Annotated in this window: 147 protein-coding genes and 1 tRNA gene (2 of these 148 running past the window's edge); 83 read left to right on the top strand and 65 right to left on the bottom strand. The window is 54.5% G+C overall.

The features are described 5' to 3' along the window. From SH573x_RS05060 to SH573x_RS05025, 8 genes are all read left to right on the top strand, one after another. Window positions 1-335 carry the end of a PSD1 and planctomycete cytochrome C domain-containing protein gene (locus SH573x_RS05060; protein ID WP_479353246.1) on the top strand. The gene continues 2737 nt to the left of window position 1, outside the view, so 335 of the gene's 3072 nt are visible here — the last part of the coding sequence; its start codon lies beyond the left edge, outside the window; the stop codon is at window positions 333-335. A 30-nt stretch (window positions 336-365) separates the two neighbouring features. Continuing rightward, a complete protein-coding gene (locus tag SH573x_RS05055; RefSeq protein WP_479353245.1) occupies window positions 366-2570 on the top strand; it encodes a DUF1549 domain-containing protein in 2205 nt (734 codons plus the stop codon). Between the two features lie 17 nt (window positions 2571-2587). After that, window positions 2588-4831 (top strand): serine protease, encoded by a 2244-nt coding sequence (locus SH573x_RS05050; protein WP_479353244.1) that lies wholly within the window; start codon window positions 2588-2590, stop codon window positions 4829-4831. Between the two features lie 127 nt (window positions 4832-4958). Then, window positions 4959-6407, top strand: a complete 1449-nt coding sequence (locus SH573x_RS05045) for a DUF1501 domain-containing protein (RefSeq protein WP_479353243.1) — start codon at window positions 4959-4961, stop codon at window positions 6405-6407. Between the two features lie 105 nt (window positions 6408-6512). Beyond that, a complete protein-coding gene (locus tag SH573x_RS05040; RefSeq protein WP_479353242.1) occupies window positions 6513-7910 on the top strand; it encodes a DUF1501 domain-containing protein in 1398 nt (465 codons plus the stop codon). Between the two features lie 108 nt (window positions 7911-8018). Continuing rightward, window positions 8019-8735, top strand: coding sequence for a hypothetical protein (locus SH573x_RS05035; RefSeq protein ID WP_479353241.1), 717 nt, complete (start codon window positions 8019-8021; stop codon window positions 8733-8735). A 206-nt stretch (window positions 8736-8941) separates the two neighbouring features. After that, complete coding sequence (locus SH573x_RS05030; protein WP_479353240.1) at window positions 8942-9985, top strand: Gfo/Idh/MocA family protein; 1044 nt, start codon at window positions 8942-8944, stop codon at window positions 9983-9985. 202 nt (window positions 9986-10187) lie between these two features. Then, a complete protein-coding gene (locus tag SH573x_RS05025; protein WP_479353239.1) occupies window positions 10188-11534 on the top strand; it encodes a hypothetical protein in 1347 nt (448 codons plus the stop codon). A 97-nt stretch (window positions 11535-11631) separates the two neighbouring features. On the opposite strand, the gene SH573x_RS05020 is transcribed toward SH573x_RS05025, so the two are convergent. Continuing rightward, entirely contained in the window at window positions 11632-12078 is a 447-nt protein-coding gene (locus SH573x_RS05020; RefSeq protein WP_479353238.1) for an SRPBCC family protein, read from the bottom strand. A gap of 213 nt (window positions 12079-12291) precedes the next feature. On the opposite strand from SH573x_RS05020, the gene SH573x_RS05015 reads away from it, so the two are divergent. The 5 genes from SH573x_RS05015 to SH573x_RS04995 all read left to right on the top strand — a co-directional run bounded on the left by SH573x_RS05015 (window position 12292) and on the right by SH573x_RS04995 (window position 15036). After that, a tRNA-Arg gene (locus tag SH573x_RS05015) sits at window positions 12292-12365 on the top strand. A gap of 506 nt (window positions 12366-12871) precedes the next feature. Further along, window positions 12872-13510 carry a hypothetical protein gene (locus SH573x_RS05010; RefSeq protein ID WP_479353237.1) on the top strand — a complete coding sequence of 213 codons (639 nt, stop codon included), beginning with the start codon at window positions 12872-12874 and terminating at the stop codon, window positions 13508-13510. A 544-nt stretch (window positions 13511-14054) separates the two neighbouring features. After that, window positions 14055-14372, top strand: coding sequence for a Trp family transcriptional regulator (locus tag SH573x_RS05005; RefSeq protein WP_479353236.1), 318 nt, complete (start codon window positions 14055-14057; stop codon window positions 14370-14372). Between the two features lie 128 nt (window positions 14373-14500). Then, window positions 14501-14923, top strand: a complete 423-nt coding sequence (locus tag SH573x_RS05000; protein WP_479353235.1) for a type I restriction-modification system subunit M N-terminal domain-containing protein — start codon at window positions 14501-14503, stop codon at window positions 14921-14923. Continuing rightward, window positions 14893-15036, top strand: coding sequence for a hypothetical protein (locus tag SH573x_RS04995; RefSeq protein ID WP_479353234.1), 144 nt, complete (start codon window positions 14893-14895; stop codon window positions 15034-15036). The genes SH573x_RS05000 and SH573x_RS04995 overlap by 31 nt, the downstream gene beginning before the upstream one ends. Before the next feature lie 113 nt (window positions 15037-15149). Here the strand turns inward: SH573x_RS04995 and SH573x_RS04990 are convergent, their stop codons facing one another. From SH573x_RS04990 to SH573x_RS04980, 3 genes are all read right to left on the bottom strand, one after another. Next, window positions 15150-16133: a formylglycine-generating enzyme family protein gene (locus tag SH573x_RS04990; RefSeq protein WP_479353233.1), complete on the bottom strand. Its 984-nt coding sequence runs from the start codon at window positions 16131-16133 to the stop codon at window positions 15150-15152. 933 nt (window positions 16134-17066) lie between these two features. After that, window positions 17067-18728 (bottom strand): hypothetical protein, encoded by a 1662-nt coding sequence (locus tag SH573x_RS04985; RefSeq protein WP_479353232.1) that lies wholly within the window; start codon window positions 18726-18728, stop codon window positions 17067-17069. Window positions 18729-18922: 194 nt separating this feature from the next. After that, on the bottom strand, window positions 18923-22858 hold the full coding sequence (locus SH573x_RS04980; protein WP_479353231.1) for a M36 family metallopeptidase: 3936 nt from the start codon (window positions 22856-22858) through the stop codon (window positions 18923-18925). 212 nt (window positions 22859-23070) lie between these two features. Here SH573x_RS04980 and SH573x_RS04975 point away from each other — a divergent pair, with 212 nt between their 5' ends. The 4 genes from SH573x_RS04975 to SH573x_RS04960 all read left to right on the top strand — a co-directional run bounded on the left by SH573x_RS04975 (window position 23071) and on the right by SH573x_RS04960 (window position 27148). Next, window positions 23071-23382 carry a hypothetical protein gene (locus SH573x_RS04975; RefSeq protein ID WP_479353230.1) on the top strand — a complete coding sequence of 104 codons (312 nt, stop codon included), beginning with the start codon at window positions 23071-23073 and terminating at the stop codon, window positions 23380-23382. Window positions 23383-23387: 5 nt separating this feature from the next. Beyond that, window positions 23388-23537: a DUF6321 domain-containing protein gene (locus tag SH573x_RS04970; protein ID WP_479353229.1), complete on the top strand. Its 150-nt coding sequence runs from the start codon at window positions 23388-23390 to the stop codon at window positions 23535-23537. A 206-nt stretch (window positions 23538-23743) separates the two neighbouring features. Next, complete coding sequence (locus SH573x_RS04965) at window positions 23744-25027, top strand: MFS transporter (protein WP_479353228.1); 1284 nt, start codon at window positions 23744-23746, stop codon at window positions 25025-25027. Window positions 25028-25327: 300 nt separating this feature from the next. Then, complete coding sequence (locus SH573x_RS04960) at window positions 25328-27148, top strand: cation:proton antiporter (RefSeq protein WP_479353227.1); 1821 nt, start codon at window positions 25328-25330, stop codon at window positions 27146-27148. A 115-nt stretch (window positions 27149-27263) separates the two neighbouring features. Here SH573x_RS04960 and SH573x_RS04955 read toward each other — a convergent pair whose 3' ends face one another. Beyond that, on the bottom strand, window positions 27264-29033 hold the full coding sequence (locus tag SH573x_RS04955) for a SulP family inorganic anion transporter (protein WP_479353226.1): 1770 nt from the start codon (window positions 29031-29033) through the stop codon (window positions 27264-27266). A 488-nt stretch (window positions 29034-29521) separates the two neighbouring features. Between SH573x_RS04955 and SH573x_RS04950 the strand changes: the two genes are divergently transcribed. From SH573x_RS04950 to SH573x_RS04925, 6 genes are all read left to right on the top strand, one after another. Beyond that, window positions 29522-29857: an ArsR/SmtB family transcription factor gene (locus SH573x_RS04950; RefSeq protein WP_479353225.1), complete on the top strand. Its 336-nt coding sequence runs from the start codon at window positions 29522-29524 to the stop codon at window positions 29855-29857. An 86-nt stretch (window positions 29858-29943) separates the two neighbouring features. Beyond that, window positions 29944-31209 (top strand): arsenite efflux transporter metallochaperone ArsD, encoded by a 1266-nt coding sequence (gene arsD / locus SH573x_RS04945; protein ID WP_479353224.1) that lies wholly within the window; start codon window positions 29944-29946, stop codon window positions 31207-31209. Between the two features lie 170 nt (window positions 31210-31379). Further along, window positions 31380-33158 carry an arsenical pump-driving ATPase gene (arsA, locus tag SH573x_RS04940; protein WP_479353223.1) on the top strand — a complete coding sequence of 593 codons (1779 nt, stop codon included), beginning with the start codon at window positions 31380-31382 and terminating at the stop codon, window positions 33156-33158. An 18-nt stretch (window positions 33159-33176) separates the two neighbouring features. Then, window positions 33177-34361, top strand: a complete 1185-nt coding sequence (locus tag SH573x_RS04935) for an efflux RND transporter periplasmic adaptor subunit (RefSeq protein WP_479353222.1) — start codon at window positions 33177-33179, stop codon at window positions 34359-34361. After that, window positions 34358-35572, top strand: a complete 1215-nt coding sequence (locus tag SH573x_RS04930) for an ABC transporter permease (protein ID WP_479353221.1) — start codon at window positions 34358-34360, stop codon at window positions 35570-35572. Before SH573x_RS04935 ends, SH573x_RS04930 begins: the two co-directional genes overlap by 4 nt. A gap of 16 nt (window positions 35573-35588) precedes the next feature. Beyond that, on the top strand, window positions 35589-36338 hold the full coding sequence (locus SH573x_RS04925) for an ABC transporter ATP-binding protein (protein WP_479353220.1): 750 nt from the start codon (window positions 35589-35591) through the stop codon (window positions 36336-36338). On the opposite strand, the gene arsB is transcribed toward SH573x_RS04925, so the two are convergent. The 5 genes from arsB to SH573x_RS04900 form a co-directional block, all read right to left on the bottom strand. Further along, a complete protein-coding gene (arsB, locus tag SH573x_RS04920) occupies window positions 36332-37399 on the bottom strand; it encodes an ACR3 family arsenite efflux transporter (protein ID WP_479353219.1) in 1068 nt (355 codons plus the stop codon). The genes SH573x_RS04925 and arsB overlap by 7 nt on opposite strands. Before the next feature lie 84 nt (window positions 37400-37483). Beyond that, on the bottom strand, window positions 37484-37828 hold the full coding sequence (locus SH573x_RS04915) for an ArsR/SmtB family transcription factor (protein WP_479353218.1): 345 nt from the start codon (window positions 37826-37828) through the stop codon (window positions 37484-37486). A 273-nt stretch (window positions 37829-38101) separates the two neighbouring features. Further along, on the bottom strand, window positions 38102-39160 hold the full coding sequence (locus tag SH573x_RS04910) for a hypothetical protein (protein ID WP_479353217.1): 1059 nt from the start codon (window positions 39158-39160) through the stop codon (window positions 38102-38104). 175 nt (window positions 39161-39335) lie between these two features. After that, window positions 39336-40688 carry an efflux RND transporter periplasmic adaptor subunit gene (locus tag SH573x_RS04905; RefSeq protein WP_479353216.1) on the bottom strand — a complete coding sequence of 451 codons (1353 nt, stop codon included), beginning with the start codon at window positions 40686-40688 and terminating at the stop codon, window positions 39336-39338. 34 nt (window positions 40689-40722) lie between these two features. Beyond that, entirely contained in the window at window positions 40723-43953 is a 3231-nt protein-coding gene (locus tag SH573x_RS04900; RefSeq protein WP_479353215.1) for an efflux RND transporter permease subunit, read from the bottom strand. A 469-nt stretch (window positions 43954-44422) separates the two neighbouring features. On the opposite strand from SH573x_RS04900, the gene SH573x_RS04895 reads away from it, so the two are divergent. Further along, window positions 44423-45904 carry a TolC family protein gene (locus tag SH573x_RS04895; RefSeq protein ID WP_479353214.1) on the top strand — a complete coding sequence of 494 codons (1482 nt, stop codon included), beginning with the start codon at window positions 44423-44425 and terminating at the stop codon, window positions 45902-45904. A gap of 90 nt (window positions 45905-45994) precedes the next feature. Here the strand turns inward: SH573x_RS04895 and SH573x_RS04890 are convergent, their stop codons facing one another. Then, window positions 45995-46429 carry a cytochrome c peroxidase gene (locus SH573x_RS04890; protein ID WP_479353213.1) on the bottom strand — a complete coding sequence of 145 codons (435 nt, stop codon included), beginning with the start codon at window positions 46427-46429 and terminating at the stop codon, window positions 45995-45997. 234 nt (window positions 46430-46663) lie between these two features. Between SH573x_RS04890 and SH573x_RS04885 the strand changes: the two genes are divergently transcribed. The 4 genes from SH573x_RS04885 (at window position 46664) to SH573x_RS04870 (ending at window position 49599) form a co-directional block, all read left to right on the top strand. Then, window positions 46664-47227 carry a carboxymuconolactone decarboxylase family protein gene (locus SH573x_RS04885; RefSeq protein WP_479353212.1) on the top strand — a complete coding sequence of 188 codons (564 nt, stop codon included), beginning with the start codon at window positions 46664-46666 and terminating at the stop codon, window positions 47225-47227. A gap of 53 nt (window positions 47228-47280) precedes the next feature. Then, window positions 47281-47751, top strand: coding sequence for a nuclear transport factor 2 family protein (locus tag SH573x_RS04880; protein WP_479353211.1), 471 nt, complete (start codon window positions 47281-47283; stop codon window positions 47749-47751). Window positions 47752-47866: 115 nt separating this feature from the next. Continuing rightward, entirely contained in the window at window positions 47867-48856 is a 990-nt protein-coding gene (locus tag SH573x_RS04875; protein ID WP_479353210.1) for an alpha/beta fold hydrolase, read from the top strand. 122 nt (window positions 48857-48978) lie between these two features. Continuing rightward, a complete protein-coding gene (locus SH573x_RS04870) occupies window positions 48979-49599 on the top strand; it encodes a pyridoxamine 5'-phosphate oxidase family protein (RefSeq protein WP_479353209.1) in 621 nt (206 codons plus the stop codon). On the opposite strand, the gene SH573x_RS04865 is transcribed toward SH573x_RS04870, so the two are convergent. Both SH573x_RS04865 and arsS read right to left on the bottom strand, forming a co-directional pair. Next, window positions 49592-50950, bottom strand: a complete 1359-nt coding sequence (locus tag SH573x_RS04865) for a TIGR04283 family arsenosugar biosynthesis glycosyltransferase (RefSeq protein WP_479356650.1) — start codon at window positions 50948-50950, stop codon at window positions 49592-49594. The genes SH573x_RS04870 and SH573x_RS04865 overlap by 8 nt on opposite strands. A gap of 309 nt (window positions 50951-51259) precedes the next feature. After that, window positions 51260-52315: an arsenosugar biosynthesis radical SAM (seleno)protein ArsS gene (gene arsS, locus SH573x_RS04860; RefSeq protein ID WP_479353208.1), complete on the bottom strand. Its 1056-nt coding sequence runs from the start codon at window positions 52313-52315 to the stop codon at window positions 51260-51262. 550 nt (window positions 52316-52865) lie between these two features. On the opposite strand from arsS, the gene SH573x_RS04855 reads away from it, so the two are divergent. From SH573x_RS04855 to SH573x_RS04845, 3 genes are all read left to right on the top strand, one after another. After that, window positions 52866-53660, top strand: a complete 795-nt coding sequence (locus tag SH573x_RS04855) for a TVP38/TMEM64 family protein (protein ID WP_479353207.1) — start codon at window positions 52866-52868, stop codon at window positions 53658-53660. A 580-nt stretch (window positions 53661-54240) separates the two neighbouring features. After that, entirely contained in the window at window positions 54241-54630 is a 390-nt protein-coding gene (locus tag SH573x_RS04850) for a GxxExxY protein (protein ID WP_479353206.1), read from the top strand. A gap of 432 nt (window positions 54631-55062) precedes the next feature. Next, window positions 55063-56580: a mercuric reductase gene (locus SH573x_RS04845; protein WP_479353205.1), complete on the top strand. Its 1518-nt coding sequence runs from the start codon at window positions 55063-55065 to the stop codon at window positions 56578-56580. A gap of 265 nt (window positions 56581-56845) precedes the next feature. Here SH573x_RS04845 and SH573x_RS04840 read toward each other — a convergent pair whose 3' ends face one another. The 3 genes from SH573x_RS04840 to SH573x_RS04830 all read right to left on the bottom strand — a co-directional run bounded on the left by SH573x_RS04840 (window position 56846) and on the right by SH573x_RS04830 (window position 60349). Next, window positions 56846-58321 carry a tetratricopeptide repeat protein gene (locus SH573x_RS04840; RefSeq protein WP_479353204.1) on the bottom strand — a complete coding sequence of 492 codons (1476 nt, stop codon included), beginning with the start codon at window positions 58319-58321 and terminating at the stop codon, window positions 56846-56848. A gap of 113 nt (window positions 58322-58434) precedes the next feature. Then, window positions 58435-59427 carry a hypothetical protein gene (locus SH573x_RS04835; protein ID WP_479353203.1) on the bottom strand — a complete coding sequence of 331 codons (993 nt, stop codon included), beginning with the start codon at window positions 59425-59427 and terminating at the stop codon, window positions 58435-58437. Window positions 59428-59524: 97 nt separating this feature from the next. Then, on the bottom strand, window positions 59525-60349 hold the full coding sequence (locus SH573x_RS04830; protein WP_479353202.1) for a spondin domain-containing protein: 825 nt from the start codon (window positions 60347-60349) through the stop codon (window positions 59525-59527). 349 nt (window positions 60350-60698) lie between these two features. Between SH573x_RS04830 and SH573x_RS04825 the strand changes: the two genes are divergently transcribed. Next, complete coding sequence (locus tag SH573x_RS04825; protein WP_479353201.1) at window positions 60699-61148, top strand: zf-HC2 domain-containing protein; 450 nt, start codon at window positions 60699-60701, stop codon at window positions 61146-61148. Here SH573x_RS04825 and SH573x_RS04820 read toward each other — a convergent pair. The 3 genes from SH573x_RS04820 to SH573x_RS04810 all read right to left on the bottom strand — a co-directional run bounded on the left by SH573x_RS04820 (window position 61107) and on the right by SH573x_RS04810 (window position 63657). Continuing rightward, a complete protein-coding gene (locus SH573x_RS04820) occupies window positions 61107-61817 on the bottom strand; it encodes a Crp/Fnr family transcriptional regulator (protein ID WP_479353200.1) in 711 nt (236 codons plus the stop codon). The genes SH573x_RS04825 and SH573x_RS04820 overlap by 42 nt on opposite strands. Before the next feature lie 486 nt (window positions 61818-62303). Further along, window positions 62304-62561, bottom strand: coding sequence for a hypothetical protein (locus SH573x_RS04815; RefSeq protein ID WP_479353199.1), 258 nt, complete (start codon window positions 62559-62561; stop codon window positions 62304-62306). Between the two features lie 181 nt (window positions 62562-62742). Beyond that, entirely contained in the window at window positions 62743-63657 is a 915-nt protein-coding gene (locus SH573x_RS04810) for a fibronectin type III domain-containing protein (protein ID WP_479353198.1), read from the bottom strand. A 225-nt stretch (window positions 63658-63882) separates the two neighbouring features. On the opposite strand from SH573x_RS04810, the gene SH573x_RS04805 reads away from it, so the two are divergent. After that, window positions 63883-65583, top strand: a complete 1701-nt coding sequence (locus SH573x_RS04805; RefSeq protein WP_479353197.1) for a cation:proton antiporter domain-containing protein — start codon at window positions 63883-63885, stop codon at window positions 65581-65583. A 226-nt stretch (window positions 65584-65809) separates the two neighbouring features. On the opposite strand, the gene SH573x_RS04800 is transcribed toward SH573x_RS04805, so the two are convergent. The 4 genes from SH573x_RS04800 to SH573x_RS04785 form a co-directional block, all read right to left on the bottom strand. Next, window positions 65810-66181: a GxxExxY protein gene (locus tag SH573x_RS04800; protein WP_479353196.1), complete on the bottom strand. Its 372-nt coding sequence runs from the start codon at window positions 66179-66181 to the stop codon at window positions 65810-65812. Between the two features lie 193 nt (window positions 66182-66374). After that, window positions 66375-68321 carry an amylosucrase gene (locus tag SH573x_RS04795; RefSeq protein WP_479353195.1) on the bottom strand — a complete coding sequence of 649 codons (1947 nt, stop codon included), beginning with the start codon at window positions 68319-68321 and terminating at the stop codon, window positions 66375-66377. 37 nt (window positions 68322-68358) lie between these two features. Then, a complete protein-coding gene (locus tag SH573x_RS04790) occupies window positions 68359-69180 on the bottom strand; it encodes an HAD-IIB family hydrolase (RefSeq protein ID WP_479353194.1) in 822 nt (273 codons plus the stop codon). After that, on the bottom strand, window positions 69155-71314 hold the full coding sequence (locus tag SH573x_RS04785) for an HAD family hydrolase (protein ID WP_479353193.1): 2160 nt from the start codon (window positions 71312-71314) through the stop codon (window positions 69155-69157). Before SH573x_RS04785 ends, SH573x_RS04790 begins: the two co-directional genes overlap by 26 nt. Window positions 71315-71578: 264 nt before the next feature. On the opposite strand from SH573x_RS04785, the gene SH573x_RS04780 reads away from it, so the two are divergent. The 4 genes from SH573x_RS04780 (at window position 71579) to SH573x_RS04765 (ending at window position 77613) form a co-directional block, all read left to right on the top strand. Then, entirely contained in the window at window positions 71579-72913 is a 1335-nt protein-coding gene (locus SH573x_RS04780; protein ID WP_479353192.1) for an APC family permease, read from the top strand. Window positions 72914-73109: 196 nt separating this feature from the next. Continuing rightward, window positions 73110-74633 carry an ATPase domain-containing protein gene (locus tag SH573x_RS04775; protein WP_479353191.1) on the top strand — a complete coding sequence of 508 codons (1524 nt, stop codon included), beginning with the start codon at window positions 73110-73112 and terminating at the stop codon, window positions 74631-74633. After that, window positions 74630-76261 carry an ATP-binding protein gene (locus tag SH573x_RS04770; protein WP_479353190.1) on the top strand — a complete coding sequence of 544 codons (1632 nt, stop codon included), beginning with the start codon at window positions 74630-74632 and terminating at the stop codon, window positions 76259-76261. Before SH573x_RS04775 ends, SH573x_RS04770 begins: the two co-directional genes overlap by 4 nt. Window positions 76262-76341: 80 nt before the next feature. Continuing rightward, the gene (locus tag SH573x_RS04765) at window positions 76342-77613 is read left to right on the top strand and encodes an alpha/beta fold hydrolase (protein ID WP_479353189.1); all 1272 of its coding nucleotides are present in this window, start codon (window positions 76342-76344) and stop codon (window positions 77611-77613) included. Between the two features lie 1147 nt (window positions 77614-78760). On the opposite strand, the gene SH573x_RS04760 is transcribed toward SH573x_RS04765, so the two are convergent. Then, window positions 78761-80566 (bottom strand): alpha/beta hydrolase, encoded by a 1806-nt coding sequence (locus tag SH573x_RS04760; RefSeq protein WP_479353188.1) that lies wholly within the window; start codon window positions 80564-80566, stop codon window positions 78761-78763. A 349-nt stretch (window positions 80567-80915) separates the two neighbouring features. On the opposite strand from SH573x_RS04760, the gene nifJ reads away from it, so the two are divergent. Beyond that, window positions 80916-84530, top strand: coding sequence for a pyruvate:ferredoxin (flavodoxin) oxidoreductase (nifJ, locus tag SH573x_RS04755; RefSeq protein ID WP_479353187.1), 3615 nt, complete (start codon window positions 80916-80918; stop codon window positions 84528-84530). After that, on the top strand, window positions 84527-85540 hold the full coding sequence (locus tag SH573x_RS04750; protein ID WP_479353186.1) for a dihydroorotate dehydrogenase-like protein: 1014 nt from the start codon (window positions 84527-84529) through the stop codon (window positions 85538-85540). The genes nifJ and SH573x_RS04750 overlap by 4 nt, the downstream gene beginning before the upstream one ends. Window positions 85541-85661: 121 nt before the next feature. On the opposite strand, the gene SH573x_RS04745 is transcribed toward SH573x_RS04750, so the two are convergent. From SH573x_RS04745 to SH573x_RS04735, 3 genes are read right to left on the bottom strand one after another with little or no spacing between them, the layout of a single operon-like run. Beyond that, entirely contained in the window at window positions 85662-87029 is a 1368-nt protein-coding gene (locus SH573x_RS04745; protein ID WP_479353185.1) for a hypothetical protein, read from the bottom strand. Window positions 87030-87031: 2 nt separating this feature from the next. Further along, on the bottom strand, window positions 87032-87550 hold the full coding sequence (locus SH573x_RS04740; RefSeq protein WP_479353184.1) for a hypothetical protein: 519 nt from the start codon (window positions 87548-87550) through the stop codon (window positions 87032-87034). Next, a complete protein-coding gene (locus SH573x_RS04735) occupies window positions 87543-88022 on the bottom strand; it encodes an RNA polymerase sigma factor (protein ID WP_479353183.1) in 480 nt (159 codons plus the stop codon). The genes SH573x_RS04740 and SH573x_RS04735 overlap by 8 nt, the downstream gene beginning before the upstream one ends. A 1131-nt stretch (window positions 88023-89153) precedes the next feature. Between SH573x_RS04735 and SH573x_RS04730 the strand changes: the two genes are divergently transcribed. After that, window positions 89154-89981, top strand: coding sequence for an FkbM family methyltransferase (locus SH573x_RS04730; RefSeq protein WP_479353182.1), 828 nt, complete (start codon window positions 89154-89156; stop codon window positions 89979-89981). Here SH573x_RS04730 and SH573x_RS04725 read toward each other — a convergent pair. After that, the gene (locus SH573x_RS04725) at window positions 89978-91222 is read right to left on the bottom strand and encodes a glycosyltransferase family 2 protein (RefSeq protein ID WP_479353181.1); all 1245 of its coding nucleotides are present in this window, start codon (window positions 91220-91222) and stop codon (window positions 89978-89980) included. The two genes, SH573x_RS04730 and SH573x_RS04725, sit on opposite strands and share 4 nt — an antisense overlap. Before the next feature lie 197 nt (window positions 91223-91419). Beyond that, window positions 91420-94905 carry a DEAD/DEAH box helicase gene (locus tag SH573x_RS04720; protein WP_479353180.1) on the bottom strand — a complete coding sequence of 1162 codons (3486 nt, stop codon included), beginning with the start codon at window positions 94903-94905 and terminating at the stop codon, window positions 91420-91422. 188 nt (window positions 94906-95093) lie between these two features. Here SH573x_RS04720 and SH573x_RS04715 point away from each other — a divergent pair, with 188 nt between their 5' ends. Next, window positions 95094-96647, top strand: a complete 1554-nt coding sequence (locus tag SH573x_RS04715; protein WP_479353179.1) for a tyrosine-protein kinase domain-containing protein — start codon at window positions 95094-95096, stop codon at window positions 96645-96647. A gap of 303 nt (window positions 96648-96950) precedes the next feature. Here the strand turns inward: SH573x_RS04715 and SH573x_RS04710 are convergent, their stop codons facing one another. From SH573x_RS04710 to SH573x_RS04700, 3 genes are all read right to left on the bottom strand, one after another. Then, the gene (locus SH573x_RS04710) at window positions 96951-101087 is read right to left on the bottom strand and encodes an ELWxxDGT repeat protein (RefSeq protein ID WP_479353178.1); all 4137 of its coding nucleotides are present in this window, start codon (window positions 101085-101087) and stop codon (window positions 96951-96953) included. A 177-nt stretch (window positions 101088-101264) separates the two neighbouring features. Continuing rightward, complete coding sequence (locus SH573x_RS04705) at window positions 101265-101987, bottom strand: YebC/PmpR family DNA-binding transcriptional regulator (protein ID WP_479353177.1); 723 nt, start codon at window positions 101985-101987, stop codon at window positions 101265-101267. A gap of 109 nt (window positions 101988-102096) precedes the next feature. Next, window positions 102097-103452, bottom strand: coding sequence for an outer membrane protein assembly factor BamB family protein (locus SH573x_RS04700; protein ID WP_479353176.1), 1356 nt, complete (start codon window positions 103450-103452; stop codon window positions 102097-102099). Between the two features lie 312 nt (window positions 103453-103764). Between SH573x_RS04700 and trxA the strand changes: the two genes are divergently transcribed. The 3 genes from trxA to SH573x_RS04685 all read left to right on the top strand — a co-directional run bounded on the left by trxA (window position 103765) and on the right by SH573x_RS04685 (window position 105932). Beyond that, window positions 103765-104103 (top strand): thioredoxin, encoded by a 339-nt coding sequence (gene trxA / locus SH573x_RS04695; protein WP_479353175.1) that lies wholly within the window; start codon window positions 103765-103767, stop codon window positions 104101-104103. A 105-nt stretch (window positions 104104-104208) separates the two neighbouring features. Beyond that, a complete protein-coding gene (locus tag SH573x_RS04690) occupies window positions 104209-104424 on the top strand; it encodes a hypothetical protein (protein WP_479353174.1) in 216 nt (71 codons plus the stop codon). A gap of 155 nt (window positions 104425-104579) precedes the next feature. Continuing rightward, window positions 104580-105932, top strand: coding sequence for a protein kinase domain-containing protein (locus SH573x_RS04685; protein WP_479353173.1), 1353 nt, complete (start codon window positions 104580-104582; stop codon window positions 105930-105932). Between the two features lie 15 nt (window positions 105933-105947). Here the strand turns inward: SH573x_RS04685 and SH573x_RS04680 are convergent, their stop codons facing one another. Continuing rightward, on the bottom strand, window positions 105948-108335 hold the full coding sequence (locus SH573x_RS04680) for a serine/threonine protein kinase (RefSeq protein WP_479353172.1): 2388 nt from the start codon (window positions 108333-108335) through the stop codon (window positions 105948-105950). A 25-nt stretch (window positions 108336-108360) separates the two neighbouring features. Next, window positions 108361-109350 carry a DUF1559 family PulG-like putative transporter gene (locus SH573x_RS04675; RefSeq protein WP_479353171.1) on the bottom strand — a complete coding sequence of 330 codons (990 nt, stop codon included), beginning with the start codon at window positions 109348-109350 and terminating at the stop codon, window positions 108361-108363. A 194-nt stretch (window positions 109351-109544) separates the two neighbouring features. Between SH573x_RS04675 and SH573x_RS04670 the strand changes: the two genes are divergently transcribed. From SH573x_RS04670 to SH573x_RS04635, 8 genes are all read left to right on the top strand, one after another. Next, window positions 109545-110021: a hypothetical protein gene (locus SH573x_RS04670; protein WP_479353170.1), complete on the top strand. Its 477-nt coding sequence runs from the start codon at window positions 109545-109547 to the stop codon at window positions 110019-110021. A 152-nt stretch (window positions 110022-110173) separates the two neighbouring features. Next, window positions 110174-110929, top strand: a complete 756-nt coding sequence (locus SH573x_RS04665; RefSeq protein ID WP_479353169.1) for an RNA polymerase sigma factor — start codon at window positions 110174-110176, stop codon at window positions 110927-110929. 154 nt (window positions 110930-111083) lie between these two features. Continuing rightward, window positions 111084-112295, top strand: coding sequence for a DVUA0089 family protein (locus SH573x_RS04660; RefSeq protein WP_479353168.1), 1212 nt, complete (start codon window positions 111084-111086; stop codon window positions 112293-112295). A 215-nt stretch (window positions 112296-112510) separates the two neighbouring features. After that, window positions 112511-113113, top strand: coding sequence for a sigma-70 family RNA polymerase sigma factor (locus SH573x_RS04655; RefSeq protein WP_479353167.1), 603 nt, complete (start codon window positions 112511-112513; stop codon window positions 113111-113113). Continuing rightward, window positions 113082-115451, top strand: a complete 2370-nt coding sequence (locus SH573x_RS04650; RefSeq protein ID WP_479353166.1) for a serine/threonine protein kinase — start codon at window positions 113082-113084, stop codon at window positions 115449-115451. Before SH573x_RS04655 ends, SH573x_RS04650 begins: the two co-directional genes overlap by 32 nt. Window positions 115452-115672: 221 nt before the next feature. Further along, entirely contained in the window at window positions 115673-118288 is a 2616-nt protein-coding gene (locus SH573x_RS04645; RefSeq protein ID WP_479353165.1) for an ELWxxDGT repeat protein, read from the top strand. 86 nt (window positions 118289-118374) lie between these two features. Beyond that, the gene (locus SH573x_RS04640; protein WP_479353164.1) at window positions 118375-118761 is read left to right on the top strand and encodes a BlaI/MecI/CopY family transcriptional regulator; all 387 of its coding nucleotides are present in this window, start codon (window positions 118375-118377) and stop codon (window positions 118759-118761) included. After that, entirely contained in the window at window positions 118758-121274 is a 2517-nt protein-coding gene (locus SH573x_RS04635; RefSeq protein ID WP_479353163.1) for a M56 family metallopeptidase, read from the top strand. Before SH573x_RS04640 ends, SH573x_RS04635 begins: the two co-directional genes overlap by 4 nt. Window positions 121275-121300: 26 nt before the next feature. On the opposite strand, the gene SH573x_RS04630 is transcribed toward SH573x_RS04635, so the two are convergent. After that, the gene (locus tag SH573x_RS04630) at window positions 121301-122446 is read right to left on the bottom strand and encodes a cellulase family glycosylhydrolase (RefSeq protein WP_479353162.1); all 1146 of its coding nucleotides are present in this window, start codon (window positions 122444-122446) and stop codon (window positions 121301-121303) included. A gap of 241 nt (window positions 122447-122687) precedes the next feature. Here SH573x_RS04630 and SH573x_RS04625 point away from each other — a divergent pair, with 241 nt between their 5' ends. The 3 genes from SH573x_RS04625 to SH573x_RS04615 all read left to right on the top strand — a co-directional run bounded on the left by SH573x_RS04625 (window position 122688) and on the right by SH573x_RS04615 (window position 128335). Beyond that, window positions 122688-123914: an alpha/beta hydrolase family protein gene (locus SH573x_RS04625; protein WP_479353161.1), complete on the top strand. Its 1227-nt coding sequence runs from the start codon at window positions 122688-122690 to the stop codon at window positions 123912-123914. Between the two features lie 195 nt (window positions 123915-124109). Then, window positions 124110-126329 carry an FkbM family methyltransferase gene (locus tag SH573x_RS04620; protein WP_479353160.1) on the top strand — a complete coding sequence of 740 codons (2220 nt, stop codon included), beginning with the start codon at window positions 124110-124112 and terminating at the stop codon, window positions 126327-126329. A gap of 128 nt (window positions 126330-126457) precedes the next feature. Continuing rightward, the gene (locus SH573x_RS04615; protein WP_479353159.1) at window positions 126458-128335 is read left to right on the top strand and encodes a metal-sulfur cluster assembly factor; all 1878 of its coding nucleotides are present in this window, start codon (window positions 126458-126460) and stop codon (window positions 128333-128335) included. Between the two features lie 29 nt (window positions 128336-128364). On the opposite strand, the gene SH573x_RS04610 is transcribed toward SH573x_RS04615, so the two are convergent. From SH573x_RS04610 to SH573x_RS04600, 3 genes are all read right to left on the bottom strand, one after another. Continuing rightward, complete coding sequence (locus tag SH573x_RS04610; protein ID WP_479353158.1) at window positions 128365-130560, bottom strand: transglutaminase domain-containing protein; 2196 nt, start codon at window positions 130558-130560, stop codon at window positions 128365-128367. Window positions 130561-131050: 490 nt separating this feature from the next. Continuing rightward, a complete protein-coding gene (locus SH573x_RS04605) occupies window positions 131051-132580 on the bottom strand; it encodes a transposase (RefSeq protein WP_479353157.1) in 1530 nt (509 codons plus the stop codon). Window positions 132581-133076: 496 nt separating this feature from the next. After that, window positions 133077-137744, bottom strand: a complete 4668-nt coding sequence (locus SH573x_RS04600; RefSeq protein ID WP_479353156.1) for a reprolysin-like metallopeptidase — start codon at window positions 137742-137744, stop codon at window positions 133077-133079. 160 nt (window positions 137745-137904) lie between these two features. Between SH573x_RS04600 and SH573x_RS04595 the strand changes: the two genes are divergently transcribed. Beyond that, window positions 137905-139989, top strand: a complete 2085-nt coding sequence (locus SH573x_RS04595) for a right-handed parallel beta-helix repeat-containing protein (RefSeq protein WP_479353155.1) — start codon at window positions 137905-137907, stop codon at window positions 139987-139989. A gap of 125 nt (window positions 139990-140114) precedes the next feature. On the opposite strand, the gene SH573x_RS04590 is transcribed toward SH573x_RS04595, so the two are convergent. Further along, the gene (locus tag SH573x_RS04590) at window positions 140115-141188 is read right to left on the bottom strand and encodes a bifunctional transcriptional activator/DNA repair enzyme AdaA (RefSeq protein ID WP_479353154.1); all 1074 of its coding nucleotides are present in this window, start codon (window positions 141186-141188) and stop codon (window positions 140115-140117) included. A gap of 158 nt (window positions 141189-141346) precedes the next feature. On the opposite strand from SH573x_RS04590, the gene SH573x_RS04585 reads away from it, so the two are divergent. Next, complete coding sequence (locus SH573x_RS04585; RefSeq protein ID WP_479353153.1) at window positions 141347-142606, top strand: TolB family protein; 1260 nt, start codon at window positions 141347-141349, stop codon at window positions 142604-142606. 41 nt (window positions 142607-142647) lie between these two features. On the opposite strand, the gene SH573x_RS04580 is transcribed toward SH573x_RS04585, so the two are convergent. From SH573x_RS04580 to SH573x_RS04570, 3 genes are all read right to left on the bottom strand, one after another. Continuing rightward, window positions 142648-143496: an alpha/beta fold hydrolase gene (locus SH573x_RS04580; protein ID WP_479353152.1), complete on the bottom strand. Its 849-nt coding sequence runs from the start codon at window positions 143494-143496 to the stop codon at window positions 142648-142650. A 204-nt stretch (window positions 143497-143700) separates the two neighbouring features. After that, window positions 143701-144957, bottom strand: a complete 1257-nt coding sequence (locus SH573x_RS04575; protein WP_479353151.1) for a metal-dependent hydrolase family protein — start codon at window positions 144955-144957, stop codon at window positions 143701-143703. A gap of 109 nt (window positions 144958-145066) precedes the next feature. Further along, window positions 145067-145672, bottom strand: coding sequence for a hypothetical protein (locus SH573x_RS04570; protein ID WP_479353150.1), 606 nt, complete (start codon window positions 145670-145672; stop codon window positions 145067-145069). Window positions 145673-145772: 100 nt separating this feature from the next. On the opposite strand from SH573x_RS04570, the gene SH573x_RS04565 reads away from it, so the two are divergent. From SH573x_RS04565 to SH573x_RS04555, 3 genes are all read left to right on the top strand, one after another. Further along, window positions 145773-146624, top strand: a complete 852-nt coding sequence (locus SH573x_RS04565; RefSeq protein WP_479353149.1) for a glycerophosphodiester phosphodiesterase — start codon at window positions 145773-145775, stop codon at window positions 146622-146624. Window positions 146625-147366: 742 nt separating this feature from the next. Continuing rightward, window positions 147367-148596 (top strand): IS4 family transposase, encoded by a 1230-nt coding sequence (locus SH573x_RS04560; protein ID WP_479351024.1) that lies wholly within the window; start codon window positions 147367-147369, stop codon window positions 148594-148596. 579 nt (window positions 148597-149175) lie between these two features. Beyond that, on the top strand, window positions 149176-155094 hold the full coding sequence (locus SH573x_RS04555; protein WP_479353148.1) for a DUF1559 family PulG-like putative transporter: 5919 nt from the start codon (window positions 149176-149178) through the stop codon (window positions 155092-155094). Window positions 155095-155983: 889 nt separating this feature from the next. Here the strand turns inward: SH573x_RS04555 and SH573x_RS04550 are convergent. After that, the gene (locus SH573x_RS04550; RefSeq protein WP_479353147.1) at window positions 155984-156835 is read right to left on the bottom strand and encodes a DUF4159 domain-containing protein; all 852 of its coding nucleotides are present in this window, start codon (window positions 156833-156835) and stop codon (window positions 155984-155986) included. A 190-nt stretch (window positions 156836-157025) separates the two neighbouring features. On the opposite strand from SH573x_RS04550, the gene SH573x_RS04545 reads away from it, so the two are divergent. Next, window positions 157026-158420, top strand: coding sequence for a N,N-dimethylformamidase beta subunit family domain-containing protein (locus tag SH573x_RS04545; RefSeq protein WP_479353146.1), 1395 nt, complete (start codon window positions 157026-157028; stop codon window positions 158418-158420). Window positions 158421-158495: 75 nt separating this feature from the next. Here SH573x_RS04545 and SH573x_RS04540 read toward each other — a convergent pair whose 3' ends face one another. The 13 genes from SH573x_RS04540 to SH573x_RS04480 form a co-directional block, all read right to left on the bottom strand. Next, on the bottom strand, window positions 158496-159161 hold the full coding sequence (locus tag SH573x_RS04540) for an HD domain-containing protein (RefSeq protein WP_479353145.1): 666 nt from the start codon (window positions 159159-159161) through the stop codon (window positions 158496-158498). A 3-nt stretch (window positions 159162-159164) separates the two neighbouring features. Next, window positions 159165-160112: an ABC transporter permease gene (locus tag SH573x_RS04535; protein WP_479353144.1), complete on the bottom strand. Its 948-nt coding sequence runs from the start codon at window positions 160110-160112 to the stop codon at window positions 159165-159167. Next, window positions 160109-161680, bottom strand: a complete 1572-nt coding sequence (locus tag SH573x_RS04530; RefSeq protein WP_479353143.1) for a sugar ABC transporter ATP-binding protein — start codon at window positions 161678-161680, stop codon at window positions 160109-160111. Before SH573x_RS04530 ends, SH573x_RS04535 begins: the two co-directional genes overlap by 4 nt. A gap of 73 nt (window positions 161681-161753) precedes the next feature. After that, window positions 161754-162746: a sugar ABC transporter substrate-binding protein gene (locus SH573x_RS04525; protein WP_479353142.1), complete on the bottom strand. Its 993-nt coding sequence runs from the start codon at window positions 162744-162746 to the stop codon at window positions 161754-161756. Window positions 162747-162816: 70 nt separating this feature from the next. Next, the gene (rbsK, locus tag SH573x_RS04520) at window positions 162817-163779 is read right to left on the bottom strand and encodes a ribokinase (RefSeq protein WP_479353141.1); all 963 of its coding nucleotides are present in this window, start codon (window positions 163777-163779) and stop codon (window positions 162817-162819) included. A 30-nt stretch (window positions 163780-163809) separates the two neighbouring features. Beyond that, window positions 163810-164868, bottom strand: a complete 1059-nt coding sequence (locus SH573x_RS04515; protein ID WP_479353140.1) for a nucleoside hydrolase — start codon at window positions 164866-164868, stop codon at window positions 163810-163812. A 245-nt stretch (window positions 164869-165113) separates the two neighbouring features. Then, the gene (locus SH573x_RS04510) at window positions 165114-165566 is read right to left on the bottom strand and encodes a hypothetical protein (protein ID WP_479353139.1); all 453 of its coding nucleotides are present in this window, start codon (window positions 165564-165566) and stop codon (window positions 165114-165116) included. Window positions 165567-165769: 203 nt separating this feature from the next. Further along, on the bottom strand, window positions 165770-166153 hold the full coding sequence (locus tag SH573x_RS04505) for a hypothetical protein (RefSeq protein ID WP_479353138.1): 384 nt from the start codon (window positions 166151-166153) through the stop codon (window positions 165770-165772). A 160-nt stretch (window positions 166154-166313) separates the two neighbouring features. Beyond that, complete coding sequence (locus SH573x_RS04500; protein ID WP_479353137.1) at window positions 166314-167828, bottom strand: DUF1559 family PulG-like putative transporter; 1515 nt, start codon at window positions 167826-167828, stop codon at window positions 166314-166316. A gap of 63 nt (window positions 167829-167891) precedes the next feature. Beyond that, complete coding sequence (locus SH573x_RS04495; RefSeq protein ID WP_479353136.1) at window positions 167892-169445, bottom strand: SGNH/GDSL hydrolase family protein; 1554 nt, start codon at window positions 169443-169445, stop codon at window positions 167892-167894. 34 nt (window positions 169446-169479) lie between these two features. Continuing rightward, window positions 169480-170097 (bottom strand): hypothetical protein, encoded by a 618-nt coding sequence (locus SH573x_RS04490; RefSeq protein WP_479353135.1) that lies wholly within the window; start codon window positions 170095-170097, stop codon window positions 169480-169482. Further along, on the bottom strand, window positions 170084-170632 hold the full coding sequence (locus tag SH573x_RS04485; protein WP_479353134.1) for an RNA polymerase sigma factor: 549 nt from the start codon (window positions 170630-170632) through the stop codon (window positions 170084-170086). Before SH573x_RS04485 ends, SH573x_RS04490 begins: the two co-directional genes overlap by 14 nt. A gap of 611 nt (window positions 170633-171243) precedes the next feature. Next, the gene (locus SH573x_RS04480) at window positions 171244-171564 is read right to left on the bottom strand and encodes an FHA domain-containing protein (RefSeq protein WP_479353133.1); all 321 of its coding nucleotides are present in this window, start codon (window positions 171562-171564) and stop codon (window positions 171244-171246) included. Window positions 171565-171890: 326 nt separating this feature from the next. On the opposite strand from SH573x_RS04480, the gene SH573x_RS04475 reads away from it, so the two are divergent. Further along, on the top strand, window positions 171891-180983 hold the full coding sequence (locus SH573x_RS04475; protein ID WP_479353132.1) for a beta strand repeat-containing protein: 9093 nt from the start codon (window positions 171891-171893) through the stop codon (window positions 180981-180983). Window positions 180984-181062: 79 nt separating this feature from the next. Further along, window positions 181063-186435, top strand: a complete 5373-nt coding sequence (locus tag SH573x_RS04470; protein ID WP_479353131.1) for a protein kinase domain-containing protein — start codon at window positions 181063-181065, stop codon at window positions 186433-186435. Between the two features lie 418 nt (window positions 186436-186853). On the opposite strand, the gene SH573x_RS04465 is transcribed toward SH573x_RS04470, so the two are convergent. The 3 genes from SH573x_RS04465 to SH573x_RS04455 are packed head-to-tail and all read right to left on the bottom strand — an operon-like array spanning window position 186854 to window position 191926. Then, the gene (locus SH573x_RS04465) at window positions 186854-189082 is read right to left on the bottom strand and encodes a site-2 protease family protein (RefSeq protein ID WP_479353130.1); all 2229 of its coding nucleotides are present in this window, start codon (window positions 189080-189082) and stop codon (window positions 186854-186856) included. Then, a complete protein-coding gene (locus tag SH573x_RS04460) occupies window positions 189079-189996 on the bottom strand; it encodes an efflux RND transporter periplasmic adaptor subunit (RefSeq protein ID WP_479353129.1) in 918 nt (305 codons plus the stop codon). The genes SH573x_RS04465 and SH573x_RS04460 overlap by 4 nt, the downstream gene beginning before the upstream one ends. After that, the gene (locus SH573x_RS04455; RefSeq protein WP_479353128.1) at window positions 189980-191926 is read right to left on the bottom strand and encodes an efflux RND transporter periplasmic adaptor subunit; all 1947 of its coding nucleotides are present in this window, start codon (window positions 191924-191926) and stop codon (window positions 189980-189982) included. The genes SH573x_RS04460 and SH573x_RS04455 overlap by 17 nt, the downstream gene beginning before the upstream one ends. 314 nt (window positions 191927-192240) lie before the next feature. Between SH573x_RS04455 and SH573x_RS04450 the strand changes: the two genes are divergently transcribed. The 5 genes from SH573x_RS04450 to SH573x_RS04430 all read left to right on the top strand — a co-directional run bounded on the left by SH573x_RS04450 (window position 192241) and on the right by SH573x_RS04430 (window position 199252). Beyond that, window positions 192241-194283: a TolC family protein gene (locus SH573x_RS04450; RefSeq protein ID WP_479353127.1), complete on the top strand. Its 2043-nt coding sequence runs from the start codon at window positions 192241-192243 to the stop codon at window positions 194281-194283. Between the two features lie 9 nt (window positions 194284-194292). Continuing rightward, the gene (locus SH573x_RS04445) at window positions 194293-194835 is read left to right on the top strand and encodes a hypothetical protein (RefSeq protein WP_479353126.1); all 543 of its coding nucleotides are present in this window, start codon (window positions 194293-194295) and stop codon (window positions 194833-194835) included. Window positions 194836-195290: 455 nt separating this feature from the next. Further along, window positions 195291-197189: a cytochrome c3 family protein gene (locus tag SH573x_RS04440; protein ID WP_479353125.1), complete on the top strand. Its 1899-nt coding sequence runs from the start codon at window positions 195291-195293 to the stop codon at window positions 197187-197189. 137 nt (window positions 197190-197326) lie between these two features. Beyond that, window positions 197327-197716 carry a hypothetical protein gene (locus SH573x_RS04435; protein ID WP_479353124.1) on the top strand — a complete coding sequence of 130 codons (390 nt, stop codon included), beginning with the start codon at window positions 197327-197329 and terminating at the stop codon, window positions 197714-197716. Between the two features lie 237 nt (window positions 197717-197953). Next, the gene (locus tag SH573x_RS04430) at window positions 197954-199252 is read left to right on the top strand and encodes a neutral/alkaline non-lysosomal ceramidase N-terminal domain-containing protein (RefSeq protein WP_479353123.1); all 1299 of its coding nucleotides are present in this window, start codon (window positions 197954-197956) and stop codon (window positions 199250-199252) included. Here the strand turns inward: SH573x_RS04430 and SH573x_RS04425 are convergent. Next, window positions 199242-199982 carry a protein kinase family protein gene (locus SH573x_RS04425; protein ID WP_479353122.1) on the bottom strand — a complete coding sequence of 247 codons (741 nt, stop codon included), beginning with the start codon at window positions 199980-199982 and terminating at the stop codon, window positions 199242-199244. The two genes, SH573x_RS04430 and SH573x_RS04425, sit on opposite strands and share 11 nt — an antisense overlap. A gap of 357 nt (window positions 199983-200339) precedes the next feature. Here SH573x_RS04425 and SH573x_RS04420 point away from each other — a divergent pair, with 357 nt between their 5' ends. The 7 genes from SH573x_RS04420 to SH573x_RS04390 all read left to right on the top strand — a co-directional run bounded on the left by SH573x_RS04420 (window position 200340) and on the right by SH573x_RS04390 (window position 212360). Beyond that, entirely contained in the window at window positions 200340-200840 is a 501-nt protein-coding gene (locus SH573x_RS04420) for a MarR family winged helix-turn-helix transcriptional regulator (protein ID WP_479353121.1), read from the top strand. Then, entirely contained in the window at window positions 200837-202294 is a 1458-nt protein-coding gene (locus tag SH573x_RS04415; protein ID WP_479353120.1) for an efflux RND transporter periplasmic adaptor subunit, read from the top strand. The genes SH573x_RS04420 and SH573x_RS04415 overlap by 4 nt, the downstream gene beginning before the upstream one ends. Beyond that, window positions 202291-205449, top strand: coding sequence for an efflux RND transporter permease subunit (locus tag SH573x_RS04410; protein WP_479353119.1), 3159 nt, complete (start codon window positions 202291-202293; stop codon window positions 205447-205449). The genes SH573x_RS04415 and SH573x_RS04410 overlap by 4 nt, the downstream gene beginning before the upstream one ends. Before the next feature lie 881 nt (window positions 205450-206330). Next, a complete protein-coding gene (locus SH573x_RS04405) occupies window positions 206331-208925 on the top strand; it encodes an alpha/beta hydrolase-fold protein (RefSeq protein ID WP_479353118.1) in 2595 nt (864 codons plus the stop codon). A 101-nt stretch (window positions 208926-209026) separates the two neighbouring features. After that, complete coding sequence (locus SH573x_RS04400) at window positions 209027-209866, top strand: polysaccharide deacetylase family protein (RefSeq protein WP_479353117.1); 840 nt, start codon at window positions 209027-209029, stop codon at window positions 209864-209866. A 100-nt stretch (window positions 209867-209966) separates the two neighbouring features. After that, entirely contained in the window at window positions 209967-210476 is a 510-nt protein-coding gene (locus tag SH573x_RS04395) for a hypothetical protein (RefSeq protein WP_479353116.1), read from the top strand. Between the two features lie 204 nt (window positions 210477-210680). Next, the gene (locus SH573x_RS04390; RefSeq protein ID WP_479353115.1) at window positions 210681-212360 is read left to right on the top strand and encodes a hypothetical protein; all 1680 of its coding nucleotides are present in this window, start codon (window positions 210681-210683) and stop codon (window positions 212358-212360) included. Window positions 212361-212419: 59 nt separating this feature from the next. Here SH573x_RS04390 and SH573x_RS04385 read toward each other — a convergent pair whose 3' ends face one another. Next, window positions 212420-213985, bottom strand: a complete 1566-nt coding sequence (locus tag SH573x_RS04385) for a B12-binding domain-containing radical SAM protein (RefSeq protein ID WP_479353114.1) — start codon at window positions 213983-213985, stop codon at window positions 212420-212422. A 241-nt stretch (window positions 213986-214226) separates the two neighbouring features. On the opposite strand from SH573x_RS04385, the gene SH573x_RS04380 reads away from it, so the two are divergent. The 3 genes from SH573x_RS04380 (at window position 214227) to SH573x_RS04370 (ending at window position 217599) form a co-directional block, all read left to right on the top strand. Next, window positions 214227-215339, top strand: a complete 1113-nt coding sequence (locus SH573x_RS04380) for an ImuA family protein (RefSeq protein ID WP_479353113.1) — start codon at window positions 214227-214229, stop codon at window positions 215337-215339. Between the two features lie 307 nt (window positions 215340-215646). After that, on the top strand, window positions 215647-216456 hold the full coding sequence (locus SH573x_RS04375; protein ID WP_479353112.1) for an SDR family oxidoreductase: 810 nt from the start codon (window positions 215647-215649) through the stop codon (window positions 216454-216456). Between the two features lie 60 nt (window positions 216457-216516). After that, window positions 216517-217599 (top strand): PfkB family carbohydrate kinase, encoded by a 1083-nt coding sequence (locus SH573x_RS04370; RefSeq protein WP_479353111.1) that lies wholly within the window; start codon window positions 216517-216519, stop codon window positions 217597-217599. Between the two features lie 356 nt (window positions 217600-217955). Here SH573x_RS04370 and SH573x_RS04365 read toward each other — a convergent pair whose 3' ends face one another. The 3 genes from SH573x_RS04365 to SH573x_RS04355 all read right to left on the bottom strand — a co-directional run bounded on the left by SH573x_RS04365 (window position 217956) and on the right by SH573x_RS04355 (window position 221663). After that, complete coding sequence (locus SH573x_RS04365) at window positions 217956-218906, bottom strand: aldo/keto reductase (protein WP_479353110.1); 951 nt, start codon at window positions 218904-218906, stop codon at window positions 217956-217958. Between the two features lie 126 nt (window positions 218907-219032). Continuing rightward, complete coding sequence (locus SH573x_RS04360; protein WP_479353109.1) at window positions 219033-220052, bottom strand: ferrochelatase; 1020 nt, start codon at window positions 220050-220052, stop codon at window positions 219033-219035. Window positions 220053-220160: 108 nt separating this feature from the next. Beyond that, complete coding sequence (locus tag SH573x_RS04355) at window positions 220161-221663, bottom strand: Do family serine endopeptidase (protein ID WP_479353108.1); 1503 nt, start codon at window positions 221661-221663, stop codon at window positions 220161-220163. A gap of 246 nt (window positions 221664-221909) precedes the next feature. On the opposite strand from SH573x_RS04355, the gene SH573x_RS04350 reads away from it, so the two are divergent. After that, window positions 221910-222632, top strand: a complete 723-nt coding sequence (locus SH573x_RS04350; protein ID WP_479353107.1) for a hypothetical protein — start codon at window positions 221910-221912, stop codon at window positions 222630-222632. A gap of 29 nt (window positions 222633-222661) precedes the next feature. Here the strand turns inward: SH573x_RS04350 and SH573x_RS04345 are convergent, their stop codons facing one another. After that, a complete protein-coding gene (locus SH573x_RS04345; protein WP_479353106.1) occupies window positions 222662-223768 on the bottom strand; it encodes an NAD-dependent epimerase/dehydratase family protein in 1107 nt (368 codons plus the stop codon). A gap of 740 nt (window positions 223769-224508) precedes the next feature. Between SH573x_RS04345 and SH573x_RS04340 the strand changes: the two genes are divergently transcribed. The 4 genes from SH573x_RS04340 to SH573x_RS04325 form a co-directional block, all read left to right on the top strand. After that, a complete protein-coding gene (locus SH573x_RS04340; protein WP_479353105.1) occupies window positions 224509-227859 on the top strand; it encodes a tetratricopeptide repeat protein in 3351 nt (1116 codons plus the stop codon). Window positions 227860-228180: 321 nt separating this feature from the next. Then, window positions 228181-229224, top strand: a complete 1044-nt coding sequence (locus SH573x_RS04335) for a MotA/TolQ/ExbB proton channel family protein (RefSeq protein WP_479353104.1) — start codon at window positions 228181-228183, stop codon at window positions 229222-229224. Window positions 229225-229233: 9 nt separating this feature from the next. Then, entirely contained in the window at window positions 229234-229650 is a 417-nt protein-coding gene (locus SH573x_RS04330; RefSeq protein WP_479353103.1) for an ExbD/TolR family protein, read from the top strand. Beyond that, window positions 229650-230686, top strand: the 5' portion of a protein-coding gene (locus SH573x_RS04325; RefSeq protein ID WP_479353102.1) for a hypothetical protein. 1684 nt of this gene lie beyond the right edge of the window; only the first 1037 of its 2721 coding nucleotides appear in the window; its start codon is at window positions 229650-229652; its stop codon lies off the right edge, out of view. The genes SH573x_RS04330 and SH573x_RS04325 overlap by 1 nt, the downstream gene beginning before the upstream one ends.

Raw genomic sequence — 230686 nt, 5'->3', positions numbered from 1 at the left:
CCAACATTCCACAACAAGCACTAGTCTTGCTCAATGATCCAACGTACTTCGAAGCGGCCAAGGCCTTGGCTCGACGCGTCCTGGCAGACGCAAGCAGCACTCCCAAGCAGCGTCTGACCGACGCCTTCACGTTGGCCACCGCTCGACCACCTGCCGAGCAAGAGTTATCGCTGTTGGTCAAGCTATACGAATCGTCCCTGCAACAATATTCCGCTGATCGCGCTGCCGCCGAAGCCATCGTGGGCCAAACTGAAAAGAACGCAACCGAACTGGTGGCCACCATTCAAGCTTGTCGAGCCATCCTGAACCTGCACGAAGTCATCACCCGAAACTAGCCTGTCAACTGACAACTAAAGATTGAAAACATGCTTCGCATCGTTCTCACCATAGTCATGCTCTTGGCCAGTCCGCTACTGGCTGTTGAGCCAACCGCGCCCGTGGCAACAGCGTCCCTTGCATCAGCGCCGGTTAGCTTTGTTAATGATGTAGTACCGGTACTCACCAAAGCTGGTTGCAACGCGGGTGTCTGCCATGCCAAAGCCGGCAATGGCCAAAATGGCTTTCGTTTGTCGCTCTTGGGGTTTGAGCCGCAAGAAGATTACGATCACTTGGTCAGTGAAGGTCGTGGGCGGCGCATTTCCCCGGCCGCGCCTGAACATAGCTTGCTGTTGCGCAAAGCCGCGGGTGGTCTGCCACATGGTGGCGGTGTCCGTCTAACTGACGGCTCGCCCGAATATCAACTACTGCTGAACTGGATTCGGCAAGGTGCCAACTTCGATGGTACGTCGGCACCGCAACTATCTGGCTTAAAACTCCATATGGCTGAGGGCTTGATGCAGCCCGGCACAACTCAACAACTGCAAGCGCTGGCCACTTACAGCGACGGTTCGCAGCGCGACGTTACTTCGCTGTCGCTATTCGAATCCAACGACAAAGCGTTAGCCGAAGTAACCTCCGGTGGCCTGGTCACCGTGGCCAACATACCGGGCAAAGTTGCCATCATGGTGCGTTATCAAACCAAGAGCGCCGTCTTTAATGCCGCTATCCCACTGGGAGCAGCGGTCGATGCGCTGCCACCTGAGAAAAACTTTATTGATCAACTAGTTTTTGCCAATCTTAAACAGCTGGGCATTCCACCGTCGGCGGTGTGTGATGATGCGACGTTCTTGCGCCGCGTGTGTTTGGATGTCGCCGGACGATTGCCGACGCTGGAGGAGACGCAAGCGTTTCTGGCTAACCAGGCACCCGATAAACGCGATCAACTAATCAGTTCGTTGCTCTCGAGCCCCGAGTATGCGGACTTCTTTGCCAACAAGTGGACCTCGCTGCTGAAGAACCGCCGCGATGATGCCAGCGACATTACATCGAACTTTGCGTTCTACTCTTGGGTACGCGACAGCCTGCTGGCCAATAAGCGTTACGACCAATTTGTCCGCGAACTCTTGGCGGCCACGGGCACGGTCATCGATAACCCACCCGTCGCCTGGTACAAACGTGTCAAGGAACCCAAGCAGCAGCTCGAAGACATCGCGCAGTTGTTCTTGGGCGTGCGCATGCAATGTGCTCAGTGCCATCATCATCCCTTCGAGCGTTGGAGCCAAGATGATTACTACAGCCTGGCCGCCTTCTTCAGCCAGGTAGGACGCAAACCCACAGCCACGCGCGGCGAAGACATGATCTTCCATAAACGCGGTGTAGCCATGGCTACTAATATCAAGACTGGCAAGAGCCTCAAACCCATCGCCCTCGGCTTTGAGACACCCGCTATACCAGCTGATGTAGACCCGCGTTTGAAATTAGCCGATTGGATGAGTTCGCCTGACAATCCATTTTTTGCGAAGGCCCTGGTCAATCGCTACTGGAAACACTTCTTGCATCGCGGACTGATCGAACCGGAAGATGACATCCGTGATACCAATCCACCGTCGAATCCTGAACTATTGGCCGCCTTGGAAAAGCACTTCATTGCCAGCGGATTTGATCTCAAGGAACTGGTGCGCGTGATCACGCAGTCGAGCGTTTATCAGCTGAGCGAAATACCGAATACCAGTAACCAAGTCGATCTCCAAAACTATTCGCGCTACTATCCACGTCGCTTGCCAGCAGAAGTCCTGCTGGACGCCATCGACGATCTGACCGGCGCGCGGACAGATTTTCCGAACTTGCCCGCTGGGACTCGAGCCATCGCGTTGCCCGACAACAGCTACAACAATGCTTCGCCCTTTTTGAAAGTCTTCGGCCGACCCTCGAATGAAAGCGTTTGCGAATGCGAACGTGTGCAATCGTCCAGCCTCGCCCAAAGTCTGCACTTGATGAACGCCGGCGATATTCGTGGCAAACTGGGCGTGGGCAATGGTCGAGCCATGAAGCTGGCCGCGGCAAGCGAGCGAGCAAGTGCAGACAAGATCAAGGAGATCTACCTGGTCGCGTTTGCGCGTCCGCCGCGCGATGAAGAACTGGCCACAGCTGTCGAATATCTGAATGAAGCCAACAACGTGGCTCCGACAGAGAGGTTCCAAGACTTGCTGTGGGCTCTCATGAATACCAAAGAGTTTTTGTTCAATCACTAATGATCGAAAAATCTCCAATGCTTCGCACATTTACCCTTGTTGCTTTCGCTTGCCTGGCTTCAGTCGTATGGGCTCCGAATTTGTGGGCCCAGTCGGTCTGTATCCCACTGCCACGTCTGCTGACGATCACGCCCATGGGTGGCCAGGTCGGTACAACCGTCGATGCCACGCTAACGGGGGATCATTTGGATGAACTGGGTGAACTGGTGTTCACGCAGCCAGGCATCACGGCCAAACCCAAGCGTGATGCGAGCGGTACGATAGAGCCGAATCGTTATCTCGTATCGATCGCTGCGGATTGCCCGCCCGGCATTCACGAAGCCCGCGTCATGTCACGCCTGGGCGTTTCATCTTCGCGAGTCTTCACCGTCGATACGCTGCCCGAGGTCACGCGCAATGCACCCAATACCACTCTCGCCACCGCTATGGAATTGCAACTCGATTCCATTTGCAATGCAGTAGCCAGCAGCAAATCGATCGACCACTATCGCTTTAGCGCGGTCCAGGGTCAGCGAATTGTTATTCATTGCGCGGGCCGAGGTATCGATTCGAAACTGGATCCAGTCTTGATCGTCGGTGACGCCATGGGCCGCGACCTGGTGGCCGAGCGGCGCGGTGGTGTGCTGGACTTTACTGCTCCAGCGGATGGATCGTATGTCTTGAAAGTGCATGACCTGACTTTCAATGGTGGACCAGCCTGGTTCTATCGCTTGTCGCTGCGTAAGCTGACTGCTGATGCAGCTTTGCCCCAGTTTGCGAGCACGCAGACCGTCAGTGCTTTCTCATGGCCACCGGCGGGACTAGCGGCTGATGCATCGGCTCGTGAAATCGAACCCAATAACGATCACGCGGTAGCGCAGAAGATAACTCTCCCTTGCGATATGAGCGGTAACTTCTATCCTGCCGCCGATGTTGACACCTACGAATTCGCAGCCACCAAAGGTGACGTATGGTGGGTCGAAGTTGCCTCGGAACGCTTGGGCCGACCAACCGATCCAGCCATCGTGGTCCAGTTGGCTTCGTCCACCGATGCCGCCACAGCCACTTATACTGACGTGGCCGAGCTAAGCGATATCGCCAGCCCGATGCGGCCCTCGAGCAATGGTTATGCATACGACGGTCCACCCTACAACGCGGGCTCAACCGATATTCTCGGCAAGCTAGAGATCAAGCAAGACGGAATCTATCACTTGCAGATCAGCGACTTGTTTGGTGGCACGCGCCAGGACCCACGCAATGTGTACCGCCTGGTCATGCGTCGGGCTCAACCCGACTTTGCCTTAGTCGCTTGGGGCCTGCACATGGAGTTGCGCAACGGCGATCGCGCAGCGCTCTCTAAACCACTTGCCCTGCGTGCCGGTCAAACGGTGGCACTAGAAGTCGTGACGGTGCGTCGCGACGGCTTTGATGCACCAATTGAATTGTCTATGGATAATCTACCCGCAGGCGTGACGGCGACAGGTATTACGATCCCCGCAGGTAAGACTCGCGGCATCATGTTGATAACCGCCAGCGAGAATGCTCAGGGCGCATTGACTGATGCTACCTTCGTAGGCCGCGCGGTCATCGATGGTCAAGCTGTATCTCGCCCATGTCGCTTGGCCCAGTTCAGCTGGCCCATTCCAGATTCGTGGGGTGAAATTCCTGTCCCACGCCTGATTACCGGCGTACCTGTTTCAGTATCCAGTGCCGACCCAGCTCCACTGACCATTCGTGCTTCCAACTCGCAACCAATCGAAGTCGCGGCGGGTCAAAAAGTGACGGTGCCACTGGCCTTGACGCGGCGCAGTGAGTTCTCCGGGTCAGTGTTCCAACTGCGCACCTTTGGCGACACCTTTGAGCGCACGCCGCAGTTTGATGTACCAGTGACTGCCGATACGGCTCAGGCGGTGCTCGATACCGGTGCACTCAAGACACCACCGGGCCAGTACACCATCGCCTTCTATGGTGGCGCGGTGGCCAAGTACCGAGACAATCCCGCGGCTGTCACGATTGCCGAAAGTGTCAAGCAGCAGGCCGACCAGGCCGTCGCCGCAGCTGAAAGCGAAGTGCAAACCTTGACCACTCAACTAGCCAGTGCGGCGGCCGAGAACAAAGCGTCGCTCGAGCAACAACTGGCCGCCGCCAAGACCAAACACGCAGCGGCTACCACAGGCGCCCAACAAGCTGCTGAAAAACTAAAAGCCGCTCAAGCCCGCTCAGCCCCGCAAGACACCGTAGACATCGTCGTCTCCGAACCCATCAAACTCATAGTCAAATAACCCGTAGCGGAATGCGTCAAGCATTTCGGTTGTGGTAGCGGAATGCGTCAAGCATTTCGAGACCGCGCTGCCGAAAGCCTTGACGGCTTCCGCTACCACAGACAAGCCTTTATCCTCAGGTGCCTCCATGAACAACCACTGTCCAGGTCCTAAAACCTACACGGCGCGCCGAGACTTCTTGCGTTTGGGGTTATCTGGCTTTGCCACGTTAACGCTGCCTCACATATTGCGTTTGCAATCGCTCGCTGCGGCCGCAGAGCCCACTAAAAACACAGAGAAGACCGCGGTCATCATGGTGTGGAAGCCAGGTGGCTGTTCGCATATCGATACGTATGACCCCAAGCCCCACGCGACCACGGAATATCGCGGACCATTCAAGCCGATCGCCACCAAAGTACCCGGGATGCAGTTCACGGAGTTGCTACCGCGCCAAGCGCAGATCGCCGACAAGTTCTCGGTTTTGCGATCGATGCGTCAAACCGCTCCTGGTCATCCGGCTGGTTCCATGCAAATGCTTTCAGGCGACTCCGATACGCGCGACAAACCCAAGCCACGCTTGCCGGATTGGATGACGGTGACCAACTACTTGCGCTCGCAAGCCGATCGCGAGGCAGTGCCCGCCAGCGGCGCAGCTCAAGACCAGAACCCACTGCCACGTTATGTCGGAGTCAATCCACCGCTGGAGTACAACGGACCGGCTTATTTGGGCGATGCGTATTCGCCATTCACCGTGCACGGCGATCCTAATTCGCCGACTTTCTCAGTCCCCAACATTGGTCTATCGGATCAAAACGAAGTCGCGCGTATCGGTCGTCGCACTAGCTTGCGTCAAAAGCTCGATACGCTCACGCGTTCCTTCGATCAACTGGGCGAACTGGGTGCGCTCGATCAGTTTGAACAGCAAGCGTATACGTTGTTGACCAATCCTCAAACTCGCCAGGCGTTTGATCTCACGCAAGAAGATGAACGCACGCGCGACCGCTACGGTCGCAACGCTTGGGGCCAACAGCTGCTCATGGCGCGGCGTTTGGTCGAAGCTGGTGTAGAGGTCATGACCACCAGTCTCTCTGGTCCGCTCTGTGGTCGCGTGCAGAACTGGGATGATCATGCCGTCAATCACCACATCTTCGATGCGCTGCGATTTCGAGCTGCCGCATACGATCAAGCAGTTACTGCACTCATCGAAGACATCTACGAGCGCGGCTTGGATAAACGCGTCTTAGTAGTGGTGACCGGCGAGTTCGGCCGCACACCCAAAATCGAATATTCACCGAGTACGGGCGCAGGTGATGCCAGTGGACCGGCCGGCACGCAGCAACCCGGTCGCGACCACTGGGTGCGCGGATTTTCGAATTTGTGGGCCGGTGGTGGTATCCAAACTGGCCAGTGCATCGGGGCCACCGACAAACGCGGCGAAGATGCCATCGAGCGCATTTGCTCAGCCGAAGATTTTCTGGCCACGATCTATCATCACTTAGGTATCGATGCCGCGCATACCTTTATCAAGGACTTCAACGGCCGACCAACGCCGCTAGTCGACCACGGTCGCCCCATTGCCGAATTAATATCCTCGTAGCGGAATGCGTCAAGCATTTCGAGACCGCGCTGCCGAAAGCCTCGACGGCTTCCGCTACCACACAACTTCAATCCTCAATCTTCAATCTTCAATCTTCAATCTCCCATGAACCACCTACGCCGCACATTTCTTCGCCATAGTTCGATGGGTATTGGTTCGCTGGCTTTGGCGAACCTGTTAGCTCGCGATGGTCTGTTGGCCAACGAGCCGGGCCAGCCGATCATTCAGCATCATACGCCACGGATCAAGCGTGTCATTTGGCTGACGATGGCCGGTGGCCCATCGCATTTGGAAACGTTTGATTACAAACCGGAACTGGGCAAACGCGATGGGCAAATGATGCCCGAGAGCATGACCAAGGGTCAGCAGATCGCTCAGTTACAAGGTCAACCGCTCAAATGTTACGGGCCGCAAACGAAATTCAAACGCTTCGGTAAGTGTGGCACCGAGATTTGTGAGTTGTTCCCTGAGATTGGTTCGGTGGTCGACGATATTTGCTTTGTGCGCTCGATGACCACCGATGCGATCAATCATGATCCGGCTCACATGTTCATGAACACGGGTTCACAAATTGCCGGTCGTCCATCGATGGGCGCTTGGGTGCTGTATGGATTGGGTAGCGAAGCGGTCGACCTGCCTGGCTTTGTAGTTTTGACTTCGTTGGGACAAGGCGGACAGAATCAACCGATCGCAGCTCGGCAATGGTCCAGCGGGCTTTTGCCTTCGCGTTATCAAGGTGTGCACTTGCGCGGCAAAGGCGAACCGGTCATGTACTTGGGTAGTCCGCCTGGCGTCTCGCGCGATGCCCAGCAGTCGCTCGTCGAAACCATCAATGCCCTTAATCAACAACGTCAACAAGCTTCGCCTGATCCCGAGATCGCCACGCGCATCGCTCAGTATGAAATGGCGTTCAAGATGCAGTCGAGCGTTCCACAACTGATGGATGCTGCCAGTGAAGGGCAGGGGACACTCGACTTGTATGGTTGCCAGGTCGGTGACGGTTCGTTTGCTTCGAACTGCTTGCTGGCTCGTCGGCTGGCCGAGCGGGGCGTACGCTTTATTCAACTCTATCACAAAGACTGGGATCATCACGGCGGCGTGAAGGACGGCGTGGAACTGAAAGCCAAAGAGATCGATCGCCCGTGTGCCGCCTTGATCAAAGACTTGAAGGCTCGCGGGTTGTGGCAAGACACTTTAATTGTCTGGGCTGGTGAGTTTGGGCGCACGCCCATGTCCCAAGGCGGCTCCGGCCGCGACCATCACAATAAAGGCTTTACGATTTGGCTGGCCGGCGGAGCTATCAAAGGCGGGCTCAGTTACGGTCAAACGGATGAACTGGGCTACGCCGCAGTTGAGAACATAGTAAGCGTCCACGACCTCCACGCAACTATGTTGCACCTCTTCGGTATCGACCATTCGCGTTTCAGCGTCAAGTTCCAAGGCTTAGATGCCCGACTTTCAGGGGTTGAGCCATGCCGCATATTGTCGGATATTTTAACTTAACGGAAAATTTTGCCTAAGACTCTTAATTTTCAGTTGCAATTCGAAAACGTCATACTTAGACTCAAAAGGCCCTGTGACGGCCCGTATCCCTCAGCCTATGGCCCTAACATGATCATACGTTCACTAGTTTTCGCTCTAACAGGCATTTGTGCGGTAATTGGCAGTTCGATAGCCCAAGCGGGTATCGTGTTAACTCCCGTGCAGACTTCATTGCCTAGTTCTACCAACGTCACCGTCAACCTCTATGCGCGATGGGACGGCAACCCGACTGGCGGCGGCATTCCCAATCCAGCCGTCAACAGTAATCGCGTGGGTGCTTACCAGTTCCGCGTCAACATTACCGGTGGTTCGGTAAGTGGCCTGGCCGCCCAGCACACAGCCAATCCCGGTTCGGCTTGGAGCGGTGTGGCCCCCTTCGCCGTGTTTCCTTCGGGCAGTCCTTCGATATCCGGTCAACAAATCGAATGGCGGGCTGCGAACACCAGCGCTGTTAACCCAATTCCAATTCCCAACGCAACCATTGGCAGCGTCAACAACCTGTCGACGCTGTTGGGCACGATTCAATTTAATGCCCCCATCGGTAACTACACCTTCAACTTTACGCCGGTTCTCAGCGCCGATTACACGAACGTTTCGGGCTTTGCGTACATTAATTCCAATGGCCCCGCTGATCAGTTTCAGCACACCTTCGCTAGCCCACCAGTGGTCATTAGCGTAGTTGCCGTACCAGAGCCGAGCACACTCGCTCTGTGTGCGTTGGGTGGTGTTGTCTATCCAGTGCGTCGCCTTCTCCGCAAGCGTAAACAAGCCCAACCGGCGGCCTAAGTGGCCAGCGTCATTCAGCAAGTATCCACCGCTGCCAAGCGGTGGAATTCTCTTTAGTCACCGCCACTGAGCGGTGGATTGCGTCGTAGCCACCGCTGCCAAGCGGTGGAATTCGGCGACAGCCAAAGTCCACCCGCCAACCCAGCCCACCGTCTGGAGACGGTGGCTACCCGGTGCGCATTTTGAGGCCCAAGGTCGATTTACGGATGAAGTATCGAGTCGCAGGCATCTCGTTTGAGCACATGCATATGGGCGATAACCTGGCTATGGTTATGGCTCATCCCGATTGCCAGCTAGTTGGCATCTGCGACAGCGATCCAGGGCGGATGGAGCGCTTCATTGCCGCTCATTCGATACCCGCTGACCAGGTCTATACTGATTGGCAACATTGTATCCAGCATGCCCGGCCAGACTTCCTGGTGCTCTGTCCATCCACCGGCGATCACGCGTTATGGGTTCAAAGATTGGCCCCGTTGGGTCTACCGCTGTTGATCGAAAAACCGATGGCAGCTACGCTCGACCAGGCTGATGCGATGATTGCTGTTTGTCGGCAGCACGACGTACGCTGGGCCATAAACTGGCCTTTAGCTTGGGTGGCCGCGCATCGCACGACCATGCGACTGATTGAGGAAGGACGCATAGGTTCGGTCAACGAAGTTCACTACTACGATGGCAACCGTGGCCCGCTCTGGCACACGGCCGGCAAAGCTGAAATCAGCGCCGCTGAGGTAGAGAACGAGAAGCCGCATAGTTGGTTTTACAAGCGCCAGTCCGGGGGTGGATCGCGGTTGGATTATCTGGGGTACGGCGTCACGCTTGGGACCTGGTTCAACGGTGGCCAGATCCCGCTGGAGGTAACCTCGGTTACCTACAACCCACCTGGACTGGAAGTCGACGAGCATTCGATCACCATTGCGAGATACGAGCGTGGCTTGAGTAAATTCGAAACGCGTTGGGGCACGTTTACCGATCCGTGGACGCATCAACCGCAACCCAAGTGTGGCTTCGTGATCGTGGGCCAGCGCGGTACGATCTCGTCGTACGATTATGAATCGCACGTGCGCGTACAAGACGCGCAGCATCCAGGTGGCATCGACATCCCCGTCGACCCACTTTTGCCTCCGTACCAGAATCCGATTCAATATTTCGTCCATTGCCTATCGACCGGCTCGCCCATCACCGGCCCCTTGAGCCCCGAGATCAGCCGCATCGGCCAACAAATAGTCGAAGCCGCCCTGCATCTTCCGTAAGGCTTATCCCCAGCCGCTCGCACCCTCTAACCAAAATATGTCACCTCTCCCAGCTTCGCTGGGGGAGGTCGCAGACGAGGCGTTCAGCCGAAGTCTGCGGGAGGGGGCTCGTTACCGAAGCGCGAGTTTCCTACTCGTACTCCTGGGTTATGATTCAGAGAGGAACTAAAAGTCTCTACCGTGTGCCCAAGGCGGCCAACCCATGCTCATCCATGCCGAAGAATTCAACGTCGCTCCCAACAAGAACTGCACCAAGGAGCTACAAGCTGCCTGTGAGGCTGCGGTCAAAGTAGGAGGCGAGCTGCTCATCAAACCCGGAACGTACTTGGCGAATGTAGACCTGAAGGATGTGCGGGGCATGATCTTGCGGGGCAGTGGTCGCAACACCACGATCATCAAAGGTATCGCGCCCGATAAACCGACGCTGCGCGTCGATGGCCTGTGGTACAGTCGCATTCAAGACATTGGCTTTGGAGTCAGTGAGGGCTTGAAGACTCGCGCCGTGGTTGAGATCGATGGCGGCCCCAAACGTGGCGTGCAGGGCAATACTTACGATAACTTGTCTATCAACGGTGCGGGAGTCGATAAGGGTGGCCGCTCGCGTTATGGTTTGGCGATGTGCCCAGCGGGCGGCAATGGTGCGCAAGGCAGCGAGCAATGCTTCATCAATTGTCACTTTATCAGTGCGACCGAAGCTCTCTACTTTCAGAAAGGTTACAACGCGCTGAACAATCAGTTCATTGGGGGCAACTTTCAAGACTTTGACAAGCATGGCATACAAGTCATCTTTGGCGGATTCCATGTGTTGGGTGTCGGTTTCCAGTCGACCAAAGGCTATCAGCAGATTCTCAACAATGGCTGGGACATTGTGGCCGATTCGGGCGGGGTAGGGGATGCGATCCTGGTCGCCGGTTGTCGCACCGAGTCATTGCGATTCTATAAAGGCTGTGGCTCGCAACCGCCGCAGATCATGTCATGTTTGCAACGTCATGCCGTACCGGTTTGGCAAAAGGGCCAAAAGTATAAAGCCAACGATGCCGTCGCAGTCGTCTTTCCGGCCACCGCTTCTGCGGCCCCCAAGACCTGGATCATGCGCTGCCAGAAGGACCACACTTCGGAGGCAGAGCCCAACTGGCAATCACCTGGCCCACTCTGGGAAGTTCAGACGTTTGCAGTTGTCGATATAGCTGGTGGCATCATCGACAATTGCAACTTTCAAGTTGGTGATGTGATCCATCGCACCGACGCTCGCGACGTAGGCGTACAAGTATCGGAGGACTACGCGGTACCTGAATATGTGCGTCACGTATTTGTCGATGCCTCCAAGGGTCCTGTCAAGATCGTCATGCCCTGGTCACACGGCTTCCCCCACGGCACCGAGTTCACCATCATCAAAGGTGATAACACGCCCAACGTGGTCACCGTTGAGAGCGCCTACATCGACAACGAATCTATAAACTCGCTCAACCTCACGCTCAAGAATCGCTTCTTGCGTCTCAAAGCCCTAGGCGGCGGAACCCTAGCTCGCCGCTTCTACCGCGTCTCCTAACTGTGGCATAGGCTTCCAGCCTGTGTCTTCTGTGGCATAGGCTTCCAGCCTGTGTCTTCTGTGGCATAGGCTTCCAGCCTGTGTCTATCCACTAGCCTTAGACTGCTCCCTCTTCGATCATGCGTTTAATATTCTGCATAGCATCGATAGTTTGCGAAGCCACCCCGCGTCGAATCATGGGGGTCATTATTTTCATCATAAAGCTCTGCGGGTTCATGGTGATCAGGTGCACCAGGCGTGTGTTGGCTCCGGCGGGAGAGATGGTGAAATCGACGACGACTTCCATCAATTTGTCGGCGTATTTGCAGTAGAGCTTTTGATTTTCGACGCGCTGGAGGATCTCGCCTTGCATCGTGCCCTGCTGTCCGGCTTGCGAGTACTCATAGCGCAGTTTATCGCCGACCTGGTTTGGACCGGGAACGACTTTTTCAAGTTTGGTACAGGGCCCCAGCCACTGCGGAGTCCGCGGCAGATCGTCAAGAAAAGCGAACGCCACCTCCGGCGAGCACTCCACCTCTACCGCATACTCATATTCAATGGTCATCAAACCCTCGCTTTAGTATGAAACTTCAAATCCACACCTCGCCCCCCGCCTACATCACTTCAAACCTCAAATCCTCGTTGCTCTCCGCCGGCAATCCCTTTCTCCCAAGTGCCAGTCAAGCTAAAATACGCCTTCGCCGCGCCGCCAGCAACCGCCCTACCATCCACCGCCCCTTCAAGCGTGCGCACATTTCGTCCGCAGCCAAACACACTCGCTCCCGTAGCTCAGTTGGATAGAGCATCGGATTTCTAATCCGACGGCCGTAGGTTCGAATCCTACCGGGAGTGCTCTGTTCGTAACCATTTCTTCTTACGCCAATCAGAGTGTCCAACCACGACCTCGGTTTATGTCCGCACCCTTTGCTAGCATTAGGTTAGCCGCTAGTTTTGAGTGATTTGAGTTTTGACATAAAACTAAGTGTCTATATCGTAGGTCGCTGTTATTTTGGTCAGCCACTTGCTGGGATCAGTGGGTTTCATCGCGGATACTTCATGGCAAAATGCTTGATCGCGGCCCTCGACTCTTCGGTGGCCTCTTGGATCGCAAGCCTCCGTGCGCTTGGCGATGAAACGCTAATCTCTGCCGAAAAGTCCCACACGAGCGGTCCGCGAACATTGTCTGAAGTGGTTATGGCGAATAGCATTAATGGGAGCTGCCCGCGATCCTATACCCACCTCATTAAAAATACCCTCCCACCTCGTCAAGGGTAAATGCTATGTCCAGCAGCGCGCATAAGTTGATCTTCGAAGAAGTCGATTCTTGGCCGCTCGTAAAGCGACACTCGCCACTGCTTGTGTCCGACGAGTCGCATTTCGCGGAGATTGTCCCCAAAATTGCGAAGGATGATAGGCTCGCGTTTAGCTTATTGGGCGAGCATCTTTCGCGGCATGGTGTGCGACTGCAAAAAGGGACAGGCCAGGAAAGCGCAGGGCACTTCGCCCACGAAACTCTCATTGGCATGTTGCAAGCCATCTACGCCCAGCAGGGCGCAAACGGTTTGGTGTTGAAGCGTCTTTTCTGTACGCAAATCCGCGACATCTCGCTGCACTGCTTTGTGAATTCCAACAATCGACCAGTCGTTGCCTTGCCACGGCGTCTTAACCTTTACCGAACGATTGAACCTGTAAGCTGGGACGCGACACCTTTGGCACAGTTAGGTCACATCTTTGCTAACTTGGCGTGGCAGAATTCCATGGATGAACAGCGGAAATGGATCTCGAGTCTAACCGTCGCGGGCATCCCCAATCAACGCGACAACATTAAGCTCCTCGCCTACAGTCTGTTTCCCGAGGAGCCTAAACTGGTTGCCGACTTCGCGAATCTGTCCATTCGATTCGCAGGATACAGTGGAGCCAGCAACACGTCCCTGCAGGCCGCTTCCAAATTTTGGGCGTGGCACAAGATCCCAACGGTGCCACGAACGTTTAGCTAGTTCGGGTGGTAACCTGTAGTACTCCTCGAGCAGCCATTTCAATGGCTTCTACCACTCCCTCGAACTTGGACAAAGATACCTCCTGCAGGTCGCAGTCTAAAATGGACTTCCCCAGCTCAATTTCATGATTGAGTCGCTCAGCCAGTCCCGACCATGGAAGTTCCAGTTGGACACTTATACGTCCCTGTCTATTGGCCACTATGTAGCCAACTGGCGCACCGGATTTGTCTATGACATCGCCCAGGATCATCGTATCGCTCGTGCTGCAAAGTCTAGTAGTAACTCTACCTTGATTCACGGACTGCGTTTTTTCAAGCGTTTCGGAGGTCGAAGCACTCGATTCTGGTAAGTCTGTCCGAGCACTTATAGCTTTGTTCCGCCCCGACGTAAATGTCGATTTCATGCTTCACCCAGCATTCATAGAGGCCCTGTTTCATCCGTCGGGCATTTAATCTACCATTACGTCGCACGATTGCAATCAGTTGCCATGGCAGCATCGCAACATGCTGCAAGCTAATTATTGGGGCGAGCGCGAGGAAAGTGAATGAACCAAATTGACTCAGGTGAACCAAAGGTCGCCTTCCTGGCTCGGCTCTTTGTCACTGTCAGCACGGTGGAGGAAGCGCAAAACGTCATTCACGACCTCTTTACCGAAGCGGAAATGAAGGATCTTGATCGCAGGCTTGAAATCGCAGTCGAGATTCATCGCATGAGCCAAGGACTTCCCTCTTCTAAACGAACATTTGCTGAAATCGCGCGACACTTGGATGTCGCCCCTGGAACAGTTACCAAAGTTAAAAACTGCACCTTTGGAGAACGGTCCACTGGTGAACTTGCAAGCATTATCGAAAGGCTAGCGTAGCTGCCACCATCCGGCTCAACGCTTAGCACTTCCGATTTCACCGCGAAACCATTGATTGCTAGCTTGATCCAAACGCTGCAGTCTTTGGCGCCGAGCAACAACAGCTACCGAGCTAGGAACAGCTACCGATGGATCAAGCCACCCGCAACAAAATCGTCTCCTTCATTTGGGGGATTGCCGACGACGTCTTGCGAGACCTGTTCAAGCGCGGCAAGTATCCCGACGTCATTCTGCCTATGTGCGTGCTGCGGCGGCTCGATACAGTTCCGCTCGACACACACCAGAAGGTTCTCGATACCAGAGCCTTGCTCGACACAGCAGGTATTACGGAACAGCGACAAGCCCTTTGCGATGCTGCGGGACAGGCTTTCTATAACACCTCGAAGTTTACATTGCGCGATCTGCAATCCCGCAACAGCCAACAACAACTGCGGCAAGACTTCGAAGATTACCTCGACGGTTTCTCTCCCAACGTTCAAGACATCCTCGAGAACTTCAAGTTCCGTAACCGATCCCGACATTGTCCAAAGCCGACGCACTTGGTTTATTGATCGAAAAATTCTGCAATCCCGAAATCAATTTCAGTTCCAAACCAGTGCTCAATGCCGACGGCAGCATTCGCCATCCGGCCATGGACAATCACTCCATGGGCACCATCTTTTAAGAACTGGTCCGCAAGTTCAACGAAGACAATAACGAAGAGGAGTGCTCAATTGAATGGTCGTGCGATTGGTTGCTGTCGGCAGAGGAACAGTCGAGTCAAGCAAGTCTTAGTGATCACTTACTGGATCGTACAATGCGGAAGCCGAGCACGTTAGAGGGCTTGAAGGTTGGCTCGTAACGGCAGCGGTGGGCCGAGCGACAGAGATAGGCGGGCCCGTAGTAACAGCCGCCACGGATTACTCGCTCTTTGCCAAACGACGGGCCGGTGGGATCTTCTTTGGGAGACTTACCATAATAGCTTGACGAATAAATGTCCTCGCAATGTTCCCAAAGATTGCCGTGCATGTCGTACAGCCCGAATGCATTGGGCTCGAAGCTCTTGACCGCAGCGGTGCGTCTCAGATGCGGGCCTCGCTGTGCATCGCCGTAAGGTTGCTCGCCGTCAAAGTTCGCTTGCAAACTGCTCAGATTGTCACCCAGGCTGAACGTGGTTTTACTGCCCGCACGACAAGCGTACTCCCATTCTGCCTCGGTGGGCAAGCGAAAGCCCTGGCCCCCCACCACAGTCACCTTGGCAGCCATGATGTTGAGGTTGCTCATCTTGGTGTCTTCCAGCTGGTAATAGGCTGTGAGCCCCGCCTTTTCACTCAAGCTATTGCAAAAGGCGACAGCATCGAACCAACTGACCGTATCGACCGGCAGTTGCTCCGTATCGATACTCGAGACCAGTTCTTTACCCTTACCCGCAGGCGCAAAATAGCTTGGATTGTTGCCCACTATTTTCGAGTACTGTCCCTGCGTGATCTCCGTTTGCGACATCAAGAATTCACGCGATATCCTGACGCTGTGGCTTGGGCCTTCGGACTTGAACTCCGAGGCTGTCAGACTGCTCTTTTGTGCTACAACCTCAGCGGGCTCATTGGCTCCCATCGCGAAAGAGCCGGCGGGAATTCGAACCAGGAGGATTCCAGCGGGAGCTTCGACAACCGATTGTTCTTGTGCCAGCACGCTGGAGAGCGGCAGCGTCGCGCCGCCCGATAGGACTACAGTCAGAAGAATCTTAGTCAAATATTGATCCAGCCGCTGCAGCATCGTCATTGGTCCAGGTAGGTATATCGCTTTCACTTTTACACGCATCTACGCTCAGGAGAGTCGCGCCCCATAGTGTAGCACCTCACGTTTGGCCAACTCAACGGACTACAATGAAAGTTTCGTTTACAGGCGCAATCGCCTGAGATTAGCTCCCCTGTCAAATCACCAAATGCTCTAGACGTCAACCAATGCTTGCTCTTCTTCCTACTCCTACTCGTCTGTCAGCATGATGCCCGAGTAGGAGTAGGAGTAGGAGTAGGAGTAGGAGTAGGAGTAGGAGTAGGAGTAGGAGTAGGAGTAGGACTGCGTAAAGCGAAATCGGTCAGCGGTTTCAGATTGACCTTCTGCACAAACCGCGTCACGCTGACTCGCAAAGGATGGCGGTCTTTCGCCGCTCCAAGGATTCACAGTTGCGCACACTATCATTAGCAATGTGCCGTGACTTTTCACGCAAAAAGACAACCATTAAATAGAATTTAATCCAAGAATGTCTATCGACAAACGAATAACTTTCGACGTCGATATGCAAAACTGCAACTTATGGGTCAGCTAAAATGTTTGGTCTTGGTCTCTTAGAAATCTTGTTCCTATTTGCCCTGCTAGGTATTGTGGCAATGTGCATTGCCTATTTTTTGATTCGTGCTGCAAATCGAGACAATCAGCCCCATCGTTAGCACAACGGCCGGCGGCTGACGCACGCCGGCGGAGGTTATGCCGGCCCTTCAGGCCTGATCGAAGGTCAGCAACCTTCGTTACCGATCGTCGCAAGCTGCAAAAATACTTTACACATAAACTAATTGCGGCGTGGCTCACCATCGATTTTGTGTCGGTGGGAGCATGACTGGTTAGCTGGGCTGGGCATCGAACAAGCCGCTCAGTCATCGGTCCATCGAGACAAGCTCGGTGGTGACAGCGGCGGCTCGATGACCGGGACTTGCCTCACTTGGTGGCTTTAATTCCGTCGATCGCTTCTTGCATGCGCTCAAGCGTGTCGCGGTTGCGCATGGTTCCATGTTGAGCGTAACGTCGAACAAACGTCTCAGTGGCGGCGAGGGTGTCGGAATCAGCCCTGGCAGGTTTTGGGCAGGCGGCTGCCAGTGAGAGGTAGAGCTTGATGCTCTCCGGCGGCATGTCGGCATCGAAGAGTCTTTTGGCCAGCCGCTGGGCGAACTGCTCCTGCGTGAGATCCAAGTTCCAACAACGCTCGCGAAACCAGTACTGATGCGAAAAGTAAGGCATCGTATAAGGATGAAAGTTGCGCGGATGATCTACTCCAATCTTCGCCCAGCCGGTCCAAGGATTGCCAAACCCCATCCCGGGATCCCAGCTGGTAACCATGCCGGTCAGCGTGGCTTCCACCGGCTCCGGTGGCATCGACGAACCGTGATAGGAACTCATCACTTGTGTCGTATGCCAACGCAACACCAAGGGATGTTCCAAGGTGGCCTTATCGTCCAGTGGATTACCCCAAGCCCAAAACCAGTGCAGGCTGTCAGGTGCGATTTGGTGAACGGCCTGGCGATAGTCACGCGAGTTGAAGCGACCAATAGCGATGGCCGACTCGAACTCAGGCCGCGCAGCTTGAACTTGTTTCAGCAGGCGATCCAACGCAGCGACATGTTTGCTCCAGACTTGTCTGTCCGCCTCGGCTCCTTCACCGGTGGGTTCTATGTAAAGTCCATCCGCGTTAGGCAATGCCGCCAGGAGGTCGAGGTAATACTGAATGCCAGTGGCCATCCCTGGCTCATCCAGTTCGATGGGCTTCTCTCCTCCGCCAGCACCGATGCGGGCGACACGTTCAGCCGTCGATCCACTGGCCGACTCCTTGTGATGCCAGGTGAACCATCCTCCACCGATGTAAAACTTCATGCCTTCGCTATGCGTCAGTTCGATCAAGCTGCGGACGTTATTTAAGTCCCCCAACTCGCTGTTTTGATAGATACCGCCATACTTCGGAAGTAGTGGAAAACCATTCAACCAGAACCAGTTTCGGTTAAGCGTCAGCTCCGAGTTGAACTCTAAAGCTCTGCGCCATGCGTCGAGCGAATCGTAGGCGGACCAGCATGGCAGCATGTAGCAGGCGCGATATGCTACTGCAGGTTGCATCGTCACATCCAGTGGCCAAGGTACGCTGGCGGAATCTTGGGTAACCGCCATGCGATAGTAAACCAATTCCTGGCAAGCGTGCTTCAGTCCCAGTGCCGTCTTGGCATGGAGGATGATCAACTGCCGTTGATCCAGCTCATTCGTAAGAATTTGAAAGCCTTCGCTGCCCACTCGAGCTTCATCGAGCTGCAGTCCACGAGCGACCAGCTCCCGTAAAGTGGTATTGTTCTCTTGATTGCCAACGATGACATACGAGCCGACCAGCTTGATGTTCTGAGCGATGGGCAATTGCCATTTGTACGATCGCTGCAAGTAGCCGTTAAGCGTATTAGCAACCAAGTCACGAGTCGGCCCCTGCTCATCGGGCAAGATAAGATAAGCACCAGGCTTTGCAGATCGACATATTTCCAGCGACTGTGCCCACGCATCAGCGGGCAACATCCCAGCGAAGATGCAACCGGCGAGCATCAACCAGAGGAAAGAGACTTTGTGCACGAGTGATATCATCGGATCCTCTATGGCGGTAGTGCCAATGCTTTACGCATAAACTATTTACCAACTACTCTCCACCGACCTTGCGTCGGTGGAAGCACGACTGGTAGGCTAGGGTTCTGCGACCTAGCCAATCAGTCATCGGACCACCGAGACGAGCTCGGTGGGGCCGAAGAAGACCCAATACTTTATTAAAGTCATTTGCGTTCGGCGACCTGATTAAGTCGGTCAACGACCAGCAGCGCGTCGCTAGGAGTTACCAGGCCGTCGCCATTGACGTCAAAGAGCTCATCAACACGCTCAGCGGCTAATAGAGACTGGGGCAAGCGACCATTTGTAGAACTGATGTGACGATTATTCAGTTCATCGATCAGGAGCAGCGCATCGAGCGGAGTGACTTGCATGTCGCCGCTGGTATCAAAGGGATCGATCTGATTCTGCCAGGGTGAGATTTGCAGGCTACTTTGTTTGAATGACTCCACCACAGGCGCTCCAACCAAAACAGCCGCAACGGCTTCAACTTTGACATGGTACTCTCCGCTTCCGGCTATACGGCGAACGTCGATGCGATGGCGCCCACTCTCGACGGCTGTGTAATTGAGAATCATCTCGCCAGACGAATTGAAGGTCGTTGTGAAGATCGCGCTGGAACCTGACGGACGAAGAATAGCCAATCGGGGCGACAGATCATTCAACGGCAGAATGTTGGCTCCCTCTCCAATCAGCGTTAACGTTGCTCGAATCGTCTGGCCACTTGTTAACTGAATATCGTCTAAATCGCGTGTGTCCATCGCATCGACGTGACCCAGCATGGCTCCTGGCAACGTCAGCATGTGATTGGGCGTAATATTTCCACTGGAGTTCTCTGTGTCGAGCGCCAGGGCTTCGGTGACCGACAGGTAATAGTCGAAGCTTTCACGACCATACAAACGTACTGAATAGTTTCCGGTCGCCGGCAACACGTAATCGACCAACCCCAAATCGTAATTCGACACCGTCGTCGTCGTCGAGAGCGGCTTGGTGGATGCCGTTGCCAGAACCGCATTTGTCTCGGTAAGTAGCCGCATGAAGGTAGAACCGATGGAACCGGTGTTGATGGCGTCCATGGCTACATCGATGCGCTGGCCGGCGACACCCGAAAATCGAAACTCATCTATGTCTTCTACGATGGCCAAGTCGATGTGGTCACCATTATTCACCGCCACGGTGTTGTAGCTGAACTGCGTTGGCGCTACTACTGTGACGGCTCCAATCGTGGCTGAAATGCCATTGTTTAAGTTTGCGTCTCCGAAGTCGACATCTTGATACGCGAACCGGGCCAGGTAAGGCCCCGAGGCAGGCACTTGCAGTTGAAAAGTAACGCTACCGATGTTGTTGTAGTGTGGACGATTATGCCACTGCACAACGAGCGTGGGAACGCCGGCCACGTTCAATTCTTGCCAGTAGACATTGCCAGTATCGGAGTCGATGTCATCCCAAAAAGGCAGCAGGGCCAGGGGCACTGATGGCAAGGAACTGATAGGAGAATTGTCTACCGGCAATTCGCCTGAGGTGCTCGCCAAGACTCCGCCATTGTTGCTAACTCGAACCGCACCTGCAGGCAGCATGGAATTGCCCACAGTCGTGACAATGGTGTTTGTCCCATCATCTGATAAATTCAGCGGAACTCCCGTGGCGGAAATATCGATAAACTTGCTGGGATCATTTAACTTGGTGAACCTGACTCCTGCCGCCGAAGAGGCAACGGCGCTATTGGTAGTGCCGACTGATAAAAGTGAACTGGTGAAGTTAATATTCAGTTCGTTATCGAAGTTCGAATCTCCGATCTGCGATTCCAAAGCAGCATTGCGTGCGGCCTGCACACGCACGCCTGTGGGCTGATTTGAAGAAACTACAAGAGTGAATCCACCGCCAGTTGTCAGGCTCCAGGGTGGGATCACCACGGCGGCGCCCGGAGTTGGCGAGCTGGCGGGACCGCGAGCGGAACTGCCCGTCTCACGAAGGATTCGGACGGTCAAGGTGGCCGCTGGATTTTCGGGGGTAATAACGAAACTTGTCTTAGTGCCAGTCTCGGCCGCGAAATCAAGACGCCGCTCACCGCCGGGTGTGGATATGGACAGCATTTTTCTGTCGACCGAAGAAATCGTGCTACCTATTAAACCTTCACGTTGAAATTCTATGCGCTCAATCAACGGCACATCGTACGCAGCCACCACGTTGGTACTGGTGGCAGGACCAGACACCGCGCTGACTCCCATGCCTCGGCGTGCGAAGACTTGCCAAATAGTACCCATATGCTCGCCGCCGTAAAGCAACTCGTCAGCCGCTAGGATGGCATCACGCGCGTCGAGAAAGGTCGGATTAACCGGTTGAAGTTTGAGCGCTTGCACAATCAATCGTAGGGCTACATTGTTACCGCCAGTTGTGCCATTGAGATTGGTGTTAAATCCCAAACCGGCATCCGCCAGATTGGGATCCAGTGTATTACCACCGATCAGTGCCCAATGCAGATCCCACAGGGTTGCCGCCCAAGTTTCGCCAACGAAGTGTACGAGTGTCTGATTCTGAATGTCCGAAAACACGTGTGTATTGACGGCCATGTCATAGCTGTAGCGCTGCGTGCGAATGCCTAGACCATTGGAAGGTTGTCCCAGTGCGTAAGTGCCAATCCCTCGGCCCTCCAGGGCTGTGTCAGAGGAGCCTTGTGTAAAGGCCAACGCAAAGTAGTCGCTCCAGCCCTCACCCATGCCACCGCCTTGTAGGCCGACGAGCACCGAGGAATTGGCTGGGCCACCGGTTAAACGCTTCGTCACTCCGTGACCGAACTCGTGAGCGACCACGCCGTTATCGAACGAGCCGCTGTGACCTGGAGAAGGCGCCGTCCAGCGAAACATTTGCATGCGCGGACTGGTACCATCGGGCGGCGTCGACATATTGGCGTTGTTTGTGCCCGAGCCATCCAAATCTTCAGCGTTCAGCGGATCATTGCCCAAGCCGCCCGCCCCGTAATTGTTAACCTGAAAGTTGCCTGACGCGGCGTTAAAGCCCTTGTTACCAAACACATCGTGCAGAACATTGGTGACATAAAACAAGTTAATCGTCGAGGCGGCAGCAGAGCTGGCCGGAGGCAGGCTGAAATCCAACGTGGATGTGAAAATGAGGTTCGTGCCGCCCGAGGGACTTGAGCCAGCATCTGGAGCATTGTTTGCGTCCACATCTGTATAGGCGTTGGTGTTGTTACCAGTGGTCAGCAATGATTCGGAACCGGCGACGCCATTCAGGTCGTGCCAGCCAAAAGGAGATTGCGTAGCGTTTTGCGGATTTACGACGGTCGTTCGACCGCCATCACTGGGGCTCTCTTTGGGTAGAGCAAACACTTGATATTGTGCGTCGGAGCTCCAATTGGCCACGTGCATTACTTGACCATCTATGGCACTGACTGACGCATCCAGCCATGCATCGCTGGCCACTGGTTGAACATTCAATCTCCAACCTGGTTCTAATGTCCCATCAGGTAAAGGAATATAGATCTTCTCGTAAGCCACTGGCTCGCGGGCCAAGCCGGGTACCGTTAGCGCGTCAAAGCGTCTACCGCCAATAACCGATTCGGTTCGCGGCGCGGAGTGCAGACTAAAGCTCGACCATCCAAATTCCTCCGCGATTGAACCAAGTGCGAGTTCAGGTGATAGAGAGGCAAATTGTAACTTGGAGTCGATTTTCGAATCGGTGGTAACGAACGACGAATAGCCCCTGACTTGACCATTATCGGCGATTGTCAAGTTCGCAGTTGCGTTGACAATATCGATACCTGCGGTTGTTTGTTGAAGGTAGACCAATGTAGCTCGGAGATCTGTATCGTAATGGGTATGGGTTACGCGGTAAGTTGGCAGATCTTGAGTGGAGTTAACCAGACCACTGGTGTAGGCCGTCAATACGTTTTGCCAATTGTTTTTCGCTGAGAAGGTAGCATCGGCAGAGTGGGGCAGCGAAAGGGCACGCGAGGCTGGGTACCACCAGTCCTCCACCATATGGTCATGATCACCTAAGTCACCAGCCAATAGCTGACGATGTTCGAGCCGTTCGACGGACAGACGCACACAACGACGAACTGGGGTGGTGCTTCTCGAATGCATTTTAGACTCTTCTGACCAGAACGACTGAAGGGGCGAACCGGGCAGGATACTCTTTTCCGTCACGACTATCTAGCAAGAAGCAGAATTTGGTCAACGTACAGAGATTCCCGTTCGAACGAGCGACTCTACGACATTCGTTGGGCACATAGTTTGCCACTATGGCAAGCGCGGCCAAGCACAAGCGACAAGGTCTATTGAATTGGTAGAGCAAAATGACAAATAGCAGTTCGAAATCAAAGTCAAAATCAAAACGATCCGCGAAAAGATCCACTCCGAAAAACTCATTGGTCGCCAATATCAATAAACGAAAGCAGGCCAAGAAAAGTCGCTCCAAGAAGAACACAACCGTATCGGATGAAGCGTACGAGCAGATGAAAGAGGGCTGGCCGAAAAAGAAAGCTGCTAAGAAGAAATCCACCAAGAAGAAATCCACCACAGCCAAACGTAGTTCGAAGTCTGGCTCGACTCGTTCATCCAAGAAAGCCAGGAAGCGTGCAAGCCCGCTAAAGGATCCGATCCCCTAGACGGATTGACTGCCGCTTGCCGTCGAGCGTTCAAGGAGAAAGATGGGTCCAAACTAATGCCAGGTGTCAAAGGACCTGCCGAAACACCGGACAAGATGCAACGAAAGGGCTCATTCTCGCGGCGCCATTTGGCTACATCGCGTACCTTTGGCTGATGATCAGAGCCAGCCGACGCGGTGAACGCTGCAAGCCCACGCATGGGGAGAGCCGGTTCCAAAGACTGCTAAGCCTGCCAAGGAACGACGTTATGCATTAGAATCTCGCGAGTGACTCAGCGCTCCGGCTGAACGACAGGTCATGGGGGCGTATAAGTTGCTACGCTCAATGTGCAACCTTCCAGCCCTCGGAGCGGCGACCAGCAGTGATATGGCCAAACCTTGCACGCGCGCTCCGGCATCGGAACTATCGGTTGTTCTTTGCGGGGCAGGGCATATCGCTCATTGGCACCTGGATGTCGCGCTTGGCCGCTAGCTGGCTGGTATTCAGGTGGAGTGGAGATGACGCCACTTGGATGTTAGGGCTGGTTAGCTTCATTAGCTTGCTACCCATCTTTCTACTCAGCCCCATTGCCGGAGCCTTGGTTGATCGCTGGGGCAGATACCGAGTATTGTTGGCTACGCAAGTTCTTTCTCTTCTACAATCGATGTGCCTGGCCGCGGTTGCCTTCTTGGCTGAACCGGCAGCAGGCGTGTGGATGATCGCGGGCCTGGGTTGTTGGCAGGGCATTATCAACGCTTTCGACATGCCGGCCAGGCAATCCTTAATGGTGGCGATGGTTACCGATCGCGAGGATCTGCCCAACGCCATCGCTCTAAATTCCTCGCTGGTCAACGCATCGCGATTGGTGGGGCCTACCGTGGCCGGATTGCTGATCGCCTTCATCGGTGAAGCTTGGTGTTTCGTGGTGGACGCTGTCAGTTATGTGGCTGTGATCGGCGCGTTGGTAGCTCTGAAACTACCGGCCATTGGTCCTCAGAGACTGGCCACTTCGATTAGCCAGCAGTTTATCGAGGGCTTGCGTTATGCGGCCAGCTATTCGCCCATTCGAGCTCTGCTGCTGTTACTGGGTGTCGTCAGCTTTGCCACCATGGCCCAGAGCGTCTTATTACCGGTCTTCGTCGCTAGCGAGCTGAAAGGTGGTCCGCATACTTTAGGTCTGTTGTCGGCAGCGTCAGGAATTGGCGCGATCATGGGAGCCATGTACCTGGCGTCACGCGCCACTGTCTTAGGCTTGGGTCGCGTAATTGTGTTGGCCACTTTGTGCTTGAGTCTTTCACTGGCCGGCTTTGCGGTGTCGCGCAGTGTCAATTTCTCTGCGGTTTGCATGTTGGGCTCTGGGTGCGGAATGATGATCGTGATGGCCTCGTGCAACACGCTCATTCAAACGATTGTGGAGGAAGACAAACGCGGCCGTGTGATGGGATACTACAGCATGGCCTTTCAAGGCACGGCCCCCTTTGGCAGTTTGTTAACGGGCTGGCTGACTCAAGCCTGGTCGATCCGTCAAGTCGTATTTGGTTCATCCATGATCATCGCCTTGGCTGCTATCGTCTTCGCCACGCAGCTGCCTAGACTACGACGCACGGCACGCCCAGCTTATATTCGCTTAGGCATTCTGCCGGAAACCGGTGAAGCACTGCCGTGAGTGGAGGTGCTTTAATGTGGTTTTATCATGAGGCAACCTGGGACAAGCGCGAATCTATAGAGCTATCGCTTGGTCCATTTCTTGGTAGCCGTACTTTTCTTACGGGTCAAGGTATGGAAAGTGCTTACATGCGAATCAATGTGATATCAAACGAATGCGCCGGCAACGGGGATCCCTGCATGTGGCCATGGAGGATAGAACTGTTGTTTCTCCTTTCGCTCCGCCGAAAGCCGAGGGCACGATTGTTTGGACCGCAACACAAAACCTTTTGCGGAGCAAAAGGAGACTCTGGCTTGATCCATGCATAACGAGTTCGCACTTCTGTTAAATCTGGCCGCCAGCCTCGTGCTGGCTCTGATTTTCGGGTTGATCACGGAGAAACTCAAACTGTCCCCGATCGTGGGATATCTAATTGCTGGGTTTATGCTCGGACCTCAAACTCCGGGCATGGTGGCCGATCCCAAGATGGCTGCCGAGCTCGCTGAAATTGGCGTGGTCTTGCTGATGTTTGGCGTGGGCTTGCACTTTGATTTGCGAGATCTGCTAGCCGTCAGGCGCATTGCGCTGCCGGGAGCCGTCGGTCAAATTCTCGTCGCGACCTTGATTGGTGCGCTGCTAGTCGGCGCAGCCGGCATGGGCTGGCGTTCGGGCATGGTAATCGGTATCGCCATTTCCGTGGCGAGCACAGTCGTGTTGATCCGCATGTTGATGGATAACGAGATTATCCATAGTCCGCAGGGTCATATCGCAGTCGGTTGGTTGATCGTTGAAGATATCTTCACCGTGCTGGTTTTGGTGGCACTTCCCGCTTTTGCTCCAGGCGAATTACCAAACGGCAACGAGGCGGATAGTCTTTGGTACTCACTACTGTTGGCGGCGGCCAAAGTCACACTGCTGGCCATTGTAGTAGTGGGCGGCGGTCGGTTTGTCATTCCGAAATTGCTACGCGTAGTAGCGAGCACTCGTTCGCGCGAACTGTTTACGCTTTCGATCTTGGCGATCGCACTAGCGGTGGCGACAGGTTCCGCAGTCATCTTTGGCGTCTCGATGGCGCTGGGAGCTTTCCTGGCGGGGATGGTCGTAGGGCAAACGGAAGTCAGCCACCAGGCAGCGGCTGATGCACTGCCGATGCGTGACGCTTTCGCCGTACTATTCTTTGTCTCAGTCGGTATGTTGTTCGACCCGTTTGTAGTCATGGCCTACCCAGCACTCTTCGTCGGGCTCCTGGGTGTGGTGCTGTTGGTCAAGCCGATCACAGCTTTCGCAATCGTGTGGTTGTTGAGGTATTCAGTGCGCACCGCTATTACCGTAGCTATCGCCCTGGCTCAAATCGGTGAATTCTCTTTTTTGCTCGCTGAAGAAGCCCATCGACTTGATCTGCTGAGCGATGAGGGTCAAAGCCTGTTGGTCGCCTGCGCGCTAGTTTCCATAACGCTCAACCCGCTAATGTTTCGCGCGATTGTTCCTTTAGAAAAGTGGCTGCAGAGCAATCCTAAATTGTGGGAGCGACTCTTACGACGCTCCGCAGAACAAGGCGAATTGCACAACAGATCGATGAAGGCGCAGATCGATCAGCAGCACGCTGGAGATCATGGATCGCAAACGGCGGTCATCATCGGCTATGGTCCGGTGGGGCGTACAGCATCTAGCATCCTCAAGCGGTTTGGGGTCGAGCCGATTGTGGTGGATCTGAATCTGGATACCGTGCGCGAGATCGTCGAGTCTGGGGAACTGGCTGTCTATGGAGATGCGACTCGGCGTGATATTCTGGAGGCCGCGGGTATCATGAAAGCTCGTTACTTGCTGGTCACCATTCCGGAAGTGCTGGTGCGAACGGCCGTGATACTCGCCGCCACCGATATGAATCCTGACGTTCGTATCTTGGCCCGAGCTCGATACATTCAAGAAAAAACATGGCTCGAAGAGTTGGGAACGCACGGCATGGTCTCCGAGGAAGGGGAGATCGCGATCGGCCTGGCAGTCTTGCTGTTGAGAGAGCTGAATGCAGATGAAACGCTCATTCAACAAGAGATACGACGAGTTCAGAAAGAGTTTGCTTTGAATAGCCAGGGGGCAGAGTTAGCATTCAAAGACGATCACACTGCACAGGATAAGGAGTGAGAGTCGCCACGGCTGACTGCCAGTGCCCAAAAAGGCTCGACTAAACCCAGCCAAGCGCGACCACGTAGCCGAGTCTCTCCGAGACTCGTTTAGAACATCATCAATCACTCTGGGGCTAAGGCTGATCAACGTCTCGGAGAGACGCTGCTACGTGAAACCGGTCGGTCGTCAGGTGAAACTGCGGCTCTTCAGCGAATGAAACCGTGATTAGATCTTTCGCTTTGCGAATCATCTGACGACATTCTTCGCTTAGGTGTGTCAAATGCACGGTCTTACCTAGTTGCTGATACTTCTTAGCCACCACATGGATCGCTTCCATGGCGGAGTGGTCATAGACGCGCGTGTAGTAGAAGTCGATGACGACGGTGTCAGGATCGTTGCGAGCATCGAACAACTCTTTGAATTGAGAGGTCGATGCAAAAAATAATGGTCCGTGTAGTTGGTAGACCTTGGCACCGTATTCGTTGAACTTGATGTCCGCATTCACATTCTTGGCATGCTTGAAAGCAAAGGCCAACGACGAGACGATCACGCCAATGATGACTGCCGAAGCCAGGTCATGCATCACTGCCGTGTATAGAGTCACGATCACCATGACCAGGAAGTCGGTCAAGGGAACCTTGCGATAAAGTTTCAACGAGGCCCATTCAAATGTACCGATGACTACCATGAACATCACACCAACCAGTGCTGCCATGGGAATCATCTCGATCCACTGGGAGAAGAACATCACAAAGGCCAGAAGACAACAAGCTGCGAAAGCGCCAGATATTCTTCCTCGGCCGCCCGATTCAACGTTGATCAGCGACTGGCCAATCATGGCACAGCCACCCATTCCGCCGAAGAGGCCGCAGATGATATTGGCAACTCCCTGGCCGAGGCATTCACGATTGCTGTTGCCCTGCGTTTCAGTGATTTCATCGATCAACGTGAGTGTCATCAGCGATTCGATCAATCCCACCGCTGCCAGTACCGCTGCGAATGGAAAGATGATCCACAGGGTTTGCAGTGTGACAGGCGGTAGACTAAAAGTCTGGAAAAAGAGTGTCGGCAAGCCGGCGCTGATACTCGCGGATTTCGGGTCGATGTTATTCATGGCGGCAGTGATAGCAGTGGCTTGCTCGGGCGTGACGAACGAAACTTCCCGCGCTCCATGGGAATCAGTATGCAGTGGTCCGGTGTCAGACAGGACTGCTTTGGCAACTGAAACTTTCGCGTTGGTGGCCAACATGTCGCCAACAGTCATGACAACCTGGCTTTGATTCTCAGCCGCTAAATTTCCTGGCAACAATTGGTTGGCTGCGATACCAATTCCACTAACAACGAGAATGGCTACCAGTGATGCTGGGACAGCCTTGGTGAATTTGGGAAGCAACCAAATGATGGCCATGGTCAAGGCAACCAGCGCGATCATGATCCACAAAGCCGGCCCGCGCATGAACTGAAGTGAGCCGAGGGGGCTGACTGTCTTGAAGCTGCCGAACTGTGCCATGCAGATTACCACGGCTAGTCCATTCACAAAGCCTAACATCACCGAATGCGGAACCATTCGAATAAGCACGCCCAGTCGGGCGAATCCAACCATCAATTGAAGTAGTCCACACAGGATCACGGTGGGAAACAAATACTCGACGCCCTGAGTTGCAACCAGTCCGACGGCGACGACGGCCATGGCACCCGTCGCGCCAGAGATCATCCCGGGACGTCCGCCGCAGAGCGCACAAATTAATCCGATAAAGAACGCGGAATACAAACCGATGATGGGCGAGACACCGGCCACGAAAGCAAAGGCAATAGCCTCAGGTACCAGAGCAAGGGCAACGGTAAGGCCAGACAACAACTCATTTTTGAGATTCTTTGGCTGGGAGTGGAATAGATCAAGCATTGGCGTACGGAACTTCCTGCGAGAATAAAAAAGGGGCGTCAATGGCCGCGATCAGCAGCGGCACAGAAACGTCCAAGCGATGGCGAAACGATACCTGAACAGAACTCAACGCTTAGGGCGGAGTGAGCGACGATTGAGAAGTCTGCGGTTGGCAATTCACGGTCGAGTCGTTTCTGAGAGATTGTGCAACACACACGCAAAGGTACATCGCGAGGTAAGCCTGAACAAGGTTAACTTGCTCTTGAACTCGCCTCACCATGCCCAAGGTCCTTTGCCAACACACTTTAAGGGAATTCAAGACACCCATAGGCAATTGGCAAAGCAGATGCAGATTACGTTCACTGACAAATGATTTTTCGGGTTTTTGCCCCGAACTCAGCAGGCGAGTTCGACGAATCGCCTTGACAGAAAACCTGCACAACCATATCGTTAATCGACGATAAGCAATTTAGATGCGTGTAGGCAGTCCGCTTCGAAGGCAATAGGCGATGGTTCGAACGAAAGCAGAATCTCAAAAGTGCTGCACGACTAGCGAGAAGCTGTCGCTACCGGATGTCGCTTGGGCGGAAGATTTGGCCAGGCTGACTTGGGCACTGGCTCATCCGGCTCGCGTGCGGATCGTGCGCCTGCTGCTTAACCGGACCTCGTGCATGTGCGGTGAGATTGTCGAAGAGATGCCCTTGGCTCAATCGACTGTTTCTCAGCACCTGAAGATCCTGAAGGAAACCGGTTTGGTGCAAGGCGAAATCGATGGCCCGCGCGTGTGCTACTGCATCAACAAAGCTGCCTTGGCCAAATTGAAGAAGCTAATCGCGGACTTGTAAGGACGTGCCGTTTAGTTACCAACAAAAAAATTTACCTATAGCTATCGTACTTCGGCGATAAGCGATAGCGTGCAAAGGAGCACACAATGAGCGAGCGAGTGATGATAGATGACGTGAGGGACCAATACGCAGGCGTTGCCAAGGGCGCGCTATCGAACGAGTCCACAGCGGTTAGGTCCATCGCGTCGGCGTTCGGATATTCAGAGGACGAACTCAATCAGTTGCCAGCCGAAGCCAATATGGGATTGTCTTGCGGCAACCCATTGGCACTGGCCGGCATCCGAGAAAGCGAAGTTGTCGTAGACCTTGGATGCGGCGGCGGCATGGATGTATTTCTAGCGGCTCGCAAAGTGGGCGATTCGGGCCGCGTCATCGGTATCGATATGACTGCCGAGATGCTCGAGCGAGCTCGCGCTGGCCAACAAAAGCTTGGACTGACGAATGTCGAGTTCCATCAATCCACCATCGACAAGTTGCCACTGGCCGACAACTCTGTCGATTGCGTGATCAGCAACTGCGTGATCAATCTGGTGCCCGATAAGTTGGCTGTGTTTCGCGAGATTCTGCGAGTTTTGAAACCCGGCGGACGCGTGGCACTGAGCGACATTGCGCTTAAGCAAGAACTGCCGAGCGAAGTCAAGCAAAGTGTCGAAGCCTATGTCGGTTGCATCTCGGGTGCAATTCTCATCGACGAGTATCGCAGCTTATTAGAACAAGCCGGATTCGCAGCCGTGGTGGTGACCGACACAGGAGCTGACCTGAATGCGTATGCGATGGCTAGTGATGGTGGCTGCTGCGGCGGTGGCTCGTGTGGATCGAATGAAAGGTCTCTGCATGACGGGCTGGCATCGGTCATGCAGTCGTTTGACGCCAATGCCTATGCTGCCAGTGTACGTGTCCACGCGCTCAAGCAGGCATCGACCAGCCCGGTGAACACTATTCCCATTGCTAATCTTCAATCCATCTCGACGGAGAGAACCATGAAAACGGTACAAGTCTACGACAAGCCCATGTGCTGCTCGACCGGCGTCTGCGGCGCGGACGTTGATCCCGTCTTGCCCAAGTTCGCAGCTGATCTCGACTGGCTCAAGAACCAAGGTCACAACGTTGAGCGGTACAACTTGGCTCAACAGCCACAAGCCTTCATCGACAACCAGGCAATTCATCATCTGTTGAGTACCGCCGGAACGAACTGCTTGCCAGTCGTCGTAGTGGATGGCCAGATCGTCAGCCAAACCAACTATCCATCGCGTGACGAACTCGCCGGTTGGGTCGGCGGTGCACCCGCGAAATACCTATTGCCCGTTGCCAAACCAAGTGGCGGATGCTGTGGATCAAACGGCTGCTGCTAGTAGGACGGATCTCCAGGCCCGTCCTCCAAGACCCTGCTGCTCCGTAGGACGGGTCTCCAGGCCCGTCCTCCGTCCTCAACCCCTGCGAACTTGGTAGTTGCAATGACCTGTACAGTAAGAACGGGCCTGGAGACCCGTTCTACATTCGACCCTCAACTTTCAAGCCAATCATGCAATATCTAATTCATCCCACGCGCAATTTGTTCTTCACCGGCAAAGGCGGCGTTGGAAAGACGTCGGTGGCATGTGCTACGGCGGTCAGACTCGCTGATGCTGGTAAGAGAGTATTACTTGTGTCCACGGACCCTGCTTCCAATCTGGATGAAGTTCTGGGCGTTACACTTGGCAATCATCCTACGGCAATACCAGCGATACCAACTCTGTTCGCTATGAATCTCGATCCAGAGAAATCGGCAGCCGAGTACCGCGAACGCATGGTTGGCCCTTATCGGGGATTGCTACCTGAGGCAGCAGTTAAGAGCATGGAAGAACAATTCTCTGGCTCTTGCACGCTGGAGATCGCTGCCTTTGATGAGTTCTCGCGCTTGCTGGGTGATCCCACCGCTACCGCTGAGTTTGATCATGTGATCTTCGACACGGCACCTACAGGGCATACACTGCGATTGCTCACGCTCCCATCGGCCTGGGATGGCTTCATGGAGCAAAACACGACTGGAACCAGCTGTCTTGGACCACTGGCTGGCTTGCAGGCGCAACAGAAACTATATCAGGAGTCCGTCAAAGCGCTGGGCAATCCCGCTGTGACGACGCTGGTATTAGTAGCTCGCGCTGAAGCCAGCGCTCTGCGTGAAGCTGCTCGAACCAGTGGTGAACTGGCAGAGCTCGGCGTTCGGAATCAACATCTGGTGGTCAACGGCGTGTTTCAAGCGATCGACTCGCGCGATCCTTATGCCGTGGCATTGCAGCAGCGTGGGGCGGCGGCTTTGAGCGCAACGCCAGACAGCTTAAAAGCGTTTCCACAAACCATCGTGCCGCTCAGTCCAGATGGAATTCTTGGTATCGCATCACTGCGTCGCCTCGGTACAGTAAACTCTGCATCGTTTACCAATGAGAATGATGTAGTGACGGATCGAGTCGATGGTTTGCCGTTGCTTTCGGAATTGATTGATGATCTGGTCGCCCCTGGCCATGGAGTCATTTTGGCGATGGGCAAGGGTGGTGTTGGCAAAACAACTGTTGCGGCAGCGATCGCAGTGGCCATTGCGAAACGGGGATATGAAGTCCATCTTTCCACAACCGATCCTGCAGCACATATCGCAGCCGCGATGAACGATGAGAGCTTGCCGACCTTGACGGTCAGTCGCATCGATCCGGAGGCAGAAACAGCCAAGTACTCCGCTCAAGTACTTGATAAAGCCGGTGCAAACCTCGACGCTCAAGGCAAAGCATTGCTGGAAGAAGATCTTCGATCGCCGTGCACTGAAGAGATCGCTGTTTTTCGAGCCTTCGCCGATGCGGTTGCCGCCGGCAAGAACAAGTTTGTGGTGCTCGATACCGCTCCAACCGGTCATACAGTTCTCTTGCTCGACTCCGCGCTTGCTTACCACCGCGAGGTCACACGCCAAGCGAGCGAAATGCCGGAAGCGGTTGAAAACCTGCTACCGCGTTTAAGAGATCCAAACTTCACTCGCGTGCTGATTGTCACGCTGCCCGAAGCGACTCCAGTCCACGAAGCGGCTGCATTGCAGCGGGATCTGCGACGCGCCGAGATCGAGCCCTATGCATGGGTCATTAATCAAGTGCTCAGTCCGTTGCCCATTACCGATCCGCTGATGAAGCAGCGCCAATCGCATGAGCAGAAGTACTTGCGTGAGGTCAAAGAAGTGCAAGCCAGTCGCGTGGCCATCATCCCTTGGCAAATCGAGCCGCCTACTGGACTGCAAGCACTTAGCCGACTGACACACGCTGACATCACAGCAGCTACCTAAGCGAATCGGAAACGTATCATGGGCCGACTGTCCTTTTGGAACAAGCTATGGCGAATACTACGAGCATTGAAGTACCCGCTACTGTTGGCAATTATTGCGGGTAGTATTTGGTTCATTCGCAACCAACCGATCTCTGTCGCGAGCCATACTATCAGCACTGGCCCTGTTGTCCGGAGCGTGATGGGTACTGGTACTCTGGAAGCACGTATCCGAACTACGATCAGCCCAAAGATTCAAGGACGCATTGCGGAAGTGCTTGTCGACCAAGGTTCCGTTGTCAAAGCCGGGCAGTTGCTAGTGCAATTGGATGACGAAGATTTGGCTCAACAAGCGCGCATGGCCACTGCGGGCATAAGTTCAGCCGAGGCCACGCTGGGTCGCTTTCGTGCAGAGATTGCCCAGGCTAAGTCCACCTACACCAAAACGGATGCTGAATTGGGGCGGATGCGAACGTTAGTCACGGCCAACTCGGTCAGCCAGTCAGAATTCGATCAGACGCAAGAAGCGTTTGAGTTAGCTAAGTCTGGACTGCTGAGGGCGGAAGCTAATATGCTCGAGGCTGAACAACAAGTCACGCTCAATCGCGAGACGCTCAAGTTTCAAGAGGCACGGCTGGCGGACGCTAAGTTGATGGCCCCATTCGATGGACTCGTCATCGCGCGAGAGCGCGATGCGGGTGCGATTGTTGTTCCTGGTTCGCCGATTCTGCAGCTAATCTCTCTTGATGAACTATGGGTTTCCGCTTGGGTGGACGAAACGGAAATGGAGCAGCTGAAAGACCAGCAGCCTGCGAAGATTGTCTTTCGGTCTCAACCTGCTGTGGCTTTCGATGGTGTTGTAGCACGCCTAGGTAAGCAATCTGATCGTGAGACTCGAGAGTTCACGGTCGATGTCCGCGCACTAAAGCTGCCTGAGACATGGGCCATTGGTCAACGAGCCGAGGTCTTCATTGAGACGGCGCGCGTCGAAAGCTGCGTATGGCTGCCCGCTTCGTTTTTGGTTAAACAAGGAACGGGGCAGGGCGAGCAGCAAGGTGCGTATATTCAAGAGAATGGCTGGGCCCAATGGCGATCGCTGAAACTGGGCATTGAAGGCCGCGATACAGTTCAAGTTCTCGAGGGGCTGACCGTTGGTGAGATCGTTGTCAAACCAGCACAGCCGGGTAGCAAGTTGGCCGATGGCAGGAAGGTATTGATCCCGTGAACCTTGCCTTCAAAGACATTCGCAAGAACCTTGGCCGCTTTGTGATGACAACCATTGGCATCGGCATGTTGCTGATGATCGTGATGGGCATGGCTGGCATTTATCGTGGGCTGTTGGAAGACGCCACATTCTTGATCAATAAGATCGGAGCCGATCTGTGGATCGTTCAGCAAGATACGCGTGGCCCATTCGCAGAGCTATCTCGCGTACCGACGAATTTGGTCTACCGAGCGCAAGCTGTTCCGGGCGTGGCATCGGCCAGAGAATTTGTTTTTCACACCATTCAGCGCGAGCATCGCGGAGAGTTGCTGCGAATGTCGATTCTGGGTTTGAGTTGGCCTGAGGACAAAGGGGACTGGTTGCAACTAGTCGCTGGTCGTCCCATGCGCGAAAACCACTATGAGATGATCGCGGATAAATCGCTGGGGCTCGAATTGGGTGAGAGACTGCGATTGGGTAAAGATGAGTACGCGATCGTCGGTATCACCGCCGGCATGGTCAGCACGGGTGGCGACGGCATGGCCTTCACAACATTGTTGGATTCGCAAGCGATTCAATTCGATTCACCGGCGGAAGCGATTCGTTTGGAACGCGCCGCCCGCGACAATCGTGGACAAGGCAGCGAAGTTTTCTTGCAACAACCGCAACTGACGGAGCAACTAGCGCTTCCCACCTCGCAGTTGCCAGCGATCGCAGCGCCGTCCTTGAGTGCAGTCCTGGTTACAGTCAAGCCTGGAGCAGATCTCGACAAGATACAGTCGCTCATCGAAAGTTGGCAGGACGTGTCGGTCTATACAACAGCCGGTCAGGAAGATCTGCTGGTTCAAGGCATCGTGGACAAAGCTCGCAAACAGCTCTTTATGTTCCGTGTGCTGCTCACCATCATCGCTGCCATCATCATGGCGCTGATCATTTACACACTCACGCTCGACAAGATCTATGCGATTGCCCTCTTGAAGCTAATCGGAGCGCCCAATCGAGTGATTCTAGGCATGATTTTGCAACAAGCGTTGCTGCTCGGTGGGCTGGGTTACGTGGTCGCGTATACCGCCGGGATGCAGTTGTTTCCCAAGTTTCCCCGGCGTGTCGTGCTTACCAATGAAGACCTCATTCAGTTAGCGATTGTGGTATTTATCATCTCAGTACTTTCCAGCTTGATGGGCATTTGGAAAGCGCTGAAGGTCGAGCCGAACGACGTACTGATGAGCTAACAAAAGAGCACCCGCCATGAATATCACCGCTACCGCACGCGCCGAGACTGTCGAGCCTGCCGCATCGAAATTAGCCATCGAAACGCGCGGACTTCGCAAGGTGTATGGCGCAGGGAACACGGAAGTCATCGCGATGCATGATGCGTCCGTTTCCGTTCGCCAGGGAGAAGTAGTCGCCTTACTAGGGCCAAGTGGTTCCGGCAAGTCAACATTTCTGACCGCGATTGGCTTGATCAATCCGCCCACCAGTGGCCAGATTTGGATCGGCGGTGAATTGGTCATGGATGGCCCTGAGGCTCAAACGGATGTACGAGCATTTCGTCGAAAGCACATCGGATTCGTATTCCAGAAGTCAAACTTGATCGACTTTTTGAATGCACGCGAGAACGTTCAGATCGCCATGGAGCTCAATGGCCTGTCGCATCGAGCAGCCGGCAAACGTGCACAAGAGCTGCTTGAATCACTGGGCGTCGGCGATCGCGCGAACCACGAAGTCTCGATGCTATCGGGCGGCCAACAACAACGCGTGGCCGTCGCCAGAGCACTGGCCAATCACCCCAGCGTTCTGCTGGCAGACGAACCAACGGCTGCGCTGGATAGCTTTCGAGGCCGCCAAGTGATGCAACTGTTTCGCGACGTCGCCCGGCAGCACGGCGCTGGTGTCATCGTGGTTACCCATGACCATCGAACGCTGGACGTTTTTGACACGATATACGAAATGGAAGACGGAGCCATTCGAGTCTCTACGGCTCCGTCAAGTCATTGACCCTCGATGGTTTCGAACTGGGCGAACGAACTGCTAGTTTTATTGGCGTAGGCTACCAGAGCCAGCATCACGGGCACCTCCACCAAAACACCCACGATCGTCGCTAACACCACCGGCGACGAAGCTCCGAAGAGTGTGATCGCTACAGCGACAGACAGCTCGAAAAAGTTAGAAGCTCCGATCATGCCGGCGGGAGCGGCGATATCGTGACGGCAGTGAAGTCGATAGCAGGCTCCGTAGGACAGGAAGAAAATCAGCACCGTCTGAATGATCAGCGGAATGGCGATCAGCACAATGTGCAGCGGATTGTTAATGATCACTTCACCTTGGAACGAAAAGATCAAGACGAGTGTTAACAATAGCCCCGCAATCGTAAGGTTGTTGAACTTGGGGACAAATGCATTCTGAAAGTACTCTTCGCCCTTCAATCGAATCACAAGATTTCGCGTGAGGACTCCACCGACTAGTGGCACAACTACGAACAGAATCACGGAGACGATCAGAGTCATCCATGGGATTGTGATTCCACCGATGCCGAGCAAGAAGGCGACGATCGGCGTGAAGGCAATCAGGATGATCAAGTCATTGGTTGCCACTTGAACGACCGTGTATGCCGCATTGCCGCGAGTCAGGTGGCTCCACACAAAAACCATCGCTGTGCAGGGAGCGGCTCCAAGTAAGACGGCACCGGCCAGGTAGTCCTTGGCCAATTCGGGTGAAATCCACGGCCTGAAGACCACATAGAAAAAGAAGGCAGCGATCCCAAACATCGTGAAGGGCTTGATCAGCCAATTCACGACCCAGGTAACCAGCAGCCCCTTTGGATTTTTGCCCACGTTCTTCACGCTGGCAAAATCGACTTTCATCATCATCGGATAGATCATCAACCAGATCAACATTGCAATCGGAATGGAAACGTTGGCGTACTCCAACTTGGCGAGAAATGCTGGAATCGCCGGGACGAATTTGCCTATAAGCACTCCGACCACCATACACAGGGCAACCCAGTAGGTGAGGTTCTTTTCAAAAAAGCTGATCGCAGACTTTTCAGCTTTGTCCATATCGAGAGTCTTTCTGATTCGCTGACATGCGAATGGCTGAATCCAACACTGGCGAAACTCAAACCGGAGGAAGAGGCGCGCGGCTTATGCTTTAGCAGCACCCCGCTTAGGACGACACCCTTCAATGGCCTTTGCCAAGGCGCGAAACGCTGCGGTCAGGTGCTGGTAACGCACTTCGTAGAAGACCGTGCGTCCTTGTTTGGTCGCGGTAAGAACGCCGGCTTTCTCGAGCACACCCAAGTGCCGTGAGACCACTGAAAAATCGACTGCGCAGCATTCAGCCAGTTCGGTAACAGAACAGGCTCGACCGCACTTAGCCAGGCATGAGAGCAGTTTCAACCGCATCGGCTCGCCCAAAGCCCTGAAGAGTTCAGCATCCAGCACGTTATCAATCGGCCCGCAACACCGGGAAGCTTCCTGAGGTTTCATGGTCGACTTTCTTTTAATGCATACTTGCGTCAGCATGCAAGCGTACTGTCTGCGTTCGTGAGCGTCAAGATGCGAGACGTTAACCACCACGCACCCTCGCCGACATTCGCTAGAGTCGTCAACGGCAGAGCATTGCTGGCACCAGCTGGCTGGACAAAGCGACAAGATGGGCGCAATCAGCACCCTTCCGCTCATTAGAGGTTGTTAAGCAGCTACTCGAACTAACTCAAATCATGCACAGCGATCTGCGCCTCACTTCCGTCAGATTGTGGTTCACCGTCGCAAAATAATAGACAAGACCTGCAACTGACTATCGGATGCTGGCGCGTAGACTCGCACGTATTCGTAACGTGAATTTGCAGGCGGTACGATGGTTCTCGATGCATCGAAATAGAACTCGGGATTTGGCCCGGGCGCCGCCAACGAGATATTCTGGCTCGACAAGTAAGTTCCACGCTCGTCAAAGAAATCGACACCCAGAGTAAAGTCTGTGAGATGCCGCTCGCGGTAGCCTCGCGTGCCGGAGAATTCGAGTTGGTAACTCACCCCGGGTGTCAGTTCTACGCGCTGGCGTGCCCATTCCTCAGTGCTATAGGAACCAAAGTAACGAAAGCGGCCAAACTCGAACGGCGAGGGAACTTCCTGCGCGTCGCGTGAATGCTCCCAGAACTCAGGACCGTTCAAGCCTCTGTGCGTATGTACATCGTAAGGCTGTGCGCCGCTTACATAGCTGAAATTCATGCTGGCATTCATCAACAAATTGCCGGACTGCACTGCTTGCGGATCTGGCAAGACCTCCAACAGTTCCAGATCGTCCATAACGACTTTTGTTCCCGCATCACCAATCCAAATAAACAGGAACGCAAAGGCGGCTGTGGGTGGGACATAGGTGCCGTAGGTGTTGTATGCCTGATTGATATCTGTCGTGCGATCTGTCAAGGGCGTTTGATAATGGGCGATCTCCGTCCATGTGATGTCATAGTAGCTAACGGCGGCAACCGCGAAGCCAGCTGGCTGCGTCGGATCAACGCTCTGCTTGTAGCCGTAACATCGCAACAACTGATACTGTGCTCCCGGTAGCACTTGAACAAACTGACCAAAGCCCCCTGTGCCCATCAGTTCCAACATGTTCGTATCACGGTCCCGTTTACCCGTGCCATCCAAAATGTAGTACGGTCGCGGCAAGAACTGATGGCTCAAGTCGCGATAGATCCAGGCATCCAGGCCATCTGCAAAACTGGGATTAGTCGACACACGGTAAAGAGGATGCCCAGCACTGACCGACAAAGTAGTCAATGGCGTCGTCAATGACACAGCGAACCAGATAAACATCCAGCAACGGTGGAGAAAATTATTGTGGCCAACCATGCTCATCTCTCGGGAAATTTGAACGAAAAGGCAATGGTAACTTAGCCATTCATTGCTTCGCGGTCAACCTGTAGCTAAGCACGTGGACACGTCCAATTCAAGAGCAGGACACCAATAGCGATTCAATACGTTCTGAGCTCTATTTCTTCACGACAATCTCGACGGACTGTCCGACCTGCAGTGAGCCGGCCCTCAGCAGGACGACTGCTTCGCTACCTTCGAGACCTGACTTAATCTCCACGTCGTCGCCGGCGCGAAGGCCGAGCTCGATTGGGCGATGCTGAATCTTGCCGTCGACTACGACACAGCACTTAGTCCCGTCGGCCGTTCTGACGATAGCTCCCGTTGGTAGTGTCAGGACGTCCTTTCGTTGTTCGAGAAGCATTTTGGTCGTCACGAATGCTCCAGGCAGCAATTTCAGATCATTGTTGTCGAGATCAATTTCGACTGACAGCGATCGACTCTGGGGATCAAGCTGCAGGCTCGTTCGAGTGACTCTTGCATCGATTTTTCCACCGGGAAGCGAAGGTGAAAGAATCGTGACTAGATCGCCTGCGTCCGCCCTACCAAAACCTGCGTCGACCCACGCTGCTTCGGTTTCAGGAACGTTAACAAAAACACGCACCTTGCCGACATTTGCAACGGTCATCAGCGGTTGGGCATTGCTGGCAGCGGCAGGCTGAACATAGTGACCCGCATCAACATGTCGACTCGTTACGAAACCATCGAAGGGTGCGGTCAGCTCTTTGTAAGTCAGCATGGTTTCAGCTTGAGCGATGTCCGACTGAGCGACTTTCATTTTTGCCTTGGCTGCTTCGATATCGGCCTTGGCGGTCAGCACGTTTGCTTCCGCTTCTCGCCCGCGGGCCTTGGCGGATTCAATCAGCGCCAATGCCTCTTTACGCGCGGCATCGGCGGACTGAAATTGACTCGATGTTTCATCGGCCAGCTTGGGTGTCACGGAACCTTTGCTGACGAGTTGTTGGATACGCTGCAGTTCAGAATTCCAGCGAGCGTACTCAGCATCGGTGCGACCCACTCCCGCTTCGGCTTGTACAACCATCGACTTCGACGAGTTCGATGCGGCTTCGGCAGCCACCAGCGCAGCTTCGGCTTGTTTGACTTGGGCTTCGGCTTGACCAAGCAGTCCACGTTTCTGTTCTAGCTGGTCCCGGTACTCTGGTGCATGAATACGCACCAGTACCTGACCTTTGGCAACCTTGTCGCCAATATCAAACTGAACCGACTCCACATAACCCGCCAGCTTCGACAGGATCGGAGTTTCTTCGAACGCGACGACACGTCCGGGCTGTTCTGTGAACAGCTGTAGCGTCTTCTTGGTTGGGACGCCGGCAGTGACTCGATCTAAAGAGTTCGCGGGAGCAACTCCAGCGTCGGCTACGGGTCCGCCGGCTGGTTTCGAATTGCAGCCTGCCACTGCACAAAGCAGAGAGAATGTGGCTACGAATTTTATGGGAGGTGATATGTGCATTTCTGGTCTGGCTTGGATAAACGAATGGATGTAGTTAGTTGGCGAAGTGGCGGCTTTCGGGATCGCCAGGATCCATCGAAGCCGATTTCAGGCTCGCCTTGGACTGCAATATCGCAAAGAACAGTGGTAATAAGAATAACGTAGCTATGGTGGCGGCTATGAGGCCACCCACAACCGCTCGTCCAAGCGGCGCATTCTGTTGCCCCGACTCACCAAAAGCCAGTGCCATCGGCAGCATACCAGCAATCATGGCCAAACTTGTCATCAAAATAGCCCGCAGTCGACTGCCTGCACCGCTGACGGCAGCCGACGTCACGTCACTCACTTCGCCACGACGTTTCTCGGCAAAGGTTACGAGCAAAATCGCGTTGGCCATCGCCACGCCAACTGCCATGATTGCACCGATGAATGATTGGATATTCACAGTCGTGTTGGTGAAGTAGAGCATAACTACGACACCAGTCACTACGGCTGGAATGGTGGATACGGTCACCAGAGACAGCCGAATCGACTGAAAATTAGCAGTTAGCAGCAAGAAGACTACAACGATTGCCAGTAGCAAACCAATCGATAGACCCGATTGCATTTCTTGCATCGGCGGGATCTGGCCGCGCACTTCTACCGTGCTGCCGGTAGGCGGTGCCCCGGCTTTAGCGATAGCTGTTTGAACCAGTGTAGAAACAGAACCGAGATCGCTCCCCGCTATGTTAGCCGTGAGTGTTACTTGGCGTTTCATGTTATAGCGATCGTATTGGCCAGGCATTGTGCCACGCTCCAACGAAGCCACATCTTGAATGAGGACTTGACCATCAGGCGTCTTGCGCAGCGGGATGCGCCCTAGCTGAGCAATCGATCCAATGGTCTCGACATCATAAGGTGAGCGCACAACCGGACGCGGAATTTCAACCTGAACTTGATAGGCTATGCCACTCTTCGGGTCAGCCCAGTAGTTGGGTACGATGAAGCGACTGGATGAAGTTGCTGTCACCAACGCTCGCGACACATCGATCGGCATCAAACCTGCCAGGCCAGCCTTCTCACGATCTACGTTTACTTGCACCGTGGGGTAGTCCATCGACTGTCCAAGTTGTAAATCGCGAAGCACTGGAACTTGGGCCAGCTCTCTTCTTAGTTTTTCAGCGAACTCTCGACTCTTGGCAAAGTCCGATCCGCTGACGACAACTTCGATTGGCGTCGGCGAACCAAAACTCATGACCTCGTTGACGATGTCCGAAGGCTCGAACGAGAAACGAACGTCCGGCATTTCTTGCGCAAGTCGTTCCCGAACTCGTCCTTTCAGCACCTCGTCGGACAAATGAAGATTGTCGCTTAGGTCAACATACAGAATGGCTTCTTCGGGCCCTCGCGACCATTGGTAGACGGCATTCACTGGAAAGTTCGAGTGAATCATTCCCACGTAACCCAGCGTAAGTTCAATGTTCTCTACCCCTAGCTCCTCGCCTATTAATCGCAACGCCTGCTTCGCCAGAGCTTCGGACTTTTCGATATGGGTTCCATCGGGAGCTCGCATGCGCAATCGGAACTGGCCGGCGTCGACAACGGGAAAAACACCGCGACCTAGTTTCGGCGCTACCCAAGCAATTACGCCGATACAGATGGCCAAGTAGAGCGGAACGAACAGCCAGCGAAGGTGAACAAGTCCTGAAAGTAACTTCTCATAGGTCTCGCGAAAGCGATCAAAGGATGTGGGTCGATGTGCATCCTCATCATGACCCGCTTTTAGTAACCAAACCGACATGACTGGCACAAAGGTGCTAGATAAGAAGTAGGAAGCGATCATCGCGAATCCAACGGCCAGCGATAGGGGAACGAACAGGGCTCGTGCCGCGCCTTGCATAAAGAACGACGAAACGAAAACGGCCAAGATGCACAACATCGCTAGTAGGCGTGGAACGATCGTTTCCATCGAACCGTCACATACGGCTCTTGCCAGTGGTACGCCTCTCTTCAAATGCGAATGGATGTTCTCGATGGAGACCGTCGCTTCGTCAACCAGAATTCCAATCGCGAGAGCCAATCCTCCTAGCGTCATGAGGTTGATCGTTTGACCAGTGATCCACAAAGCGAGGATGGAACAGAAGAGTGCCAACGGGATGTTCAAAACAACGATCAGAGAACTCCGCCAATCTCGCAAGAACAGCAGAATCATCAATCCAACTAGCACAGCGCCCAGGACGCCTTCGGTTACAACTCCTCCGACAGCTCTGGTGACATAGGGCGATTGGTCGAACTCGAAGCGTACGTCGATGCCTTCGCCATCCGCACCGAGAGCTTCCTTCATCTTTGGAAGTGCATCCTTGATGTTATTGATGACGCTGAGAGTTGACGCTTCCGCGCGCTTTGTGGCTAAGATATAAACCGCTCGTCGGCCATTGACCAATGCATAACCGGCAGGTGCGTCGGCGGAGTCTTGGATCGTTGCCAGGTCGCGAATGAAGACTGCGTCTGCGCCCATACGTACTGGAATCGAACCAAGTTGTTGCGGGTCCTTCACAACCGAATTGACGGGCACAATCGGATAAGAATCACCGATTGGCACATTGCCCGACGGACTGATCGTGTTGCCCTTGGTGAGCGCCGTAATCACTTCGTCCGGAGACATGCTATACGATTGCAGCTTCTTAGGATCGACCGTGATGACGATTGATCGAGCACTACCACCGAAGGGTGGCGGAGCAGAAACACCAGGTAGACTTGAAAACATGGGACGCACGCGGAAGAGCGCCAAGTCTTGGATCTCAGCGATGCTGCGAGTGTCGCTTGATAGAACGAGATAGCCCACGGGCACACTACCCGTATCGAAGCGCATCACGAACGGGGACACCGTTCCAGGCGGCATGAACGCTTGAGAACGATTCACATAGTTGATCGTCTCGGCCATCGCTTGAGCCATATTGGTCTCTGGATGGAAGTACAGCTTCATCAGCGCCGTTCCCTGTACATTCCGCGACTCCACGTGGTGGATACCGCTGATATACAGGAAGTGATACTCGTAGTAGTTGGTCAGAAAACCTTCCATCTGCGCTGGGTCCATCCCACCGTAGGGTTGGCAGACGTAGATGACTGGCAAGTTCAGCTTCGGGAAGATATCGACTTCCATCCCCTTGGGCAATCCCGCGGGGTATGGCCATTTGTAGTGCTGAAATACAGACGGGCCAATTGCCAAGAAGCAGCCCAGTGCCAGGCTAAGGACGAGCACCATGACGGTCGCCGGTCGACGCATGGCCGAGAGTATAAGTTGCATGCAGTTTGATTCCGGTTTATCCACGAACAACGGAGGTGGTTTGCCCTTGCAACCGATTCCGTTCAGCCAGTCGTCAAAGTTTTCCGGGCTGGAAATCCCATTCTAATCGCTGCATCGAGCAACCCCTAAGGTCGTACGACTAGAAGTTGCAAAACAATTGCTACAGCCCCTGTTAGCCTGACCACCGTTTGTCGAAACAAAGCTAACCAAGACCGCACAAACGGAAGTGTGTATGGAATCTCAGCATCCTGAGGGAACAGGCAACATGCAGCGAAATCTCTCACTCTGGACCGCGGCATTCATTGTTTGTTTGATTCTTGCCGGTTGTGCGTCAACCAATCCAGCCCAGCCGCTTCATACGAAGTCCGTTTCACAGGTTTCACCGTCCAAATTTTACACATCAAACAACTCGGACTTGCCAAATTGCGTGAGTGGTTTGATTCAGCCTGCCTCGCACCAGAATGTCGCCATGGCCGAAAGCGGAAGCGCAGATGCCAGCTCCTTTGGCTATACGCCCGACATCGGTCCATCGAAGGCGGTTGTGGCTCTTGCCGCGCCGGTTGCCTTGCAAACTGCGGAAGCAAACGCTACACCCGAAACTCATGAACAAGTGGCCACAGGGTCTTCCGTACCTATTAATCTCCCGACGGCTCTGGCGATGATCGGCGGACAACATCCAGTTGTGGGTTTTGCGCAGTGGCGAGTCCAAGAAGCGTATGCACAGCTTGACCGAGCCAATGTCATGTGGCTGCCGAGTATTCAATCGGGATTCAATTACCGCAGGCGCGATGGCAACTACCAAGACGTGCAAGGTGCGATCGTCGATGTGAACCTCAACTCATTCAACTACGGGCTGGGCGCTGGGGCGGTCGGTGCAGGCTCACCTTCGCAACCAGGCATCGTTGCTCGGTTTCATCTTGCCGATGCATTGTTTCTTCCGAACGCTGCCGAAAAGACTGCCTGGGCCCGCGGCCACGCGGCTTCCGCAGTATTGAATCAACAGCTTCTCAATGTTGGCACCGCTTACATGGACTTGTTAGAAGCTTATCAAGACGCCGAGATCATTGCCTCAGCAGTGAAGCGAACGTCAGACTTGGCCGAGCTGACGGAAAACTTCGCCGAAGCCGGTGAAGGATTGAAATCAGACGCAGACCGAACTGCCACGGAACTGGCGTTGTTGCAAACGCGTCAGTTGGCCTTGCGTGAACGTCAATTAGTCGCTTCCACACGCTTGGCGCGTGTCCTTAGTATTCCGATGACATCATCGATCCTGCCGCAGGATACGATAGCGGTGCCGCTTGAAATGACACACAGTTCTGACGAATCGTCACTCATCTCGACTGGACTAGCCACAAGACCTGAGCTGAAAGAATCACAAGCCCTGGTAGCGGCTGCTTGTGAAGCTTACAAGCGTGAGAAGTACGCGCCGTTTGTACCAAGCGTTCTATTGGGCTTCAGTTCGACAAGCTTCGGTGGCGGACTGGGTAGCAGCGCCGACAATTTTGGCGGACGCTACGACATCGACGCCTTGATGGTCTGGGAGACTCGCAATCTCGGCTTTGGGGAAGGCGCGGCCAGGCGAGAACGAAGTTCACAGGTTCAACAGGCCACATTCGCGAAACTGAGAATCATGGACCAGGTTGCCCAAGAAGTGGCTGAAGCCAACATCCAAGTCGGTATTCGCAAGCAACAAGTCGACATGGCGCAAACCGCGATTGCTCGCGCTCGTGATTCCTATCAACGCAACATTGATCGAATTCGCGATGGCCAGGGACTGCCTATCGAAGTCCTGCAAGCCATCCAAGCTTTGGAGGCCTCCGAGCGGGCTTATCTGCGAGCAGTTGCCGATCATAATCGATCCCAGCTGCAACTCCAGTGGGCTTTAGGCTGGCCTGTTAACGCGATGTCAGAGCAATCAACAACCGTAGCAAACGCCGAGCAATCAAGATAAGTCGGGTAGTTCATTGTTTTGCAGTGCCTTACTTCGTAGGAAGTCGCAATGTGCTGGACGCGTCGACACTAAAAGCTTCGAGATGTCCCGTTACTTGCTGGGCGGTTTCATCGAAGTAAACCATATGGGAACCTTCGAGAATGCTCCTTCGATCAAGAATGAAAATGGTCGATCGACTTGAACGCCAAGCCGCCCGGCTTTCAGCAAGATGAATGACTCTAGTGCCTCGCCTGATAGCTCATTAGGTATCGAGACCGAGGTCCACTTCGGCACCTCGCCGCCCTCCAGTAGAGTTGCCTGAAGCTTGGTTGCCCCCAGATTTCGATCGCCAGTACAGCGGAGATGCGGCTGGCGCATCGAATTGAACACGGATGGCGAATTGCGTTGGGTACGCTTCTCCTTGGCATCCAACGAAAATTGTTCAGCATCCGCGCCCCAACTGCTGGCCGCATGACACGAAGCACAAGCAATCTTGCCATTTGCAGATAGTCGCTTGTCCCAAAACAGATGCCGCCCGAACGCCACTATAGGTTTATCGAGCTCTTAGGAGCAGATTGCCGATTTTTCGTTGCGGACACAACGAAAATTCGTGGAACACCGAAATATCGCTGCCACTCAACGCCGAGGCATATGTGCGTAACCTCATACTGAACAATGATTTACAACAAACTGGAGCATGTGGCACGGGAAGTGATTTGCAAGAGCCCAGAAGCGCAGACTTCCTGACGCAAGACTCATTTTTTTTTAGGACGGCCCATCATGACACGAATTCAACCGATCGCTCCCGACACGGCAACTGGTAAAGCCAAAGAACTACTTGATGCCGTCCATGCCAAACTCGGGATGGTGCCCAACATCGCTCGTACCATGGCCATTGCTCCAGCTGTACTGGAAGGCTATCTGGGACTCAGTGGTGCCCTGGCCAAAGGGACGTTGTCGTCGAAGGTTCGCGAGCAAATCGCGCTGACAGTAGCCCAGCGCAATAGTTGCGACTACTGCTTGGCTGCACACTCCACCGTCGGCAAGATGGTCGGTCTCACCGCAGAACAGATTCTTGATAGTCGACATGGCAAAGCCATCGACTCCAAAACGGATGCCGTACTTCGGTTGGCAGGACTCTTGGTCGACAACCGAGGTCAGGTAACCGACCGCGAGTTGGATCAAGCACGCACAGCTGGCCTTAACGATGCCACCATCGCCGAGATTGTCGCCAACGTGGCACTCAATATCTTCACCAACTACTTCAATCACGTCGCCGATCCCGAGATCGACTTCCCCAAGGCAACTCCGCTCAGCCTTGCGACTGAAGCATCACATGCGTAGAACGGGTCTCCAGGCCCGTTCAAGCTCTCACTTAACTTGCTTCCGAGGCAGTCATGAATTCAACATCCATCATCCGCCCGCCCTTTAATCAAGCCCAAGCCCTGGCCAAGGTCCGAGCTGCTGAGAATGCCTGGAACAGTCGCGATCCGTTGCGAGTTGCCTTGGCATACAGCGAAGACTCGCTCTGGCGCAACCGTGATCAGTTCCTACGTGGGCGTGATGAGATCGTTCAATTCCTGACCGCCAAGTGGGAGAAGGAGCTTGACTATCGATTGGTCAAGGAACTTTGGACCTTCGGTGATAACCGCATTGCGGTGCGGTTTCAATACGAATGGCATGACTTCAACTCGAATTGGTTCAGAAGTTACGGCAATGAATTGTGGGAGTTTGACGAAGAGGGCCTGATGCGCAGGCGTGAGGCCAGCATCAATGATGTAGCTATCCAGTTTCAACAACGTCGCTTCTTGTGGTCCACACCAGGCGATCGGCCTGTATCACATGTGGGGCTCAGTGGCGTCGAGTGAGGTCGTTGCTTGGTCCGCGATCGACTGAAGGTGCGGCTACTTTGGCAGAGCAAGCAGCAACACTCGGTTCAAACCTCTATTTTGATGACATCCAATTACAAATGAAAAGCAGATTATGATTTGCGACTACTTTAAATTGTTTGGCCTGATTGCCGTGACAGCTGTTTTGAGCACGTCGTTTCTAACGACCACGCCTCAAGCACAGACTCCCACGGCAGTGAATGCAGGTGAACAGGGACACGTACTTCACAAAACGGTGAAGGTCGATGGACTCGACATCTTCTATCGCGAAGCGGGGCCCAAAAGCGCTCCCACAATCGTGCTGCTGCACGGATTTCCCACCAGTTCGCAGATGTTTCGCAATTTGATCCCTAAATTGGCGGATCAATACCACGTGATTGCGCCCGACTATCCGGGGTTCGGACAAAGCTCGATGCCGAAGCGGTCGGACTTCGACTACACCTTCGATCACCTGGCGACGGTGGTCGATCATTTTCTGGAACAACTCAAAGTCCAGTCGTATGTGCTCTATGTTCAAGACTATGGTGCACCGGTCGGATTTCGGGTGGCCACAACGCATCCAGAACGAGTTCGTGGCTTTATCGTCCAGAACGGCAACGCCTACGACGAGGGTATAGATAACGACTTTTGGAAACCCGTTAAGGACTACTGGAAGAACCCAAACGACTTAGCCAAACGAGAAGCATTGAAGGGATTGCTCACTTACGACGCGACCAAATGGCAGTACACGCACGGTGTGCCGGAGGTGGAACGCATCAGTCCAGATGGACCAGCGCATGATCAATTTTTGTTGGACCGTGAAGGGAACAGCGAGATACAACTCGATCTCTTCCTGAGCTACGGCAGCAATCCGCCGCTGTATCCGAAGTGGCAGGAGTATTTCCGCCAGCACCAGCCACCCATGCTCATCGTGTGGGGCAAGAACGATCAAATCTTTCCAGCCGCAGGTGCCCAGCCCTATCGTCGCGATATTAAGCAAATCGACTTTCATCTTCTCGACGCGGGGCATTTTGCTCTAGAATCCAATGGTGACCAGATTGCCAGCTTGATCCGCGCGTTTTTGAACCAAACGCTTTCCAAGTAGTCTATGCATCATCAATGCGGACAATATCCGACGTGTCCACACTGCTTAGCCAACGCATTCGCTCGGGGATGTCGAGCGAATGTGTTCCTTGGATCCAAAGTACTAAAAGGTAAATTACTAACATGCCCGAGCACCGACCAACTAGCGACATCGCTTTCACACCTGCGGTAAAGGCGATTCAAGCTGCTAAAGGTTCACGCCCAAGCTATGCTCGAATGGAGTCGCGAGGCGGTTGGCAGAATCGGGTTACGCCCGAGCTCGCTGGCTTCACTGCAGAACTGGATATGTTTTATCTCGGTACAGCCAACGGCGAAGGACAGCCATACATTCAGTATCGTGGAGGACCTAAAGGGTTCTTAAAGATCATCGACGAGCAAACGCTGGGATTTGCAGACTTTGGAGGTAATCGTCAATATATTTCCATCGGCAACTTGTCAGAAAACTCGAAAGCGTTTTTGTTTCTGATGGACTATGTAAATCAGCAGCGAATCAAGGTGTGGGGGTCCGCAGAAGTAATCGAAGGCGACTCTAATCTGCTCCAGCGGCTTGGAGACGCAACTTACGACGGCAACGTAGAGCGGGCAATTCTCTTTCACATCGAAGCCTGGGATATCAATTGTCAGCAGCACATTCATCGACGTTTTCCCGAAGCCGACGTCGAGCAAGTCGTGGCTTCTTTGCGGGGGCAGATAACTGAACTACAGGCAGAGATCGCAAGACTCAAAGAAGGAAGGGCTACGTAGTCGGGCGATCGACGGAGCGTTTGCCGGACTGGCTTCCACGATAAAGCCTCGCGATCGCCGTATCAGAGAAGCCAAGCCGATAAGCGATCACGCACAGCTGGTTAACGAGTGTGGTTCGCAGAATTCCTCTTTTCATCCAGCGACGAGCGGATGTCGTCACAGGTTTGCTCGCCAGGCCAATGCGGCCAGTCTGACGCATTCTGGCGACTAACTCGTAGTCTTCCATGATGCTCATCCGCTTGAAGCCGTTCTGGGCATAGAAATCAGCTGATCGGAAAAACAACGCCTGGTCACCGTACGGCATTTGGAATCGCCGCGAACGGAAGGCAACGCCCGACTCGATCATTCTCAATGCGAGTCCTGGGGCATCAATCTTCAACGGAAACGCTCCGCAGGCGACGGGGCTGGCGAGAACTCGCGCGATCTCAGCTCGGTAGTCGCTGGGTAGTCGTGTATCAGCATGGAGAAACAGCAAGTGCTCGCCGGTGGCGACTGCCCCTCCGGCGTTCATTTGAATTGCGCGCCCTGGATTGCCGACGAAGACCCGGCATCCACGCTGCTTGGCAATCTCGACCGTTTGGTCGGTACTACCCGCGTCAACAACAATCACCTCCAAGTCACCGTTGGGATCGCCGACAGAGTCGAGCGTGGCCGGCAGATTCGCTTCTTCGTTGAGCGTTGGAATGATGACAGAGAGTTTTCCAGTTTCATTCTTGAACGGAAGCTGGTGACACTTAGCGATTCGCCGCAGCGGCAGCAGGTCTTCCGGATAATCAACATCTGGCAACATTCGCAGTTGATGGACACGTAAGCTCAACTCTCGCGTCTTATGCAACGTTTGCTGCAAGACCTGCGATGTGCTCCAGTTGATATCGGCGAACAGACAGGCATGGTCAGCTTTGAGGCCAATCAAATAGTAACCTCCATCATGTGCTGGTCCGATGACAATGTCATGCTGTCCGAGTTGTTCGAAAGCAGAATTTAAGTCGTTAGTGGTCAGACTGGGACAATCGGTTCCGATCACCACGACTCGTTTGGCTCCAGCGTTCAATGCAACCTTCGTTGCAAGATGCAAACGATCGCCCAACGATTGTCCGACTTGCTCGGAGTAAGCCAGATCCTTACCGAACGCGCTTTGAACTTCTGCAGCTGAGCCACCCGTGAAGCACACGGTTATCTGGCAGCCTCGTTCGCTCGCTAAACCCCGGGCCTCGCTCAGAGTTCGATCAACCAACTGACGATACACCTGCGTCGCCTTCTCGGCGCCGATCGCCGGGATCAACCGCGTCTTGTTGGCCCCAGCCTTGGGAAGCCTGGCAAAGATTAGCAGATGATCGCGGGCGAAAGTCATTAGCAACCGAGGCTTCTACACTTGAAGGTTTAGCACGTAGCCGAGTCTCTCCGAGACTCGAATCTCTACTACCACGTAACTCTGCCAACAGTCAATCAGTGTCTCGGAGAGACACTGCTACGTGTCCCCACGTAGCCGAGTCTCTCTGAGACTCGTAATCTCTACTGCCGCGTAACTCTGCCTACCGTCAATCAGTGTCTCGGAGAGACACTGCTACGTGTCCCCACGTAGCCGAGTCTCTCCGAGACTCGTAATCTCTACTACCGCGTAACTCTGCCAATAGTTAATCAGTGTCTCGGAGAGACACTGCTACGTGCTTACCAAGCTGCCGCCGCAACTCGAGCCACAGCCAGCCGTGCAGCCATAACAATGGTTGGCAGTTCGTATAGCGCGATCCGCAAGTAGGTCGTCGGTCAACTGAGAAATATGAACTCGGCCATCGTCTGGATTGATTGCCAGGTCAAGCATCTGATTAAAGTCGCAATCATAGACGAATCCGTTCCAGTCCACGGACAGTAGCGAGCGGCACATTAAGTTATCTATGGTACTTGGATTGAAGCTTTGGATCAGCTTTCCCAGATACTCTTCGTACTTGCCGCGCCGCAGCAGGTCGTCCAGGAATCGACTAACCGGCATATTGGTGATCGTCAGCAGGTTGTTGAACTGGATACCGTATCGCGCGTTAAGTTCAGCCTTGTACGATGCCTCTAGCCTATTCTGCTCAGGAGGCAGGCCTAGGCCGGTCGGGTTGTAGACCAGGTCAAGCGTCAGATTCGAATTCGGCTGTGAATAACCAAGCTCGTTCAGCTTGCGAATGGCTGCGATCGATTTCGCGAATACGCCACTACCCCGTTGTGCATCGCAGTTCTCTTCAAGATAACACGGCAGTGAAGCGATCACGCTTACCTTATGCTCGGCTAGAAATTCCGGCAGGTCGGTAAAGCCGCTGGCCAGTAGGATCGTGAGGTTGCAACGATCAATGATTTGCCGATCAAGTTTTCGAGCCTCTTGAACTAGCATTCGAAATTGCGGATTCATCTCAGGCGCGCCGCCGGTAATGTCGAGCGTCTTGACTTCTGACCTGGCGAGAAAATCAATTACTTGGCGTGCTGTTTCATAAGTCATGCTCTCGCGACGATCAGGTCCTGCATCAACGTGGCAATGTGTGCAGGTCAGGTTGCAAAGCTTGCCAACATTGATTTGCAGTGTCGTCAATTGCTTACGGAGCAGCGGCATCGCACCGTGTTTGGCAAGTTGATCGCTGAACGGTACTAAGGGGCTACTCTCGCTACCTTGCAAGATCTGCAGTTGCGCGGTGGGAGAGGCTAACGGGTTGCCCGTTCTAAATAATGTTTGAAGTTTCATAGTAGGTTCTTATTTGTTCTCACGCAAAGGCGCAAAGCCCGCAAAGTAGCCAAGAATAAATTCTTCGCGCCTTTGCGTGAAGCTTGACTGTGTTCATTAACAGCAGTCGGAATCGGCTCCGCTTCTGCAACTTCGCGAGTTTCTGCCTGAGTCCCGCTCATTGTTTGGTCTCCTCAACGTGATGTGTCATTGTATCGGCTCGATCCGATCTCAGTGTCGCCGTCAGAACGATTCTTGTCAGGCACATACTGGGCTGTCGCTTGGTTCGTCCCGTTGAACGGATATTGGGCGAATGTTACCAGAAAGGCTACGGCTCACACGTAGCAGTGTCTCTCCGAGACACTGACTAACTATTGGCAGAGTTACGCGGTAGTAGAGATTACGAGTCTCGGAGAGACTCGGCTACGTGGGGCACGTAGCAGTGTCTCTCCGAGACACTGACTAGCTGTCGGCAAAGTTACGTGGTAGAAGAGATTTCGAGTCTCGGAGAGACTCGGCTACGTGGCGCCGACAGCTCTCTATTCAGTCACAAACGGAAAGATGTGTCGCCATGGTCATTGACCTCGATTCGCCGAGAACCAATGAGTCGGGGAATCCACCGCAGAAAACGGGAAACGCCACGAAAATCGGCTTGCTCATTTTGCTGGCAGTCGTGGCCGGAGGGTCGTATTGGCTGCTTGGCGATCACCTGTCAATTAAGTACCTGGCGACGCAAGAGTCAGCCCTGCGCGATTACCGACAAAACCATCCGTTTTGGGCGGCGATCGTGGCCATTGCAGTTTATATCGCCGTGGCTGGATGCTCGTTGCCTGGTGCAGTACTGCTAACCCTTGCCTGCGGTTGGTACTTTGGATTCTGGCAAGGCTTACTAGTGGTTAGCTTTGGTTCCACAGGTGGAGCGACATTGGCTTTCCTACTGACGCGATATTTATTGCAACGTTGGGTTCAGCAGAAGTTCGCTCGTCGATTGGAATCCATCAACGAAGCCTTTGATCGTGAAGGCGCGTTTTACCTCTTCACGCTGCGATTGATTCCCGCGGTCCCATTTTTTGTCATCAACGTAGTCATGGGGCTGACCAAAATTCGCGTCTTTACATTTTGGTGGGTTAGCCAACTTGGGATGTTACCGGCAACTGCAGCTTACGTTTACGCAGGTTCGACCGTCCCCGGATTGAAGCAACTGGCTGAAGAAGGTGTCGGCAAAGTGATCACTTGGCAATTGCTACTCGCGTTTGTGATTCTCGGACTGCTACCGCTGATGATCAAACGCTTGATATCCGCCCTGAATCGTCGACAATTTGGATCTCGCAAAGGCGCTATGACGCCAAGAGGAGGTCAAAAGTGAATTCACGACTTGGCGAGCTTTGCGCCTTGGCGTGAAACCTTTCGTCCCGTTATATCAACACGCGGAGTATCGTCGACAAATTAGGTTCACGCAAAGGCGCTAAGACGCAAAGAGGAGATCAACACTGAATTCAAATCTTGGCGAGCTTTGCGTCTTGGCGTGAAACCTTTCGTCCCGTTATATCAACACGCGGAGTATCGTCGACAAATTAGGTTCACGCACAGGCGCTAAGGCGCAAAGAAGAGATCACAACTGAATTCACAACTTGGCGAGCTGTCCGCATTGGCGTGAAACTTTTCGTCCCGTAACATCAACGCGTGGAGAATTGCCGCAAATTAGGTTCACGCACAGGCACTAAGCCGCAAAGAGGAGATCAACACTGAATTCAAATCTTGGCGAGCCTTGCGCCTTGGCGAGAAACTTTTCGAACCGTTATATCAACACGCGGAGTATCGTCGACAATTTGGATCACGCAAAGGCGCTAAGGCGCAAAGTAGATGCCGCTACCGAATTCAAATCTTGGCGAGCTTCGCCCATTGGAGTGAAATATACCAACTTCTTACAGTCGAGGTAAATGGCTATGCACGAAAACGAAATCGCGAAAATCATTGTTGACGTTGGGTTTCATATTCATCAGCAACTTGGCCCGGGGTTGCTCGAATCAGTGTATGAGGCGGTCATGATGCACGAATTGCGAAAACGCGGATTACATGTTGTGAATCAGGTCCCCGTTCCTGTTATCTGGGATGGAGTGAAAATGGATGTCGGGTTTCGAGCAGACATAGTTGTAGAGCACAAAGTAATCATTGAACTGAAGTCGGTTGAAAACATACATCCCGTTCATAAGAAGATACTTCTGACTTACCTACGTGTCGCCGATCGCAGGCTCGGCCTACTGATCAATTTCGGAGAAGAGTTGTTTAAAGATGGTGTATCGAGAGTCGTTAACAAATTGACTGACCAGGACTGACAACTTGCCAAGCTTGGCGTGAAATCTTCGTCCCGCAACAGCAACACGCAGAAAAGGGGTCGACAAGTTGGCTCACGCAAAGGCGCTAAGGCGCAAAGAAGATACCGACACTGAATTCCACTTAGCGAGCTTCGCGCCTTGGCGTGAAATTTTCGTCCCCTAACAGCAACGCGCAGAAAAGCGGCGACAATTTGGGGCACGCAAAGGCGCTAAGACGCCAAGAGGAGGTCACAAGTGAATTCACGACTTGGCGAGCTTTGCGCCTTGGCGTGAAACCTTTCCGACCGGGAACATCAACGTGCGGAGTATCGTCGACAGAGTAGATCACGCAATGGCGCTAAGACGCAAAGAAGTTATCGACACTGAATTCCACTTGGCGAGCTGCGCGCTTTGGCGTGAATTAATTCTCTCACTTGAAAACGACTAACGACCATGAATTATCTCAACCAACTGAAACCGACTGACCAATACAACCAGACGTTGCAGTCGCACGTCCATCCGACTGATTGGGTCAATCCAACACCCGACGGCCGGTACAATCTGGTTGTGATCGGCGCTGGGACCGCGGGTTTGGTAACCGCTGCGGGAGCGGCCGGTCTGGGAGCCAAGGTCGCGCTGATCGAACGCGGTTTGATGGGCGGCGATTGTTTGAATGTCGGCTGCGTGCCTTCCAAAGCGCTGATCGCGGCGGCTCGTCAAGCAGCCTCGATACGCGACGCCGGGCACTACGGAATTCAATCTTCCGCACCAAGCGTTGACTTTGCCGAAGTCATGCAACGCATGCGACGACTGCGAGCCTCGATCAGTCCGCACGATTCTGCGAAGCGGTTTACTGAACTTGGGATCGATGTCTTCTTTGGCCAAGGGACTTTCACTAGCAGCAACACGGTTATCGTCGCAGATCAAACGCTGCATTTCAAGAAAGCGGTGATCGCCACTGGAGCACGGGCCGCCGAACTGCCAATCCCAGGCTTGAAGGATACCGGCTACCTCACCAACGAGACCTTGTTTTCGCTGACAGAACTGCCCAAGCGACTGATCGTCATCGGCGGCGGTCCCATCGGCTGCGAGATGGCTCAGAGCTTCGCTCGCTTTGGATCAATCGTCACGCTCATCGAAAAATCGTCGCACATCATGAGTCGCGAAGAAGACGATGCCGCCTTGATCGTTCAACAAGCCCTGCAGAAAGATGGCGTCAAGATGGCTCTTGATGCGAAAGTGATTCGTGTCGAGCGTGAAGGCTCGGACCGCGTGGTTGTCGTTTCGCGTGCAGGGCATGAAGAACGAATCAGTGGCGATCAGATTCTGGTCGGCATCGGCCGAACACCTAATTTGGATGGACTCGGACTTGAGGCAATCGGTGTGGCAGCACATCCACAACATGGCGTTGAGGTCGACGATCGATTGCGAACGACCAACTCGAACATCTATGCGGCAGGCGATGTCTGCTCCAAGTTCAAGTTTACGCATGCGGCGGACTTTCTGGCGCGTATCGTAATTCAGAACACGCTGTTCATGGGGCGGGCCAAAGCCAGCAAGCTGATCATTCCATGGTGCACCTACACCTCACCAGAAGTCGCGCATGTCGGTGTCTACCCCAATGAAGCGGCCGAAACAGGTATTCAGCTAAACACCTTCACTCAGCCACTCTCTGGCGTCGATCGGGCCATCCTGGACGGTGAAGTGGACGGCTTCGTGCGAGTGCATTGCCAGAAAGGCTCCGCTCGAATCCTGGGTGCGACGATCGTGGCGGCGCATGCCGGCGACATGATCAGTGAGATCGTCATGGCCATGAAGCAGCGCATCGGCCTCGGGAAGGTCGCGTCGGTCATTCATCCGTATCCAACTCAGGCGGAAGCGGTTCGCAAATTGGGCGACCAGTTCAATCGAACGAAGCTAACACCGACCGTCAAGTCGCTGTTCAATACATGGTTACGATGGACGCGATAAGTCGAAAAGGCTGTCGTGAAAACGCGTTCCGTGATACTGGACGTTGCTGTGGATTTCTGTTTGAACAGGGCAAATAGTGAACCGCACCACCGAGGCATTCGTACCACGTAGTGTCTTAGAGATCCGCTATCACTAACAAAATGAACTGCCGTGCTGAGGATAACTGCACTTTCGATCGTCAGCAATTTGTTCGTTTTCTCTGCGGGCTCTGCGAACTCTGCGTTTCAAAAGGATCTGCAAAACGAGCTAACGGGTAACTGACAATTCAGTGGGTCTGCGTTTCGCTCGCCAGTCTTCGATAAAGCTCGGTCATATCTTTGGCTCCGGTCTTTTCATACGCTGCCGCCAGGCTGGGGTAAATTGCTGGACGAAGCTCTTTGGTTTCCAGCGCGTCTTCCAGATCGGAGATCGCTTCCTGCCAGCGGGCGAGCTTTAAATGGATCTGCCCGCGAGTCTCCAAGAAGTAGGTGTAACTTGGCAATTTCTCGAGCGCCGTATTGACCAGCGCCAGAGCTTTCTCGAGGTCGCCGTCGCGATTTTCAGCAATAGCAATCGCCAGATTGTTCAGGATAGCAGGAGCATTCGGCTCGCGTTGCAATGCCAGCTCCAACTGCACTTTGGCCTCTACGGCACGGCCATCCAGCAGTGCCAGGGTACCGCGAATGAAGTGCGTTGACACTGGATCAGCTCCCTCGAGAATGGCCTTTTTCAAGGATACCACTTCAGGTGAACGATTGTCCCGGTAATCAATCAAGAGCTGGGCAATAGACGCGCCGACCAGCGGATCTGACGGCGCAACACCAATGGCAGAATGCAGGATTTGCAGTCGCTTCACCAGATTCTTGGAACTCACGTCGCCAGTGGCCAGGTGATTTGACCATACCACTAGCGCCTCGGCAGTTATGCTCGCCAAGCGACTATCTTTCGTTAGTCGATATCCATCGTTGAGCAATCCAGCGGCCTCTTCAAATTTAGTTTGAAGCATCAAGACTCGCGCCAGGTCAATTCTTGACAGAACATCGCTCGGTTTGCGCGATAGCTTGGATTCACAATGTCTTTGTGCAATCGTCGCATATTTGGTAACGCCAGCCGTATCTTGCTGCGATCGGCAAAGCGCGGCGGCTGCGAGTGCTAACTCTGGACGATCAGGGACGACTTCCGCCAGGTATCTTTCCGCATCGCCATAGGCACCAACCTCCGCCAGGTAGCTGAACATCAATACCTTGCTGGACAGCAAGTTTTCACCCATCAAATTGCTCAAGCCAATTTCCATCAACTTGCGAAAACGTGCATGGTCTTCGGCTGACCAGTTTTTGAGTTCTTGCAGGTTAGATTCTTGAGCAACTATCCACATGGCGGCCAGACCATACTGTTTCGATATAGCCAAGTCCTCCATGCGATCAACAGCTGCCTGACGGTTACCTCGTTTATGATCGAGCAACGCTTGCTGATATTGCAATTCCAGATTGTCTGGGCTGCAATCGACTAAATCTTTGAGCACCACTGCGGCCACTTCGAAGTCCTGCTGCTTTACCGAGTCGTCAAACAAGGCGCGGTATCGGTTTTCGCGAAACTGCGATAGATGACTTGCACTAAAGGCGATGGCCGTAACTAACGCCGTTCCCAGGGCAATTGCGGGAAACGCGGTCATGATGGCTGAATACGGACGCGACAGTATCCAATCAATTGCGAACGAGAAAGACCACTTGCACCAGCACCAAGGATTCAACATGTGGCGCATCGAAGTTCCCACACGAGCGGTACTATCTGGCCGGTAGGCAGCCATAGGAATAGGCGAGTTGAACCTGAGAGATCGTCTCAGAAAACGTCGTGAACGCTGAAGTAGTTGCATGGCTAAGCCTTTCTATAGTTATCAGCGGCCAGAGGCAGGAGCATTCGATTCCACATGCGACTCAGAGGATTTAAGAACCCTGGGGATGAATCCGTCGGCACTGGCATAAATAGGATTCGCAGGCAGCGATCAGTCGAGAATATTAGTCCAATCGCCAGCATGAGAGTCGCTACATTCAACAATACAAATAGCCAGCCCGTGCTAACATCGACTTCGTACGTGTGTCGCAGAAACCCGATCGTACATAATTGCACCAAGTGCATTCCGAACACCCACAGAATGGCGGCCCCGATGTAGGCTGGCAGCAAGACCATCGGCCTACGCAACCAAGAAAACACGAGGCAGGCCACAAACAACATCCACCCAATGAAGGGTGAATTCACAAGACTTTCATCCACTGACAACGCGAATCTGGCGAATTCAAAATGCCCGGGCTCGCGGTGAAACGGAACACCAAGCGAATCCAGGCCTAACGTGACAGTGTGGGAAAGCACTTGTTGGTACGCTTGATCGAGCTTGGTGGCTACGATACTTGGCATTGGTACCAACGTGCACAGAGCAGGCCAGAGATTCAGTAGATTCGAGCGTCTCGCCTGTTGGCTGCCGGCATGCGTCGCCAACCAGGCACCAGCCAATAGTATCCACCCCAGTAATGCAGTCGGGATCGACAACAGGCACACGGCGCATACTTGGCAAGCGATGCCCGCCATCGCCAAGAGTAGGCTAGTTCTAGTTCTTGGAAACAGCGAGATCTTGTTCCAACGCGAGCGAACAATTGACAGAAAGATAAATAGTGCAGCAGACCAGGCACAGAGGCTGAAGACATAGACTGGCAGCGCTTCGATTCGCGACAATCCCGACAGAAACGGAGCTAGTACAAACGGGACCGGGCCGAGCAACGCAATGGCCCAAAATACTTGTGCGCCCAGTTGAGACCGCTGGCGCAAGTCGACCAATGACGCATGTGAATCACGCGGCGTATTCTCTGAACTCATTTTTGTGCCTGCAAAGAAATTGAAAGTTTGCAGCCGCCGTCCCGATGGGTGGACAGGCGGCTGCAGCATATTTGCACTACAGAACAGCCAGTTGCAATTAGCTCTTTCTTGACTTGCAACGCAACCGTCGAACACAGGCGCCTACACCCATCAAGCCGACCAGTGCCATCGAGCTTGGTTCTGGCACAGCACTAACCGTGAACGAGATTCGACCGATGTCAGTGGCTCCGGCCAGGCTATTGCTGAATGAATAGCCAGCGCCAGTGGTCAACCCATTGAAGACATCCAGTTCCGAGAAGTCGAATGCTACGGTTCCACCTTCGTCCACTCGATTGCCATTGACACCGCCGGCGACGAAAGCCGCATTGGCGGCAATGGCGACCTCAGAATTGGCATCCCAAATTTGGGCTGCGGTTTGGTTGATCTGCGAGATCAAAAGGTTGCCCGAAGCATCCAGGATCTCGAAGGCTGCAGGATTGTCATTTCCAATGAACAAATCGTTGCTCGGGATGACCATCGAAGCAAAGGTAAAGAAACGGTTGACGCTTGTGTCGATGGTAAACGTTTGCGAAGCCATGCTCATGAAACCACCACCAACGTTGGCAGTCGGAACAAGTGCGCCGCCAACTGTGCCGAGCACGGCGGTCGGATCAGCAGCTGCAAAGGCCGGAAACCAATCTGCACCACTGCCGCCCTCGGCAATGGAAATAATCGGGGCGGTAGCTGTGGTGCCGATATCGAAGGAATCAAAGGTGCCGTTGCCGAACCCCACGCGCAATGGGGCAAATGACACGCTGTTAACTGGGGCCAGGTTCTGGAAAGTCACTGTTACATTGACAATGGCTGCCTGGCAATCGCTTGCCCAGGCCAACGGCAGTAAGCTGACGAGCAACGCGCCCACACTTCTCACTAAAACTTGCATAATTCGTTCCGATCGATCGAGGTTCATCAAGACTGCGGCCCAACGTAGGTCCGCCGCTTGCCATGCTAGAATGGAGCGGGGATGAGAATTGTGAGCGAACTCACATACCTGTCGCTTGGACGAGAATTTTTCTATCGTTCTCGACGGAAAACTGGGGAATTCAGCTGATCTGCAAAAGTGCAGTTCCGCTTCTGACGGAGTTTTTTTGAGTTTTTGCGTCTCTCAGTGAGGGTGCTCACATACAGTTAGGGTGTCATGCGGACGATTATGGAACAGCACACGCTTTGACGCGTGGTGAATTTCCAGGTAACTTCAGTGATTGATGCGACAGGTTTCGCTCTGAAAAAATATGAGCATGATCATGAATTCACAGACAGACAGTGGCGACGGCTGGGAAGCATGTCCCGAAGGAACTCTACAGGCTCTGTCGAAGCGTTCTCGGCAACGCAAATCCATCCAGCGGGCGGCGTTGATGATCCCGTTGACGGTCCTCGCTTTGTTTGCATTGACTTGGAATGGGCTAATTCAGCTGCCCTTTGGTTCGACTGGCCCATTATTGTGCGATCAAGTCGAGAAGCTTCTGCCCGCCTATGCTTCCAACTCACTCTCCGCCTCTCAGCGTGAACGGGTTCAGAAGCATCTCAAGAAATGTCCCTTTTGCAGGGCCAAGCTGCAGGCGATTCAGGCAGCCCAATCGGTCGCGTATCGAGATCAAGAAGACTGGCGGACTAGTTCGAGCGCGGTGGCTAGGATTCGGTCAACCGGTTTTATCCGTCGGCCACTCGCGATCGACGGATGAAGCCAAGCGCCAAACATCCCTGAGGATGACACTTTCGCGTCTACCGTCAACAATGCCCTCGGCCTTCATTTTTCCCAGCAAGATGGTTACCGTCTCGCGCGTCGTGCCGATCAAATTCGCAAGTTCCTGATGTGAGAGCTTAAGACCAATGCGGATGCCATCGTCGACAGCTGATCCAAACTGCTCGGCCAAGTCGAGAAGTAGGTGCGAAAGTCGCTGTTGATTCGATGAGAACAACAAACTCTTCAGTCGATTCTCGATTCTTCGCCTGCGAAAGCCGACGATTTTGGTGATCGCCACGACAAATTGCATGTTGGCTTCCATGAACGGCAGCAGCGCATCTCTGGGTATGCGCACAATCGTAGTATCCTCTACGGCCTCACAATATTCATCGCGATGACCTACTTCCAGTAATGACAACTCGCCGAAGACTTCGCCGACTTTAATGAATGCTAGGGTCGACGCCTTGCCTTCAGCGGTCAAATGACAGAGCTTGACCAGTCCCTCAGCCACCAGATAGATTGAGTCGGCATTTTCACCTGGTAAATAAATGGGAGTTCCACGAGGAAATTTCTTCCATCGAGATTGACGCTCAATCACCACCAGCTGATCGGCGTCCAGCATCTCGAGCAAACGGCTCGACTTAAGATACCAAATTCGCTCTTGCATGAAACTTTCGCTAGTGGTTGATTATGCGCATGCTCGCATCAGTTTAGCTTCGGCCTGCATAGGACAAGCGATACACACGTCTGGTCGAATATAGCACAAGCGAAGCGTTTTCCTACTCGCCAGAGTTGTCCTGGCAATCCGCAATAATCAAAGACCAGTATGAAGGTTTGTGTCGGACCGGAGGCTGTTCAGAAGGGCCTCGACTGGTCTCAACATGAATTCGGAGATTTGTACACGCAAAGGCACAAAGCCCGCTAAGAACAAGCCTGAGGCGGACTTGTATCTTTGCGAGCTTCGCGTCTGTTGGTTTGTTAAAATTTAAGTTCGTGGGCTGTTTCAGTTCTGTGAGTTTGCTCACACAACTCGTAGGACGGGTCTCCAGGCCCGTCCGACAGGCCCGTCCAACAGGCTGAATTTTCACTGGCCCGCATATCTTGAGCGGGCCTGGAGACCCGCTCTACGATGTGACAGTGCACGATAGCGGGTTCATTTGCGCGTCTGCCGCAAGGTGTAGCGCACGAAGTCGATTAAGCCCGCAAAGCGATAGCTGGAGTCGACATAGTGCTCGATGACATAGAATGCGAAGTAGTAGGCGCGGCAAAAGGCCCAGATAGTTATGCCTAGTAGGAGCACCGCAGTGAGCGACGGTACCTGCGCAATCAGCAAAGCTGCCGAGAAGAGTCCCAGAAAAAGAAACAGACCGCCCTTTAGCCAGATCACTCGCGGGTTCTTGAGGTCGGTCATCTTAGAACCTTTCAGAGTACAACACTGGGGTAGCTGGGATTCCTTATGATCATTTTAGCTGGATAGGTAGGGTCGGCCATACTTGAGGCTCAACTTCGATCAGCCAATAGCACGTGGACACTGGCGTGGCCAAGCGCCTCACCAGTGCCACTTGAAACAAAGGCCGGAGAATCGGATGTCGTTATCGAGTTGTAGCGCTCGTTTCGCTCCACAGCGAAACCGCGGTTCTGGTCACGATGCGCAGTCGGTACGCATAGGCCGTTCGCGGTTGCAATCGATTGTCCGTGAACTTCTTGTCGTTGGCGGTGACTTGACCAATGGTTACCCAGAATCCGAGATTGGGATCGAAACTTTGAACTTGCACTTGGGTGTTCCTGTTGAAATCACCCCGCCACGATATTTCGATGGCCGTCCGCGACTTGGCCCGAGCTGATACGGCACGCAGTGAGGCGAGGGCAGGGCCGGTCTGCAAGTCAACGGTCAGCGGAGCACCGCCAGCAATATCGAATCGCCAGGGTGTGACTCGGTAACTGTAAGTGATACCATCCAGGGCCGTTGTATCCACATATGTAGTCGAATCTGGCGGCAAACTTGCAATCGTTTCGTAAGCAATCGACACGCCTAGTTCAGCCCGCTCGACTGCAAAGAACGTTTCGTTGTCGGCCATATCGGTCCAACTTAAATGGACATCGCCGTCGATGACCGCACCCACCAGATCGGCAACTTGATTGGGCATCAGGTAACTGGTTTTGGCCGTTGCCAAGTTCGAGAATTCCGAACTACCCTCTGCGTTGTAAGCACGCACGCGATAGGTGTAAGTGGTGTTTTCCGCTAACCCAGTATCGTTGAACGAGCCTACATTGCTGAGTGTGCCCAAGGACACAGTCTCAAAGGTACCGCTGCCATCGCCAACGGAGCGCTGAATCTCAAAGCCAGTTTCATTGGTCGAGTTATCGAGCCAGAACAATGAAATCGCTGGATCGCCCGGTCGACTAGGCTGCAAAGTCAATTCCGACGGAGCATCAGGCACTTGACCAATTGCCGGCGTTCCCACCAGGAACCCCAACATAGTTAGAACTACACCAATTCGATTCATCCATCGCTTCATACTGCACCTCGGTTCGAGCTAGAACAAGTGGATCAACTTCGTAACACCAGCGAGAGGCAATAAGGGGTCAACGATCCGCCAGCCAATTCATACAAGGCGACAACTTGCCACGGAGCATTTTGAGTTATCACAGGCGCAATTTGCGGTTTGTCGTTGGAAGAGTTTGCAAAGTCTAGGGGTGGCGGAATTGGCGATCTACCCAATAATGTGCACATGGGTGAACTTTCTGGCGATCAGTTAAGCGTCTTTCTATTGGGTTTGGCAGTACTGCTGGCGGCTGCGCATTTGCTGGGCGAGTTAGCCAGGCGACTGGGCCAGCCGGTAGTCATCGGCGAAATGGTGGCTGGGCTGCTATTGGGGCCCACGTTTTTTGGTTGGCTGGCGCCTAACACTCAAGCCTGGCTGTTCCCACACGACGGGGCCGCAGCCATTGCGCTAGATGGTATCGTGATGTTAGCAGTGACGATGCTGTTACTGCTGGCCGGCATGGAAGTGGATCTATCCACGGTGCGCCGGCAAGGCACAGCGGTCGTATTTATCTCGACCTTGGCCGTCTTGATACCGCTGGCCGTGGGCGTCGGCTTGGCTTGGCTCAATCCAATGTTCTGGGGTATGCCCGTCGAGGGTGAGCCGACGACTTTTGCTTTGTTCTTCGGCACAGCCCTGGCCGTCAGTGCCCTCCCGGTTATCGCCAAGATCTTGCTGGATCTCGACCTTTTTCAATCTGACTTTGGCATGTTAGTTTTGATCTCGGCGACCTTATGTAATTTCTGCGCATGGCTGCTGTTTTCGATTGTCTTGGGTGGTAGTGAAGGCGACACGCCGCTAGCGACGGTAGCCTTGCTCACACTGGCCTTTGCCGTGTTCATGCTGTCCGCAGGTCGCTATGTGGCAGACAGATTGCTCAGCTGGGTACAAGCAGAACTGAGTTGGCCATCGGGAGTATTGGGGTTCATGTTGATCGCTGGTCTATTGGGAGCAGCCGTCACCGATGCCCTGGGCGTCCATGCGATATTCGGTGCGTTTTTGACTGGTATTGCCCTGGGCGACTCGCCGCAAATGCGCGAGCAAACACGCCACGTGGTTCATCGCTTTGTTGAAGGCGTCTTGGCACCAATCTTTGTCGCGGCCATCGGTTTAAAAGTTAACTTCGCGATGAACTTCCAACCGGTATTGGTCGTCAGCGTGGTCTCGATCGGTATGGCAGTTAAATTGGTAGCCGGATGGCTAGGAGCGCGCTTGGCATCGCGTGACTCCTCTGAAGCTTGGGCCATCGGTTGGGCCTTAAGCGCTCGCGGTGAACTCGGCATCGTAATTGGGCTACTGGCTTGGGAAGCAGGAGTCATTCGCGAACGCTTGTTCGTCGCCATTGTCAGTCTGGCAGTAGTTACCTCCGGGCTGGCAGGTCCCATGCTGAAAAGGCTGTTAAAGAAACAGGCTAGACGTTCCCTTGGCACCATGCTCGAGACACGCAATTGCTTGCCTCATATCGCCGCCGACAGTGCAGACGACGTACTCCGCCAATTGTGTATGGTAGCGGCGGAACGAACCAAGCTCGATTCGCCAGGAATCGTACTTGCGGTGCTGGATCGTGAACGCATGAAAGGTACCGGCCTGGGCAACGGCATCGCTGTTCCCAACGCGCGACTACCAGAGTTGACTACGCCGCATCTCTTTGTGGGAACACTTCAGCATGGAGTTGATTTTGCGGGTGTCGACGACGAGCCTGTGCGGCTGGTCTTTTTAATTCTCACCCCAGCCGATGATCCTGTGGTGCAATTGGAGATATTGTCGGCTATCGGAAATTTCTCACACAACGCCAAGATGGTTCGCGAAGCCAAGGATGCTCGCACTCCTCTGGAACTTGCCGGCGTCTTTAACGTCGCCGACTCGCTCCTCCGCTCACCCACATGACGTTATCCGCTGTGCAGGGCCCACATACCTAACCACAGAGACACAGAGGCACAGAGAAAACAGCGTCTCTTGCGACTGACTTTGCAACCGCGGACCTAGAATCCTGGCTATTCGTGGCCATTCACGCGACCTTCAAAACTCTTAGTCCTACGTTTGATTCAACGCCACACCTCTGTGGCTCTGTGTCTCTGTGGTTCATTCACCACAACGATCCAGAGAAAACGTGTTAAAGCGCGAGACGCCTAATGCCATCTTTGAGTACTGGAACATTGAAATTGATCAGTAGACCCAGACGAACATTGCTCAGTTTCATATAGCTCAGAATTTGAGCAGTGTGGACCGGTGAAAGCGAGCTAACGGACTTAAGTTCTACCACCAGTCGTTTGGCAAAGTAAAAGTCCATGATCAGGTCCTCGCCCAGCTGATAACCTTTGTAGAGCAGGGGCACACGTGCCTGCGCGATACTTGTAATTCCGCGTAGCTGCAATTCGATGTCCAAACTCTTTTGATAGATAGCTTCTAACAAGCCAGGACCGAGAATGCTGTGAACTTCAATGGCTGCTCCAATTACCATGCCAGTCAATTCGTTATCACTCATCGCGCCCTCCAAACATTCTCTCTCTTTACGATTCGACGCCTCACCTCTGTGGTTAATTAATAGACAATTATTACGCGCTCAGGAACTTTGTTCCACTCTGCTAACAGGGAAATGTTCTAACCACAGAGGCACAGAGGCACAGAGAAGACCGGGTCTTTTTTGGGCTGGTCTGGCAACCACGGACCGAGGGGATTTACCGATCGGTGAACCAGTAGAAGGCTAGCGATGGAATCGAAATTTGTTCATCAACCGATTCGATGAATTGGCCGGAGACTAGATCGTACATCCGTCCGTGCTGAAAGAAGCCGAATGAGGCAATGTCACTGACCGAGAGCGATTCGTCTTGGTCCTTGAAATTGCATATAACCAGTACATTCCCCAGTCGACTGGTGCGCGCAAACACTAGCAAGTTGGAATTATCACATGGAATCAATTCGCGATTATCTAGATCAGCGAAAGCTGGCGTCTCTTTGCGAATAGCAATCAACTTTTTGAGCGGAAAGAAAATGCGTTGTTCGACCGAACCGTGATCGAAGCGGCGTTCGGCTTGTTCCCAATCAAAGCTTGATCGATGTGCCCAGCGTGAATCGTGGCGCTTGGATGGATCCTCTAGATATTGCAGGGAGTTGAGCATGCCGATGGCATCTCCGTAATACAACAGCGGCAAGCCTCCAAAACTCAGAATCACGCTATGCAGTAGCAGTATGGATCGAATCGAAGCATCGATCGCCGCGGTGTCGCCACTTTCAATAGCCGACTCGAGTCCCACCAAAGAGGCAAGCGCGCCCGAGATTCGCATGTCACCTGTCTTAGGGTTCTCACCAAATGGCAAGCCGCGTGCAGGCGATCCAGGAAACCTGCCCGTAAAGTAATCGACCAGAAAACGCCGATGTTTCACCGGTTCGTAGCCTGCCAGACGTACATCGTTATCGTCGAAGCCTAAACCGATGTCGTCATGGCAACGCACATAGTTCAGCCATGTTGCTCTAGCCAGTTTGGTTGGCAAGTTACGAATGCCCACGTTCAACAGCTTGGCGTTCTTGGTTGCCACCGCATCCCACAACAGCGCCATCGTCGTCGCGTTATATGCGATCTCACACTCCTTGGCATTGATCGCATCTTCGCCAAAGTACTTGGCGATCTCCGACGGAGCCACGATGGCTTCGGCGATAAACAATACTCCGGGTGCCGTCACTTGACAACAGTCTTTCATCAACTGCAGCAGCAAATGCGCTTCGCGCTCATTCTGCGAAGTACTACCGATCTTCTTCCATAAAAAAGCAACTGCATCCAGCCGCAGGATATCCGCTCCTCGGTTAGCCCAGAACAGAATGATATTGATCATCTCGATCAAGACGGCCGGGTTCGAATAATTCAGATCCCATTGGTAGCTGTTGAAGACCGTCATCACGTAACGGTTCATCTCAGCATCCCAAGTAAAGTTACCTGGCGACGTTTCGGGAAAGATCTCTGGCATCGACTCTTCATACATGTCTGGGGTATCGCGGTCAGCGAACGTGTAATAGTAGTCCTGATACTTCTTATCGCCGGCCCGCGCTTTCTTCGCCCACTCGTGTTCATCGGAGGTATGGTTGACGACCACATCCAGCACTAGCAGCATGTCGCGACGTTTTAATGTTGTGGCCAGTTCGACTAACTCGTCACTGGTGCCAAACTTGGAATCAATTTTGAGGTAGTCGCGGACTGCATAACCTCCGTCGCTCTTGTCCTGCGGACAATCGAGCATTGGCATGATATGCAACAGGTTGATGCCCAGCTCTTGCAAATACGGCAACTTGCTGCGCAATCCATTCAAGTCACCGGCAAAGCGATCGCAGTAGAGCGCCATCCCGACCCACTTCTGACTGAGAAACCAATTGAAATTCTTCTCGCGTTCGAGATCCGACTTCCTAAGTACTTTGGGGCGTTCGATATACCGACGTGCCAAGGTCTCCACCAGGGTCACCAATTGGCTTTGAAAATCGTCTCTCTCGCCATAGAGTCGATGGAACAGCGAATGGATGGCGTAGAAGTTGGCACCCAGTCGCGTGTAAAAATGCCGAAGTCGCAGCCTACTGATCTTCGGCTTCAACTCCTCAAGGATGTCATTGAGTGCCGAATGCGAAACTTGCTCGTACATGTGTATCTCTCGATGAAGCGGGGGAGTTTTCTGCGTTTCAGAAAATCCAGTCGACTACCTCTGGCCAGAAGTGACAAGCACCTTCCAAAATGCCAGACCGATAGTTACCGTTTAGCTCGCGCAGTTGTCCACTGGCGACGTAGAGCTGATCACTTGCATGCTCTTGTGCCCACCGCTTTATGTCGGCCTCAGCATTGGCGACCACGACGCTTGGAATGTCACTGCGAAACACATCCAGATCATTTCCACTGTCGCCTGCAAACAGCGAATCTTGTAGTTGGAACCCTTGCCGCTGCATCAAATAGACAATAGCCGTCAGCTTATTGGCTGCCAGCGGCAGTATGTCTAACAGACCGACGTTATTAGCTTGGTCAATACTCCAGACCAAGTTTGCGTCGAGATCGCAGGACGCGGTGTGTTGCCGGACCAACGACTTTAACTGATCTTCGTCCGACTTGCGTGAGACGTAATAACTCAGTTTGAATCGATTCTGCTTTTCCGCTTCTTGCAATTTCAGCTCAGGCAAGCTGGCTAGCTGTCCCTTCAGCCTGTTCACACTGGCTGACTGCCACCTTGCAGCCAGGTGCTCTTGCCAATCGTGCCACAGCGTCCAGCCCTCAGGCGAAACGTCGTAGATCGTAGTGCCGACATCACCAATCGCGAAATTTGGTTGAGGTAAGTCGTATTCCAGAATTGCTTGCTCGATAAGTTGCCGGTGACGCCCGGTTACATAGACCAAGGTTAATTCCTGTCTCGCGACCAATCGCTCGAATAGTGTTTTGGCTCGGGGCGATTCAGGCTGTACACCGTTGGGAATCAAGGTGCGATCCAAATCAGTGCACAGTAGCAGTCTTCTCATCCAGGTGTTCTTTCATCTGCGGGAATCCATAGTGATCCATGGCCTCGATGATGCCTGCCGCATAGGCGGCGTTAGAGAAGAAAACGTTTTCGCTGCCAGTTAAATGAGACAACTCACCGCGATGGCGACTATCGACGACGGTTCCCAGTGTATTGCCCATTAACATATCCGTATCAGCACTTGTCACGCCCGAGACCAGCGTGTTCTCCAGTGGAAACTCCAGCTGCTCGGCACACCACCGTAAGGCCAATCCCTTGGAAGCTCTTACCGGTAAGATATCCAGAAACTGCCCAAACGAAAACAGAACATTGGCTACCGTCTCGTTACGAAGCAACAGTTGTCGGATCTCTTGCACACTGACAAGCTTGGTATCGATATAGTAACTCAACTGAAACGCGCTCTGCTCGCTTTTAGGTTGTGCCGTAAGACCCGGCACATCCTTGAGCAATTCGCGTACAGCCTGCGGAGTCCACAAATGATCAATGTGTCGTTTCCAGGCCACATCTTTGGTTAGACCAGGAGCATAGTGTATCTCGGTGCCCTGACCAGTGATCAAGACGTCCGGAATAGGAATGTGATGCTGACGCAGAGTGGCCAAGGCATTTTCGAGTCTGCGACCAGTGGCGATGCCAAAGATCGCCAACTTGTGATTGGCTTTGAGAATCTGCAGCAACTTAGGCAACGAAACTTTGTCACCTATTAGGTTCAAATCCAAGCTCGTGAAGATCGCTCTATCGCGGAACACACCCTTGCGACGGTTGGGTTTCATTCTTTCGATGGAAGTGCTCTTTTCGACGATTGGCCGCACTACTTCCAGATAACGCTCGACGTGCGATTGCCACGAGTAGAATCGGCCAACTCGCTCGATTCCGTTGGCTGAATACTCCTGCCACTGCTGTTTGTCCTGCAAAACACTCAGCAGTGTATCGGCCATGACTTGCGTGTCGAGAGGATTGATCAGCTGACCGTTTTCGCAGTTTTTGATGATGTCGCTCGGCCCTCCGTCTTCAGTAGCGACGACTGGCAAACCCGATGCAGCGGCTTCGATGAGCGTTAGCCCAAATGGTTCGGTCAAGGCAGGATTAACAAACACGCCGCCTGAGGCCGTGGCCATACGCAGCAGTATCGGGATGTCTTGCGATTGATGGTGCTTGGGATAAGCCACTTTCCCGTACAGATCAAAGCGATCGATGGCGATCAAAATATCATTGAGTGCTGTTTTCGTGACCGTCTCCATCTCGCACAGGTCGTCACGATTGCCCGCTATCAACACCAGGTTAGCCGCGGCTTGCAACTCAGGCGATTGCCCGTAAGCGGTAATCAACGAGACAAAATTCTTCTTGGGATCCGGGCGTGCCACGGACAGAATCATCGGCTTGTCAGGAGAGATCAAGAAACGCTCAAGTTGGTGCGTAATGGCACTGTTGTCTTCGTTTTCACGCGGCGGAAAGAAGTTGACCAGGTCGATACCGGGAGGAATCACGCGCATTAGATCAGGCTGATAGAAATCATAGAGCCCGTATTGATACTCGATCTCTTGCTGGGTACTAGTAATTATTCGCTGCGCTACGCTCAACGTCGTCTCTTCAGCCTCAATGCGCCGTGAGATGTTATAAGTCGCTTCAATCTCCCGCCGCTTGACACCACTGGCCAACAACTGACTGCGCTTATTGCGACCCAGCGAGTGACCTGTGAAAATCAAGGGCACGCCCATGCGATGGGACAAGCGAGCCCCGACGTAACCGGCATCTGCATAATGGCCGTGAATCAGGTCAGGCGCTAACCCAGCAGACTTCAAGTAGTCATAGGCGTTGTCGACGAATGTCTCCAGCAGATCCCACAAAAGTTCTTTGCGGATGTATTTAGCTTCGCCACAGTCGATCCGCACAATCTCGGCCTTGTCCGACAAGGGCTCAAACGGCTCAGCGTAGTCCTCGCTAACTTGTTTGTCGATCACGCGCCGCGTCAGTAGTACCACCCGCTCTACATCATCTCTGTCACCCAAGGCGCGGGCCAACTCTACGACGTATTTCACCTGTCCACCGGTATCCGCATCCCGTCCAAGCTCAAGATCATGACCCCTTACCAGGCCGTGGACACTAATCAGAACAATGGTAAGTGGTCGTGAATTCATTGCCGCTCCACTCGTACCTCGTACACACGCACACACTCGTAGCCGAAGTCGCCAGACTTTGGACGAACTACCGACTCTGTCCAATCTCTGGCACTCTCGTAGCCGAAGTCGCCAGACTTTGGACGAACTACCCTAACGCTTCCAATCTCTGGCGAGATCGGCTACGTCAACCACGACCCTAAACGCTTCCCATCTCTGGCGAGATCGGCTACAACCGTTTCAATCTTTCGCGAATTCGACTAGCGATGCAAACCCCGGACCAAAATGCCTGACTTACTGTCTCAAACTGCTCATCAGTCTCGACCCTTACGACGCGAAGTGGGCGTTTTTGGCGCTATCATGATGGGACTGGGCGCGATTATCGGTACCGGGATATTTGTGAGTATTGGTAACGCAGCGGACATAGCGGGAACTTGGGTGGTCGTAGCCATTGCATTGGCCGCCATAGTGGCCGGTTTCAATGGACTTAGCAGCGCTCAATTGGCCGCAGCCCATCCTGTCAGTGGTGGTACCTACGAATACGGATATCGCTGGTTGCATCCCAGCCTGGGCTTCACTGCAGGTTGGATGTTCTTATGTGCCAAGAGTTCTTCGGCGGCCACTGCTGCGCTGGGCTTCGCGAGCTACGGACTCACAGTATGTGGCTTCACAACTACCAAGCTGCAATTACCTATCGCACTGGTTGCCATAGCGTCAGTTACCGGGCTGGCGCTAGCTGGTATGCGCAAGAGTTCGATACTCAACGCAATCATTGTGTCGATAACGTTGGCGGCGCTGGGATACTTCGTACTCTCTGGAGTAGTGACGCGATTGCACATGCCGACTGCTGAACTTAGCCGACTCCAATTTGCTCAACTGACCAAGAAGATCGAACTGGCTGGATTCTTGGAGGCTTGCGCACTGATGTTCGTAGCTTACACTGGCTATGGTCGCATTGCGACATTAGGTGAAGAGGTTCGTAATCCCAGAACGAATATACCCACGGCGATCATCGCGACTTTATTGATTTCGATGGTCATCTACATCGCCGTAGCTTGGGTTTGCCTGGCGACGGTGGGAACTGAATTTACTGGCAGTAATGCTGACCAGATCACGGCACCGCTAGAAACTGTGGCGCGGCAGTTCGACTTAACCGCAACAGACCGGGTAATTGCAGTGGGAGCGGTGACCGCGATGCTGGGGGTGCTCGTCAACTTGGTGCTGGGCTTGTCTCGTGTCGTGCTGGCGATGGGTCGCCGCGGAGACCTTCCGAGTATCTTTGCAACGCTCGACCGGTCTGCCACTACGCCGGTACCGGCGGTAATCGCAGTGGGCGTGTTGATTTCCGCGATTTCCTTGGTGAAAGACGTCAAGACAACCTGGTCGTTTAGTGCCTTCACGGTCTTAGTCTATTACGCCATCACCAACCTGGCAGCCATCCGCATGTCAGAGGCCGAGCGCAGGTATCCAAAACTGTTGGCCTGGCTTGGTCTGTTGTCGTGCTTGTTTCTGGCCTTTTGGGTTGACCGCCACATCTGGATCATGGGGCTAGCGGTAATCGCAATTGGTCTTGGTTGGTGGCGATACGGCAGGCGGCTGATTCCTAAGCGAAGTTCGTAGCCCTGGCCTAGCGATGTTTTTTGTAAGTGGCGAATTTAGCTGACAAGGAAACGAGACCAATCGAGCTGGAGTTTGCAGGCACATTTCAGAGGGATGACTCAGTGGACTTTTCTCGTCACCATGCCGCTGCAATAATTAAGCCTGTCTTGATGGGCTCTGTGAATAACTCTTTTGTGAGAGACGGCGGTGAGCATACATGCATAAGCCCCAATCGGAAATCAGCACGGGCAATAAAGCACTCGATGATATCCTGCACGGTGGGTTTACAGCGGATCGCATGTATTTGATCGAAGGTTTCCCGGGCACGGGCAAGACGACGTTGGCCATGCAATTCTTGATTGACGGAGCAGCCCAAGGGGAGCGCGGTCTTTACGTTAGCTTGTCGGAAACTCGCGAGGAACTCGAGGGCATCGCCCATTCGCATGGCTGGTCACTATCCGGCATCGACTTTCATGAGCTCGTCGATGAGGAGAAACTGACCCAGGACCAAGCCAACTATACCATGTTCGAACCAGCGGAAATCGAACTGGGAGCGACCATTGATCGCGTGCTCAAGAAGGTAGAAGCTATCCAACCGCGTCGAGTTGTATTCGATTCGCTATCAGAGATGCGATTGCTGGCTCACGGACCACTCCGATACAGACGGCAAATACTGGCGTTAAAGCAATACTTCGTGGGGCGTCGGTGCACTACGCTATTGCTCGATGATAAATCGGGCGGCGAGCTCTCGATGGACGCCAATGATCAACAGTTGCAGAGCCTGGCGCACGGAGTGATACGTCTGGAACAATCGCTGAACCATTACGGAAACCCACGCCGACATTTGCGCGTCATTAAACATCGTGGTCGTGACTTTGTTGGTGGGACACATGATGTTTTGCTTAAACGCGGTGGTATGGTCGTTTATCCTCGTAAAACGCTGGAAACAACCAAGTGGCAATCGACAGGTGCCAATATCAGCAGTGGAAACAAACAGCTGGACAAACTGTTGGGCGGGGGATTGATGGAAGGTACCAGCACGCTCTTGCTGGGGCCGGCTGGTGTGGGCAAATCATCAACGGCAACGCAGTTCGCCGTTGCTGCGGCCAAACGTGGTCAGCGGGCTGTACTCTTTGAGTTCGAAGAAAGCCTCCAGGCGTTGCTGGCTCGGAGTCGTGGCCTGGGCTTCGAACTAGAAAAACATGTGGACCAAGGACTGATCGAGATTCTGCATTTTCAAGCAGGTGAAACCACACCCGCCGAGTTTGCCTCTCGAGTTCGCGATGCCATCGTTCCAGATGCTCAAGGTCGAAAAGTGGCCATCGCCGTTATCGACAGTTTGAATGGCTACCTCAGCTCGATGCCGCACGAGCACTTTTTACTAATTCAGTTAAATGATATCCTGCAAATGCTCGGTCGCCACGGCATTACTTCGTTTTTGATCACCGCGCAGCACGGCATGCTGGGGACAAACATGCAAACGCCCGTCGATGCCAGCTATATTGCGGATAATGTAATATTGTTTCGCTACTTCGAAACCGCGGGTGAAATTCGCCAAGCCATATCGATGGTCAAAAAACGCACAGGCGCCCACGAGAAAACCATTCGGGAATTTGGGCTGAGCGATCAGGGACTACACATCGGTCAACCACTAGTCGAATTTCATGGGGTGCTCAGTGGGATACCCAGCTTTGTTGGAAAGAAAGACGATCTTCTGGACCGGGACGACCTGGAAGCATGACTGATGGGACAGGCAGGGAACTAAGACCGACCAATGACGACAGCTTCACAGTCACAGTGCTTGCCCCCACCCCTCAGGATGCCAAGCACTGCGAGCGGATACTGCAAGAACTCGGAATTCCAGCCCGTATTGTATCTTCAATTTACGAGATCATCCATCTGATAACCCGCGGCGTCGGCGCGGTTCTGATTGCTCAAGAGTTCTTGACCAGAGAGGCAATGGAACATCTGGAGCAAGCCATTCAAGATCAGCCTTCTTGGTCCGATGTGCCGATTCTCATCTTATTAGCTCATGGTGAAGATTCACCGCGCATCGTAGCTGACCTGCTCTCCCTTAGGCATGTGACGTTGATCGAGCGCCCTTTACGCATCGCCATGTTCGCCAGTACCTTGCGCGCAAAACTTCGAGATCGCGCGCGACAGTACGAGGTGCGAGACCTGTTGCTGCAGGCGCAGCAGGCAAACGAGTCCAAGAGCTCCTTCGTGGCTAACATGTCGCACGAAATCCGTACACCTCTAACTGCCATCCTGGGTTATGCAGAGCTGCTGCTGGAACATGTGCGCAGTGACGAGGCCCGTGGCTTTCTGACGACCATCCGCCGCAACGGAGACTATTTACTGGAGATCGTCAATGACATCCTCGATCTTTCAAAAATAGAAGCGGGCAAGATCGATTTGGACATCGAGCGCTTTGAGCTAGCGGCACTGATCGAAGATATTCGTAGCGTGCTCGAAGTTCGCGCGCAGGAAAGCGGACTCCGTTTGATCGTCGATTACCAAACGCGGATTCCCAAGTATATCGAGAGCGACGCGAAGCGGCTGAAACAAATCTTGATCAACCTGATCAGCAATGCGATCAAGTTCACCAAAGAAGGTGAAATTCGGCTGGCCATAAGTCTGCAGACCAGTGGTTCGTTGCAGTTTAAGGTCACAGATACCGGCATCGGTATGTCACCTGAACAACTTAATCGCTTGTTCAAGCCATACTCACAAGGGGACTCATTGATCGCGCAGGAGTTCGGCGGCACGGGATTGGGACTGGCTATCAGCCAGCGGCTAGCTGCTCTGCTAGGCGGTCAAATTACCGTGCGCAGTACTTTGAATCAGGGTAGTGAATTCTCAGTCACTCTCCCCGTCGGCCAGTTAGCTGAAAGCTGTTGGCTCCAGCCAGCAGACATCGTCGAATCCCAAGCACAGGAGGTATTTCCCAAAGACATTCGCCTGGATGCGCGCGTACTGATTGTCGACGACCGCCGCGATATCCGCTTTCTAACCAAACATATCCTGGCCAAAGCTGGTGGCATGATCACCGAAGCTGAAGATGGACTGCTGGCCATTGAGGCCGTCAAGCTGTCCACTCGCATGGGCGAGCAAATTGATTTGATCGTGTTGGACATGCAAATGCCCAACATGGATGGCTACGAAACGGCCAGGGTTTTACGTACGATCGGTTACTCCGGTCCCATCCTGGCGCTGACCGCCAGCGCTATGCAAGGCGATATGATTCGATGCCTGAAAGCCGGCTGCGATAGCTACATCACCAAACCCATCGTTGCTGAAAAGATACTGGCCATGGCCAGTAAACTGATCGAGGCCAATCGCTCGAGTCTTGGAAAGTCACCTGCGTAACGAATCACTGGGGATGGAACGAACTTTGCTTGTGTGGCAGCCATCTGCTATCACCAGTCCAAAATAAAGTTGTCCTGCCCATGATGCCCTTTAGCGTGCTACGATCGTTTCTGCTGTTCATAATTAGCTGGGCGTTGTTAGGCGGGGCGATCTATCTGGCGTACGACGCCTATCACAACTTTCAAACGCGCGACGTTCAATCAACCTCGATTCGCGTCCCCAGCCGCATCGGTAACGAGACGAGCAATGAGACTACGATTCTAGATGACTTGCCACAGGAGCGAACGGTAGTAGTACAAAACACCGACAACAGTTGGTATGCCTGGGGCGAGTTGGCCGTTGCGATTCTGTGCTTAGGCCTCTGCATTGGGGGACGAGCACCAGTGCGCATGTTCATGAAACGCGGTTCCGCGACGCAAAGTCAAACACTACCACCTGGTTCAAGTTTCGAGGTCAGTCGGCCTGATGGTTCGCGTTTGCATTGCCAATCCTTTGGCAGTGAGCATGGGCCCACACTGTTACTGACACATGGATGGTCATTAGACTCATCAGCTTGGCGGTACATGTTGGCATCTCTGGTACCGCGGTACCGCGTGGTTGTCTGGGATTTGCCAGGACTGGGCAAGTCGCGTGGACCTGAAAATAACGATTTCAGTCTGGAGAAACTGGCGCAGGACCTCAATGCAATTTTGGAACACGTGGCTGCAGATGGACCAGTTGTTTTGGTCGGGCATAGTATTGGTGGCATGACCCAACAAACCTTCTGTCGCCTGCACAGCGAGAAGCTGGGTAAATCTGTCAAGGGCATGGTGATGCTCCAGACTACATACACCAACCCCTTAGCAACTAATGCTTTGTCCCCAGTCGTCAAACCATTACAACCTCTAATCGCCGGCATGAATTTCATCATGATTCCGTTGGCGCCGGTCTTTTGGTTGTCAAACTGGCAAAGCTACTTCAACGGTTCGTTGCACTGGGCTGCCAGGCTCGAAAGCTTTACCGGTAAACAAACTTGGGAGCAGTTAGATCACAGCGCCAAGCTGGGCGCAAAGGCCTGGCCGGCTGTGTTAGCGCGTGGAAACTTCGGCATGATGAAGTTCAATGAAGAACATGCGCTGCCTGACATCAACGTGCCAGTCCTGGTCGTCTCAGGGGCCAACGATATCCTGACGGTCCAATCGGCCAGCCGGCACATGGAACAGTTGATTCCCAACAATACGCCCAGCTCACATGCTGGTGGGCATCTGGGCCACTGGGAGCACAACGCCGAGGTCACGCAAACCATCTTGGCATTTGCAGACGGAGCCTTTGCTAAACCAAATGTTAGCACTATCCCTATACAGGCGATGTGAAGTAATCGTTTAACCCGAGGCCGCAGGCGAGGCGAACGCAGCGGTTGATTCTCAGGTGGCAAATCACCGACCAACGCACACGGATGCTTAGGTAAACGCAGACTTAGTTAGCAGGTGCACCTCGCTTGACGGCAAATCGTTTAACCCGTAGCCGCAGGCGAGGCGAACGCAGCGATTGATCTTCAGGTGGCAAATCACCGACCAACGCACACGGATGCTTAGGTAAACGCAGACTTAGTTAGCAGGTGCGCCTCGCCTGACGGCAAATCGTTTAACCCGAAGCCGCAGGCGAGGCGAACGCAGCGATTGATCTTCAGGTGGCAAATCACCGACCAACGCACACGGATGCTTAGGTAAACGCAGACTTAGTTAGCAGGTGCGCCTCGCCTGACGGCAAATCGTTTAACCCGAGGCCGCAGGCGAGGCGAACGCAGCGGTTGATTCTCAGGTGGCAAATCACCGACCAACGCACACGGATGCTTAGGTAAACGCAAACTTGGTTAGCAGGTGCACCTCGCCTGGCGGCAAATCGTTTAACCCGAAGCCGCAGGCGAGGCGAACGCAGCGGTTGATTCTCAGGTGGCAAATCACCGACCAACGCACACGGATGCTTAGGTAAACGCAGACTTAGTTAGCAGGTACGCCTCGCCTGGCGGCAAATCGTTTAACCCGAGGCCGCAGGCGAGGCGAACGCAGCGGTTGATTCTCAGGTGGCAAATCACCGACCTACGGACATGGATACTTAGGTAAACGCAGACTTAGTTAGCAGGTGCGCCTCGCCTGGCGGCAAATCGTTTAACCCGAAGCCGCAGGCGAGGCGAACGCAGCGGTTGATTCTCAGGTGGCAAATCACCGACCAACGCACACGGATGCTTAGGTAAACGCAGACTTAGTTAGCAGGTACGCCTCGCCTGACGGCAAATCGTTTAACCCGAAGCCGCAGAGGCGAGGCGAACGCAGCGGTTGATTCTCAGGTGGCAAATCACCGACCAACGCACACGGATGCTTAGGTAAACGCAGACTTAGTTAGCGGGTGCGCCTCGCCTGACGGCTACGGGTTAAACGATGATGCACCGACCAACGCACATGGATGCTCAGGTAAACGCAGTGGTCGGTTAGAGGGTTCACCTCGCCTGGCGGCTACGCGTTAACGAGCGGTCTGGCCGAGTATCCAGTCGCCGATGGTTTGCAGGGCGACCGGTGAGATCGTTTCTTCGATGGATTCGTATTGAGAAAGAGCTCCGGTGTCGCTGGTTTGAAACAAGTGGTTCAAGCCTGGCAGTTCGACGATCTTGTAGGCCTGGTTACCGCCGGCCTTTAAACTCTCTTCGATCTTCGGCAAGTTCAGCTTGGGATCGACTTGCACGTCTTTCTCACCATTAATAGCCAGGACGGGACATTTGACTTGCTGCAAGACTGGTCCGGGTTCATGCTGCACGAAGTTGCGAAACCAGGGATTGTGCATGGCTTGTAGATTGGCTGTGACCAGCGCTGTAATCGCGGCTTTCGTTTCAGGGTCAACCGGTTCGCTCTTGGTCCCGGCTTCCGCTTCTAGCGCTTGAGCCTTTTCGATCACTTGATTGGCCGTGGTCTCGACGAACGTCTCGACTTTATCGTCTGGCTTCATTGCCTTCATGGCGGCGAAGGCAAATTCTTGAACGATGCGTTGACGCTCCGCCATCTCCGCGGTGCCGCCCTCCGCTTCGATGATTAGCTTGCCTTGCGAATAGAGAATCTGTTCGCCGTTGACGCCTGGTCCTGCCATCAAGACGATCCAGGCCAACTCAGGCTTCTTGACGGCTACCAGCGGCGCAACGATACCGCCTTCGCTATGACCGATGATTCCAATCTGCGCAGCGTCGATGCGTGCATGTTGTTTCAAGAAATCGACGGCCGCTGCGGCATCGGTAGCAAATTCTTCGCTAGTGGCCTTACCAAATTCACCGCTGGACTTGCCCACGCCGCGTTCATCGTAACGCAACACCGCCAGTCCATTTCGCGTTAGATAATTTGCTAATACCCAGAAAGGTTTGTGTCCCAGCAAGGTTTCGTCGCGATCCTGCGGCCCGGAACCGGTAACCAAGATGGCCGCTGCAAACTTCTTTTGCTTGTCATCCGACTGCGGCAGAGTCAGTGTACCACTGAGTTGTACATCCGCCGCGCCACCAGCAAAGGTTACTTCTTCGATGTCATAGGGAAAAGGCGGCTTGGGCATTTGCGGTCGCTCGGCAGCGATGACTTGCGGCTTGAGTGGTTCCTCCACGCGTGTCAGATTCAATTCCAGAGGTAAACCCTGGGACCACTTGCCTTCAATTCTTTGGTCATCAACTTTCTTACCGGTGTATTTGCCGCGCAACGAGGCCACATCGATTACAACCGTATCGCCCTCGACCGTGCGCGTGGCTTTGAATCCACCAACCTTTTGCGAGAGGCTGTCAACTACCACCTGCTCAGTGCCGCCGACGTTGTAGATGCGAAACTGCATCTTCAGCGTCTGCAGCCCCGCTTTCAGATCGCCGATCCAGACTTCAGCTGGTTTATCTGTGGGCGCAACGTCGTACTGTTTGAAATCGAGTGCAAAAGACTGACCACTTTGTTTCCACTGACCGCGAAAGACAGGTTTGTCGGCATTGGCCGTGGTGGCCTGTTCGTCTAATTTGGCAGCATACTTAGCTTTAGTGGACGACAACTCAAACTGCAACGTCTTGTCGTCGATAACCACCTCGGTCAATTCGAACTTGGCTTCGCCTTCGTCGAGACTCTTCAATTCGGCTGTCCAAGTTCCAGCGGCGTTCAACTTCGTCGTAACGACAAAACGAAACACGCGCGGCCCGGCATCCATCTCACCATAATACAGCTTGCCAGAATTAGCCGCCGGCAGTTGAGCCAAACCAGTTGTGCTGAAGCAAGCGAGCAGCAGCCTACAGAAAATTGACAATAAGCGTTGATACATGATTGAGTTCTCTTCGAGTTGAGCTGGTCAGGATTGCCAATAGTTTACACGGCTGGACGTAGTTATGTGGCATAGGCTTCCAGCCTGTGTGGCATAGGCTTCCAGCCTGTGGAGTCCCACTGACATGCTCGTAGACACCGCTGCCAAGCAGTGCTAAGCGGTGGGCAGTCACGCGTAACGCATCCACCGTCTGGCGACTGGTGGCTACGGAGCTGCATCCACCGTCTGGCGACTGGTGGCTACGGAGCTGTCTGCGAACGGCATTAGAGCGACACTACGCCACGCCAGCGTCACCTACTATGGAATCTGTTAGGATAACTGGAGATGCACACTCCAGGAGGAAATTGCAATGGCGGGCCGATCTGTTGTTGATGGTAATGAAGCTGTAGCCAGGATCGCTTATGCACTCAGCGAAGTGATCGCGATCTATCCGATTACGCCCGCCTCGGCGATGGGCGAACATGCCGACGTGTGGATGTCCCAGAAACGCCCCAGTCTGTTGGGAATCGTGCCCGAAGTCATCGAGATGCAGAGTGAAGCAGGCGCCGCGGGCGCAGTGCATGGAGCGCTGCAGGCGGGGGCTCTTTCAACCACCTTCACAGCTTCGCAAGGTCTGCTGTTGATGATCCCGAACATGTACAAGATCGCCGGAGAGCTGACTCCGACAGTCTTTCATGTCGCTGCACGCACACTGGCTACACACGCGCTGTCTATCTTTGGAGATCATAGCGATGTGATGGCTTGCCGATCCACCGGTTGGGCCATGCTGTGTGCCAGCAGCGTGCAAGAAGCTCCCGATATGGCCCTGATCTCGCATGCAGCCACGCTCGCCACGCGCTTGCCTTTCTTACACTTCTTTGATGGCTTTCGCACTTCGCATGAACTGAACTCGATCGAAGAGCTCAGCGAAGAACAAATGCGCTCGATGATCGATTGGCAACTGGTCTACGAGCATCGCTCGCGCGGGCTGACTCCTGATCGACCTGTCTTGCGTGGTTCAGCCCAAAATCCCGATGTCTTCTTTCAAGCTCGCGAAGCCATCAATCCGTTCTATGATCGGGCTCCGCAAATCGTGCAAGCCACGATGAATCGACTGGCACAGCTGACCGGGCGCAGCTACCACCTGTTCGATTATTATGGCGATCCGCAAGCTGAACGCGTAATCGTGCTGATGGGCTCGGCCTGTGGCGCATGTGAAGAAGCCGTTGATTTCCTGCGAGCTCGCGGCGAGCGCGTGGGCGTAATCAAAGTCAGGCTCTATCGGCCCTTCGATGTGGCAGCCTTTATTGCCTCTTTGCCCATATCGGTTCGCAGAATTGCGGTGCTCGACCGCATCAAAGAACCCGGCGCGATCGGTGAACCGCTGTATCAAGACGTGGTCACTGCGCTGGCCGAGCATCGCTGGGACAACAAGCTGGCCGCTCCTGAGATCGAGTGCATCATTGGTGGACGATATGGACTGGCCTCCAAAGAGTTTACGCCACCGATGGCGCTGACCATCTTTGAAGAACTTACTCGCGGGCGCCCCAAACGCGGCTTTACTATCGGCATCGAAGATGATGTGACTCATCGCAGCCTGAGAGTTGACCCAGCGCTAGAAGTCCCTGAAAGCGGGCAATTGCGAGCCATGTTTTATGGATTGGGTAGCGATGGGACCGTCAGCGCTATCAAGAGCACCGCTAAGATTGCCGGGAAGTTAGGCGGTTTGCATGCTCAAGCTTACTTCGTGTACGACTCCAAGAAGTCCGGCGCGATGACGATCTCGCATCTGCGATTGGATAACCAACCGCTGCGCGCCAGTACGCTGATTCAGAGACCAAACTTCGTCGCCTGCCATCGCTTCGCGTACCTCGAGCGATTCTCGATGCTGGACCAAGTCAGCGAAGGTGCGACCGTGCTGCTGAACTGTCCTTACCCAGCTGATCAAGTTTGGTCACACTTGCCAGCCAACTTCCAGCAGCACTGCATCGAGCGCCGCGTGCGCTTGCTGATTGTCGACGCCGATCAAATCGCCAGCGAAGTTGGACTGCCTGGACGCATAAGCACCGTCATGCAAACTTGCTTCTTTCTGGCTGCGCAGATTATTCCGATGGACCAGGCGGTCGAGGCTCTCAAAGAATCCGTCGAAAGTAGCTTCGGCAAACGTGGGGCAACGCTGGTCGACAAGAATCGATCAGCCATTGATCTGGCGCTCAAGCGCTTGCAAGAAGTTCCGCTGGGTTCCAAAGTCACAGGCACGCACGCGACATGGCAATGGACCGACACCAGCAGTGATGATTTTGTTCAACGTGTCACGGGGATCTTGTTGGCAGGGCAGGGCGACAAGTTGCCTGTCAGCGCCATGCCGGTTGACGGAACGTTTCCTACCGGCACTGCCAGTCTCGAAAAACGCAGTGTCGCCGCCGAGATTCCGGCTTGGATTCCGGATCTGTGCATTCAATGCGGACTGTGTGCCATGGTTTGCCCGCACGCGGCAATTCGCAGCAAGGTATATGCCAGCAGTGAGACCACACACGACGACCAGGCACCCGCTAGTTTTGCCTGGTTGCCGTGGCGCACCACGGGCAGTGATGGCGAAAGTGACATGCGCATGACGCTGCAGGTTGCTCCAGATGATTGCACTGGCTGTGGCGTATGCGTCGATGTCTGTCCGGCTCGCAGCAAGGAAGCCGTTAAAGTCAAAGCCATCAACATGACTGCCAAACCGGAGGTCATCAAGCAACAACGCGCGAACTTTGATTACTTCTTGAGGTTGCCTAACCTTGACCGCACCCGTATCGATACTGGAACCGTCAAGGGTTCGCAGCTTCTTCTGCCGCTGTTTGAGTTCTCTGGTGCCTGCGCAGGATGCGGCGAGACTCCGTATCTTAAGTTATTGTCACAGTTGTTTGGCGATCGAACAGTGATCGCCAATGCCACCGGCTGTTCGTCGATCTATGGTGGCAACCTGCCCACCACTCCCTGGTCCAAGAATGCTGAGGGTCGCGGACCCGCTTGGGCCAACAGCTTGTTTGAAGACAACGCGGAGTTCGGTCTGGGTATGCACCTGGCGATCGAGAAACGTCGCGAGCGAGCCCGCAGTTTGCTGCAAGAACTAGCGAGCACCTTAATCGATGCCACCTTTACTCAAGCACACATCGACCAGTTACTGAGCAATGAACAGGAAGACGAAACGCAAATTGCGCAGCAGCGATCCCTGGTCCAGTTGCTCTCGGCGCGTTTGCAACCGCAAGACGGCGAGCCCGCCAGAGAGTTGCAGCAGATGGTCGACGCCCTGGTGAAGAAGTCGGTATGGATTATTGGAGGCGATGGCTGGGCCTATGACATTGGCTTTGGTGGCCTCGATCACGTCTTGGCATCGGGTCGCAATGTCAACGTGTTGGTACTAGATACTGAGGTCTATTCGAACACAGGTGGGCAAGCGTCGAAGTCGACGCCCCGCGCGGCCATTGCCAAGTTTGCGTCGGCAGGCAAAGGGATCGGCAAGAAGGATATTGGCATGCTGGCCATGGCTTACGGGCATGTCTATGTCGCGCAGATTGCCATCGGGGCGCATCCGCTGCAGGCCTTGAAAGCGTTTCATGAAGCGGAGTCCTACGCTGGCCCGTCATTGATCATGGCCTACAGTCAATGCATTGCGCACGGGGTGGATTTATCGACTGGTATGACGCATCAGAAGGCCGCGGTCAACAGCGGATATTGGCCCCTCTATCGTTACGATCCTCGCGTAGCCCACGAAGGCTCGAAGCCATTTCATTTGGATTGTCGCAAGCCGACCATTCCTTTCAGCCAATTCGCCGCCAAAGAAGCTCGCTTCTCAATGTTGCAACGTAGCGATCCCATTCGCGCCCAGCGCTTGTTGGAGTTAGCACAAAATGACATCGATGATCGTTGGCATTATTACGAACAAATTTCGAATGTAGAACGTTCGCTGGCAGCCGTTTACGATGGAGTCGCCAAATGAGTATCGATCTTTCAACACACTATCTCGGTTTGCATCTCAAGAACCCGCTGGTCGCTGCTCCCAGCCCCTTGACCCGTTCCGTCAGCGACATCAAGCGTTTGGAATCCTCGGGCATCGCTGCCGTGGTTTTGCATTCGCTGTTCGCCGAACAAATTGAGCACGAAGAATTCGAGTTGTTGCGGCTGCATGAATTTACACATGATTCGTTCCCTGAGTCGACAGGCTTCTTACCGGAGCTAACTAATTACAATGCCGGTCCCGAGCCTTACCTGGAACTGCTCGAGGATTTGAAGAAGCAAGTTGACATACCGGTGATTGCCAGCTTGAACGGATCGGTCAGCGGTAACTGGCTGCGCTACTCGCGACTGTTAGAGTTAGCAGGTGCCGATGCCTTGGAGCTGAATATCTACTTTGTACCTACCTCGAGTACGCAGAGCGCAAGCGACGTCGAAGACCAATACATTGCGATGGTCAAGCAAATGGCGGCGCATGTGAAGATACCTTTCGCCGTCAAGCTTGGTCCCTACTTCTCAGCTCTACCACACTTTGCCAATCGCTTAATCGAGGCTGGTGCCAGTGGCCTGGTGCTCTTCAACCGCTATCTCGATCCTGAGATGAATTTAGAGACGTTGCGTGTCGAGCCACATTTGCAACTTAGCTCGCCGCACGAAAATCGCATGGTGGTTCGTTGGCTGGGTATCTTGCGCGATCAGTTGAGCTGTTCCCTGGCCGCATCGGGTGGTATCCATTCGGTGGATGAAGTCCTGAAGTCATTGCTCGCTGGGGCTAACGTAACCATGTTAGCTTCCCACCTGCTGGCTCAAGGTATAGAAAACCCGCTATCGCGACTGCTCAGTCACTTAGAAGAGTGGCTGGTCGAGCGAGAATACCATTCCGTCCAGCAGTTAATCGGCAGCGTCAGTCGCCTGCGCTGCGCCGACACCGGCGCCTTCGAACGGGCTAACTACATGAAGGCACTTGTGCAATTCACTAGGATTACTTCCAACTAGCCTCCACTGACCTTGTGTCAGTGGAAGCACGACTTGTTGGCTAGATTGAGCGACGCCTAGCCAATCAGTCGTGGCTTCCACCGAGGCGAGCTCGGTGGAGGCCGATCGCTGCGCGATTTCCTTAATTCATCTTCAGTTGGTAGTCGTAGATCATCGTCTTGCAGCCGTCGAGCTTGGCTTGCGCGAGTCTGGCAGTGGTGCCATCGAGGCTGTACTCGAAGGGTTTATCGGTGAATGGGTCGTTGGGAGCGGGGAGATCCAGCTCAGCCAGGCTAGCCGGCAGACGACCTTCGTGCTTGCTACTGTAGTCGCGGATGGCTTCGATCGTCTGTAGCATCTTCACTCGACGTTCGAAACTGCGGCAAGTCAAAAGGCCGGTGGGCAATATCATGGGGAAGGGACTGGATTTGGCACCGGTGGCAGTCAGTACAGCTTGGTTGTTAGCTTCTAGTTTCTGACTGGCAGCTATGATCTGTTGAGGCGATTGGTAACTCAGCGGTTCGAGTTGGTTGCGGACCTTGCAGTAGTGAAGATAGATGTAACGCATCACACGCTCTTCTGTGGTCATGAATTGGATGTCGGCATCGCTGAAGCCTAATTCGATGGCCAACTCTTTGCGTGCGAGTCGGTCGATGGTCTTCTGTAGTTCGGCACCTTCTTTTTCGCTGTAGCGCTGGTCACTCAACTCGGCGAACAGTTCCACAAACTTATGTGCGATATTGATCCACTCTTCATCACCGACTGGCGGTAGTGGTTCGTTCAGCCGAGCCGGGGTGGCCCACAATTCCCATCGAACCATGGGCCCCAAGTCTTGCAGTGTTGGACTCATGGCTCCCAAGGACCAATACATATTAGGACAATCTTCATATTGCATGGCCAGCTCGAGACTATCGAAGGCCATGTTGGCAATCGCCAAACCTACGAAGTGACAGACCACGACTGGTGTAGCTGCACAGTGTCGAGCGCATCCCAGTTGTGCACGGATGCCCCTCAAGGCCGCATCCATATCTCCCTTGGCCAAGCGCTGCTTGATCCATGCGGTCATGCCTCGACCAACTAGTTGGCGTTGCGACTGAATATCTGGCAGCAAGATCAGATAGGGGTTTTCACTTCGCAACGGATATTGCCAATCGGCGTAGCTCATCGAACCCGCCCGAATGGCTTGCCGCGCGAAAGAATCGAATGCCAGCTCGTTCAACTTGGGATCATTAATGTCCATCACCGCATATTCATGCAGCTTCGGATACTCATTACTCATGAACCGGCTTTGCTCGTAGACCATTCTCAGCAAGACCGGCACGGCGTTGCCTGGCTCTTGCTCATCTTCTGCAGGCAGCAAGTGGATCACATGGACTGAGTCCTTGGCTGTCTTGGCAGCCAGTTTAAGGACCTTCTTGTCGATCATTTGTTCTTGAGCAACAAGTTTGTTTGGCAGGCACACGACGGCCATGCCTAATAGCAGTGAGCACATGAAAGTGAGGCAGCGCATGATTACACTTCTCCATTGAGGAAACGTTGGGAGTCTCGGGGTCGTAATGGCTTTTCTTCGGCAGATCGGTCAGCGGGAACAACGGCTCCGTTGATCGGTGCCAGTTCCCAGGTGCTGGGCATAGAGGGGAGGCGCATGGTCTGAGTTGTTGGTCGCTCTGACGTGCGCCCTTGGACTAATGCGGCCATCCATGTTTCCGACGACGAGCGTGTTTCGGGCGAGGCGCGAACTTCAGGTGGATTGCGATTGGCTAGATCCTGGTCACGTTGGGTTGGAACCAGATGCGTGGCCAGGGAAGCGCAAGCGACCAGAGACGCAGCCAGCGCCAGGGCACGCCAGCGGACATCTTGCGTGCGTCGTTGTTTGGCAACGGCCGCCACCGCGGCTGCATAGCCACATTCATACAGCACGCGATCGCGCCGCGGAGGTCCGTCTCCAATCGATTGATTTCGCAAACGCTTCTCAAACTCATTCCACTCGGGCTGATCACTCGCTGGAGAATTGTTGTCTGGTTTATGCATGATGATCTCTTTCGTAGGCTTGTCGAAGTTTCGCGAGTCCGGATTGGTAAACTCGCCACACAGTCGCCTTGGCTTCACTTTTCAAGATTGCAATTTCTTCAAAGGTCAATTCACCCCACACGCGTGCGATGACGACTTCACGTTCACGCTCGTCGAGTGCCTTCAGAATGTCGCGCAGTTCGAGTGGCAGTGTTTGATCTGGTGAAGCAGACGATGACGTACGATTGTTAGCCACTAGCTGTTCGCGAGTGCGGCGATTCTTGCGTGAGAGTTGAGCGTTCAAGGCCAGCCGCCGAGTCACTGTGAACAGCCAGGCAGCGCAGTTGTCCGGCGGCGGATCTTCCGCGGCCAGCTTGACAAAGGCGGACTGCACAATGTCTTCGGCCTCCCCATGGGCTCCCCCCACCCAAGCGACCAACACCGACCAATATCGATCCAGGTGTTTTCCGAGTTCCTCTGGATCTAAGGGCATGAGCGGATCGCTTGCAATTGGGCGTTTTTGGGCGTTTGTGGAAACTCATGTCAACTGCGAACATTCAAGCATAAGACAAAGCTGCCGAGCAGTTTGTTTCAGAGATTTTGTGAGAAACAGTCACCTCTCCCGACGCAGAGAGAGTCGGGGGAGGTCGGAGCCCGCGTTTAGCGAGGCTCCGGGAGGGGGCAAGGCGCCGCATGGTGAGCCGACCTTGGCGCTAGTCTGTTGGTCGGTAGCGCATTTGGTTAGAGGCTACAGCGCGTGAGCGCGGGGACACCACCGGACTTTTTGCTAGCGTCACCCATCCGCGCGGGGACAGACCCGGTACTCGTCATGAGTGCATGGAACGAAGAACGCAGTGTCACCTCTCCCGACGCAGTCGGGGGAGGTCGGAGCCCGCGTTTAGCGAGGCTCCGGGAGGGGGCAAGGCGCCGCATGGTGAGCCGACCTTGGCGCTAGTCTGTTGGTCGGTAGCGCATTTGGTTAGAGGCTACGGCGCGTGAGCGCGGGGCACACCACGGTCGTTTTTGCTAGCGTCACCGGCGCGCGGGGGACAGACCCGGTACTCGTCAAGTGTCATCAGGCCCGACGTCTGTCCCCGATCTTGAGCGTGGGGACACACCACTGGTCTTTTTGCTAGCGTCACCCTTCCGCGCGGGGACAGACCCGGTACTCGTCAAGTGTCATCAGGCCCGACGTCTGTCCCCGATCTTGAGCGGGGGACACACCACTGGTCTTTTTGCTAGCGTCACCCATCCGCGCGGGGACAGACCCGGGCTCGTCCTGGTCAAGTGTCATCAGGCCGACGTCTGCCCCCGATCTTGAGCGCGGGGACACACCACGGTCGTTTTTGCTAGCGTCACCCATCCGCGCGGGGACAGACCCGGTGCTAGTCATGGGGAGCAGTCAAAAAGGGAGCCAGTGTGGCGGGCGTAAAGGGAACCAGTTCGATAAGGGGGTGATATGAAAGACCTCAACTACGCTAATCCGCCGGTCGGTAGCGCATTTGGTTAGAGGCTGCTGAGCGGCTGAGGACAGCCGCTCTAAACTTTGAGTATGCTATCTCCATTCCGTTAACGCGTGCGTTGCCCAGAGCGCCGCGGCAGTATTGAGTGGCTGGAGTGTAAATTGCCGAGAATCTACCAATGCAAACTTCCCAATGGGATGGATGTCCATTTTCGTTCGAAGGTCGATGTCGATATTCTCGCCCGTGAGTTGCTGAAGGATGACAATCTGTACCTGCGCCATGGAATTACCATCTCACAGGGTGATTGCATTGTTGACGTCGGTGCCAATATCGGCTTCTTCATTCTGTTTGTGAACAAACTGATCTCCAGTGGCAAAGTTGTGGCGTTCGAACCTATCCCTGAGGTCTTCGAAGTTCTCCAGTTGAACACGAATCGTCATAACCAACTCGATCTGCGACTGATGAATTGTGGATTGGCTAAACAGGCTGGCGAGGTGGAGTTCTCCTACTTTCCGCGAACCAGCGTTGCCTCGACCATGTTTCCAGACGCTTCGGCCGAGTACAAGCAGAACTCGCGTCAGTTCGTAATCGAAGAGATGCGTTTGGTTCATCCAGTGTTGCGCTGGGCAGTTGATGTTACGCCCAAGTGGCTTTGGTATCCGCTGGCTGAAGCGCTGCGCCGCTATTACCAGTCGAGCAAGCAGGTCAAGTGCCAATTGCGCCGACTGTCCGATGTAATCCAAGAAGAAGGGCTGGAGGTGATCAATCTACTTAAGGTCGATACCGAAGGAGCCGAAGAGGAAGTGCTCTCGGGCATCGATGTCCGCGATTGGCCTCGCATTCGTCAAGCAGTCGTGGAAGTACATCACGGCCGGCCGAGTTTGCAACGCATGGAGCAGCTTTTGCAGAGCCATGGCTTTACCACTGTCAGCGAACCCGTGGTGCCAGGCGTCGAGCACTTGCATGTAGTTTATGCTCGTCGCGCTTAGAGCGATGCATCCGTGGAGGTAGGTTCGAAGGGTCGATCGGACTGCAAGTGAATATCCCAAGGTCCGTGTAGAAGATAGGTTACGCCACGCCAAGTCACTTGTTTCAAGTTGTTGGCAAGCAACACGGCGGTGAGGTGTAGGCCTTGCGCCAGCACGAGCGCGATCGGCAATTTAAGCAGAGTGGATCCATCCAACCATTGAGTCGCTTCGCCACGTCGGGCCAAGGTTACGCGAACGCAGTATTCGAATAGGGCTACTAAGACCAGCATGGCTGCAACATAACCCAGCAGGCTACCCACTGCAAACAGAGTGGTGAACCACTCACCATAGACCAGGCCATGGACGCCCAGCATGATGGCCAGCAACCACAATAGCGAAGTGGCCACCGCATGCAGCACGATCAGCGCCCAGCCCGAATGATAGATACGCGTCCAGGTCATTTGGCGTTTAATAAAGTCCAGACAAAAGGGCAGGCTACACTTCTCTCGAATGGGCATCATCAAACCCGGCACAAATCGAATCTTCAGCTTCAACTGCTTGAGGCATTCCATGACCGGTGCGTCATGCACGATGGCCTTGGACCACTTACCGGCCATATCAGCCTGGTCAAACGCGCTGCGCCGCATGGCCAGGCAGCCACCCCAAGGAATGCTGAGCATGGCCATAGGCACAATAGCCGCAGCGTTCCATAGATAGCGAACCAGGCCACCATAAGTCGATACTGACGGTGCGAACCAGCGATTTCCGAACGTGGCACCCACACGCGGTTCAGCCAGCGGAGCCACCAAGTCTTTGAGCCATGTCGAATGCGGCATCAAATCACCATCGACCGTCACGATGACCTCTGCATGGGCAGCGATGCGGTGATAGGCTTGCACAAAGGCACTGCATTGCAAACCACAAGTAGTGCGTCGCTCGGTCAAGACGGACAGGTCAAGACGATCGCCGTACACTTGGACCGATAGATGCACAATGGCATAGGCGGAATCGATCGGACTATCTACAACAACGTGCAGAGTGAAGTCTGGATAGTCCTGTTCCATCAGTCGTTGCAAGCTAACGCTCAGTTGTGGATCGGCTCCTCGCAACGACATCAAGATCGCCACCTTGGGCCAGGCGGTCGTGCTAGAGTGCGCGGGGCTACTGCGAAGTAAGAGGCTGCAGAACCACCAGCCGATGATTGCTTGATAGATCGCCATGCAGGCGAAGCATATCATCAACCAGAATGCGATCGAAACCATGAAGTTCACAAGTGAGTGTTGTTGCCAAATGGCGAGGGGCTCGTAGCGGAAGCCGTCAAGGCTTTCGAAATTCATTCTAGTCACAGCCGCGACAACAAGCACGAAACGCTTGACGCGTTCCGCTACGGAGCAACCGGGAGCACGAAACGCTTCACGCGTTCCGCTACTCAGGGGCACGACATGCTTGACGCATGCCGCTACTGGGTTAGCAGGTTGATTAACTCTTGAGTCGAAAGTGTAGCAGCTGTGTGAGTGCCGTCGAGGATGCCGGCAACCAGGTCGCGTTTGTCTTCGTGCAGTTTAAGGATCTCTTCTTCGACGGTGTTCTTGGCGATCAAGCGATAGACCATCACGGGTTTCGTCTGGCCGATGCGGTGCGCGCGGTCGGTGGCTTGATCTTCGACGGCTGGATTCCACCACGGGTCCATGTGGATAACGTAGTCGGCCGCTGTCAAATTCAGGCCCGTCCCGCCGGCTTTGAGCGAAATCAAGAACGCGGTGGCATCGCCGTTTTGGAACTTGTCGACTTGTTCCTGACGCTGAGTGGGAGTGGTCGAGCCATCGAGGTACTGATACGTAATCTGCTCTTGATCCATCATCTCACGGATCAGCGCCAGGTGCTGGACGAACTGGCTGAAAATCAAGGTGCGGTGGCCTTCGGCGCGCAGTTCCTGCAGGGTCTCTAGCAGTTGTTGAAGTTTAGTCGAACGGTCCTTCCATGTTTCTTCGACCAACCTTGGATGGCAAGCAATCTGTCTCAAGCGTGTCAGCAGCGCAAGCAACTTAAATCGCTGGTCTTTAATATCGGGCAGCTTGGCAATCTCGCTGGCCTGGTTGAGAATTGACAAGCGATACTTGTCATACAGTTTGCGTTCGTCGGTGTTGAGTTCAACGATCAAGTTGGATTCGGTGCGCGCTGGTAGGTCTCGCAATACTTCGCCTTTGGTGCGCCGCAGGACAAATGGTTTCAGGCGATCACGCAGGGCGATGCGGCGATCATCATCGCCGTTGCGTTCGATCGGGTTAGCGAAACGTTTGCGGAATTGTTCCCAGCCACCGAACAGGCCCGGCGAAATGATTCGGAACAAGCTCCACAATTCGCCTAAGTGATTTTCGACAGGCGTACCAGTCAGAGCAATCTTCCAATCGGCCCCGATCGTAGCAATCGCTTGCGAAGTCTTGCTCTGGCTGTTCTTGATGGCTTGGGCTTCATCCAAGACCAGATTGCTCCACTGAATCTTGCCAAGTTTTTCGACATCGCGAAGTGCCAGTCCATACGAACAGACCACGATATGACCTGGGCCCAGTTCACCAAAGAAATCGCTGCGATCTGTTTCGCGATAGGAGTGTGGGGTCAGATGCGGCGCGAAGCGCTTAATTTCGCGGAGCCAGTTAAAGCCCACGGATGTGGGCGCTATCACCAGCGTTGGGCCGCTCTCGGCGCGATCCACGATCACCGCTAGAGTTTGTACAGTCTTTCCCAGTCCCATATCGTCTGCCAGCACACCGCCCACTCCCCACTCGGCCAGTCGTCGCAACCACTTGAAGCCGTCGACTTGATAGTCGCGCAGTTCGGCTTGCAGAGCCTTGGGTAGTTCTGGTTCCAGTGATTCGGCTTTCGCCAGGCGGTCGAGGCATTCTTTCCAAGGCTTGGTGGCATCGATCTGCAATTGATCTTGCAGATCTCGCATTGCCATGGCTGCGGTGCGATCGAACTTCATCTGACCGCGTTCTACGTTGACCGAATCGGACAGCTTCTGCAAACCTTCCTTGAGTTCTTCGGTAATCTTGGCCCAGCCCCGCTCGCCGATGCGAATGAAGCCACCGACGTTCGTCTGGGTATCGCTGCTGAGTGTATCGAGCAGTTCACTTAAGTTGAAACTGCCGCTCTCCAGTTCGCATTGTCCATTGAGTTGGAACCAATCTCGCTTCTGCGAGATCGATACACGCACGTTTTTGCTACTGAGAGTACCCAGCGAGCGAATCGGTGCTTCGCTTTCTTTGTCCCACAGGACTTCGACTTCGGCAGCATTTTGCTCGAGCTGTTCGACCAGCGAGAGGCCTTCCTCAAAGGTCAACTTGCCGTGCAATTCGCTTGGGTCAAGGCGGAATTGTTTCTGTAACTGGCGGACCAGAGCTTGTTCGGCTGCTATGGAGCGTTTGAGTTGCACAGCCTGGCCATCTTGCTGGCAGGATTTAATCAAGGCCCCGGTGGCTGGCAGTTGTAGAGCGCCTTGGCCATCGCGTATACGTATCCCATAGTCGACAAAGCCATCGACTCGGCACCTGAGCATCATGACAGGCGTAACTTTTTGCTCGATCACTTGACCGAATTCGGGAGGCAACGAGATACTGACGATGTTCTGTAGTTGTCGGCAACGCTCAATCAACAACTGAACGTGCTGAGGCTGAGTTACCGGGGCTAGTGCACACAGCGCGGCCATGCACTTGGATTGCGCCGTCGTCGTTGGCGTCACATAGACTCGCTGTGTGCTTAAGCTAACACTGATAACTCCATCGTTGGCAAAAACGCTATACACGTCAGCCGGTTGTAAACCGTCCTGGACAACCTTCACCGACCAACCAGCGTGGCTTTCTAACACGGCCAGCGAGGCATTGCCGATCATCACTTCCATGTTTGTTGAATCGACATACACATTCGATTGTCCGACCAATTGGGAAAGTGTGCTGGCGACATACGAACTCGTAGTGGTTGTGTAGCGTGAAATGTTCTGCAGAGCTTTCATCGCCGTGATATCGCCCGGCAAACGCTGCACACTATCTGTCAGACCAGACCACGAAGTTGCTCGGGCTTTGTTCCAGCCGTCACCCCGCTTGTTAATAGGCTGTACTGCCAGACTTAAGGAAGCTGAGCGCGCAGAAGTTGTCAGCAGCCAACATACGCGTTCGCGTTTGGCAATATCCAATGGCGGAAGTTCGACGCCAGTCGATCCATCCGCGAATCTCAAATAGTTCAAGAGATCGTTCAAATTCTCAACCGTAGCATCATACTGAAACAGCTTGCGATCAAGCTTGCCACTAGTGAAATCACCCGAGTTGACGCGTTTGGTTAGCTGGCTGCTGGATTTGCTCAGCTCTTCAATGATGTGTAGTGTGAAACCATAGCAGTGGTAACAGGCGTATTGGCCATCGGAGTCACGGCAACTGCAACCCGATGGTGGATGCTGATGCCAAACATAAATGCGATAGCTTTTGTGCCTGTCTGAATACTGGCCGACGATCGTGCCATCTGCATGGACTTCTAAGATGGTGAACCCCGACTTGTGGATCGACATTGTCGATTTGGTATTAGCGGGAAACAACTCGAGGTTTTGCTCATACAATCGCCGCCAACGATCGACGATACTTTCAGAGGCCGCAGGGTCAGCGCTCGAGTTCCTGGCGGGCGACTCTGCCTGAATCATTTTGGTGGGGGAAGGTGTCGACGCCTGCGGCGGCTTGAGCCCCGCCTCCAATAGGTCGTCATCGATGTCTTCGTCGTCGATGTCGTCCAGGTCTATATCATCGGCAGAGACGAATTCACCAAGCACAGCCTCTAGATCGTCTTCATCATCCACACGGTGTCTGCCTAGCACTCCGAATTGCTGTAGTTTGTTGAAAGCGCCAAGAATTGTGTCGTCGACTGTGGGTCGACGCTGACCGCGTCTGCGTTTGCGTCCCATCCTTGAAGATCCATTCTAAAAACCGATTTTTCTGTGCCAGATTCCACAATTATTGCCTAGGTTCGGGCTTGTGGCCATGACCCACGAAAGTTTCGACAAGCACTCCAAGTGCCGATAGCGGCCGCTTACAATGGTGGGATATTCGGCAAGTGAAACTGCGAGCGGATCGTTTCCATAAGAGGCTGATTTTGAGTAAGACAAGCAAGTTCCAAAGCGCTCAGCCACCCAACGCACCTTCCGTTTTCCACCGCCGGATGTCGCCTCGCAGGTTATGGGAACGCTGGGCAATAGTCTGGCAGTCGGCGATGATTGTCGGAGCACTGGTCGGTTGGGGACTGTACGCAATTACCCCCACGTCTCATCAGGCTAATATTGATCTGCTTATCAACCAGCCGCCAGGGGCCACGCGCGCTCTGGATACGGAGATGCGGATCATTGAGAGTCAATTGACTCTCCCAGACGCTGTGGCTGATGAAGGTTTAAGCAGTTTGCACGATTTTCAGAAATTGACGCCCGATCAAATTGTCCAGTGGATTCAAGCTCATCTACAGGTGGCTCGGTTAAGCGACGAGATCGTCAGGCTGTGCATTACGTCGCAGTCGCCGGAATTGTCTGAGCGGTTGGCCGATAGTATTGCCAAAAGCTACATCGCTGGATTTCGATTGCGAGCCCGCACATCAGCCGATCCGGACACAATCTCTAGAGATGTTGAAGTATTATCGCGGCATCAGCAGATCACGTCACCTGGATGGCCGCGTCGATTGTTCGAAGGGGCAGTTTATGCACTGATCATCGCTGTTGCGTTAACCGTGTTGCTAGATCTGGTGGATCGACGATTTCACGACCCGCAAGAGATTGTTCAAGAGCTTGGTGTGCCGGTTCTAGGTCACATTCCATGGTACCAACTCCATACATCTTACAAACCGGACAAGATTTCTAAATCAATTACCCTGGTCCATCATTCCAGGGGAATGGTGAGTGAGAGTTATCGATTTGTGCGCACAAGTTTGCTGCTAGGTGCGCATGCCAACAAGATCAAAGTCCTGCAAATCGCAGGTGCCCTTCCGGGTGAAGGCAAATCGACTTTGGCAGCAAACCTCGCAGTTGCTTCAGCCCAAATGGGTCGACACACTTTGCTCATCGATGCCGACTTACGCAGACCACGGATTGCCCATCTATTCCAGGTCAAGAAGAATATTGGCTTAGCATCAGTTCTAGCTGGACGGGAGCGTGTGGAGGACGCCATTGAGCCGAGCTGTATCCCTAACTTGTCGATCCTCTACAGCGGAAATCGTCCTAGCAATCCATCCGAGCTTGTCAGTTGCAGTTATTTTGCACAGTTGATCAATGGACTGCGAGATCGTTTCGATACGATCATAATTGATACTCCATCACTGTTGGCCGTCTCTGATGGAAGAGCGGTATCAAGAGTCGTGGATGGTGTAGTGCTGACGATGAAACTAGAGAAGGATAGTCGCGTTTTGAGCAGAGAGTCGATTGAGCTTCTGTCAGATGTCAACGCCAATGTCTTGGGGGTAGTCGTTAACGGCTCGACCGTCCATCAACATAGCTACTACGACTATCCTTTGATGAAGAGGGCGTTTAGAAACAATTATTCGTACAGTTACGTCGTTCATGACGACACCGATGACGATGACGATGATCCCTCGACGGGTGAAGCGTTAGATTCGAGTAGCGAGGCCGCAGCATCCGCTGAGCCGACCACTACTATGAAATCATGACCACGGACTAGCGGTCATGGTCGAATCCTCACGCGACGCCTTGCCCCCTCCCGGAGCCTCGCTAAACGCGGGCTCCGACCTCCCCCGACTGCGTCGGGAGAGGTGACAGTCACCTCCCCAAGGCTTTGCCTTGGGGAGGTCGAATCGAGCCGTAGCGAGATTCGGGAGGGGGCTGGGCGCACTAGTCGATCTCGCCAGAGATTGGACGTTAATTGGTGACGCGTCCAAAGTCTGGCGACTTCGGCTACAGTTAGTACCACCTCCCCCGCTACGCGCTGCGCGGGAGAGGTGACACTGCGTAGCTTACAGTTCTTCGATCACTTCGCCGCTCAGATCCAAAATGGCATCAGCGGCATCTTTGAAGAACCAGTCCAGGTTTCCTTCACCACTCATTTGATCCAGGCTGCCGCCATCATCGACTACGCTCACGCCAGCTTGTAAGGCAGCACCACTGATGCCCACGCCAGCCTTCAGACTCAAGATCCGCTGGACGTAACTGGCAGAACTAGTCCATTCGGTTAGGAGATCGTTCAGGTTCTGCAAAGCGGCATCGTGCGTGGTAGTACTGGGTATCAATACGTCTTCGTCAGCGCCTCCCTGCAGAATATCCAAGTCAACGCCACCGATGAGCAAATCACGCTTGCCTTGCCCTTTCAGGGTGTCGTTGCCAGCGTGTCCCAAGAGCACGTTGGCCAAACCGTTCCCGCTGAGAACATCATCGCCACTGCCACCAGCTATGTTCTCGAAAGTAGTGCCCGAAGTCAGCCTGATCCGGCGAGTACCATGCACGTCTTGATTGCTTGTCAGCGCCAGATCGAGCGTGACATCCGCGGTAACTGCGGTGAAATCCAACGTATCGAGTCCGGCAGAGGCTAGTTCGGTAATCGTATCCAATTCAAGCGGACTTGTTTCGTCATCAAAGGCATACACATCGTTGCCTAATCCCCCGCGCATATTGTCGTCGCCTTGCTTGCCCGTGAGGACATTGTTTAAAGCGTTGCCTATCAGTACATCACTAGCTGCTCCTCCGGTTAGATTCTCGATCACATCACTGGCCGATAGTCGAATCGTACGATTCAACTGCGCGGCCTGAGCCGTACTTAACCCCAGATTGAAGTTGATGCTGGTGGTAGCCGAACGAAAGCTGACTCGATCGACGCCTTGGTCGGGCAGCTCGATAATGAGATCTGCTTCGGCAGAGTCAGTATCGTCGAATACGTAAGTGTCGTTACCCAGTTCGCCCCGTAGCGTATCATCGCCTTCCATACCTTGCAGCACATCGTCGTCAGTACCACCAATCAGTTCATCGTTGGCACCACCGCCGACCAGCAGGTCATTACCCGGTCCGCCAGCAATCACGTTGGCCGCCAGGTTGCCCCGGAGGATATCGTTCGAACCACCACCAATCAAGTTCACGATATTAGCCGCTTCAATGAGCCGAAGACTCAGATTATCGTTGATCGTTTGCAGGCTGAGCAGTTGCAGATCGACGCTTACTGGCAAGCTGGATTCCGAAAAATCCAATGTCACTGGAGCGCTCGCGGACGAGCTTAACACGTCGAACGCCCCCAACGGCGCATCGGTATCGAAGCGAATTACGCTTGTGCCGCTGATGGCCGATAACTGTCGAGTCTCAACCTCACTGGTTGTCAAAGAAGAATTGCCCACATGCACGCCCGTCGCGTTGACCACCAGGTTGTTCTCATAGAAACGCACTCGATCGTTACCCGCTTGACCATCGATATGGAGAACTGCAGCGGGGTCATAACGTGCCACGAGTTGTCCGTTGGATTCGTTGGTTCCCAGATAAACGCTCAAAACGTCGTGGCCGAGCACTTGTTCTGGGATGACTCGGAAGAAATCATCATCGACTGACCCACGCAGAGGATCGTAGATGAAAACTTCGCGACCAAAGTAGGTCGAAGTAGCAGCAAATGCCAGGCGTTGGCCAAAGCTGACTAGCCAGGCTGGATTGCCGTTGCCAGCGCCTTGCACGCTATCGACCATACGTTCGGGAGTCGAACCTCGCAGACGCCACAGTTCATTACCTACAACTCCGTCAGTCGCCGCAAAATACAGGATGCCGTTGACGTTTCGCAACTGCGATGGATTGGAACTACCGCTGGTCGAAATATTCGTCATTTGGGTCAAGAAGTTACCCGAGAGTCTCCACAGTTCGGTATCACCACTGGAGTTGGTCGCGCGGAAATAGAGCAAACCCAAGACGTTGGTAAGTTCACCCGGATTGGAGCCAAGTGGGCCGGGTACGATGTCCATTACCCGGCTCGTATTGGCAGCCGTGCCATTGCTCTTGTAGAGTTCGATGCCACTGACGCCATCGTTAGCAGTGAAGAATAAAGTGCCATCAACGTTGGTTAGATTGCTGGGCGCCGATCCTCCACTGCTGGCGACCAAATTGCGCACCATGACTGTGCCAGCGCTTGTCCCGTTGCTTTTCCAGAGCTCCGTACCATTGGTGCTATCGTTGGCTTGAAAATAGAGCGTAGTACCAACAGCAGTCAACGATTGCGGATTGGAGCTGTTTATGCCCGCGGCTATATTTCTGACCATCGTGGTAGTGGCCGCTGAGCCATTACTTTGCCAGAGTTCCACACCGTTGGTGCCATCGTTGGCAGTGAAGTACAGCTTGCTGCCAACGTTGACCATATTGGCTATACCAGAGCTGGCCACACCCGAGCGAATGTCACGCACTAAAACTGGTGAACCTCGTTCCATTCGCCAGAGCTCGCGTCCCGAGAAGGCGGCCTCCACGGTAAAGTAGAGCGTACCGTTGACGTTGATCAACTGCCTGGGAAACGAACTACCGCTGCCGCGACGCAGGTCACTGACGAGAGTTGTGCCGGCAACCGTTCCGTCACTCTTCCACAGTTCTGTGCCATCCTCTGCGGTGGTGGCTGCGAAGTACAACGTACCATTGACGTTAACCATATAAGCAGGCTCTGACCCGCCGTCGAAGTTGACATTCAGATTCACCAAGCCTTCTTGCGTACCGTCAGTAACCCACAACTCCGTGGCAAAACTATCTTCTAGCGCGGTGAAGAACAGTCGATCACCTACGGGAGTGAGGTTTGATGCATTGGAGCTAAAGGTCTGAATCTGCTTTACTTGCGCTGTACCCGCGGCGGTACCGTTACTGCGCCATAGAAGATCAGCGACTGGCGCTGCATTGACGGCAAAATACAGCGAACCAGCAATATTCGTAAAGCGCAGATCACTCGTACCATATTCGAGTGTCGTAATCTGCGTTGTCCCGACGGCCGTGCCATTGCTCTTCCACAGCGATTCGACGCCTTGCGAGGAGGTTGAGAAGTAGAGCACACCGCTGACGTTGGTTAACTTATCGATCGATGTGGAATCTGTTCCGAGAGTGATGTCTTTGACGATCGTGGTACCTGCAGCAGTGCCGGTGCTCTTCCAGAGTTCATTCCCCGTAGCGGGCGACGTTGCTTCGAAGAACAATTTACCACTGACATTAGTCAAGCCACGAATGCCCGAAAGGTCGTCGCGCACTGTTTCTAGCTGCCCACTTGCATTCACTTTCTTAAGCGTATCGCCGACCGAATTAAGCGACGAACCTATGGCCAGGTAAAGTGTGCCGCTAACGTTCTCCAGCTCTACCGGTAGGTTAGGTGAATTGCCTAAAGCTCCAACAACTTCGACGTTGCTCGTGTCGGCCTTCAACAGCGTTAATTGACTGGTCGCTGGACGGTAGGCTGTAAAATACAGCGTTCCATTAACATCGGTGAGCCGTGAGAGTTGGACGTACTGAGGAGTTGAAAGCACAGTCTGTAAACCCGTCGACGTTTTTCTCAGCAACGTTTGACCAAATTGGGATTGAATGGTGAAGTAGAGCGAGCTACCCACGCTCGCCGTCAGCAATGGACTTTCATCAAAGGCTATGACGGTGCCAACGGGCGTACCATTGCTCTGCCACAAATGTCCTTGGCTGGCAAAGTACAGTGTGCTACCCACGACCGTCATATTCGATGGCGCAGAACTTGTGGACTTATTCCCTAGATCTTTCACCAGCGAAGTTCCCGCCGCGGTACCGTTTGTTTTCCACAGCCCCAGATTCGTCGAGCTCGTCTCGGCTGTGAAATACAGCGAGGTCCCCATTCTTGCCAGGCTGAGACCTTCCCAAAGCGTGTCATTCAAGTTGATGTCCTTGACCATGACCGTTCCGGCATTGGTTCCGTCGGACTTCCACAAAGCCGCGCCGTTCTGAGAGTCCCTCCCATAGAACATGGCGGAAGTGCCCAATTGCACGGGTGGAGTGAGCGTCCGCAGGGCATTGGATTCTGTATTGGCGTCAATCACGGTCAAGTCGACCGCTAGCGGACGGCGCGTTTCCAGTGATTCAACCATCAGCCGACGTGTGCGCGAGCGGCTGGATTTCCGAAGAATTTTGCGCGGTAACATGAGGGGCTCGCAATTGAGAAGAGTGTCGGAACACCACCCGATGCCAATTGCGAGGCAGATTGTTACATCCAATGTCTCCTTTTGCTCCGCAAAAGGCAGACGGTCCTCCATGCCGCAAATGCAGCTGTTTTTTTGCGCCGCAAACAGAACCTGACTTTCGCAGAGCGAAAGGAGACGCTAGGCAGGCAAAATGGCGTTGTGGTAGATGTCCTGAACGTCTTCGCAATCGTTCAGCATGTTCATGAACTTTTCAAACAACGGCACGTCATCGCCGCCAATTTCGGTGCGAGCTTGCGGAATGAAGGTGATTTCTTCGACATCGATTTCCAGGCTGGGCATGGCTTCCAATAGGGCTTGCCGGGCTTTGTAAAACTCGTTGGCAGGGGCAAACATGGTCACCTGGCCGCCTTCACACTCGACGTCGCTGACATCGACCTCCGCACTCAGCAGTGCATCGAGGGTCGGATCAGGGCTGTCACCTTTGAACGAAATTACGGCCAGGTGATCGAACAGGTGCGAAACGGCCCCGGGCGCGCCCATCTTCGATCCGGTCTTGGTAAAACAATTGCGGATATCGGAAATCGTGCGGTTGTTATTGTCGGTCAGGCAATCGATGATGACCGAGCAGCCGCCGGGACCAAAGCCTTCGTACCGAGCCAGCACAAAATCTTCGCCGCCAGTGCCACGGGCTTTTTCAATAGCTTTCTCGATGACGTGAGCCGGAACCTGGTCGCGTTTGGCTTTGTCAATCATGCTGCGCAGCGCAGGATTGGCCGACGGTTCAGCTCCACCGTTCTTGGCAATGACATACAGCTGCTTGCCATACTTCGAATAGACCTTGGATTTCTGCGCAGCCGTCTTGGCCATCGACACTTTGCGAACTTCAAAGCTTCTTCCCATAGTATGCGTCTCGCCAAATCTGGTCACCTGTTGAAAAGTTAGATTTTAAGCTTTGTTGAAAAACAAACTAGCAGTCTCTCTACGCTGCCGCGTCGACGCTTCTAGCTGCCTATTGCCGGATACAGTACAGGCCATCAATGCCTCGTAGATAGATGCTGTTATGGGCAACTGCAGGACTGGCCCAAAATACGTCGTCCAGATGACCGCCACCGACCACTTCGAATTCCTTGCCAACCTTGATCAGCGATCCGGTGCCGGCTTCGTCCACTACCAAGAGATTGCCACCCACGATCAACGGTGATGCGGCTACCAATTTCATATCGGGCAAGCGACTCTGATACCAGCGCTCGCCGGTCTGAGCATCGTAGCACCGCAAAATGTTGTTATCGGCGACGTATAGGAACTGACCATCCGATACCGGCGAAGCCATGCCGGGTCCGGCTTTAGCTTCCGACCACGCGCAACCTGCGAAGGTTCCATTCATCTTCTCTGGCGTCAGGTCTCCTGCGCTACCAGCGGTCATCGCGAAGAGTGGTCCTTTGGCAAACGGATCGGAACCACCAAAGTAAAGTCGCTCGGAGTCAGCTGCCACGGAACAAGCGGTCGGGGCTTTGACTTTCTGCAGCTTCCAATTCACTGCGCCCGTTTCGGGATCGAGGCTATCCACTTCTTCGTTACCAGACACGATCACTTCGCGACGCAAGGTATTGCGCCACACGATCGGCGAGCTCCACGAACTGCCAGCCTTAGCGCGTTCGTGTTTCCACTTAGTGCTGCCTGACTTGGTATCCACGCAGTAGACCGTGCTCGACTTGGATGTAAAGTGTTGCACGATAACTTTGCCCTGGTCGATTGCCAACGAACTGCCAGTGCCGAAACCGTTGTTACTGGGATAAGCTCCGAACTCTTGTTGCCAAAGAGGTTGGCCATCGTGACTGATCGCAGCCAGTGATCCGGTAGCACCGAAGAACGTGTAAATTCCGTCAGCATCGACGACGGGCGTTTCGGTAGCGTATGTATTCGAGGGATGAATAGGAAACTCGGGTTTGCCTTTCGTGACCGTATGTGTCCAGATCTGTTGACCGGTGCCTGCATCCAGGCAAAGCAGTTGCCAATCAATCACAACATCAGGTGCACTCGTAAAGCCACCCAGCCCCATGCTCTGCGGCATCTTCACGCCATCGCTAAAGTTCTTCGGACGCAGAGGCGGATCGCTAATGGCGGTTGTCAGGTACAAGCGATTTTGCCACACAATCGGTTGAGACCAACCCGAGCCAGGCACGGTAACTTTCCACGCCATGTTTTCGGTCGCCGACCATTTCAGGGGCACCGATTGATCGGTAACCATGCCCGCGGCAGTGCCGCGAAATTGCGGAAAGTCTTCGCCATAAACTGGGCAGACACTCGCTGCCCACAGGACCCAGCAACTCCACCAACGCACAGCTGACGTTTCTCCGATTATCATACGTTCGGCCTCTTTTAATACGATGTTCAGTCTGAGATCTTTCATTCCATTTATAGCATGTCACAGGGTCTTTGGAGTGCGGTGCCACCGGGGACCGCTTTGATGTCCTAACCAGACCATACCGCAGCCGATTTCAATTGGCAGCGAATTCTTCAAGGGCAGGCTTCGGTACAGTCGGCTATTACATCAAAGCTGTGCCAACGGCACAGCACTCCAAAGGGCAACATTCCTCACAAATCGGTGTAACCTTTTGGCCCGTAACGGATCGGTACTACAGACGGACTTAGAACTCAATCCTATAAGGAGTGAATAATGAGCGCTGTAGTACACGTTTCCGAGTCGGAATTTGCTGGTGAAGTGCTGGATTGCCAGGTCCCGGTATTGGTTGACTTCTACGCCGATTGGTGTGGACCGTGCCGAGCGATCGGACCGGTGCTGGACCGTTTGTCGACGACGTATGAAGGCCGAGCCAAGATCGTGAAGATCAATGTCGACGAAGAGCCTGCGTTGGCTGGCCAGTACAGTGTGACTTCGATACCTGCCCTAATGTTTTTCAGTGGCGGTGCGCTGGTGGCCCGTACCAATGGTGCCCCGCCGGCTGCGGCCATCTCGCAGGCGCTCGATCAATTGATTGCTCGCCAGGTGGCGTGACGAAACGAATTCCATCGAGAGTTGCCCGTTGCTCAGGCGCCCGAATGGGCAGGCGGGCTCTCTTGGTTTATCGACATTCAAACACCAGTGTTCAGGAGAATAAAAATGACGTGCGGAGTAGATGGCAGTTGTTGTCGGATCTGCCCTGGCATGTGGTTGGCCGGGATCGTCTTGGCAGTCATGCTCGCGCAAAGTATCGTCCAGCGATTCTCCGGCCCGACGCCCATCCAGTCGAGCACCACCTCACAATCATCAACTCCCCAAGTCCCATCTAGCGAAAGCGCGGACACCGCTGCCACCTCAGAGATGCTCGAACAGTAGCCGCCCAACAGTCACTGGACCGTAGGCTTCTAGCGTCCTACCGGACATCCCTAAACTGATTCGTCCTCGCCACTGACTAATCGACTATCCACAGGTTAACATTAAGCGACTGGTTAGATACCCGACCGGGGACTGGCGATAGAGGTGGATGGGCAATGGATGAGGACGAGAAGACGCTGGCCTACAATGTAATCCGGCGACAGATTCAGCACACAATCACCTTTCGTGTACTTAGTGGTCCTCGAAAAGATCAAGTGATTCATGTCGAGCAGCCCACTATGCTCATTCTAGGCCGCGATTCGAGCGTGTCGTTTTGCATCGGCGACGATCCCTACTTCTCCAGAAGTCACTGTCGGCTGGAGGTTTCGCCACCGAATTGTCGCTTGATCGATCTGTCGAGCACCAACGGAACACTTGTCAACAAAATTCGAGTCTCAGGTCCCATCGACCTGGTCGATGGTGATGTGATTGGCGGCGGCGATACCAGTATTCTGTATAGTGTTTCCGAGCGTTCCGCATCCAGTCTCATCTGTGCCGACCAGCCTGACGCCAAAGATGACAAACTCGACCAAGATATCGACGCGTTAAATGAACTGTTGGGCGAGTCCGATGCACCCGCGATCGTGCTACCGCTAGAAGGGAAGAGAAAACAGGCGCGACTGACCGAAGGTAGCATTGTAGGAGGCTATCAGGTATTGCGCGAACTTGGCCGCGGTGGAATGGGAATCGTCTACCTGGTTCGTCATATTCGTACTCAAACACTACGCGCCTTGAAGCTAATTTTGCCCACGGGAGATAACCAGCAAAGCCATACGCAAGTTCAGATGTTCCTGCGCGAGGCAAGCTTGTTGCTAAAACTAAAGCACCTTCGGATCGTAGAGGCAATCGAGATCGGCCTCCACAACGAACTGCCCTATCTGATCTTGGAGTACATTGAGACCATCGACCTGATTGCGACTATCGGCAAGCAAACACGGCCCAAAGCCATACGGATGGCTTGTTGGGTCATCACGCAAATTCTCGACGCTCTCGAGGCAGCCCATCAACTTGGGACTATTCACCGCGATGTGAAGCCGGGCAATATGCTGGCCTTTCGCATGGGACAGCAGATGTTGGTAAAGCTGTCCGACTTTGGTCTAGCCAAACAATATCAAGACGCGGGTTTCAGCGATTTGACACAAGACCACGAAATGCGCGGCACTTTGACTTATATGGCGCCCGAACAAGTGCAAGATAGTCGCTACTGTCAACCACAGGTCGATCTGTATGCCGCTGCAGCCACTTTGTATTTCTTCTTAACTGGTTGCCATCATTTCGAAACTTCCCATTACAGCCAGACCGTTCAGGCGATGCTGACACAGAATCCCATACCATTGATGCAGCGCGCAGGCGACGTACCGCCGCAGTTGGCTCAAATTGTTGACCGCTCTCTGCTGCGTGATCCCACTCAACGACTGCAAACGGCGGCAGAGTTGCGTGATGCCCTCTGGCCGTTTGCGCAAAAGTGAGCACCCTCCACGTGGTTATGGATAGACCTTGGTCATGGGCAACGCGCGTTTTAGGCGTTCGATGCCCGCCGCTGTTACCATCGTATTGCCAATCCAAACTTCATCGAGCTTAGTGCACTGTTGCAATTGCACCAATCCCTTGTCGGTCAATGGCGAATCGGTCAACCAAACACCTCGCAATTCGGGACATTCAGCGAGCAGCTTGCACACGCGATCGGTACAAGCCTGCGTACCACTTAGCGTCAATCGTTGCTGAGTCCGTTGGACTGAGTCCTGCCGCAAGTATTCGATTATGCCCGCCTCAGTAATACTTGATCCTCCTAAGTCCAGAGCGAGAGGAGGGGCCATTTTGCTGATCGCTTTGAGCGTGGCATCGGAAAGCAGTGGGTTCGATCCAATTTCGTAAGTCACCAGTTCGCGTTTAGACAGGCTCTCGGCGTCCGTGTCCGTCAGGTTAAGCCCTCGGGCCTGTAGATTATGAAGGAACGGCAATTGATCTACCAACTTGCATAGGGCTGGGCCGCTGATATGCGTCCGTGAGACCCCCAAGGTATTCAACTGCTTGAATTCGGCCAGCAAATCGACATAGCTGTCGTCGGCCGTCGAATTATCCAAGCTGAGATTGAACAAGGTAGCCTGGCAGCGAAGGCTCTTGATTCCTGTTGACGAAACGTTTTGACAATTCAACAGCCCCAACTCCTCCAACTGCACAAACTGGTTGAAGGTGTCGTAGTCATCCTGAGTCAGTTGGGCGCGCGTGATTGTAAATGCGCGGATCGGTAGCTCCCTGCACAGACGCATAGCTTCGCGGTAGTCTGGACTGAGACCGTCGAGAGAAACATTGTAGAGGTTTCGACCGCTATCTTCTAAAACTGCTATTTCTTTCAAGCGAGCAGCAACGCCTTCTAGCGTTGCCGGTATCGGTTTAACCGGCGCTGGGGGTTTGACCGGCGCTGGTGGATTGACCGGGGGCGAGGTTTTCGGCGGCTCAACCACCGGAGGTTCAACTACTTTTGGAGATGGTGGAGGCGGCGGAGTGTCCTCTGAAGAAGGGGGTTCCCCGTCAGATTTTGGAGGTGGAACGTCAACCGAAAATGAACCGCCATCGTCAGGAGTTACTTTGAGAGATTTGCCACCGTTCCGCAACTCGACCGATTGGGCATCTGCTTCGATCTTTGTTCTACTCCCATCCTTGTTTATGATGATGATAACAATGACACCTAAGAACACTACAATTGGGATCGGACTGCGCAGCCCTGTTAACACCTTGGTGCCAGTCTTACGTCGTCCCCTGCCGGCCGAGGTTCGGTGAGGCGAGCCATACGCGGGCGGAGCAATTGCAGATCTCTGTGTCGCCTGGGATATCAAGGATGCCGGAGCGGAAGCAGGCGATGTCGTGATTCTCATTGAGACTGCAGATTGATCTGGCGATACAATTGGGTTTTCTAGAGTGAGCATGGAGATATCTTCTTTGGAACTGGCTTGAGCATCAAGACAAGCGAGCAGTGCTTGGCCCAACTCGGCAGCCGTTGTAAAGCGAAGCTTGAGGTCACAGTGAGTTGCTTTTCGACAGACAGCATCCAACTTGTCTGAGACGGTGGGTATCGCGGATTTGAGTGAAATCGCTGTACCCGATAGAACTTGCGCGTAGATCTGGGGCGTCGTTCCCGCGTAAGGGCGTCTGCCAACCAGCAGTTCAAACAGGATAACTCCCAGGCTGTAGATGTCGGTCGCCGGAGTTAGCGACTCGCCGCGCAGTTGTTCTGGAGACATATAAGCTGGCGTACCGAGAACTGCGCCAGTGTTGGTCAGATCTTGTTCGGTTTCCGTGATCTTACGTGCCAAGCCGAAGTCCATGATCACGAAACTCTTGTTCGCGCGGACCATAATGTTGGCCGGTTTCAAGTCGCGGTGGATAACTCCTTCACTGTGGGCATAGTGAACCGAGTTGGCAATTCGCTGCATTAGTAAGATTACTGTGCGGGCGGAGAGCCGTCTCCCTTGCTTGATAATGTCAGCCAGGGTCACCCCTTCGATATAGGCCATGGATAAGAACGCGCGACCTTTGATTTCGCCAATATCATAGACCCGGCATATGTTCTCGTGATCCAAGGTCGCAGCCAGTCGGGCTTCGCGGCGAAATCGCTCTTGAGCATCACCGGAGCCCTCACGAGCAAAGCTGGGAAGTTTGATCGCGACTTGTCGATCCAATTGAGAATCGTGCGCCAGGTAGACAGCCCCCATACCACCTTGGCCTAGTAATTTGAGTAGGCGGTAGCGGCCGAACTCCATCGGCAGCATGAAGTCCGAGCTGATTCCACTTTGAGGATGCGTGGAATCAGAAGACCTTACGAGGGTATTTTCCTCTTTGATCTGCTTGGATGTATCCGGACGCTCAGGCATCACGACAGTTCCCAACTTTAAGCTACTAATCAAGTGAAACGGGTAATCCGTCTTGGCGATTGCCCAGACGCTGGTGAGTCTCCAGGTTGACGCTAAAGTCGATCATTCGCACACTGCCATCGACAAAGGCAACTTGAAAGCCGACTTGATGGTTACTGCCCCACAAGTAAACATTGTCGTATCCACGTTTATCCTGCATGGGACTGGCATGGGACCACGCATGCATATCGCTGTCATCACCAGCAAAGAGCGTGTGATCGTCTCGCCAACTTATTCCGGTTTGATAGTGATCTGGGGTCAAGTATTTCTCGCCGACCAGGTATGTGTTGGAAGTACCATCGGTGATCGATGCTAAGGACAAGCGGCTGCGCTGAAAACAGATGCCGGTTGAATCTGACATATCAGCAAAGCCTCGACCGGCAAAACCGTCGGCGACTGAAGGACCACCGCCCCACAGACGAACCCGGTCACCAGAGTTGGCCGCATAGTCGGACCTGGCGACCAGGCTGACTGCATCGCAGTTGTATGCATGTTCGTTGGGAACTGGCGCAACAATTAAGCGAGGATACAGATCCGCAGGCCGACGACTGGGACATATAAATCCGGGCAGGGGCTGAGCGACCATCAGCGCCGTTTGCGCCAGTTGGGTTGGGGTAATCGAATTGGCCTGGCCATCGCCGGCCATCTGCGCCAAGCTACTTTGCTCCAAGAAAGGCAACAAGCTAAAGGCCCAACTGCCAGGCTGCCGCGCGCCGGTCCCGCGGTCGACGTCTCCAACCCAGTGCCACCCCCAACCTCCTGATGGCAGTGTACGAAAGGCCGATTCGTGATTCAGAAAGGCCAACGAGAGCTGTTTCAGATTATTGGCGCATTGCAAACGACGGGCAGCTTCGCGGGCCGCTTGGACCGCTGGTAGCAACAGGCCCACCAGAATGCCGATAATGGCAATCACCACTAGCAATTCGATGAGAGTAAAAGCGGATTGCCTGGCGTTGGATGACTTTAGAACATGCATGATTTGAATCCTAGAGACTGGTTTTTCGAACGACTAAGGGTTCAGTAGCCAGCCCCTCCGATTCGTGACTGAAAACAGGGGAAAAGCTCAAAAAAAATCTTCGCAATTTTGCGTCACGCTTCCGCGATTCTCGCGACTACCCATATATGGCGAGAAAATTCAGCAAGTCGAACTCGAAATTGTGGGATTCTAAAATGATTGGTCATGTACGTCGGGTAAGCAGCGGGTGTCTAGTGGCAGCGTTCCTTCTGGCGGGCAGTGGGAATGTGGTTTCCCAAGATTTGGCGTATCCCGAGGCCTACTACGGCAAGGGATCCACCGTCGATGGCGACCACATGCGTGGCGAAGCAGCCATGATCCACGCCATGGGTGCTCACCGTTATGCCACCGCCATGATGTATCAGCAGCAATTGCTCTTGTTCCAGTCGCAACAGCAGTACCACATGCAGCGCTTGGGAATGATGAACCAAATGCTGGCGGCCAACGGTCAGCCTCGCATAGCGGAATTGGAGAAGAAAGTCGAGATACTAACTGAAATGAATCGAGAGGTAATGAAGAAGTTGCGAGAGATGACCAGCGGTCCGCCTACCAATCACGTGGACGCCGATGCATCCCAAGCGACTCGGTTGATCGGTACCGAACGATCTCGAAAAGTTCGATCCGTGCGTTAGATCTAGGAATCGGAGGGAATCCGGCTGTCAGGTATAGTCCGGGTAAAAAGACGGGTTAGAATTGCGAGGGCGCTGCACGGCTGAGGTACATCATCCCGAAGCGGCGCTGTTCGTTTTTCTCAAGACATGCCCAGCGCATGGATATGCCCGTCATGCAGACAAGCTTTGAGCTGTTGCTCCAGGACGCTCGGAACGGTTCCAGCACCGCACTGAACGATTTGCTGGTGCCCTATCAATCTGCGATTCAAATTTACGCGCGTAGTCTGCTCGGTCGCGATCTGCTCAAGTTCATGGATGCGGCCGATTTGACACAAGATGTATTTGTGGCGGCGACGACTTCACTACTACAGTTTCGCGGTCAAGATGAACAAGCGTGGCTGCAATGGCTCAAGGGAATCTGCCGCCATTGTTTTCTCAGTCTGTTGCGCGATCGCGCGCCCAAAATACGCGCAACCAGGTCTCTGCAAGCCATTGCTGACGAAGGCTCGAGTTTCGATGTCCAGGCCTTGCAAACCAGCATCTTTGGCAGGGTAGAGAAACGTCATCATGAGAAGTTATTTGAACGCGCACTCCAGTGGTTGCCGGAAGATGATCGAAACTTGCTGATCAAAAAATACCTGGGCGACAGTGAAGTCTCGTGGGGCGAACTGGTTGAGGAATTTGGATTGAGCGAAGTCGCTTTGCGACGGCGTGGAAGCCGTTTGATCGAGCTGCTCCGCGGAGGCATGCGATTGCTGGAAAAGATCGAACACAACCAAGTACCCGAACCCTTGGCCGAGTTGTTGTGCATGAAGTTCCTCCAAAGGCTGACCATTGAGGAAATTGCCTCTAAAGCCGGCGAAGCACCAGACAAGGTTCGCTGCTTTCTGCAAGCCTCTGAACAAATTCTCAAGCAAGATATGCTATAGATTGAACAACCTTCAGTCGGCTTCCTCACCCGCCAACCCCAGGCGAGTTTAAAAATTCTTGGTCACACTTGGCCGCGACTTGCTACTGGATCTTTGTCAGCAGTTACGTAAACCTGCTGTTAGCGAAGAGATCCACTTTTGCGGGGAGTTCACCATGAGTCGTCGTGTACCTAGTCAACATAGAGCCTTTCGAGGATGTCGCCTGGAAACACTAGAACACAGAAACTTGATGGCCGTCGACACCGATGATGCCATTATCGAAGCAACTCCTATGGCGCTAGTGGGTACGATTCCGACATCGGTCTCAGAAGTAATTAGCGAGTCGACCGACGTCGATATGCGCAAAATTTTTGTTCAAGCCGGTCAAACCGTTGACTTCGACATTGATACCCCCACCAACGGACCGGGTGGACTGGGAGCATACCTGCGGCTCTTCGATGCCGCCGGTCGACAACTAGCAGCCAATAACGATGCAGCAGCGCCTGGCGAAGATCGCATCGGTTTTGATTCGTACGTGCGCTATACATTTCCAACCACGGGATCGTACTTTGTCGGAGTGTCGAGTTGGAGAAACACCGGCTATAGCGCCGTGACCGGCAATGGTGATACTGCGGGCACGACCTATGCCACTGGGCGATACACCTTGACCGCTCGAATACTACCGGTAGATGTGGACGATTCGATCATCGAGGCTCGTCCCTTGGGTACGATCAGCCGCAGTATTAGCGTTGACGGACAGATTGATAATGATCTGGACGTGGACATGTATCAATTTCGTGCCGCGGCAGGACAGGTTATCGATTTTGATATCGATACGACCCTGAACGGTCCCGGTGGACTGGGATCGCACATTCGTATCTTTGATTCTGCCGGTCGCCAACTGGCGTACAATAATGATGCGGCTGCGCCAGGTGAATCGCGCGTCGGATTCGATTCCTACTTGCGTTACCGTTTTTCACGATCGGGCGATTACTTTATTGGAGTTTCGAACTGGCTGAACACTAACTACAATCCTGTCAGCGGTGGCGCGGACTCAGCAAGTTGGCAGCATGCAATTGGCTCATTTCGGTTGGTCGTTAGCACTTCCGGTGCAGTACCGGTACCGGTTCCACCCAGGACGCTGCCACCTTCGTATTTGACTTCGCAATCTTCAGGCGATGCCCATACTTCACAAGTCAGTAGCCGTTCATCCGTCGTCAACGCAAATATCAAAGACGAGGTTGTACAGATTGCTGGACCACGAACCGCAGTGTCAACTGGCAGCGCGGCAGTAGACCTTTACATGTCGAGCGTTTCCAAGTCCGAGTTGGCGGTCGACACAGCGGTGGAATTGGCCAATCTTCTGGCCGTGGCTCGATTGGCATAAAGTTGAAATTTCTCCGCCGACGGACTGACAGTCGGCGGAGACATTGCCCGCAGGGCTCAGGGTTCTCTTGGCGTTCTCGAGGTGGAACACCCTTATGAGCTCAAATCCCATGAGATTCTAAGTTACAAGCGATTGGCTGCAATTGCGTCAGCTGGTCTGTCAACTAGAATTTGCAGGTCTGGTCAACGCGAGTACAGCCTGTAGGAAGCCCAACAATGCCCAAAAATGTGGCACAGGAAGCGTTCGGTTCTTCTCTTTCGAACGCCTATGAAGGTATGACGACGGAGTGCGTGCCAAACCTGGTGGCAGAGTTCCATCCATTGATGTTAGCTGTTGCTCGCGAGTTGATTTCGCGTGATATCCAAGGCAAGCTGGGAGCTTCGGATATTGTGCAGTTGACTTGGATGGAAGCGATTCGGGATTGGCAGAGTGTAAAAGCCAAGAACCGCGATCAGTTCGTGGGTTGGTTGATCACGCTCTTGCGGAATAACGCCAGGGATTTGTGCAAGGCCTATCGCCGATCAAAGAAACGTGATGTGTCTCGAGAACAACCTTCAATGAACTGCAATTTGCTCGTGGGCCGCACGTCGCCAGTTGATCCACTGGTCATTATGGAAAAAGCACAAACAATCCAAGCGGTGATGGAGAAGCTCTCGAGCGGTCATCAGCAGCTTTTGGAATGGCGATTTAAGGATCGGCTGAGCTTCGGGGAAATCGGACGACGACTCAATCGTAGCGAAGATGCCGTGCGCATGATGCTCAATCGAACTCTCAAGCGATTGGAAAATGAACTTCGGAATCATGAACTTTTCGCATGAAGATCTTTCGACGCTGCCGGCTGCTAACAATTCCTCCGCAAATCCTGAGGCCATTGCGGATTTGCAGTTCTGGATTGATCATCCCTCCCTGGACAGCATTCAGTTACAAGTCAGTGGTGAAACTAGTAAGAATCTGAAATACGACATCGATGCGGCGCGCGGACTGCTCGAGCGATCCGAGCGTCATCCACTGGAGTTGCTTGGAGTTGGTGCTTTCGGAATTGTCTTTCGGGCGCGAGACCGTCGCTTGAAGCGCGATGTAGCAATCAAACTACTCCGCAAATCGATGTTGAATCATTGCGGAAATGCGCTACGTTTCAGTCTTGAAGCCGAATCAATGGCGCTGTGTGCCGGCCAGGGCGTCGTTCCCATTTATGATTTTGGTACGCTTGAAGATACTCCATACATCTCGATGCAATTCATCGAAGGCCTCAACCTGCGGCAGCATTTGGGAGAGCAGGGTGGGCCGCTTACCCCTAGGCAAGCAGCAGGGCTGATCGGTCAGGTCGCTCGCGCTGTTCACGGAATGCACCAACATGGCGTTCTGCATCGCGATCTCAAGCCCTCCAATATCTTGCTGGAACGGCAACCCGCATCCGGTGGCAGCGTTATGCGACCCTGGGTCGCTGATTTTGGCTTCGTAAAAGGCATGCCCGATGCCAAGCACGGCTTAGCATCCGACCTCAGCACCCATGATACGATCGTTGGCACACTGAGTTACATGTCACCTGAGCAGGCCGCAGGACAACCAAATCTAACTACAGCGACGGATGTCTATGCGTTGGGTGTCATCCTGTACGAGCTTCTGGTCGGACACTGCCCATTTGCAGGTACCAACAAAGTCGAGGTCCTGGGGAACATATTGCGTGCCCAGCCGACTTCGCTACGAAAACAAAATGCTGGTGTACCCCGAGAGCTGGAGGCAATTGTCATGAAGTGCTTGGAAAAGCACCCCAATGATCGATACGCCTCTGCCGAAGCCCTGGCCACAGACTTAGAGAGTTGGCTGCAGCGTCGGCCAACGCTGGCAACTCCGCCCACGCCTGTCGCGCGACTACGGATGTGGGCAAGTCGCAATCGTTTGGCGGCAGCATCTCTTTCCATGATTGGCCTCGGACTTCCATTGGCCTTGCTCGTCCTCAGCACCCTTTACGCGCGCGAGCGCGCGACATCCAAACAGTTACGAGAAGCCAGACACGAGACCCAAGTTGCCTTGGTCAGGGCTCAGGAATCCGCAGAGTCCTTTGTTCGTTTAGCGCGAAAAAACATTCGTAAGCTGGCAGAAGAATACGGCAAGCAACCAGGCGGTGCACTCCGCCGACTGCAACTCCACCAAGAAGTGTTAACCGAATTTGAGGCAATGGCGAAAGCCAGTAGTTACGATGCCTATAGTCGACACCAACTGAGCATCGCCCTCCACTATGTCTCCACCGCTCTTGGCCCAGCCGGATTCTCCAGTGAGTCCACTGAGACTCGACGAAGAGGACTTCAATTACTGGAAGAACTGGTCGAGGAGTATCCTGATAACGATGCGTACCGTTTTGATCGATTCTACAATCGCATGGTCCTATCAACCACTTCAAGTAACGTGGTGAGTGAGTTGGAAAAATGTCTGGCAGACGTGCGACTGGTTTGTGATCATCAACCCCAGCGGCATGAGTATGCCAACGCTCTCAATTCGAATCTCGCGAGCCTGTCGTTGGCCTATCTGGCTCCCGACCAACCACCTGCCAGCCATGAGCAGATTGAACAGACTGCACTCAGGGCAATCCATCAGGCGGAGGATTTGCAGCGACAGCATCCAGATAAAGTCGAATATCTCAAGCCCGCCCGGGAAGGCTATAGGGTTCTGGGAATATTGTGCAGCCAGCGCAACCAGGTTGATCGCATGCTCGAAAACTTCCATACGGCCTTTCAAATCCATCAAAAAATTGCCGACGCTATTCCTAACGAAGGGGTCTGGTTGCTGGAAGGGTTTTTCGTGCGCGTCGACTTTCTACGTGCGTTAAAGGCTCATCAACATCCGCTACTAACTGAAAACATACAGTTGTCGCTATCGCAACTGGACCGAATGCCAGAATGGAGACTCGATACTCAGACCTTCGACTTAACCCGCTGTACTTATCATATGTGGCTGGCCACTGAGTATTGTAAGTCGTCCAGGCTCGAGGATGCCCAATTGCAATACGAACTCAGCCTGCGAGTCAATCGGTCTGATGACCAGCCCCTGTCTCAGGCGTCTATGGACTTTCAAGCGTTCATTGACGCCCGACACGAAACTGATCTGGCCCTTTGTGAGGCCTGGTCTAGCCAGCCGCCGTTTACGCAAGCTCCCTGACTAAGCACGTGGACGCATCCATCTCCTTAGCTCGAACTGTTATTGCCCTGGCCATAGGCAGATAACTGCACATACGTTCAGCATCTAATAGCCATGAATGCGTCTCCGGACAGTTCCAGCTATATTTTTGTGATTCACAGGCTGAGTTACCTTGCAGACCGGAATAGAAATAATAGATCATGTCCGCTTCCTAACTTCCTAGCCTAGTCCAGATTTATCCAATGCATTCACGCCCCAGTCCACGCCTAAGAGCCCGACAACTCGTAGTTGAATCACTCGAAGCTCGACAGCTGATGGCAGTCGATGTTGAATTAGCGAAAGATATCAACACTCGGACATCGGTTAGTCTGTTCTCTGACGCAGAAATTGTCGGCAACAAGACTTTTCTAGTGGCTCAGAATAGTTTGTGGATCACCGATCCGACGCGGAGCGACGCAACTCTGGTCATGGAGTTCGACAGCACTTTGGGGAGCGCTGTGCGGGAATTGACAAACGTCAATGGATTGCTGTACTTCGTCGCTGCTGGAACTGCGGGAACCGAACTGTGGCGCAGCGATGGCACCCCAGCAGGCACGCGCTTGGTCCGCGACATCAATCCACTGGGCAGCTCACTGCCGAGATATCTTACCAACGTCGATGGTACGCTTTACTTCACTGCGGAACGGAATGAGTGGGGTCGAGAATTGTGGAAGAGCAATGGCGATGCGGCCAGTACCGTCATGGTTCGCGATCTAGTGTCCGGCCCACAATCGTCTTCCATAGCTAATCTAACCGCCGTGGGAGATTCGCTTTTTTTCACAGCCTCTACCAATCTAGGACACGAACTTTTTCGTAGCCGAGGTACATCTGCCACCACAAATCTGGTGAAAGATCTGGCACCGGGCATCAGCAGTTCGTCTCCCAGAGAGTTAACCAATGTCGGCGGCGTCTTATACTTTACGGCACAAACGACCAACGGTCTTGAACTATGGCGAACCGAAGGCACCGCGTCCACTACGATCCCTATACGAGTCGCAGCCATCGACACTTCATCGGGCGCCCCCACTTTATTAACTGAAGTCAATGGTCAACTATATTTCACGGCGAGCACTTTGGGCAGCGGCCGCGAACTGTGGAAGAGTGGTGGCACAGTCGCTTCGACATTTATGGTCAGAGATACTTACGTAGGTCCAATTGGCTCGTATCCGGACAACCTCGTCAACGCCGGAGGCCTGCTGTACTTTACCGGGCAAACAGAATCGGGACGCGAGATCTGGCGGAGCAATGGCACAGCCGCAGGCACCTTGCAACTGAGGGACATCAATCCAGGCGTCGCCGATAGCTCGCCAGACAAACTACACGCAGTTGGTAAGGCGGTTTTTTTTGTCGCCAATGATGGAGTCAACGGCCAAGCCCTGTGGCGCACCAATGGCAGTCGAGCGGGCACCCAGCTAGTAAAAGATCTGTTCCCGAACGATGACGGCTTCTTCAGTGCCACACCGTTCGCCAACAGTGGTAACAAACTGCTCTTTTCGTCAAGTCTTGGCATCTGGTCAAGCGGCGGTACCGCCGAGACTACCCGCCCCTTCGAACCCTTCGCCAGCCTGACGCGCGGCTCGATCACCAGCACGGTACCGCCTGTAGAAGTCAATGGAACGTTGTATTTTATGGCCGACACGGGCTTCTATGGTTCCACATTCATCGGCTCACCCAGGCTTTGGAAGAGTGATGGGACCGCAGCTGGGACTATACCCTTGCTGGAAACAACTTTGGGTTCGACCGTCTCCCAACTAACCAACTTAAATGGCGTATTAATATTCACCGCCGGAGAATTCCCTAGCGGCGTCGAATTGTGGCGGAGCGATGGAACAGTAGAAGGTACGATTCAACTTGCGGTAATCAATCCAAGCACCAGTGGTAGTTATCCTTTCTCGCTCACGGCCTTCAATGGCTTGTTGTACTTCACTGCATTTGGTCCCAACGGCAGAGAACTATGGAGAACCGATGGAACCGAGGCGGGAACAATCGAAGTCAAGGACATCCAAGCCGGATCTGCGGGATCGTATCCATCGAACCTGGGCGTTGCCGGATCGACGCTCTACTTTTCAGCAGATGACGGTAGCGGTTTAGGGTTGTGGAAAACCGATGGTACCGCGGAAGGTACTGTCCTCGTCAAGCAACTCAACGACCCGCAGGCCGTTCCATTCGGCTTCACTCAAGTCGGTGAAGATGTTTTCTTTTCTGCCTACGATGCCACACATGGACGGGAACTCTGGAAGACGCGAGGTACGCTAGAATCAACCGAACTGGTACTGGATATTTACCCAGGTAACGCCAGCTCCAACGCAGCCAACTTCCGCGTAGTCGACAATCAATTGTTCTTCACCGCTGACGATGGTGTGCACGGATCGGAACTGTGGAAGAGCGATGGCACCCCTAGCGGTACAACCATGGTCCAGGATATCTCGCCAGGAGCGGGCAGTTCCGGGCCGGCCGAATTAACCGTCGTGGGCTCGCGACTCTACTTTGCCGCCACCACTCCGACGCAAGGTCGTGAACTCTGGTCGCTGACGAACGCCAGTTCGCCAACGCCCGTCGCCGGAGTCATGCCTGGCACCACTGTCAGCCAACCGGCTAGCTTGACCAATGTCAACGGAGTTGTCTACTTCTCCGCCTACGATGCGGTGCATGGCATCGAGCTCTGGAGCGTCGACAATGCGATCGCCGAGCTCGCTAGCGACATCAATCCTGGACCCAGTAGCTCCTCGCCCAGCTCAATCACGCGGGTAGGCGACAACTTCTTGACGGCCGCCACGCGACGCGACGTGGGCCGCGAGTATTTCATCGGTCGGCCTTGACGCACGTACATTTGTACGCATAAACTGAGCACGTACATTTGTACTTAGGCCTGGCTTTGCTAAGAACACGTGGTATGGAGGCTGTCGTGGTTGAGCGTCGTGCACTTTCGAAAGGCGAAATGGAAGTTGCCCGAGTACTGTGGGACATCGGCCCAGCCACGGTACGCGCAATCTTTGAAGTGCTCCAGCAAGATCGCTCGATCGATTTTGCCACAGTTCAAACCTATCTCCGACGGCTTGAATCCAAGGGCTACGCGACCTCGCATCTGCAAGGTCGCACCAAAATCTATACGGCTAAAGCGCGGCCCAAAACTGTAATTCGCGATACCGTTGGCGACCTGGTCGATCGTCTTTTTGGCGGCCAGACTATGCCGCTAATGCGACACCTCATCGAAGAGCATGGTATCAACAAACAAGATATCGCCGAACTACGCCAACTGATCCGTCGCTTGGATAAGGAGTCTGACCAATGATTGCTCAGCCATTACTCCATTGGTTAGTCACGCAGTCATGGCAAGTTGCGATCGTCGCCATAGTGGTCGCGATCGTGAACCGCTATCTCCTGGTTCGTTCGCCACGCATAACGCATTTGCTTTGGGCTTTGGTCTTAATCAAAGCCCTCACTCCACCGATCATCAGCTCACCGTTCAGTCCATTCAATTCAACCCCCGCGTCGATCGTTCTACCCTCCTCCATCGTCGACATTGCCTCAACCACAAGCTGGAAAGTCCCTGAATCCGCAGCTGGTGACCGGCGGCAATTGACACCTACAGATCAAGTGCTAACACCCACAAAAGAAGTCTCTTGGTCGTGGCCCAAGATCCTTACGTTTGGCATTGTCGCGACTTGGTTGTTGGGTTTCAGCCTTAACCTCCTAGTCGCCATGTATCGCTGGTGGCGATTTCAGCTTGTCGTCGCAGCCTCAGGGGCCAGGACGGATGACGAGTTGCAAGAATTGGCAAGTGCCGCCAATGCCCAACTTGCCAATAGACTGCAGTTGCCTCAAGTTAGGCTGCGTGTATTGCGACTGCCAGTTGGACCAGCTGTGGTGGGGTTGTTCAAGCCAACTATATTGCTGCCAGAGTGGGTTCTGAGGGAATGCTCGCCCGAGCAATGGAAAACACTGCTCATTCACGAACTGGTGCATGTTCGACGGGGCGATTTGATTTGGGCACTACTGGAGACCGTGTGCCGCATGCTCTTTTGGTTTCATCCCCTAGTGCGTTATGCCAGTAGCATGCTGGTGGCGGAATCGGAGCGCAGTTGCGACGAGGAGACGCTCGTCCTCTCGGGTTGTCCGGCTCCTTTATATGCGCAATGTCTGGTAGATGTCTTGGAACGTAAACATGGATTGACAGTTCCCCGGGGTATTCCCGGAATACGACCTGTCGATGTAACCAAAGTTCGATTGGAGAGAATCATGCAATTTCGACATGGAAGTCGAAGTCCGTCACGCTCGATAGCCTGGGCGATGTTTGTGCTCGCGGCGGTCTTCGTGCTGCCTGGACAGCGTTGGCTCGGTGCCATTGATCCTCCGGCCCCGCAGACAACCAACGCCACAGCTCCCATTGCCCTTGATCAATGGCGACCAGACTCCGTCACCGACACGCACGCGGCCGATAGTCCAGACCAACTCAGTGAGCATCGAGTATCTGTGCACGACATCCTCGATGCGCTCAGCAAAATTGACTATTCCAGGCAAGAAGCGGAGCAACTCGTGCGTGACCTGGTTTCGCCCCAAGCTGTGGCGACTTCGACAAGCAAAGTGGAGCCTCAGCAACTCACGCCCCTCGTCGCTCCCACGATCGTGGACTCGCATTTGGTTCTCAAGTCAACCAGCACTTTTTGGTTCCAACTTAATAACGCGCTAACCGCGCTCAGAATGGAGTTGCTCGATTATGTCCAATTGACTGAGAGGCTGTGCGATCTCGATCGAGCGACATTCGACTCGATGCAACTTAATTGGACTCACGCAGATGACCCTGACGTGGAAGTTCTCAGGCCGGATATCTTTCTGATGCACACACCGTCAACTGGCTATACGCAACTTTCGACAGTCGCCTTGATCGCCGATCAAGCCCGACTGAATGAACTTGGGCGTAGCCTGCCAGAAGAACTCCTACATGACTCATTGGCTATCCCGGCCTCTCACATGCTCAGTGGGGTGGTGCACGTGAGCACAGTTAGTGCGCCGCAACGTCTTCATCTTGCGAATTCCGTTTCCGGGCCAGCCTATAAGATTGTGTCTATTCCGACGAATATGGCCATCATTACCAGGACTCAAGCTGCGGTCGACAATCATCTCAAGCTGGAAGTACGCTTGGAGGGACGCGTCGATCAAGATGGATCGATGGCCCTCTCTCGCCATCGTCGACAATCAACCTTCAGGCCCTTCGCGGATAGCCGGGCCTCCGATAACCCCACCACATTCTGTCAGCAACTGGCCATCGAAATTCAATCGGGAGAAACGCTCGTCCTGGCTTCTCGGCCACAAGTCGAAGGGCAGGGCAATGTCATGCTGGTCATGATTCAGCCCACGCTTGTACACCCACTCCAGCGCGACAAAGATGTTGTTCGGTCGCGAGTGTCCAATATTGTCAAGCTAATCGCTGCCGATTTGAATCGCCAAGAGTCCAGCGGCCTCCCCGCAGGCACACTTGAAGATCCAATTCCTGTCTTAGGTCAGCTAACCAAGGCCGCAAGTCGACAAGAGATGGAGGCGTTGGACGATAATCTATTGATCTCTCTATCCAGAGCACGCTTCCTATCCAGAGCACGCTTCGCTAACATTCAATCGCTTAAAAACGTTGAAATAACCAGAACCAAAATCGAAGAACGTGTGGACATCGAGCGTTTTGTTCCCCTGATCGGCAACGCTTCACTCGAACACCACATCTATTTAGTGACGATCACAGGCGATTCCCCCAGTGGTGACCGCGAGAGCGTTCAATTTCATATCGACCATAACCGCTTCGTGCAGAAGTAGGGCACCGAAGAGAATCCGGCGTTGCCTCACTGCCGAATAAGGTTTTGAAATGTCTCGAGCCAACTTGCGATCAGCGCACCCTTCAAATCGCCGTCTTGACGGTATTGCTGAGGGGTCTTGCCCCAATAGAACGACACAATACCATCGGACTCAGCTTGATCGATGAATTGCCTGGCTTCTTCAAGTGAGCACTTCAGCGGAAAGAACTCTTCGATCACTAGCGGTTTGCCGATGCGATACACGCTGAGCGCATCTAGGGCTTTCTGCACTTCGCCCTTTTCCGGATAGATATGCACCGACACAAAGTCCAAGTGTGCTGCCGGGCCAGGTGCATAGAAGATTGGTTTGGCGCCGGGAAATACGTGCGACCAAGGAATGACACCGATCGTAATTAAATGCTGTCGATCGACCTCGCGAATCACGTCGGTCATTTGCTTGACCCATGCGCCGGTAACTTGCTCGCGTGTGCGACCCTTCAAGTCCAACGCCAGGCGTTGCACAAAAAACTTGCCTCCTAGTTCACCGGCCAGCCAGTCGGTTTCCGGTTTATTGCCGGGCAAAATTGGTTCGTTGATCAAGTCGTAACAGAATACAGCTGGACTATCTTTGCAGGCCATGGCGATCGCCCGCCAGAAGTTGGCTTGCACAAGCCAACGCTTTTCTTCGCTGAGCTCATCAAACCAACGCGGGATGTCCGCTCGGTGATAACACCCCAAGCCAGTGATGTCCAAGTACAGTCCAACCTCCTCAGCCAGCGCTACTAGCTCCTTCAATTTGTCCAGCGATGCTTGGTTGGGTTGGTCAGCCGCAAGCATGAACTGACCGACCTGCAGGTGAATGCGAACAACATTGACGCCTAAAGATTTCATCTCACGAAAGTCCTCGACGACGCGTGGCCAATCGGTTTTCCAATAATCTTCGATCAGGTGACCCGCGTCATCGTGATCGTAGTTGACGCCCCACACTTGAAACCTCTGACCAGTGGCGTCGACAAAGTGCTGACCGTCGTTCGATAAACGAACGGCTGGCAATTGTGAAGCGTCATGAGTTTCCGAGGCCTGGTCCTGCCCGATCACGAGACCTGGGCATATCAGTTCGCACGCAACCATCAATACTTGCATGGTATAGAATAGATGTCGCTGCCATTGTCCCGCTTTGGGCTTCAACCTCATGATACTTTTCTCCACCAAGCATGCTATGAATATTACTTTGACCGGTCATCTCCCCCGGCGCAGGTCGCAGACGAGGCGTTTAGCCGATGTCTGCGGGAGGGGGCACCGCACTACATTGGACTCTTGCGTTACAGGACTGGCCCCTCCCGAATCTCGCCAAGCCTCGATTCGACCTCCCCATGCTACGCATGGAGAGGTGACCGGTCGATCTGTTCGCACTTTTCATTCCCTCGCCTGCGCGATGCTCGCAATTGCCGTGACTATCGTCCTGCTGCCGACAGTATGTAGCGGACAGTCCATCACGCCTGCGGGCAGTGTCGAGTTTGACCTTGAGCGACTCAGTAGAGTGCCTAAGTTCGAACCCGCCAGCGATGTGCCAGACGAAGGATTGCAGGCCATCTACTACGAAGGTGTTGAGTATCATGGTAAGCCTACCAAAGTCTTTGCTTACTATGGTCTGCCAACGAAGCGCCCGATCGATGCCCAGGGCAAAGCTGAGAAGGTTCCTGGTGTTGTGCTGGTGCACGGCGGCGGTGGCACGGCTTTTGCCAATTGGGTCAAGCTCTGGAACGAGCGTGGTTATGCAGCGATTGCGATGGATCTATGCGGCTGTGTCCCCGTGGGTACCTATGGCAAGTGGCAACGATCTGAGGCAGGTGGACCACCAGGCTGGGATGCGAGCTTCGATCAAGTCGTCAACGAAGCCGCAGCTGATCAATGGCAGACGCATGCGGTGTCAGCCGTCGCCTTAGCCAATTCGCTATTAAGCTCGCTGCCCGAAGTTGATTCGCAGAGGATTGGCCTGACCGGAATTTCGTGGGGCGGTTACATGACGTGCCTGGTTGCGGGCGTCGATTCGCGATTTCGCTGTGCGGTGCCGGTTTATGGTTGTGGTTACTTGGGCGACAACTCGGCCTGGCTGCCTGCATTTGAGCGGCTGGGTAAAGAGCACGCTACACGCTGGCTGAGACAATGGGACCCATCGGTTTTCTTGCCCAAAGCACGCATGCCATTTTTGTGGGTGAACGGTACCAATGATTTCGCGTATCCCATGGACTCCTGGCAGCGTTCGACGGAAATGCGCGAGGGCAGTCTGCTGTGCCTGCGCATTCGCATGCCGCACGGCCATGGCGTTGCGGGTGAGAATCCCGAAGAGATCCACGTTTTCATGAATTCAATTTTGAAGGCCGGCCAACCGCTGCCCATACTGGACACTCCAACGCTAAACCTGTCGCGCGTATCGGTCAATTACAAGAGCGAAGTTCCCGTTACCAAAGCAGAGCTCTGCTACACGACCGACTCAGGGAAATGGCAAGATCGTAAATGGGAAGCGATCCAGGCCGAACTGAGTATGAACGAGATGACCATTTCCGCAGAGTTGCCTGAGAAGTCGACCGTGTGGTACATCAACCTGTTCGACGATCGCAACTGCGTCGTGAGTACCAGGCACATCTCAGTTATCCCGTAGCGGAAGCCGTCAAGGCTTTCGTTCTTCGCTACCTCGAAACGCTTGACGCGTTCCGCTACCTCCCCCGTAGCGGAAGCCGTCAAGGCTTTCGAAGCACTACTAAAACGAGGAAAAAGCTGTATTGACCGCAAGTGCTGAGAACGGCTAGAACATAGCGCGCCTATTTCTGCACTTGAGTGGACAAGGAAGTACCACATGTCAATTTCAAAACCAGCCGCGCCGTCGGAAGCTGCGCCGTTGATGCTGTGGTGCTCGTCGCATTCGACGCTAGCTGCTGAAGAGATTCCGCTGCTATTGGAAGCTGGCTTTCGCGTTATCCCGTTGCTGACTGACTTTTGGACCTTTGAATACAAAGCCGAATTGGATCAGCAGATCTGTGACGCTTGGAAAGCAACGGTTGGCTTGCCGGATGACGTGGTCCGCCGGTTGCAAGCGATTAAGTTTTGTGCCGACATGGGGCAAGCCGAATTCGATTCTGAAGAGATCGCTCTTCTGAACAAGCACGTCGATGTGATCTACGTAACCGTCTTGCCCAATCTGGCAGTTAGATTAGCGCCGGTCTTCAAGGGCACGGTCATCTTTCGCCCATTTGGCCACGGACATCTGAATAACTACAGCCGGGTCGCTCAGCATTTCAAGGTTGATTTGGGGACGTTGCACGGTCGCCACAATTTCATGTGGGTACCCATTTTGTCCACGTTGCAGGAACCCGAGGATCCACGTTTGTGCGCGAACCCGAATCAATTGAGTGCGTTTGTCAGTCCCAATCGATTGGGCCCGGTGCGCTGGTCAGCGGCGGCGAGTCAACCGTATGTGGTTGAAACGATTCCGCGCATCCAAAAGCAAGCGTACTACATGGAGATCTATCAAAGGTACCGTGAGGACCACCGCGGGTTGCCGCTGAAGATTCTGGGTGGCAATCCCGTTGCCGGTGGCCCGCTGGAAGATCCAGCCATCGTTGGCTTTCTGGAAGACGACGACTATTTTCGCGTAGCCGCTCAAGCGCGCGTGTCTGTCTATCATGGAACTTCACGCTACCATGTCCACTACCATCCGATCGAATTCATGACGCTGGGTGTGCCGGTTCTGTTTCATCGAGACTCTGCCTTTGCGGCTGAGGGCAAGCGATTCGGCATGTCGCAATCCGATTTAGTCGCTGCCGGCATGTACGCTTCTGCGGCACGAGCCAACGAGATGGCTCAAGCCGCGCTGAGCGATGCCTCGTTGGCAGAAGCCTGGAGTCATCGGCAACGCTTTTTCGTCGACGAAGTATTCAGCCGCAAGAAGGCGCTCGATCAGGCGAGATGGATCAAGCGTCGCATTAATCAGCTGCGTCCGTGGATGGAGCAAGGCTTTGAGACGAGCGCTTACAGCCCGACAACCGGCGGTGTGCAACAATCTGGACTCGACGGTGTAATTCATCACAATCTGGTAACCAATATGAAAGTCAAACGCCCAATTCAAGAGCGAGTGTATCGCGAGTTCAAGCGAGTTATGCGCAAGACGATCAGCCCCTCGAAACCCGAGGCCCATCGCATGGAACAATTGCTGCACTTGCCTCAGCAACTCGAGACGATTACGGCTGACAGTCGCAATCTGTCGACGCAAGTAGGCGAGGCTTGCGATCACTTGCAACACATGGCTGTTGACGTTCAAGTACTAGCGGAGCGATATAACGAACTGAAAGAAAGCGTTCACGGATTGCAACGCGTTCGCATTGCCAATTCCGACGGCGATCACAGTTTCAAGTTCTATGGTCAGTTTTCGCCGCCGGTTGATCGATTTATCTTCGAACGATACTTTCCTGACACTAACATTCGCGGCACGTTCATTGAATGTGGTGCCTTCGATGGCCAGCTAGAGTGCTCGTGCAAGTTCTTTGAAGAGACGATGGGTTGGACCGGCTACAATCTGGAGCCCTCCCCGCACATCTTTGCCAATTTGCAGCTGAATCGCCCCGACTCTCGCAACTACCAGGTGGCCTTGTCGAACCGCGTCGGAAGCGCCACCTTTAAACTGGTCAGCCATCCACAACTGGGATTGAATTACGGCAACGGATCGCTCAGCCATACCGAGCATCATACGCAGATCTTGAAGGAAACTGGTTGTACGTTTGCAGAGGTTGAAGTGCCTCTGGTGACTTATAAGGTCTTTGTCGAGCGTGAATCGATCGCTCAGGTAGATCTATTTGTGCTGGATGTCGAAGGGCATGAACTGGACGTTATCGAGGGCATGCGCGGATGCGATGTCTTGCCGGATATCATGTGTGTCGAAGTGGGACACACACCCTTGGCGCAGGTACGTAGCGCGCTGGCTCCGCTGGGTTATGTTTATGACATCTCTTCACATGTAAACGCCTTTTTTGTTCAGCAATCCAAGTTGCCGCTCTTTGCTTTTCGGCAGAGCAACCGATGAGTACGGGAGCGCGCCCGCGGGCTCAAACTAGCTTGGAATAGTAATCCTCTGTGTGAGGTTTGGTTGTTCAATCTAGTCGCAGTGTTAGTTAAACTCAGGCTTTATCTAACCTGCAACTGGAGAATGACATGTGTTTGCGCGCGACGTGCTTGGCGGTGCTGAGCCTGGGTTGGGGTGCGGTTGTTTATGCACAAACAGCCGGACCGCTGACTGCTGACCAGCGGAGCGATTCGGTTGAAACGAAGATGCGACTGCTGCGCGAAGCGTTTGATCGGCAAGACTTTGATCTAGCGCGATCGCTGACGCACTCTATTCGTAATTCTATTATCCAGACTCAACACGAGTCGGAAGCGTTACCCACGTCTGTCGTCCCGCTCGAGCAATGGATACCCGTTAGCGATTTACCGCAGGCTTGGCAGGTGTGGGCCAGACCTTGGAAATACTTTAAGCAATTGGTGATCGAAGAAACGGTTGGGTTGGATCGAACCGGTGAACCGGTAGAGTTCTCGATCAGTTTTCCTAGTGACCAGGTGGAATCCATTGCTCGGGAGTTGCGTGTAATACGGATTGAGGATGGGCGATTGGTTGAAATGCCTTTTCAGATCTTGCGTGAAAGCTTTCGTGAGTCATTGAAACTGCGGCAGGCACGCATTCTTGTTCAAGCGACGAGTGTGGCGAACCAGAGACAGCACTGGCTATTGTTCTATGGCAATGTTGACGCTGAGCTGCCCGAATATCCATCTGATTTGGTTACTGAGGGGGAAGGCTGGGGGCTTGATATTTCCAATGCCTACTTCAAAGCGATGTTATCTCGGCAGACGGGACAGTTAGAGCGATTGATTCTGCGGCGTGAACATGGGCTGGAGTTGTATGCTGGCGGTGAAGGGCATGGTGAGCCGCCGGGGATCGACTGGGCGCACGATTATGTCGACGAGGGCAATTTTCAGAAGTTGCGCATTTCGTTGTGGGATGCTTGTCCGGATTATGAAGTGGTGCGCGGACCGTTATGTACGCTGGTGAGGCGTTGGGGTTTTCCGCATTCGCCTGTTCATCCGATCTACACGCCGGCTCGGCTTAAGATTGAAGTAGAGTATCGATTTTATGCAGGACTGCCATGGTTTCACAAGTTTGGCGCGATGCAAGCCGTGCAGCAGTTCGAAGCGGCTGCACTGAGAGATGATGAGTGGGTATTCAGTGGTCAACCCTTTACTGACAAACTATGGATGGATGCTGAGGGAAGATTGCAATCTGGTGAGGTTCCACCTGAGCATCAAGAGCAACTGTGGGGCATTGGGTTTTCGAACCGTGATTCTAAGGATGCGTTCTTGGCATTGTTTCTCGAACATTCTGCACGCGGCATCCCTGAGCTAAAGCATAACGGCTCGCCCAATTTGTATTATCGCTGGCACGGAAGTGTCTGGAGTCGCTATCCACTGCCAGTCAAGACGGTGCCGGCGGGAGCAGAGTTGATACAGCGCAATGCTTATGTGACGTTGCCCATTATAGATGAGTCGAGCAAGCGAGAATTGGAACGATTGCGACAAGCACTGGTCAATCCGCTGAAGGTCACTGCCGTGGATCTTACGGTGGAAAAAGTTGCGGCTGAACGAGTTGAGACTGGACGCTTGGTTGGGCGTTTGGCGCGGGGCTCGGAAGTTGGCGAATCAGTGATTTCCAAGCAGACTATTTGGCGAGCGCTGGCTGACTGTAAAGATGCTCAGCTTTATACGGCTGACATCAACGTCGTCGAGCTTGGTCTGGTGGACGACGTGCGTGTGCGAGGTGATGTGGTCACCTTGGTCATGACTACGCCGCATGCTGGTCGCGATCGACTGGGATATTTCATCGATGGTTCGATTTCAGTCCATCCAACTTTATCGGTACCAATTCGCCAGCGACTGATGCAAGTGCCTGGCGTGCGTCAAGTTGTGTTCCAGCATGTTCGCGAACCTGCATGGAACAGCAATCGTTTGACATCTGCGGGCAGGCGCAAGCTGGGCCTTTAGTGGTCAGTGATGGTTGGTTTTCCTGTGCCTTACTTGGTTTTCAACTGTAGAGTAATGGTGGTCCCTGATGCGGGAACATTGAATTCTTGTTGAGCTGATTGACCATCGAAGCTGGCTTCGACTTTCAGCTTGTTATCGATAGGCAGAAAAGTGCCGAAGTGGTCGTTGGCATCGAAACGTTCATCGTTGGTTTGGCCGTCCCAAGTTTGGGAGCCGGCAGTTTGTGATATTTTTAGATTGGCTGCGATACGTTGGCCTTTTGCGTCGACAACGCGGAACATGACTTTGGCAGAGCCTTCTGGTGGTTTGATGGCCAGTTGGGTATAGCGATCGGTTACATTTACTGCGCAGATGTAGTCGGCATCTTTTGCCCAGACCATGGGGAATTTGAGAGGAGTCTTGGCGTAGCTAACGGCGTAGATGGCGTTCATAGGTTCATCGCGTTTAGCGGTGGCGGCACGTTCGATGAACCAAGCTTTGTCGAGTTCATCGCCGTTGGGTTCGGCGGCGCCGGTGAAGTGCCAGCCGTCGTCCCAGACTTCGGTCCACGAATGATTGCCACTGCCATCGGTCCAGAGAGGTGTTCCCACAAATCGTGCGGGCACACCGAGAGCGCGGCAGGCGTCGATCAGCAAGACACTGAGGCCGGTGCAGGAGGCCAGCCCGCTATTTAGGGATTCATAGGGACTCTGATCGGCTTTCTTGCGCTGTGTCGAGTATTTCACTTTGACCAAGGGATATAGTCGTTGGTTGAGCAGTGCAGCTGCGTGGCCAGGAGTTTTGGCTTCTTTGATCAGGTGGGAGAATCGCTGGCGGAAGTCCTTGCGCCAATTGTCGCGGCGTTCATTGATGCTGGCGTAGGGTAAGACGTTATTGAAGAAGATCTCCTTTGGTATGGTGTCGCGCCAGGGTGCGGCGTCGAGCGTCTCGTAGGCTTCGCGCACGTTTTCGATCAGGAACTCAGCGGTCAACTTCTCCAAGTCGGGCTGAGGCATGTTGGCGATTAAGAATTCGAGTCCTTCGCGTTGACGGTTGGTGACGGAATCGAGTGCCAGTTGCAACTGAGCCGCGTTGTTGCCGGCATCTTTGAGAGCTTGATTGACTTCGTGATAATAGGCGGAAGTCCACAGACGCGAGTCTTGACGCACATACCAGTGTTGAGTGGATGTCTCGTCGATTCTCACTTGGCCGGATGCGACGTAGCCGCCCTTGGTCAGTTCGAAGGACAGGCCGTTAGAGTCGACACCGAGTTCGGTGAGGTCATTGGCCCAGCGTTGATGTTGGTCTTTGAAGGATCGTTGACGGTGGTAGATGTTCATGAGTTGATCGCGCAGCTTGAGGGTGGGATCGGCTGCGAACGTTGACGTGGCGAAGCTTGGAGTAGCGACGTCTTGGTCGACAAACTGGACGAAGCCCCAGCGTTCGGGGCGATGCATATCGATGATGCCTTGCGGCGACCAGACCCAGTTATCTTCTTTGGTGCCGGCTACTTTGCGGTACTTACCATCGACAATCTCGTGTTGCCACTGGACGCGTGAGAAACCCATTCGCCAATGGTCGCCGTTGCGTGGTCGCAAGGACTCAGTTTTTTGGAGAGCTGGACCATTGGTTTTGGGGGGCTGGAAGGCGTTCCAGGGAATTGCCAGTTCGACAGACCAACCGCGATCGTTGTCGGAGGGATCATTAAGAGTGCCATCGACATGGATAGCCGTTTTCAGACCCTGAATTTCCCAACCATTGTCGGCAGTGCCACCGTCCTTGTAAGGTTTCGGCAAGAACAGGTCCCAGCCGGTGTTGAGTGCATTGATTTCGAATTCGTAGTATTGGTGATTGTCGCCATCGGGATCCACGAACAGTTCAAAGTCATTGTCTTGAAAGATGATGGCATCGTGGTCGGTGAGGGTGGCCCAGACGTGTGGCTCGTTCAGTTGGGCAGCGATATAGAGATACTGGTCATCCCAGAGCATCTTGGCTTGGGTTGATAGCCTAGGTGTGGGACGAGTATCGCCTTCGATATCCACGAACTTTTCCGTCCAAGCGGCTGCGTTCCAAGCGGGTTCGTTCAGCTTGCCATCGATTGTAAGCGGGCTAGCAGTTCGACCGCAAACGTAGCCTCGTGGAGTGATTGGACTCATCCGAGCCCAATCGCTCTTTGGGTCCGCAGCCTGGGCAAGCATTGGGAACAGAGCCAACAGAATCGCCAACAAACCAAGTACGCGTGCCATAGGGTGCCTGACGTATAAGCCATCTCGAGGTCAACCAACTTCTGGTGGCATTCATATTTGCCACCCACGCATCAATTTACTTGCCAGCCCAACACAATACGAGAGCCACCCCGGGGACACACCCCGCCTCCAAGCCATACCCGGGGTCTGTCCCCCGATGTTTCCTCAAGCTCCTTGGTATACCCGGGGTGTGTCCCCGTTCATATTCGCAGGCATTTTGAGGCTCAAGCGGTGGTGGGCGCGCGGTGGTGAGAGCGGTTTGGTTCGGATGCGCGCAGGTGGAGCGCGGGGGAAACGCTGTTTGAGAGTGGCGCGCGGGTGTGGGAGGCGATTTTTGAGGGCGTTGGCGGGTGTTGTGTGGCCGCTGGGGAGAGACCGGGATAGACCGGTAGCGAGACGCACCCGGTAGGTGAGTTTTTAGAAGGGCCGAAATTGCCTGGTTTGAAGCTGTCCGGCTAAGCCAGCAGAGCTTGTCGTGTGCCCGTCGGCCCTAGGCCGACGAACTAGACATGTCTGCCGCTTGCTCCGGCGCAGTTGGTTCGGTCGGTTGCGGGGCGAGCGGTTGGATGGTCAACATCTCACGCGTGGCTTTGGGCATGTAGAAACGCTCATTGCGCGACGTGCTATGCGCGTCGACGCTTTCGGGCATGCCAGCTACTGTGCTGAAGAGCTCATTGAAGCTGGTGACCAGCTTCATCCACACCTCCGGGGGAATCCCCAAACGCTCGAGGATCGGCGGAGTGTCGCTGGGCATCACGCCGCGTTTGCCAGGGCGAATCTGCCGCGCACACCATTCGAGCAACTCGATGTACTTGCCAATGGTCATCGTCAAATAGCCGCGATCACTACAGCGCTGACAACTGCGACTGAGCCGTGGTCCGATCGGATCCAGTGCTTCGTTGATCTCCAGCGGCGCCAGGTAGCCGCCCGGCCGCCAGGGCACAGGCGGCAACTTGCGCAGCTCGGCCATCTCCGGCGACTCCTCTTCACCCTCCTCAGGCTCGTAGGCCATCGCCGATCCAAACCGAAGGATCTGATCGGCCAGTGTCTCAGCCAGCGAACGCCGCCGGTCGGGCGCGGCCGCATTGGTGGAGAGGCTAGACGCCAAGATGTCCTGCGGCGGCGAGGCCTCCCTGCGATGGCTGGCAGCCACCTCCAGCGGCTGCACCTTGGTATCGCTAACCACTTGATCGCTGCCTAAGTGATCGCTGCCCAGTTGATCGTCCAGCAGGCTGTCGCTGGCCAGCGGCTGCGCTGCGCTTGAGCCGGATACTGGCTCCGTACCAGGATCGGAGATGGCTTCAGGTATGGCCTTGTTCTCGTCAGCAGGCATGACCATCAACAGATCTTGCAGTCTCCGCTGGATCGAGGTGTACTGGCTGTCTTCGAAGGTGTAGGCCATGACGGCGCGGATGGGATTGAGATTGATGTAAATCGAGCAAGCCAACACGGCTTCTTCATCCAGCAGGCGTACGCCGTGGAAGCGACCGTTCCAGAAGCTGCCAGTGGGCTTATTGGCTGCTTTGGCTTGGGCGTTGGCCCGCTGAGCCACGTGTTGGCAGATCTTGCGTATAAACCACGAGATGTCGCTGAGGCGTTTGCGCAGCTCGGCGATAAACTCCGGCTGCCCGGTCAGGGCTCGAATCTGAGCTTTGGTAGGTCCGGTGGGCAGGGGAGCTCTGTCTTTATTCTTGCCTTTGCGTTTGCCAGAGCTGGGCGGGCAGAGGGTCAGCCAGCGGCGAGCTACCTCGGCATCGCTCCAGCACAGGACCACATCGGGCCGGGCTCTGCCCAGTACATGAAAGTGATTTTCCATAATAGCTTGATCCAGCACGTCGAAGGCGAAGTGCCCGGCACAGAACTGCATGTAGGTTTGAAACCACTCGCGTCGTTCGGAATGATCTTCGCCGGTGGTCTCGTCCAGTCCCATCAGGTACTGGCCGCGGACACAGCGATTGGAGATATGCACGGTGGCGACTTCGTCTGGACTGAACAAACTTCTCCGAGGTTTTCGAGCCATGATCTTGCACTCCTTTTTCTTGTGCTAGCAAACAGCAGTAGCCATCGGTAGCCCGGTGGCCGGCAACAAACGAAACGTCACCCTATATAGATAGTGATGCGTCAAGGGCGCGCCGCCCCGCTGGCTGAGTGCATACCCTGTAAGCACCAGGGTTTTTCAAGATTGGGTCGCCCGAAAATATTCTGCAATATTTTTCAAGGCTCAAAAATCGCGTCTTCAATCTGCGCTAATTTGTGAGCTAGCAAAGGATAGAGCATGGTGTATGTCCCCAGCGGCAGCTTGCTTGCGAGCCGAGCATGAGTGGGGACAGAGCACCGGCGCGCTCACAGGGGACACCATGATCCGGTGTCTGTCCCCAGTCTCACGCCTGGGGACAGACACCGGGGTGATTTGCTGGCATAGCCATGTACGAGTGCTCTGTCCCCGGGCGCGAACGGGGGACAGAGCACAGGCGCATTCCATGCGGGACGATTGGTGGACCACTGGAACGTGCCGCTTAGACTCGCTGTCGAACTTGGACTAGCAATTCTTGCTCTAAGGCGATATCGAAACCGCCAAAGTATTCATCGACGACACGCGTCGAAGCCAGCGCTGCCCCTGCGACAGCCTTGGAGACATCAGCCAAGTTGGATGCAGCCGCTTCGGACAACTTGGATTCCATCTCGGCGATTCCACGTGCGTCAGCTCTCGTCGTACTTGTGTACTCCCGAAACACCTGCGTCGCGCGCCTTACCGAATCGATCAGAGGCAAGCCAACCACAACGGGTGCCACCATTTGCCGTTCCTCGTCCGCACCCGGCGCAAGCATCAATTGAAACATTCCCGCTTCAGGTCGCGATTCTTGAGCACTACCTGCAACCGGAATCGTAATATTGCGCAATGCGCGATTCGTAATAATTGAGCTTCGCACCAACACGCCATCCAAATTCAACACGAATCCGTTCTTATCCACATCTCGATTGTTATCAACGTTGGCCACGCCACCAATCGGATTGAGTAATGCCAAGTCAGCGTTGTTGACAAAGTACGCACCCGCCAGAATCTGACCATTCAACTCACCTTGCAAGTGACCGATGTAGTACACCTCGCCGCTGGGCAAGCCCGTGTTACTATTGGCCAGAATCTTGATCTGCAGCCAACGATTGGCAATCACGTTATCATCCCATTCAATCCGAATCTGAGCAGGCGTCGAACCAACACCTGGCGTCACCACAATAGCTGTCGGCGCAGGAGCTACTGACCAACTACTCGGTGGATTAGCTGCTTCATTGAATGCACCTTGCGGACTCATCCTGAATGTGAAATCACTCGCATTGAGCGTAGTGGCGGCCAACCCCGCAGTATTGATAACCAACCCGTTTATGCCACGATTGGTATTGATTACGTTGGTGTACGATAACGTTTGCGGTGTAGCGCCCGCATGCGCAAGGGCTTTGTTAGTTGGAATTGCTGCTGCCACACTACTGTCCGCAAATGACGAACCCTTGTAGTACATTCCTGTACTGACAACATTTACCGCCGCAGTTACCGTGAAGTCAACTGTCGACTCACTTGTACCATCACTGGCAGTGATTGTTACCAGCGCACCATCCAACCGCGCAGTCGGTGTATAACTCCAGCTCCATGTTCCATTGCTGTTTCGTACCACGTCCCCAAATGAAGCCGACAAGGTCACGGTATCTAATTCCGGATCGCTCCAGGTGCCCGTATTTGCAAGCGCACTCAACACATTACCGACAACATCGGACAAGTCAGCCATAACCACAGGTGATGCGTTATCATCATTAACAATCGTCCCGCTAGCTGTCGCCTCCAAGATAGTGGAATTGCCGGTCGCAGCACTCAGCGTCACAGTAAAACCTTCCGTGGGCTCCGACTGAGTATCGCCAACTACATCGATCGTTAAAGTCTTACTCGCTTCGCCTACTGCAAAGTTGATCGTACCATCAGGCAATACCGCCCCAAAGTCGTCCGCCGTCGCTGGTTCAGCACCGGATCCAGTTACAGCATATCCAACGCTGATCGCCGTCGAAGTATCACCAGTGCGCGAAACATTAAACGTGAAAGGCGTAGTGCCTGAATTGCCTTCATTCTGACTGGCACCCAGTGCCGTTATCGAGATCACACTCGGTATCGCATACCCGCAAGTCTGAATCGTGTCGACCCGCCAGCCCACCCCTGAGGTCGAATCGTCACTAGCCATGCGGAAACGCAGTTGCACATTGTGGCCCAGCACACTAGCCGGCAACTCCGCCACCGTCGTAATGTAACCACCAGAACTGCCCGTCCAACTCGAACGAGCTCCAATGGGATTCGAAAAATCGGTTGAAATTATCCCCGTATAGCCACCCAAAACAAAGACCCCGCCAGCCGCCACTAAATCCGTAAAAGCCCCGCCATCAATCGACAACTCCAACACCCCGCCGTCATAGCCGGTTTCTAAATCGAAGTTGTGGCGAAACTGTACGCGCCGATTGGCTTCAGAAATCACAAACGACGGTGAAGTAAGCCGGCTATCGGTTATGTTATCGGGATCCGAGACAAACGCATTGTTCGTACCCGAATCGCTGTTGCTACTGGAGGTTACCCAGTTGACCGCAGCTGGCCCCGACGCTGAAACCGTCCAGCCTGATGGCAATGCTGGTGCCGTCACACTGTCAAAGCTCTCGAAAGGCGTACATGTCAGCACGCCTTCGACAAACAATTGAAAAGACTCCGTAGCCGTAATTCCGCCGGCATCAGTAACATTGACAAATACCGTGGTCATGCCAAACTGGCCCGCAGCCGGCGTCAAACTGATCGTGCGCGCACTCCCTGATCCTCCCAACACAATGCCACTGCTCGGCAACAACGTTGAGTTCGTTGATGTAGCCGACACGATCAGGCTGCCTGCCGCAGTCTGGACGTCGGCAACCGTAAATGCAATTGCACCCGTCGACTGCCCCATATCGATCAAGCGATTGGTAATCGTAGAGATTGTCGGAGCCGTATTAGTGTGGCCATTGATCAAAAAATTAACATTGGAAACGTCGAAGTAAATGCTGTTCGCCGCTTCTACCTTGATTCGAGCTTGAGTCGCAATGATATTAGGAACCGTAATCGCTTCCGAGCCGTCATTGGGAGTATTGGCTGCAAGTTGAATTGTAAAGGTCTGACCACTATCGACCGACAACCAAATGTTCACCGCCGCAGTATTGATCGGCGCCGCCGTCGTACCAGCCACATTCCATGTCACTGTCTGTGTGGAACCACTCGCCCAACCGATGGCCGTGTTGGGACTGGTGACGGCAAAGGCCGCTCCCGTATCGACAACCGTTATGGCCATATCATCAGTATTGACACCAGCACCACCAGATCGATTGTCGCGCACTGTCGCTCTGAAATTCAACGTGCGCGACAAAGTCGGTAATTTCTCTCCCACGGGAGTCGTGTTGTTTAACAACTCTGGCAATCGCGGTAAAACGCGTTCGGGCGATAGCGTAGGCGTGAATGATCGGAACAGCGGACTTAATCCATTATCGGCCGCAGCCAAGGATACGGCCGGACCTAAATTGCGCTGCTCCCAATTGTACGACAGCACATCGCTGGAGTTGGCATCCGCGCCAGCTCCACTCAATATAAACGGCGTTCGCGATGGAATAACGTAGTCCGCCCCTGCGTTGACTCGGGGAACACTGTTGCCCGTCGATGTAATGACTGCTGCCGTATCACCCGCACCAGTCGTTGTATAGGTGACGATTTCGTCGAAACTGATGGAATGAAAGTAGGGATCGCTATTAGGCTGCAAATTGTCGACACCACAAATGCCCGCGTACGCCTGAATGGTACTGCCACTGCCTGGTTCGTAAGCCGCGGCTGCCGATCGATTCCCCGCACAACTACCATTGGGACTATTGAACGTATGCCTTCCACCAAATTGATGACCCATTTCGTGCGCTACATAATCGACGTAAAACGCATCACCAATCGGTGAACCCAAACCCGTTTCGCCCTGCGCCTTGGCACCAGTAACACCTACTACGCCGAGTCCCGCCAGCCCACCGCCGCCAGTTGAAAAGACATGTCCAATGTCGTAATTGGCATTGCCAATAACCGTATCGATGTTGGATTGATTTTGAGAGAGCAGGAGAGATGGACTTGAATTCGTATAGGGATCGGTAGCCGCGTTGGTGTAAACCAGTAGCGAGTTATTCGCAACGAGCACCAGGCGTACGCTTAACTCATTTTCATAAATACCCGTGATACGATTGACCGCAGTCACAATCGCAGCTTGCCCCAGTGCCACCGTCCCACCGTGAAATGCGGTGTACTCTCCGGTCGCAGCATTGGCCAGCCGATATGTACGCAACTGCGTTCCAGCCCGCGCTAGCATCGGTGGATCCGAGTCCTTCGCCAAACCCCAAGAGGTTCCGGCATCGCCTAGGCGATCAGGCGACAAATCCAATTGCGGTGGTTGCACCATAGATGTGTCGCGCGCCGAACCCGATTTCTCAACAGCCTTCACGGGCTGATCTTCATCATGCTCTTCATCATGATCGTGTAGGTCGCCCTCGAAGAATTGCATGTCGGCGCGGGGCAACAAATCTTGCTTATAGTAACTGACATACACGCTATCATCTAAGTGATAATATGGGTCAATGTAATAGGCCCCCAGCGGCGACAGAACTTGCGCATGAAAGCCCGCTGGCGTTATGTCGAATCTCACAGTAGCAGCTGGGTCATCGATACCTTGACCACTGAATGTTTGTATCTCGGGGAATTGCGCAGCCAGAGCAGGTTCCATGATCGGTGACGATACGACGTTGAATCGCGCATAGCCTCCAGTTGGTGTCGGCAGCGTTATCTCTACGCCCGAAGTTTGTGCCAAGGGCGTGAACTCCAGCGGCGCTTGAGCCACTTGCTCAACCAGCTTCGCTCGATCCAGCGTCGCAGCCGTGTACGAAACTGGTTGAATGAAGGACTGCTTGCCCTCAACGGCCGGAATGCTGGCGACAGTATCCCAAACTTCATCCAGCGATGTCGACACCACGACCGGACTGGCACTAAACACAACCCGCGGCTCTAGAGCTTCAGCCACCAGTCGACGAAATAGCCGCTGATGACACTTATTTCGCTGGCAACTAATGGAAGCAAATTGATGGGCGCGGATCAACTGCATCGCCATATTCAACTCCAAACAAACACTACCGGAGGGGATGATCGACGGCAGACAGTCTAGTTACGCTGAGCCGTAGTTGAAAGTAGGCAGCCTGCCAGTCGCAAGATTTGCAGTTAGACTAGAGACTCCTCACCGAGAATTCATCCCACTCTCAAGCACGCCACCAATGTCCTTATTCCCTCCGCCATTTCTGGCTCAACTAATTAACGTCACAGCATCCATTACCACCTGTGCACTACTCACGGCAGTTTCGCCCCCAGACCTATGGTCGCAAGAGCCGACCGTTACACCCACCGTCATCACTACCGACACCGTGCTCGAACCTGGACGCAATTATGGACCACTAGTAATTAAAGCTTCAGGGATCACCATCGATGGCAATGGGTGTTCCATTACCGGTAGCGAACCAATTCCCAACAAAAGAACCGGCACTGCGATCGAAGCCACCGGAGTCACTGGCGTGACGCTCAAGAATGTGCGCGTGCACAATTGGGAAATCGGTTTGAAACTGACCGACTGTTCGGCTTGGTTGATCGAAGATTGCGACTTCAGCGATAACTTTCATGACCCCGACTTCGGTTGGGGCGAAAACGGACGCCGCGGTGGAATCGTGCTCCAGCGAACTCACCATACGACTCTCCGTCGCAATCAAGCACATCGAGTCTGGGATGCATGTGTCTTGGTCGATTCGCATGACAACACGTTGCAAGACAACAACTTCTCGCATACATCCAACACGTGCCTCAAGCTATGGCAAGCTAGTCGCAATACTGTCAGCCACAATAATTTGAGTTACGGTATTCGCAAGCAGCCCGATGAAGTTCATGCTCGCGACTCCACTGGAGTCTTGATCGAAAGCGGATCCAACGATAATCGCTTTCTCAACAACGATTGCACGTACGGTGGCGACGGAATTTTTATCCGTGTTCTCAATCGCTGGTGCAGTACAGGCAACTACTTTGAAGGCAATGATTGCTCATACGCGAACAATAACGGCTTTGAATGCTGGGCACCTCGCAACATCTTTGTCGGCAACATCGCCAATCATTGCAGCTATGGATTTTGGTTGGGCGGATCGGACCAGACCATCCTCGAACGAAACGAAGCTAGCCACAACGGCTTGGCAACAGGCAATCACAACTCACCCCACTTGCCTCAAGATGGTCACGCTGGCATCGTGTTTATGTTTGGTCCCTCCAGCCACATCATCGCTCACGGCAATCGCTGCGAACACAACAACGGCGCCGGCATCGCACTGATCGGTGACATAGATTCCAAAGGCGAGAAATGGAAAGCCTATCATTGGCTGGTTGCCAACAACCAGCTACGTGCCAATCACTGGGGGATTTTTGCCCGACATGCGGATTGGATTCGCTTGGAGAATAACTACCTCGCGGATAACAGTCAGGCAGATATTGAATCTAGCCAGGGCGTCACGCGTCTATCAAACGTCGCTCCGCGCTCAGAGCCACCCAAGTCGGCTGTCAATCGGCCACCTAATTTAAAAATCGCCGCTCGTGCACATACCACCGTCGGCGAGAGCGTGCATTTTGCTGTCGAGCAACTCCTTAGTCCGACCGCAACAATTGAGTGGGACTTTGGTGATCATCTGCATCTGACCGGAACAGATGCGAAGTGCACTTTCCCGTTCGCCGGTTTCTACCGTATCGGCGTAATCGCTCGTGAAGAAGGAACACCCTCGCAAATTGGCTGGCTGGATTTCTATGTCGCGGACGCAAAAGATGAACTGGCCACCGATCCCGCGGAGTGGAGTATCGAGAAGACGGCAGGGCTCGCCTGCAGTTATCAGCGCGACCTTCAGTTTCATATCGCAGGACCTGAGTCAATCGCCGCTCGCATCGATCCATATCATGGACAGTTGGCTTGGTTGACCGCCAATTTAACTGCGGATAAGAAACTTCGCTCCACCTCAGGTAAAACAAGACTCGTGTTTTGGATCAAGTCCATCAATCCCAATTTGCCCGGTTGGCAATCCAATAATCCCGAAGTCATTCTGACTGGCGACAACGGTCAGCAATTGAAACTAAAACCCAGGCGAGACCTGTTCAGCCAGCCCGCTTACAACGAAGCGCGCGATGGTTGGCAAATGATTGTCTTTCCGCTGACCACCAGTTCAGAGTGGGAACACGCAGGCACTTTACCTGAGCACATCAGTCGTCTCTCAATCGGAGTCGATTCATGGGACGCAGGGCCTCTGCAGTTGTGGATCGATGGAGTGGTTATGCGCTAGGCAATGCAAAGCAATAAACTACCGGAGTTGGAAGATCGGCATCGAGCCATGAACGCAAACAATTTTGAACGTAGGACAAGTTACCCCGTTACGATAAGTTCGGTAGTTTATTGTTTTGCAGGGCCTTAGACGACTGAGGCCACGTTGGATTTTTCTAGATGCAGCAAGAACTCTTTGCGTCTAAGCCCGCCACCGTAACCACCCAGGTCGCCGCTTTTGTTAACGATCCGGTGACACGGAATGAGGATCGAAATGCGATTGAGGCCATTGGTTCGGCCGACGGCTCGCACGGCTCTGGCATCGCCCACGGAGCTGGCTAGTTCCTGATACGACCGCGTTTGACCATAGGGAACTTTCAACAATTCATTCCAAACTGCGTGCTGAAATTCGGTACCGGGATATTGCAGTGGCAGGGTGAACTCTTGCAAGCTGCCTTCAAAATACTGGGTGAGTTCTGTTTGCAACTGTTCGAGCAAATGGTTCTGGCCGATCATTACCGGTACGCGAAATCGCTGCCGCAAAGTTTTCCACTGGGCCTCGAGCATACGTCGATCGGTGAACTCCAGAAAGCAGATCGCACCGTTATTGGCACCACCAATCATTGGGCCTAACGGTGTATGCATCCACGCCATCTGAATGCAGTCGGCCGCAGCGGCCTGGCCTGGCGGACACCCCAGCCATTGAGTGAACGCATCGCGAAAGCCGCTGTGTGATTCGTAGCCACTATCCAGAATTACATCATCCAACGTTCGACCTTCGCGTATGAGCTTCAGCGCGTAAGACAGCCGGCATGACCGTGCGTAAGCTTGAAACGTCATGCCGTAATTCTTGACAAAATGCCGCCGCACTGTGGCAGGATCAACTCCGAATTGCCTCAATGCCGACTCGGTTATGCGTTCGGTGGGTCGCTGTTCGACTTGCGCGATTAGCGGCTTGACCCAAGTCGGTTCATTGACTAGCGACAACGGACGACAGCGTTTGCATGGTCGATAACCAGCGAACATGGCCGCCGCCGCTGACGGGTAGAACTCGACATTCTTCGGTAATGGTGACCGCACTTTGCAGGTCGGTCGGCAGAATATGGTGGTAGTTCGAACGCCGATGTAGAATATGCCGTCATAGGCAGAATCACGACGCAGATATGCATCGACCATTTCAGCTCGGGGTGGCAATCGATTAGCGGTTAAGGTTGGTTTCATAGGTTGTGCCGTCACGGGCGTGGAAGAAGTGTGACCAAGTTTAGGCTACGCAGGGACCGTTTGGCCACCGAAATTCGGGCGCGATCCTCGAGCTTTTTGACAGTCGAGCTACGAAGACGCGCAGAGTCCGTCGCCGAGATTGCCAAGAAAGTATTTTTATGAAGCGCATACCAACTGAGATCATTCGACGTCAATTTCTGGCGCGAGCCTGTGTCGGCGCAGCTCTTTGCTCCTCCGCGACGCAGTGGCCTGCGAGTCTACAGGCCAGCCCCGCGACTGCGTCTGGACAATTGCTCTTTAACTCGCGAGGCAAAACAGGCTTAGCAGACACCACTACTTTACACATAAAGTATTTAGAGCTCGATGCGCCTGGGCAAGCAACCTGGCAGATAAGCGGAGTTTTTCCCGATCATCAACGACTAGTCGTGCTGAGTATGGAGCCGCGCCGCGATGGCCCCGGTAAACCGTTCGACGAGTACTACACGCAAACGCCTACGCATATATGGCTGTACGATTTAGAGTCCGGCAAACTCGAAGAGATTTGTCATCGCGAGCGACTGGCCCCCTTCGTCACGCCAGCGTTACTGTTGGGCGAAGATCGCTTGTTGATTCAAGTTGTAAAGAACAAAGTGGGCCAGATCTACAGCGTCAAGCTAGACGGCACCGATGCGCGCGAGTTTACGAAGGCCGGCGAAGGCTTGCCATATGGGTTGAGCGTGAGCCCCGATGGAATGCGGGTGGCGTTTCACCTGGCCAGCCCGCAGGGTTATCAAGTGTGGACCAGCGATCCGCATGGTCAGCAGCGCACAAAGATTGCAGCTGCAGAAGGGCATCTGTATTTTGGTACTCAGTGGTCGCCCGATGGCCAGTGGGTTCTGTTCGTCGACTGTTTGCACCAGGGCGACCCTGGTCACGATTGGGCCGACGTATGCATAGGCCCAGCTGATGGCAGCGGTCCCCATCGCGTGCTGACCAGTGGCCAGGCCATGTGGTTTGCGGCGACTTATGGCGACCAGCGCTCGCGCGGCGGCGGCTCGAATGTGCCCGCGTGGACTCCTGATGGCCAGATTGTCTTTCCCCGTCGAACTCCAGGAGCTGCAGTGCCATGGCAGTATCGCGTGGGTCAGCCGGACCTGGATCATTTCAACCGTGAACTGAAACCAGAAGCAGCTCGAGGTGGCGTACAACTCTGTCTGCTGCATCCCGACTCGGGTGCGATTCGAGAATTGACCAAGGCTACGGAAGGTGTTTGGGATTTCCGCGGAGCACCCTCCAGCGATGGAAAGCACCTGGCCTTTTGTCGTGCTCAGACATCCGGAGCATCGGAGTTGTGGCTGTTGGATCTGGAGACAGCTCAAACCACGCGCGTGACTGCCGGCATCGACGATTTGGGAGCCGACCACCCGCGATGGATTTGATTTAACTTTAATAAGTTAAGCACGTGGATACGTCCACGTGCTTACTCTGTCTCTTGGACCAAGTTACGGATAATGGTCAGTACTTCTTCTATCTTTGACCAGTGAATGCTGTGGCCAGTTTCCGCAAAATAATGCAAGCGACACTGGTCGCCAAGTTTGCTGCGTATGAAACTTGAATCATCCTCGGTCAGCATGCCACCAACTTGCTTGTCGGCTTGCAATAGTTCCATAGGGCATTGAACGGTCTTCAGCAGTTCATTCAAGTCGTAACCGCTGAGCCACTGACAACTAGTAATGGGTTCCAATACGGGTGGATCAACTTTCATCAGTGCGTCGGCCATAAAGCGGCGTGTCGGTTCGTCTCGTTGATCGCGCAAGCGAATCGCCGCGCCTTGCGAACTGACTCCGACGATCGTGTTGGATAACGCTTGAAAGAGTTCATCTGCATCTGCGTAGGGCCCAGCCAGCAGGCACTGCTGGATACCGCGGAAATACGGCATGAAAGTCGAGGTGGGTAGCAAATCGCCCATCGTATGAAACGGTGGATCCTCCAATATGACGCCGCGCACGCGGTGCGGCATGCGACTGGCCGCAGCCAGTGCCACCATGGCTCCCAGCGAATGACCATAGACGATGCAGGGCTCGGATAATTGCTCCAATACTCGGACTGCATCGTCAACATAATCTGTAACCAAGTAGCTAGAAGCGCGGACCGAATCGCCGTGCCCCCGAAAGTCGAGCCCAGCCAGCGACATGTCATGTTCGAGCGCGGGCCACAACGTGTAGTAGCTTCGCCAGTTTCGTAGTACGCCGTGCAAGAACAGCACTTGCGGTGCACGTTGCGGCTGATTCTCGACCAGGTGGAGATTGGCGATCATTCGACTGTGCATTGAGTGGTTTCACTTACATCATTGGGTGGCAACTTGCCGAGTGGCATAGCGCGTGGGGGAGTGAGCGAGGCAGTGCGCGAGGGAGTGATTTGGGGGAGACAGGCTGGAAGCCTATGCCACATGCACACAGGCTGGAAGCCTATGCCACATTTTTACAGGGTGGAAGCCTATGCCACATTGGACACCTGTGCCACATTAACGTGTCTAGTTTTGAAACTTTATTAGCCCGCCTTGCATAACGGCGATGAACTTGCGGCGATCTTCTAAGACGGCGATATCGGCTAGGACATCGGCATCGACGATCAGCAGATCGGCTAGTTTGCCAGGTTCGACGGTTCCGAATTCGTGGCCTCGGCCCATGATTTCGGCGCCGGTTTTGGTGGCGCAGGTGATGACCTCCAGTGGCGTCAAGCCTACGTGTTTAACAAAGAATGTTAGCTCGCGCGCATAGTCGCCGTGTGGATTCCATCCGAAACCATAATCGCCGCCCATGCCTAGCCGGCCACCTGCTCGCAAGATCATGCGCGCACTTTCTGCGCCGCCATCGAGTGTTTCTTGGTGACCGTCGATAACGCTCTGTGGCAAGCCGAATTCTTTGCCGCGAAGGACGCTGGCCATCTCGAAGTAGAGAGCGGGCACAACTGGCACGTCGCGCTCGAGCAACATATCGAGGGCTTCTTGATCCATGAATGTTCCGTGCTCGAGCGTATCGTAGCCAGCTCGCAGTGCGTTCTTGATACCTTCGTTGGCGCGGCAGTGGCCGGTTACTTTCAATTTATGGTTATGCGCGGTGGCCACGACGGCGTGCATTTCTTCGAAAGTCATGCAGAGCGTATGATGATCGTTGGCATCTGGCGAGGCTGCGTCGCCCGTAGGGTAAGTCTTGACCCACTCGATGCCATCTTTGACTAAGTGCCTGACGGCGCGGCGTGCGTCTTCGACACCGTTGATGATGAACACCAAACCTTCCATACCGATCTTGCGGAAATCGGGGTTCCAATCCATCAGGCCGCCGGCTGAACAAATCTCGCGTCCCGAAGCTGCCAGTCTGGGTCCGGGGATCAGATCTTCTTCGATGGCTTTCTTTAGCCATACGTCGATATTGAACAAGCAACCGCCGGATCGAGCTGCGGTGTAGCCGCACTCGAGGGCCAGCTTGGCGTTGGCTGACGAAAGCAGCGAGACGTATTCGACGGGATACTTGATATCGAGATCTTCCAGGGCTTCGATATTAAAATACGTTGCATGAAAGTGCGCTTCGACCAGACCTGGCATGATCGTACCGCCGCGAGCATCCAGCTTAGGCGTAGCAGGTGAGGTTGGCGGAGCAGCATTGACTGGACCGGCGTAGGTGATGACTCCGTCGTCAATGATCACCAACGCATCGGGCACAGGCGGCCCGCCGCGTCCGTCGACTAGCTGGCCATTGAATACAATTGACTTGCCTTCAGCTTTTTTCATGTTCTCCGCCGCCTTTGTTTTATGTTCACATTCAGTTTGTTCGAAATGCTTGACGCATTCCGCTACCAACTTTTCATTCGAAATGCGAAGTGCAATTCGCTGCTCAGTTTTAGTAGCCTGACAAATTTACCATCCAATTTCCGATCAGCACACTGATCGTCAGCCAAGCGGCGACAACTGCCCAAGGTTGTCGTGTTTCCGCGGTGAACCACTTCAGGAATCGAACGAAGTAAGTTAGTGTAAAGCCCACGCCAGCCGCACTGGCAAGATCAAGCGACGACTCGATACCCAGCGGTTCGCGCAGGCCCGCCAGTACAACGGCCATCGCAGCCAAACTTAACAAGCTATTTATGCAGGCTGCGATGAACACACGTGGCCTGACACTTACACTGGCGAACGTGCCACCGACGGCCGCTACCATGCCCCAGCCGTAGGACACGTTTAAGCTCAATAGCTTAACAGCCGACACAGCCAAGAAGGCTTGCGTAACGATGAGACCTGACCAAAAGAGTAACTCCTTGCGATTGGGAGACAGTATTGCAAAGATCGCGGACCACATCATCCAGAAGAGTGCATACGCGATCAACAAGCTGACTGCGCGCAGCCCAAGGTTTCGTGCATGCACTAACAACATGGCTACGGCCGTCGTCACCCAGAATATCGACTGCATTGAAAATTGAGCTGACGCGATCGTAGCGGGTTGCTTTTGATTCATGGTTGTGGCCAATGAGTGCCTGGGGGCTCGAATTGGGCTACGAAAGATATCGGTTATACTTTAACTACCAACCTAGCGGATCAACTTACAGGATGGATACATGCCAACCCATTTACAACTCTACTGGCCGCTCATGCTGGCAGTCGGAATGCTTTGCAACATCAGTGCTACTCTAGTTCAGGCTCAAGTCATTGTCGGACATCGTGGGGCGTCATTCGATGCACCTGAAAATACCATCGCGGCTTTTAAGCTGGCCTGGCAGCAAGAGGCAGACGGTATTGAAGGTGATTTCTACGTGACCAAGGACCGGCAAGTGGTCTGCATTCACGACGCCGATACGCAGCGCACGGCTGGCAAGAAGTTGCAAGTCTCGCAATCTACTTTGGCGGAGTTGCGTGAGTTGGAGTATGGAAAGTGGAAATCAGCTGAGTTTAGCGGTGAGCCGATTCCCACTTTCGAAGAAGTGCTCAACGTTGTCCCGGCTGGAAAGTTGTTCGTTATTGAACTGAAGGTCGGCCCAGAGATTGTGCCGCTGATCCAACCCGCTCTGGACAAAGAACTGCAGGCCAACACGGAGAAGAAATTTCTGATCATCAGCTTTCGTGCCGACACGGTGGCTAAGTGCAAAGAGTTGCTACCCTCTGTTCGAGCTCATTGGTTAACCGGTTTCAAAAATGACAAGCAGACCGGCCGGTGGACGCCTGAGGTCGATACGATTTGCCAGACGGTCGTCCAGTGCAAAGCAGATGGTGTGGGCCTGCGCGGCGAAACGGCGGTCGTGAACCAGCCTTTCGTCGACACTCTGCGAAATGGTGGTTGTGGTGAGTTTCATGTGTGGACCATCGACGACATTAAAGATGCCGCCTATTTCAAGGGCCTGGGCGCGATTGGCATTACCACCAACCGCCCCGGCTTCATCCGCTCCGAACTCGAACGTAGCGAAGGTTCGTAGCCGAACTTTCACCGTGCCCGAACCGACCGCCCGGGGTCTGTCCCCAAGCGTAGAGCGGCTGTCCTCAGCCGCTCAGAACCCGCAAACCCAAGCCACCTCAAACCAGGCGTCTGTCCCCACGCATAACCGGGTGCGCGACCGGGGACAGACCAAGTGCGCTGGGCCAGAGTCCAATGCCAGCAAACCAGCCCGGGGTCCAAACCAGCCCGGGGTCTGTCCCCAAGCGTAGAGCGGCTGTCCTCAGCCACTCAGAACCCGCAACCCAAGCCACCTCAAACCAGACGTCTGTCCCCGCGCATAACCGGGCGCGCGACCGGGGACAGACCAAGTGCGCTGGGCCAGAGTCCAATGCCAGCAAACCAGCCCGGGGTCCAAACCAGCCCGGGGTCTGTCCGGTCTGTCCCCAAGCGCAGAGCGGCTGTCCTCAGCCGCTCAGAACCCGCAAAGCCAAGCCACCTCAAACCAGGCGTCTGTCCCCGTGCATAACCGGGCGCGCGACCGGGGACAGACCAAATGCGCTGGGCCAGAGTCCAATGCCAGCAAATCCGCCCGGGGGTCTGTCCCCAAGCGCAGAGCGGCTGTCCTCAGCCGCTCAGAACCCGCAAACCCAAGCCACCTCAAACCAGGCGTCTGTCCCAATACCGTTCGGTACTCTTCTTGCTGAGGGGCGTCGGGGCGTAAAATGCTGACATTGTTGGGTGAGATTGGGGTTATTCTTGCTAGCATTTGACGGAGGTGGAGGATGTCTGCGTCAGATTCTGAGGGTAATGGCAAGCATATTAGGTCTAAAGACATCAAAGGATTGAGGTACTTAAAGGCGCTTCGTCCATTTCTAGAACGCTTGCATAAGGTGGGAACGAAGCGTGATCAGGGCCGCCAGCGCAAATTGTTCATGGACCAGTACTGCATGCTGATCCTGCTGTGGCTCTTCTCCCCTACGGTCGACTCTCTGCGGGGCCTTCAGCAAGTGACCGAACTCAAGAAGATCCAAAAGAAGTTCGGCATCTCTCGAGCCTCTATGGGCTCGCTGTCGGAGTCGGTCAGGGTGTTTGACCCCGAGGCGGTCAAGGAGATCATGTATGAGCTAGCGAAGCTCCTGCCCGAGCCCAAAGTGCCTGAGAGGCTTTCTCAGTTAAGCAAGACGCTAATGGCCGTCGATGGCACTGTCGTCAAGATCTTAATGCAAGTGGCCGAACTGGCTTGGATCAATGAGTCTTGCTGTGGTTACAGGTTGCATACCCACTTCGAAGTTCTGCGGGGTCTGCCCAAGCGTATAGATGTAACCGGGGCAAATCCCAAGGGCCGAGACTCAGAAACAGCAGTTCTCGAACGAACTATTGCGCCTGACCACTGCTATATGATGGATCGAGGGTATGCCAAGTACCAACTTTGGAACAGGATTCATGCTCAGGACAGTAACTATGTTTGTCGCGTTAGCGACAAGATCCAGTTTGAAGTGCTTGAGGATCGCCCGCTAACGGAACAGGACCGGCAAGCCGGCGTGTTGAGTGATCAACTCGTTCAAGTGGGGGCCAGTGAGAACAATCGTCCCGACCATCCGGTTCGCATGATTTGCGTGCGATGTTCGCCTCACACCAGTCGCGGTCGAACTCGGGGGAGAAACTTCTCCAGCACTGGTCCCAGCAGCGATGGCGTCCTACGAATCGTCACCGACATGCTTGATCTGCCGGCTGAGTTGATCGCTTATTTATATATGCTCAGGTGGAGTATTGAGCTATTTTTTAGAATGCTCAAGCAGTTGTTGGGCTGTCGTCACTTGCTGAGCCACAAGCAAGAGGGCGTTGAGATCCAGGTCTACTGTGCGTTGATAGCCTGCATGTTGATCCTGATTTACACCGGACGCACTCCGACCAAACGCACTTTCGAGATGCTTTGCCACTACATCAATGGCTGGGCCAGTCTGGAGGAAGTGGAGCGGCATCTCGAACGCCTGAAGGAGCGACCTCCCTAAGTCCCAAGCCCAAGCCAACTAGTCTCTAATGCTAGCACTCAACTGGGCTACCGGTGCGCGCCGATCCAGAAAACGCAACAACTGCACACTCTATCTGTGAACGCTAGCAATTCGATTCACCCTGAAAAAACGCTAGCATTTCCACACTCGACAGCAAGGCAATTCGAGGGCCGAACGGTATTGCGTCTGTCCCCGTGCATAACCGGGCGCGCGACCGGGGACAGACCAAGTGCGCTGGCCCAGAGTCCAATGCCAGCAAATCCGCCCGGGGGTCTGTCCCCAAGCGTAGAGCGGCTGTCCTCAGCCGCTCAGAACCCGCAAACCCAAGCCACCTCAAACCGGACGTCTGTCCCCCGGCCCGACCGGGGGCCCGAAGGGGGACAGACCACGTGGGGGCCGCCAAAGTCTAATGCCAGCAAAGTAGGCCGCGGGTGGTATTGGGTTGGCCAGAGGTGACGCCAGGCACCACTTTTTCTAGGCACACTTTCTCCAAGGACTGCATCAATTGGGCGCCTCCCAAATTGACTATACTTAGCCTCACCGAAATTCGGTTTGTCCCTCTCATCAAAGCTCGCCCGAATGAAACGCCCATCTCGCCGTCGTCGTCGTCCGTTATTTGAACTTTTCGAAGCTCGTCAGCCCTTGGCTGCGGGCAATGACTTTTACGAACTCAAAAGCGACGGCGATCTATACGCTGACGACTACTTTCTCTCGACAGCCGATCCCGTCCTCCCGATTATTGATTCGGCTGGTCGGCACGTCTTTGACTTCAGCCTTAATCGCATCGGCGACCAAACTGCGGACATAACCTTCCCAGAAGATTACCAGCCGGCAACACGCATCAAGATCGATCCGAGCCAGTCGTATCAGTTCGCCTTCATTGGTGAAGATGGCGAAGGGGCGTTTGTGATCGAAGCATTCGACAGCAGCGGACAATCGCTTGGCCAAACCCAAGTCCCTTATGTATTGCCGGCACTAGAAGGTCTAAACTTTTTTGACTACGCCAATCTTCATGCCATGATCGGTCCAGCGGGCACGCCGCTCCCCGCCCAGACCGCTTGGATTGACCTGGTCAGTCCTCCTCAGTCGCCCTACACACGCTTCGGCTTCGTTGAGGACTATGCATTTTCATTTCAGACCAATCGCTCCGTCGATCACCTCACCGCCCCAGTGACTTTAGGAGTCGATCCAGCCCAAAGCTATGCACTCAGCGCAAAAGCTATCGACCACTCCACGAATCTGACGACTGTCCAGCAGCATTCGCTGGGTTACATCGGGTTGGATGCAGATCGCTTTATCATTGAACCAGTCCATACACAGAAGTACGGCTCGTCGGCCGATGCCAGGCTGGCCAGTCCGCTCAATCCCGGTGACACGTTTATCACGCTGACTACGACCGAAGGCTGGAGCAACACCTCGTTTGATCCCGCAACTCGAGCGCTCGCCTGGTATGGTTATCGCGATACTTTCGGCACGCAGTATCCAGAATTTACGTACACGCGCAACGTGGCGCGCGATGCCAGTGAAGGTCTATGGAGCCGCGGTGGGATTCAAGGCAATCGCATCACGCTGAACAAACCTTGGACCGGTCCCGCCTTGCCCGCGGGCGCAGCTGTGCGCAACGCAGTCGACGGCGCCCCGCTGGTCCCAGCTCTGCTCAATCACGCGCCGCTCCAGAGCACCATGACAGCTACGCTGCAAGGTCAGTGGACTGAGGGCATTCCAGTCTCAGGTCAATTCGCGCCAGGCACTAAGTACATCCAACTTGCAGCCACGATCAACCAAACGTCGGTAACCGAAGATGCACGCGTTTCAGTGCGCATGCAGTTTGATCGAAATGAGTCTGTCGTTATTGCGTCGCCCGAAAACCATCGCCGCGTCGTCACGCTAGATGTACTGGCCAATGATGGGAGTGGTGCAACTGAAATCGTTAGCGTAACCCATGGCAAGCGAGGTAGCGTGGAAATCAGTGCTGATGGGCGGCAACTGGTCTATCGATCTCAACAGCATTTTATCGGTACAGATGCCTTCACCTACGATGCCGTGGACAGCTCGGGCAATCGCACAACCAATCAAGTGCTGATCAAGTCGCTAGGCGGCAATCTGGATGGTGACCCGACGTTGCAGATCGCGGTCGAAACAGCCGCGTTGACACCCACGCAATATCATCCGAATGTACAAATGTGGCATAGCTTTGCCGGCGTCAAAGACCAAACACTTACCTCATCACTGTTTGGTAATTGGGTCATTCAGACGCACACTCATCGTCTGGATGAAATCGGTTTTCAAGCCGGTTCACTTTCGCTACGGGCCAATGGTGACTTTGAGTATGAACCGATCTCGGGTGAAGCCTATCGATTTCCCTTTTTGAATACAGCCAGCAACGGCAGTGACAGCCAACCAGCGATCAATGTTATTACCATTGCCGAAAGCGAATTTCGACGCGACCAGGCTCGCCTGGCTGATATAGGTTTGTCGGTTGCTAACCTTGAAAGTGCTCACAAACGACTCTTTTATCCCAGTGCTTTGCCGTTGGACGCCAATGGCCGACCGTTTCTGAGTTGGCGAGTACATCTGTTACCGTATATGGGTTACCGAGAGCTGTACGAACGTTTCAAGCAAGATGAGCCCTGGAACAGCGCTAACAATTTGCCGCTCTTGGCCCAAATGCCCGAAGTGTTCCGCAGCGGTAGTGATGCACCAGGCGCGACCTCCACTCGATATCAAGCGATTGCCAGCTCGACTTACCCTAGTCCGTTGCAGTTCCCGCTGAACAATGTTGATGGCCGGGGCGATCTCTTGCAATTACGGAAAATCACCGATGATCTCGCGAATACGCTGTTGATTGTCCAAGCCGGTGCTGACAAGGCGGTACCGTGGACCCAAAATGTGGATCTGGCGTTTGACCAAAACGACCCAATAGCCTCGCTGGGAAATGTTGACGCGTACTTCAATGCTTACCTATGGGGCTATGGTGCTCGTGCGCTGCCCACAGACATGGGTAATACAACTTTCCAAGGTCTAGCCACCGCTGCCCAAGGTGACTTCGCCGATGCAGCGACCATCTTTCGACAGTCGCGATCGCGGTCCGACTTCCCTGGCGATGGCAAATATCTGAACACGCAATTTCAAACCAATCAGATGAAGACGTTGTTGCTGGGGATGCACAACCATGAAAGCGCGTTCAGGAAGTTCGCGCCTTCGACTGCAACATCCCAAAGCACCTTTAGCTGGCGAGTTTGGCTGCTGCCCTACATTGGTCAGCGAACACTGTTCAACGAGTTCCGTCTCGAAGAAGCGTGGGACAGTTCGCATAACCTGTCGGTCGCCTCCCGGATGCCTGACCTCTACCGCTCGTTGGGCGATGATGCCTCTACGACTACCACGCGATTCCGTGTACTCGGTGGAACCAACATGGCTTATGGGCATGCCGATGCACTCAGACAAGGACCAAGAATAAGCAATTTTACCGACGGCTCCAGCAACTCTATCTTGATTGTTGAAGCTGGAACGGACAAAGCGGTTCCGTGGACCATGCCCGAAGTACTGCCAGTAGACCTGGCCGACTTCTGGGCCAGTATGGGCAGCTTGCCCGATGATGAAATGCTAATGGGTATGGCGGATGGTTCCACCGCTCGCGCCGCGCGTTCCACGGCTAACCAATTGATGCTTGGGCTGGCCACGATCAACCGCGGCGATTCGAACCGTGCTGCCTTTCAAGCGGCGCAAAGTACTCTAGTGCCTTCATTACCGATGCAAACTATCAATGATCTAAAGCATATCGGTTTGGCTTTTCACAACTTCGAGTCAACCTACAGATTCTTGCCCATGAACTTTGCTGGCGGAGTGAACACGCTGCCCACAGCCAGCAATGCGGGACTAAGTTGGCGCGTGGCTATCTTGCCTTTCATCGAAGAAAGTGCCCTTTACAATCAATTCCACTTGGATGAACCGTGGGACAGCCCACACAACCTATCTTTGCTGCCGTTGATGCCAGCCATCTTCAGAACAGACTCTGAAAAATTCGGCGACTACACGACGCGTGTTCAGAGGTTCAGCGGCCCCGACACGATCGATCCTAATCAAAAACTGGGCTTCCGTCACATAACCGATGGAACTTCCAACACCATTCTCGCAGGCTTGGTGGCTCCTGAAAAAGCGGTTCCCTGGACCAAGCCCGACGATATTGAATTCTCCAGAGGCGATGGCTGGGAGGTTATCGGAAACACGCACTTCATGCCAGTCCTTGTAGCGGATGCATCCGTAGTCAAACTCCATTATGACGAGCAGCTTGGCATGACCCCGCTGTGGGACAATGGTCCTCAGAATCTCGAGATGCTGCTAACGCGCAATGGCGGCGAGGTTTCAGTTGGGACGTCGCGTACGTTCGTCATTGCCGAAGACGAACCATTTGCCATTAGGGTCAATAGCCCTCGGCCGCTGTTGCTTGAACTTGATGACCCAGCCGTAGCCGCGGTGGCTAGCCAGCCAGATGGTTACCTGACCGGCTACGGAGCACTTCAACGGATCACAGTCGAAGGCATCAACGATCGCAACGGTCAACGCCGTACAAAGTTGCATGTCCGAGCGGTCTTGGGTAACCCGGGCTCGCCGCCAACCTTAATAGAGACGATCGATCTGATTGTTGTGGATCGCGAGCTACCACCCACCATCGATCCAATTCTGGATGTGACCATTGACGAAGACGCGACAATTGTCACCATTCCGCTCGCAGGTATCTCAGCCGGCGGAGACCAACAGTCAGCGCTGGCGGTATCGGCTCGCAGTTTGACTCCCGAGCTGATTGAACACGTAACGATCGATTATCAACCTGGAGGCACGACCGGCAGTCTTACGCTAACACCCCGGGCAAATGAATCCGGCACTGCCATGATAGAAGTCGCCGTTACCAACGCAGGAGCCGACGGTAACCTGCAAACCACCAGTGACAATGGTGTGATCCGGCGCACGGTGACTGTCAATGTTCAAGCGGTCAATGATCCACCCCTCGTCAGTCAACTCAGCGCAATTGAACTGGCGGAAGACAGCCCAACTCAAGTAACCACGATTACGGGTATTAACGCTGGTCCAGGGGAGCTGCCACAACCTTTGCGAGTCACTGCCAGTACCAACAGCTTGCTGTTGTCCTTGGCCAGTACCAACCTGGTTCTGACCGGCTCGTCAGCCAACCTGCGCTGGACACCAATAGCAGATCGCTTTGGCGAGGCAATTGTACTTATACAAGTCGAAGATGGTGGCCTCGATAACGATCTAGCAACTGCAGCCGATAACGCCATAACCACCAGCTCGCTGACGATTACGCTCACGCCTCAAAATGATGCGCCCTTCATCGCGCGACCCGCCAATCAAACCAGCTTGGAAGACACCAACCAGCTACAGGTCTCGCTGGAAAACTTTGGTGCTGGGGCGTATGAATTCGATGAAGTCAGGATCACAGCCAGCGCCGGTAACCCGCTGCTGGTACCAGAGTTATCGATACTGCGATCACCAGGTACCGATACTGCCGTCCTGCGAATTTCGCCGCAGCCCAATCAAGCTGGTTCGACGATGATCACGCTAAGTATCGAAGACGGTGGCGCCGACAATGACCTAGCAACCGCAGCCGACAACCTGGTGACGCAGACCGCCTTTGAGCTGACGATACAGCCGGTCAATGATTCACCTGAGCTGTCCAGTCTCGAAGACTTACTGATCGACAGTGGCACGCAGGATATCACCGTCACGCTCACGGGCATCAGCGCTGGTGCCAACGAATCGCAGCCGATACAAATCACGGCCTCGACCAACAATTCCCCGATCCTTTCGACCCCGCAAATCGAGTATGTTGCGGGAGGGACAACTGCCTCACTTAAGTTCTCGACCCTGGGCACCAGCCCGGGACAAGGAACCATTCAAGTCGTTGTAGAAGACGGTGGACTTGATGGTAACTTGTTGACCAAAGCGGATAACCTGTCGATCTCGCGCCAGTTCTCCGTAGTCGTTAATGTACCGCCTGTCGCTGCAGAAGATCGCTTCCGCATCGCACCAAGTACAACCACCAGCCTGAACGTGCTGGCCAACGATGTCGATGAAGGTGATACACTCTCAGTCGTAATCGTCGACCTGCCTCCCTCCGCTCAAGGCACAGTACAAGTCAACTCGGACAATTCGATTCAGTTTACGCCTGCTGACAATTATGCAGGTGTAGCGACGTTTACTTATAAAGTCGTCGATCGACATGGCCGCAGTTCGGCACCCGCTCAGATTGCCGTGGGAGTCGCTCGATCACGCTTCCAAAATCCGTTCGATACGCTCGACGTAAACGCCGACGGATTTGTCACCGCGATGGATGCACTGCTGGTGATCAACATGCTGAACGATCCAAATCATCCCAAGCATGAATCGGAATACACGGGCGACGATGATCTGGATACCAGTGGCGACGGCAACTTCTCGGCCATCGATGCGCTGTTGGTGATTAATCGATTGAATGGCTAACCCGTCACCTCTCCAAGGCTGTGCCTTGGGTCGACGGTAGCCGAAGTCGCCAGACTTTGGACGCGTCACCGATCAATTTCCAATCTCTCGTGAGGTTGGCTACAAGCCGGGCCCCCACCCGAATCTTGCTAATGCTCGACTAAACCTCCCCCAGCTTCGCAGGGCGTCCGATTTAGAATTAGTTCACGGGGGCAAATGCTAGCCAAAAGATGAACGTGGTGAAATGGAAGGGCATCGAGCATATTGCTCTTTGCCTTGAGCTCTCTCTGCTTCACTCGCTAGTGCGGGGACAGACCCCCGGTCTTATTGCTAGCGTCACCCAGATGCATGCGGGCGACAGACCCCGAAGCGATATGCTGGCATTGCGTGCGGGCTACCTGTGTGCGTGCTCTGTCCCCAGACGCGATCGGGGATAGACGTCAGGCTTGTGATCCGGGAAGTCTGGCGACTTTGGCTAGGGTGGGAATGATAGAGCGGCCCTGGAGAGCCGCTCTACGGAGAAGCGGCTCGGAAGATTGGGGACAGCCCCTTAGTCGATATGCTGGCATTGCGTGCGGGCTACCTGTGTGCGTGCTCTGTCCCCAGACGCGATCGGGCGCGATCGGGGACAGACGTCAGGCATGTGATCCGGAAGTCTGGCGACTTCGGCAACGGTGGGAATGACAGAGCGGCCCTGGAGAGCCGCTCTACGGAGAAGCGGCTCGGAAGATTGGGGACAGACCCTTAGTCGATATGCTGGCATTGCGTGCGGGCTACCTGTGCGCGTGCTCTGTCCCCAGACGCGATTGGGGACAGACGTCAGGCTTGTGATCCGGAAGTCTGGCGACTTCGGCTACAGCGGGAATGACAGAGCGGCCCTGGAGAGCCGCTCTACGCGGGGAGGTGACGGTTAGTGGGTCATCGCATACGTCACGATATTGATGCCCATCGGATAGGAAACACGCTGCGAGTATTTTTCGAAATACTCAATCTGTTCGCCTTCTCGTTCCCAACCGTCAGCAATGTCATTGTTATGACAAAAGAGAGCCATCAAGCGATCGTTGTCATCAAAGTAGCCCCAGAAGTGCGGCGAGGTATCACCGCCAGTGAAGGGGCCATGCCAGTCTTCGTAGTCCAGGCCGCGCTCCCAAGCTCGAATGCTGGGTACTTGCGGTAAGCTCTTCAAGTCATATACCAGATGAAAGATCTCGTGATCGAGCTTCAGTTCGCGCGGTTGTCGCTCTGGAAACACTTGACGCATCACTCGTCGAATGTGCTCCCATTCAGCCGCGGCCCAGAAGTCGTCTCCCATCAAGAATCCACCACGCAACAAATACTTGCGCAAACTAAGCCGTTCGTCGTCATCCAAGACCATTGAACCCATGTTGGTCATAAACAGAAATGGATAGTCGAGCAGTTTGGGATCGCTCAGGCGTATCGTCTTGGCAATTGGTTCGACTCGGAAGGTCGTCAACTGCTGCAGACGAAATGAGAAATTCCAATCGCAGTCTGGATAATCATTGCGCCAGCCACCCCAGCCACCACGACCACCAGCTGAATCGAACTGGACGCGCACAAACGTGAAGACGTCGCGCTCGTATCCGGGCGCATTCTGCCACATCGGATAATCTGAACGCGCCGATTCAGGCTGACGCATCATGCCACGTCCGGGCGGTTGCCACGCAGAGGCTATCGCCCCTAAACAGATCAAGATGAAGACTATCGCCAGGTTACGCATGGCAGCATTATAGTCGCAGTGCATTCGAAGTTAACCCAGGTCTGCGCGAGGCTGTTGCTGGTCGGGATCTTGGGTTCTATCCGCTTTGAAACTGGGAGCCGAAACGCTTGACGCGTTCCGCTACTACTGTTATTCGGATGCGTGCTGAACGATAATGCGCGGTGATTCCTACTGGGATTCGTGCGACAAAAGCCTCTCTATTGGAACCCCCACCATGATTCGCCTGCTTGCCTTGGTCAGCCTGATCACCAGCCTGCTTGACGCCACCATCTGGGCAGATCAAAAGCTGCCTGACGCTCCGTTCTTGTTTGGATACGCCAGCCAAGTCAGCCTCGCGCAAGGCGAAGAGGTCGGTTTGCACCTTTCAAGCAGCCAACCACATGTGTCGATTGTGGTCGAACGAATTGGTCCCGACAAGCAACAACTCTGGCAGCAAGCCATGGTTCCAACTTCCCCGCAACCGATTCCTGATCGCGCGTCGTCGGATGGTTGCAAATGGCCTGAATCGGTGCGTATCAAGACCGATGACACTTGGCCCAGCGGCTACTATGTGGCTTCGTTATCCGCACAAGCTGGAGACCAAGATGTGCGTGGCAGCGTACCGTTCATCGTACGCAATCGCCAACCCGGTAGTCGCTCTAAAATCCTGCTTCAATTGTCGACCAATACCTACAACGCCTACACCAACTGGGGTGGACATAGTCTGTATGCCTATCATGACCGCGATGGTATTCAAGGTCATCGCGTCTCGTTCGACCGACCGCTGAACTCGCAATTCGAGAACTGGGAAGGACCGCTAGTCCGTTGGGCCGAAGCGGCCGGGTATGCGATCGAATACGCAGCCAATAGCGATCTCGAATTTCATCCTGAGATACTGGCCAACTACCGCTTGGTATTAAGCGTCGGCCATGATGAATACTGGTCCAGTCCGATGCGTGACAACCTCGAAAAGTTCATCCGTGATGGTGGCAACGTCGCATTCTTCAGCGGCAACACGTGCTGTTGGCAAGTCCGCAGCGAAGAGCAGGGCAGGGCTCTAACTTGCTGGAAACAGAATTACTCAGTCGATCCATTTTATCGCTCCGACAAACAACATCTGCTCTCCACCACCTGGAGTCATCACCTGGTCGGGCGCCCCGAGAATCTACTCACCGGTGTGGGCTTCTTGTGGGGCGGCTATCATCGCAGCCACGGTCAATTGATGGATGGACCAGCCAGTTATGAGATCCATCGGCCTGAGCATTGGGTACTCAACAAAACCAATCTCAAACAAGGTGAGCGATTTGGTGGCCAAGATACAATCGTCGGTTACGAATGCGATGGCTGTGAAATGCGGTGGGAAAACGGCTTGCCATTTCCCACCAGTCGCGATGGCACGCCAGCGAATTTTGAAATCATCGGTACTTGCCCAGCCGTTTGGGCACCTGGCGATTGCTACTGGTACGATCGTTTTCCCAAAGATCGCATCGGCGCTGCCGTGATGGGCACCTATACCAATGGCGGAACAGTCTTCACCTGCGGAGCCACCGACTGGTCCCATGGACTCAAAGGCAATGACCCTCACGTCGTCCAAATTACGCGCAACATTCTGGATCGATTGTCGCAGTAGTCCGAAGCCGATCTCGCCAGAGATTGGAAAACATTTTTGCCGAACGTTGCAATCTCCAAAGTCTGGCGACTTCGGCTACGACCTTCGGCCTCCCGCGCACCCCTCACACTCCATAAAGAACTGCTCGAGAAACTGCAGCATGAAATCGTGGCGCTGTTGGGCCAGCGCTCGACCGGTGGAGGTGTTCATGCGATCCTTCAGCAAGAGCAACTTTTCATAGAAGTGATTGATCGAAGGAGCAGCACTCGACTTATACTCTTCACGGGTCATGTTCAGTTTGGGTGAGATCGATGGATCGTAGATCGGCCGATGCTTAAAGCCGCCATACGCAAAGGTGCGGGCGATGCCAATCGCACCGAGGGCATCCAAGCGGTCCGCGTCTTGAACAATGGCCAGCTCTACTGAACGAAAAGCGGCCGGATCATGGTGGCCACCTTTGAACGACACGAAACGAATAATGTTTTGCACATGCTCAATGACCTCAGCCGCAACTTGATGTTGACTGAGAAAATCTCCGGCCAATCGCGGTCCGAGCTCTTCATCGCCGGCATGAAACTTGGAATCGGCGATATCGTGTAGCAGCGCGCCTAGCTCAACCACCAGCCGATCGCATGGTTCGCTATCCGCGATCACCAGCGCGTTGTTCCATACGCGCTGGGTATGAAACCAATCGTGGCCGCCTTCGGCCCCATACAAAGAATCTTGGACGAACTTCTGCGTACGTTCAACAATGGACTGCATTCTCTACCGCTTTGCTCTGCGCCACGTATCAATCAAAACTGCCACCACAATGACCGCACCGGTAATCACACGCTTGAGAGGTTCGGACACGCCGACATGCGCTAGGCCTGACTGCAACACTTGCACAATCAAAACACCAAAGAAGGCGCTGATGACCGAACCTTGGCCACCACGCAAACTTGTACCACCAATCACACAAGCCGCGATGGCCGCTAGTTCCAGTCCCACACCTGCGTTCGGATCCGCGGACTCCAAGCGCGAAGCCTGAAAGATGGCCCCCAACCCGCACAGAATGCCGGAGATCGCATAAGTCGTCAGCGCGTAAGGCATCACCGATATGCCACACATGCGAACCGTCTCTGCATTGGTGCCGATAGCGACGGTCATGCGTCCTTGAACTGTGCGTTCGAGCAAGAATTGACCACCAATGACGCACACAATTGCCGTTATCAGCGCCGGGGAAATCAACACGCCAGCCAGCGGAGCCGCGATCCATTCAAGCTTGGCACCGACATACACAGTCTGAGAATTGGTCACCAAGTAGGCAAGCCCACGGGCGATCTCTAACATGCCTAAGGTTACGATAAAAGCCGGGATGCGAAACTGAGTACTGATCCAACCGTTGCACAAACCCAAGGCACCAGAAACGCAGATGGCGACCAGACCGGCTAGCGGCAACGGTACATGGTAGCTGACCATTAGAACCGCAAAAATCGAAGACGACAAAGCCAACAGCGAACCGACCGACAGATCGATGCCACCCAGAATCAACACCAATGTCATACCGACGGTAACGACAGTCAGATCGGGAATCGCGCTAGCGATCGAGAGCAAACTCGTCGTGCTGAAGAAACCCGGCGAGAGCCACGAGAAGATACTTACCAAGAGCAGCAGGGCGACCAGCAGCCCCAGATATTGCGAAAACGCTTGACGATAAGTGGATGAGTTCATACCGGCACAACTGCTTTGCGATGGCGATATCCTGCGAACATAGCCTTTACCAGCTCAACACGATCAAACTGCGCGCGTTCAAATTCTCCAGTCCATCGCCCAGCCGACAAGATGCCGATGCGATGCGAAAGATGCATCAGTTCTTCCAAGTCGCTGCTGACCAGCACAATGGCTTTGCCTTGAGCTGAAAAGGCTCGAATCAGTTCATAGATCTGCTCTCGCGCCGCCACATCGATGCCGCGAGTTGGCTCGTCGAACAAGAATACCTGGCCTCCGCGCAGCATCCACTTGGCCAAGACTACTTTCTGCTGATTTCCGCCACTCAAGGTGCCAGCCAGTTGCTGAACACTTTGGCAATGAATCCGCAATTGTTCGCGTTGCGACTGAGCCAGCGCCACTGCCGCTGACCGATGGTAAATGCCCAACCGATTGCGCAGTCCAGCGTGTGTCGACGGTCGGTCACTTGTATGCAGAGTTGTATGCAGACTGGCAAGCACCACATTGTCGGTAATCGATTGGCTGAGCAGCAAACCATCGGCCTTACGATCTTCGCTGACCATAACCACGCCGTGACTAACCGCTTGCGCTGTGGAGCGAAAGGGACGCAGCGTTTCACCAGCCAACTCCAAGGTGCCTGTATTGGCTTGATCAGCTCCAAAGATCAATCGCAAAAGTTCGGTTCGACCGGCGCCGACTAGTCCGCCGATCCCTAGGACCTCGCCTGCGCATACGCTAAATGACACATCTGTTACTGCCGGATGACGACTGAGGTTGGATACCTTTAGTACGCTGCGCGTTCGGTCCAGCGATGTTGGCTCGGACGTCGCAGGATCAACCACATCCGATTGTCGATGAATATCACCAGTGGTCATGCCTTGAACCATGGCAGCCTGGTTAAGCTCGCTGGTGCGATAGCTGCCGACCAATCGACCATCGCGCAGAATCGTGACGCGATCAGTCCACGCTTGGATCTCGTCGAGACGATGGCTGATGACCAGAATACCTATCCCGCGCGACTTGGCTTGACGCAAGCGTTCAATCAACAGTTGTGTTTCGCCAGGACTGAGAGCGGCCGTGGGCTCGTCGAGAATCAACAAGCGGCATTCACGACTGAGCGTGCCCGCAATTTCCAACATCTGTTGCTGGCCCACACCGAGTGAGCCCACCAACTTGTCTGCGGCTACGTCCTCCAAACCGAATTCTGCCAACAGCGACCGGGCGCGAGCGTACAACGTGGCTCGCGAAATAATTCCCAAGCGATTAGGCAGTCGCGAGAAGAACAAGTTGTGAGCCACGTCGAGCGTGGGAATGAGATTCAATTCTTGCTGAACGATTTGCACGCCCAGGGCTTCAGCGTGTTGTTTGGAGCGAGGGGTAAACGGTTGACCACCCAGTGACATTGAACCGGCTGTGGGAGCGACCAGACCAGCCACAATCTTGCACAGAGTACTCTTGCCCGCACCGTTAGCGCCTAGCAATCCGTGGATCTCGCCGGCTCGTACTTCCAAGTCGACCTCGTGCAGCACGCGCGCGACGTAATCCTTCGTCAGGCTCTTGGCAGCGAGCATGAGCTGATCTGCAATCGGTGGATTCCTGGTGGAAGAGTGCGGTGGTTGAGTGGGTCCGGGCACGTCGATACGTCTACTTCAATTGTTCGATTGTTATCAGGTCGACGGGCGTTTCCTTGTCTTCCATTTTTTCGTTGCGATTGGCCAGCAAGCTGAGCGCGAATTCGATACCGAAGACAGCCAGTTGATCGCCATGTTGATCAGCGGTGGCCAACATTCTGCCTTCCTTAATCGCTTGCTGAGCAGCCGAGATATTATCAAAGCCCACAACTAGCACCTGGTCCGCTTTACTGGCTGCTTTAACTGCAGCCATTGCGCCCAAAGCCATCGAGTCATTGGCAGCTAGAATTGCTTTCAGATCCTGATGAGCATTCAACATGGACGCTGCGGTCGTATTAGCCTGGTTCATCTCCCAGTTCGCCGATTGGCTGTCGACAATCTTCATGCCGGCCTGGGTCATCGATTCTTCGAAGCCTTGTTTGCGCTGCTGGCCATTGAAGCTCGTGCGAATGCCTTCAAGGATTGCAACCTGATCGCCCGCTTGCAGTTTGCTGGCCAGGTACTGGCCCACCTTGGCTGCACCGGTTTGATTGTTCGGTCCGACAAAGGGAATGGCTAGCTGTTCTTGTTGCAGTACTTCGCTATCCAGTTTGTTATCGATGTTCACTACGACCACGTTGGCTTTTTGAGCGCGGCGTAGAGCCGGGATGAGTGCCTTGGAATCGGCCGGAGCGATCACGATAGCAGCTGCACCCGCCGCGACCATTTCTTCGATCAACTCTGCCTGACGCTTCAGATCGCGTTCGTCCTTGATGCCGTTGACGATCAATTCGTACTGATCAGCATGTTGACTTTGATGAGCCTTGGCACCTTCGGCCATGGTCGAAAAAAATTCATTGGCCAGCGACTTCATCACCAGCGCAATCTTCGGCTTGCCCGTAGCAGTCGATGATGACTGGGCTGATGGCTGGGCTACTGACTGGGCCGGCACCGAGTCGGGCGAAGACTTTGGTGCACACGCGGTAAGACACACGACGAATGGGAGTAGCCAGCGGAGGTGGGACATTTGTGATTTACGATTTGTGATTTGTGATTTGTGATTTGTGATTTGTGATTTGTGATTTGTGATTTGTGATTTACGATTTGAGACTGAGTGCTTGATCCATGGTGGGCAAGCTCGGTTGGGCGCCGTGTTGGGTGGCGGCCCAGGCACCGGCGGCGCAGGCGAACTGGGCTGCTTCTTTTAGTGGTGCGCCCTGGCCCATTCTAAACGCCAGGGCTCCCATAAAGGCATCTCCGGCAGCAGTAGTATCGACCGGTTGGACCTGGATGGCTGGCAAGTGCAGATTCTCGGAGCCCGAGCACACCACGGCGCCATCACTACCGAGAGTAATGATCACTGCCGCAGGCCCGCGGGAACGGAGTTGTTGGGCAGCAGCTTGAGCATCGTCGATCGTCTCGATCGTCTGACCGAGCAACAGTTCCGTTTCCGTTTGGTTGGGACAAAACAGATCGACATTCAACAAACGTTCATCCATGCTACTGGGCGCCGGAGCAGGATTGAGCAAGACCAACTTGTTGTGTCGCTTGCCCAACTCCATCGCTCGCAGGACGGTATCTAGCGGCGTTTCGAGTTGCAGCAAAACGCAATCGCATTGCTCGATGGTTGCCTCGGCTGCATCGATATCGGCAGGTGTCAGGTGTCCGTTAGCCCCCGAGATCACCATGATCGCATTCTCGCCATGATCATCCACAGTCACAATCGCCACACCACTAGGGCCCGGCGAAGTTAGAACCGAACTGACATCGATACCTTCGTGTTGAAGTTGACTTCGGAGGAACATCCCAAAGCCATCGCTACCGACTCGACCGACCATCGCGACATTGGCTCCTAAACGCGCAGCGGCAACAGCCTGGTTCGCTCCCTTGCCGCCCGAAACTTCCTTGAGCGAATGTGCCAGCAGGGTTTCGCCGGGCGCTGGAATGCGCGGAGTGGATACCACCAGGTCCATGTTGATTGAACCACATACACAAATGCGTGGTTTGCTGCTATGTGGCGTGTGTCTTCCGAACTGTTCGAATCCACTGACCATGTGCATTACCTCTCTGCCTGGTGTCGACCCCGGTGCTTACTGCGGTAGCTTTTGCGGAGGTTGGCTGGACAGCTGCACCAGGGCTTCGAGCGTCTTGGCGCGTAGCTCCGGAGTTAACTTCAGATAGCGATGTTGGCCATCGCCCGATTCGGTGAAGGTCGTAACGGCTTGATCGTCAACCTGTACAGTTCCACTAGCCGAGAGATTGAAGTATCCGCGCTCGGGTCGCACGGCATACAGTACGCTCGTCAAATCCCAAGTCGGTCGATCGTGAGGCGGCGGAATGTATGCGTAGTAGGCTTCAGCAATCGGATGATGAGCGACATAACGATAGTCTTGTTCGATGCTCTGATGCGGATAAGGCAGTGAAAGGCCAATCTCAAAGCCGCTCCACACGATGGGCACTTCGCAACGACTGGCCAGCTTCTGGCACGAGGGAATATCTTGCTGGACGTTGTATTCGCGATGAATGCCCAGTTGCCCTTTGTCGTTAGGAATCGGCTCGAAGGCGCCGGCCATGATCGAAACCAGCTTGACTTTCTGCTTCATTAACTCTGCACCGGTAAGTGGACTGACCGCATCGGCCGGTGAGTCGAGCAGATCAGCCAGGTTGGTCGAAAAACCAACTTGTGCAATAGCGACGCTCTTGTCTTCAGCTTTAGCTAACACCTGGCGCAGCAGCGAAACGGCGCTGGGTGCATCTTTGCCGCTGAGCAGATCATGCGGGAAACGAAGTTGATTGCCGTCCTTGATTTGAGCGACTTTATTGAAGCTGCCGTCGTCGGTCGTCACACCCGACTTGCGACAGACTCCGACCGGAATGTCACCGCGCCCGTAGAACGTGTTGACCGCATCGACATACGCCGCCGCCAGCGGATTGTCTTTGGTGATGGTGACTGCCAGCAATTTGCACTCAGCCCGCGTCTGAAGCGAGTGGATCATCGCCAAGGCCAAAGCATCATCGACATCGTTGCCGATATCAGTATCAAAGATTAGCGGAACTGGAGCAGGTGGAGCAATTTGTGCTTGCAAGCTTGCCAAGTTCGTAAGACAGGTTGCCACACCTAAGGCAACGCGGAGATACCAAGTATTCATCGGTCAGTTCATCCAGGGAGGGGTTTCGGCGGGATTGACGAAAGACCGCCAGTTTAACCGATCCAGCCCTGGATGTGGAACTTAGCCTCGGTTACTGAACTAAGCCGTAGGCGTTAGCCTCGGTTACTGAACGTGCACGACGTTTGAGCAGGAACCGCTGCGGTACGGTTTGGTTATTACATCAAAGCTACGGCTACGCCGCAGCACTCCAAAAAACCGGGGCTAACTCCCTCGGCGTAGGTGTATTAGTCGAGCGAACAGACGATGGAGTAGTTGGTCGTTACGGACTGACCGGTGGTGAAGAACACGTGTTTGCCAGCGCTTTTGTTGGTCTTCTGGCCGTTACCGAGGGCCACTTGTGTATTCAAGTCGACCGCATTAAATACCGAGGTGTCAGCGGACCAAGAAACATCCATAGTCCATTCACCATTGGCTTTGGTCAAAGCTGCGTCCATGAAACGAAAGCGAGTTGCCGTAGAAAAATCGTCGGTGATGGTTTGCCCGTCAGACAGAGTAAACTCTTTCTCATAGGTTGTAGTGCTCACCCCACCGGCTGAGCTACGAGTTTCGACAATCATGCTAATGACACAGGTCACCTGTTTGCTGCTGGCACCCGTGGCCGGGGTAGCCCAATACAGGCAGGACGTGACCAGCACTGCCATCAATACGAAAGTGAGCAATTTCTTCGAGCGTAACATTTCGGGCGTCTCCAGGTAGCAAGGGAAGTACGAGCGCCGTTTCGATAAACGACTTGCGCAACCTAGAGGGAAATGGCTGCCTGCAGTCCGCCAACTATTTTTCCGAAATTCGCCCAACTAAGCCGTAGGCGTTAGCCTCGGTTACTGATCCTAGCCGTAGGCGTTTAGCCTCGGTTTTTTTGGCGTTTGAGTGGGAACCAGGGCTAACGCCCTCGGTTTAGGTGTTCTTGATAGGCGGCCCACATGCGTTCGCGGTCGGTGGCTTGTAACTCGACCAGCCCGCATCCACAACAAATTTTGGCTAAGAGTGACGCGGTCTCAGTCCCCTTGAACAGCCATGCATTGGGCGCGCGATCAAAACGGATCTTCAGATCTTCAGTAATGAACTGCGTTACGTGATCCATCAGCCGCACGCCGGGAATGACTTTATGCGAGCCGCACCGCGCGCAAGTCTGGACCTCTGGCTGGCCAGATGCTGTCTGCGTTTCAAAGTTAAGATCTTCGATGCCATTGCTGGTCGTGCCACAATTCCAGCACGCATCCAATCTATCTTCGACCATCTCATCGCACTGGGTGCACTTCCACATGACTTTCGACCTCGGGGCGTTCAAAAGCACAACTTACCCCACCGATTATACGCCGTAGTGGAAGCCTTCCGTAGCCACCGTCACCAGACGGTGGATGCATTACGCTTGATCTTCCACCGCTTGGCAGCGGTGGATACGAGTGCTGCCGTACGCGCTGCGATCAATTTTCGATCACTTCTCCGCCGCGATGAGTTAGCAGAGCTTTCAAGGTTTTGGGATCGATAGTGTTGGCCAGTCGCTGGACGGAGCCATCGAAGCGACTGATAAATAACTTACCGTCAGCGCCGAACAGCTGTTCGACCAGCTTGTCAGGGTTCAGCGTCGGTTCTTCGGGTTTGGTCCAGGTAACCGCTTGCTGAGGCTGCGCAATGTAGATGGCGATCGTATTGGATGTGCCATCGGTGATGTCGCTGAACTTCAACGGTGGTCCATCACCAAACCAGGCGGAACCTTCCATCATAGGCAAGACGAATCGGGTTTGGCCATCAGCTACTCCATCGCCTGCGACACGATAGAAATCTGGCATCTGTGCTACCAGCTTGAAGTTATGTGGACTATCCCAAGGTTCATCGAGATGGAACTTGTTGTACAACTCCTGCTGGGCGAGATATGGCAAGATGTGCACACGCCAACTCAAGAGCGGCTGGTCGGTGGCGTCGCGAGTTTCGCGTGGTGGAAAATAGTTGTTTCCTTCGTGATAATTGTGCAATGCCAATATCATTTGTTTGAGCATATTCGAGACGGATGCCTCAGAGGCTTGACGCAGGACCGAACCGGATAGCGGTTTGAAAGCCGCCTCCAGCGTTGCCTGATTGGCAATCAGCTGTATCGCTGAATCAGCTCTACGGACTTCTACCTGGCCGACTAGGAGCTTGAGAGCCGTGGCTATCGAATCCATCAACTTGTAGTTGCGATCGCCACTGGCTGTTATCGATGTATCGCTGCGGAGCTCGATGGTCAACTTCGGAGTGGCCATGCTGGATACTGCCGCCACCAGATGCTGAGAATCAAGCAGAACTTGCTTGGGTGAAACGGCCAATGGTAATGCAATCGGCAACTGATCAGGCCAGAGGTTGCTGACTTCCATGCGCAGTGGTTTGGCAACCGTAAGGCCAACTGCGATCGGTTGTGCACAGACTGTGTCGAAACAGGACTGCAAACTGGCTGGTAATTGATCGTTGGTTCGCGGCTGACTATCGATTTGTCGCTGGCGTGCATTTTTACCAGCCACAATGATCATGTTTGGCCTATCGATTGTTTCGAAACGACCGGGAGCCAAATTCTTGAGTACTTCGTTGGCCAACTGCTGGGTGGTTTTGGTGTTGGTTGTCGGCAGGAACACCACCACCTCGCCTTGCGGAATATCCTGCAGGGCAAAGGTCAGATAGACATCCTTGACGCCCGCTTGCGCAAGCGCGTCAATTTGTTTCTTGTTCAGCAGATCAAAGAGTGGTTTAACGTCAGGTGGAATGGTGGGTAGCTGTGCGGACAGCCACTGGACGAGCTGGTCAGTTTGCTGCAAGTCGCTGTGGGCGACGATGGCTGTCGTTGGCTCCAAATACGGGCGAACCAAAGCCGCAGAATTTGTGGTTGCTTGGGCGCCACAGAACTGGGGGCTCTGTGAAATAAGCGCGATAACAACAAGGCACAATTTGATATAGTCTACACGCAACATGGAAAGGTGATCCTGAATAAATACCGATGTATGGATGGGCAAATACGCGATGGCACGTAAGACTTACTTGCGAAGTGTCAACTCCGTCTGGCTACGCGGATCGGAATGCCATGAGCCTGAATACTTGAGCGTCGCCTGTGTTGGGCTGGTACGCGTATAGTCGAAAGCCTGGCCATCAATGGCGGTTTTCCAAGCTGGCAGCGCCGCAACATCGTCGTCCCGTTGACCAGGCAATGCTTCAGGCAGCGTTGCATCATGCGCTGCGGCATAGGCTCTCAAGGCTTCGAGCGTTATCAACCGATTCCGAAGATTGAGCATGCGGCGATGCGCATCATTTACCGAATAAAGTGCGGGCAATGTTTGCAACACTATCAGGCTGGCTGGACTGAGCGACTGGGCCCTCGCGCGGTTGATTAGGGTCTCAGTGCGCTCGCGGTACACAGTAGTATCCAACGAGAGTAACGACCATTTGAAGTAATCGTTCAGCATACTGATCAATTCCTGGCCTGTATGTCGCACGAGTGCTTCGGAGTAGCTGATGTTTGAATTCTGAACTGTTTGACCCGCGAGCAAGGAGTCCTTGGCTTGATCACCGTACAGCAACACGCTCAGACCTGCCCACAATGCTGTAGCTCGCTTTTGTGCTTCAGGATCTTCAAATGAAGATTTGTTCGTCATCTGAACGAAGTCATTGGTGGTACCGATGACACGAGCTTGCCAGGCTGCGTCGGTGATGGGTTCTTCCGGCAGTTCTGTCAGGCGATAGAACATGCGCTCGATAGCCACCATTTCACCTTCAGTAGCACTCTGCAGATTGTCGAGTTCGCTGGGCCAACTGGCGAGGGCCCAGTATAGATTCGGGGCTCCTGGTTGCTGGATGAGCGTTTCGACTTCACCCAGCATTTCCCCGCAGATAGCAATAGCAACTAACTTTCCAATCAAAAACGATCGGCCCATATGAGATACAACTTCGCTCAAGCGCAAGCCAACACGTATCGAGTGGATGGCATCCTCAAAGCGTCCTTCCGCGATCGCCAGGCGCGCTTGAGTCTGCAGAAGTCGAGCCAGATGTCGAGACTGTTGAATTTCTGGGAACGAGACGGATAGCACATCAACGCCCTTGAGTTCATTCCATCTTTGTTCGTAGTCGATACGTGAAGCCTTGTCCATCTCGGCTAACTCGTCTAGCACGGCTTGGTACTTGGCCAGGTACTCTCGGGCTTCCGCTTTGGGAAACTGATCAATCGGTTGAGGCTCGCCGTAGGGTGACCATTTTTCACTCCATTGCATATCGAGTTGTTGTCGATTGCCGACCTCTCGAACCATCGCGTTGGCTCGCAACATATTCGTGATCGCGTTGCCGCCTGAACGCCGAACCTCAGGTACCCACAAGCGATATCGCAAGGCGGGTGATGCCTCAGCCGCCGGACTGATAGTCAGCGAACGACTAGACTCAACCGGCTCGACCACCGGAGCCGGTTTGTCCAGGCGCAGAATTTGCGCGTGAACCTCGCTCGGAAAACACATCAGCCAGCAGAGGCCAACTAATGTGGACGCGAGCGCAACCAGACGTTGTGGCTGGTTAACCAAACAAAATCGATCTCGATGATAAGGCATGAAGGGCTCCTGGCTGGAATCGGTTGCGGTTGGTCTACAGCGTCGGCAGGATGGTTTGCCAATCGCTGCGTCTGAGAGTGGGTTCGGCCGGTAAGCTGGTGGTGGATTCAGTGGAAGAATTATTGTCGTCTGCTGAAGAAACGGACTCCTGAGCGCTCTTGGCACCAATCAGGCTCAGCGGACGATCCATTTGATTGGTAAGCACTTGGGGCAGCCAGCGCGAGAGCAAACCACTGGGTACTGCGTTGGTACTAACAGCGGCAAGCGCAGGCGATTGGCTGGGAACATTCTGCCCAGTCGGTGCCTGCACTGGTTGAACTGGCGAACTGGGCTGGACAGGTGCTATGGCTTCCACAGCGCTAGGCGGTCGACGATTGGCCAACTGCGCTTCGCGGGCGCTAGAGCCGAGTTGGTAACTGACGACACTGGTGATACACACCGCCATCACCGCAGCGGCGATGGCCTTGCGCAGCGTCGAGCGATGCTGGCGTTGCTGATGCTGGGATGCTGCCAGAAAGCCTGCTTGATAGAACAAGTCGTGAGCATTGCCAGGGACTGGAGCAGCTGTCAGAGCGGCCAGCCGTCGAATAAAGTCTTCACGAGTTGGATCTTCGCGAGCTGGATTCGATGGATCATCGTTAAGTTTGTTCATGACTATCTCCGCTGGTTTGTGCGTTGGCGGGCGTCGATACGGGTGGCTGGCCATTGGAGGCTGACTCGCCTTCCAGTTCACGCCGCAAGCGATCGATCGATTCGTGAAAGCGCCGGTGAGCCGTAGCGCGGCTGAGACCGACTTCGTATGCAATTTGTTCGAAGGTCATTTCACCCCACAGGTGAAGCACAATGATTTGCCGTTCGGTCTCGGGCAGCTGCTTAAGGGCAGAAGTCAATTCTTGTGTCGCTAGTCGATCGGCTGGATCATCTTCAACAAACCATTGGCGATCGGCCGATGAGAGCTGATCGCGGCGCTGCCGACGTTGGCCGGAACGATGCCATTGAATGAGCTGGTTACGAACGACCCGGACAAGCCAGGCCATAGGCTGGTGAGGCACATGGTCAAGCTGGCTAAATCGAATGAACGCTTCCTGGACCGCATCCTCTGCCGGTTCGCCGATCGCACGCGCCACCAGCAGCAACCTGGCTGAATACATATGCCACAATTTGGAGAGTTGTTCAGGAGGAACCACATTCAGCCGCCACAGGTTGAACCAACCACCGAGCCTTCACTCACAAGGACGTCACCCGCAGTTTGTCATCTCACAAATGCGAGAATATTTTTTTTGCAGCAGATTGTAGAGCAGAGTCGTTTAACCCGTAGCCGCCAGGCGAGGCGAACCTGCTAACCAACTCTGCGTTTACCTGGGCTACGGGTTAGACGTTACGGGTGTAGAGTCGCTACACTGGGTGCGCCTCGCCTGGCGGCTGCGGGTTAAACAATTCGGGTGTAGAGTCGCTACACTGGGTGCGCCTCGCCTGGCGGCTACGGGTTAAACAATTCGGGTGTAGAGTCGCTACACTGGGTGCGCCTCGCCTGGCGGCTACGGGTTAAACGATTCGAGTGTAGAGTCGCTACACTGGGTGCGCCTCGCCTGGCGGCTGCGGGTTAAACGATTCGAGTGTAGAGTCGCTACACTGGGTGCGCCTCGCCTGGCGGCTGCGGGTTAAACAATTCGGGTGTAGAGTCGCTACACTGGGTGCGCCTCGCCTGGCGGCTACGGGTTAAACGATTCGGGTGTAGAGTCGCTACACTGGGTGCGCCTCGCCTGGCGGCTACGGGTTAAACGAGGGAACAGCTGCGTTACGATTCGAGCGGTTCTTCGTCCATGATGGCGGAGAGTTCAATAATGGTAGTACCCGCTTGCACGCGGTCGCCACTGAACAGTTCTAAAGAGTTGATGCGAGAATTGTTGACGAAGGTGCCATTGGCGCTGCCAACGTCACGCACGCGAATCAAGTCGCGATTGGCTTCTAGTATCAAATGATGGCGCGACATGTGACTATCGGTGGGCACAGAGATATCGGCAGTCGATATGCGCCCCACGGACAAGCTCTGGTTGGGATGCAACCAAAATCGCTTGCCCTTGGCTGGACCTTCGATAACCTCAAATACACCAACCATTTTGTGGGCCAATTGCACGCAGCCGTCTAAACAAGTTACGCTCGCTGTGAGTAGCCATACGTTTTTCCAACCCACTGAGCCAGGCTACTGTCTTATCGGTCAATTCTTTCGAAAACCATCCAGAATCGCCATCTCCAATTCATTATGCTTGCCAACTTCCCCCTCTTCATAGCCGAAAGCCGCAAATTCCTTTCTTTTTGAAGCATTTCAAACTAGACTGCAGGTTGATATTTCCAGACCCACGGCGAGCACTCTGGATAACGACTAGCATCCCCGGAGAATCTCATCAACGGCCGCAGTTCATGCATTTCCCGAACATGCCTTCCATGAGTCGTTTGTCAACACAAATCGCTCGCATCGGCCGATGGCTCAAGCGGCTCACCGCCTCTCGTCGAGAGCGGAATCGCCGTCAGTTTGCTGCCCAGATCCCACCGCTGACCTTTCGGCAACTCGAGCCGCGCCGCGTTCTTTCAGTCACCTCTGCGCTCGATGCCGGATTGCTGACCATCGCCCTCTCGGACGGCTCAGCAGCCAGCCTTCAAACCGATCCGGCCGGTGCTGAATTCTTCGTCGATGAAAACGGTAACCACACACGCGATGCTGCCGAATTCCATGGTCTGCTGCAAGACCTCAATTCGCTCGCCGTTACCGACTCAGGTAACGGCAGCTTCACTTGGCTGAGTTCATTTCAACTACGATCCGCCAACATCCAATCCGATCATATCGAGCTGGCCGGCTCACTGACGCTCGATAACAGTCTCGAACTGAGCGCTCGTCAAGAAATAGTTATCTCCGGCCAAGTCAATGTCGCTGGCAATCTAACCGTCGACAGCCAGAGTCATACCGTTCGCAACGTCGATCAAGCCCACCTGACCGTCGGCGGCCACACGCAGCTCGATGCCCAGTTTGTCGATCTGGGACAACAACGGAACGACCAGATACATTTCAATTCAGTCTCGTTCAATCATCCCAACTCCGAAATTGTGATCCACGAAGATGCCAGCCCAGCGGATACTTCGACACTCATCCTCAACAGTAATACCGCTGGACAAGTAAGCATCCTTTCGACGGGTACCATCGAAGTTGCCAAAGATGCCTCGATCAACGCGCTGACCGACCTCCAGCTGCACAGCCACGGACCAAACTCCGACCTGATCATTCACGGCCAGTTGGAAACACAAATTGGCTCCATCGATCTATTTAGCGATGATCAAATCGAGCTGCGCGGAAACGCCCTGGTCGCCACCAAGACCGGCCATGTTACGCTCGTCGCCAACTTGGATGCACTCGATGGCGACAGCGATGATGGAATCCGCATGGAGCAATTAACTTCGATCAGCTCCACTAGCGGTCAGATCAAACTTTCCAACCTGGGAGCCTTTGGCGGCTCGATCGTTATCAGCCACATAGAGACCAACAACACCGGTGGTCAAGCAATCGAGATTGATGCCCAATCGTCGATCATCGATACTACACCCAATGACCCTGACAGTCCCACTGCCGCGCCTTTGAATTTATCCGCCGCCAATGGCACGATCATCTTGCGCTCACTCCAGCATACCGGCCAGGTAGACGACATCGACATCGATGCTGCCAACCTCATTTTTTCTACGGGCGGAAACATACAAGTCACCGATCATCGTGGTGGACTGAGCATCAGTGGCCCATCGTTTGCCACGGGCGGTGGCACACTGGTAGCTCATAGTCCGCTGTCGATCAACGCTGATATTACAGTTGGCGCATCCACCACGTTCATCGCCGGCAATAGCGCGCATGCCAACGATCACCTGTCGATCAACTCGGGCGCTACCGTTCTTCTGAATGCCAACACAGCCAGCCAACTCACCTTCATCGCTGGCGATGATATCTTGTTCAACACCGGCCGCATCCAGACTAGCGGTAGTGCGCAGCATCAGGTCGCGCTGCTCGCTGATCAAGATCACACTAGTAGCGGCGCCAACGATGGTCAGCGTGGCAGAATCATCGAATCGAGCCCACTGGTCGTCGAAGTCACCACGCATCATCTGAGCATCACTGCCGCCGATTTCGCGCGGCTGGATACCCAAGTCGACTCACTCGAAGCGCAATTAACGGCCGCTGGCGACCTGGTCATTCGTGAGCGAGATGACATCTGGTTGCGAACACTCACGACAGCTGATGGGTCCATTACCGTTGAGTCTCCAGGCAGCATTTCGGTTGCCAGTGTTAGTAGCGGCGGGACCAACACCATCCGCTTGACAGCCGGGCAGGATTTAACCGAGGGCGATGGCGCCAACGACAATCTGGATATCGAAGGCTATAACGTCGTTCTGCTTGCCAATGGCGGCAACATCGGCCAAGCTCCCAGTACATTCTTCACTGGACTGGCTGCGCCGATCGAAGTGCTCGCGCGAAACAATCTCTCCGCGACGGCTCAAAGCGGCATAGTGGCCCTCGATCCAGTGGTTGGTGGATCGCTGACGGTGGCCGCCGGCACCGCCTGGCTGCAATCGGCCGGCGATCTGGACTTGTCGAACAGCCAGTTGGCGGTTCGTCACCTAGCGCTCATTGCCGATGCCGATCGAAACGGTACAGGTACCGTAACGCTCAGCGGCCCAGTCACCGTCTCCGGTGATATGCGCATTGAAGGAGCGGACATCACTTCCAGTCGGCCACTAACACTTACCGCGGATCGCTTGCTCTTTATCTCAGGCAGCGCACAAGATACCGCACCTAACGATGAAACGTTATCGCTGAACGTGCGTCACTTCGATGGCACCACCAGCGGCAGCATGCATGTCACGTGGTCCTCACTGGCTCCGGTGTCACTAATTGATTTGAATCAGAACCACATTGCCTTGCAAACGCTCTCGCGCGCCGGCAGTCTCTTTGTTTCTACGGATGTGCATCTGTCGGTCTTGGATGACTGTATTGCAGGGAACGATAACTCGAACTCCAGTACTGGTTCGATTCACTTAGAGGTTGGCAATAGTGACTTCGACTTGTTCATTGATGCGGTCCTGCTGACCGACAATGGCGATATTACGCTCGAGACTGACGACGACTTGGTCCTGCGTAGTGGAATTGTCACGACCATCTTCGGCAACATTACGATGACTGCCGATGCCAATGGTGATGCGGCGACCGGCGGTGGCGAACTTGCGATGGCCAGTGCCACCGTAGTCTTGGCTGGTCGCGATGTCAGTCTTGTTTACCAACCAGGCATTACGCCAACGTCGTCATTTTCACTCGCCGGGCAGGCAATCAATCTAGGCGCCCAGGTGCGTCTTGCGGCTGCTGATTCAATCACGCTCAGTTCGGTTCAGTCGGCCAACAATACGCAGAATGCCGTGCATATCGCGAGTACGTCTCTGTCGATACTTGACGCGGGTGATGCCGACGGAGTTGTCAACCTGCTCGCACCATTCACTGGAGCGCTGGTGACACTCGCAGGCTTCAGCGGAATCGGCAGCGCCGATGCGATTGAAACCGATGTCTATGCCATCGATGTCACCTTGAATCAGCTAGCCGGTCAACCAGTCAGCCATTCAATTCGCATTCACGAATTAGCTAGCGGAGGTGATCTGCGCGTAGCGCATACAGCCGGCACTGGCGATATCTTCTTCCTGGTCGATGCCGGCCAGCTCATTGTCACTCCCGCAGGGTTCTTGGCTCTCAATCGCTCTGGTGTCACGAGCACCAGCGGCGATATTTTGCTGCATTCGGTCACCGGCGATGTCCAGATGCAAGTCGACGTGCAATCAGGCTCCGGAAACATCTCGATCCTGGCAAGCGATGACGTAGCGATCGCAGCCAACATCACCACCAACGGCGCCAGCGTCTTCGTCTCAGCAGGCAATGCGGACAACACGACTCCCAATGGTGATGGCATACACATGTCCGCCGGTGCCAGCATCAGTAACACGGCTGGAGTGATTCGTCTAGAGTCGAAAAATGATGGCGATATCGTGTTGGGTTTTCTCGACACCGTGGATGGCAACCGAGAATCGGGCGCAGTTAGTTTGATTGCCAGCGGCAGTGTACTCAGAGCTGCGGGTCAAGGGGCCGCTACCAACATTGAAACAGGGCGACTGCGCATCGTGGCCGATGCTGATCGTGATGGCAGCGGCGGTATCGGTGCGGCCGACCCAGGCAATGGTAATCCTAGCGCTAACATCCAGGCTATTACGATTAGCGCCTCCCGCTTGGCCGCGCACAGCAGTCAAGGCATTTACCTGCAGCAAGCGGGTAGTCTGCAAATCGATGACACTGGTGTGATCACCGGCGAGCAGCTTCAATTTGATGGCCGTTCCACACTATGGAACGATACCGCCTTATCCGATCTGCGTACCAGCGGCGATGGCGTGATTAAGCTTGTGTTGACTAGTGGCGACCTGACCTTAAATCCCGGCAGCAACCGCGATCTGCTGGCGATCGATGCCGCGGGCGACGTATTGCTGGCCACTCGCAGCGGAAGTGGCAGCATCGTTGTGCAGCCGGATGCCGGGGTGCGCTCGCGATCCGGCCTTATCGATATTGATGCGGGCAACTCATTTGTGCTGGCTGCCACACTGGATGCTCAGCGCGACATAGTTGCCTTCGCGCGCACTATCACGCTTGACACCCTCAGTCGCGTCACCTCTCGCCAAGGAAGTGTCCTGCTGCAAAGCGGCACTGCGCTCGATTCAGCGGGCGAGATTACGGTCGCGGGTAGCATTTCCGTAAGAGCCAGCGGTGACCTGATACTCAGTGGTTCGATCCAAAGCGACCAGCACGCAATACTTTATACATCAACTAATTTGCTGATGGGTAGCCAAAGCCAGGTAGTGGCGGCTGGAAACCTTGTAGTCCACGCTACCGGCAATCTTGAACTCGGCTATCTGCAAGCCGCCTATGTGGGATTGGACGCTGGTACCAATATCAGCGATGCCAACGCGGCCAGTGAAAACATTCGAGCCAATCAATTGGTCATGCTGGCGGGCAACAGCATCGGCGATAGTGACCTGAACAACGCAGCCGATGCTAATGCTAACGCGATCGATTTGCATCTCGGTCGGCTTGGCAACAATGCCCTCGGTACGCTGGCGGCCCGCGCCGCCAGCGGCATTTACTTGCAAGAAGTCTCCGTGGGCGGGGCAATAGTCATCGATGCCATCGCCGCGCAGTCGATCCAAGTTACTGCCCAGCGGGTCAACTTTAACAGCACGCGCCACACAATTGCGAGCACGGCCGATCAGGCAGCCAGTGAAGATTTGATTACCACCGCGGGGCCCATCAAACTGGTAGTTAACGACGGCAACTTGACGGTGGCTGCCGGCACGCTGGGCACCTTCGGAATTCAGTCTACCAGTGGCAATATCCTGTTGGAGACTCGAGGGAGCGGACATGACCTGCAAACGCAAGCCGCCATTGTCAGCGGTACTGGTCACATCACTTTGAAGGCCAGCGACGATATCAACCTGGCCGGGACTCTGCAAACTGGCCAGGCTGGCACGATCTATGTGCAAGCTCAGAATCTCAAGCTCGATGCGGGCAACAGTGATGGCATCGTCACTAGCGCACAGATCACCACTGTCCGCGGCGATATTCTGCTGAGTTCGCAAGCCAACACAACGCTCGGTAGCGTCCTTCGATCTGGTGCCGATGTCGGAGTGATCACCGCCGGGCAGCTTGTGCAGACTGCGAACATCGAAATAGCTGGCAACTTGATGATGGACGCGGGCCAGGGCGTCACCATGTCGACTGCGACGCGCAGCACAGCCACCGGCGCGATACTCATTAACAGCGGTGCTAACATTGAACTCAGCTTGCTGGAAGCGGATCATGTAGCCGTGCAGGCCGTGGGATCGATTCACGATAACAATGACGCTCGTGCCTCCGCCATCATTGCGACCAATATTCGCGCTGAGCATCTGAGTCTGCGGGCGGGTCAGGCGATCGGTGGGCCTGATCCAGCGTCGACCACTGCGCAGCAAAACCTCTTTGCGATCGATTTGGAAGTAACCACAGTAGCCGCTCAAGCAAACGCGGGCGGCATCTACTTACAACAACTGGCCGCAGGCGGCAACCTCACTGTTGGTCACGTCACTGGATTGAGCACCGAACTGGTCCTCCAGCAGGTCGACTTCCGCAGCACGACGCAGCAGCTAACCGAAGCAGGCAATCGTGTGGTGCGCACTATCGCTACGCTCAATGATCTAGAGTCGTTAGGGAACGGATCCATCAAACTGCGCGTCGATGCTGGTCAATTGATACTTACCCCAGGTAACGATCAAGATGCCAATGCGGTAACTGTTGGCGGCAGTGGCGACATATTGCTGCGAGCTTTCGGCAGTGGTAGTGACATCGTCAGTCAACAATTAGTTGGCATCTCCAGCGGTTCAGGCCACATCAGCCTCGTGGCCGACGACGATATACGCTTGAACACAGCCATTACCACTGCCGGTGATGGAACAATTCTGGTGCGGTCCTTCAACGCTACGCGCGGCGAAAGCAGCGACGGCATCGCTCTGGATGGACAAATCGTCAGCGGTCGCGGCGATATCTTATTCGATGCTCGGCGTGTGAGCGCCAATTCCGCGATCGACCAAGATATTCGACTGAACGCTTCCATCGCGTCGCAAGCGGGTGATGTTGGTCTACTGGCTGATCGGCACGTGAACCTGGCTGGGAACATGGCGACAACTGGCAATGTATTTATCGATGCCGCGGGCACCCTGACGATGCAATCTTCAGCCTCAATTTTGGCTAGCGGCGCGGGGAATGCCCTGCTGCAATCCGGTGGCGATTTGGCGCTTGGCCTGGTTAGCGCATCGCATGTTGCCTTGTCGTCCGGAGGCAGTATCTTTGACGCCAACGATACAGCTAACGCCAATACCAATGTGCGAGCGACTCAGCTTCGGGCCAGCGCGGCTAATTCGCTGGGAACAATCGGCCAGTCACTGGAAACCGAAGTGGCGACGGTGGCTGCCAGCGCATCATCAGGCATCCATCTGTTTGAAGTCGCTGCCGGTGGTCAGTTAATCGTGGGCCAGGCTTCGGCAGTTTCCATAAGCCTAGATGTTCGACAAGCCGAGTTTCGCAGCACGACCACGTTGATCTCAGTAGCGGATTCACTCGGCAGTTTGAATGATGTTGAACTGACCGGCAGTGGCAATATCGAACTTACGGTCGCCTCTGGAAGACTGCTGATCACCGACGGTGCCGATCAAGATCAGCTGGGCATCCTAAATCGTGGCTTAGGCGACATCCTGCTGCGCACCAATGACTTCAGTGGATTGTCCGCTCCACTGAGCGGCAGCATCGTACTCGACACAGGCATTCAAGGCCGCGGTGACATTAGCCTGGTGGCGTTCAGCTTTATTGATGAGAGTTCATCCAATGCGAAAATCGTTGGCACTCAAATTGGTAGTGGGACGTTACTCACGCTGAGAGCAGGCACTTATGCCCACTTGCATGATGTGACAGTCGCGCGACTGGATGCGCAAGTCGGAATGTTCGGACACTTGGATTCACCGAGTTGGCAACGCGTCAATGACATCGCCGCCAATGAAAGCACGCGTCTCTTTGAACGACTCGACGGTCGGGACTCGAGCGGCAATGGAGTATTAACCAGCGCGGTCGGCCTGACCGGTAACTATGCCACGTTGAACGATACCGTCGGACGTTATGACTTCCGCGGCAAGTACGCAGATGATTACGCGCTGATGCTGGTCAATCGCGGCGATCTGAATGTGCGCAGTGTCGTAGCGGGCGACCTGTTGCAACTGGTCGTACCCAACAAGCCCAATGTGTACATCGAAACGATCGATGGCGGTGACTTGAGTGTCACCGGCCCGATTCGCACGCTCAGCAATACCAATGTGGAAGGTGGTATCGTGCTAGTGGCCAGTGGCCAGCTGGCCTTGCAACCTGGCAGCGAAATTACCACCGACCGGTTGGATAGTCGCAGCCTGCAAAGCCCGGTCAGCCAACGAGTCGGTTTCATCGAGTATGCACAATTCGATGTAGGCCAGGCGGGTCGCGAAGTGCTGGGCGGGTTACGCGGGGTTGTATTCAATGGCGGCGAGGGTGTGGGGCACGAGTTGACCACGCAAAACGTACTCATCAACGCTTTCGGCTTGCAAAATGCGCCTTTTATCGGCGAAGCGGACCCCTTGCGATTGGTGCTGCAACGCGTCGTGATGCAGTTCGGTCAAGCAACCGAAGAGGGCTTCAGCATCTACGTCGGCTATGCCGACGGGCTGGTGCAGGAGTTTGATACACAGGGCGATGTAGGACGGGAAGTGTTCGCACCGGTGCGGCCTGTAAATCTGTCCGCCATCGATGCCGTGCCGGCACCTGACCAAACTGCCGTGTTCACTCGGGCTATTCCATTTACTCAAGAGTTTCTGTTTGCCAACCAGGATCTGGCGACGGTTGCTATTGTGCGTCGAGCCGATGACTTCTTCTTCTTTCAAGGGGCCGATAGTGCCCAGACGATTCAAGACCTGGCGTACGAATTTCATGTGATCACCGGTGTGAGCGCCGATGGTACGCAAGGGGCTACTGAAATGCCGCCCGAACCGATTCCCCTAGAGCCCGAGCTGCCGACACTCGTCCCGCTAGCTGAACTCAGCACGGCCGCTCCGTTGCAAATCAACCAACTGCCCGAATTGCAGACGATCGTTCAGCGTCCCTTCGAAGTCATCGTATATCGCGTATCGTTTGATGATGCCAACAACAACGGGCAAGTCGAACAGAACGAACTGCCAAGTGCTGATAAGATTCAAAGCGCTGATGAAGTTAACGAAGACGTTTTCGAAAGCCGTCAAACGTCTAAACAACTTCAGCGCACGCGAGTACAACAACTGAACGTTGGGGCAGGCGGAATTCCTTCGGCTCAAGACCTCGATCGTTTCAAAGCTGAGTTCGCCGATGACCCTGAACAATCATCAGGAGCTTACGCGATCATTCAGCAGGATGGGGATGAAGAGACGGTCTTGGAGATTTTCTCGCTGCGAGATTGGCCCGAAGAGCAACCTGCGGATCGTCCACTCATCCTACCTGATGACCCTGCCGACCAGCCGCTCAGCGTGCCACTGCCCGCTCCCGCCGATGCGAGTGGTGAATTGAAGCCAACACCCCGTCCAGAAGACCAATCTCAAAACATGCTCGAGCACGTTTATCCATGGTCAAACCAGTCGTCAGGCAGCAGGACCTCTTACGACTGGCCCCCTCATGATCAAGGTATGCCTGGCCACTGGGAAAGCCGACTTGCTGCTAGCGGTATCATGGTCGGTACGCTCATGATGTTACAGAACGACAAACTGCATGCGGGTGACGTGCTGCAATGGATGAGCACTGCTGCGGGCACAGGTCAGACTGTCGAACTGTCCTCGGCCGCGCGACGGCGGCGCAGGCTGATGCAACGTTTCAACTCTCAGATGGATGATCAGTGAATTGATACCATGCCTTCGATAAACCACCATCCCTGTGCGAGCGCTCACGATGCCTAAGTGCCTTCGCTGCCAAGCTGAAATGACTAGTAACACCGCGAAATGTTCGGCCTGTGGGTGGGACCTGTCCCAGCTCATCCAGCAAACGCCTGGCGATTTGGAAGCGACGCTGATTGTTGATCCCCAGTTGCTGGAGCAAATAAATCGTGCCGCCTCGACCGAGTCAACCAATCCAGCCGATCTCACGGTTAATAACGCGAACTTGGATGCCACGATCGACTCTGTTCCCCAAGCGGCCGATATCGATCAGACATTGGAGGTCTCAGGCACGCTGAAGCAGGCCCTGGGTTTTGATGCCGCAGGTGATGACACCAACACCGACCTTCAATCGACCAGCCCGTTGCATCTGGACGAAACATCGATTCTCAGCACGGGTGACCTGAGGGCGGCTGCGGACATCGATATCACACTCGACTCGGTTTCCACGCCGGCCGTCGGAGACGATATTGGAACCGTTCTCTTCCCGCTGGCTCCGGGCGGTGACCAGCAGCGGACATCGATGTATTCGGAGAGCCAACTACATCATGCGTTGGAAGGCCGGGCTCACGGCACGGCTGGTACCGAAGGCAAGCTGAAACGACTGTGGGATGACGCAGCCGGTTCCAGCAATAATCCGCTCAATACACTCCGCGGCAACGAAGCTTTAGCATCCGACGCACTGTTTCAGCGTGTAGCCGTGCGGCGCGTGGTCGAGCCCAATAGCGCTGGGGCACAAGCGGCCGATTACATCATCGCCGAGAAAGTCGGCGAAGGCGGAATGGGCGTTGTCTACTCCGCACGCCAAACCAACGTCGATCGCCTGGTAGCCCTCAAGGCTATCAAGGGCAACATGCAAGGCAACGAAGACAACAAACGCAAGTTCTTCTATGAAGCACAGATCACCGCAGATTTGGATCACCCCAATATCGTGCCGATCTATGAACTGGGCGCCACCGAAGATGGCATGCTGTTCTACTCGATGAAGTTGATCACCGGCACCGAGTGGAAAGATGTAATCGCGACCAAGTCGCGCGAAGAGAATCTAGATATTCTCTCCAAAGTCAACGATGCCATTGCGTTTGCCCATTCGCGCGGCATCGTGCACCGCGATTTGAAACCAGCCAATACGATGTTGGGTCCCTTCGGCGAAGTGTATGTCACCGACTGGGGCATGGCCATCGATATCAAACGAGGTACCAGTTATGGTCCAGGTGGCTCGCCGACTTATATGGCACCCGAGATGGCCTTGCATTCGGTCAAGTTGATCGGGCCGGCCAGCGATATCTACATCTTGGGTGCGATGCTCTATCAGATCATCGCCGGTCGTCCTCCCCATCCAGGCAAGACCGTTTCCGATTGCCTGCGGGCTGCTGCGCGCAACGAGATTACTCCCTTCGAAGGCGACGATGCCTTGTTGCCCATCGCCATGAAAGCGATGTCCACCAAACCCGACGAGCGTTACCGCACAGTCGGTGAGTTTCAAGCCGCCCTGCGCCAGTACCGACGTCACGCAGAGAGCGTCACGTTAGCCAGCCGCGCCGAGGAACTGCTGCATCAAGCCCAATCGCAACAACACTACGGCCTCTTTTCGCGAGCCGTGTTTGGATTTCGTGATGCTGTCGAATTGTGGCCCGAAAACACTTCGGCCATCAGTGGTCTGCAGCGAGCTCAACTGGCCTATGGTCAATGCGCTGTCGACAAGGGCGACTATGACTTGGCCATGCAATCGCTCGATCGACAAGATCCCGCGCAAGCAGCTCTGTACGAACAAGCGGTCCGAGGCAAACAGGTTGTCGACGGTCGCGAAAAGCGACTCAAGAGTCTGCGAAGATTAGTAGCGGCCATCGTACTGGTGGGTATCGCCGTATCTTCGACTGCCGCCGTCTATGCGTGGCTGCAACGCAGCGTGGCGGTAGTGGCTTTGGGTGAAGCCACCGAGGCCAAGCAATTGGCTGAGACGCAAAAACTCGTGGCTGAGCAGAACGCCCTGGTTGCCCGCAAAGCAGAAGGCGAAGCTAAACAGCAACGCGAAAAGGCTGAAGAGAGCGCGAAGTCGGCTCGATTGAGTGCTGCCGAAGCAATCGAAGCCCGAAAAGAAGCAGACGAAAATGCGGAGCAGGCTCGCATCGAAGCTGAGCGGGCTTTAAAGAACGAAGCTGAGGCCAATAGTCAGCGACAGCAAGCCGTACTAGCTCGCGATGAAGCCGAACGCAACGCCGCACAAACTCAACTGGAGCAATATCGTTCCACCTTGGGGCTAGCCAAGAGTCAGCTCGAATCCTTCGATGTCAAAGCTGCGCGACAAAGCCTAACCAACTTGAAAGGCCCGTCGGCCAAGGCGTTTGGCAAGCAGAGCCCGCAGCCGGATAACTGGGCCTGGCAACGCGTCAATCTACTCGCCGGAGCTGATTTGCCTCAATCGCAACTTGGCAGCGGAGCACGATCGCTCGACTACGCAGCTGGCGTAGGCCTGGGTGTCGTCGGCACTGCCAGTGGTCAAATTCAAGTGTTTCGTTTAACCCCAGAGGGACTCCAAAGCGTAGCTGTTCATAATGAGGCTCAAGCCACAGTCGATGCTGTGGCCATTGCACCGCAAGGCGACGAAGTCGTGTTCAGTTTCACTCGCGCGGGCGCCAGTGAGTTTTGCGTTTGGCCGCTTACGGCTGGTCAACCCACCATCGCCCCGCAGCCGATTGCCGACGCAGCGGGTTATTCACTGCAAGGCTTTGCCTACAGCCAAGATGGCAACTATCTATTAGCCGGCATCAACGATGGGATGTGGCTGTGGAAGCGCCAGGACAAATGGTTCGAACAACCTGGTTCGCAGCAACAATACAAAAAAATCCGCGGCCGATTGAAATCACTGCAAGTCATTGGCAATGGTCAGGCACTGTTGGCCTCACAGTTGCCCGGCAAGGCCGCCGATGACTTGACGTTGTATGCCATCGATCTGGCTACACCCAACAGCAGTCGCGTCATCGCCACCGGCCAGCCATTGGCGGGCAATGTAAGTGCGGTCGCTTACGATGCATCGCGCAAAGAATTGATCGTTGGTACTGGCAATGGCAAACTGTTCACAGCTCAGGTCAAACTCGGAGCAGCTCAAGCTGGTTTGCTTGGTCAAGTCGATGACGCAGTGGAGATTCAACCCAGCCAACATCGCACGGCCGTGGAGAAGATCGTCCTGGATCGAGGACAGATGCTGACGCTGAGCGCCGAACCAGTTGCCCACATCTGGAATTACGAGCAGTCCTCGGGTTGGAGCTACGATACTTATCTGCTGGGAACTGCGGAGAATTTGGCGCACGTAGCTTTTACCGCACCGGGGCAGGTCCTGGGCATTGACTCCGCGGGTCACTCGATTGCCTGGAATATTGCCCAGCAAAAAAATCGTCGACAACTCAGACGATTGCACAGCGATGGAGTGCGGCCCAATCCGTTTGTCGCACCCATAGTCGATGTCTTCACGACACCTGCGGGCTTGGCGCTAACTGTTGCGCAAACTGGCGTCATCGAAGGATGGGATTTGAAGACCGGACGCACTGTTGAACTTGCCGGTGAACGCTTCAGTTACCTGGGGCATACTCCGGGTGCTGAATTTGTTGACTGCGCGGTAGATCATGATGCGGGCGTGTTGGTAACAGCTGCCCAACTGGCCAATGTCGAAGCGGCTTATCTGCAAAACGATGATCAGCCTTGGGAGGTTTGCGTTTGGAACTTGCACAGCGGTACGATGCGTCAGCGACTGCGGTTGAAGGCAGACACGGGTCCTGCTGATTCGCAGCCATCCACGCAGCGCAGGGATGGCCAGGCACAGCGGTCGATCGGCGGCATTCAACCACGGATATCCTTGGTCAATAACGGCCAGGCAATTTTGTTGGCCAGTGATCACACGACGCGACTGCTGTCCCTGGATGGTCGCGAGATTTTCACCGGTGACAAGTTTGGCACTTACTTCGCCGTGGCTCATCCGCAAAAACCGAATCTATTGTTACTGGTCATGCGGTCCGGTGCCCTGCGGATGCTCGATCTAAACAATCTCAGCCAATGGAATCAGAGCCCGCGCGAGTACGGCCTGACCACCGCCAACGATACACCACTGCAAGGCATATGGAGCCCCGATGGCCAACAGTTCTGCTTGAGTTTCACCTCGGGTGCCGTGGCTATCCTGAAGTGGAATGGTTCCCAGTTGAAAATTCAGTGGTCTAGCCACAAGCTTGAAGGCGATGCGCAGTCGCGCGCGTTGTATGATTCGCTTTCCAAAGGAGTGTTGCGAGTCAGGTCCCATGCCGACATCGACATGGGCATTTCCAGCTCTGGTAGCGGTCGGCAGTTGACGATAGTACGCCGGGCGCGGGGTGCTGCTGGTTCTACGCAGCGCACCGTTTTGCAACTCGGCGGCGCTCAGCCGAGCTTGGTTAGTCATGAGAAACTGGCTGGACTTTACTGGCTAGACTCGAGTGGCCCGGAATCGCAACTAACAGATCGTTTCCATGACCGTTTGCAAGTCGATACAGATCAAGTGTTCGCGCTGCGGCGCACGCAACACGAGACGTTCATCTCCACCAGTTCCGCGCATGTGGTTGGTCTGCATGATGGCTCGCGTCAGCTGAAGAGCTTTGGTAGAACGGAGGTCGTGGATGCGACTGGCAACCGCGATGCATCCCTGCTGTACTTGTTACAAGCGGATGGAACGCTAGTGCAATTTGACGCCCGTGATCTGCAGCAGGTAGCTTGGAAGCCTTGTGCCTTCCAAGTAAGTGGTGCCAAACAAATCGAATTATCGCCCGATGGAACTCAGCTGGCTGTCTTGCGCGCCACGGATAATGAATCCAGCGTTACTCTCTTGGACGCGACATCGGGTCAAGAGCAACTGACGATTGCCGGTGGCGCGGCCGTGGCGTGGGACCCATGGCTACCGTGTACCGCCGCTGTAATCAAACTCGATGGGCACATCGATATCATCAGCCAAGGCGCTGCGCAGCCGTTACCTTCCACCGCCAACTTAGACGCCAACGAGCGCATCGCCTCGTTGAATTTCCTTCAAGAAAACTGGCGAGATCCAGAGACACCTACGATTAAACACTTGTTACTGCAGACTGAATCAACAGAGGCAGGTGCCTTGCAATTCATTTCGCTTGATCAACCCCGCGAGCGCCCTGTAGATCGCGAACGCATCGCCAAAGGCGCTCGCATAGCAGTCAGCCCGCGGGATTCGATCATTGCCAGCGGCGATCCGGCAGGCACTGTCACGATCTGGTATGCCACACCGACTTGGGACGACCGCCCGAAAGAACTCTACGAGCTAGAAGGCCATCGCGGCGCGGCCATCTTGCTGACGCGCTTTAGTGTCGATGGCACCACCTTGATAAGTGCCGATGCCAAGAAACGCGTATTTGGCTGGCTATCGAATTAAGCTGTCTCCACTTCGGTGTTCCCCCTCTCGCTTTGCGCCGGGGGCGGTGACGTCACCTCTCCAAGGCTTCGCCTTGGGGAGGTCGAATCGAGCCGTAGCGAGATTCGGGAGGGGTCTTGGAAGTGCCGGGGGTTGATACCGCAGAAGTCTTGCGTAGCGCTGTGCCCCCGCCCGCAGACCTCGGCTGAACGCCTCGTCTGCGACCTCCCCCGCTGCGCGGGAGAGGTGACGTCACCTCTCCAAGGCTTCGCCTTGGGGAGGTCGAATCGAGGCTTTGCGAGATTCGGGAGGGGTCTTGGCAGTGGAGGTGGTTAGTACCGCAGGAGTCTTGCCTAGCGCTGTGCCCCCGCCCGCAGACTTCGGCTGAACGCCTCGTCTGCGACCTCCCCCGCTGCGCGGCTGCGCGGGAGAGGTGACCCTACCATGAACCTCGGACAACCAGCCTCAGATTGTGAATAAGCGTGGTAAGCAGCGGTTGGGTGCTAACTTGAATACGCACCGTGGCCAGCGAGCCTTGGCAGGGAGGAGTCTGCGCATGATGTTGGTCCAGCACAATCGTAACGGCATAGTGCGGCGTGGAAGGTGCAAGCCTGCCGTCAGGCCGGCGCGTTGAAATAGTTTCGGCATCACCGGAGAGTTCATCCGGCAACACCTCAACTGGGTCGGGCGCGATGCGCACGATGCGGCCAGTGATGATCGAGCCAACCTCACTGTCCCAACGACAGGCTACGGGCATCTGCATGGCCAGCTGCTTCACATCCTGCTGCGATACCAGGGCAATCAGTTCAGTCTGCTCCAACGAACTGAACCAACCAACTTGATTGCCACGCTCGACCACGCACCCGCGATTCATCTCAGCCAATGGACCGGCGGACCAGGGCCAATGCTCAGGCGCAGTCAATGGTCGCGCCAGCGGGGCCGAGTTCAATAGCAACTTGCCTCGTCTATCCGTGGACTGCTGGAATCGCGCTAGTTCGTCATCGAGCAACTGCAGTTTTGCGCGACGGTCGGCCAACAACTGTTGTTGGGCTGGTATTTCATAGCCAGACGAAGCGTCATATGTGACTAGCTGACGGAGCGATGCCAACTTCGTTTCCAGCAGAGCGATCTCACCAAGTACCTGTAAGCGTTCCAGTTGTTTGGCTGGCGACTCAAACTGTACCAGCTTGGTACCAGCCTCCAATTCTTGTCCTAGAGGGGCACTCTCGACTAGCGTGGCTGTATCGATGGCAAAGATCGGTTGCTTGTCGCTGTAGTCCGTAACTGCTCGGGCTCGGACATAGACGGGCATCGGTACCAGAGCTACCCAGTAAACACCTAATCCGAGAGCCGCCAACGTCACCACTCCACGCGTGAACTTCAGACCACGCGTGTTACGCAAATCAGAGTAGAACTGCCGCAGCCGATGCACCACTGTCAGGATTAAACCCAACCCAGTCGCGAAAGCCATGAACCAATACGCCAGCCCCAACCCCCACGGCACCAGCAACTGCCAGGCGAACCAGAGAATCATGACCAACAGCCACATGCGGTAAGCCCAAGATAGCCAGTGATACACAGCCAGCATCCACGCTGGACTATCCAGTGACCAACGGCCAGCTGAGCCCTTACCTGCTGGTCCTGTAACTTGTCTTGCATCGTTCCCAGTTAGCCAACCAATCAAACATTGCTGGCTAGCCTGTTGCGCCTGCATGCTCAAGTTGGGCACGCGCCACCAGTCGCTCAAAATGTAGTAACCGTCATATCGCAGCAGTGGGTTGCCATTGATCAATAATGTGCTCACCGAACAAATGATCATAACGTTGGCTGCGATGGCATGCACCGCTGATGACGGACTGGTGGTCAGCCAGGTCAACGCGGCCAGCGTAGCCAGAATCACTTCGACATAAATGCCCGCAGCTGCGATGGCTGCACGCCGCCAACGCGAACTAAGCCGCCAGGCATCGGTCGTATCACAGTACAGTGAAGGCGTAAACATCAGAAACAATAAGCCCAGTTCGCTACAGCGCACATGAAAGTATACGCACGCCAATCCATGTCCCAGCTCATGGCAAGACTTTATCAGCACCCAACACACAAACATCCAAAACCAGCGATCACCTTGAATCGCAGCCACGTCGAGCGAGAGTAACGCTGGCTCGCGCACCAGGCGGATGCAGACCAACAATGCAGCCACACAAGCAGCCGTTAGCACAAACGCAACACTGAAGCGATTGAACAGGACAACCGCGACCGGTCTTAGCCGCAACAGAGTCGACAGCGGATTAATAAGCGGCAGACGTACACTCAGCGGACTGGCCAGTCGGTGCCACCAGGTTTGCCTGGCGCGCTGGCTGATTTTCAGCAGCGATTCGACCGCGCCAGCGGTAGCAGGCATGAGCAATTGACTAGCCGCCAGTTTTGATACCAGGACTCGCAACCACTCTGCGCCTGGCAACTCCAGTGGATAGCGCTGAGCAAGCGCGTGGGCGATCTGAACCAGGCCGCGCTGTCCATCCATCAAGGCAGCTGCATCTTTTTCTAACTGACTGAAATAAAAGAAGCGCCCGTTCAGTGGATCGCGAGCTACCCAGCGCTGGCCGCCCTCCTGGCTCGTCCATTCAATGTCGGGCCGAAAACAAATTCCGGTCTCGCCACTGCGAATCATGGCACTAACTCGATAGTGGCTTTGACCTTCAGACCCGAGCGTAGTTGGTTATCAGCATTATCGATCTCGATGAACACACGCGCGGTGGCCGAAATCGGATCGATAATAGGACTCACAAAGACCACGATGCCCTGAGACTCAACCGGACCGTTAGGTCCTTCGAAAATAACTTGGGCCGGTTGCTTGACTAAATTGCGAACCGCATCGTTGGCACTCACAAAGCCCTCGACACGCAAACGATCGACACGTTCCACTCGTAACAAAGCGGTTCCCGGTTCGACCCATTCGCCCACATGTTTCTCGACCGAAACGACCACACCACTGACGGCTGATGTCAGACGATGACGTTCGTACAATTCCAGCGCTTGTCGATACTCGGTATCGGTGATGTTGGCTTCCAGGCCCGCCAAGACACGCGCATTGTCGGCCCGCTCGACCTCTAACTTGTTGCGATCAACCACTAGCTTTAAACGGTCGAGTTCATTAATCGTATACGTATCCTTAACGCGACGATTGGCAGCCTGTGCGCGCCCATACTCGTTGTCTGCCACAGCCAGGCTCTTGACTGCCAGTTGACGATCGATGTCGTTTTTTTGTTTCTGTTTGGCAACTTCGACGGCTGCTTTCGCTCGTTCGACTTGCAGGCGCACGGCTGCGTCATGGATGCGGCCCAGCTCTTGCCCCGCAACCACCGAGTGTCCCTCTTTGACTTGGATACTCTCGATCACGCCCGCTGCCTGGGCTGCAATCGTGGTGGATTCAACTGTCTTCAGGATAGCGCTACTAACTTCTAAACGCGGAGGGTCACCCGCCTTGGCAACTGACGGCACATAAGACCAACTGGCCAGCGTGCATAACCAGGTTAAGCCAGCGCTTACGCCAAGCTTCATCGCACATCTATTCTTCGCGCGCATGGTTGCTTCCTTCTGGCTGATCCAGCCATAGTTTTCGTTGGGCAGCCTCTACCAGCGGACGACACCACACAAACCACAATGGTTGCTGGCCACAATCAAACCAGGCTGCGGCACCTGCGCCCATGCGCGATTGATCCACAACCTGGCGGTCGACCTGAGCATGTATCTCCACGAAACAGCCTTGATCGTTTTGCACTACATCGGAGACCCATTGGACTTCTCCCGTAAAGCGTCGTTCGGGAAGACTGTCGAGCACGAATTCGAGTTGGCGTGCATCGCAGGCGGTGCCCGCCACTTTGCGACGTACATAACCCGAATCACGATCCGCTACGCGTAGCCGTAGTTGCCAAGGACCATTCAAATCCAGAATGGTCAGCAAGGCATCGCCGCGACGCACCGGCCGTCCAGTTAGTTGCTGTTCCAATTGCCGCGTCGCCACCAGACCATCAATGGGCGACACGAGTTGGAGTTTATCCTTCTCCGCCTGCAAGAATTCCAGCTGCGCCCGGAGATTTTTTTCGCGAACCGTCAACTCGGCCACTTCGGCTGACAAGCGACTTTGCGAGAGCAACGCATCGCGAGCAGCAGGGTCTACCTGGTTGATAGCCACGCGCAGGGCACTGTGCTTCTCCAGCACGGCGCGCAGATCACCTTGCAGCTCTTCGATCTGCAATTCCAAAGCGGGTGAGCGCAAACTGGCTACCAACTGGCCACTATGCACCAGCTGGCCATCGCTCACATGCAATTGATCGACATAGCCATCAGCCGGCGCGAACAGAGAACGTTTGACTTGCGGTTCCAAAACTGCGGGCGCTTCGATCATTAACGTTTGTGGACTGGTCAAGGTGCGATAGGCTGCGAACAAAATGCTTAACACCAGCAACCAGCCGATCGAGCGACGCAGCAACCGCGGCCAACAATTTGGGCCAAGTCGAATTGAGCGTAACCAAACCGGCATGCTCAGCCACTGTGCCTGTTGATGCCAACTAGCTGAGAGCACGGGCAGGGCCAACGACACGGCAGGAAGCGCCGACAGCATCGCCTCCGTTGTCGCCCATTCGATGGTCACCTGGTGCTGCCACCTTTTGCTGACAGGGCCACTCTCCAACGGTACGATTAAGCGATTCTGGAATAGTCCTGATGCATCCAAGGCTGGGCTGCTAGTCAGCTTGGTTTCTATATCGCTTGACGCCTGCTCGGCGGCCGTAAAGCTCAGGCACTTGGCCAGGCGAGCCGCCTCGGTAGCGTCGCGCTGTAATTGTTGGATGGGCGTTAGCGAACGATCGATGCTGGTGATACCGCTTATGGCTACAAGCTGCCAGCCATCGAGAAACGTTCGACCGACCAGCCCCACGCGAGCCGCCCCCAACAGTCGAGCCAACTGATTGACTAAGATGGTTCGCGATTGTGCGACGTGAGTACTCGCAGGTAATTGGCGACAAACCTCTTCCATGATGTGCCAGCGCTGGCCGAACAATCGCTCAACATCGGCCAGTTGTCGCATACCTGCGATCTCGGCGAATGCGTGGAGTAAATCGATCAGCGCCGTGGTCTGTTCAACTGAGGTTGTCCCTTTTAAGCTCACCAGCAAACAACCGCAGTGGTATTGCCCAGGACGCACAGGCACTGCTAACCACTGAATTGAATCAAGCTGGCCGACCAGGTGGTTCGGTTGGCCACCACTATTGAGCGTGCGAAGCAAGACGGAGCGTAGCTCGGTTGGCTGCGTTCCAACTGAAGCCAGACAAAGCGTGTCGTCACTGGGATTGCTCAACGGTATGAGCAGTTCGGCTCCACCGGCACCTATGGTCAGTTGCAAACGTTCGAGCAACAAACACCAGTACTTTTGCGACGGCATGTCACTACGTGCCAACCCCTCCAGCTCATTGAGCAGTTGATCGATCTGCTGCAGTCGATTTGGGGCTAGCATTGAAAAGCTCACTGGAAAATTGACCAGCCCTCATTCTACTTGCCATCCAAGTAATTTACGCAATCCTGGTAACATCGATCACTGGATCGGTTTGATGGCTGGCCGCGCATCGCCTGAATTTTCGGCACAGTCTGTCTAATCGTTCGAATTTACTGAACTGGCTGTTTGCCAGGCGTCGAAACACTGCCTTAGATGGCCGAAGGTCTGCGTGCCCATAGGCCAACCCTGACGCGCCGCTAGATTGTCGTATATCTCCCGTTTCACTTAGTTTGACTAACCTCGACCAATCACCCCTGGTCAGCAAGCAGGAGAGAATGCGCTCGACACGACTCATTCTCAGCTTGTGGTTGACAGCGCTGGCGAGCGCAATCGGGTGTATTGCGCGGCGCGACAATCTGTATTTCAGCCAACCGCCTGATCTGCAGGCGTGCCAGTTTCCGGCCGATGGTCCCACGCAACTTTCTCTCAACGAAGCCAACATTTGCCCGCCGCGTGCGGGCATGATGGCGGAACCAGTTTCGCCGCTGGACTTGGATGAGTCGCAGTTGATCGCCGAGCATCTCTTGCCCCTGAGCCTGCAAGAGTGCATTCATCAAGCACTTCAGTCTTCGCACGTGCTCCGTGACTTGGGTGGTACCATCATACGCTCGCCGCAAACGATTGGATCCAATCTGGATCCAGCACTAGTATTTAGCGATCCGCGAGCCGGCGAAGAGGCAGCTCTCAGCGCGTTCGATGCCAACTTGTTCGTGAGCGATTACTTCGAACGCAACGATCGCGGTTTGAATAACCAGTTCTTTGGACGCAATGGTCAATTTAAACAAGACCTCAATACGCTGCAGATGGGCATCAACAAGCGTTTGGCCACAGGCGGTCAATCGACTTTGCGACGCATCACCATTTACGATCGCAATAATCAACTCTCCAATCGTTTTCCGTTTGACTCGTGGGATCAATATGTGGAAGCCGAAATGCGGCAACCGCTGCTTCAGGGAGCTGGAACAGAATTCAATCGCATTGCTGGTCCAGGTGCGGCTGCGGGCCAATTGAACGGTGTACTACTAGTTCGATCGCGAACTGATATCAGCCTGGTGGATTTTCAGCGCGGCGTTCGCGATCTGGTGACCGAAGTTGAAAACGCTTATTGGGATCTGTATTACGCCTATCGCGATTTGGAGTCGCGAATCGCCGTGCGCGATATCGCACAGCAAACGCTGGATCGACTACCTAAAGAATCGACATCCATTGGGAAGCTGGCTCAGGCGGAAGAGCAAGTGTATCGCTTTCAATCGGAAGTGATTGATTCGCTGAACGGACGACCCATCGATGGAACGCGCACCAACAACGGCAGTGCACCAGGCACTTTTCGCAACAATGGTGGTCTACGAATATCAGAGCGCAAACTGCGTTTGATGATCGGCTTGCCCATCAACGATGGTCGCCTGATTCGCCCCAGCGATTCGCCTGCTGCCGCACCGGTGACATTCGACTGGAACAGCAGTATCGCCGAAGCTTTGCAGCGACGTGAAGAACTGCGTCGTCAACGTTGGGTTATCAAACAGCGCGAGCTGGAGTTGATCGGCAATCGCAACTTCTTGAAGCCACAACTGGATGTGATTGGTCGCTACCGAATGCGCGGCTTCGGCGAAGATCTATACGGTAGTGATTCGGCCACCTCCAGCCTGTACGGTGGTCAATATCAAGAGTGGCAAGCAGGTATCGAGTACAACATGCCGGTAGGTTTCCGCCGAGCGGCGGCGGCGGTCCAGAACTCGCGATTAGCGCTGGCTCGCGAGATGGAAGTCCTGAAAGAGCAAGAGCGTTATGTGCATTTTGGTCTGAGCAACGCGCTCAACGAAGCCAAACGGGCTCATGAGAATCTGCAACTCCAGCGGCGTCGACTCGATGCGATTGTTACTCAACTCAATGCAATCGATGCGCGTGACGACGCGGAACGAGCTGAACTGGATGTGCGACTAGAAACGCACCGTCGGCTCCTGGATGCACGTCTGCGTTACCACCAGGCGGAAGTTGAATACGTGCTGGCTCTACGCAATGTGAATTACGAAAAGGGCAGCCTGCTGGAGTACTGCAACGTCACGCTGGCAGAATCGATGTCAACACGGAAGGCGAACGAGGACGCAGCCGAGCGCATTGAATTCCGCAACTTCGACCACAACCCACCCGTGCGCGACCCAGTGATTGGCAAGCCACTGGGTAGCACGCCAGTAACTGAGTCACTACCAGTTCCGACGCAAACGATCGAGCGCATTATGGAAGTGGCTCCACCGGCGGCGGCACTACCCGAGTTGCCGCTTGAATCTGTGCCCGCTATCAACGTCGAGCCTCAGAACTAAGTCCAGACTATGTATTCTGCACGCACAATTCGAATCATCGTTTGCGTCATATTCGGGGCCATGAATCTGGGGGCGTCGGCGGCCAATTCGCAAACACCAGACCGTGGCCAGAGTAAAGATGCGGCTAAGCCTGCGCAGCTGAAGACCGAATCGATGATAGGTCCATTACAAGAACCGACTCAGTTATTTGCGAAAATTCATCCATCGCCGAGCACGACCTTTCAACTTGCCGCGCCTGTGCGACTATCGAGCGCTCCCGTGCCAGAAGTCTATTTGTGGCATACGCCAGCCTTTGAACACCGACCGTTATACTTCGAGCAGCCGAATCTTGAACGTTACGGGGTTGGGACTTATCGCCTATTTCAACCGGCCGCAGCCTCGGCGCATTTCTTTACCTCAGCTGCCTTGATGCCCTACAAATTATTGACTCAGCATCCGTATGAGCATGTCTGGACTCTAGGTCACCATCGCCCAGGCAACTGCGTCCCCTGGCAAGGCCGAACATTGATTGGCCAGTCCGCCGTAGGCGAAGTCTTCAGCCCGTCGAATTAGTCTCCTTTTGCTCCGCAAAAGGACTTGGCATTCGCAGAGCGTGTTAGTCTGTCTTTTGCTTGGCAAAAAGATGCTGGCCTTTCGCAGAGCGAAAGGAGACATAAAAGCATGTCAGCCAGCAAGAATGCCGCCCGATGACATCCTTGTGGCTGACAGCGTGTTGACACTCGCAACCACCCGAGGGTGGCCCCTCAGCGAGCGTCATACATTTTTAATCTTATGCGTCTCGATTGGTAAAGCAAACTCTTTGGCGTTGACTCGCCAGTCGACAACCAGTGAAGATCCTTACCTGCGATTTATGACAAATCGCTCATCAAGCATAGCGAAAGATTACATATGTGAAATAGCTTTGAGCGTCGACTTGGTCCCGATTGCGGTTACCCGTAGTCTGATGGACGAGAACGCAGTGGCGATTCTCTTGATTGACCTTAATCACTGTGAGAATGCCCGGCTATATGGCTCGTCAACGTGGTCTTCTCGCGCTTTTCATCGCACTTATGGTGCTGATGGCGAGTACGTCCATCTTTCTGTGGCAGCCGCGGAAGACCAGCAGCACTCACTCTTCCATCTTACCTCATGTATCGCAAAGTCAAGACATCCAGTTCGTGGGCAGCCTGAAATGTCGCGATTGTCATGCGGAACTGTCCGAGCAATTTGCTCACCATCCGATGGCCATCTCGACGCGATTGCTTGGCGATGATGATCCGGCGATCTATCAGTCGTCCTTGCCCGCGTCCATCGAGGGCAAGCAACGAGGCCTGACGGTCGAGGGCTCAGTAAACAAACTGGTTCATAGCGAGCGAGCCTACGATGACCAGGGGCAGCTGATCTACTCTCAAGGTCACGCTATGACGTATGTGGTTGGTTCCGGCAGACGGGCACGAGCCTATTTGGAACGACGTGGCCATTTGCTCTTTATGTCACCGATCAATTGGTATCGCCAATCCCAAGCTTGGAATTTGGCGCCGGGCTATGTGCCCGATGATGTGCGACGTTTCGACCGCCGCGTGCGCGATGATTGCCTGGCCTGTCACAGTGGTCGACCCGTGATCGAACAAGCCGGTGCAAACCTTTATCCCGAACCCATCTTCCATGAGACTGGCATTGGCTGCGAACGTTGTCATGGGCCAGGGTCTAACCATGTGGCCTTTCGAGAACGATCTGGCAACCACGATTCAGAAGTCGATCTGATCGTTAATCCGCGGAAGCTAGATGCCGAGCGGCGCGATGCTGTTTGTTATCAGTGCCATTTGGAATCGGCGGCCCGCGTGTTAAGGCCCGGCAAGTCGCATTTGGACTTTCGACCAGGCATGCAACTATCGGATATCTGGGCCATCCTGGACCAAGGCACGCAGGTAACCGCGACCGGTCACACGCGCTCGGTCAATCATGTGCAGCAAATGCGCGACAGTCGATGTTACATCCAATCCGCTGGTAAGCTAGGTTGCACATCCTGCCATGATCCGCATAGCGTGCCAAATACCGAGGAGCGTGTGGCTGTCTACCGCGAGCGCTGCCTGAGTTGCCACACCAATGAAGCGTGCACCGAGCAGAGGGCGGAGCGTGACCAGCATCAAAACGATTGCGTGACTTGCCACATGCCATCGCTGAGTTCGTCCAATATGGCTCATGTAGCCCAAACCGATCACCGCGTACTGCGACATGCCGAAGCCCCTGCCGAACATCCGCCTACCCAACCCGGCAAAGAGCGCGAGATCAGTCTGAATCTGTTTGGATCGGCCATGGAACAGTTGTCGCCAAGCGAGAAGCAACGCGCCTTGGTGATTGGTACTGTCATGTATTGTCAGCGCAAAGGCATTCCCATGCCGGCAACCGTTTTGCCAATGCTCGAACAGCAGCGCGCGATGCACGCTGGCGATGCAGAGCTATTGACCAAACTCGGCGGGTTGTACTTGGACAAGTCGCTCGTCGATCAAGCTGAGAATTGTTTTCGTGAGACGCTCGCTGCAGAACCCAAGAACGAGTTTGCCCTCGATGGCATGCTCGAAGCGCTTTATCGTCAATCGAAGTGGGCAGAGACGGTCGCGCACGCTACCGAGATGCTGGCCATCGAACCCTCGAGTGCCAGAACGCTGGCCATGCGCGCCGATGCCCTGAGCCGCTTAGAGCGCCACGACGAAGCTCTGGAAGATATCGCTCGCGCCATCGAGGCCAATCCGGGCCAAGTTGTCCTGCGACAATGGCAAGTCGACAAACTGCGCGCCCTAGGACGTACCACTCAGGCTGATAAAGCCACCCAAGAACTAGAGCGTGTCCGCACCGCCAGTGGCATAGGCTTCCAGCCTGTGTCTTCTACTCCCATTCCTACTCCTACTCGCAAAAATTTCGAGTAGGAGTAGGAGTAGGGCACCTGGATCGCCACCCCACTGACGACAATGCGTCATTTTGAAAACAAAGTATTGAACCCAGATAGGCGAACCGCTACGTTAATGCAGGGCCGAAGGGAACATCTGCATTGGACTAAAGCATTATGCTTGAGCTCGCGTTTGCCGCTGGAGTGTTGCTGTTATGTCATCTTGGACGTGGGCACGGCGGCCAATCGCCGCCGACTGTGCATGTCGACCGATTTGAACTGAACCATTACTTGTGGAGTGATGGTTGTCAAAGTCACCAGGTCATTCTCTGGACCTGGTCAACCGAGAATCAGCGGTATAAACCCAAGTGTTTTTTCTTTGTCGCCGCTGATGGCAGTTGCGATCCTTATCGCAGCGGCAAAGTGTGGAGATTCCGTCACAAAGATGTATGGGGCCGCCAGCCTGACCGCATCTTCGAAGCCGACCAATTGATCGTTACGCACACCGATTACGATCCGTGGGCTGCTTCTCAAGCACGCACAGCTCTGCCTGAGCCAACGCCGTAGCGGAAGGCGTCAAGCATTTCGGACAATCATCGTAGCGGAATGCGTCAAGCATTTCGAACAAGCATCGTAGCGGAATGCGTCAAGCTTTTCGAACATGCTATGCTGGTCAGCGTTCGACAGCCTTGACGGCTGCCGCTACAGTTTCGTTTTCGACAGCCTTGACGGCTGCCGCTACAGTTTCGCTTTCGACAGCTTTGACGGCTGCTACGAGCCTGCTTCGGATTGTGATTGGCATCAATGATGAACAAGACTATTCTCCTGGCGTTGGTATGTTTGACCTGCGGCGAGTTCATAGCAGCGGCCGAGATGAAAGTCGGCTTTGCCAAAGCGGATATTACGCCGACGAGTCCGACGCCTATGTGGGGTTACGCAGCCAGGCACGCGGCTTTGTCGACAGGTACTCGCGACGCGTTGTGGGCCAAGGCCGTCGTGATCGATGCGGGTGCAGACAAGCTGGCCATTGTCGGACTGGATCTGGGCCGGGCACCTACCGATGCGATGATGGTTCGCATTCGACAGGCGATTCAGCAGCAAGCTGGGGTTAACATGCTGATGATCGGTGGGTCGCATACGCATCATGGCCCAGTGATCGAATTGCTGGACCAGCTCGGCAAAGGGCAGGGCACGTTTGACGGCGCGGTCGCATATGGAGTGGAACTCGAAAAGAAGCTGATTGAAACGATCGTCTCGGCGGCCAAGCAAACCCAACCCGCCAAGCTTGGCTGGTCATCCAAGCAAGTCACCCTCAATCGCAATCGCCATTCGAAGCTCGATCCAAAGCCCATCGACTCTGAGCTGGCGGTTATTCGCTTGGATGATAGTAGTGATAAACCGATTGCTTTGATCGTCAACTTTGCAGCGCATGCGACGATGCTCGACGGCACCGATTTGCGGTTCTCGGGTGACTGGCCTGGTCAAATGACTGCGGCTGTGGAACAGCAACTCGGCACGAACTGCATCTTCATGCAGGGTGCTGCCGGTGACCTGTCACCGGCGGCTCCGGACGATGCCAAGACGATCGAGCTGTTTGGCCGACGCATGGCTGAGCATGTGGTGGAAGTTCATCAAACCATCCAGCCTGCAGCCGTTCGACGCGCTCGCCTGGATGTACGTGAAGAAACATTTAGCTATGCGACGCGAATTCCACTGAGCAATCCCGCCACGTTGCAACTTTTCAGCGAAGCGTTTTTTCCTGAGCTGGCTCAAGCCACACTCTCCGATGAACTGGCGCAGAATCAAATCAAGCCGCAGCTAACAACCATCCTTATCAATCGCCAGTTGGCCCTGGTCGGCGGATCGGGTGAGTTCTTTTGCGAACATGGATTGCGTTTGAAAGAACGCTCGCGGGCTGACAAGACACTGTTATTCGGATACTGCAATGGCCATCATATGTATTTCCCGACCATTCAAGCTGTAGCTGAAGGTGGATACGGCGCGGACACGACGGTCAGTTGGGTGGCTGTGGGCGCAGGCGAAGAGATGATGAACCATGCCTTGATCGCCATCTATGCCATGTTGGGTAAGATCAGCGAGTAGGGAGCGGCGGTGTTGAATTGACCGTCGCTGGATCCAGTCTGATTGTGCGTTTGACCTTCTTGGGTGCCAAGAAGTTGTACCACACCAACGGAATGAGCAGCAGGACAAACAGAATACCTATCGCCGCCAGAAGTTGCCGACTCTTTTCCTGCCACGGATCGACTGGCTCTGGCGTGTCGCTACTTAAATCGCTGACGGCCTGAAGTTGCTTAGCCTTGCTTAGTTGATCCAATCGCTCGACTACTTCCGCCGCAGAGGGCCAGCGATCACTTGCAGTTTTGGCCATGAGTTTTTCGATGATACCGATCAATGCCAACGGCACACTGGGGCTTAGTTGTTCAATGGGTGGCGGAAACTGTTCGCGAACCTGGCGCAAAACAACTTCCGCTGGCTGGCCAACGAACGGTGGCTGGCCAGTGCACATGGTGTAGAGTACGCTGCCGAGCGAAAACAGATCGCTCCTCAACTCTAGCGGCAGACCGGCTGCTTGTTCGGGTGACATAAATGCAGGTGCCGCCGGCACGGCCGCATCGCTCATTCTGGCTTGCCACAAGCCATTGGCACCTCGGCTGACCAGAATGCTCGTCGGTTGAACATGGCCAAGCACGGTGCCACGCTGATGATGTTCGTGAAGCGACTGCGCGATCTGCATGCCCAGCCTGGCAACTTCTTTTGGCATGAGTTTCTTGCCGGTACCAATCAGATCTTGCAGTGTTTGTTGGTCGTTCATCGCAAAGCGCCCTCTTTGTAGCCGAAGTCGCCAGACTTTGGACGAATCTAATCTAATTGCAATTTCGATTCACGTCACCTCTCCAAGGCTTTGCCTTGGGGAGGTCGAATCGAGCGCTAGCAAGATTCGGGAGGGGCGCGTCCAGGACGCATAAGTCAAACGTGGCGCATTGCCCCCTCCCGCAGACTTCGGCTGAACGCCTCGTCTGCGACCTCCCCCAGCTTCGCCGGGGGAGGTGACATAGATTACCACCAACCTGCCTTGGCAGCCACTTTTGACGCGGGCCGACTTTTAGAATATTATTTCGGTACCGAAAGAATTTACTTACGTCCAACCACGAAGCGGAGGAGCCGGCGTTTGGCGGTTCGAAGAACAACTAGTCCCACTCGCAAGACCGATGATGCCAGCGAGATCATCTGGGATCTTGGGCGGGCTTACTATGCTTACGTGGGTTTGGTCGAACGCGTGTTGATCGAACAAGAGCTGGATCATGTGCTCAGGCCAGGGATGGGTTTGGTATTGTTTGCTCTTTACGAAGAAGACAGCCGCACGATCAAGGAACTGGCCGAACGATCGCAACTAGCTTGCTCCACTTTGACAGGCATCCTCAAGCGGATGGAGAAAGCGGACTTGATCGTCCGCCGCAAAGATGCCAACGACGGCCGCCTGGTCAGAGTTACCTTGACAGACCTTGGTCACAGCTTGGAGAAGAAATGCCGAAGCATGGCCAAGCGCATCAATCAAGTTTCCCTTACCGGAGTCGGTCCTCAAAACGTCTCCAAGTGTCTCAAGATTCTACAAGGCATGACGATTGCCTTCCGACAAGAAGAACAACGCCTGGCGAGCCAGCAATCATGAAACAGTTTTGGGCCAAAAGCCTGTCTCTCATTTCCTTGTGCGTGCTTTGCATCTCGGGATGCATCCAGCCCACCTCGGCCCAGCCACCAGCGAAACCTAAGCCAACCGTCGTCGTCGCTCAACCCGTGGTCATGCCGATTGTTGAGTGGGATGAGTTTGTCGGTCGCCTCGAACCAATTGAAACGGTCCAAGTTCGTTCGCGCGTGAGCGGTTACCTGGCCACGACCAGTTTCGAAGAAGGACAACTCGTACGCACAGGTGACTTGATCGCGATCATCGATCAGCGCCCTTTCAATTCCGAAGTGGCTCGCAACCGAGCCAACCTGGCTGAAGCTCAATCACAGATGATTCAAGCTCAAGCTGCGGTTGCCCAAGCTCAAGCGGAAGCCAAACGTTCGTCGATTCAACGCGAGCTAGCCAAGAAACAACTTGATCGCAACGACGTCCTCCGCCGGCAAAACGCCACTGCCTTGCAGGACTATGAAATTGCGGAAGCGGAGTTTGCACAATCCGAAGCCGAAGTCATCGTGGCCACTGCCAAGATCGATTCCGCTAAATCCGCCGTGGCCGCAGCCGAAGCTGCTGTCAACATTGCCAAAGCCAACTTGGAGTTGGCCGAATTGAATCTGCAGTACACCGAAATTCGCGCGCCGATTGATGGGCGCATCAGCAGTCGCTTTGTCACCGAAGGCAACTTTGTCTCCGGGGGAACAAACGATTCAACGCTGTTGACCACCATTGTCTCGCTCAATCCGATTCACTGTTACTTCGATGCCGATGAACAAACCTATCTGAAGTACGGTCAACTGGTTCGCGAAGGCAAGCGACCTAACAGTCGCGAAGTCTACAATCCGGTCTTTTTGGCGTTGGCCAACGAGCGCGATACCTTTCCGCATCAAGGCTATATCGATTTCGTCGACAACCGCATGGACCAACGCACCGGTACCATTCGTGGCCGAGCTATCCTGCCCAATGACAATTTGGATTTAACGCCCGGCCTGTTCGCGCGGTTGCGACTTCCTGGTAGTGCGCGCTACGATGCCATCCTGATTCCTGACAAGGCGGTGGGTACCGATCAGTCAGATAAGTTTGTGCTGACGGTGGATAGCAACAATAAAGTGGTGCGCAAAGTGGTTACCCTTGGTCCGATTTCGCATGGTCTGCGCATCATTCGCGAAGGCATTATGGCTAACGATCGTGTGATCTTAAGTGGCCAGCAGCGAGCGCGTCCTAATATGGAAGTCTCGGTCAATGCCGAGACGATCACGCCTGGACCAGAGATTCTGCCCGATGACTATCAACCTGTGACACCGGATAAACTCTTGGCCCCCAAACGCATGACGGCCGGCAATGTGGACTTGCCCAGCACTGATCCACCAGCCGGTTCGCCTGGAGTTACGTCTGGTTCGACTTCTGGTAACTTGCCTACAAGAACGGCGGGAACTCAACCTTGAGATTTGCGCAATTCTTTATCGATCGACCAATTTTTGCGACCGTGGTGTCGCTGGTCATCTTGATCTTGGGCTCGATCGCCTACTTCACGTTGCCAGTGTCTCAATACCCCGATGTGGTTCCACCCACAATCGTCGTACGAGCCAGCTACCCAGGCGCGTCCCCTGAAGTCATTGCCGACGCCGTAGCCACGCCGATTGAACAAGAGGTCAACGGCGTCGAAGACATGCTGTATATGTCTTCGCAGTGCACCAGCGACGGGGCGATGGCCCTGACGATTACCTTTCGCCTGGGTACCGATCTCGATAAAGCACAAGTGCTGGTGCAGAACCGTGTCGGTATTGCCTTGCCGCGCCTGCCTGAAGAAGTCCGACGCCTGGGTGTGACGACGATCAAGTCATCGCCCGACTTATTGTTGGTTATTCACTTGACCTCACCGGAAGGCAAGTACAACCAATTGTATGTCGGCAACTATGGTTTTATTCAGCTGCGGGACACGCTGGCTCGCGTCGATGGTGTGGGTGATATCAATATCATTGGCTTGCGCGAGTACAGCATGCGAGTGTGGCTCGATCCGGAACGTTTGTCGTTCTTGTCGATGACCGCCGGCGATGTGGTCAAGAGTCTTCAAGAGCAGAACATTCAAGTTGCTTCGGGTGTAATCGGTCAACGACCGGTGCCCAGTGGTGCCGCGTTTCAACTATCGGTCAACACGCTCGGTCGTTTGACGGAGCCCGAGCAGTTTGGCAACATCATCGTGCGCACAGGTGAAGATGGTCGGATTGTGCGCGTCAAAGACGTCGCCCGCATCGAACTGGGTGCGCGCGATTACGCGGCCGATGCCATGCTGGATGAGAGTCCAGCCGTCGCCATGATCGTCGCGCAGCGGCCTGGATCCAACGCACTGGCCACTGCCAAAGCCATCGAAGACAAGATTGCGGATCTTTCCAAGAACTTTCCCGACGGCATCGAATATCGCATCATTTACAATCCCACGGTCTTCGTACGCGAGTCGATTGAATCGGTGGTACAGACCTTGTATGAAGCGATCGCGTTGGTCGTCATCGTGGTGCTAGTGTTCTTGCAAAACTGGCGCGCGGCCGTGATACCGCTGATGGCCATTCCGGTTTCGCTGATCGGTACCTTCGCGGCCATGTCCGCCTTTGGCTTCTCGTTGAACATGCTCTCGCTGTTCGGGCTGGTGCTGGCCATTGGCATCGTGGTCGATGATGCGATCGTGGTGGTCGAGAACGTAGAGCGTCACATTGCCAAAGGCTTGACACCTCGGGCGGCCAGTTATAAAGCGATGATCGAAGTCACCCCCGCGGTCATCGCCATCGCCGTCGGTTTGACCGCGGTATTCGTACCCACTGCCTTCTTGTCCGGTTTGACCGGTCAGTTCTATCGCCAGTTTGCGCTCACGATCGCAGTCTCGACATTGATATCCGCATTTAATTCACTAACGCTGGCTCCAGCTTTGTGCGCGCTGCTGCTCAAGCCGCATGGAACCGAGACCGATTGGCTTAGTCGCATTTGGAACTTTCTGTTTGGTTGGTTCTTCAACTTGTTCAATCGCGCCTTCAACTTCACCTCGCACGCTTACGGACGCGCGGTAGGTTGGACCGTGCGGCACTGGCCCATACCGATGGTCGTGTACGCAGCCTTGATTGCCATCGCTGTTATGGGATTTCAGCGAACGCCCACGGGCTTTATCCCCAAGCAAGATATGGGCTACTTGATCACGATGGTGCAGTTGCCCGATGGGGCTTCGGTCGAGAGAAGTGCCGAAGTTGTGAAACGCGTGGTCGAGATCATTCGTAGTCATCCGGGCGTGTCGCATGCGATTTCCTACTCGGGTTATTCGGGTACTACGCGCAGCAACAGTCCCAACTATGGCTCGATCTTTATCATGCCCAAGCCGTTCCATGAGCGCATGCATCATGGACCCACGGCGGACCAGATTCAGGCTGATTTGCAAGCCCAGCTGGCGAAGATTCCCGAAGCCATGGTGTTTGTCATCTCGCCGCCACCGGTGCGCGGCCTGGGAACCGCCGGGGGTATTAAGTTCTTGGTTCAAGATCGGGCAGGACTGGGATACAAGGAACTGCAGAAGGCGACCGATGCACTGATCGCGGCCTGCGCGAGCGATCCCGACCTCTCCAACGTGTTCACGACCTACCGCGCCACGACTCCGCAACTCTACGCCGATGTCGATCGCGTCAAGGCCAGCATGCTGAACGTACCGATTGCCAACATCTTCGAAGCTCTGCAAGTGAACTTGGGTTCATCGTATGTCAATGACCTCAATCTCTTCGGGCGCACGTTTCAAGTGCGCGTGCAGTCCGAAGGTGAGTATCGTCGCAACGCGGAAGATATTCTGCTGTTCAAAGTCCGCAACAAAGAGGGCTACATGGTGCCGCTGGGTTCGGTCGTCAACGTTCAATGGCGCAGTGGACCTGATCGTGTCGTCCGCTACAACATGTATCCTTCAGCGGAAGTCCAGGGTGACACCGCGCGTGGGCGCAGTTCCAGCCAGGCCATCGCAGCCATCGAGCGTCTGGCTGAGGAACATCTGCCACCGGGCATGCAAATTGAGTGGACCGATATTGCTTACCAGCAGCAATTGGCTGGCAACACTTCGATCTTTATTTTTCCACTGTGTGTCTTGTTCGTGTTCCTGGTTCACTCGGCGGAATATGAAAGCTGGGTCTTGCCACTGGCCATCATTCTCATTGCACCTGTCTGCTTGCCCTTTGCACTCTGGGGCGTCGTAGCGCGAGGTATGGATAACAACCTCATTACACAGATCGGCTTCATCGTGTTGATCGGCCTGGCGGCAAAGAATGCGGTGTTAATTGTGGAGTTCGCCAAACAATTGGAAGAGCAGGGGCGGAATCGATTCGAAGCGGCCACTGAGGCGTGTCGGTTGCGGTTGCGTCCCATTCTGATGACATCGTTTGCGTTTATTCTAGGCGTATTGCCGATGGCCACGGCCATTGGTCCAGGCTCTGAAATTCGCCAGGTCTTGGGGACAGCCGTACTGTGCGGCATGTTGGGTGTCACCTTCTTTGGACTGTTCTTGACGCCGACGTTTTATGTGATTCTGCGTGGCTTGGCCGAGCGATTTTGGCCTGGGGCTGATCATACAAAACCTTAGCCTGTAGAGCGGCACTCCAGGGCCGCTCAACCGCAAAGCTGGACTATTGGGCGCAAGTAACATTGGTTAGACGGTTCCGTTTTTTAACGCAGAGAGACGGAGGATCGCAGAGATGACAGCGCTTTCTCCGCGACCTCTGCGGTCTCTGCGTTTTAAAAAAGGAGCCTGCCCGTAGAGCGGCTCTCCAGGGCCGCTCAACCACAAAGTCAGACTATTGGTCGCAAATAACTTTGGTTAGAGGGTTTCGTTTTTTAACGCAGAGAGACGGAGTATCGCAGAGATGACAGCGCTTTCTCCGCGACCTCTGCGGTCTCTGCGTTTTGAAAAAGGAGCCTGCCCGTAGAGCGGCTCTCCAGGGCCGCTCAACCGCAAAGCTGGACTATTGGGCGCAAGTAACATTGGTTAGACGGTTCCGTTTTTTAACGCAGAGAGACGGAGGATCGCAGAGATGACAGCGCTTTCTCCGCGACCTCTGCGGTCTCTGCGTTTTAAAAAAGGAGCCTGCCCGTAGAGCGGCTCTCCAGGGCCGCTCAACCACAAAGTCAGACTATTGGTCGCAAATAACTTTGGTTAGAGGGTTTCGTTTTTTAACGCAGAGAGACGGAGTATCGCAGAGATGACAGCGTTTTCTCCGCGACCTCTGCGGTCTCTGCATTTTGAGAAAGGAGCCTGCCCGTAGAGCGGCTCTCCAGGGCCGCTCTACCACAAAGTTAGACTATTGGTCGCAAGTAACTTTGGTTAGAGGGTGCTGAGCAGCTGAGGACAGCTGCTCTACGGCGACGCAGCGATGGATTTTCAGATTTAAGATTTGAATTTTCAGTAGTGAGATGCGATGATGCTGCCAATCCTCAACTCCCACCCCATCTCTTCCGAAGACGATCATGAAACTACCACGCTGGCTGGTTGCGGCCATGTTTTGGGCATTGCCAACTCTTGCGTATGCCCAGGACTCCGACGGTGCTAATCATCCCGATCGCCAGGTGCAAGCTGGTGTGCCACAAGGCCAGCTGACCAGCGGTGTATTTGAAACCAGTAGTATCTATCCTGGCACTCGCCGCGAGTACAGCGTTTACGTGCCTGCGCAGTACAGTGCAGATAAACCGGCGGCCTTGATGGTCTTCATGGATGGGACTGGGTACTCGAAGGCGGACGGTGCATTTCGCGCACCCATCGTCTTCGATAACTTGATTCACCAAAACGCGATGCCCATCACCATTGCGGTGTTCGTCAATCCAGGCACTGTGCCGCACACGCGCGAAGGTGCTCAGGATCGCAGCACGCGTTCCTTTGAATACGACTCGATGGGTGAGCGTTATTCGAAGTTTCTGATCGACGAGTTCTTGCCCGTGGCGCTGAAAGATTTAAACGTCTCGAGCGATCCCCAGCAACGAGCCGTATGCGGTATTTCGTCAGGCGGCATCTGCGCCTTCACCGTCGCCTGGGAACGACCCGATCAATTTGGCAAAGTCCTCAGCCACATCGGTAGCTTTACTAACATTCGCGATGGCTGGGCTTATCCCGGCCTGGTGCGCAAAACCAAGAATCGTCCCAAAGCTCTTAAGGTTTATCTGCAGGAAGGCAAAGACGATTTGAATAACTTGTTTGGCAACTGGCCGCTGGCCAATCAAGACCTGGCCGCAGCTCTCCGATTCGCTGGCTATGAACACAAGTTGGTCATGACCGAAGGTGGTCATAGTGGGCAATGGGCAGGCTATGACTTGCCCCAGGCCCTGCGTTGGTTGTGGGCCGAAAAGACGGAAGCGGTCGCGGTGCCATCGCCTGAGACCAAGCCCGAGTGGCACCCGCATGCCGATGCAGTCGCGCGGGATGACGTGCCGCATGGCAGCGTTGAAGAGTTGCCACCCTTCGAATCGAAGATCTTTGAAAACACTCTGCGCGATTTGTCTATCTATGTACCTGCTCAATACAAAGCAGATCAGCCCGCGGCGCTGATGATCTTTCAAGATGGTGCATCGTTTGCCGACGTCAAAGGCCGCTGGCGCGTACCGATCGTCTTTGACAACTTGATCGCCAAAGGGGAAATGCCGCCCACGATCGCTGTTTTCATCAGTCCCGGACAAGACAAAGCCCGCTGGGGTCAACGGCGACAATATTCCAACCGCAGTCTTGAATACGACAGCTTGGGCGATCGGTTTGCGCGCTTTTTGATCGAAGAGATCATTCCCGAAGTTGAAAAAAAGTATGCGATATCCAAAGACCCCAACCTACGCGCGATCGGTGGATCGAGTTCGGGTGGAATCTGCGCGTTTACTGTCGCGTGGGAGCGACCGGAAGCCTTTCGCAAAGTCTTCATCAACGTCGGCAGCTTTACCAACTTGCGCGGAGGCGATGCCTATCAAGCCTTGGTTCGCAAGACGGAGCCTAAACCACTGCGAATCTATATGGCAGATACTTCTGGCGACATCGACAATCAATTTGGCAGCTGGCCTTGGGCAAATCAATTGATGGCTTCGTCGCTCAAGTACATGGGCTATGACTTACGTTTCGACTGGGCAGAAGGTTACGGGCACAACAGCGATTTTGGCGGCGAACGTTTTCCAGACGCCATGAAATGGTTGTGGCGCAGCCAGTCGCACCAGCCCGCACTCGACACTCGAGGCGATTTGAAAGGCGACCTAACCATATTAAAGCTGCTTGTTCCTGGCGAAGGCTGGCAAGTTGTGGCCGACAACTTGGGCTTTGCCGATGCGCCCTGCACCGATGCCGACGGCAACTTTTACTTCAGCGACATGCGGGCTCCAGCGGTTTTCAAGGTAAGCACCAACGGAGACAAAACTGAACTCGCCAAGGAGGCCATCAGCGGTCTGGAATTTGGGCCCGATGGTCGCCTGTACGGTTGCCAAGGTGCGCAGAACCGAGTGATCGCTCTCGATCCGAAATCGGGCGAAGCCACAGTCATCGCCACCGGTGTCTCGCCCAATGACTTAGCGGTGACCAAAGATTGTTGGATTTATATCACAGAAACCCAACAACAACGCATCACACGCATATCGATTCAAACGGGCGAAGTCACGCATGTTGATACGGGTACCGTCAATAAACCCAATGGCATTGCCTTATCCAATGATCAAGGCACGTTGGCCGTATCCGACTACGGCGGCCAGTTCGTGTGGCTGTATCGAGTTGGTACTGACGGAACCCTGGATGCCGCGATGCCGATCATGAGCATGCGGCTACCGATCGATCAGGTCAGCGAATTCAAGTTCAACTTGCCGCCACCCTATAAATCCACTGCTCAAGGTGATGGTATGGCTGTTGACAAGATCGGGCGCTACTACGTCACCTCAGCGCTCGGTGTCCAAATCTTTGATCCGACGGGTCGACAATGTGGCGTCTTGCCCAAGCCCAAAGAAAATCAACCTCTCACCAGTTGTGTATTGGCCGGCGAGAATCATCAATACTTGTACATCACCAATGGCGATACCATCTATCGTCGTCGGTTGACCGTAGAGTAATTCGTAGCCACCGTCGCCAGACGGTGGAAGTGTTACGTTTAGTCATCCACCGCTTGGCAGCGGTGGCTACGAACTTATCGGCGAGAAACGAATCACAAACGATGAATAAAATGCTCTTGAACTTATTGGCTCTGGTCATTTGTTGGCCATGTGGGACACACGCGGCCGAGCCGGTGCCGGACAAATTGGTCGTGCTGACCTTTGATGATTCGTCGAAGAGCCATTACACGATCGTGCGTCCGCTGCTACTAAAGTACAACTTTGGTGCCACCTTCTTTATTACCGAAGGCTTTGACTTTACGACTAATAAAAAAGACTACATGACCTGGGAGGAAATTGCCCAGTTGCATGCCGATGGTTTCGAGATCGGTAATCACACACGTGATCACTTGGGCATTAGCGATGCAAACGTATCGAAGCTGAGCGAGCAATTGGATGGCATTGCCGCGCGATGTGCAGAGCACAAGATTCCCAAGCCAGTTTCGTTTGCCTGGCCAGGCAATGCCACTTCGTTGCAAGCGTTCGAAGTGCTGAAAGCTAATGGAATTCGATTCGCACGGCGCGGAGGAGCACCTGAATTTCCCTACGAAGAAGGCCGCGGTTTTGCGTATGAGCCTGGGCAAGATCACCCACTACTACTGCCGTCGGCTGCCGATGCCAGGCCCAAATGGACGCTCGATGATTTTGTACGCGGTGTCCAACAAGCCCGCGAGGGACGCATTGCCATTCTGCAATTCCACGGAGCCCCCGATACCGCGCACGATTGGGTGAGTACGCAGCAGCAGATGTTCGAAGCTTATATGCATTACCTGGCTATCGAGAAATTCAAAGTCATCGCGCTGCGAGATTTATCTAAATTTGCCGGCACCGACATTGAACCGGCAGATGTCATGGCCGTTATCGAGCGACGCAAAGCATCTATGCTTGCACCGCCAAAGTAATCCGCACCAGCGATGGCGCGCGTGACACTGACGCAGTAAATCATTCCTATTAGGCTAGGCAAGCTCTTGGCAACCTAAACCTGAAGGAAGCGAAACCATCATGCGTCAACTGTTCATCGCACTAGCCGTCTTAATATTCACCACCAATTTTGCTTGTGCCCAAGGTGCTGGCGGTGGAGGCGGGCGTGGGGGCAAAGGTGGCGGCGGTGGTGGTGCGGCCGCGGGGCTGAATCGAGCCGGAGGTGGCGGTGCCATGAACCAGGTCATGGGCAATTCTGGCCAACGCAACCCACAAATGAATCAGGGCCAGGGCAATCAAGCTGGAGGCAATCAACCGATGCCGTCGGTGGCTGAACTGGCGCAGTTGCTTATGACCGCTTATGACACCGATGGCGATGCCGCCCTAAATCAAACAGAACTCCAAGCAGCCTTGGCGGGTCTGCGCGACATGATGCAACAGCAAGGCAACCAACGCGGCCAGCGCGGCCACCAGGGCAATATGGCCACTGCTGCTCAAGCCGGCAACCAACTGGCCAATCAAGTCCGCAACCAAGGGGCCAATCCCGCGGGTAACCAAGCCAATCAAGCCGAACGTGGACACAAGCGTTAAGCAGGTCGCTGCGACCTGATCGGAATGAACATCTTGGTCGAGGTTCGGATTAAGCTGGTCCAAACTCTGGCGAGTTCGGCTACGGAACTGATCCAAACTCTGGCGAGCTCGGCTCGGGATCGCACATTCATCTTGACCCAGACGGGGTCGGTCGGTTACTTCCCTAGATTAAGTGTCTCGAAAGTCAACTTTGGGGAAGTCGCGATGCGGCTAGCGGTGTGGATCTGCGCAATTAGCTTGGCTTGGGGAATTGCTTTGGCAAACCCTGGCTCTGCCCAACTTGCGCCGTATCCGCAGTCATCCAGCTTGCCGCCGGCTGTGCTGCGAGATTCGCAGGTCGCTACTGCTCCTATCGGCGAAATGATTCCGTTTAATCCAGCTACAAATCGCGGAATTTATCCTTCGACCACTCCCGGTAGTACGCTGTTCGATCCTTATGCTACGCGACCCAGCTATCAAAACCCTGGTTATCAGTTGCCCAGTACAGCGGCGCCGACCTATACGCAACCCTACGGATCGATAGCTCCCTATAACTCGGCTCCCTATAACCCCGGCCAGTTGCCAGGGACTAGCCCATCGGGCATGTTTGGCAACACCAACGTCTATCCTAATAACGGCTCCATTCCCACCACGGGACTGCCTGCGACCAGCTATCCACAGGGTGGCTATCCACAGGGTGGCTATCCACAGGGCGGTTATCCGACGACGCTCAACCCTGGTTTTCCAGGCGTTGGTCAGAGTGGCCCGATCGGTAACTACAACGGCCTGAACAATGGCGTGTATCCACCGGGAGCTTACCCCAACACTTCACCACCCTCGCTCTTTCCGACTAGCATCTTTGGTAATGGGCAAGGCGGATTGTTTAGTGGGTTTACCAATTGGTTGGGCGGCAACAATCCGTACGGATACGGTTATGGTCAAGGCGGTTACAACGCAGGCGGGCTGGCTCCTGGGGCTTATGGCGGACCGGTTAATAACGCTGGCATCCTGGCACCTGGAGCGATCGGTGGTGCCTCGCCCTATGGCAATTGGAATCCCCAAGGAACGTTGGCCAGCACCTGGCCTGGTGCGCCGCAGTTTGTGCGATTCTTTCAAGGTCCACGTTTTCGACATGCGTTCATCTATGGCGATAACGACCAGGACTCGCTGCAAATCAATGATACCGATGTATCACTAGCGTTTGCCTGGCCGAACTTTCTGTTCTCAACTCAACCGCTCTATGTCTTGCCATCATTTTCATTGCATCAATGGGACGGCCCCAACTCGCCGGCCACAGCTGATTTACCTTCGAAGGCGTATAGCGCGTTTTTGGATACGGGTTGGCAATCTGATCCACTGCGATTGTTAGGAGCTGAACTGGGCGTGCGCGTCGGTGTGTTCAGCGACTTTGACACGTTCACTAGCGACAGCTTGCGAATCATGGGGCGTGGGCTGGCCCGCATGCGCGTGACGCCGACCGCTACGATCAAAGGTGGGGTGGTGTACCTGGACCGCAATCGCGTCAAGTTATTGCCAGCTGGCGGCGTGTTATGGCAACCCAATCCAGGCACACGTTTCGATTTGTTCTTTCCCGAGCCCAAGCTGGCTCACTATCTCAATACCGTCGGTACCTACGATACCTGGTGGTATGTAGGTGGGTACTACGGTGGTGGAGCCTGGACGATCAAGCGTGCCGACGGTTCCAAGGACTCGATCGACATCAACGATATCCGCTTGTCGCTGGGCCTGGAGTGGGGCCGCAACGATCAACTGCGCGATGGCCGCCGCGTGGGTTTCTTGGAAGTCGGTTATGTGTTCAATCGCGAACTACTCTACGAAGCCTCACCGGCAGATAATGTCGATCTGGACGATTCGTTCGTCGTGCGGGCGGGCATTGGATATTGAAGGAGTTCGAAGTTTGAAGTTTGAAACTTCAAATCGGGCAAGTGAGCGTTTCCAAGTGCTTAAAACGTATTTAGCAGTGGTCGATCTTGGCTGCGCTTGAGGTTGTGCGCGATTTTTTGATAATGATAATGCGTGGCGCACTTGATCAGGTAGATGAACATGGCCGCCGGATCGCGGCGGGTGCGCCACAATTGCTTTAGCCGACGCTTGTAGGCCGCCCGCAGCTGTGCGTCTTCGACATGTTTCATTAGTCGCTGGTAGAGCACCCAGCAGCGCACGACATCATAGCTCCAGGCACGCCAGCGTTTAACGGGATGCTTGCGCCAGTAGGCTCTCTGCGTTCGATTGAATTGAAACGTTTTATCTAAATACAAACTATCAGCGCGATCGAAGAACTCGTCGACATCGTTCAGCTGTTGCATCATATCGATATAGCCGGCCAACAACTCTTCGCGCGTCATGCGTTGCGGTATGACGTTGGTTCCAAACTCGGGTTGATCAGCATCATCCAGGCGACCTTCGTTGGCCAGGCGTTCGTACAGCGGTGTTTTCGGAATCGCCGAGAGCATACCAAGCATGCAGTGAGCGACCCGAGCTTGACGCACGAACTCTAACTGAGCCTCGAAGATTTTGGTATCGTCGTTGTCAAAGCCCACGATCATCCCGGTCCAGACTTCCAGTCCCGCATCTTGAATGCGTTTGACCTTTTCGACGATCGTACCGCCGGCACGCAGGTTTTGATGTTTCTTGGTTTCGCGCAGCGATTCGGGATTGGGTGTTTCGACACCGACAAAGACGGCTTGAATATTGGCAGCGATCAGCAGTTCGATCAACTCTGGGTCATCAGCCAAATCGAGCGAGGCTTCGGCGAAGAAGATAAACGGGTACCCATGTTGGGCTTGCCAGGCAGCAACTTCAGCCAGCACAGGCTTGATGGCAAGTTTGTTACCGATCAGATTATCATCGACAATAAAGGCGATATCGATCTTCTGCCTCTGGAGTTCAACCAACTCGGCGATCACTTGCTCAGCCGTCTTCAAGCGTGGTCGACGACCGAAGGTAACAATGATGTCGCAGAACTCGCATTGAAATGGACAACCGCGTGAAATCTGTACGCTGCCAAAGACGTATTGCCCCATGTCGAGCGATTCGTAGCGAGGCGTCGGAACGCGAGTCATATCGCTCTTGTTTTTTTGCTCGTAACGGGAGGCATGTTCTTCGCGTCCCCACTCGCTTAAAAACTGTGGCCAGGTATCTTCGGCTTCACCGATGAAGATCACATCGGCCAGTTCGCCAAAGTACTCTTCGCGAACGGTTACCCATGGTCCGCCCACAACGGTGAACACGCCGCGTGACTTGAGTTCCTCCAGGATCTCGCGCATGCGAAAACGTTGTACGCTCATACCGGTCAAGCCGACGATGTCAGCCTGTTCCAGACGCTCGAAGTCCAGCGGCGTGACGTTCTCGTCGATCAGCGTGACTCGATGCTCGCCAGGGGTCAGAGCCGCCAGCAGCGGCAAACATGACACGGGAAAGTTAGCGCGCTTGCCAAAGATTGGCAAAGCGTACTCCATGCCCCAATAGGACGCTTCGAACCGCGGATTGATCAAGACGATGTCTGCCATGGTCGGCAGTATAACACGCGAAACCGTCTCCTTTCGCTCCGCGAAAGGATTGGACAATTTCCTTTCGCGGAGCGAAAGGAGACTAACAATTCCGTTGCCGAGAGGTTTATGCTAGCATTAGGGTTAGTCTGGCGGGAGCGGAGCTGGCCGGGAGAAAATTTGGAGATTCGGCACCGGCGTGGGACCAAAGGTGTCGACTGGGGAAGGACAACCAGCCTTCACCAGGAAGGGAGCCCACGAGATGACGATCGTCCAAACCGCTTGCCCCGAGTCGCCCGCAGCTAACTCTTCGCAGGTTTCTCCACAGACCTCATCGCAGACCTCTTCGCAGGCAACTTCACAGACCTCTTCGCGGGGGCGAATTAATCGCCAGGTGTTGCCTATCCCGCGGCGTGGTTACCCCTCGCTCTCTCCGATCGCCAAGCCCGCGCGCTTGCGGACCTTGCCGCTCCCGTTTGAAAGCGAAGCGGAGGAGTCTGCGCAGTCGACTACAGTCCCAACTACTGAGACATCCGCTGCGGAGACCAAGCCGGCAGCGATAAACTCTGAAGCAACTTCTGCAGAGGGAATGCGTCCAGCGGAGCTAACCACGGCCGCTCAGCGACTGGTGGCTCAACTGGCCCGCGAAGTCAAATCGATCGAAGTAGCGGGCCGAACTCCTGCGACTCAAGCCGATTCCCGCGCGCCCATCTATACCACCGGTTGTCAGGTGTTGGATGAGTGCCTACCGGCAGGTGGTTATGAAGCGGGCACGGTGATTGAATACTTGCAGAGTTGCGAAGGCAGTGGGGCTACGACGTTGGCCATGATTGCCGCTCGCGAAGCGCTGGCCACCACGGATCGCTATTGTGTGGTGGTGGATTGGCGTGAGCAGTTTTATCCGCCCGCAGCCGCTGCGCTGGGCATCGATCTGAAACGTATCGTGATCGTGCGTCCTTCGACATTGAACGATCGCTTGTGGGCCATTGATCAAGCTCTGCGATCACCAGCGATTGTAGCGGTGATCGCTGAAGTCGAGCATTTGGATGATCGCGCGGCCAGGCGTCTGCAACTGGCCGCCGAACGCGGTGGTGGACTAGGCCTCTTGGTGCGCAGCCTGCGCCAGCGTCAACAACCCAGTTGGGCTGAAGTTCAATGGCAAGTGCGTCCTTGGTTGGGCTCGCCCACCGCTGCTCATCGCCAACTGGAATTGCAGCTTGTTCGAGCGCGCGGAGGCCGCAGCGGCATGCGGGCTCAAGTGCAAATCAACGCAGTCAGCGGCCGAGTCGAACCCGGTATCGCCGCCGCCACTCTCGCGCAAACCCTGGCGCGCAAACATGCCCCCAGCCACTCCGGCCAGCGCACAATCGCATAACCCGGCTGGTCAAGTTAGAGCCGGCAGTGGATCGTTTACCCCCTAGCCGCCAGGCTGAAGTAAGTTAGAACCGGCAGTGGATCGTTTAACCCGTAGCCGCCAGGCGAGGTGCACCCTCTAACCAAACGCTGCGTTTACCTAAACGCCAGCGTGTTCAACTAAATGACACCGCACCCAGAGAAGACCAAGCATACAATTGGAGTCCCCGGGGTTGTGCAAAACGCCCTGCGCGGTCATCTTGTTTGGGCAGTAAATAGCGCTAATTTTGGGGTGAGCGAGCCCCGATTCCCCACAAAGTGAATGGCTCATGAGCGGACTGTTCAGCCTCAAAAATGATGTAGCTGTGGTGTTGGGTGGCACCGGCGGCTTGGGCGGGGCCATGGCCCAAGCTTTGGCGGTCTCCGGCGCCCAGGTCGCCGTCGTCGGTCGCAGCGCCGAGCGTGGTGCGCAGCGCGTTGCGGAAATTGAGAATTCCGGCGGGCGAGCTATCTTCCAAGCAGCCGATGCCCTCGATCACGCATCACTCACCCATGCATGCCAACAAATCGAAGCGCAGCTCGGACCAACTACGGTGCTGGTCAACGCAGCCGGCGGCAACAAACCCGAAGCGACTTTGCCACCGGGCAGCGACTTCTGCAAACTACCGCTGGCAGCGTGGCGTGAAGTATTCGATCTGAACCTGGTGGGTGGCGTGCTCTTGCCCAGCCAAGTCTTCGGCGCCGGCATGGTCGAGCGTCAACGTGGCAGCATCATCAACATCGCGTCGATGAGCGGCATGATTCCACTATCGCGCGTCGTGGCTTATTCGGCTGCTAAAGCCGGTGTGATTAACTTGACACAGTTCCTAGCGCGCGAGTGGGCGACTCGTGGCGTCCGCGTCAATGCGATCAGCCCCGGTTTCTTTCCGGCTGAACAGAATCGAGGCTTGCTCTACAATCCCGATGGTTCGCTATCGGCGCGTGGTTCGCAAATCATCGGTCATACTCCCATGGCCCGCTTCGGCAATCCCGACGAATTATCGGGGGCAGTGGTTTGGTTAGCCTCTGAAGCGGCTTCATCGTTTGTCACCGGTCAAAACATCGTGGTCGATGGAGGATTCTCATCGACTACCATTTAGGAACGAACGTCTCAATCAACTACGATCACCCATTTCATACCAAGTGAGAAATATCCGACTATGGCTCAACTAAACATTCGAAAAGACAATTGCGAACTCGACTTTTTGTCCTTGGGCGCTCTGGTCCATCGGCTCGACCCAGGCATCATTCCTTTTCGCAAGGCGCGTCAATTCGAAGTCCACGTCTCGGGCGGCGAATATAACGTCGCCGCCAACCTATCGGATTGTTTCGGATTGAAAACTGGCGTGTGCACAGCCATGGTCAATTACGGAGTGGGCGAAATTGTGCAACGCGCGGTGCGCGAAATGGGCGTGCGACCATTTTATAAATGGTTCGAGCATGATGGCGTGCGCGGCCCCAACATCGCCACGGTATACAGCGACCGCGGACAAGGCGTTCGCCCACCTGTTGTGTTCTACAATCGCGCTAACGAAGCCGGCGCGATGCTCAAACCTGGTGACTTCAAGTGGGATGAGATCTTCGGCCAAGGCGTGCGTTGGTTTCACTCTGGCGGAATCTTCGCGGCGCTTTCGCCAACTACATCGGAGCTGATTCTCGAAGGCATGCGCGCCGCGACCAAAGCCGGTGCGATTACCTCGTTCGATTTGAACTATCGTGCCAAGTTGTGGAAGACGATCGGCAGTGAAGAAAAGGGTCAAGAGATGTGTCGCCGCATCGCCGCCGAGTGCGATGTGTTGATCGGCAACGAAGAAGATCTTCAAAAAGGCCTGGGTATCAAAGGTCAGGATGTTGAATCGAAGTCCAAGCTCGATCCGAACGCGTTCTTTGGCATGATCGAAAACGTGGTAGCCAAGTTCCCACGCGTCAAGCTGGTGGCCACGACCTTGCGCGAAGTGCAATCGACCAATCGGCACGAATGGGCCGCGGTCGTGTGGTATGACGGCCAGCGATACGTCAGCCCGACTTGCAACCTGGATGTTATCTGCCGCATCGGCGGCGGCGATGGTTTCGCCTCCGGTTTGATCTACGGTATGCTCAGCGGCAAAGAACCCGAACAAGCCTTGCGCTTAGGCTGGGCTCACGGCGCTCTACTAACCACTTTCCCTGGCGACGTGACCATGGCCAAATTGCCGGAAGTCGAAGCCCTGGCCCAAGGCGGCAGCGCCCGCGTCCAACGCTAGTAGAGCCCAAACTCGTACTCGTACTCCTACTCGACTAGGTAGCTGCGCGCGGGAAAAATTCGAGTAGGAGTAGGAGTAGGAATAGGAGTAGGAGTAGGAGTAGGAGTAGGAGTAGGAGTAGGAGTAGGAGTACGAGTAGGAAACCTGTAGTGATGCCAACCTAGCGACAGTCACCTCTCCATGCGCAGCATGGGGAGGTCGAATCGAGCCGTAGCGAGATTCGGGAGGGGTCTGGGCAGTGCAGGTGATTAGTACCGTAGACGTCTTACCTAGCGCAGTGCCCCCTCCCGCAAACTTCGGCTGAACGCCTCATCTGCGACCTCCCCCGCTGCGCGGAGGAGGTAACAGCCACCTGCCTACGTCACGCTGCCGCGCTGTCGTATGCAGGCATCGATCTCTGCCAGCGTGGCGGCATCCAAACTCACCTGCATGCCTTGAGCATTTTCGATGATTTGGCTCGGTCGCTTCGCGCCGCAGAGGGCCACGGTGATTTGTGGTTGGGCCAATGTCCAGGCAATGACCAACTGCGAAATCGTGCAGCCGTTGGCAGTGGCAATCACCTCTAGTTGGTCGACCAGGTCTTGATTCTTTTCCCAAGACTCACCGCGAAAGATCTCGTAATTCAAGCGGCGGTCGCGGGGGTCGAATTGATGATCACGTCGCAAATGTCCGGCCAGCAAGCCTTTCATCAGCACCCAATAACAGACGAGCGCGACGTTGTTGGCCTGACACCAGGGACGCAGATCATCCACAGCGTCTTGTTGCAACATGTTGAAGTAAGGTTGCACGGCAATAACGGGGCACTCGCGATGAAACGCGGCGGCCAGGTGGCTATCGACGTTTGAGACAGCCGCATATCTGGCCCAGCCGCGCTGCACAATTTCTGCGATTGCGCCAGCCGACTCGGCGATGGGCGTTTGGCCATCGGGCGTATGCAGGTACATGATGTCTACGTACTCGACATCCAATCGCTGAAGAATCTCGGCCGCATGCTTCAGCAGCACATCAGGTCGTGCGTCGAGCACGCGCTGGCGATCGTCGTTCCAGTGCAAGCCAACTTTGCTGGCGATAATGGCTTGTTGACGCTTACCTTTGAGTGCCTCCTTGAGCAGCTGATCGCTTTCACCCGCATAGCCATAGGAGTAGGCGGTATCAAAGAAGTTGACCCCCGCATCCAGCGCAGCATGAATCGCAGCTATTAAATCGCTTTGCGAATCGACGATCGAGGTGATGCCCGCCATGGGCCAGCAGCCAAAGCCAACTGTGGATACATGCAAGTCGCTATGGGCTAGTTGTCGTAAGGTCATTTATTTTCTACGGTTCCTAATTGGTAGCCACCCGCTGCCAAGTGGTGGATGTTGCCGCTTGCAGTTTCCACCGTCTGGCGACGGTGGCTACGGAGCGTCCACCGTCTGGCGACGGTGGCTACTCAGCTAAGTCCCGGGACGTCGCGGAGTATATAGGCAGCAGTTTTCCGGACAGACATCATGACTGGGGCCGTAACTGCCTAGATAAGGACGCTCCGGGGAGTCACTCAACCGCTCCTCAATCAAATCCGCGATCATGCGAATGAAAGCTGGATGTACGCCCACCGTTGGCACGCGCACGAGCTGGATACCTAGCTGCTTACATAAATCGGCTGCTTCGGTATCGAGATCGTACAGCACTTCCATATGATCGGAGATGAAACCCAAGGGGACGATCGCCAGTTGCTGGACGCCCGATGCATGCAACTGCTCGATGCGCTCGCACACGTCGGGTTCTAGCCACGGTTGATTGGGTGGACCACTGCGACTTTGATAGACCAATTCCCAGTTTGACGAGCCCGTCCGCTCGGCGATCAAGCCCGCGGCAGATTTCAGCTGCTCTACATAACGGCAATTGTCGGACATCGAGTTGGGAATGCTGTGCGCGGTGAAGAGTACCGTAGCCGATGAACGGTCGGCTAACTGGTCGAGCGCTTGCGAAAGCAGTTCGACTTGCGCATTGATGAATTCTGGATGATTGAATCCCATCCGCACCTTCTGAACGAAGGGAGCATCGGGACCGACCTCGCTTTGGGCAGCGGCGATGTTCTCACGATATTGCCGACAGCCCGAGTAACTGCTGAAGATGCTGGTGAAGAACGCGAGAGCTCGTTGATGGCCAGCCTGGGACATCTCGCGCAGCGTATCGGGCAGCAGTGGGTGCCAGTTGCGGTTGCCCCAATACAAAGGCAAGTTAATTTGCCGGTTCTTCAGCTCGACTTCGAGCGCCGCCATGAGAGCACGGTTTTGAGCGTTGATCGGCGAGATGCCATCGAAGTGATAATAGTGCTCAGCCACTTCCAGCATGCGCTCGCGGGGCACGTTCTTGCCACGCAGCACATTTTCCAGAAATGGCATGACATCATCACGACCTTCGGGACCGCCAAAAGAAACCAGTAACAAACTGTCGTACGCAGGTTCGGCCATAAATCATCCTGAAGGTTTTTGTTCACGAGGCTTGCGACAACTGCAATCGAGTCCGCAGGAGTCGAGCTGGTACCGGCAGAGCCGGCGGCAGGCACTACTGTACTGTAACTACTGTACGGTAATGGTGCCGATGGAGTTACCGCGACGTAGCAGGATGCGCAACTGTTTTTTGCTTTTGATGGCGGCGTGCAGTTCTTCTGGTGTGTTCACTTCGCGATTGTTGATGCGCATGATGATGTCGCCTGGCTGGAGTTGCAATTGATCGGCTTTGCCGTCTTCTTCGACCTGGATGATGACGACCCCGCCATCGTTGACATCGACTCGCAGTCGCTGAGCAAGAGCGGCGGTGAGTTTGCTGGCGCCCATGCCCCATTCGGGAATATCGAGACTACCGCTGAGTTTGGCCAGCTTTTCAGCCGTTTGTTCTTCGACGGTAACCGAGACTTCCCGTTCTTTACCGTCGCGATAGACGGTCATCTTGACTGCCTGTCCTACTGGCGTCAGGGCGACGCGTGTACGAAAGTCTTCAGCATCGCGAAGGGGTTTACCGTCGACGCGCACGATTACGTCGTTGGGTTGCAGACCTGCTTTGGCGGCGGGATCGCTGGGCGAGACGCCTTGAATCAACACGCCCGTTCGATAGCTCGAGGGCAGCTTGGCTTCGCGCATGCCTTCAGCGGTCAGTTCACCCAGCGATGCGCCGATATAGCCGCGGATGACGCGCCCATTAGCGATGATGTTATCCATGATCTGCTTGGCCATGCTGCTGGGGATGGCAAAGCCCACGCCGGCATTGCTGCCGCTGCGTGAGTTGATCGCCGTATTGATACCAATCACTTCACCGCGCAGGCTGACCAATGGCCCACCGCTATTGCCGGGGTTGATGGCGGCATCGGTCTGTAGAAAATCTTCGTAGTCCAAGATATCGACGCTGCGATTGAGCGCACTGATGATTCCAGCGGTAACTGTTTGGTCGAGTTCAAACGGACTGCCCACGGCGATGACCCAATCGCCCACATCCATCAAGGATGAATCGCCCAGTCGCGCAGCCACTAATTCTTTGGCATCGATTTTCACCACGGCGACATCGCTCCGGTCATCGGTACCGATGACCTTACCGGTGAATTGACGACCGTCGCTCAGTTGCACATCCAGTTCATCCGCATCTTGTACGACGTGATTATTGGTCAGTATGTAGCCATCGGTGGAGACGATGACACCAGAGCCTACGCCTGCTTGTTGCAGCTTCTCTTCGACTGACCCCGAGGGTTCACCGAAGCCCTGCTCTTCGAAGAAGGACTCGTCAAATGGAAAGCCGAACGGGAAGGTTTGGGGCATTCCGCCTCGGCCACCGCGCTGGCGAACGCGCGTCTTGACCATCGCATTAATGCGCACGACAGCCGGCTTAACCGCTTTGGCTGCATTGCGAAAGGCGGCCGAGAGTTGTTCGGCTCCGACGATCGATTGTTCCTGAACAGCCGCATTCTCACCCTGCTGCGCATAGACTTGAGTAGAGCTAGCAGGATGATCATCGGGCCAAAACCGCAGACCTACAAGCGCAGCGACACCACCAACCAATACCAATCCCGTGAGCTTGCGATGCATATCCATTGTCCACTCTCCACGCCATTAATTCGGAGTTTTCTGAGGTCGAGCCTCTATTTTGGCATGGCCGCAGGCTCTGGCAAAGGCCTTGCCCCATTCCAAACCAACCTTTTTGGGCAGTCGCCGGCGAAGGCAAAAACCGCAATTTTCCTTGCAAAACCTTTAATCGCTCGGGGGTGGCAATTAGGCTACATGAGTATTGCGTCCAAACTTTGTGAACACCGAAACTGTCGCACCCTCAACCGTTAAATCATGCGATTCACTATGAAACTGTTTGCTGCTTCGTGCTTCCTGGCAACTACATGCTTGATGAATTCGAATTTGGCCTGGGCGCAGGAGGAAGAACCCATCGCCGTTGCCAAACCTGCCGAGTCATCAGCCAGCGATGCTTCTAAGAGCGAGCCGCCTAAGAGCGACGCCCCCCAAACCGATAGCGAAAAGAATGCCAAGCCTGAGGGTGCTGCTACAAAAGTTCGACCGCTGACGATCAGTGTTCAACTGCTGCGATCTGACTTGGTGATTACCGGGGCGCTGACTGACTCGACTCTGCTCGCGCTCAAGACGGCTTTTGGTGAGGCCAGCATTCCGCTGTCGGAAGTGGCCGGTGTGCGTTTTCCTTCAGGACAAGACACCAGTACCACGTTGGTGATGCTCAATGGCGATTCGATCACCGGCGCTAGCGATGTTAAAACGATCACGGTTGAAACCGAATGGGGCTCTGCTCGAATCAATGGCGAGAACATCTCGTCGATGATGTTTGTGCCAGGCCTGGAGTGGCAGAGCATCAGTGGCCTCAATGGTGCGCGTTGGACGCTGACCGAGACCAAAGCGCAACCGACTCGGCCCAGCACGAACACCCCCGGGGCTCCAGCCAGCGGCAATTTCAGTGGCAGCGTCAGTGGAGCTGCTGGATCGATCCCTGGCCTGCCTGCTCCGGTTAACAACAGCACACCACGCGTAGTGTTTCCGCGATAAGCTACTGCGGGAGCTTCAGCTCTTGGCTCTCAAGATTTGAGTTGCTGTTTGAAGGCTAGTACGTCTTTGATAATCGACTCTAGCGAATGCTGGGGTCGATATTCGATCGTGCTTCTAAGGCGGGTCAAGTCTGGCACACGTCGTCGAATGTCTTCGAAGTCTTCATCGTAGGCTTGTCGATACGATTGAAATTCGATCTTGGCTTGTGGATTGACCAGGCGTCGCACGTCTTCGGCCAGTTGCAAGATCGAGACAGGGTGATCGCTGCCGATATTAAACACGCGACCCGCCGCCGAGGGTGTGTCCATTAGTTGCAAGACAGCCGTAACCACATCTTGTACATGCGCAAAGCAGCGAACTTGCTGACCGTCATCGTGTACAATCAGCGAGCCATTGGTCAGGGCCGCATCAACCAGCCGTGGTAACACCATGCCATAGGCGCCGGTCTGGCGTGGTCCGACCACGTTAAAGAAACGCCCAATGACGACGGGCAGTTGGCACTCGCGATGACTGGCCAGAGCTAGAAATTCGTCGATAGCTTTCGAGGCTCCATAGCTCCAGCGTGGTTTGGTGGTCGCGCCGAAGACCAGATCATCGTTCTCGTTCCAAATCTCTTTGGGATTCTTGCCATAAACTTCGGAGGTGCTGGCCAGGAACATCGGTTTGCTGCGACCAGCGCGATGATGGCGACCCAATTCGCTGAGGATCAGCTGGGTCGGATAGATATTGCGTTCGATCGTCTGAATTGGCTGCTTGGCGATCAAGGCAACGCCGACCGCGGCGGCCAGGTGAAACACGATATCAGCCTGGCTGACCACGCGAGCCACTAGTTCGGGATTGCCAATATCAGCATGCAGAACCTGCAAGTTGGGATGACCGCTGATGTGTGCCAGGTTGTGCTGGGAGCCGGTCGACAGATCGTCGACCACCGTCACGTGTTGGCCGCGTTTCAACAATTCTTCAGTCAAATGCGAGCCAATAAAGCCCGAGCCGCCAGTAACCAGAATCTTCTTCAAGGCACAAGTCTTTCCAGCTTCAAACAAATGGGCATCCAGAACGTCATCAGTGTAGCGATTTTCCTGAGAGGCGTTAACGCTGCTCCAAGTGTAGAACGGCTGTCCCCAGACGCTCCGCACCCTCTAACCCCAGCCTCTTCCGACCAAAATGCCCGGGGACAGACCCGGGTCTGATCTCCCAGTTGTAGAGCGGCTGTCCCCAGCCGCTCCGCGCCCTCTAACCCAAGTCTCTTCCGACCAAATGCTCGGGGGCAGACCGGTCTGTCCCCGGCGGTGTAATGCTATCCAAAGTCTGGCGACTTCGGCTATGGGCTCAGTGCGCGTGCTCTGTCCCCGGCGCGACGGGGGACAGACGTCGGGTTTGAAGACGCTTGGGTTAGTGGGTGCCGAGCGGCTGGGGACAGCCGCTCTACGATCGGGGACAGACCCGGGGATGATTTGCTGGCATTGCATGCTGGCCAGCGCAACGGGTCTGTCCCCGGTGTTGGGATGCTGTCCAAAGTCTGGCGACTTCGGCTACGCGGGGCTCAGTGCGCGTGCTCTGTCCCCGGCGCGGCGGGGGACAGACGTCGGGTTTGAAGAAGCTTGGGTTAGTGGGTGCTGAGCGGCTGGGGACAGCCGCTCTACGATCGGGATGCTGTCCAAAGTCTGGCGACTTCGGCTACGGGGACAGACGCATCACATCACGAGTTAGGCAAATTGCACAGCTTTGCAAAACTACGGGGCTTTGGGTGGACAAAGAATGAAATCTTCCCGCCTCGGGGGTGCTGCGATACACTAACGCTGCAGCGGGTGTTAAAAACGGAGTTGGGCACTAGCCCCACCATCCAAGAACTTGTCAGGGCGAGCGAAAAGCGGTCATGCACACATTAGCCTATTGTCAGAAACCAGCCAGCCTGTTGTGGCGTTCCGTGATCTGCTTGCTGGTCTGCGTCGCAGCCTCCAATCTTCATGCGCAGGCTAGAGGCAACAAAAATGCTAAGCCCGGCAATCAAGCGGCCGGCAAAAGTGGCCCGGTCGCCAAGCAGAAAGCGGCCGACAGCGCCAAGTCCGATCCCGCCGCCGTCAATCACTATGCCGACGCAGCCAATTTTCAAAACAACGGTGCGTTCGAGTTGGCCGTCGACGAATGGAACAAGTTATTAAAAGAATTTCCAAAGGATCCGCTCGCCAGCAAAGCCAGCCACTACCTCGGCGTGTGTTTGATGCAGCAAGCCAAGCCCGACTATGCCGCCGCCAGCGAAGCCTTTGCGCGCGCCCTGGCCGATAGCAAGTTGGATATTCGCGATGAATCCTTGATCAATCTCGGCTGGTGTCAATTCATGCAAGCTCGCGGCACCGAAGCCGACGCAGCTGCCCAAAAGAAACTGTATCAACAATCGCGCGAGACTTTGACCGACTATGTCAAAGCGTTTCCGCAAGGTAGCTCGGTCGATCAGGCGCTGTTCTTCTCCGGTGAGATCGAATACTCACTCGGCGAACCCAAGCGAGCCATCGAACTATACGAACAACTGCTCAAGAACAAATCGCTGGCCAGTTCAAGCTGGCGTGCCGATGCACAGTACGCACTTGGCGTGGCCCAAGAACAACTGAAGAACGATGCGCTGGCACGCGCGACCTACGAAGCCTTCTTGACCGAATACAACGATCATCGACTCAGCGGCAAAGTAGCGCTGCGCCTGGCGGACGTTCTGCTACGCAGCGGCGCGCCAGCGGAAGCCGAAAAGCTGCTGCAGAAGTCGGCCGCCTCACCCGAGAACCCACTGGCCGATTACGCGCTGTTGCGACTGGGTCAAGCACTGGCAGAACAGGGTAAATTCGCCGATGCCTCGCAAGTCTTCGAACAGATGGTGGCCAAGTTCCCCAACTCCGAACACGTCGCCACAGCGCAACTCTCTTCGGGCCAAATGTTCTTTCGCAATGGTCAATATCCCGAAGCGGCGCAGCGCTTTCAAGCTGTGCTGGAACTGAAAGGTAACACTGGCGCCGAAGCGGCTCACTTGTTGGCGATGACCATGCTGCGCACGCCAGACGCTGCCAAGGCCATTCCAATGCTGGAAGATACGCTAAAGTGGGCTGACAAATCTCCCAGCGCATTGCAGCTGCGCATGGATTTGGCCGACGCACTGTACAACGATCCACAACGCGTCGACGAAGCTCGACAATGGTACGAAAAGGTCGCAACCGATTATGCGGATGATCCACTGGCACCGCGAGCCGCCTACAACGCAGCTTTCGCAGCCTTGCAAACCGGCAAACTGGATGATGCTCGCAAGTGGTCAGAAATATTCTTGAAGAAGTATCCGCAAGATCCACTGCGGACCGATGTGGCCTACGTGGCTTCAGAAACCATGTTGCAACAAGGCCAACACGCAGCCGCCATCGAAGCCTACACCAAGCTGATCGATAGCGACAAAACCAACCAGGCTCAGCCGATTTGGAACATGCGCTTGGCGATGGCGTATTACTTGTCCAACAAATATGCCGAAGCTGTCCAACATCTGGAAGCCAAGCAAGCTCTCTTTTCCAATCCCAACGAAAAGGCCGAAGCGCTATTCATCACCGGTTCCAGCTTGCTGGCCATGGATAAACCTGCCGAAGCAATCGCCAAGCTGCAAGCCAGCCTGAACTCGGCTGATAAGTGGGGCAGGGCGGACGAAGTCATGATGCAAATCGTCCAAGCCTATCAACGACAAAACGATCCGGCTGGAGCAATCAAAGCTCTCACCGATTTTCAATCGAAATTCCCCCAAAGCCGCTTGCGCTTCCAAGCTCGATACCGGATGGCTCAGCTCAAAGCAGTCCAACAAGATTTCGCCGGCGCTGTGGCGGATTACCAAGCGATTATCAACGAACCAGCCGCTTCGAATCTCCATGACTTTGCCAAATACGGCATCGTCCTATCACTGATGAAACAAGACAAATACGAGGAAGCACTGAAGGCCCTGGAACCGATCATCAGCGGCCAACTTTCCGAATCGATGAAGATCGAAACCCTGCTGGCCCAATCCATCTGCTTGCGCAAGATCGGCAAGGTAGATGAATCTATCGACACCCTGGGCAAGTTCATGGCGGCTGGTGCCAAGAATGTACAACTGGCCAACGGCCTGTATGAACTGGGCATGGCCTACACCGAAAAGAAAGAATTCGATCCAGCCATCGCGGCCTTCGAACGCGTCTTGAGCGAAGTGCCCGATTATCCGGCTCGCGATAAAATCCTCTTCGAACTCGGCTGGGCCTGGTCCGACAAAGGTGACGCCGCCAAATCGGCGCAGTACTTCCAAAAACTGGTCGATGACTTCCCTAAAAGCCAACTGGTCCCCGAAGCTATCTACCAGCTAGCCCAGCAGAAATTTGAAGCCAAAGAATACGACAAGTCAGCCCCACTGTATGCCAGCGTCCTGACCAAAGCCAACGACCAAGGCCTGCAAGAGAAAGCTGCTTACAAGCTCGGCTGGAGCTTCTTCCAGCAAGGCAAATACAACGAAGCCAACACCGAGTTTCGCAAACAAGCCGAGAACTTTGGAACAGGCAAGCTGGCCATCGATGCCAATTTCATGGCCGCCGAGTGCTTGTTCAAACAGGACAAGTTCTCGGAAGCCTTGTCCGGTTACCAAAACGCTCGACAAATGCTGGAGAAAAGTCAAGAGAGCGATGTCACCGAACAAGTTCGATCGCTGATCTACTTGCATGGCGCGCAGTGCTTGCGCGAACAAAAGAAATGGGCCGACTGCGAAGCCTGGCTGCGCGAGATCATCAAGCGGTATCCCAATTCGCCTTACCTGTCGACCGTCGTCTTCGAACTGGCCACCGCCAAACAAAACCAGAACCAGGCTGAAGATGCACTCAAGCTGTTTAACGAAGTAGCCAGCAAATACCGCGATGACCTCGCCGCCAAAGCCAGGTTCATGATGGGTGAGTTGTACTTTGCACAACGCAAGTTTGATAAGGCTATTCCCGAGTTCCAACGCGTCATGTTCGGTTACGGAGCTGAGAAAGCCGACGCAGCCACCAAGAACTGGCAAGCCCGCGGCGGCTTCGAAGCCGGCCGCTGCAGCGAAGTCCTGGTCCAAGACCTCAAGGGCGATGCTCGCACAAAAGCTCTCCAATATGCCAGGGACTTCTATCAGTACGTCATCGATAAACACCCAACCCACGAAGTCACCAAGCAAGCTCAAGCTCGCTTGAGCGAACTAAATAAACTGCAATAAGCCGGCGGACGCCCTCGTAGCGGACGCCCTCGTAGCGGAAGCCCTCGTAGCGGAAGCCGTCAAGGCTTTCGGGACTGCTGGTAGCGGAAGCCGTCAAGGCTTTCGAACCGCTTTTGCCCACGACGGTATATCTCGAAATGCTTGACGCATTCCGCTACAGGCTTACGGCGAAATGTTTGACGCATTCCGCTACAGGCTTACGGCGAAATGCTTGACGCTTTCCGCTACGGGGTTGTGGTTGTGGCGGAGCATTGCCTTTCGCGGAGCGAAAGGAGACAATGAGGACTCTAAAATTCCATCTCCTGTGAGCAGGCGCTCTCTATGCATTTGAGAACTCTGTTGTGCGTGTTCGTGGCCATCTGCTGGTTAGCCAATTGGTCGCTGGGTCAAAACCCATCGAATTCTGCGCCACCCATGACGGCCGAAAGCAGTCAACGTACGGTTGATGAACTAGAACAATTGGCCGCCGACGCCGCAGCAAATCGCGCTGGCACGGGAGCCAAAGCAGATCAGCAACCGCGCGAGATGAACTTCTTGCAATTGCTGATGGACGGTGGACCACTGATGATTCCACTGGTCTTGATCAGCATCTTGGTGCTAACCATTTCACTGGAACGTCTGATTAACCTGCGCGCCGGACGCATCTTGCCGCGCAAACTGAAACGTGGCTTGGAAGAAGCAGTCGAGCAACGGTATCCAGTCGAGCCTCAAGAACTCTATCAGCTCGGACTGCGATATCCATCGGCAACTTCGCGTGTGCTAGAAGCCATGCTCAAGAAAGTTGGTCGGCCGATTCCAGAAATGGAAGCCGCTATCGAAGATGCTTGCCAGCGTGAAGCAGATCGACTGTACGGTACAGTGCGCTGGTTAACCGCCGCTGCGGCCATCGCGCCACTGTTGGGTTTGCTGGGTACAGTTTGGGGCATGATCCTGGCTTTCTTTGAAACCACGCAACCCGGCTTGGGCATGAACCGCACGCAGCAACTGGCCCAAGGCATCTCGATCGCCTTCGTCAATACACTCGGCGGTCTGAGCATTGCCATACCAGCTGCCGGCTTTTCGCACTTCTTCGAAGGTCGCATTATCAAACTCATGAACTCGGTACAGGAGCATGTGCAAGCGTTGATTCCACGACTGGAACGATTCGAAGGTGTGACGCGCTATGACTTGGAATTAACGGGACTGGTACCGCGCCGTCGCACGGACCCACCACCGGTATCGAACTCGTCAGGCTCATCGGGCATGTCGGGCTCGTTGGTCACACCGTCGCCCGATTCAGATTCTATTACGCGCACGCGTGAAGCTCCGCGCGACCCCCGCGTCAGTGGCACCACACCCTTGACCCGTCAAACTCGCAAGGGATAAACAACCAACATGGCTGTAAAATTACGAAGCCACAATCCCTTCTGGGTCATCAACCTGACCCCGCTGATCGATGTGATCTTTTTGCTGTTGATCTTCTTTCTGGTAGCCGCACGCTTGGATCAAGCCGAGCGCCAACTGGAAGTTCCATTGCCGTCGGCCGCTAGTGCCATGCCCATGGTCAGCGAACCAAACGAGCTAGTGATCAACATCGATCAACAGGGCAACTACATTGTGCAAGGCAATCGTTTAGACGCCGACGCACTGGAGAAAGAGATTCAACAAGCAGTCGCTGATAACCCAGCCAACGTGGCGGTCATGATCCGCGCTCATCGTGGCGTGCAGTTACAATCGCCTGTTACAGCCATGGATATCTGTCAGCGTTACAAAGCTGAGTATTCGCTCTCCATCGCCGAGGAAGAATCGTAATGAGTGCAGGTGAGCGACGGCTGTCGGAAATGATCGGGCTGCAGCGACCACCTGCTGCTTCGGAAGCTGTATGGCCCACGAACGTCGCCTTGGCTTGCTTGGGCGGGGCCATTCTGTGGATCGCCTTTCGCTTCCTCAAATGGGATGATCCTAGACCGCTTTACAATCCGTGGTTGTATGCCGTCGTGACGCCCCTGCTGTTGGTTGTCATCTCGCTGATTCTGCGCCAAGTTGTTAGTCGTGTCGTCGAGCGCTCTGCGCAAGTGGCGTTTCTCTTCAGCGTCATGGTGCACCTGGTACTGTTGGTCTACGCGCTGGATGTGGTCATCTATACGCGGATGTGGCCTGCGTTCTTCGAAGCGTTGGCAGAAGAGAAACAAAAGCTGATTGAGAAAGAGCAAAAAGCCCCGAAGTATTTTTCAGGTACCTTGGCCGCCAGTCTATCACCCGGTAGCAAGAAGCCTGACTACTTACGTTATGTACCTACTGAACATCAGGCCAACGAGGCCAAGCTGTCGGATCAATCGCGATTGGAGTTAGCCAAGAACGAAAAGGCGGATGTCACCAGTCCAGAAGTGAAAGTGGAAAGCCAGGTCGACAAGCCATTTCTAATGGAACGCGAGAAGCCTGAACAAAGTATGTCGATCAGTAGCGAAGCGCCAGCAGCACTTAGTCGAGCAGAGTTGGCGCTACCCAGTCCCGCACGCACACAAGCCGAAGCGATGGAAGCGATTCGTTCTGAGGTGCGCGCGCCGGAATTGACCGCGACCGATACCAGCAGCAGTCGCGCTCCGCGCAGCGACTCGAGTTCAGTACCCGAAGCTCATTCGCTGGTCGACGCCACCTCGCTTGGACCATCAGCCCCGCCGTTGGGCTTGCCCAAGCCTCAACAGCGCAGCGCCGAAGCACCCAGCAGTTTGGCTGCCGCCAATGTCCCACGACCGATCATGGCTGATATGTTGGCCAACACCGAAGCCCCGCGCTCGCGCACTTCGTCGATTCCTGTTCCAGAGACACTCAACACTGAACCCAGCCA

Source organism: Rania fehmarnensis (assembly GCF_056494185.1).
This window is presented reverse-complemented; position numbering and strand designations above follow the sequence as displayed.

Coding starts and splice junctions, on each gene's coding strand:
- SH573x_RS05055 (WP_479353245.1), top strand. CDS start 366: ATGCTTCGCATCGTTCTCACCATAGTCATGCTCTTGGCCAGTCCGCTA.
- SH573x_RS05050 (WP_479353244.1), top strand. CDS start 2,588: ATGCTTCGCACATTTACCCTTGTTGCTTTCGCTTGCCTGGCTTCAGTC.
- SH573x_RS05045 (WP_479353243.1), top strand. CDS start 4,959: ATGAACAACCACTGTCCAGGTCCTAAAACCTACACGGCGCGCCGAGAC.
- SH573x_RS05040 (WP_479353242.1), top strand. CDS start 6,513: ATGAACCACCTACGCCGCACATTTCTTCGCCATAGTTCGATGGGTATT.
- SH573x_RS05035 (WP_479353241.1), top strand. CDS start 8,019: ATGATCATACGTTCACTAGTTTTCGCTCTAACAGGCATTTGTGCGGTA.
- SH573x_RS05030 (WP_479353240.1), top strand. CDS start 8,942: ATGAAGTATCGAGTCGCAGGCATCTCGTTTGAGCACATGCATATGGGC.
- SH573x_RS05025 (WP_479353239.1), top strand. CDS start 10,188: ATGCTCATCCATGCCGAAGAATTCAACGTCGCTCCCAACAAGAACTGC.
- SH573x_RS05020 (WP_479353238.1), bottom strand. CDS start 12,078: ATGACCATTGAATATGAGTATGCGGTAGAGGTGGAGTGCTCGCCGGAG.
- SH573x_RS05005 (WP_479353236.1), top strand. CDS start 14,055: ATGAACCAAATTGACTCAGGTGAACCAAAGGTCGCCTTCCTGGCTCGG.
- SH573x_RS05000 (WP_479353235.1), top strand. CDS start 14,501: ATGGATCAAGCCACCCGCAACAAAATCGTCTCCTTCATTTGGGGGATT.
- SH573x_RS04990 (WP_479353233.1), bottom strand. CDS start 16,133: ATGACGATGCTGCAGCGGCTGGATCAATATTTGACTAAGATTCTTCTG.
- SH573x_RS04980 (WP_479353231.1), bottom strand. CDS start 22,858: ATGCATTCGAGAAGCACCACCCCAGTTCGTCGTTGTGTGCGTCTGTCC.
- SH573x_RS04975 (WP_479353230.1), top strand. CDS start 23,071: ATGACAAATAGCAGTTCGAAATCAAAGTCAAAATCAAAACGATCCGCG.
- SH573x_RS04960 (WP_479353227.1), top strand. CDS start 25,328: ATGCATAACGAGTTCGCACTTCTGTTAAATCTGGCCGCCAGCCTCGTG.
- SH573x_RS04955 (WP_479353226.1), bottom strand. CDS start 29,033: ATGCTTGATCTATTCCACTCCCAGCCAAAGAATCTCAAAAATGAGTTG.
- SH573x_RS04950 (WP_479353225.1), top strand. CDS start 29,522: ATGGTTCGAACGAAAGCAGAATCTCAAAAGTGCTGCACGACTAGCGAG.
- arsD (WP_479353224.1), top strand. CDS start 29,944: ATGAGCGAGCGAGTGATGATAGATGACGTGAGGGACCAATACGCAGGC.
- arsA (WP_479353223.1), top strand. CDS start 31,380: ATGCAATATCTAATTCATCCCACGCGCAATTTGTTCTTCACCGGCAAA.
- SH573x_RS04935 (WP_479353222.1), top strand. CDS start 33,177: ATGGGCCGACTGTCCTTTTGGAACAAGCTATGGCGAATACTACGAGCA.
- SH573x_RS04925 (WP_479353220.1), top strand. CDS start 35,589: ATGAATATCACCGCTACCGCACGCGCCGAGACTGTCGAGCCTGCCGCA.
- arsB (WP_479353219.1), bottom strand. CDS start 37,399: ATGGACAAAGCTGAAAAGTCTGCGATCAGCTTTTTTGAAAAGAACCTC.
- SH573x_RS04915 (WP_479353218.1), bottom strand. CDS start 37,828: ATGAAACCTCAGGAAGCTTCCCGGTGTTGCGGGCCGATTGATAACGTG.
- SH573x_RS04910 (WP_479353217.1), bottom strand. CDS start 39,160: ATGTTTATCTGGTTCGCTGTGTCATTGACGACGCCATTGACTACTTTG.
- SH573x_RS04905 (WP_479353216.1), bottom strand. CDS start 40,688: ATGCACATATCACCTCCCATAAAATTCGTAGCCACATTCTCTCTGCTT.
- SH573x_RS04900 (WP_479353215.1), bottom strand. CDS start 43,953: ATGCAACTTATACTCTCGGCCATGCGTCGACCGGCGACCGTCATGGTG.
- SH573x_RS04895 (WP_479353214.1), top strand. CDS start 44,423: ATGGCCGAAAGCGGAAGCGCAGATGCCAGCTCCTTTGGCTATACGCCC.
- SH573x_RS04885 (WP_479353212.1), top strand. CDS start 46,664: ATGACACGAATTCAACCGATCGCTCCCGACACGGCAACTGGTAAAGCC.
- SH573x_RS04880 (WP_479353211.1), top strand. CDS start 47,281: ATGAATTCAACATCCATCATCCGCCCGCCCTTTAATCAAGCCCAAGCC.
- SH573x_RS04875 (WP_479353210.1), top strand. CDS start 47,867: ATGATTTGCGACTACTTTAAATTGTTTGGCCTGATTGCCGTGACAGCT.
- SH573x_RS04870 (WP_479353209.1), top strand. CDS start 48,979: ATGCCCGAGCACCGACCAACTAGCGACATCGCTTTCACACCTGCGGTA.
- SH573x_RS04865 (WP_479356650.1), bottom strand. CDS start 50,950: ATGACTTTCGCCCGCGATCATCTGCTAATCTTTGCCAGGCTTCCCAAG.
- arsS (WP_479353208.1), bottom strand. CDS start 52,315: ATGAAACTTCAAACATTATTTAGAACGGGCAACCCGTTAGCCTCTCCC.
- SH573x_RS04855 (WP_479353207.1), top strand. CDS start 52,866: ATGGTCATTGACCTCGATTCGCCGAGAACCAATGAGTCGGGGAATCCA.
- SH573x_RS04850 (WP_479353206.1), top strand. CDS start 54,241: ATGCACGAAAACGAAATCGCGAAAATCATTGTTGACGTTGGGTTTCAT.
- SH573x_RS04845 (WP_479353205.1), top strand. CDS start 55,063: ATGAATTATCTCAACCAACTGAAACCGACTGACCAATACAACCAGACG.
- SH573x_RS04840 (WP_479353204.1), bottom strand. CDS start 58,321: ATGCGCCACATGTTGAATCCTTGGTGCTGGTGCAAGTGGTCTTTCTCG.
- SH573x_RS04835 (WP_479353203.1), bottom strand. CDS start 59,427: ATGAGTTCAGAGAATACGCCGCGTGATTCACATGCGTCATTGGTCGAC.
- SH573x_RS04830 (WP_479353202.1), bottom strand. CDS start 60,349: ATGCAAGTTTTAGTGAGAAGTGTGGGCGCGTTGCTCGTCAGCTTACTG.
- SH573x_RS04825 (WP_479353201.1), top strand. CDS start 60,699: ATGAGCATGATCATGAATTCACAGACAGACAGTGGCGACGGCTGGGAA.
- SH573x_RS04820 (WP_479353200.1), bottom strand. CDS start 61,817: ATGCAAGAGCGAATTTGGTATCTTAAGTCGAGCCGTTTGCTCGAGATG.
- SH573x_RS04815 (WP_479353199.1), bottom strand. CDS start 62,561: ATGACCGACCTCAAGAACCCGCGAGTGATCTGGCTAAAGGGCGGTCTG.
- SH573x_RS04810 (WP_479353198.1), bottom strand. CDS start 63,657: ATGAATCGAATTGGTGTAGTTCTAACTATGTTGGGGTTCCTGGTGGGA.
- SH573x_RS04805 (WP_479353197.1), top strand. CDS start 63,883: ATGGGTGAACTTTCTGGCGATCAGTTAAGCGTCTTTCTATTGGGTTTG.
- SH573x_RS04800 (WP_479353196.1), bottom strand. CDS start 66,181: ATGAGTGATAACGAATTGACTGGCATGGTAATTGGAGCAGCCATTGAA.
- SH573x_RS04795 (WP_479353195.1), bottom strand. CDS start 68,321: ATGTACGAGCAAGTTTCGCATTCGGCACTCAATGACATCCTTGAGGAG.
- SH573x_RS04790 (WP_479353194.1), bottom strand. CDS start 69,180: ATGAGAAGACTGCTACTGTGCACTGATTTGGATCGCACCTTGATTCCC.
- SH573x_RS04785 (WP_479353193.1), bottom strand. CDS start 71,314: ATGAATTCACGACCACTTACCATTGTTCTGATTAGTGTCCACGGCCTG.
- SH573x_RS04780 (WP_479353192.1), top strand. CDS start 71,579: ATGCCTGACTTACTGTCTCAAACTGCTCATCAGTCTCGACCCTTACGA.
- SH573x_RS04775 (WP_479353191.1), top strand. CDS start 73,110: ATGCATAAGCCCCAATCGGAAATCAGCACGGGCAATAAAGCACTCGAT.
- SH573x_RS04770 (WP_479353190.1), top strand. CDS start 74,630: ATGACTGATGGGACAGGCAGGGAACTAAGACCGACCAATGACGACAGC.
- SH573x_RS04765 (WP_479353189.1), top strand. CDS start 76,342: ATGATGCCCTTTAGCGTGCTACGATCGTTTCTGCTGTTCATAATTAGC.
- SH573x_RS04760 (WP_479353188.1), bottom strand. CDS start 80,566: ATGTATCAACGCTTATTGTCAATTTTCTGTAGGCTGCTGCTCGCTTGC.
- nifJ (WP_479353187.1), top strand. CDS start 80,916: ATGGCGGGCCGATCTGTTGTTGATGGTAATGAAGCTGTAGCCAGGATC.
- SH573x_RS04750 (WP_479353186.1), top strand. CDS start 84,527: ATGAGTATCGATCTTTCAACACACTATCTCGGTTTGCATCTCAAGAAC.
- SH573x_RS04745 (WP_479353185.1), bottom strand. CDS start 87,029: ATGCGCTGCCTCACTTTCATGTGCTCACTGCTATTAGGCATGGCCGTC.
- SH573x_RS04740 (WP_479353184.1), bottom strand. CDS start 87,550: ATGCATAAACCAGACAACAATTCTCCAGCGAGTGATCAGCCCGAGTGG.
- SH573x_RS04735 (WP_479353183.1), bottom strand. CDS start 88,022: ATGCCCTTAGATCCAGAGGAACTCGGAAAACACCTGGATCGATATTGG.
- SH573x_RS04725 (WP_479353181.1), bottom strand. CDS start 91,222: ATGGTTTCGATCGCATTCTGGTTGATGATATGCTTCGCCTGCATGGCG.
- SH573x_RS04720 (WP_479353180.1), bottom strand. CDS start 94,905: ATGGGACGCAAACGCAGACGCGGTCAGCGTCGACCCACAGTCGACGAC.
- SH573x_RS04710 (WP_479353178.1), bottom strand. CDS start 101,087: ATGTTACCGCGCAAAATTCTTCGGAAATCCAGCCGCTCGCGCACACGT.
- SH573x_RS04705 (WP_479353177.1), bottom strand. CDS start 101,987: ATGGGAAGAAGCTTTGAAGTTCGCAAAGTGTCGATGGCCAAGACGGCT.
- SH573x_RS04700 (WP_479353176.1), bottom strand. CDS start 103,452: ATGATAATCGGAGAAACGTCAGCTGTGCGTTGGTGGAGTTGCTGGGTC.
- trxA (WP_479353175.1), top strand. CDS start 103,765: ATGAGCGCTGTAGTACACGTTTCCGAGTCGGAATTTGCTGGTGAAGTG.
- SH573x_RS04690 (WP_479353174.1), top strand. CDS start 104,209: ATGACGTGCGGAGTAGATGGCAGTTGTTGTCGGATCTGCCCTGGCATG.
- SH573x_RS04685 (WP_479353173.1), top strand. CDS start 104,580: ATGGATGAGGACGAGAAGACGCTGGCCTACAATGTAATCCGGCGACAG.
- SH573x_RS04680 (WP_479353172.1), bottom strand. CDS start 108,335: ATGCCTGAGCGTCCGGATACATCCAAGCAGATCAAAGAGGAAAATACC.
- SH573x_RS04675 (WP_479353171.1), bottom strand. CDS start 109,350: ATGCATGTTCTAAAGTCATCCAACGCCAGGCAATCCGCTTTTACTCTC.
- SH573x_RS04670 (WP_479353170.1), top strand. CDS start 109,545: ATGATTGGTCATGTACGTCGGGTAAGCAGCGGGTGTCTAGTGGCAGCG.
- SH573x_RS04665 (WP_479353169.1), top strand. CDS start 110,174: ATGCAGACAAGCTTTGAGCTGTTGCTCCAGGACGCTCGGAACGGTTCC.
- SH573x_RS04660 (WP_479353168.1), top strand. CDS start 111,084: ATGAGTCGTCGTGTACCTAGTCAACATAGAGCCTTTCGAGGATGTCGC.
- SH573x_RS04655 (WP_479353167.1), top strand. CDS start 112,511: ATGCCCAAAAATGTGGCACAGGAAGCGTTCGGTTCTTCTCTTTCGAAC.
- SH573x_RS04650 (WP_479353166.1), top strand. CDS start 113,082: ATGAACTTCGGAATCATGAACTTTTCGCATGAAGATCTTTCGACGCTG.
- SH573x_RS04645 (WP_479353165.1), top strand. CDS start 115,673: ATGCATTCACGCCCCAGTCCACGCCTAAGAGCCCGACAACTCGTAGTT.
- SH573x_RS04635 (WP_479353163.1), top strand. CDS start 118,758: ATGATTGCTCAGCCATTACTCCATTGGTTAGTCACGCAGTCATGGCAA.
- SH573x_RS04630 (WP_479353162.1), bottom strand. CDS start 122,446: ATGAGGTTGAAGCCCAAAGCGGGACAATGGCAGCGACATCTATTCTAT.
- SH573x_RS04625 (WP_479353161.1), top strand. CDS start 122,688: ATGCTCGCAATTGCCGTGACTATCGTCCTGCTGCCGACAGTATGTAGC.
- SH573x_RS04620 (WP_479353160.1), top strand. CDS start 124,110: ATGTCAATTTCAAAACCAGCCGCGCCGTCGGAAGCTGCGCCGTTGATG.
- SH573x_RS04615 (WP_479353159.1), top strand. CDS start 126,458: ATGTGTTTGCGCGCGACGTGCTTGGCGGTGCTGAGCCTGGGTTGGGGT.
- SH573x_RS04610 (WP_479353158.1), bottom strand. CDS start 130,560: ATGGCACGCGTACTTGGTTTGTTGGCGATTCTGTTGGCTCTGTTCCCA.
- SH573x_RS04605 (WP_479353157.1), bottom strand. CDS start 132,580: ATGGCTCGAAAACCTCGGAGAAGTTTGTTCAGTCCAGACGAAGTCGCC.
- SH573x_RS04600 (WP_479353156.1), bottom strand. CDS start 137,744: ATGGCGATGCAGTTGATCCGCGCCCATCAATTTGCTTCCATTAGTTGC.
- SH573x_RS04595 (WP_479353155.1), top strand. CDS start 137,905: ATGTCCTTATTCCCTCCGCCATTTCTGGCTCAACTAATTAACGTCACA.
- SH573x_RS04590 (WP_479353154.1), bottom strand. CDS start 141,188: ATGAAACCAACCTTAACCGCTAATCGATTGCCACCCCGAGCTGAAATG.
- SH573x_RS04585 (WP_479353153.1), top strand. CDS start 141,347: ATGAAGCGCATACCAACTGAGATCATTCGACGTCAATTTCTGGCGCGA.
- SH573x_RS04580 (WP_479353152.1), bottom strand. CDS start 143,496: ATGCACAGTCGAATGATCGCCAATCTCCACCTGGTCGAGAATCAGCCG.
- SH573x_RS04575 (WP_479353151.1), bottom strand. CDS start 144,957: ATGAAAAAAGCTGAAGGCAAGTCAATTGTATTCAATGGCCAGCTAGTC.
- SH573x_RS04570 (WP_479353150.1), bottom strand. CDS start 145,672: ATGAATCAAAAGCAACCCGCTACGATCGCGTCAGCTCAATTTTCAATG.
- SH573x_RS04565 (WP_479353149.1), top strand. CDS start 145,773: ATGCCAACCCATTTACAACTCTACTGGCCGCTCATGCTGGCAGTCGGA.
- SH573x_RS04560 (WP_479351024.1), top strand. CDS start 147,367: ATGTCTGCGTCAGATTCTGAGGGTAATGGCAAGCATATTAGGTCTAAA.
- SH573x_RS04555 (WP_479353148.1), top strand. CDS start 149,176: ATGAAACGCCCATCTCGCCGTCGTCGTCGTCCGTTATTTGAACTTTTC.
- SH573x_RS04550 (WP_479353147.1), bottom strand. CDS start 156,835: ATGCACTGCGACTATAATGCTGCCATGCGTAACCTGGCGATAGTCTTC.
- SH573x_RS04545 (WP_479353146.1), top strand. CDS start 157,026: ATGATTCGCCTGCTTGCCTTGGTCAGCCTGATCACCAGCCTGCTTGAC.
- SH573x_RS04540 (WP_479353145.1), bottom strand. CDS start 159,161: ATGCAGTCCATTGTTGAACGTACGCAGAAGTTCGTCCAAGATTCTTTG.
- SH573x_RS04535 (WP_479353144.1), bottom strand. CDS start 160,112: ATGAACTCATCCACTTATCGTCAAGCGTTTTCGCAATATCTGGGGCTG.
- SH573x_RS04530 (WP_479353143.1), bottom strand. CDS start 161,680: ATGCTCGCTGCCAAGAGCCTGACGAAGGATTACGTCGCGCGCGTGCTG.
- SH573x_RS04525 (WP_479353142.1), bottom strand. CDS start 162,746: ATGTCCCACCTCCGCTGGCTACTCCCATTCGTCGTGTGTCTTACCGCG.
- rbsK (WP_479353141.1), bottom strand. CDS start 163,779: ATGCACATGGTCAGTGGATTCGAACAGTTCGGAAGACACACGCCACAT.
- SH573x_RS04515 (WP_479353140.1), bottom strand. CDS start 164,868: ATGAATACTTGGTATCTCCGCGTTGCCTTAGGTGTGGCAACCTGTCTT.
- SH573x_RS04510 (WP_479353139.1), bottom strand. CDS start 165,566: ATGTTACGCTCGAAGAAATTGCTCACTTTCGTATTGATGGCAGTGCTG.
- SH573x_RS04505 (WP_479353138.1), bottom strand. CDS start 166,153: ATGTGGAAGTGCACCCAGTGCGATGAGATGGTCGAAGATAGATTGGAT.
- SH573x_RS04500 (WP_479353137.1), bottom strand. CDS start 167,828: ATGTTGCGTGTAGACTATATCAAATTGTGCCTTGTTGTTATCGCGCTT.
- SH573x_RS04495 (WP_479353136.1), bottom strand. CDS start 169,445: ATGCCTTATCATCGAGATCGATTTTGTTTGGTTAACCAGCCACAACGT.
- SH573x_RS04490 (WP_479353135.1), bottom strand. CDS start 170,097: ATGAACAAACTTAACGATGATCCATCGAATCCAGCTCGCGAAGATCCA.
- SH573x_RS04480 (WP_479353133.1), bottom strand. CDS start 171,564: ATGGTTGGTGTATTTGAGGTTATCGAAGGTCCAGCCAAGGGCAAGCGA.
- SH573x_RS04475 (WP_479353132.1), top strand. CDS start 171,891: ATGAGTCGTTTGTCAACACAAATCGCTCGCATCGGCCGATGGCTCAAG.
- SH573x_RS04470 (WP_479353131.1), top strand. CDS start 181,063: ATGACTAGTAACACCGCGAAATGTTCGGCCTGTGGGTGGGACCTGTCC.
- SH573x_RS04465 (WP_479353130.1), bottom strand. CDS start 189,082: ATGATTCGCAGTGGCGAGACCGGAATTTGTTTTCGGCCCGACATTGAA.
- SH573x_RS04460 (WP_479353129.1), bottom strand. CDS start 189,996: ATGCGCGCGAAGAATAGATGTGCGATGAAGCTTGGCGTAAGCGCTGGC.
- SH573x_RS04455 (WP_479353128.1), bottom strand. CDS start 191,926: ATGCTAGCCCCAAATCGACTGCAGCAGATCGATCAACTGCTCAATGAG.
- SH573x_RS04450 (WP_479353127.1), top strand. CDS start 192,241: ATGCGCTCGACACGACTCATTCTCAGCTTGTGGTTGACAGCGCTGGCG.
- SH573x_RS04445 (WP_479353126.1), top strand. CDS start 194,293: ATGTATTCTGCACGCACAATTCGAATCATCGTTTGCGTCATATTCGGG.
- SH573x_RS04440 (WP_479353125.1), top strand. CDS start 195,291: ATGGCTCGTCAACGTGGTCTTCTCGCGCTTTTCATCGCACTTATGGTG.
- SH573x_RS04435 (WP_479353124.1), top strand. CDS start 197,327: ATGCTTGAGCTCGCGTTTGCCGCTGGAGTGTTGCTGTTATGTCATCTT.
- SH573x_RS04430 (WP_479353123.1), top strand. CDS start 197,954: ATGATGAACAAGACTATTCTCCTGGCGTTGGTATGTTTGACCTGCGGC.
- SH573x_RS04425 (WP_479353122.1), bottom strand. CDS start 199,982: ATGAACGACCAACAAACACTGCAAGATCTGATTGGTACCGGCAAGAAA.
- SH573x_RS04415 (WP_479353120.1), top strand. CDS start 200,837: ATGAAACAGTTTTGGGCCAAAAGCCTGTCTCTCATTTCCTTGTGCGTG.
- SH573x_RS04405 (WP_479353118.1), top strand. CDS start 206,331: ATGAAACTACCACGCTGGCTGGTTGCGGCCATGTTTTGGGCATTGCCA.
- SH573x_RS04400 (WP_479353117.1), top strand. CDS start 209,027: ATGAATAAAATGCTCTTGAACTTATTGGCTCTGGTCATTTGTTGGCCA.
- SH573x_RS04395 (WP_479353116.1), top strand. CDS start 209,967: ATGCGTCAACTGTTCATCGCACTAGCCGTCTTAATATTCACCACCAAT.
- SH573x_RS04390 (WP_479353115.1), top strand. CDS start 210,681: ATGCGGCTAGCGGTGTGGATCTGCGCAATTAGCTTGGCTTGGGGAATT.
- SH573x_RS04385 (WP_479353114.1), bottom strand. CDS start 213,985: ATGGCAGACATCGTCTTGATCAATCCGCGGTTCGAAGCGTCCTATTGG.
- SH573x_RS04380 (WP_479353113.1), top strand. CDS start 214,227: ATGACGATCGTCCAAACCGCTTGCCCCGAGTCGCCCGCAGCTAACTCT.
- SH573x_RS04375 (WP_479353112.1), top strand. CDS start 215,647: ATGAGCGGACTGTTCAGCCTCAAAAATGATGTAGCTGTGGTGTTGGGT.
- SH573x_RS04370 (WP_479353111.1), top strand. CDS start 216,517: ATGGCTCAACTAAACATTCGAAAAGACAATTGCGAACTCGACTTTTTG.
- SH573x_RS04365 (WP_479353110.1), bottom strand. CDS start 218,906: ATGACCTTACGACAACTAGCCCATAGCGACTTGCATGTATCCACAGTT.
- SH573x_RS04360 (WP_479353109.1), bottom strand. CDS start 220,052: ATGGCCGAACCTGCGTACGACAGTTTGTTACTGGTTTCTTTTGGCGGT.
- SH573x_RS04355 (WP_479353108.1), bottom strand. CDS start 221,663: ATGGATATGCATCGCAAGCTCACGGGATTGGTATTGGTTGGTGGTGTC.
- SH573x_RS04350 (WP_479353107.1), top strand. CDS start 221,910: ATGCGATTCACTATGAAACTGTTTGCTGCTTCGTGCTTCCTGGCAACT.
- SH573x_RS04340 (WP_479353105.1), top strand. CDS start 224,509: ATGCACACATTAGCCTATTGTCAGAAACCAGCCAGCCTGTTGTGGCGT.
- SH573x_RS04335 (WP_479353104.1), top strand. CDS start 228,181: ATGCATTTGAGAACTCTGTTGTGCGTGTTCGTGGCCATCTGCTGGTTA.
- SH573x_RS04330 (WP_479353103.1), top strand. CDS start 229,234: ATGGCTGTAAAATTACGAAGCCACAATCCCTTCTGGGTCATCAACCTG.